Origin of the sequence: Bacillus pacificus, assembly GCF_020861345.1 — a bacterium.
GTDB classification, from domain to species: domain Bacteria; phylum Bacillota; class Bacilli; order Bacillales; family Bacillaceae_G; genus Bacillus_A; species Bacillus_A pacificus.
Genome location: NZ_CP086328.1, coordinates 689200 through 919885 on the forward strand (window position 1 = coordinate 689200; position 230686 = coordinate 919885).

233 protein-coding genes, 1 tRNA gene, 5 pseudogenes and 7 other annotated features (2 of these 246 running past the window's edge) are annotated in these 230686 nt (G+C 35.9%); of the genes and pseudogenes, 181 read left to right on the forward strand and 58 right to left on the reverse strand.

Going from position 1 to position 230686, the window contains the following annotated elements:
* The 4 genes from LMD38_RS03615 to rpsD all read right to left on the reverse strand — a co-directional run.
* On the reverse strand, positions 1 to 453 hold the 5' portion of the coding sequence (locus LMD38_RS03615; protein ID WP_062821895.1) for a hypothetical protein. The gene continues 12 nt to the left of window position 1, outside the view; the window shows 453 of its 465 coding nt (coding positions 1-453); the start codon lies at positions 451 to 453; its stop codon lies beyond the left edge, outside the window.
* Positions 454 to 525: 72 nt separating this feature from the next.
* On the reverse strand, positions 526 to 990 hold the full coding sequence (locus LMD38_RS03620) for a hypothetical protein (protein WP_016718673.1): 465 nt from the start codon (positions 988 to 990) through the stop codon (positions 526 to 528).
* 3 nt (positions 991 to 993) lie between these two features.
* Positions 994 to 2610, reverse strand: coding sequence for a T7SS effector LXG polymorphic toxin (locus LMD38_RS03625; RefSeq protein ID WP_062821896.1), 1617 nt, complete (start codon positions 2608 to 2610; stop codon positions 994 to 996).
* A 501-nt stretch (positions 2611 to 3111) separates the two neighbouring features.
* The gene (rpsD, locus tag LMD38_RS03630) at positions 3112 to 3714 is read right to left on the reverse strand and encodes a 30S ribosomal protein S4 (protein ID WP_000135311.1); all 603 of its coding nucleotides are present in this window, start codon (positions 3712 to 3714) and stop codon (positions 3112 to 3114) included.
* A gap of 398 nt (positions 3715 to 4112) precedes the next feature.
* Here rpsD and megL point away from each other — a divergent pair, with 398 nt between their 5' ends.
* The gene (megL, locus tag LMD38_RS03635) at positions 4113 to 5291 is read left to right on the forward strand and encodes a methionine gamma-lyase (RefSeq protein WP_062821897.1); all 1179 of its coding nucleotides are present in this window, start codon (positions 4113 to 4115) and stop codon (positions 5289 to 5291) included.
* Between the two features lie 61 nt (positions 5292 to 5352).
* Here the strand turns inward: megL and LMD38_RS03640 are convergent, their stop codons facing one another.
* Positions 5353 to 5832, reverse strand: coding sequence for a GAF domain-containing protein (locus LMD38_RS03640; protein ID WP_000494335.1), 480 nt, complete (start codon positions 5830 to 5832; stop codon positions 5353 to 5355).
* A gap of 147 nt (positions 5833 to 5979) precedes the next feature.
* Here LMD38_RS03640 and refZ point away from each other — a divergent pair, with 147 nt between their 5' ends.
* Positions 5980 to 6618, forward strand: coding sequence for a forespore capture DNA-binding protein RefZ (refZ, locus tag LMD38_RS03645; protein ID WP_062821898.1), 639 nt, complete (start codon positions 5980 to 5982; stop codon positions 6616 to 6618).
* A gap of 11 nt (positions 6619 to 6629) precedes the next feature.
* Here refZ and LMD38_RS03650 read toward each other — a convergent pair whose 3' ends face one another.
* Complete coding sequence (locus LMD38_RS03650) at positions 6630 to 7574, reverse strand: DMT family transporter (RefSeq protein ID WP_062821899.1); 945 nt, start codon at positions 7572 to 7574, stop codon at positions 6630 to 6632.
* 124 nt (positions 7575 to 7698) lie between these two features.
* Between LMD38_RS03650 and LMD38_RS03655 the strand changes: the two genes are divergently transcribed.
* The 8 genes from LMD38_RS03655 to LMD38_RS03690 all read left to right on the forward strand — a co-directional run bounded on the left by LMD38_RS03655 (position 7699) and on the right by LMD38_RS03690 (position 17290).
* A complete protein-coding gene (locus LMD38_RS03655; protein ID WP_016718670.1) occupies positions 7699 to 8541 on the forward strand; it encodes a LysR family transcriptional regulator in 843 nt (280 codons plus the stop codon).
* A gap of 207 nt (positions 8542 to 8748) precedes the next feature.
* A complete protein-coding gene (gene ezrA, locus LMD38_RS03660; RefSeq protein WP_016718669.1) occupies positions 8749 to 10461 on the forward strand; it encodes a septation ring formation regulator EzrA in 1713 nt (570 codons plus the stop codon).
* 168 nt (positions 10462 to 10629) lie between these two features.
* Positions 10630 to 11772 (forward strand): cysteine desulfurase family protein, encoded by a 1143-nt coding sequence (locus LMD38_RS03665; RefSeq protein ID WP_000638965.1) that lies wholly within the window; start codon positions 10630 to 10632, stop codon positions 11770 to 11772.
* A gap of 6 nt (positions 11773 to 11778) precedes the next feature.
* Entirely contained in the window at positions 11779 to 12993 is a 1215-nt protein-coding gene (gene thiI / locus LMD38_RS03670; protein ID WP_000989284.1) for a tRNA uracil 4-sulfurtransferase ThiI, read from the forward strand.
* Positions 12994 to 13073: 80 nt separating this feature from the next.
* Positions 13074 to 13271 carry an alpha/beta-type small acid-soluble spore protein gene (locus LMD38_RS03675; protein ID WP_000091639.1) on the forward strand — a complete coding sequence of 66 codons (198 nt, stop codon included), beginning with the start codon at positions 13074 to 13076 and terminating at the stop codon, positions 13269 to 13271.
* Between the two features lie 258 nt (positions 13272 to 13529).
* A complete protein-coding gene (gene mbcS, locus LMD38_RS03680) occupies positions 13530 to 15116 on the forward strand; it encodes an acyl-CoA synthetase MbcS (RefSeq protein ID WP_228920181.1) in 1587 nt (528 codons plus the stop codon).
* 103 nt (positions 15117 to 15219) lie between these two features.
* Positions 15220 to 15651 carry a VOC family protein gene (locus tag LMD38_RS03685; protein WP_062821901.1) on the forward strand — a complete coding sequence of 144 codons (432 nt, stop codon included), beginning with the start codon at positions 15220 to 15222 and terminating at the stop codon, positions 15649 to 15651.
* Positions 15652 to 15721: 70 nt separating this feature from the next.
* Positions 15722 to 17290, forward strand: a complete 1569-nt coding sequence (locus LMD38_RS03690) for an amidohydrolase (protein WP_016718665.1) — start codon at positions 15722 to 15724, stop codon at positions 17288 to 17290.
* A 173-nt stretch (positions 17291 to 17463) separates the two neighbouring features.
* On the opposite strand, the gene LMD38_RS03695 is transcribed toward LMD38_RS03690, so the two are convergent.
* Positions 17464 to 18267: an NAD kinase gene (locus LMD38_RS03695; RefSeq protein ID WP_000785165.1), complete on the reverse strand. Its 804-nt coding sequence runs from the start codon at positions 18265 to 18267 to the stop codon at positions 17464 to 17466.
* A gap of 205 nt (positions 18268 to 18472) precedes the next feature.
* On the opposite strand from LMD38_RS03695, the gene LMD38_RS03700 reads away from it, so the two are divergent.
* The 5 genes from LMD38_RS03700 (at position 18473) to ackA (ending at position 22832) form a co-directional block, all read left to right on the forward strand.
* Entirely contained in the window at positions 18473 to 19111 is a 639-nt protein-coding gene (locus LMD38_RS03700) for a DUF2953 domain-containing protein (RefSeq protein WP_014893477.1), read from the forward strand.
* A gap of 13 nt (positions 19112 to 19124) precedes the next feature.
* Complete coding sequence (ytfJ, locus tag LMD38_RS03705; protein ID WP_000350002.1) at positions 19125 to 19520, forward strand: GerW family sporulation protein; 396 nt, start codon at positions 19125 to 19127, stop codon at positions 19518 to 19520.
* A gap of 134 nt (positions 19521 to 19654) precedes the next feature.
* Complete coding sequence (gene tpx / locus LMD38_RS03710; protein ID WP_000024530.1) at positions 19655 to 20155, forward strand: thiol peroxidase; 501 nt, start codon at positions 19655 to 19657, stop codon at positions 20153 to 20155.
* Between the two features lie 197 nt (positions 20156 to 20352).
* Positions 20353 to 21339, forward strand: a complete 987-nt coding sequence (locus LMD38_RS03715; protein ID WP_000084356.1) for a class I SAM-dependent methyltransferase — start codon at positions 20353 to 20355, stop codon at positions 21337 to 21339.
* Between the two features lie 299 nt (positions 21340 to 21638).
* Positions 21639 to 22832, forward strand: a complete 1194-nt coding sequence (ackA, locus tag LMD38_RS03720) for an acetate kinase (protein ID WP_000034576.1) — start codon at positions 21639 to 21641, stop codon at positions 22830 to 22832.
* A gap of 26 nt (positions 22833 to 22858) precedes the next feature.
* On the opposite strand, the gene LMD38_RS03725 is transcribed toward ackA, so the two are convergent.
* Together LMD38_RS03725 and LMD38_RS03730 are read right to left on the reverse strand one after the other, a co-directional pair.
* Complete coding sequence (locus tag LMD38_RS03725) at positions 22859 to 23293, reverse strand: NUDIX hydrolase (RefSeq protein ID WP_016718663.1); 435 nt, start codon at positions 23291 to 23293, stop codon at positions 22859 to 22861.
* 223 nt (positions 23294 to 23516) lie between these two features.
* On the reverse strand, positions 23517 to 24152 hold the full coding sequence (locus LMD38_RS03730) for a DUF1796 family putative cysteine peptidase (RefSeq protein ID WP_061183833.1): 636 nt from the start codon (positions 24150 to 24152) through the stop codon (positions 23517 to 23519).
* 136 nt (positions 24153 to 24288) lie between these two features.
* On the opposite strand from LMD38_RS03730, the gene LMD38_RS03735 reads away from it, so the two are divergent.
* The gene (locus LMD38_RS03735; protein WP_001256870.1) at positions 24289 to 25122 is read left to right on the forward strand and encodes an EcsC family protein; all 834 of its coding nucleotides are present in this window, start codon (positions 24289 to 24291) and stop codon (positions 25120 to 25122) included.
* Positions 25123 to 25153: 31 nt separating this feature from the next.
* Here the strand turns inward: LMD38_RS03735 and LMD38_RS03740 are convergent, their stop codons facing one another.
* Entirely contained in the window at positions 25154 to 25816 is a 663-nt protein-coding gene (locus LMD38_RS03740; protein WP_001244531.1) for a YitT family protein, read from the reverse strand.
* A gap of 854 nt (positions 25817 to 26670) precedes the next feature.
* Between LMD38_RS03740 and LMD38_RS03745 the strand changes: the two genes are divergently transcribed.
* Positions 26671 to 26865, forward strand: a complete 195-nt coding sequence (locus tag LMD38_RS03745) for a hypothetical protein (RefSeq protein WP_000910290.1) — start codon at positions 26671 to 26673, stop codon at positions 26863 to 26865.
* Between the two features lie 28 nt (positions 26866 to 26893).
* Here LMD38_RS03745 and LMD38_RS03750 read toward each other — a convergent pair whose 3' ends face one another.
* A complete protein-coding gene (locus tag LMD38_RS03750) occupies positions 26894 to 27211 on the reverse strand; it encodes a hypothetical protein (protein WP_061183834.1) in 318 nt (105 codons plus the stop codon).
* A 166-nt stretch (positions 27212 to 27377) separates the two neighbouring features.
* Between LMD38_RS03750 and LMD38_RS03755 the strand changes: the two genes are divergently transcribed.
* Positions 27378 to 28583 carry an argininosuccinate synthase gene (locus LMD38_RS03755; RefSeq protein WP_000412314.1) on the forward strand — a complete coding sequence of 402 codons (1206 nt, stop codon included), beginning with the start codon at positions 27378 to 27380 and terminating at the stop codon, positions 28581 to 28583.
* The gene (gene argH, locus LMD38_RS03760; RefSeq protein ID WP_016718661.1) at positions 28580 to 29968 is read left to right on the forward strand and encodes an argininosuccinate lyase; all 1389 of its coding nucleotides are present in this window, start codon (positions 28580 to 28582) and stop codon (positions 29966 to 29968) included. The genes LMD38_RS03755 and argH overlap by 4 nt, the downstream gene beginning before the upstream one ends.
* A 73-nt stretch (positions 29969 to 30041) precedes the next feature.
* On the opposite strand, the gene LMD38_RS03765 is transcribed toward argH, so the two are convergent.
* On the reverse strand, positions 30042 to 30221 hold the full coding sequence (locus LMD38_RS03765; RefSeq protein WP_000342760.1) for a hypothetical protein: 180 nt from the start codon (positions 30219 to 30221) through the stop codon (positions 30042 to 30044).
* A gap of 95 nt (positions 30222 to 30316) precedes the next feature.
* Here LMD38_RS03765 and LMD38_RS03770 point away from each other — a divergent pair, with 95 nt between their 5' ends.
* A complete protein-coding gene (locus tag LMD38_RS03770) occupies positions 30317 to 31012 on the forward strand; it encodes a hypothetical protein (protein WP_062821903.1) in 696 nt (231 codons plus the stop codon).
* A gap of 81 nt (positions 31013 to 31093) precedes the next feature.
* Entirely contained in the window at positions 31094 to 31765 is a 672-nt protein-coding gene (locus LMD38_RS03775) for a hypothetical protein (RefSeq protein WP_062821904.1), read from the forward strand.
* A gap of 56 nt (positions 31766 to 31821) precedes the next feature.
* Here the strand turns inward: LMD38_RS03775 and LMD38_RS03780 are convergent, their stop codons facing one another.
* A complete protein-coding gene (locus tag LMD38_RS03780; protein ID WP_001066673.1) occupies positions 31822 to 32280 on the reverse strand; it encodes a universal stress protein in 459 nt (152 codons plus the stop codon).
* Between the two features lie 147 nt (positions 32281 to 32427).
* On the opposite strand from LMD38_RS03780, the gene LMD38_RS03785 reads away from it, so the two are divergent.
* Positions 32428 to 33219 (forward strand): SDR family oxidoreductase, encoded by a 792-nt coding sequence (locus LMD38_RS03785; protein WP_016718658.1) that lies wholly within the window; start codon positions 32428 to 32430, stop codon positions 33217 to 33219.
* Between the two features lie 213 nt (positions 33220 to 33432).
* Positions 33433 to 34566, forward strand: a complete 1134-nt coding sequence (gene ald, locus LMD38_RS03790; protein WP_016718657.1) for an alanine dehydrogenase — start codon at positions 33433 to 33435, stop codon at positions 34564 to 34566.
* A gap of 51 nt (positions 34567 to 34617) precedes the next feature.
* Here ald and LMD38_RS03795 read toward each other — a convergent pair whose 3' ends face one another.
* Together LMD38_RS03795 and LMD38_RS03800 are read right to left on the reverse strand one after the other, a co-directional pair.
* Positions 34618 to 35043, reverse strand: coding sequence for a hypothetical protein (locus LMD38_RS03795; protein WP_061183836.1), 426 nt, complete (start codon positions 35041 to 35043; stop codon positions 34618 to 34620).
* The gene (locus tag LMD38_RS03800) at positions 35040 to 35303 is read right to left on the reverse strand and encodes a helix-turn-helix transcriptional regulator (RefSeq protein WP_002003636.1); all 264 of its coding nucleotides are present in this window, start codon (positions 35301 to 35303) and stop codon (positions 35040 to 35042) included. The genes LMD38_RS03795 and LMD38_RS03800 overlap by 4 nt, the downstream gene beginning before the upstream one ends.
* Before the next feature lie 130 nt (positions 35304 to 35433).
* Here LMD38_RS03800 and LMD38_RS03805 point away from each other — a divergent pair, with 130 nt between their 5' ends.
* The 7 genes and pseudogenes from LMD38_RS03805 (at position 35434) to LMD38_RS03835 (ending at position 38498) form a co-directional block, all read left to right on the forward strand.
* Positions 35434 to 35862, forward strand: a complete 429-nt coding sequence (locus LMD38_RS03805; RefSeq protein ID WP_061183837.1) for a hypothetical protein — start codon at positions 35434 to 35436, stop codon at positions 35860 to 35862.
* 45 nt (positions 35863 to 35907) lie between these two features.
* Positions 35908 to 36240: a cupin domain-containing protein gene (locus LMD38_RS03810; protein ID WP_000450952.1), complete on the forward strand. Its 333-nt coding sequence runs from the start codon at positions 35908 to 35910 to the stop codon at positions 36238 to 36240.
* On the forward strand, positions 36237 to 37025 hold the full coding sequence (locus LMD38_RS03815) for a GNAT family N-acetyltransferase (protein WP_061183838.1): 789 nt from the start codon (positions 36237 to 36239) through the stop codon (positions 37023 to 37025). The genes LMD38_RS03810 and LMD38_RS03815 overlap by 4 nt, the downstream gene beginning before the upstream one ends.
* A gap of 2 nt (positions 37026 to 37027) precedes the next feature.
* A complete protein-coding gene (locus tag LMD38_RS03820) occupies positions 37028 to 37372 on the forward strand; it encodes a DUF6176 family protein (RefSeq protein WP_016718654.1) in 345 nt (114 codons plus the stop codon).
* Between the two features lie 72 nt (positions 37373 to 37444).
* Complete coding sequence (locus tag LMD38_RS03825; RefSeq protein ID WP_001222303.1) at positions 37445 to 37900, forward strand: GNAT family N-acetyltransferase; 456 nt, start codon at positions 37445 to 37447, stop codon at positions 37898 to 37900.
* 136 nt (positions 37901 to 38036) lie between these two features.
* Positions 38037 to 38228: pseudogene (locus tag LMD38_RS03830) on the forward strand (anti sigma factor C-terminal domain-containing protein); the annotation flags it as partial.
* A 63-nt stretch (positions 38229 to 38291) separates the two neighbouring features.
* Positions 38292 to 38498, forward strand: a complete 207-nt coding sequence (locus tag LMD38_RS03835; RefSeq protein WP_001248905.1) for a hypothetical protein — start codon at positions 38292 to 38294, stop codon at positions 38496 to 38498.
* 14 nt (positions 38499 to 38512) lie between these two features.
* On the opposite strand, the gene LMD38_RS03840 is transcribed toward LMD38_RS03835, so the two are convergent.
* The gene (locus LMD38_RS03840) at positions 38513 to 39340 is read right to left on the reverse strand and encodes a DUF2785 domain-containing protein (protein WP_228920182.1); all 828 of its coding nucleotides are present in this window, start codon (positions 39338 to 39340) and stop codon (positions 38513 to 38515) included.
* A 94-nt stretch (positions 39341 to 39434) separates the two neighbouring features.
* On the opposite strand from LMD38_RS03840, the gene LMD38_RS03845 reads away from it, so the two are divergent.
* The gene (locus LMD38_RS03845) at positions 39435 to 39809 is read left to right on the forward strand and encodes a hypothetical protein (protein ID WP_062821906.1); all 375 of its coding nucleotides are present in this window, start codon (positions 39435 to 39437) and stop codon (positions 39807 to 39809) included.
* 29 nt (positions 39810 to 39838) lie between these two features.
* On the opposite strand, the gene pepQ is transcribed toward LMD38_RS03845, so the two are convergent.
* Positions 39839 to 40936 (reverse strand): Xaa-Pro dipeptidase, encoded by a 1098-nt coding sequence (gene pepQ, locus LMD38_RS03850; protein ID WP_062821907.1) that lies wholly within the window; start codon positions 40934 to 40936, stop codon positions 39839 to 39841.
* Between the two features lie 149 nt (positions 40937 to 41085).
* Between pepQ and LMD38_RS03855 the strand changes: the two genes are divergently transcribed.
* On the forward strand, positions 41086 to 41769 hold the full coding sequence (locus tag LMD38_RS03855; RefSeq protein ID WP_062821908.1) for a metal-dependent hydrolase: 684 nt from the start codon (positions 41086 to 41088) through the stop codon (positions 41767 to 41769).
* 40 nt (positions 41770 to 41809) lie between these two features.
* Here LMD38_RS03855 and LMD38_RS03860 read toward each other — a convergent pair whose 3' ends face one another.
* Positions 41810 to 41971, reverse strand: a complete 162-nt coding sequence (locus LMD38_RS03860) for a hypothetical protein (RefSeq protein WP_000976302.1) — start codon at positions 41969 to 41971, stop codon at positions 41810 to 41812.
* 244 nt (positions 41972 to 42215) lie between these two features.
* On the opposite strand from LMD38_RS03860, the gene LMD38_RS03865 reads away from it, so the two are divergent.
* The 4 genes from LMD38_RS03865 to LMD38_RS03880 all read left to right on the forward strand — a co-directional run bounded on the left by LMD38_RS03865 (position 42216) and on the right by LMD38_RS03880 (position 45417).
* On the forward strand, positions 42216 to 43529 hold the full coding sequence (locus LMD38_RS03865; protein WP_000201583.1) for a CBS domain-containing protein: 1314 nt from the start codon (positions 42216 to 42218) through the stop codon (positions 43527 to 43529).
* Between the two features lie 166 nt (positions 43530 to 43695).
* Positions 43696 to 44019: a hypothetical protein gene (locus LMD38_RS03870; protein ID WP_016718651.1), complete on the forward strand. Its 324-nt coding sequence runs from the start codon at positions 43696 to 43698 to the stop codon at positions 44017 to 44019.
* A 103-nt stretch (positions 44020 to 44122) separates the two neighbouring features.
* The gene (locus LMD38_RS03875) at positions 44123 to 45064 is read left to right on the forward strand and encodes a phosphotransferase enzyme family protein (protein ID WP_016718650.1); all 942 of its coding nucleotides are present in this window, start codon (positions 44123 to 44125) and stop codon (positions 45062 to 45064) included.
* 89 nt (positions 45065 to 45153) lie between these two features.
* The gene (locus LMD38_RS03880; RefSeq protein WP_000099741.1) at positions 45154 to 45417 is read left to right on the forward strand and encodes a DUF3949 domain-containing protein; all 264 of its coding nucleotides are present in this window, start codon (positions 45154 to 45156) and stop codon (positions 45415 to 45417) included.
* 7 nt (positions 45418 to 45424) lie between these two features.
* Here LMD38_RS03880 and LMD38_RS03885 read toward each other — a convergent pair whose 3' ends face one another.
* The gene (locus LMD38_RS03885; RefSeq protein WP_001144773.1) at positions 45425 to 45730 is read right to left on the reverse strand and encodes a YtpI family protein; all 306 of its coding nucleotides are present in this window, start codon (positions 45728 to 45730) and stop codon (positions 45425 to 45427) included.
* Between the two features lie 240 nt (positions 45731 to 45970).
* Here LMD38_RS03885 and LMD38_RS03890 point away from each other — a divergent pair, with 240 nt between their 5' ends.
* The gene (locus LMD38_RS03890; RefSeq protein WP_000545149.1) at positions 45971 to 46903 is read left to right on the forward strand and encodes a DHH family phosphoesterase; all 933 of its coding nucleotides are present in this window, start codon (positions 45971 to 45973) and stop codon (positions 46901 to 46903) included.
* Between the two features lie 202 nt (positions 46904 to 47105).
* Here LMD38_RS03890 and ytrI read toward each other — a convergent pair whose 3' ends face one another.
* Complete coding sequence (gene ytrI, locus LMD38_RS03895) at positions 47106 to 47609, reverse strand: sporulation membrane protein YtrI (RefSeq protein WP_001265736.1); 504 nt, start codon at positions 47607 to 47609, stop codon at positions 47106 to 47108.
* On the reverse strand, positions 47606 to 48019 hold the full coding sequence (locus LMD38_RS03900) for a YtrH family sporulation protein (protein WP_001998397.1): 414 nt from the start codon (positions 48017 to 48019) through the stop codon (positions 47606 to 47608). Before LMD38_RS03900 ends, ytrI begins: the two co-directional genes overlap by 4 nt.
* A gap of 42 nt (positions 48020 to 48061) precedes the next feature.
* Here LMD38_RS03900 and dnaE point away from each other — a divergent pair, with 42 nt between their 5' ends.
* The 8 genes from dnaE (at position 48062) to LMD38_RS03940 (ending at position 58893) form a co-directional block, all read left to right on the forward strand.
* On the forward strand, positions 48062 to 51388 hold the full coding sequence (gene dnaE, locus LMD38_RS03905; protein WP_016718648.1) for a DNA polymerase III subunit alpha: 3327 nt from the start codon (positions 48062 to 48064) through the stop codon (positions 51386 to 51388).
* 133 nt (positions 51389 to 51521) lie between these two features.
* Entirely contained in the window at positions 51522 to 52730 is a 1209-nt protein-coding gene (locus LMD38_RS03910; protein ID WP_011199012.1) for an NADP-dependent malic enzyme, read from the forward strand.
* Positions 52731 to 52744: 14 nt separating this feature from the next.
* Positions 52745 to 53389, forward strand: coding sequence for a FadR/GntR family transcriptional regulator (locus LMD38_RS03915; protein WP_000204442.1), 645 nt, complete (start codon positions 52745 to 52747; stop codon positions 53387 to 53389).
* Between the two features lie 185 nt (positions 53390 to 53574).
* Complete coding sequence (gene accD, locus LMD38_RS03920; protein WP_000942865.1) at positions 53575 to 54444, forward strand: acetyl-CoA carboxylase, carboxyltransferase subunit beta; 870 nt, start codon at positions 53575 to 53577, stop codon at positions 54442 to 54444.
* On the forward strand, positions 54432 to 55406 hold the full coding sequence (gene accA / locus LMD38_RS03925) for an acetyl-CoA carboxylase carboxyl transferase subunit alpha (RefSeq protein ID WP_000818797.1): 975 nt from the start codon (positions 54432 to 54434) through the stop codon (positions 55404 to 55406). The genes accD and accA overlap by 13 nt, the downstream gene beginning before the upstream one ends.
* Before the next feature lie 128 nt (positions 55407 to 55534).
* A complete protein-coding gene (pfkA, locus tag LMD38_RS03930; protein WP_000821163.1) occupies positions 55535 to 56494 on the forward strand; it encodes a 6-phosphofructokinase in 960 nt (319 codons plus the stop codon).
* Between the two features lie 53 nt (positions 56495 to 56547).
* Positions 56548 to 58305, forward strand: coding sequence for a pyruvate kinase (gene pyk, locus LMD38_RS03935; RefSeq protein WP_001232661.1), 1758 nt, complete (start codon positions 56548 to 56550; stop codon positions 58303 to 58305).
* 198 nt (positions 58306 to 58503) lie between these two features.
* The gene (locus tag LMD38_RS03940) at positions 58504 to 58893 is read left to right on the forward strand and encodes an FxsA family protein (RefSeq protein ID WP_062821909.1); all 390 of its coding nucleotides are present in this window, start codon (positions 58504 to 58506) and stop codon (positions 58891 to 58893) included.
* Between the two features lie 590 nt (positions 58894 to 59483).
* On the opposite strand, the gene ytvI is transcribed toward LMD38_RS03940, so the two are convergent.
* A complete protein-coding gene (gene ytvI, locus LMD38_RS03945) occupies positions 59484 to 60602 on the reverse strand; it encodes a sporulation integral membrane protein YtvI (RefSeq protein WP_001081377.1) in 1119 nt (372 codons plus the stop codon).
* A 419-nt stretch (positions 60603 to 61021) separates the two neighbouring features.
* Between ytvI and LMD38_RS03950 the strand changes: the two genes are divergently transcribed.
* The 5 genes from LMD38_RS03950 (at position 61022) to LMD38_RS03970 (ending at position 66121) form a co-directional block, all read left to right on the forward strand.
* The gene (locus tag LMD38_RS03950; RefSeq protein ID WP_000625507.1) at positions 61022 to 61483 is read left to right on the forward strand and encodes a DUF441 domain-containing protein; all 462 of its coding nucleotides are present in this window, start codon (positions 61022 to 61024) and stop codon (positions 61481 to 61483) included.
* A 387-nt stretch (positions 61484 to 61870) separates the two neighbouring features.
* On the forward strand, positions 61871 to 63019 hold the full coding sequence (citZ, locus tag LMD38_RS03955; RefSeq protein ID WP_000503657.1) for a citrate synthase: 1149 nt from the start codon (positions 61871 to 61873) through the stop codon (positions 63017 to 63019).
* A 161-nt stretch (positions 63020 to 63180) separates the two neighbouring features.
* On the forward strand, positions 63181 to 64473 hold the full coding sequence (icd, locus tag LMD38_RS03960) for an NADP-dependent isocitrate dehydrogenase (protein ID WP_000206903.1): 1293 nt from the start codon (positions 63181 to 63183) through the stop codon (positions 64471 to 64473).
* Positions 64474 to 64492: 19 nt separating this feature from the next.
* Positions 64493 to 65431 carry a malate dehydrogenase gene (gene mdh, locus LMD38_RS03965; RefSeq protein ID WP_016718645.1) on the forward strand — a complete coding sequence of 313 codons (939 nt, stop codon included), beginning with the start codon at positions 64493 to 64495 and terminating at the stop codon, positions 65429 to 65431.
* 216 nt (positions 65432 to 65647) lie between these two features.
* On the forward strand, positions 65648 to 66121 hold the full coding sequence (locus LMD38_RS03970; RefSeq protein WP_000914180.1) for a MaoC family dehydratase: 474 nt from the start codon (positions 65648 to 65650) through the stop codon (positions 66119 to 66121).
* A gap of 56 nt (positions 66122 to 66177) precedes the next feature.
* Here LMD38_RS03970 and LMD38_RS28590 read toward each other — a convergent pair whose 3' ends face one another.
* On the reverse strand, positions 66178 to 66309 hold the full coding sequence (locus LMD38_RS28590) for a hypothetical protein (protein WP_016718644.1): 132 nt from the start codon (positions 66307 to 66309) through the stop codon (positions 66178 to 66180).
* A gap of 89 nt (positions 66310 to 66398) precedes the next feature.
* On the opposite strand from LMD38_RS28590, the gene LMD38_RS03975 reads away from it, so the two are divergent.
* The 19 genes from LMD38_RS03975 (at position 66399) to LMD38_RS04065 (ending at position 86555) form a co-directional block, all read left to right on the forward strand.
* The gene (locus LMD38_RS03975) at positions 66399 to 66635 is read left to right on the forward strand and encodes a hypothetical protein (RefSeq protein ID WP_001267377.1); all 237 of its coding nucleotides are present in this window, start codon (positions 66399 to 66401) and stop codon (positions 66633 to 66635) included.
* A 125-nt stretch (positions 66636 to 66760) separates the two neighbouring features.
* The gene (gene phoP, locus LMD38_RS03980) at positions 66761 to 67480 is read left to right on the forward strand and encodes a two-component system response regulator PhoP (RefSeq protein WP_001065225.1); all 720 of its coding nucleotides are present in this window, start codon (positions 66761 to 66763) and stop codon (positions 67478 to 67480) included.
* A complete protein-coding gene (gene phoR / locus LMD38_RS03985) occupies positions 67473 to 69236 on the forward strand; it encodes a sensory box histidine kinase PhoR (protein WP_062821910.1) in 1764 nt (587 codons plus the stop codon). The genes phoP and phoR overlap by 8 nt, the downstream gene beginning before the upstream one ends.
* A gap of 285 nt (positions 69237 to 69521) precedes the next feature.
* Complete coding sequence (polA, locus tag LMD38_RS03990) at positions 69522 to 72155, forward strand: DNA polymerase I (protein WP_062821911.1); 2634 nt, start codon at positions 69522 to 69524, stop codon at positions 72153 to 72155.
* Between the two features lie 12 nt (positions 72156 to 72167).
* A complete protein-coding gene (gene mutM, locus LMD38_RS03995) occupies positions 72168 to 72998 on the forward strand; it encodes a DNA-formamidopyrimidine glycosylase (protein WP_001114498.1) in 831 nt (276 codons plus the stop codon).
* 72 nt (positions 72999 to 73070) lie between these two features.
* A complete protein-coding gene (gene ytaF, locus LMD38_RS04000) occupies positions 73071 to 73703 on the forward strand; it encodes a sporulation membrane protein YtaF (RefSeq protein WP_000281752.1) in 633 nt (210 codons plus the stop codon).
* A 51-nt stretch (positions 73704 to 73754) separates the two neighbouring features.
* The gene (coaE, locus tag LMD38_RS04005; protein ID WP_000219318.1) at positions 73755 to 74357 is read left to right on the forward strand and encodes a dephospho-CoA kinase; all 603 of its coding nucleotides are present in this window, start codon (positions 73755 to 73757) and stop codon (positions 74355 to 74357) included.
* A gap of 109 nt (positions 74358 to 74466) precedes the next feature.
* Positions 74467 to 75495, forward strand: a complete 1029-nt coding sequence (locus tag LMD38_RS04010; protein ID WP_000198972.1) for a glyceraldehyde-3-phosphate dehydrogenase — start codon at positions 74467 to 74469, stop codon at positions 75493 to 75495.
* Between the two features lie 387 nt (positions 75496 to 75882).
* On the forward strand, positions 75883 to 76266 hold the full coding sequence (speD, locus tag LMD38_RS04015; RefSeq protein WP_002003660.1) for an adenosylmethionine decarboxylase: 384 nt from the start codon (positions 75883 to 75885) through the stop codon (positions 76264 to 76266).
* Between the two features lie 285 nt (positions 76267 to 76551).
* Positions 76552 to 77013 carry a transcriptional regulator NrdR gene (gene nrdR, locus LMD38_RS04020; protein WP_001203687.1) on the forward strand — a complete coding sequence of 154 codons (462 nt, stop codon included), beginning with the start codon at positions 76552 to 76554 and terminating at the stop codon, positions 77011 to 77013.
* A gap of 127 nt (positions 77014 to 77140) precedes the next feature.
* Entirely contained in the window at positions 77141 to 78547 is a 1407-nt protein-coding gene (locus LMD38_RS04025; protein ID WP_016718640.1) for a replication initiation and membrane attachment family protein, read from the forward strand.
* Between the two features lie 33 nt (positions 78548 to 78580).
* Positions 78581 to 79519: a primosomal protein DnaI gene (dnaI, locus tag LMD38_RS04030; RefSeq protein WP_000400101.1), complete on the forward strand. Its 939-nt coding sequence runs from the start codon at positions 78581 to 78583 to the stop codon at positions 79517 to 79519.
* Between the two features lie 280 nt (positions 79520 to 79799).
* On the forward strand, positions 79800 to 80681 hold the full coding sequence (gene ytxC, locus LMD38_RS04035) for a putative sporulation protein YtxC (protein ID WP_061183850.1): 882 nt from the start codon (positions 79800 to 79802) through the stop codon (positions 80679 to 80681).
* A 31-nt stretch (positions 80682 to 80712) separates the two neighbouring features.
* Positions 80713 to 80941, forward strand: a binding site (T-box leader).
* A 47-nt stretch (positions 80942 to 80988) separates the two neighbouring features.
* On the forward strand, positions 80989 to 82926 hold the full coding sequence (gene thrS / locus LMD38_RS04040) for a threonine--tRNA ligase (protein ID WP_000786083.1): 1938 nt from the start codon (positions 80989 to 80991) through the stop codon (positions 82924 to 82926).
* A 210-nt stretch (positions 82927 to 83136) separates the two neighbouring features.
* Positions 83137 to 83257, forward strand: a sequence feature (ribosomal protein L20 leader region).
* 62 nt (positions 83258 to 83319) lie between these two features.
* A complete protein-coding gene (infC, locus tag LMD38_RS04045; RefSeq protein ID WP_000973214.1) occupies positions 83320 to 83823 on the forward strand; it encodes a translation initiation factor IF-3 in 504 nt (167 codons plus the stop codon).
* A gap of 21 nt (positions 83824 to 83844) precedes the next feature.
* Entirely contained in the window at positions 83845 to 84045 is a 201-nt protein-coding gene (gene rpmI / locus LMD38_RS04050; protein ID WP_001125945.1) for a 50S ribosomal protein L35, read from the forward strand.
* A 37-nt stretch (positions 84046 to 84082) separates the two neighbouring features.
* Positions 84083 to 84439: a 50S ribosomal protein L20 gene (gene rplT / locus LMD38_RS04055; protein ID WP_001138362.1), complete on the forward strand. Its 357-nt coding sequence runs from the start codon at positions 84083 to 84085 to the stop codon at positions 84437 to 84439.
* A gap of 469 nt (positions 84440 to 84908) precedes the next feature.
* Positions 84909 to 85400 carry a dUTP diphosphatase gene (locus LMD38_RS04060; RefSeq protein WP_000365050.1) on the forward strand — a complete coding sequence of 164 codons (492 nt, stop codon included), beginning with the start codon at positions 84909 to 84911 and terminating at the stop codon, positions 85398 to 85400.
* 69 nt (positions 85401 to 85469) lie between these two features.
* Positions 85470 to 86555, forward strand: a complete 1086-nt coding sequence (locus LMD38_RS04065; protein ID WP_000163568.1) for a M42 family metallopeptidase — start codon at positions 85470 to 85472, stop codon at positions 86553 to 86555.
* Between the two features lie 40 nt (positions 86556 to 86595).
* Here LMD38_RS04065 and LMD38_RS04070 read toward each other — a convergent pair whose 3' ends face one another.
* A complete protein-coding gene (locus LMD38_RS04070) occupies positions 86596 to 87213 on the reverse strand; it encodes a TetR/AcrR family transcriptional regulator (RefSeq protein WP_000023673.1) in 618 nt (205 codons plus the stop codon).
* A gap of 297 nt (positions 87214 to 87510) precedes the next feature.
* Here LMD38_RS04070 and LMD38_RS04075 point away from each other — a divergent pair, with 297 nt between their 5' ends.
* Both LMD38_RS04075 and LMD38_RS04080 read left to right on the forward strand, forming a co-directional pair.
* A complete protein-coding gene (locus LMD38_RS04075; protein ID WP_001071400.1) occupies positions 87511 to 88164 on the forward strand; it encodes an HlyD family secretion protein in 654 nt (217 codons plus the stop codon).
* Positions 88165 to 88176: 12 nt separating this feature from the next.
* Complete coding sequence (locus LMD38_RS04080) at positions 88177 to 89976, forward strand: DHA2 family efflux MFS transporter permease subunit (protein WP_000094780.1); 1800 nt, start codon at positions 88177 to 88179, stop codon at positions 89974 to 89976.
* A gap of 22 nt (positions 89977 to 89998) precedes the next feature.
* Here LMD38_RS04080 and LMD38_RS04085 read toward each other — a convergent pair whose 3' ends face one another.
* From LMD38_RS04085 to sspI, 5 genes are all read right to left on the reverse strand, one after another.
* Complete coding sequence (locus tag LMD38_RS04085; protein ID WP_016718638.1) at positions 89999 to 90355, reverse strand: hypothetical protein; 357 nt, start codon at positions 90353 to 90355, stop codon at positions 89999 to 90001.
* A gap of 37 nt (positions 90356 to 90392) precedes the next feature.
* A complete protein-coding gene (locus tag LMD38_RS04090; RefSeq protein WP_000950042.1) occupies positions 90393 to 90764 on the reverse strand; it encodes a hypothetical protein in 372 nt (123 codons plus the stop codon).
* 141 nt (positions 90765 to 90905) lie between these two features.
* The gene (locus LMD38_RS04095; RefSeq protein ID WP_001182127.1) at positions 90906 to 91619 is read right to left on the reverse strand and encodes a CPBP family intramembrane glutamic endopeptidase; all 714 of its coding nucleotides are present in this window, start codon (positions 91617 to 91619) and stop codon (positions 90906 to 90908) included.
* Positions 91620 to 91758: 139 nt separating this feature from the next.
* Positions 91759 to 92316, reverse strand: coding sequence for an HD domain-containing protein (locus LMD38_RS04100; RefSeq protein WP_000554788.1), 558 nt, complete (start codon positions 92314 to 92316; stop codon positions 91759 to 91761).
* A 328-nt stretch (positions 92317 to 92644) separates the two neighbouring features.
* Positions 92645 to 92854 carry a small acid-soluble spore protein SspI gene (gene sspI, locus LMD38_RS04105; protein ID WP_000009513.1) on the reverse strand — a complete coding sequence of 70 codons (210 nt, stop codon included), beginning with the start codon at positions 92852 to 92854 and terminating at the stop codon, positions 92645 to 92647.
* 82 nt (positions 92855 to 92936) lie between these two features.
* On the opposite strand from sspI, the gene LMD38_RS04110 reads away from it, so the two are divergent.
* The 5 genes from LMD38_RS04110 to LMD38_RS04130 all read left to right on the forward strand — a co-directional run bounded on the left by LMD38_RS04110 (position 92937) and on the right by LMD38_RS04130 (position 99604).
* A complete protein-coding gene (locus LMD38_RS04110) occupies positions 92937 to 93734 on the forward strand; it encodes a TrmH family RNA methyltransferase (RefSeq protein ID WP_016718637.1) in 798 nt (265 codons plus the stop codon).
* Positions 93735 to 93782: 48 nt separating this feature from the next.
* Positions 93783 to 94011 (forward strand) — a binding site (T-box leader).
* Between the two features lie 43 nt (positions 94012 to 94054).
* A complete protein-coding gene (pheS, locus tag LMD38_RS04115) occupies positions 94055 to 95089 on the forward strand; it encodes a phenylalanine--tRNA ligase subunit alpha (RefSeq protein ID WP_000388219.1) in 1035 nt (344 codons plus the stop codon).
* Between the two features lie 18 nt (positions 95090 to 95107).
* Positions 95108 to 97528, forward strand: a complete 2421-nt coding sequence (gene pheT, locus LMD38_RS04120; protein WP_062821912.1) for a phenylalanine--tRNA ligase subunit beta — start codon at positions 95108 to 95110, stop codon at positions 97526 to 97528.
* A 153-nt stretch (positions 97529 to 97681) separates the two neighbouring features.
* Positions 97682 to 97933: a binding site (T-box leader), on the forward strand.
* A 52-nt stretch (positions 97934 to 97985) separates the two neighbouring features.
* Positions 97986 to 99377, forward strand: coding sequence for an asparagine--tRNA ligase (gene asnS, locus LMD38_RS04125; RefSeq protein WP_000432167.1), 1392 nt, complete (start codon positions 97986 to 97988; stop codon positions 99375 to 99377).
* Positions 99378 to 99469: 92 nt separating this feature from the next.
* Positions 99470 to 99604 (forward strand): YuzL family protein, encoded by a 135-nt coding sequence (locus LMD38_RS04130; protein WP_000039588.1) that lies wholly within the window; start codon positions 99470 to 99472, stop codon positions 99602 to 99604.
* 41 nt (positions 99605 to 99645) lie between these two features.
* Here LMD38_RS04130 and LMD38_RS04135 read toward each other — a convergent pair whose 3' ends face one another.
* The 3 genes from LMD38_RS04135 to rnhC form a co-directional block, all read right to left on the reverse strand.
* Positions 99646 to 99897: a hypothetical protein gene (locus LMD38_RS04135; protein WP_062821913.1), complete on the reverse strand. Its 252-nt coding sequence runs from the start codon at positions 99895 to 99897 to the stop codon at positions 99646 to 99648.
* A 237-nt stretch (positions 99898 to 100134) separates the two neighbouring features.
* The gene (locus LMD38_RS04140) at positions 100135 to 100311 is read right to left on the reverse strand and encodes a hypothetical protein (protein ID WP_175574664.1); all 177 of its coding nucleotides are present in this window, start codon (positions 100309 to 100311) and stop codon (positions 100135 to 100137) included.
* Between the two features lie 116 nt (positions 100312 to 100427).
* Positions 100428 to 101363, reverse strand: coding sequence for a ribonuclease HIII (gene rnhC / locus LMD38_RS04145; RefSeq protein WP_000071611.1), 936 nt, complete (start codon positions 101361 to 101363; stop codon positions 100428 to 100430).
* Positions 101364 to 101487: 124 nt separating this feature from the next.
* On the opposite strand from rnhC, the gene zapA reads away from it, so the two are divergent.
* The 12 genes from zapA to srtB all read left to right on the forward strand — a co-directional run bounded on the left by zapA (position 101488) and on the right by srtB (position 116813).
* Positions 101488 to 101757 (forward strand): cell division protein ZapA, encoded by a 270-nt coding sequence (gene zapA / locus LMD38_RS04150; RefSeq protein WP_000082701.1) that lies wholly within the window; start codon positions 101488 to 101490, stop codon positions 101755 to 101757.
* Position 101758: 1 nt separating this feature from the next.
* Positions 101759 to 102298: a CvpA family protein gene (locus LMD38_RS04155; protein ID WP_000565408.1), complete on the forward strand. Its 540-nt coding sequence runs from the start codon at positions 101759 to 101761 to the stop codon at positions 102296 to 102298.
* 55 nt (positions 102299 to 102353) lie between these two features.
* On the forward strand, positions 102354 to 104072 hold the full coding sequence (polX, locus tag LMD38_RS04160) for a DNA polymerase/3'-5' exonuclease PolX (RefSeq protein WP_000867537.1): 1719 nt from the start codon (positions 102354 to 102356) through the stop codon (positions 104070 to 104072).
* Positions 104073 to 104091: 19 nt separating this feature from the next.
* Complete coding sequence (locus LMD38_RS04165) at positions 104092 to 106452, forward strand: endonuclease MutS2 (RefSeq protein WP_000893733.1); 2361 nt, start codon at positions 104092 to 104094, stop codon at positions 106450 to 106452.
* Between the two features lie 195 nt (positions 106453 to 106647).
* Entirely contained in the window at positions 106648 to 107337 is a 690-nt protein-coding gene (locus tag LMD38_RS04170) for a 23S rRNA pseudouridine(2604) synthase RluF (RefSeq protein ID WP_000700717.1), read from the forward strand.
* A 108-nt stretch (positions 107338 to 107445) separates the two neighbouring features.
* Positions 107446 to 107697 (forward strand) — a binding site (T-box leader).
* Between the two features lie 120 nt (positions 107698 to 107817).
* The gene (gene brnQ6 / locus LMD38_RS04175) at positions 107818 to 109143 is read left to right on the forward strand and encodes a branched-chain amino acid transport system II carrier protein BrnQ6 (RefSeq protein ID WP_061183309.1); all 1326 of its coding nucleotides are present in this window, start codon (positions 107818 to 107820) and stop codon (positions 109141 to 109143) included.
* A gap of 499 nt (positions 109144 to 109642) precedes the next feature.
* Positions 109643 to 110350 (forward strand): heme uptake protein IsdC, encoded by a 708-nt coding sequence (gene isdC, locus LMD38_RS04180; RefSeq protein ID WP_062821914.1) that lies wholly within the window; start codon positions 109643 to 109645, stop codon positions 110348 to 110350.
* Positions 110351 to 110369: 19 nt separating this feature from the next.
* A complete protein-coding gene (locus LMD38_RS04185; protein ID WP_228920184.1) occupies positions 110370 to 113294 on the forward strand; it encodes an NEAT domain-containing protein in 2925 nt (974 codons plus the stop codon).
* Between the two features lie 75 nt (positions 113295 to 113369).
* Positions 113370 to 114245: a heme ABC transporter substrate-binding protein IsdE gene (isdE, locus tag LMD38_RS04190; protein WP_074568225.1), complete on the forward strand. Its 876-nt coding sequence runs from the start codon at positions 113370 to 113372 to the stop codon at positions 114243 to 114245.
* Between the two features lie 27 nt (positions 114246 to 114272).
* Positions 114273 to 115256, forward strand: a complete 984-nt coding sequence (locus LMD38_RS04195) for a FecCD family ABC transporter permease (protein ID WP_001036817.1) — start codon at positions 114273 to 114275, stop codon at positions 115254 to 115256.
* Positions 115246 to 116016: an ABC transporter ATP-binding protein gene (locus LMD38_RS04200; RefSeq protein ID WP_016718627.1), complete on the forward strand. Its 771-nt coding sequence runs from the start codon at positions 115246 to 115248 to the stop codon at positions 116014 to 116016. The genes LMD38_RS04195 and LMD38_RS04200 overlap by 11 nt, the downstream gene beginning before the upstream one ends.
* Before the next feature lie 32 nt (positions 116017 to 116048).
* A complete protein-coding gene (srtB, locus tag LMD38_RS04205; protein WP_001086113.1) occupies positions 116049 to 116813 on the forward strand; it encodes a class B sortase in 765 nt (254 codons plus the stop codon).
* Between the two features lie 67 nt (positions 116814 to 116880).
* Here the strand turns inward: srtB and isdG are convergent, their stop codons facing one another.
* A complete protein-coding gene (gene isdG / locus LMD38_RS04210) occupies positions 116881 to 117204 on the reverse strand; it encodes a heme oxygenase (protein ID WP_000587815.1) in 324 nt (107 codons plus the stop codon).
* Between the two features lie 298 nt (positions 117205 to 117502).
* On the opposite strand from isdG, the gene LMD38_RS04215 reads away from it, so the two are divergent.
* Positions 117503 to 118702, forward strand: a complete 1200-nt coding sequence (locus LMD38_RS04215; RefSeq protein ID WP_001255958.1) for a class I SAM-dependent rRNA methyltransferase — start codon at positions 117503 to 117505, stop codon at positions 118700 to 118702.
* A 39-nt stretch (positions 118703 to 118741) separates the two neighbouring features.
* Here the strand turns inward: LMD38_RS04215 and LMD38_RS04220 are convergent, their stop codons facing one another.
* Both LMD38_RS04220 and LMD38_RS04225 read right to left on the reverse strand, forming a co-directional pair.
* Positions 118742 to 118936, reverse strand: coding sequence for a YwbE family protein (locus LMD38_RS04220; protein WP_001014318.1), 195 nt, complete (start codon positions 118934 to 118936; stop codon positions 118742 to 118744).
* Positions 118937 to 119110, reverse strand: coding sequence for a hypothetical protein (locus LMD38_RS04225; protein ID WP_001293581.1), 174 nt, complete (start codon positions 119108 to 119110; stop codon positions 118937 to 118939).
* A gap of 169 nt (positions 119111 to 119279) precedes the next feature.
* On the opposite strand from LMD38_RS04225, the gene LMD38_RS04230 reads away from it, so the two are divergent.
* From LMD38_RS04230 to LMD38_RS04260, 7 genes are all read left to right on the forward strand, one after another.
* Entirely contained in the window at positions 119280 to 119972 is a 693-nt protein-coding gene (locus tag LMD38_RS04230; protein WP_228920185.1) for a response regulator transcription factor, read from the forward strand.
* Position 119973: 1 nt separating this feature from the next.
* Positions 119974 to 120909: a HAMP domain-containing histidine kinase gene (locus tag LMD38_RS04235; protein WP_014893492.1), complete on the forward strand. Its 936-nt coding sequence runs from the start codon at positions 119974 to 119976 to the stop codon at positions 120907 to 120909.
* Positions 120910 to 121034: 125 nt separating this feature from the next.
* Complete coding sequence (locus LMD38_RS04240; protein WP_062822702.1) at positions 121035 to 121958, forward strand: ABC transporter ATP-binding protein; 924 nt, start codon at positions 121035 to 121037, stop codon at positions 121956 to 121958.
* The gene (locus LMD38_RS04245) at positions 121951 to 122112 is read left to right on the forward strand and encodes a hypothetical protein (RefSeq protein WP_000931764.1); all 162 of its coding nucleotides are present in this window, start codon (positions 121951 to 121953) and stop codon (positions 122110 to 122112) included. Before LMD38_RS04240 ends, LMD38_RS04245 begins: the two co-directional genes overlap by 8 nt.
* Positions 122113 to 122146: 34 nt before the next feature.
* Positions 122147 to 122851: an ABC transporter permease gene (locus tag LMD38_RS04250; protein ID WP_061183305.1), complete on the forward strand. Its 705-nt coding sequence runs from the start codon at positions 122147 to 122149 to the stop codon at positions 122849 to 122851.
* Positions 122852 to 122877: 26 nt separating this feature from the next.
* Positions 122878 to 123747 carry a DUF4097 family beta strand repeat-containing protein gene (locus LMD38_RS04255; protein WP_000720985.1) on the forward strand — a complete coding sequence of 290 codons (870 nt, stop codon included), beginning with the start codon at positions 122878 to 122880 and terminating at the stop codon, positions 123745 to 123747.
* Positions 123748 to 123771: 24 nt separating this feature from the next.
* Complete coding sequence (locus LMD38_RS04260) at positions 123772 to 124467, forward strand: ABC transporter permease (protein WP_016718625.1); 696 nt, start codon at positions 123772 to 123774, stop codon at positions 124465 to 124467.
* Between the two features lie 80 nt (positions 124468 to 124547).
* On the opposite strand, the gene LMD38_RS04265 is transcribed toward LMD38_RS04260, so the two are convergent.
* Together LMD38_RS04265 and LMD38_RS04270 are read right to left on the reverse strand one after the other, a co-directional pair.
* Positions 124548 to 125051 (reverse strand): DinB family protein, encoded by a 504-nt coding sequence (locus tag LMD38_RS04265; RefSeq protein ID WP_000284989.1) that lies wholly within the window; start codon positions 125049 to 125051, stop codon positions 124548 to 124550.
* Between the two features lie 134 nt (positions 125052 to 125185).
* Positions 125186 to 126519, reverse strand: a protein-coding gene (locus LMD38_RS04270) for an IS3 family transposase (RefSeq protein ID WP_085966774.1) whose coding sequence is annotated in 2 segments (ribosomal slippage) — positions 125186 to 126132 and positions 126132 to 126519 — 1335 coding nt in all. Because the reading frame shifts where the segments join, the coding sequence is not laid out codon by codon here.
* A gap of 366 nt (positions 126520 to 126885) precedes the next feature.
* Here LMD38_RS04270 and LMD38_RS04275 point away from each other — a divergent pair.
* The 8 genes from LMD38_RS04275 (at position 126886) to uvrC (ending at position 136151) form a co-directional block, all read left to right on the forward strand.
* Entirely contained in the window at positions 126886 to 128472 is a 1587-nt protein-coding gene (locus LMD38_RS04275) for a BclA C-terminal domain-containing protein (RefSeq protein ID WP_228920186.1), read from the forward strand.
* 186 nt (positions 128473 to 128658) lie between these two features.
* Positions 128659 to 130344 carry a long-chain-fatty-acid--CoA ligase gene (locus tag LMD38_RS04280; RefSeq protein WP_062822087.1) on the forward strand — a complete coding sequence of 562 codons (1686 nt, stop codon included), beginning with the start codon at positions 128659 to 128661 and terminating at the stop codon, positions 130342 to 130344.
* 106 nt (positions 130345 to 130450) lie between these two features.
* Positions 130451 to 131038 carry a fatty acid metabolism transcriptional regulator FadR gene (locus LMD38_RS04285; protein ID WP_000742224.1) on the forward strand — a complete coding sequence of 196 codons (588 nt, stop codon included), beginning with the start codon at positions 130451 to 130453 and terminating at the stop codon, positions 131036 to 131038.
* 11 nt (positions 131039 to 131049) lie between these two features.
* A complete protein-coding gene (locus LMD38_RS04290) occupies positions 131050 to 131826 on the forward strand; it encodes an enoyl-CoA hydratase (protein WP_000911295.1) in 777 nt (258 codons plus the stop codon).
* Between the two features lie 78 nt (positions 131827 to 131904).
* Complete coding sequence (etfB, locus tag LMD38_RS04295) at positions 131905 to 132678, forward strand: electron transfer flavoprotein subunit beta (protein ID WP_001029026.1); 774 nt, start codon at positions 131905 to 131907, stop codon at positions 132676 to 132678.
* Between the two features lie 36 nt (positions 132679 to 132714).
* The gene (etfA, locus tag LMD38_RS04300; protein ID WP_000101965.1) at positions 132715 to 133692 is read left to right on the forward strand and encodes an electron transfer flavoprotein subunit alpha; all 978 of its coding nucleotides are present in this window, start codon (positions 132715 to 132717) and stop codon (positions 133690 to 133692) included.
* 211 nt (positions 133693 to 133903) lie between these two features.
* On the forward strand, positions 133904 to 134218 hold the full coding sequence (gene trxA, locus LMD38_RS04305; RefSeq protein WP_001018943.1) for a thioredoxin: 315 nt from the start codon (positions 133904 to 133906) through the stop codon (positions 134216 to 134218).
* 148 nt (positions 134219 to 134366) lie between these two features.
* Positions 134367 to 136151 (forward strand): excinuclease ABC subunit C, encoded by a 1785-nt coding sequence (gene uvrC, locus LMD38_RS04310; protein ID WP_016718621.1) that lies wholly within the window; start codon positions 134367 to 134369, stop codon positions 136149 to 136151.
* Positions 136152 to 136264: 113 nt separating this feature from the next.
* Here the strand turns inward: uvrC and LMD38_RS04315 are convergent, their stop codons facing one another.
* Entirely contained in the window at positions 136265 to 136714 is a 450-nt protein-coding gene (locus tag LMD38_RS04315; RefSeq protein ID WP_000042220.1) for a YslB family protein, read from the reverse strand.
* 300 nt (positions 136715 to 137014) lie between these two features.
* Here LMD38_RS04315 and sdhC point away from each other — a divergent pair, with 300 nt between their 5' ends.
* From sdhC to LMD38_RS04335, 4 genes are all read left to right on the forward strand, one after another.
* Positions 137015 to 137641, forward strand: a complete 627-nt coding sequence (gene sdhC / locus LMD38_RS04320; RefSeq protein WP_000678352.1) for a succinate dehydrogenase cytochrome B558 — start codon at positions 137015 to 137017, stop codon at positions 137639 to 137641.
* Between the two features lie 13 nt (positions 137642 to 137654).
* Complete coding sequence (gene sdhA / locus LMD38_RS04325; RefSeq protein ID WP_061183298.1) at positions 137655 to 139448, forward strand: succinate dehydrogenase flavoprotein subunit; 1794 nt, start codon at positions 137655 to 137657, stop codon at positions 139446 to 139448.
* Positions 139441 to 140202, forward strand: coding sequence for a succinate dehydrogenase iron-sulfur subunit (sdhB, locus tag LMD38_RS04330; RefSeq protein ID WP_001291825.1), 762 nt, complete (start codon positions 139441 to 139443; stop codon positions 140200 to 140202). Before sdhA ends, sdhB begins: the two co-directional genes overlap by 8 nt.
* A gap of 92 nt (positions 140203 to 140294) precedes the next feature.
* Positions 140295 to 140741: an acyl-CoA thioesterase gene (locus LMD38_RS04335; protein WP_000822739.1), complete on the forward strand. Its 447-nt coding sequence runs from the start codon at positions 140295 to 140297 to the stop codon at positions 140739 to 140741.
* Between the two features lie 36 nt (positions 140742 to 140777).
* Here the strand turns inward: LMD38_RS04335 and LMD38_RS04340 are convergent, their stop codons facing one another.
* On the reverse strand, positions 140778 to 141557 hold the full coding sequence (locus LMD38_RS04340; RefSeq protein WP_016718620.1) for a M15 family metallopeptidase: 780 nt from the start codon (positions 141555 to 141557) through the stop codon (positions 140778 to 140780).
* Positions 141558 to 141822: 265 nt separating this feature from the next.
* Between LMD38_RS04340 and motA the strand changes: the two genes are divergently transcribed.
* Both motA and motB read left to right on the forward strand, forming a co-directional pair.
* Entirely contained in the window at positions 141823 to 142617 is a 795-nt protein-coding gene (gene motA, locus LMD38_RS04345; RefSeq protein ID WP_000344868.1) for a flagellar motor stator protein MotA, read from the forward strand.
* Entirely contained in the window at positions 142607 to 143392 is a 786-nt protein-coding gene (gene motB, locus LMD38_RS04350; protein ID WP_001256752.1) for a flagellar motor protein MotB, read from the forward strand. Before motA ends, motB begins: the two co-directional genes overlap by 11 nt.
* 26 nt (positions 143393 to 143418) lie before the next feature.
* Here motB and LMD38_RS04355 read toward each other — a convergent pair whose 3' ends face one another.
* On the reverse strand, positions 143419 to 144246 hold the full coding sequence (locus LMD38_RS04355) for a 5'-nucleotidase, lipoprotein e(P4) family (RefSeq protein WP_000782777.1): 828 nt from the start codon (positions 144244 to 144246) through the stop codon (positions 143419 to 143421).
* 343 nt (positions 144247 to 144589) lie between these two features.
* Here LMD38_RS04355 and LMD38_RS04360 point away from each other — a divergent pair, with 343 nt between their 5' ends.
* From LMD38_RS04360 to LMD38_RS04370, 3 genes are all read left to right on the forward strand, one after another.
* Positions 144590 to 145474 (forward strand): ABC transporter ATP-binding protein, encoded by an 885-nt coding sequence (locus tag LMD38_RS04360; protein WP_000058127.1) that lies wholly within the window; start codon positions 144590 to 144592, stop codon positions 145472 to 145474.
* A 2-nt stretch (positions 145475 to 145476) separates the two neighbouring features.
* Positions 145477 to 146697, forward strand: a complete 1221-nt coding sequence (locus tag LMD38_RS04365; RefSeq protein WP_016718619.1) for an ABC transporter permease — start codon at positions 145477 to 145479, stop codon at positions 146695 to 146697.
* A 118-nt stretch (positions 146698 to 146815) separates the two neighbouring features.
* Entirely contained in the window at positions 146816 to 147247 is a 432-nt protein-coding gene (locus tag LMD38_RS04370) for an Rrf2 family transcriptional regulator (protein WP_000512998.1), read from the forward strand.
* A gap of 59 nt (positions 147248 to 147306) precedes the next feature.
* Here LMD38_RS04370 and LMD38_RS04375 read toward each other — a convergent pair whose 3' ends face one another.
* Entirely contained in the window at positions 147307 to 147972 is a 666-nt protein-coding gene (locus tag LMD38_RS04375; RefSeq protein WP_000913199.1) for an MIP/aquaporin family protein, read from the reverse strand.
* Positions 147973 to 148115: 143 nt separating this feature from the next.
* Complete coding sequence (locus LMD38_RS04380) at positions 148116 to 149081, reverse strand: DMT family transporter (RefSeq protein ID WP_001201659.1); 966 nt, start codon at positions 149079 to 149081, stop codon at positions 148116 to 148118.
* Between the two features lie 100 nt (positions 149082 to 149181).
* On the opposite strand from LMD38_RS04380, the gene LMD38_RS04385 reads away from it, so the two are divergent.
* Positions 149182 to 149754, forward strand: coding sequence for a helix-turn-helix domain-containing protein (locus LMD38_RS04385; protein WP_000658050.1), 573 nt, complete (start codon positions 149182 to 149184; stop codon positions 149752 to 149754).
* 70 nt (positions 149755 to 149824) lie between these two features.
* Here LMD38_RS04385 and LMD38_RS04390 read toward each other — a convergent pair whose 3' ends face one another.
* Positions 149825 to 150010: a PspC domain-containing protein gene (locus LMD38_RS04390; RefSeq protein ID WP_000044337.1), complete on the reverse strand. Its 186-nt coding sequence runs from the start codon at positions 150008 to 150010 to the stop codon at positions 149825 to 149827.
* A 182-nt stretch (positions 150011 to 150192) separates the two neighbouring features.
* On the opposite strand from LMD38_RS04390, the gene LMD38_RS04395 reads away from it, so the two are divergent.
* The 8 genes from LMD38_RS04395 to LMD38_RS04425 all read left to right on the forward strand — a co-directional run bounded on the left by LMD38_RS04395 (position 150193) and on the right by LMD38_RS04425 (position 157747).
* Complete coding sequence (locus tag LMD38_RS04395) at positions 150193 to 151434, forward strand: amidohydrolase family protein (protein ID WP_061183294.1); 1242 nt, start codon at positions 150193 to 150195, stop codon at positions 151432 to 151434.
* Positions 151435 to 151531: 97 nt separating this feature from the next.
* The gene (locus tag LMD38_RS04400) at positions 151532 to 152827 is read left to right on the forward strand and encodes a purine/pyrimidine permease (RefSeq protein WP_061183293.1); all 1296 of its coding nucleotides are present in this window, start codon (positions 151532 to 151534) and stop codon (positions 152825 to 152827) included.
* Positions 152828 to 152992: 165 nt separating this feature from the next.
* The gene (locus LMD38_RS04405; protein ID WP_228920187.1) at positions 152993 to 153205 is read left to right on the forward strand and encodes a helix-turn-helix domain-containing protein; all 213 of its coding nucleotides are present in this window, start codon (positions 152993 to 152995) and stop codon (positions 153203 to 153205) included.
* 329 nt (positions 153206 to 153534) lie between these two features.
* Complete coding sequence (locus LMD38_RS04410; RefSeq protein ID WP_228920188.1) at positions 153535 to 154530, forward strand: hypothetical protein; 996 nt, start codon at positions 153535 to 153537, stop codon at positions 154528 to 154530.
* 388 nt (positions 154531 to 154918) lie between these two features.
* A complete protein-coding gene (gene darT / locus LMD38_RS04415) occupies positions 154919 to 155560 on the forward strand; it encodes a type II toxin-antitoxin system toxin DNA ADP-ribosyl transferase DarT (RefSeq protein WP_228920189.1) in 642 nt (213 codons plus the stop codon).
* 15 nt (positions 155561 to 155575) lie between these two features.
* The gene (gene darG / locus LMD38_RS04420; RefSeq protein ID WP_228920190.1) at positions 155576 to 156610 is read left to right on the forward strand and encodes a type II toxin-antitoxin system antitoxin DNA ADP-ribosyl glycohydrolase DarG; all 1035 of its coding nucleotides are present in this window, start codon (positions 155576 to 155578) and stop codon (positions 156608 to 156610) included.
* A 53-nt stretch (positions 156611 to 156663) separates the two neighbouring features.
* The gene (locus LMD38_RS28595; protein ID WP_000163166.1) at positions 156664 to 156792 is read left to right on the forward strand and encodes a hypothetical protein; all 129 of its coding nucleotides are present in this window, start codon (positions 156664 to 156666) and stop codon (positions 156790 to 156792) included.
* 229 nt (positions 156793 to 157021) lie between these two features.
* Positions 157022 to 157747: a hypothetical protein gene (locus tag LMD38_RS04425; RefSeq protein WP_228920191.1), complete on the forward strand. Its 726-nt coding sequence runs from the start codon at positions 157022 to 157024 to the stop codon at positions 157745 to 157747.
* A gap of 159 nt (positions 157748 to 157906) precedes the next feature.
* On the opposite strand, the gene LMD38_RS04430 is transcribed toward LMD38_RS04425, so the two are convergent.
* The gene (locus LMD38_RS04430; RefSeq protein WP_228920192.1) at positions 157907 to 158284 is read right to left on the reverse strand and encodes a hypothetical protein; all 378 of its coding nucleotides are present in this window, start codon (positions 158282 to 158284) and stop codon (positions 157907 to 157909) included.
* 144 nt (positions 158285 to 158428) lie between these two features.
* Entirely contained in the window at positions 158429 to 158770 is a 342-nt protein-coding gene (locus tag LMD38_RS04435) for a helix-turn-helix domain-containing protein (protein WP_228920193.1), read from the reverse strand.
* Positions 158771 to 159028: 258 nt separating this feature from the next.
* On the opposite strand from LMD38_RS04435, the gene LMD38_RS04440 reads away from it, so the two are divergent.
* Positions 159029 to 159901, forward strand: a complete 873-nt coding sequence (locus LMD38_RS04440) for a helix-turn-helix domain-containing protein (protein ID WP_228920195.1) — start codon at positions 159029 to 159031, stop codon at positions 159899 to 159901.
* 115 nt (positions 159902 to 160016) lie between these two features.
* On the opposite strand, the gene recJ is transcribed toward LMD38_RS04440, so the two are convergent.
* Positions 160017 to 161678 (reverse strand): single-stranded-DNA-specific exonuclease RecJ, encoded by a 1662-nt coding sequence (recJ, locus tag LMD38_RS04445; RefSeq protein ID WP_228920197.1) that lies wholly within the window; start codon positions 161676 to 161678, stop codon positions 160017 to 160019.
* Between the two features lie 138 nt (positions 161679 to 161816).
* Positions 161817 to 162164: a helix-turn-helix domain-containing protein gene (locus tag LMD38_RS04450; protein ID WP_228920199.1), complete on the reverse strand. Its 348-nt coding sequence runs from the start codon at positions 162162 to 162164 to the stop codon at positions 161817 to 161819.
* 42 nt (positions 162165 to 162206) lie between these two features.
* On the opposite strand from LMD38_RS04450, the gene LMD38_RS04455 reads away from it, so the two are divergent.
* From LMD38_RS04455 to LMD38_RS04490, 8 genes are all read left to right on the forward strand, one after another.
* On the forward strand, positions 162207 to 162428 hold the full coding sequence (locus tag LMD38_RS04455; protein ID WP_228920201.1) for a hypothetical protein: 222 nt from the start codon (positions 162207 to 162209) through the stop codon (positions 162426 to 162428).
* A complete protein-coding gene (locus LMD38_RS04460) occupies positions 162391 to 163911 on the forward strand; it encodes a recombinase family protein (protein WP_228920202.1) in 1521 nt (506 codons plus the stop codon). The genes LMD38_RS04455 and LMD38_RS04460 overlap by 38 nt, the downstream gene beginning before the upstream one ends.
* Positions 163898 to 165496 (forward strand): recombinase family protein, encoded by a 1599-nt coding sequence (locus tag LMD38_RS04465; RefSeq protein ID WP_228920203.1) that lies wholly within the window; start codon positions 163898 to 163900, stop codon positions 165494 to 165496. The genes LMD38_RS04460 and LMD38_RS04465 overlap by 14 nt, the downstream gene beginning before the upstream one ends.
* 954 nt (positions 165497 to 166450) lie before the next feature.
* A complete protein-coding gene (locus tag LMD38_RS04470; RefSeq protein ID WP_228920204.1) occupies positions 166451 to 167539 on the forward strand; it encodes a DNA cytosine methyltransferase in 1089 nt (362 codons plus the stop codon).
* 106 nt (positions 167540 to 167645) lie between these two features.
* Positions 167646 to 168446, forward strand: a complete 801-nt coding sequence (locus tag LMD38_RS04475) for a TdeIII family type II restriction endonuclease (RefSeq protein ID WP_228920206.1) — start codon at positions 167646 to 167648, stop codon at positions 168444 to 168446.
* Between the two features lie 106 nt (positions 168447 to 168552).
* Positions 168553 to 170037, forward strand: a complete 1485-nt coding sequence (locus tag LMD38_RS04480) for a hypothetical protein (RefSeq protein WP_228920208.1) — start codon at positions 168553 to 168555, stop codon at positions 170035 to 170037.
* 2 nt (positions 170038 to 170039) lie between these two features.
* Positions 170040 to 170660, forward strand: a complete 621-nt coding sequence (locus LMD38_RS04485; protein WP_228920210.1) for a hypothetical protein — start codon at positions 170040 to 170042, stop codon at positions 170658 to 170660.
* Positions 170653 to 173280: an AAA family ATPase gene (locus LMD38_RS04490; protein WP_228920212.1), complete on the forward strand. Its 2628-nt coding sequence runs from the start codon at positions 170653 to 170655 to the stop codon at positions 173278 to 173280. The genes LMD38_RS04485 and LMD38_RS04490 overlap by 8 nt, the downstream gene beginning before the upstream one ends.
* Positions 173281 to 173290: 10 nt before the next feature.
* Here LMD38_RS04490 and LMD38_RS04495 read toward each other — a convergent pair whose 3' ends face one another.
* Complete coding sequence (locus tag LMD38_RS04495) at positions 173291 to 173656, reverse strand: BC1872 family protein (RefSeq protein WP_228920214.1); 366 nt, start codon at positions 173654 to 173656, stop codon at positions 173291 to 173293.
* 322 nt (positions 173657 to 173978) lie between these two features.
* Between LMD38_RS04495 and LMD38_RS04500 the strand changes: the two genes are divergently transcribed.
* From LMD38_RS04500 to LMD38_RS04530, 7 genes and pseudogenes are all read left to right on the forward strand, one after another.
* The gene (locus LMD38_RS04500; protein WP_228920353.1) at positions 173979 to 175442 is read left to right on the forward strand and encodes a recombinase family protein; all 1464 of its coding nucleotides are present in this window, start codon (positions 173979 to 173981) and stop codon (positions 175440 to 175442) included.
* 185 nt (positions 175443 to 175627) lie between these two features.
* On the forward strand, positions 175628 to 177250 hold the full coding sequence (locus tag LMD38_RS04505) for a DUF262 domain-containing protein (RefSeq protein ID WP_228920216.1): 1623 nt from the start codon (positions 175628 to 175630) through the stop codon (positions 177248 to 177250).
* A 76-nt stretch (positions 177251 to 177326) separates the two neighbouring features.
* A pseudogene (locus LMD38_RS04510) lies at positions 177327 to 177398 on the forward strand (helix-turn-helix transcriptional regulator); the annotation flags it as partial.
* A 111-nt stretch (positions 177399 to 177509) separates the two neighbouring features.
* Positions 177510 to 177656, forward strand: coding sequence for a hypothetical protein (locus LMD38_RS04515; RefSeq protein WP_228920219.1), 147 nt, complete (start codon positions 177510 to 177512; stop codon positions 177654 to 177656).
* 262 nt (positions 177657 to 177918) lie between these two features.
* A complete protein-coding gene (locus tag LMD38_RS04520) occupies positions 177919 to 178056 on the forward strand; it encodes a hypothetical protein (RefSeq protein WP_228920221.1) in 138 nt (45 codons plus the stop codon).
* Between the two features lie 374 nt (positions 178057 to 178430).
* Positions 178431 to 178865, forward strand: a complete 435-nt coding sequence (locus LMD38_RS04525) for a hypothetical protein (RefSeq protein ID WP_228920223.1) — start codon at positions 178431 to 178433, stop codon at positions 178863 to 178865.
* A 152-nt stretch (positions 178866 to 179017) separates the two neighbouring features.
* Positions 179018 to 179104, forward strand: a pseudogene (locus LMD38_RS04530) (hypothetical protein); the annotation flags it as partial.
* 138 nt (positions 179105 to 179242) lie between these two features.
* On the opposite strand, the gene LMD38_RS04535 reads toward LMD38_RS04530, so the two are convergent.
* On the reverse strand, positions 179243 to 181045 hold the full coding sequence (locus LMD38_RS04535; protein WP_228920225.1) for a diguanylate cyclase regulator RdcB family protein: 1803 nt from the start codon (positions 181043 to 181045) through the stop codon (positions 179243 to 179245).
* Between the two features lie 12 nt (positions 181046 to 181057).
* Positions 181058 to 182008, reverse strand: a complete 951-nt coding sequence (locus tag LMD38_RS04540; RefSeq protein ID WP_228920227.1) for a patatin-like phospholipase family protein — start codon at positions 182006 to 182008, stop codon at positions 181058 to 181060.
* Between the two features lie 653 nt (positions 182009 to 182661).
* Between LMD38_RS04540 and gerE the strand changes: the two are divergent.
* The 4 genes and pseudogenes from gerE to LMD38_RS04560 form a co-directional block, all read left to right on the forward strand.
* A pseudogene (gerE, locus tag LMD38_RS04545) lies at positions 182662 to 182751 on the forward strand (spore germination transcription factor GerE); the annotation flags it as partial.
* 183 nt (positions 182752 to 182934) lie between these two features.
* The gene (locus LMD38_RS04550; RefSeq protein ID WP_000780770.1) at positions 182935 to 183222 is read left to right on the forward strand and encodes a hypothetical protein; all 288 of its coding nucleotides are present in this window, start codon (positions 182935 to 182937) and stop codon (positions 183220 to 183222) included.
* A 154-nt stretch (positions 183223 to 183376) separates the two neighbouring features.
* Entirely contained in the window at positions 183377 to 184039 is a 663-nt protein-coding gene (locus tag LMD38_RS04555; protein WP_016718616.1) for a type 1 glutamine amidotransferase domain-containing protein, read from the forward strand.
* A 127-nt stretch (positions 184040 to 184166) separates the two neighbouring features.
* Positions 184167 to 184805: a TetR/AcrR family transcriptional regulator gene (locus LMD38_RS04560; protein ID WP_001233021.1), complete on the forward strand. Its 639-nt coding sequence runs from the start codon at positions 184167 to 184169 to the stop codon at positions 184803 to 184805.
* Between the two features lie 43 nt (positions 184806 to 184848).
* Here the strand turns inward: LMD38_RS04560 and LMD38_RS04565 are convergent, their stop codons facing one another.
* The gene (locus tag LMD38_RS04565; RefSeq protein ID WP_062822065.1) at positions 184849 to 185538 is read right to left on the reverse strand and encodes a type 1 glutamine amidotransferase domain-containing protein; all 690 of its coding nucleotides are present in this window, start codon (positions 185536 to 185538) and stop codon (positions 184849 to 184851) included.
* 362 nt (positions 185539 to 185900) lie between these two features.
* Here LMD38_RS04565 and LMD38_RS04570 point away from each other — a divergent pair, with 362 nt between their 5' ends.
* The 7 genes from LMD38_RS04570 to LMD38_RS04600 all read left to right on the forward strand — a co-directional run bounded on the left by LMD38_RS04570 (position 185901) and on the right by LMD38_RS04600 (position 191613).
* On the forward strand, positions 185901 to 187226 hold the full coding sequence (locus LMD38_RS04570) for an MFS transporter (RefSeq protein WP_062822064.1): 1326 nt from the start codon (positions 185901 to 185903) through the stop codon (positions 187224 to 187226).
* A 211-nt stretch (positions 187227 to 187437) separates the two neighbouring features.
* Positions 187438 to 188247, forward strand: a complete 810-nt coding sequence (gene racE / locus LMD38_RS04575; protein WP_000773996.1) for a glutamate racemase — start codon at positions 187438 to 187440, stop codon at positions 188245 to 188247.
* Between the two features lie 131 nt (positions 188248 to 188378).
* Positions 188379 to 189428, forward strand: a complete 1050-nt coding sequence (gene gerM / locus LMD38_RS04580) for a spore germination protein GerM (protein ID WP_001126762.1) — start codon at positions 188379 to 188381, stop codon at positions 189426 to 189428.
* Between the two features lie 128 nt (positions 189429 to 189556).
* Complete coding sequence (gene rph, locus LMD38_RS04585; RefSeq protein ID WP_062822063.1) at positions 189557 to 190294, forward strand: ribonuclease PH; 738 nt, start codon at positions 189557 to 189559, stop codon at positions 190292 to 190294.
* 11 nt (positions 190295 to 190305) lie between these two features.
* Positions 190306 to 190914, forward strand: coding sequence for an XTP/dITP diphosphatase (locus tag LMD38_RS04590; RefSeq protein ID WP_000815935.1), 609 nt, complete (start codon positions 190306 to 190308; stop codon positions 190912 to 190914).
* A gap of 13 nt (positions 190915 to 190927) precedes the next feature.
* Positions 190928 to 191431: a metallophosphoesterase gene (locus LMD38_RS04595; protein WP_062822062.1), complete on the forward strand. Its 504-nt coding sequence runs from the start codon at positions 190928 to 190930 to the stop codon at positions 191429 to 191431.
* 108 nt (positions 191432 to 191539) lie between these two features.
* Positions 191540 to 191613, forward strand: a tRNA-Gly gene (locus LMD38_RS04600).
* Positions 191614 to 192455: 842 nt separating this feature from the next.
* On the opposite strand, the gene LMD38_RS04605 is transcribed toward LMD38_RS04600, so the two are convergent.
* The 4 genes and pseudogenes from LMD38_RS04605 to LMD38_RS04615 form a co-directional block, all read right to left on the reverse strand.
* Entirely contained in the window at positions 192456 to 192644 is a 189-nt protein-coding gene (locus tag LMD38_RS04605; RefSeq protein ID WP_016718611.1) for a hypothetical protein, read from the reverse strand.
* Positions 192645 to 192728: 84 nt separating this feature from the next.
* Positions 192729 to 192851: a hypothetical protein gene (locus LMD38_RS28600; protein ID WP_016718610.1), complete on the reverse strand. Its 123-nt coding sequence runs from the start codon at positions 192849 to 192851 to the stop codon at positions 192729 to 192731.
* A complete protein-coding gene (locus LMD38_RS04610; protein WP_016718609.1) occupies positions 192848 to 193942 on the reverse strand; it encodes a response regulator aspartate phosphatase in 1095 nt (364 codons plus the stop codon). The genes LMD38_RS28600 and LMD38_RS04610 overlap by 4 nt, the downstream gene beginning before the upstream one ends.
* A gap of 119 nt (positions 193943 to 194061) precedes the next feature.
* Positions 194062 to 194595, reverse strand: a pseudogene (locus tag LMD38_RS04615) (pre-toxin TG domain-containing protein); the annotation flags it as partial.
* 179 nt (positions 194596 to 194774) lie between these two features.
* Here LMD38_RS04615 and LMD38_RS04620 point away from each other — a divergent pair.
* A complete protein-coding gene (locus LMD38_RS04620) occupies positions 194775 to 194975 on the forward strand; it encodes a hypothetical protein (protein WP_000124456.1) in 201 nt (66 codons plus the stop codon).
* An 84-nt stretch (positions 194976 to 195059) separates the two neighbouring features.
* Here the strand turns inward: LMD38_RS04620 and LMD38_RS04625 are convergent, their stop codons facing one another.
* Complete coding sequence (locus LMD38_RS04625; protein ID WP_062821246.1) at positions 195060 to 195620, reverse strand: PH domain-containing protein; 561 nt, start codon at positions 195618 to 195620, stop codon at positions 195060 to 195062.
* A gap of 188 nt (positions 195621 to 195808) precedes the next feature.
* Between LMD38_RS04625 and LMD38_RS04630 the strand changes: the two genes are divergently transcribed.
* The 8 genes from LMD38_RS04630 to ysxC all read left to right on the forward strand — a co-directional run bounded on the left by LMD38_RS04630 (position 195809) and on the right by ysxC (position 205948).
* Entirely contained in the window at positions 195809 to 196222 is a 414-nt protein-coding gene (locus LMD38_RS04630; RefSeq protein WP_062821247.1) for a group I intron-associated PD-(D/E)XK endonuclease, read from the forward strand.
* Positions 196223 to 196509: 287 nt separating this feature from the next.
* A complete protein-coding gene (locus LMD38_RS04635) occupies positions 196510 to 196758 on the forward strand; it encodes a hypothetical protein (protein WP_001983650.1) in 249 nt (82 codons plus the stop codon).
* A 197-nt stretch (positions 196759 to 196955) separates the two neighbouring features.
* Positions 196956 to 197954, forward strand: coding sequence for a hypothetical protein (locus LMD38_RS04640; RefSeq protein ID WP_000358269.1), 999 nt, complete (start codon positions 196956 to 196958; stop codon positions 197952 to 197954).
* 309 nt (positions 197955 to 198263) lie between these two features.
* A complete protein-coding gene (gene tig, locus LMD38_RS04645) occupies positions 198264 to 199541 on the forward strand; it encodes a trigger factor (protein WP_000729259.1) in 1278 nt (425 codons plus the stop codon).
* 264 nt (positions 199542 to 199805) lie between these two features.
* Entirely contained in the window at positions 199806 to 201065 is a 1260-nt protein-coding gene (gene clpX / locus LMD38_RS04650) for an ATP-dependent protease ATP-binding subunit ClpX (protein ID WP_000472282.1), read from the forward strand.
* 106 nt (positions 201066 to 201171) lie between these two features.
* Complete coding sequence (gene lonB, locus LMD38_RS04655) at positions 201172 to 202842, forward strand: ATP-dependent protease LonB (protein WP_062821303.1); 1671 nt, start codon at positions 201172 to 201174, stop codon at positions 202840 to 202842.
* A 182-nt stretch (positions 202843 to 203024) separates the two neighbouring features.
* A complete protein-coding gene (lon, locus tag LMD38_RS04660) occupies positions 203025 to 205355 on the forward strand; it encodes an endopeptidase La (protein WP_000097298.1) in 2331 nt (776 codons plus the stop codon).
* The gene (ysxC, locus tag LMD38_RS04665; protein ID WP_000869113.1) at positions 205352 to 205948 is read left to right on the forward strand and encodes a ribosome biogenesis GTP-binding protein YsxC; all 597 of its coding nucleotides are present in this window, start codon (positions 205352 to 205354) and stop codon (positions 205946 to 205948) included. Before lon ends, ysxC begins: the two co-directional genes overlap by 4 nt.
* Positions 205949 to 205982: 34 nt before the next feature.
* Here the strand turns inward: ysxC and LMD38_RS04670 are convergent, their stop codons facing one another.
* Both LMD38_RS04670 and LMD38_RS04675 read right to left on the reverse strand, forming a co-directional pair.
* Positions 205983 to 206399, reverse strand: coding sequence for an organic hydroperoxide resistance protein (locus LMD38_RS04670; RefSeq protein ID WP_000359781.1), 417 nt, complete (start codon positions 206397 to 206399; stop codon positions 205983 to 205985).
* A gap of 2 nt (positions 206400 to 206401) precedes the next feature.
* Positions 206402 to 206854: a MarR family winged helix-turn-helix transcriptional regulator gene (locus LMD38_RS04675; RefSeq protein WP_062821248.1), complete on the reverse strand. Its 453-nt coding sequence runs from the start codon at positions 206852 to 206854 to the stop codon at positions 206402 to 206404.
* Between the two features lie 416 nt (positions 206855 to 207270).
* On the opposite strand from LMD38_RS04675, the gene hemA reads away from it, so the two are divergent.
* The 23 genes from hemA to LMD38_RS04790 form a co-directional block, all read left to right on the forward strand.
* A complete protein-coding gene (gene hemA / locus LMD38_RS04680) occupies positions 207271 to 208605 on the forward strand; it encodes a glutamyl-tRNA reductase (RefSeq protein ID WP_000547872.1) in 1335 nt (444 codons plus the stop codon).
* Between the two features lie 17 nt (positions 208606 to 208622).
* The gene (locus LMD38_RS04685) at positions 208623 to 209456 is read left to right on the forward strand and encodes a cytochrome C assembly family protein (protein ID WP_000008996.1); all 834 of its coding nucleotides are present in this window, start codon (positions 208623 to 208625) and stop codon (positions 209454 to 209456) included.
* A 15-nt stretch (positions 209457 to 209471) separates the two neighbouring features.
* Entirely contained in the window at positions 209472 to 210401 is a 930-nt protein-coding gene (gene hemC, locus LMD38_RS04690; RefSeq protein ID WP_062821249.1) for a hydroxymethylbilane synthase, read from the forward strand.
* Between the two features lie 2 nt (positions 210402 to 210403).
* The gene (hemD, locus tag LMD38_RS04695) at positions 210404 to 211156 is read left to right on the forward strand and encodes a uroporphyrinogen-III synthase (protein WP_062821250.1); all 753 of its coding nucleotides are present in this window, start codon (positions 210404 to 210406) and stop codon (positions 211154 to 211156) included.
* Between the two features lie 20 nt (positions 211157 to 211176).
* Positions 211177 to 212166, forward strand: a complete 990-nt coding sequence (gene hemB, locus LMD38_RS04700; RefSeq protein WP_001087058.1) for a porphobilinogen synthase — start codon at positions 211177 to 211179, stop codon at positions 212164 to 212166.
* Complete coding sequence (gene hemL, locus LMD38_RS04705; RefSeq protein ID WP_000712928.1) at positions 212166 to 213455, forward strand: glutamate-1-semialdehyde 2,1-aminomutase; 1290 nt, start codon at positions 212166 to 212168, stop codon at positions 213453 to 213455. The genes hemB and hemL overlap by 1 nt, the downstream gene beginning before the upstream one ends.
* Before the next feature lie 109 nt (positions 213456 to 213564).
* A complete protein-coding gene (gene spoVID, locus LMD38_RS04710) occupies positions 213565 to 214545 on the forward strand; it encodes a stage VI sporulation protein D (protein WP_016718603.1) in 981 nt (326 codons plus the stop codon).
* Between the two features lie 62 nt (positions 214546 to 214607).
* On the forward strand, positions 214608 to 215633 hold the full coding sequence (gene ysxE, locus LMD38_RS04715) for a spore coat protein YsxE (RefSeq protein ID WP_000366998.1): 1026 nt from the start codon (positions 214608 to 214610) through the stop codon (positions 215631 to 215633).
* Between the two features lie 121 nt (positions 215634 to 215754).
* Positions 215755 to 215987: a binding site (T-box leader), on the forward strand.
* A gap of 39 nt (positions 215988 to 216026) precedes the next feature.
* On the forward strand, positions 216027 to 218672 hold the full coding sequence (locus tag LMD38_RS04720) for a valine--tRNA ligase (protein WP_000072228.1): 2646 nt from the start codon (positions 216027 to 216029) through the stop codon (positions 218670 to 218672).
* 93 nt (positions 218673 to 218765) lie between these two features.
* Complete coding sequence (locus tag LMD38_RS04725; protein ID WP_044791194.1) at positions 218766 to 220067, forward strand: bifunctional folylpolyglutamate synthase/dihydrofolate synthase; 1302 nt, start codon at positions 218766 to 218768, stop codon at positions 220065 to 220067.
* 165 nt (positions 220068 to 220232) lie between these two features.
* The gene (locus LMD38_RS04730; RefSeq protein ID WP_016718601.1) at positions 220233 to 221195 is read left to right on the forward strand and encodes a hypothetical protein; all 963 of its coding nucleotides are present in this window, start codon (positions 220233 to 220235) and stop codon (positions 221193 to 221195) included.
* A gap of 221 nt (positions 221196 to 221416) precedes the next feature.
* Positions 221417 to 221992: a Maf family protein gene (locus LMD38_RS04735; protein ID WP_000720486.1), complete on the forward strand. Its 576-nt coding sequence runs from the start codon at positions 221417 to 221419 to the stop codon at positions 221990 to 221992.
* Between the two features lie 46 nt (positions 221993 to 222038).
* Positions 222039 to 222716, forward strand: a complete 678-nt coding sequence (gene radC / locus LMD38_RS04740) for a DNA repair protein RadC (RefSeq protein ID WP_061184114.1) — start codon at positions 222039 to 222041, stop codon at positions 222714 to 222716.
* A gap of 157 nt (positions 222717 to 222873) precedes the next feature.
* Positions 222874 to 223893 (forward strand): cell shape-determining protein MreB, encoded by a 1020-nt coding sequence (mreB, locus tag LMD38_RS04745; protein WP_000466737.1) that lies wholly within the window; start codon positions 222874 to 222876, stop codon positions 223891 to 223893.
* 41 nt (positions 223894 to 223934) lie between these two features.
* Positions 223935 to 224786, forward strand: coding sequence for a rod shape-determining protein MreC (mreC, locus tag LMD38_RS04750; RefSeq protein WP_001135480.1), 852 nt, complete (start codon positions 223935 to 223937; stop codon positions 224784 to 224786).
* A gap of 14 nt (positions 224787 to 224800) precedes the next feature.
* Positions 224801 to 225346 (forward strand): rod shape-determining protein MreD, encoded by a 546-nt coding sequence (gene mreD, locus LMD38_RS04755; RefSeq protein WP_000975746.1) that lies wholly within the window; start codon positions 224801 to 224803, stop codon positions 225344 to 225346.
* Between the two features lie 35 nt (positions 225347 to 225381).
* The gene (gene minC / locus LMD38_RS04760; RefSeq protein WP_000391517.1) at positions 225382 to 226068 is read left to right on the forward strand and encodes a septum site-determining protein MinC; all 687 of its coding nucleotides are present in this window, start codon (positions 225382 to 225384) and stop codon (positions 226066 to 226068) included.
* A gap of 2 nt (positions 226069 to 226070) precedes the next feature.
* Positions 226071 to 226868 (forward strand): septum site-determining protein MinD, encoded by a 798-nt coding sequence (gene minD, locus LMD38_RS04765; protein WP_000503311.1) that lies wholly within the window; start codon positions 226071 to 226073, stop codon positions 226866 to 226868.
* 133 nt (positions 226869 to 227001) lie between these two features.
* Entirely contained in the window at positions 227002 to 227748 is a 747-nt protein-coding gene (gene spoIVFA / locus LMD38_RS04770; RefSeq protein ID WP_000797468.1) for a stage IV sporulation protein SpoIVFA, read from the forward strand.
* Positions 227741 to 228601: a stage IV sporulation intramembrane metalloprotease SpoIVFB gene (gene spoIVFB / locus LMD38_RS04775; protein WP_000599048.1), complete on the forward strand. Its 861-nt coding sequence runs from the start codon at positions 227741 to 227743 to the stop codon at positions 228599 to 228601. Before spoIVFA ends, spoIVFB begins: the two co-directional genes overlap by 8 nt.
* 67 nt (positions 228602 to 228668) lie before the next feature.
* Entirely contained in the window at positions 228669 to 230057 is a 1389-nt protein-coding gene (locus LMD38_RS04780) for an Rne/Rng family ribonuclease (RefSeq protein ID WP_016718545.1), read from the forward strand.
* A 77-nt stretch (positions 230058 to 230134) separates the two neighbouring features.
* Positions 230135 to 230212, forward strand: a sequence feature (ribosomal protein L21 leader region).
* Positions 230213 to 230226: 14 nt separating this feature from the next.
* Positions 230227 to 230535, forward strand: coding sequence for a 50S ribosomal protein L21 (gene rplU / locus LMD38_RS04785; protein WP_000270908.1), 309 nt, complete (start codon positions 230227 to 230229; stop codon positions 230533 to 230535).
* 11 nt (positions 230536 to 230546) lie between these two features.
* Positions 230547 to 230686: the 5' end (the start) of a ribosomal-processing cysteine protease Prp gene (locus LMD38_RS04790; RefSeq protein WP_001993153.1), read on the forward strand. The gene runs 205 nt beyond the window's last position; only the first 140 of its 345 coding nucleotides appear in the window; it begins with the start codon at positions 230547 to 230549; its stop codon lies off the right edge, out of view.

Below are 230686 nucleotides of genomic sequence, written 5' to 3' on the forward strand. Positions count from 1 at the left end.
AGGAATTAATTCTCGCTTAAAATCTTCGTACATTTCAAAGGCAATTTTCATGATTTCTTTGAGTTGATCGTAACTGTGGAAATATAGCACGGGTACTTTTTCCGTGTCATTTGATAACAATCTTATAAATATGTCCCAAGGGTCTCCAGCTCTAACTTCACCATTATGCCATGCTTCCCAAATCAATTCAGCAACACCATATTTTAAGCTGATGTTGAATCTAAAGGTGTAGACATCTTTGTTTTTTACTTCTCCTACAATAAAAAAGTCTTCTTTTTTATTGTAACGAGCTTTATAGCCAAGAGACTCAAATACTGCAATTAATTTTTCGTTTTCATAGTTTTCAAGTGTATTTTCCCTATGAGAAAACTTTTCTGATAGGGCTTTATATCTCTGAATAAAATCAATTTTTGCAAGACTGGATTGTATTTCAGGTTGTAATGAATAAGGCAAAAGTTATTCCCCCTAAAATATTAAGTCTATCCTTGTTTTTGGGTCATTACTTCATATATCTTTAAGGTGAAATCATGAATAAATAGGAATTAATTCTTGTTTAAAATCTTCGTACATTTCAAAGGCAATTTTCATGATTTCTTTGAGTTCATCGTAACTGTGGAAGCATGGACGAAGTATTTTTTCTGTATCATTGGATAATACGTCTACAAACATAGCCCAAGATGTTCCAGTTCTAACTTCACCAGTGTGCCATGCCTCCCAAATAAATTCAACGAGTCCATATTTCAAGCTAATATTGAACCTGAAAGTATAGATATCTTTGTTTTTTACTTCTCCTACTCTAAAAAAGTTTTCTTTTTTCATAAAACGAGCTTTATAGCCAAGAGACTCAAATACTTCAATTGCTTTTTCATTTTCATAGTTTTCAAATGTATTTTCTCTATCTGGAAATTGTTTTGATAAGGACTTGTATCTCTCGGTAAAATTAATTTTCTCAAGTACTTCCTGTATTTCTGGTTTCAATGAATATGTCATTAATTATTCCTCCCTAAATCTAATCTCGATATCATATTTGTCTTTTGCTCGCTTTATATATTCATCTATTTTTCTGAAATTTTTATTAGATACTGGAATTTCTAAAATATGTTTTCCTTTTAGTAATTGCCCATCTATTTCTCTATATTTATTTGAACGAATCTTAGTGCCAATAGCATATTTATCCTTCATTTCTTTTAAATACTTCTCAAAAGTTTTAATATCAATATCTTCTAAATCTGTTGCTTTTCTAGAAATGATTTCCCCTTTACGTGGATTATATGAATCTAATCTTTTACCGTTACTTAGTTGAATCTCATCATGTGGATACCATTCGTTTTTTTGAGCAGTTTTATTAAACTTATTTCCTCTTGCCATAGGTGAATCTTTTGTCCAATAATCACTTGCTTCTTTCCAGTTCAATCTATCTTTAGGTACTTTACCGTCTTTTGCTTTTCTAACGCAATATTCCGCATATTTTAATTCTAAATCAGATTCGACAAACTTACCATCTTTTAAAAGATTTTTAGAGGAACCCCCAGAAGAAGACTGAAACCTTTGCAAAGTATCGATACTATTTTGAACGGTATTATACCATACAAAGGTACCATGTGTAGCAACACCTGCTCCAGCGGTTGTAAGAGCTAAATCAGCTGGGATAACAATTGGTGATGCTGCCCCGAAAGTTACTCCTTCTAACAATACGGTTCCAACATTTGATCCTGTTACAATAGCTATACCGCCCAAAATTTCAAAAATAGATCCTACCCCTGATACAAAATTCCCCACAAGATTTCCGACTTGAAAGGTTGTTTTGTTTTCTAATTCATTGCCCATTGGTAATTCTACGCCTGTAAAGTTTTCAGCAGCTGAATTACAAATTCCTTGGAAGAATTCCCAAGCGCCAATAGCTGTTTTTTGGTACCACGGTCTATTAGCTTCTTGTTCCTGCAAAGCCATTTTTTCTTCAATTTCTTTTTTTATTTCGGCTTCTTGAACTCTTTCCTCTGCAATTTTTTGAATAGAGGCTATCCATTCCATATTCAACCTTTGTGTACTAAATGTACCACTGACGGGACTAAAACCTTTTCCGCTTTGTACTTCAGCTAAACCTGTCGTGATACTAGCGGCTAATTGAATCGCTGTAATATAGTTATCACTAGATGTTTGATTAAATTCATATAGGTGCTCTAGCTTTTCTTGAAGTTTACGCCTCATGTCAGCAAATAGATTTACTATAGCGTCCATGCCCGAGATAGGCATAGCTTGATTGATTGCTTCCGTACTTGCTATCATTCGGTCAATTTCTCGAATTTGTTCTAATATCTCCTGTTCGATAACATCTGTAGAAGCTACCTGTGATTGAAAGTCTCTTGGAAAAGCATCATTTTGACGGATTAATTCTTCGCATAAGTAAATGATTCCTTGTGCTAACGGACGAAAGGTTTGTAAGAAATATGCTTTTGCACTGCTATATGTTTGTCCTTGTAGAACAGTATCCAATGCAAAAGCGTCAATAGAATGAATAATTTGTTCCATACCTTGAATAGTAGTGCTACAGAAAGAGTTCATACTTTCTGTTTGAGCTTGTACTTCACCGAGATACATATTTAAAGACATGAGCTTTCCCTCCTCTTACAAGAAAATAATACCAATTTAAGGAAGGGTTGGTAAATGGAATATTCTAATAATTCGGCAGTTAAAGAGATAATTGTTCATTAAGTTTTTTTAATCTTATTCAGATGCTCGGGTGATGAAGAGGTTTTTAAGGTTGAATGTAAATAGAAAAAGGGAAGATATAGATTATGTACAAATAAATACGTTGTAAAAATAATGTTAACAAAAGGAGAGTACAGCAAAGAAAAATGAGTTATGGGATAGAATGTAGTGTTTTTAAGTGTTAGAAGAAGGGAGAGGTTTTTATTAATGTGGATAAAAAACAAATGAAATTCTAGAGAGAGGGTTAAGTTTTATTAACTATAGACTTGCAGTTCTTTTTTATTTTATTACATTAGTCTGTTTCTATACATATAATCGGTTATATTCAATAAAAAAAACCCAGGCCCCTTGATAAACAAGGTTCCTAAGGCTTTTAATACGACTCTTTTCAGAGCACCGAGATTAACGAGAGTAGAACTCTACGATTAATGCTTCGTTGATTTCAGCTGGTAACTCAGCACGCTCAGCGTGACGAGTGTAAGTAGCTTCTAATTTGTCAGCATCGAAAGTTAAGTATTCTGGTACGAAGTTGTTAACTTCGATCGCTTCTTTAACAACAACAAGGTTGTTAGATTTTTCGCGAACGCTGATAGTTTGACCAGGTTTTACACGGTAAGATGGGATATCTACGCGAGCGCCATCAACCATGATGTGACCGTGGTTTACTAATTGGCGAGCTGCACGACGAGTGCGAGCTAAGCCCATACGGTAAACTAAGTTGTCAAGACGAGCTTCAAGAAGGATCATGAAGTTTTCGCCGTGCTTACCAGGCATTTTACCTGCTTGGTCAAATGTGCGACGGAATTGACGCTCAGTCATGCCGTACATGTGACGAAGTTTTTGTTTCTCTTGTAATTGTAAACCGTATTCTGAAAGTTTCTTACGTTGGTTAGGACCGTGAGGACCTGGTGCGTAAGGGCGTTTTTCTAATTCTTTTCCTGTGCCGCTTAGAGAGATTCCAAGACGACGAGACAGTTTCCAAGCTGGACCTGTATAACGAGCCATAGTTGACTCCTCCTTTAAAATGTTTTTATTTACGTAAAATAAAAACAGACGTAATCGATATTTACGGGCATTTTGTTTTCATGTACCTTCGCTCCAGCAGCAGGGAGTTACGAGATACACCTCCGTAGAGGAACAAAATACAAACGATAAACTCACATTACAAGGCTGCCTTTTTATTTTACACAAACGCTATTATATCTTTTACCCAGAGTTTCGTCAAGCGAGTACGTTTTTGTTTTATGCATATAAATTTTGGAAATGAACAAGAAGGAATTTAAAACGATATAAAAGAAGAGATAGAAACACAAATAAAACGCTTACATAAAATGTAGTAAAAACGTTCATCAAATTTTTGTTGGTGAATATGCGGTAATAAAAACATAAAAGGGGATGTTTTTATGAAAAAGAAGCATATGGAGACAGCGTTAATTCATCACGGTTATACATCAGAGGAACATAAAGGAAGTTTAACACCGCCTTTATTTCAAACGTCTACATTTACATTTGAGACTGCGCAGCAAGGAGAAGCGAGTTTTGCGGGAGTGGATCCATCTTATATTTACTCAAGACTTGGAAATCCAACTGTGAAATTATTTGAAGAACGTATGGCGGTGTTAGAAGGAGGAGAAGAAGCGCTTGCTTTCGGATCCGGTATGGCAGCTATTTCCGCAACTTTAATTGGTTTTCTAAAAGCTGGAGATCATATTATTTGTTCAAATGGATTATACGGATGCACGTACGGCTTTTTGGAAGTATTGGAAGAAAAATTTATGATTACGCATTCGTTTTGTGATATGGAGACAGAGGGTGATATTGAAAATAAAATTCGCCCAAATACAAAGCTTATTTTCGTTGAAACACCGATTAATCCGACAATGAAATTAATTGATTTAAAACAAGTGATTCAGGTTGCGAAGCGAAATGGTTTACTTGTCATTGTTGACAATACGTTTTGTTCACCTTATTTACAAAGACCGCTTGAACTTGGTTGTGACGCCGTTGTTCATAGTGCGACAAAATATATTGGGGGTCACGGTGACGTTGTAGCGGGTGTAACAATTTGTAAAACGAAAGCGTTAGCTGAAAAGATTCGCCCGATGCGAAAAGATATCGGCGGTATTATGGCGCCGTTTGATGCGTGGTTATTGTTACGCGGATTAAAGACACTAGCGGTAAGAATGGACCGCCATTGTGATAATGCAGAAAAACTTGTATCGTTTCTAAAAAATCATGATGCGGTAGAAGGTGTTTGGTACCCAGAAGGAGAGTTAGCATCTCGCCAAATGAAACGTGGGGGCGGCGTTATATCTTTTTCAATTAAAGGTGGGAAAGAAGAGACGCAGGCGTTTATTAATGACCTTCACTTTATTACAATTGCGGTAAGTTTAGGAGATACAGAAACGTTAATTCAGCATCCGGCAACGATGACGCACGCTGCGATTCCAGCTGCGTTAAGACAAGAAATGGGCATTTATGATAATTTAATACGTTTATCTGTCGGTTTAGAATCTTGGGAGGATATCGTTTCTGATTTAGAGCAAGCGTTAAAGAAAATATCTACTGTTAGTAATCAATAAAAAAAGAGCCAGCTATCGGTTTTGTACGTCATGTACTTAATCGATAACTGGCTCTTTTTTGTTACATATGTTTTAGGAGTGTTTCCACAAACTTTTCTAAATAGCGCTGATCTACTTCGTCGAAACGATTTTTTTCAGGACTATCAATATCAAGTACACCAATGACATTCCCATCCTTAATAATCGGTACGACAATTTCTGAATTTGAAGCACTGTCGCAAGCGATATGCCCTGGGAATTGGTGGACGTCTGCTACAAGCTGCGTTGTTTTCGTTTCAGCTGCAACGCCGCAAACGCCTCGTCCAAATGGAATGCGCACGCAAGCAGGCATTCCTTGGAATGGTCCAAGAACAAGCTGATTTCCTTCTGTTACGTAAAAGCCAACCCAATTAACGCGATCTAAAAATTGGTTTAATAATGCGGACGCATTTGATAAGTTTGCGACTACGTTTGATTCGCCAGTTAATAATGCATCCAGTTGTTTTATTACTGTCTCATATTGTTGCACGCGAGATCCTGCATAACTTTCTTTAGTAAACATGGAAACAGCTCCTTTTTTATCGAGATGTGTAAAATATTAGCAAAATACGATGTATTTCACATGACTTTGTCGATAGAAAATTAAAGGAATTTGTCTTAAAAGTCAAGAAATTTACACTATAGCTGTTCAGTGAGAGGAAGTGAGCGCATGAAACAGACGAAACAAAAAGTAATTGATGCGGCAATATCGTTGTTTAACACGAAAGGGTATGATGGAACGTCGGTGCGAGACATTGCAAAGCGAGCGGATGTGAATGTAGCGAATATTTCATATTATTTTGCTGGAAAGCAAGGCCTATTAGAGCAGCTTATTACTAATTTTTTAGAAAGGTATATTCATGTGATTGAAACGTCCTTTGAACAGAGGGAGTATTTGTCGGCTAAAGATGTGATGGTACAAATGGTGCGCGGGATTTTACGATATCAATTTGATAATAGGGAGCTGACACGTTTCTTTTACCGAGAGCTGTCGCTTGATACGACATTAATTCGCGAAGTGATGACCGTTTATTTTTCTAAAGAAAGATATTATATAGAGCAAGTGATTAGACAAGGACAAATGAAACAAGAGTTTAAGAAGGTATCTTTTACAATGTTTATGACGCAATTAAAAGGCATGATGAATATGCCGTTTTTATATCCGCAATATATATCAGAAGTGCTGCATTCTTTTCCATCTGAGACCTTTTTCTTAGAAATGTACACGAAAGAAATTGAACAATGGATGGAACAAACATTATGTATAACGAATATGTATCAGGAATGGCCAAGAGCTGTTCATATGTGAGAAATCCCCACCTAACGAACGGAGGTGGGGATTTTTGTGCTTTCTTTTCTTTGCCATAAATTGTTGCATAATAGCGCGATAATTGTTAATGAAGCTCCGGCAATTTCAATTTTGTCGACTGTATAACCTTGAAAGATGGAACCGATAAGTGCAAGCACAGGAACTAAATTCATAAATAATATGCCGTTAATAGATGAAATATAGCGATTTCCTGCGTTCCAGCAAAATACTGCGATAACGCCTGCAATAATAGACATATATAAGAGTTCAAAACGAACGTTCATAATTGTAGATAGTGAAGGTACAGTGACAACGTTTGTATAAGTTAAAAAAGTGACGATAGTGATGAGTGAAATTGAGCCAAATAAACAAGTTAACGTCGTATACCTAAGTGGTGACCAAGATTGAAAACTAGCACCACCGTTTGTATAAATGACCCAGCAAGTAACGCCGCACAGCATAAGTATATTTGTTGAGAGGTGACTGGCAGCTCCAAATAATAAGTGAATATTTCCTTTTGAAATGACAAGCATAACACCGATAAGTGCAACGAACATACAAAGGAAAGTGTAGTTTTGTGGGCGTTTGTTTTTAGTTATCCACTGCAATAATAAAGCGATGAGTGGCATAAGAGACTGAATCATCGCGGCATGGATGGCTCCAGACGGTCCGGCAAGTTGTTGTCCGTAGAAAACGAGAAAACCATATCCTGCGAAACCGACTGTTCCGTAAAAAAGTAACGAAAGTGTTTTCTTTTCTAAGCGGAGTGACTTTGTCCCTTCGGTAAGTAATAACAGAATAAGAAAAATAATAGCTGCTGATCCATAGCGAATCGTTGTGAAGAAGAACGGATCGATAAACTGTAAGGCGTTTGCCATGACAGGAAACATAAATCCCCAAGCCGTTACGGCAAGTAAGCATAGGAGGGATCCGAGTAGCATTTGTTTTTTGTTCAAGAGTATCTTTCCCCTTTACATTTCGTTATAGTAAGTTGATGAAATAAGTATAAAGAGTAATTGTTTATAGAAGGAAATATCGATTTTTTATGACAGTTATAACTTTTTGTTAGAGGTGTGTACGATGGATTTAGAGGCAGTACGATCGTTTATTGAAGTGAAAAATACGCGAAGTTTATCAAAGGCGAGTAAAATTTTACATATTTCTCAGCCGGCGCTTAGTAAACAAATTCAAAGGTTAGAGGCCGATTTAGAAGTTACTTTACTGAAGCGTTCCGCGCAAGGAGTGGAGTTAACAGAGGCTGGAGAGTTATTTATAAAAAGAATGTTACCGATTTTGGAACACATACATGAAGTGAAAGCCGAAATGAAGAAATTTCAAGAGAAGAGGAACATTTCAATAGGCATATTGCCAAGTTTAGCAGCACATTACATATCAAAATGTAAAGATACATTAGGTGACGGGTTCGAAATAGAATGGAAAATTGAGCATACGAAAGTACTGATAGGACTTTTTAAAGAACGGAAGATTGAAGCGATGTTCATCGATTCAGTAGTAGAAGGTGCTACGTGTATAAAAGAAATACGAGAAGAAAAAATTGTGTGTGTCGTTTCAAGTGATCATCTTTATAAAGAGAAAACAGTAATTCGAATGGAAGATTTGCAAAATGAAAAGTTAATCGTATACCCAGAAATCTGTGATGTTAGAAAAATGATTACGAATCTGTTTCAAGGGATAGGTGCGAAACCGATTATTGCATTTGAAACTTCTTATGCAGAACCGATGCTTGCGATGGTCAGTGCCGGACTTGGCATCACATTACTTCCAGAAATATCAGTAGAGCAAGCGGTAAGGCAAGGAAATGTGCATGCGATTTCTATTGAACCGCCACTTGTACGTAAAATATATTTCGCATCTCATATGGAAGAAGGCCCTTTGCTGCATTCATTTGATGATGAGAGGTAATCCAAACGGAATATTGAGAAAGATTACAATTGCATTGAAAGAAACATGAAATTTTAAAAAAAACTAGGTCAAAAACAAACCATTACATGGTATGATTAGTACATTGTTAGTTGTTAAATATAGGGGAATTCCCTTTTTATACATAATGCCTTCCATTTCATAAACGGAACGGACAAAAAAAGAGATATAACTAGGAGGCTTTTTTGCATGGATTCTATCCTGACGATCGTTATCATTGTAGTAAGCTCTATTCTAGTGCTGCTCATGATAGAGCTTGTGATAAGAAATCGTTCATATAAAGATATTGAAGCACTTGAGCAGTGGAAACAAGAGATAAAAGATAAACCTGTGGCAGATGAACTAAAACGGGTGAAAGATTTAAATATGACGGGTCAAACAGAAGAACTGTTTGGTAAATGGCGTGAAGAATGGGATGAAATTGTATCAACAACCATTCCGAAAGCTGAAAAAGATTTAGCGCAAGCGCGAAAATTCGCCTCGCAATTCTCCTTCCGAAAAGCAAAGCATGCGATGAATGAATCCATAAGTGGTTTAGATGACGCTGATAATCGTATTACAGACATTTTAAATGAATTACAGCAATTGTTAGAAAGCCATGAAAAAAATAGCTCGGAAATCGAAGGGTTACGTGATACATATCGTAGTATGAAGAAGAGTGTTCTTGCTCATAGACATATGTATGGAGCAGCAGAGCAGAAAATTGAAGAGATGCTAGACGTTGAATCTGAGAAATTTAAAACCTTTGAAGAAGCAACAAATAATGGTGACTATTTAAAAGCGAGAGAAATTGTTATTAGTTTGGAAGAAGGTTTAGCAGATTTAGAAATCATTATTCACCAAATTCCAGATTTATTGGTAGAGTGTCAAGCGACGTTACCAGTTCAGCTGGAAGATTTATTACACGGACATAATGATATGGTAAGACAAGGTTATGTATTAGAGTATTTGGAAATCCCTAAAGAAGTTCGCGATATGAAGAAACAACTACAAATATGTTTAATGGATATACAGGAGCTTCACATAACGGAAGCGGCTGAAAAAGTAGAAAACTTAAAAACGAGTTTAGATAGCTTCTATGATCAACTAGAACAAGAAGTACATGCGAGACATTATGTGGAGCAAAAAACACTTTCTGTTTATGAAGACTTAGAAGAAATTCGCACTGAAACGATTGAAACAAAAGCAGAAACACAGCTTGTGAAACAAAGCTATCAGTTGCAAGATAAGGACATTGAGTCTCAAAAAGTAATTGAAAAGCAAATGCACATTTTAATGAAACGTTTTGAAATGCTGCAATTACGCGTTGCGGAACAAGATATTGCCTTCTCTATTATTCGTGAGGAACTAGAAGAGATTTATGAGCAATGTGAAACATTAAAAGTACTTCATGCAGAATATAAAGAAATGCTGCAAACGATGCGCAAAGAAGAATTTGAAGCACGTGAGAAGTTACAAGAAATGCGAAATACTATTTTCGAAACGAAACGCTTTATGCAAAAGTCGAATTTGCCAGGGCTTCCAGAGAGCATTATGGAAGATTTAAAAAGAGGACAAATGGCAATGCAAGCTGTATATGAGCAATTAGAAGTGAAGCCGTTAAATATGAATGCTGTAAATAGCAGTTTAGAAGAAGCTTACACAACTGTTAATGGTGTTGCTGAAATGACAGAAGAGTTAATTGGACAAGCGTATTTAGTTGAAAAATTAATTCAATACGGTAATCGTTACCGCAGTCATGATGAAAACCTTGCAGAGAGCTTAAATTATGCGGAGAAATTATTCCGTGAATATCAATACGATGCAGCTTTAGAACAAGCGGCTTCTGTACTAGAGCAACTTGAGCCTGGCGTTGTTCAAAAAATAGCTGAATATGTAGACAATGAACAAACCCTTTCATAAGGGTTTGTTTTTTTGTGTAATTTTGCAGGCGATGTTGCTATAATGAAGAGCGGAATACAGTAAGGTTATTCGTTTTAAAATATAACGGAACCTTTGAGTAGTCTTAGCGTAATGACACGTATTTGTGATATGATTATATGATGTGACAGCGCTGAAAGGGGAAGAACGATGATCTATTTTGATAATAGTGCGACGACAAAGCCATATCCAGAAGCTCTTCAATCGTACGTAACGGTTGCGGGGAAATATTTTGGGAATCCTTCTTCTATTCATTCGCTTGGAGGAGAGGCAGAGCGTCTATTAACACAATCAAGAACAATTGCAGCGCAGCTTCTTCACGTTAAACCTTCTGAAATTATTTTCACATCAGGTGGAACGGAAGGAAATAACCTTGCGATTAAAGGAATAGCGATGAGGAATCGTTCGCGCGGTAAACATATCATTACAACAAATATTGAACACGCGTCTGTGTTTGAAGCATATAAACAATTAGAAGATCTCGGTTTTGATGTAACATATTTACCGGTTAATGAGCATGGTGTTGTATCGGTAGAGGATGTAAAACGAGCGCTTCGTGAAGATACGATTCTTGTGTCAATTATTCACGTGAACAACGAGACTGGAGCAATTCAGCCCGTTGCTGAAATTGGAACTTTATTATCGAATTATCCGAAAATAAGATTCCATGTGGACCATGTACAAGGGATAGGAAAAGTACCGCTTAATTTATACGCTTCTCATATTGATCTTTGCTCAATATCTGGACATAAATTCCACAGTGTAAAAGGAACGGGTCTTCTTTATGTACGTGATGGCGTAAGGTTAGATCCAATTTTATCAGGTGGTCAACAAGAGCTGAAGTATCGCTCTGGTACAGAAAATTTACCTGGCATTGTAGCGATGGTGAAAGCACTTCGCATGACAATGGAACAAGTGAAAGAAAAGGTAGCTCATTTGCAAAGTTTACAAGCAGAGCTTGTTCGTTTCTTTAAAGAAATGGAAGATGTAACGATTAATACGTCGCTTGCATATGCAGCACCGCACATTTTAAACGTATCATTTGTAGGTTTAAAACCAGAAGTGGTCGTTCATGCTTTAGAAGAGCACGGTGTATATGTATCAACGAAATCTGCTTGTTCTTCAAAAGCAAATGAAGTGAGCAGAGTGTTAGTGTCAATGGGAGTACCGCATGCCGCTGCTGCAAGTGCTATTCGCATTAGTTTGGCGCCAGAAAACACGATGGAAGAAGTAAAGCAATTTGAAGGTATTGTGAAAGAGACGATGCCAAAATTATATGAAGTGATGAGGTAAAGGAATATGATGACATATGAATATATTTTAGTTCGTTATGGAGAGATGACGACTAAAGGTAAAAACCGTTCTAAATTTGTAAGCACATTAAAAGATAACGTGAAGTTCAAACTGAAAAAATTCCCGAATATTAAAATCGATGCAACACATGACCGTATGTATATCCAATTAAATGGCGAAGATCATGAAGCGGTATCTGAAAGATTAAAAGATGTATTTGGTATTCATAAGTTTAACTTAGCGATGAAAGTACCATCAGAATTAGAAGATATTAAAAAAGGTGCATTAGCAGCTTTCTTACAAGTAAAAGGCGATGTGAAAACATTTAAAATTACTGTACACCGTTCTTATAAGCATTTCCCAATGAGAACAATGGAATTATTACCTGAGATTGGTGGACACATTCTAGAAAATACAGAAGATATTACTGTAGATGTTCATAATCCAGATGTAAATGTACGTGTAGAAATTCGCAGTGGTTATAGCTATATTATGTGCGATGAGCGTATGGGAGCTGGCGGTTTACCAGTTGGCGTTGGCGGAAAAGTAATGGTACTTCTTTCTGGTGGTATCGATAGCCCAGTAGCAGCGTACTTAACGATGAAACGCGGCGTATCTGTGGAAGCAGTTCACTTCCATAGCCCACCTTTCACAAGTGAGCGCGCGAAACAAAAAGTAATCGATTTAGCACAAGAGTTAACGAAATACTGTAAACGTGTAACGCTTCACCTTGTTCCATTTACAGAAGTGCAAAAAACAATTAATAAAGAAATCCCATCTAGCTATTCAATGACAGTTATGCGCCGTATGATGATGCGTATTACAGAGCGTATCGCAGAGGAGCGTAACGCGCTAGCAATCACGACTGGTGAAAGTCTTGGACAAGTAGCAAGTCAAACATTAGATAGTATGCATACGATTAACGAAGTAACGAACTATCCAGTTATTCGTCCGCTTATTACGATGGATAAATTAGAGATTATTAAAATCGCTGAAGAAATTGGCACATATGATATTTCGATTCGTCCGTACGAAGATTGCTGTACAGTATTCACACCAGCAAGCCCAGCGACGAAGCCGAAGCGTGAAAAAGCGAATCGTTTTGAAGCGAAATACGATTTCACACCATTAATCGATGAAGCTGTAGCAAACAAAGAAACAGTGGTATTGCAAACGGTAGAAGTAGTGGCGGAAGAAGAAAAATTCGAAGAACTTTTCTAAAACCATAAATTACCATATATAAACCGTGTATGAAGTCATGTTATTTATCACACTCTATACTCACAAGGAGGTGATATAACATGTCACGTAGCACAAATAAATTAGCGGTTCCTGGTGCTGAATCAGCATTAGACCAAATGAAATACGAAATCGCTCAAGAGTTTGGTGTTCAACTTGGAGCTGATGCAACAGCTCGCGCTAACGGTTCTGTTGGTGGTGAAATCACTAAACGTCTAGTTTCACTAGCTGAGCAACAATTAGGCGGTTTCCAAAAATAATCTCATATAAGATGGCTTAGAAAGAGCGGGTTCTCCCGCTCTTTCTTTTTTATGTTGTGTCGCCATTTGTCGGTAAGTCGATGTATTTAATTTTTCTTTGATATATTCTAAGTTGTGTTCAATATATTTGAAAAACTCTCGATATAATTTCATTTACCAATTCGACAGAACTGAAAAATTTGTCAAAAGAAGAGGGTTCAAAATTTACAGAAAATTCTTTATTATATAAGGGAGGCATAAAGAAAAAGGAGGATGTTTATGAAGAGAGAAGAATTGTTGGCACCGCCGTCTTATAATTTAGTTTCTGAAATAGAGAAATATACAGGTGATAAAGAGAAGCTTGCTTTAATTTGGCAAGATGATAAAGGGAATCGACGAGAAGTTACATACGCTGAGTTAATGAAAGGTGCAAATAAAATTGGAAACGCTTTTATAAAGAGTGGTCTGCAAAAAGGGGACAAGCTCCTCATTATGATGCCTCGTTTAATTGAAGCGTACATGACGTATATCGCTGCGATTAAAGCAGGATTTGTCGTAATTCCGAGTTCAGAAATGTTACGTAAAAAGGATATCGAATACCGTATTGGACACGGGGAAGTAAAAGCAATCGTAAGTTATGAGCCGTACATTGGACAGTTTGATGATATAGAAGCGATGGACTCTCTTCAAAAATTCGTTCTGAGCGAGCAGTCAGTAGATGGATGGATTAATTTAAAAACAGCGTTAGAAAAAGAGAGTGATATGTTAGAAATGGCGAAGACAGATAAAGAAGATATGGTCTTTTTATCTTACACGTCAGGAACGACAGGAAATCCAAAAGGTGTTGTTCATACGCATACGTGGGCATACGCTCATTTACGTACGAGCGCTCCAAATTGGCTCGGAATTGAAGAGAATGATGTTGTATGGGCGACGGCTAGTCCAGGCTGGCAAAAGTGGATTTGGAGCCCGTTTTTAGCAACTCTAGGCTCAGGGGCAACAGGATTTGTATACCACGGTAAGTTTGAACCGAAAACGTATTTAAATTTATTAGACGATAATAAGGTGAATGTGCTTTGTTGTACGCCGACTGAGTATAGATTAATGGCAAAGGTAGAAAATTTAAGCGAGTACAATTTAGAAGCGTTACATAGCGCTGTATCCGCAGGTGAGCCGTTAAATAGAGAAGTCATTGAAACGTTCCAAAAGCACTTTCATATTACAGTAAGAGACGGCTATGGGCAAACGGAAAATACATTGCTTGTTGGTGTAATGAAAGGGATGGATATTAGACCAGGATCAATGGGAAAACCAACGCCAGGCAACCACGTTGATATCGTAAATGAGGAAGGTGTTCCGGTTAAAGTAGGCGAGGTTGGTGATATTGCAGTTCACATTGAAACGCCAGCCCTCTTTAAACAATATTACAAAGACGATGAGCGTACAGCGATGCAATTCCGCGGTGATTATTATATTACTGGTGATAAAGCGAAGAAAGATGAAGACGGCTATTTCTGGTTTGAAGGGCGCGGTGATGATATTATTATTAGCTCTGGTTATACAATCGGGCCGTTTGAAGTAGAAGATGCACTTGTAAAACATCCTTACGTAAGAGAATGTGCAGTTGTCGCAAGTCCTGATGAAATTCGCGGAAGTGTCGTGAAGGCATTTATCGTATTAAGAGAGAATATAGAAAAGAGCGAAGAAACATTAATTCCAATACTCCAACAACACGTCAAAGAACTTACTGCACCATATAAATACCCTCGTAAAATTGAATTTGTAGATGAACTACCAAAAACGATTTCTGGAAAAATCCGCCGTATTGAGCTTCGAAAACAAGAGATGGAGATTCCATCAAAATAAATTTGAAAACAGTGAAGGAAATAGTTGATTGAAATGTCAAACAATGATAATATAAAAAACGAACACAAGTTCTATTTTATAAATTAAAAAAAGAGGTGTCCGTATGATTTTAGGTATTAATCCGTACTTAGTTTTAGATGGTAGTGGGCAAGAAGCTGTACAGTTTTATAAAGAGGCGTTAGATGCAAAAGTAGAAGTCATGCAAACGTTTGGTGATATGCCTGAAAATCCAGAATACCCGGTTCCAGCTGAAGCGAAAGAACGCGTTTTACACGCTACTTTAAAAGTTGGTAATACGAATCTTATGATTTCTGATACATTCCCAGGTCAAGGGCATGCAATTGGATCTCAAGTAACAATCGCAATTCAAATTAGTAATGCAGAAAAAGCGAAAGAAGTATTCAATAAGTTACAAGAAGGTGGCGAAGTTATTATGCCACTTCAAGAAACGTTTTGGAGCCCAGCATACGGACAAGTAAAAGATAAATTTAATATTGAATGGCAAATTACAACGTCTACTACTGAACAAAAGTAATGTTTAGAAAAGCACCATGTTTTGAAATGGTGCTTTTTTTTATACAATAAAAATAAAGGAGATGAAATATATGGGAGAAATTTGGTACGGCGGCACCATTTACACGATGAGAGAAGAAAATGAAAAAGTGGACGCTGTTTACGTTGAAAAGGGTATGATCGTTGATGTTGGAAGTAAAGAAGAGTTAGAAAGCCGATATGCTGCGGTTACATTGCACGATTTAAAAGGCAAAACAATGATTCCAGGTCTCGTTGATAGCCATATGCATCTTATTGGTCACGGGGAGAGATTACTTCGTCTAGATTTATCAAATTGCACATCGTATAGCGAAGTGCTTACTCACGTTCAGAAGCGCGTAGAAGAAGCCCCAAAAGGTTCTTGGATTATTGGAGAAGGATGGAATGAGAATAACTTTACAGATACGAAAGATGTTCACGCGCGTGATTTAGATGAAATTTCGAAAGACCATCCGATTTTATTAAAGCGAGTTTGTCGTCACGTTACATGGGTGAATTCATACATACTGCAAGAAGCGAATATAACAGAAGCGACAGAAGATCCAAAAGGCGGAAAAATTGGCCGTGATTCATCAAATATGTTAACAGGGCTTTTATATGAACAAGGACAAGAGTTAATTAAACATGTGCAGCCTGAAATTGATGAAGCCTATTTACAAAGAGCTCTGCAAACAGCGATTAAAGATTGCTGGCAATATGGTCTCGTTGGTGGGCATACGGAAGATTTGAATTATTACGGTGGTTTTAGAAAAACGCACAATGCGTTTTCTCATGTTATAAAGGAAATGCCATTTAAAGCACATTTACTCGTTCATCATGAAGTAGCACAGGAACGAAAGGAATATGAAAATGAGCATTATATTGAATTTGGGGCAATGAAAATTTTTTCTGACGGTTCTTTTGGCGGAAGAACAGCATTATTAAGTGAACCGTATGAAGATGCGAAGGAAACGAATGGGGTTGCGATTTTCTCACGTGAAGAACTTGCGGAATTAGTGAAGAAAGCACGAGATTTACATATGCCAGTTGCGATTCATACTATCGGCGACTTATCGCTTGAATATGTCATTGATGCACTTGAATTATATCCGCCAGCAGAAGGATTACGTGACCGCATTATTCATTGTCAGTTAGCTCGTGAAGAGTTGATTGAAAGAATGAAAAAATTACAAGCCATTATTGATATACAGCCAGTCTTTGTTTCATCGGATTTTCCATCAGTCATTGAAAAACTAGGCGAGCATCGTCTTCGTTATGCGTACGCTTGGAAGACGTTACTGGAAGCGGGATTACACTGTAACGGGGGCTCGGATGCTCCGATTGAGCAAGTGAATCCGTTTCTAGGCATATATAGCGCTGTTACACGTAGAAGTTTTATTGACGATGTGTGCTATATGCCAGAGGAAAGGTTAACGGCATATGAGGCTGTCTCTTTATTTACAACAGGAAGTGCCTATGCAATTGGAAAAGAAGAGAAGCGAGGGCAAATTACAAAAGGATATGAAGCGGACTTTACGATATTAGACCGCAATATTTTTGAAATAGAGGCAGAAGAAATAAAAGAAGTACAAGCAGAGATGACCGTAATAGATGGCAAAGTCGTCTATAGAAAAGATGCGTAAAAATATATGAGCGATTATCGGAATATATCGACGGTAACTCGAAATATATCGACTTACCGACAAAAACTGACAAGAATAACGGCCGGATAGCGAGAAGTTGTTGTTCGCGCCAATCGAGGTAAATAAATAACCGTAGAATTATGGGCCACCATAATTCTACGGTTATTTTAATACTATAAAAACGTTCTCTGTACTTTTTCCCAGAAAGAGTTGTTTTTTAATTTAACTGTTTTAATTTGTTTATCGCTTAAGCGTACAACAGCTTTTTCCACTTGTTTAATGCTAAGCGCTTCATTATCCATACCGATAACAGGATAATCGTTACCGTCTGGTCTTAGTTTTAAAGTTAATGTACGTTCGTGATTTAAAATGAACGGTGAACCGAGCGTGCGGTATGTGTTGTTATTTAAAGATGCTAATTCACTTACTTGGAAGCAAGGGATAAGCGGGTCAACAACTGCACCACGTAACGATTTATTATAAGCTGTACTTCCTGTTGGGGTAGAAACAACTAAACCGTCACCTCTAAATGTTTCGAAATATAAATTATCAACGTGAACGTCTACAACGAACGTTTTAATAATGCTAGAACGTAATGAGAACTCATTTAAACAATGGAAGGATGTGCTGCCATCCACATCTACCTCAATTGTTGGATATTTTCGCACTTCAATTTCATTTTTTGTAATTTCTTGAAGGGCTATATCAACGTGATCAATATGGAAATCGCAGTAGAATGAAATTTCATCTTTCGTAGAAATCCCTGCGTATAAACAATCTTCCCTAAAACCAGTTTTACGAACGGCTTGTAAGAAAGTTGCATCATCTCCAACACTGACGATAGCGTTTGCATTTTTTGGATGATCTAATATGGTAAATCCATTCTCTTCTAAAATACGATAGATTGGTTTCATTTTTTCAACGAGCTTTGCTTTGTCATCACCATAAAAGAAAAATAAATTGCGACGATCTGCCATTATGTATCCCTCCACTGCAGTTAAATTTTCTATGCTTCGTGCTACATATCATTAGAGTCCGTTCCCTGATGATATGTTCAAATAATATATTTCGATATAAATTGTCAAAATACCTTTTTATTTTTAGAAAAATTTTTATATTCAATCTTATGAAACTCTGTTTAATGATGAATAAAGTTGTCGATAATGGGTACGGAGTGAAAGGATGATACGTATGAAGTGGTTCGTAATTGGAATAATAATTCTTCTCCTTTTTATTTTGCTTATACTATTGTCGAAAATAAAGCTTAAAGTGACATTTTTATATTCAGAAATGGAAAAGCAATGTTTGTTTCAAGTGAAAATATGGATGATTCGCTATACATTTGATGTGTTGGAAAGAATTGAGAAGCAACAGAAGAAAACAGGGCAAAAAATCGAAAAAGCTGAAGAGGATGGCGGGCTCGATAATAAAATTATGGCACAACTTGATAGCATCGGGGAACTGATAAAAAAGCTTCAAGAAGTTCATACTATCGTTAAAGATTTTCTCAAACGAGTGAAAATCAATGGTTGGAGATGGCACACGCAAATTGGTGCAGGTGATGCAGCTAGTACTGGAATTGTTACCGGATATGCATGGGGGACAAAAGGAATGGCTGCTGGAGTTGTAGGACAATATATGCATATTGTCGACGTACCAGAATTTGAAATTACTCCTGTTTTTCAAGGGAAAGGGTTTGCGTCAAGATGTGAATTAACAGCATCCTTTCGTATATTCCGTGCTATAAAAACAGGTATTAAATTAATCGCGTTTATGAGAAAACAAAGATCTGGTACGACTGAAAACTCTGTTCAAGCATAAGGGGGGATATAGAATGGACCATCCAATTCAAGGTTTAATGACAACTGCAATGCAGCATTTAAAACAAATGACTGATGTAAATACAATTGTAGGCGATCCAATTAAAGCGGCAGATGGAAGTGTAATTCTTACCGTTTCAAAAGTTAGCTTCGGATTTGCTGCAGGTGGAAGTGAATTTGGTAAAATAGAACATTCAGGCCGTCATCCATTTGGCGGGGGAAGTGGTGGAGGAGTTTCTATTAATCCTGTTGCTTTTCTCGTTATAAATGGAGAAGGCGTAAAAGTGTTACATTTAGATAAGCAAACACACGTCATCGATAAAATAATTGAATTAGCGCCACAAGCTGTTGATAAAGTGAAAGAAATGATGGATAAACGAAAAGAAGATGATCCGGAATTTCAAATTTAACGAATAAAGAAGCTAATCAATGGATTAGCTTCTTTAATTTTTTTGTAAATAAAGCGATTTTATTTGCATTATCGATAGGGACAAACTATCATTTACATTGTACATATTTTGTTTAAATAAGGGAGGATTTTCAAGTGGCAAACGTAACTTTTAAAGGTAACCCAATGACTTTAGTTGGAACAGAAGTTAAAGTTGGCGATCAAGCGCCAAACTTCCAAGTGTTAGCAAATGACTTATCTCCAGTAAGTTTAGAAACATACAAAGGTGAAGTGAAATTAATTAGTGTTGTACCTTCAATCGACACAGGTGTGTGTGATGCACAAACACGTCGTTTTAACCAAGATGCAGCAGGTATTGAAAACGCGAAAGTATTAACAATTAGCGTTGACTTACCATTTGCTCAAAAACGCTGGTGTGCAGCAAACGGTTTAGAAAATGTTGTTACACTTTCTGACCACCGCGACCTTTCATTCGGTGAAGCTTACGGCTTAGTAATGAAAGAGCTTCGTTTACTTGCTCGTGCAGTATTCGTAGTAGATAGCAACGACAAAGTAGTTTACGTAGAATACGTAAGCGAAGGTACAAGCCATCCAAACTATGAAGCAGCATTAGAAGCAGCAAAAGCTGCAAAATAATGTGAAGGAAGATGACCTCTTTGAAAGAGGTCGTCTTCTCTCATATATTGCTATATGGAATCGATATACGAGAGAAGACGTTACATCATACATCACTAAAAAGGGAGCTCTAAAAAAGAGGTCGCTTTTTCTTTTGGGAAAAAATCAGATTATGGTATGATATAAGTTATGTGTAAAAGAGAGAAGGAGGAATGTACGTGAGTCAGACAGTAGAAACTTTATTTTCTATTTTTGATTCTTCTGCGGTAGTTTTACGTAAAGAATTAGATGTAACATATTTAGAGGCGCTTGTAGAAACAGGGGATAACTTGTTTGAAGGAGCGATTTTACAAGAGGAATTATCAGAATCAGCAATTGAAAGGCTGAATCGTGAATATAGTACGTTTAATGAAGAAACATATAAAGGTGAAGAAATTCGTAAAGCATTTCAGTTAGCCATCTTAAAAGGAATGAAAGAAGGCGTACAAGCGAATCACGAAATGACGCCTGATGCAGTTGGTATGTTCATGAGCTACTTATTCCATAAATTTATGAAGGGTCAAAATGAAATTACTGTGTTAGACCCTGCAATTGGAACGGGTAACTTGATGACGACAGTTTTCAATAGTGCTCAAGAAAACATTACGATGAGTGGATTTGGTGTAGAAGTGGACGAAGTGCTAATTAAACTTGCTTTAGTAAATGCGAATTTACAAAAGCATGCAATCGAATTCTTCCATCAAGATGGACTAGCACCGCTTTATATCGATCCAGTTGATGCAGTCGTTTCAGACTTACCGGTTGGTTACTATCCAAATGAAATCGGTGCAAGTGAATATAAGTTAAAAGCAGATGAAGGAATGTCATATGCCCACCACCTATTTATTGAACAAAGTGTGAAGCATACGAAAGAAGGCGGATACTTATTCTTCCTAGTACCGAACTTCATTTTTGAAAGTGATCAAGCACCAAAATTGCATGCATTTATTAAAGAAACATGCTTTATTCAGGGGTTATTACAGCTACCTGTTTCCATGTTTAAAAACGAGAAAAATGCAAAAAGTATATTTGTTCTCCAAAAGAAAGGCCCTAGTGTAACGATGCCAAAACAGGCGTTATTAGTGGAGTTACCTAAATTCTCCAACATGAAGGCGATGGAGGACATTATGGACCAATTAAATACTTGGTTTGCAACGCATAAATAAGGCCAGGTATATGTAACAGGGTTAGTAATTCATGTAGTACAGTTTTATATGATATGTCATATTTTTAAATATATACAAGATTTAACTGAATTTTTTTGAAATCTGTAATATATTTTTTTTCTTGGTGTTACAATTTTTTCACTTGAAATATATGTCGTACGATGTTTAAATTAAAATCGTGAGTATAAAATTTGCTAATGATGAAACGTTTTCATATTTAGTAAATTTGATCAGATAAAATCGAGCGGTTTGTGGAAACATCCACACAACTACCAAGAGAAAAAGGGGCGAAAGACTAGATGTCAAAAATCATCGCGATTAACGCAGGAAGCTCTTCCTTAAAATTCCAATTATTTGAAATGCCAAGTGAAACAGTATTAACAAAAGGTTTAGTAGAACGTATCGGTTTAGAAGATAGTATCTTCACTATTACTGTAGATGGCGAAAAACAAAAAGAAATTACAAACATTCCAGATCACGCAGTAGCAGTTAATATGCTTCTTAAAAAATTAACTGAAAACGGAATCGTTAAATCTCTAGACGAGATTGGCGGTATCGGTCACCGTGTTGTTCACGGCGGCGAAAAATTTGCTGACTCTGTTCTAATTACTGATGAAGTATTAGCTGATATCGAAGAATTAAGCGATTTAGCACCACTTCACAACCCAGCAAACGTTGTTGGTATTAAAGCATTCCAAGAAGTATTACCAAACGTACCAGCAGTAGCAGTATTCGATACAGCATTCCACCAAACAATGCCGGAATCTGCATTCCTATACAGCTTACCATATGAGTACTATGAAAAATTCGGTATCCGTAAATACGGTTTCCACGGAACTTCTCATAAATATGTAACTGAGCGTGCAGCTGAGCTATTAGGTCGTCCACTTGAAAGCTTAAGCTTACTTTCTTGTCACTTAGGTAACGGTGCAAGTATCGCAGCAGTAGAAGGCGGTAAATCTATCGATACTTCTATGGGCTTCACTCCACTTGCTGGTGTAACAATGGGTACACGTTCTGGTAACATTGACCCTGCGTTAATTCCATACATCATGGAAAAAACAGGCCAAACAGTAGAAGAAGTAGTTAACGTATTGAACAAGAAGAGTGGTATGTTAGGTCTTACTGGTTACTCTAGTGACCTACGTGACATCATTGCAAAAGAAGAAGAAGGCGATCACCGTGCGAAAGTAGCACTTGATGTATTCGTAAGCCGTATCCACAAATACATCGGTTCTTACACTGCTCGTATGAAAGGTGTAGACGCAATCATCTTCACAGCTGGTGTAGGTGAAAACAGTGCGATTATTCGTGAACGCGTATTAGAAGGCCTTGAATACATGGGCGTATACTTCGATGCAAAACGCAATAACGTATTCGGTGAGGAAGCATTCATCAACTTCCCACATTCTCCAGTAAAAATTATTGTAATTCCAACTGACGAAGAAGTTATGATCGCTCGTGACGTACTACGTCTTGGAAACATTGGTTAATATATGAAAAGAAAAAAGACGAGATCCTATAGGATTTCGTCTTTTTTCCTTTGAATATAGTTTAAAATTCCATCTGGATATAGTGCTTTTTTCTCCTGAATGAATGCTGTAATGGGAATCCATTTCGCATATGACACTGTTTGCTCATCTTGTATCTTCACTTTTTCCATTCCATATAGTGATGTGTCTAATAAGCGTAAAGAATATAGTTGAATGATTTCATGAGCAATTTCTCCATCAAGATGAAAGATATTTTCTAAGCAACCTAAATAATCGGTGATTTCCACTTCTGTATGAAGCTCTTCTTGAAATTCACGAATAACGGTATGTGCTGATTTTTCACCAAGTTCAATTGAACCGCCAAGAGGCCGGTAATATGTTTCATCGCCTGTATGATATTCTTGTACAAGAAGGCGACTGTCATGTATAGCAAGACCGAAAGCTTTTGCACGTGGATACATATACAATCACTCCTTATTTATCCCGCTTTAACGGGCAGTAAGATCCCCACCTCAAAATTCAGCGGAAGCAAAGAAGTTAGGTGGGGGATCAACTGTCCGTAAAAGTCCGATTGGTGAGGGCTGATAATCAGTGGGGGATGAACAAAACCCCCACTGATTAAAGTTTCACTTTATTTTGTATAAGGATGATTATAATGTATTGCGTAATAAAAGTGTCGTGTATTTAAGAATGTGGTCGAATTACGATGCCATTAAATAAGTCATTCCAAAATGCTTCATTGTACTGAAATACATCCATAATAGGACATTTTATAACGCAAATATTTTGCAATCCCCAATCTTCTTCCGTAACAGTTGGTACATCTTCAGGAATGAGTAATAGGACAGAGAATGTATGTGTAACGATTTGAGATAAAATATGTTCTAAGGAACGTGCTTCTTCGTATGTTCCTCCAGTTCGAATAAACAATATGGATTGTGCCGTTTCAATTGTATTTAGAAAACGAGTAATACGATGCTTATAATTTAGTTTGATTTCTGTATAAGAAGGCCAAGAAGTTGGTGTGTTTACATCTGTTTTAAAGTCGTGGCAGGAGTCGATTTCATATAGATTGTCCCGGAGTCTTAATTTCGCACCATCATCCCAAAATGAGATGAAGGATAAGTTTTCTAACTGTAAAAAACGGTCAAATCGATTTTGTAATAATATATTCACTTTTTCTAATGATGGGCTTAGCATAAAATCAATAACGCCAAAAAATGGTGATAATTTGAATTGATATAATGCCCAAGCAGGCCAGCAGTTTTGTCCTAAACTGAATACTGCATGATATTCTTTTTTTATATCGGATAGATTCATGTGATTTATCTCATCCTTTTTGTTAATATTTTATGTCACTAAAAATGGTATGTGAATAAAGATAGACAAGCATATTTGCAAAGAATAAGCAGAAATATGTTACAATAGAAAAAAATCGAACGAGGTGGTTGTTACGATGCGATCGAAGCGAGAACAAGCCATTTTAGACAATATAAAAGAATGGGAATCGCAATTAGTTGAGCAAGAAGCGACTGATTTTCAAAAACTGTTTGATAAATGGGTACATACTACAATTGCGAAACTACCTGAGAAAAAACGAAAAGATTTCTTTACGAAAGCAGATGGATGGCTCTTTCATTTGCATGCATTGATTCAAAGTTCACAATCACAGTTAGATGCGCGTAATCGTATTTTAGGAACATCGAGATTATTTGATGAATCGATTGAGCAACTAGAGGATTTAAAAGCATTATCTATTGACCAATTAACATACATAGCAGAGCAGCAAACAGCACGCCATCGCCTATATTCATTCGTACAAGGCGGAGCAACGGGTGCTGGAGGTTTATTATTATTAACAGCTGATTTTCCGGTTATGATTGCGTTAAATGTGAAGGCTGTCCAACTTATTGCAACGTCATTTGGGCATGATGTGAACAAGCCGTATGAAATGATGCTTGCGTTAAAAGTATTTCATGCGTCATTACTACCAGGAAGACTTCAGCAATACGCATGGTACAATTTACTGCAAGAGCTAGAACAAGAAGATTCCTTCTTCTACGAAGGAGATGAAGCGGTGTTACAACCAGCTTCTACTGAAATTATTTTAAAACAAATTTTGAAAACATTTTCGATTTATGCTCTTCGTCGTAAATTATTCCAAGGTATTCCGGTAATTGGAATGGCAATCGGGTCTACAGTAAATTATCGTTTAACAAGAAACGTTACTGAATTTGCAAATAGATTTTATCAAGTGCGCCACATAGTCGAGAAGGAAAAACGGGCATAAAAAAAGCGAGAGGCCGAAGCCTTTCGCTTTTTTAATTTGTTGCATGCTTTTTGGACATTGGAATAGATACTGGCTGCTTTTCTTCTGCTTTTTCTGTTTTTGGATAATAAATTAAATCCAATGTTTTTGCCTGTACGGCAATTGAAAGAATAGTAAAAGCAATTTCTGTCCAATTTAAATAATATAATGAAAGCGCAAGAACAATCGCGTCAAAGACGAAGAAAATTTGCCCAATTGTAAAACGTGTTTTTTTACTTAATACAATTGTTAAAATGTCGTCTCCACCGGTTGCACCGCCAAATCGCAATATAAAACCGAGTCCAATACCAGCTAACGCACCGCCAACTACTGCAGCTATAAATAAATTGTTTGATAAATCGACCGTAAATGGAGAATAATTTTCCATAAGAGAATAAAATACTCCGAATGAAATTGAACCTAAAAATGAATAGCCAACCATTTTTCTACCTAACAATGACGCACATAGTAAAATAATTGGGATATCCATCATTACAGTTGAAATAGATGGTGAAATATCATAAAAATTTTGGATGAATAGTGCGATACCTACAAAGCCACCTTCTGTTAAGTGGTTTTGGAAGTGAATGTGATATAGCGCTGCTGCTAAAATAAATGAACCGATTAAAACCATAAAAACTTCTTTAATAATTTGTCGACTTTGGATGTTCCTCATCGTTATTCCTTCTTTCCGTAGTTAGTAGTCCTTTTTTGTGTTGTAAACTAACTACGAGCTCACATGTAGCTTCAGTTAGTTTACGAAAAAACTAACTACGCTATATGTCGCTGAAGAAATAACGAATAATCCTCTCGTCCATCAATTCTCCCTACTTTCGTTTTAGTTTAAGTCTTAAAACGACTAAACAAAACGTGGAGTAGGATTCTTCATTTAGCAATCCTGCTCTTCTTTGTTTTGTTTAGCTAGTAACAATTAAGCCCTAAACAAAACGCTATGTGTAAGAAGAGTCTTTTTTTTGCCAAATTATCCTTCGGGCAATCATAATTTCCCCACTCTCGTATTTTTTTCGCTAGACTAAAGTATCTGAGCTGGAAAATACGCTACGTGTATGATTCGTCAATACGATGCCACATGCTCCTTCGAGCGATCATGATATCAAAATCCCTTCCTTCAAGATTTATATTATTATATCATACTTTCAAAAAATGTATGCGGATGGAAACCGACAATAAACGGAGGAAATCTACAAAAATTGTTATGTTTAAATATTTTTGTAGAAAAGCCTAAGTTATTTTGGAGAATTGGACAGTTTTTTTAGTTTGTCCAATAAGTAAGAAAAGAAGAGTTTCTATTCAGTTGTATTTTTATCATCATTTTTATCTTTAAAAAACGCATCCCAGCTAATCACACTTAAAAAAGTTAAAGCGATAATAACGAAAGCGCGCATAAGTGTAAGGCCTCCTTTTGTACATAGTATATGAATCATTTACTTTATAATGTGTCATATTTTTACAAATTTTAACTATTATGAGAGTATATTAATATAGATAGATAAAGAGGAGAGTGAAAATATGCTAAAAGACATGTTTAAAAGAAAAGAGTTAACATGTGTTTCATGTCAGAAAAAGATTCAATATGAAGAAGAGCTTGTTGCTTTTGTAAAGTTGCCGAAAGAAAGAAGTATATTAGTTGGTCCATTTGATGCGTGTTTGGCAAAAACAGCACAAGAAATATATTGTAAATCGTGTTACGACAAAAAAGCATGACCCAAAGTAATTGAGGGGCATGCTTTTTTTATTGGTGTGCTTTCCCCTCAGATACATTTTGAGTGAGTCGATACCAAAGCCAAAGGTCATTAATGATGGAAGCGAGATCGGCAATTTCTGAATTCAGTTTGCAAGAAATTTCGAAGTCTTCTTCGTTATTTAAATGATGCTGTTTTGCATTAATATAATGTTCGAGTTCTTTTATACGATCAGGAATCTTTCCGCGAACTTGTTCCCATTTTAATAAAATCGCATGTTGCACTTTTTCGGGGATATCTTCCCAGTCTTCTTGTAAATGCGGAATTTCAATTCCGAGATGATTATCGTATAAGAAATACTTTTCCATAAGTTCACCCCCGTTTTCCTGCTTATATTGTACAAAAAAATAGAAAGAAGTTCGACGAAATTGTTTGAAAAAATTTGAAAATGACTCTTGATACATTTTGTAAAAGGTGTTAAAGTGTGAATTATTATAAAGTAAAATGAATATTTATTCTTTAGGGGGATGCAAAATGGAGAAGAAAAAAGTTGTATTAGCATATTCCGGAGGTCTTGATACTTCCGTTGCAATTAAATGGTTACAAGAGAAGAATTATGATATTATCGCGCTTTGTTTAGACTTAGGGGAAGGTAAAGACTTAGCATTTGTAAAAGAAAAGGCACTTTCAGTAGGTGCAATTAAATCATATATGATTGATGTTCAAGAAGAATTTGCAAATGAATATGCATTGATGGCGATGCAAGCGCACACGTTATACGAAGGGAAATACCCTCTCGTTTCAGCGTTATCACGCCCACTTATCGCGAAGAAATTAGTGGAAATTGCAGAACAAGAAGGTGCGACTGCAGTGGCACACGGATGTACAGGGAAAGGGAATGATCAAGTTCGTTTTGAAGTTTCTATTCAAGCGTTAAATCCTTACTTAGAAGTGATTGCGCCTGTACGTGAATGGAAATGGTCACGTGAAGAAGAAATTGCCTATGCAAAAGAAAACGATGTACCAATTCCGATTAATTTAGATAGCCCGTTTTCAATCGATCAAAATTTATGGGGACGTAGCAATGAATGTGGCATTTTAGAAGATCCATGGGCAGCGCCGCCAGAAGATGCATATGAGATGACATTAGCATTAGAAGATACACCGAATAAACCAGAGTTTGTAGAAATCGGCTTTGAAGCAGGCGTACCGACGACTTTAAATGGTACTGCATACCCACTTTCAGAACTTATTAAAACGTTAAATGCACTTGCTGGAAAACATGGCGTTGGACGTATCGATCACGTAGAAAATCGCCTTGTTGGTATTAAATCGCGTGAAGTATACGAATGCCCAGCAGCGATGACATTAATTACGGCGCACAAGGAACTGGAAGATTTAACACTCGTAAAAGAAGTAGCTCACTTTAAACCGATGATTGAGCAGAAAATAACAGAACTTATTTATAACGGTTTATGGTTCTCGCCTTTAAAACAAGCGCTGAATGCTTTCTTACAAGAAACGCAAAAGAATGTAACAGGCATGGTGCGTGTGAAATTATTTAAAGGCCATGCGATTGTAGAAGGACGTAAATCTGAGTACTCTTTATACGATGAAAAATTAGCAACGTATACTGCTCAGGATGAATTTAATCATGATGCAGCAGTTGGATTCATTTCATTATTCGGTTTACCGACGAAAGTATACAGCCAAGTGAATCAAAAGAAGGTGGAAGCGTGAGCAAACTTTGGGGCGGACGTTTTACAGAAGAAGCGGAAGCGTGGGTTGAAGAGTTCGGAGCATCCATCTCCTTCGATCAACAATTAGTAAATCAAGATATAAACGGAAGTATTGCACACGTAACGATGCTAGCAAAGCAAGGCATCGTTACGAAAGAAGAAGCAGAGAAAATAAAGATAGGTCTTCAATATTTATTAGAAGAAGCGAAACAAAATAAATTGCATTTTTCCGTTGAAGCGGAAGACATTCATTTAAATATCGAAAAGATGTTAATTGAAAAAATCGGTGAAGTAGGCGGGAAACTTCATACTGGCCGAAGTCGTAACGATCAAGTAGCGACAGATATGCATTTATATTTAAAAGAAAAAGTAGAACATATTATAAAAGCTACAAAACAATTGCAAACTGTTCTTGTTCATCAAGCAGAAAATAATATTGAAACAATTATGCCTGGTTATACGCACTTGCAGCGTGCCCAGCCAATTTCATTTGCGCATCATATTCTCGCTTATTTTTGGATGTTAGAGCGTGATGTGAATCGTTATGAAGATTCATTAAAGCGTATTAACATTTCCCCATTAGGAGCAGGAGCGTTAGCAGGAACGACATTCCCAATTGACCGAGAATATAGTGCGGAGCTTCTTGGATTTAATGGAATGTATGAAAATAGTTTAGACGCAGTAAGCGATCGTGATTTCATACTGGAGTTCCTAAGTAACTCCTCTATGCTTATGATGCACTTATCACGCTTTTGCGAAGAACTTATTTTATGGAGTAGCCAAGAGTTTCAATTTATTGAAATGAGCGATCAATACGCAACGGGAAGCAGCATTATGCCGCAAAAGAAAAATCCAGATATGGCGGAACTAATCCGTGGTAAAACAGGCAGAGTATACGGTAATTTATTTAGTTTACTTACAGTAATGAAAGGATTACCGCTCGCTTACAATAAAGACTTGCAAGAAGATAAAGAAGGAATGTTTGATACAGTAAAAACAGTAGAAGGATGCCTTCATATTATGGCAGGCATGCTAGAGACAATGACTGTAAACAAAGAAAAAATGGGGCAAGCTGTAACGCAAGATTTCTCTAACGCAACAGAAATTGCCGACTACTTAGCAAACAAAGGACTACCGTTCCGTCAAGCTCATGAAATTGTTGGAAAGCTAGTGCTGCACTGCACACAAAAAGGAATTTATTTAGTAGATGTACCACTTGCAACGTATAAAGAAATGAGCTCGTTATTTGAAGAAGATTTGTATGAAGTGCTGTCACCGTATGCGGCTGTAAAGCGCCGTAACAGTGCTGGCGGGACTGGGTTTGAACAAATTGAAAAGGCTTTGGAGAAGGCGAAGGGGTTAGTTGGAGAGTTTGTGGGAAGTTGATTGATAAGAAAGAAGGTACGCTAACCTTAGTAGAGGGAAGTGTACCTTCTTTTGTAATTTTTATAGCCTAAAATTAATCATACTTATGCCGATCTTCCGTAATTCGAATATACTCAATATCCATCAAATCTCTAAGCAATGCACCGTTACTTAGTTCCACACCATGTTTCTCTTTAAAATGAGTACGAATCGTATCTAACATTTCAATTTCTTTCCCATTCACATCTAAAATAATACGTTCAGAATCATCCATATAACATCCTCTTTTTTTAAACATATATATTTTGTCCGTCTATTTCTAAAAAATGTATGTTAATGTAATGTTAGGAAATAAGAAAGGGATGGAAAATGAGACGTATTTATTTTATAGGTTTAATTTTGTACACATTAATTGTATTACACAGTGCATTCCCAAATATCTTTTCATTTGAGGATGTAGAGACAGTACACGTTGGGATATTTATCTGTATTCTATTTGTAGTAGATTGCTGTATTTCGATATGGCTTTCGAAAAGAAAACATGTACATGATAAAAAAGAGATAGAACGAAAAAAGAGAAAACGTTCATTTTGGATGACGACGTATTGTTTTTCTTTAGCGATTGTTGCTGCTTTTTTTAGTGAGAATATCCCATTAGAAAGATTAAATATTGAATTTGGAGCGTTCGTATTTGCATACTATTTTTTCATGCACTTTCTTCCTTATATGAAAGAAAAGCGAGGAGAAGAGGAAGATCCGCTTGTAGAAGAAGCGAGAGAACAAGAGCATAAGAGAATAGAAGAAGATATAAAGAAACTAGGGGAACAAAAATGGTATTTGAAATCTAAAATCATATATGTTCTTTGCTTTATTACGCCGCCAATTGGTTATTTGTATGTATTCTGCCTTCGTAAAAAAATGACAGAAGATGCAAGGCAATCTTATTTAACAGTAGCTACGATTATGATGGCATTGTGGTCTTTGAAGTTTCTTCCGCCTTATGTGTTGGCAATAGCTATTATTGTGCTAGTTTGTCTTGTATTTATAGTGAAGTATGTGAAATAAGTTGTAGTTATATAGACTACAGCTATATAATTATAATTGTAATAATATTATATAATGATTTATTTAAAAAGGGGATGCGGTATGGGTTTAATAAAATCAGTAACTGGAGCAGTGTCTAAAGCTGCAGCTGAAGTAGTGGGCGGTGCGATAGAAGTAGTAGGCGAAGTTACGAACAGTAATTTCATAAAGGATGTTGGAAAAGGGGTTAATAAAGCTACGGTTAAAACTGGAGAAATCGTTGGGAATCTTGCTGATGGGACGTATGATGCTATAGGCGGTCTCATTACAGATGATAAACAGCAAGCGAAGCGAGGATACAAAGAAATACTGGGAACGGTTCAAGATACGGCAACGACAATTGGGAAAGGTATTGTACATGTTTCAGAAAAGGGAGTTGAAACGGTGCAAGCGATACGGGAGGGAGATACTGATAAAGCGATAGAAGCAGGAAAAGAATTAGCGAAGGTTGCAGCTGTAGGCGTCTTCTCAGTTGGAGTTATTGATATAATTGATGGTGTGGATGGAATCGCCGACGGAGTAGAAGGCGATAGTGTAGCACAAGCATCAGCTCCAGAAGCAACTGATGTAGAATATGCGACGGAGGAAAACCCGAATACTCATCATGTAACACCACATGAAAGAGTTTTACCTGACGGGAGAACAATATGGGTAGATGGTGATGGCGATACGAGTGTAAATACACAAGGAGGCTGGGAACAGCATAATCCAGATTACAGAATTCTTAAAGTGTAAATGAAAATAGGGTAGATAAGAGGAAGCCTCTTATCTACCCTATTTATTTTTATAAATTAAAGCTCACCTTGCTCCTCATCACCACGAACAACAAGGACATCGCATTTCGCATAGCGAATAATATGTTCAGAGACGCTACCAATTAGGAAACGCTCAACAGCATTTAAACCAGTTGCACCACACATAATTAAATCTACTTTATGATTTGGAGCAATTTCTTTTGAAATTTTTGATTTAGGATTACCAAATTCTAATACAGTTTCAATTTTTTCAAGGCCAGCTTCAAGCGCAGTTTTTTTGTAGTCTTCTAATAAGTCTTCTGCAAATAGATTTGCACGTTCAGCAATTGCACGGCTATAAGCTTCTACTGCTGAGTATGCTTTTACATCAACGATATGAGCAATAGTTAATGTTGCATTGTTGCGTTTTGCGACTTGAATTGCTTTTTTAAAGGCTTTTTCTGCTTCTTTAGAACCATCCACCGCGATTAAAATATTTGTATATGTATTATTCATAGTAAATTCCTCCCAATCATTTTTATTACCGTTTACAACTTTATTATAAAACAAATTTTGGTAATGTGCTTGTCGGAAACGTTACAGAATTTCGAAAACTCTGTTTTGATTCATTTTAGTTGTAATTGGTGCGAGAACTTGTTACATATGAACTATAGCAATTTAAAAGGGGGCCGTTTTGTGAGACACGCGCTCATTACAGCCGGTACGAAAGGTTTAGGAAAGCAAGTAACAGAAAAATTATTGGCTAAAGGCTATTCAGTAACAGTAACATATCATAGCGATATCACGGCTATGGAAAAGATGAAAGAAACATATAAAAATATGGAAGAGCGTCTACAATTCGTGCAAGCGGATGTCACGAAAAAGGAAGATTTACATAAAATAGTAGAAGAAGCGATAAGCCGTTTTGGCAAAATTGATTTCTTAATTAATAATGCTGGTCCATATGTATTTGAACGAAAAAAGTTAGTCGATTATGAAGAAGATGAATGGAATGAAATGATTCAGGGTAATTTAACAGCGGTATTTCATTTGTTGAAACTTGTCGTTCCAGTTATGAGAAAACAGAACTTTGGCCGTATTATTAATTACGGATTCCAAGGGGCAGATAGCGCACCGGGATGGATTTATCGTTCAGCTTTTGCCGCAGCGAAAGTAGGACTTGTTTCATTAACGAAAACAGTTGCTTACGAAGAAGCAGAATATGGAATTACTGCAAATATGGTATGTCCTGGTGATATTATTGGTGATATGAAAGAAGCGACAATTCAAGAAGCACGTCAGTTGAAAGAACGTAACACACCAATTGGTAGATCTGGAACAGGCGAAGATATCGCAAGAACGATTTCGTTTTTATGTGAAGACGATTCCGATATGATTACTGGCACAATTATTGAAGTAACGGGTGCAGTAGATGTTATTCATAGACATCGATAGAGCAAAATAAAGTGAAGTTTCGAATAATTGGACAGTTTATCCTGTATGCAAAGAGGTGCGGATAATACTGTCCTTTCATGTAAGATTAAATCTATCGGAAAACTTGTATTATTTTTTGTCAAATATTGAGATATTATGTTAAAATATAAGAGCGTAGAAAGCGCTTTAAAAAATGATTCAGGGGTCATTTCATAACTCAAGGGGGAACTAATCATGCGTATCGGTATTCCAACAGAAATTAAAAACAATGAAAATCGCGTGGCAATGACGCCAGCGGGAGCAGTACATTTAGTACAAAATGGTCATGAAGTTTTTGTTCAAAAAGGAGCAGGTTTAGGATCTGGCTTTACGGATGAAGAATACGTACAAGCTGGTGCAAAACTTGTTGAAACTGCTGAAGAAGCATGGAATCAAGATATGGTTATGAAGGTAAAAGAGCCAGTTGCAAGTGAATACGGCTATTTCCGTGAAGGTTTAATTTTATTCACATACTTACACTTAGCTCCAGAACCAGAATTAACGAAAGCATTAATTGATAACAAAGTTGTATCAATTGCATACGAAACAGTACAATTAGACAATCGTTCACTGCCATTACTTGCACCTATGAGTGAAGTAGCTGGTCGTATGTCTGCACAAATTGGTGCACAATTCCTTGAAAAAAACAAAGGTGGTAAAGGTATTTTACTGGCAGGCGTTCCAGGGGTAAAACGCGGCAAAGTAACAATTATCGGCGGTGGTCAAGCTGGTACAAACGCAGCGAAGATTGCAGTAGGTTTAGGTGCAGATGTAACAATCATCGACTTAAGTGCAGAACGTCTTCGTCAATTAGATGACATTTTCGGTAACCAAGTAAAAACGTTAATGTCTAATCCATACAACATCGCAGAAGCTGTAAAAGAATCTGACCTTGTTATTGGTGCAGTATTAATCCCAGGTGCAAAAGCGCCAAAACTTGTAACAGAAGAAATGATTCAATCAATGGAGCCAGGTTCTGTCGTTGTAGATATCGCGATTGACCAAGGTGGTATTTTTGAAACAACTGACCGTATTACAACTCATGACAACCCGACTTACGAAAAACATGGCGTTGTTCATTATGCAGTTGCTAATATGCCAGGTGCGGTTCCACGTACATCAACTCTTGCATTAACAAACGTAACAGTACCATATGCAGTACAAATTGCGAACAAAGGCTACAAAGAAGCTTGCCTAGGCAACACTGCATTATTAAAAGGTATTAACACATTAGATGGATATGTAACATTCGAAGCAGTTGCAGAAGCTCACGGCTTACAATACGCTGATGCGAAAGAGCTACTTGAAAAAGCTCCTGCTTTATCATAATAGAAATACATGTAAGCCCCTCCTTACGCAAGGAGGGGCTTTTTGTTTAGATTAATTGTCTAGTTTCTTTACAATTTTCAATCCAAACATCATTGTAAAGAAAAGAATGCCGAACAAGTAATATAAGGCATACTCAACTCGTATCATCGAGTTTTTGTCAGTGATATATAAAATAAATAGTATCGCAGATCCGACTAAATGAGAGAGACCGAAAATTTGTGCCATAAGTTTTAAACTCATCTTCTCGATTCTTTCATCCATTTCGGGTAAGGGATATTTCTCTGCATCGTTCTTTTTTTTCTTAAAGAATATTCGTTTCACTACGAATAGTATCAAGGAGAAGAGTATGTATACGCCAGCGAATAAAAGGACAGAACTAATCTTTTCTTCGTCATTACTATTGAAATAAAGAAGAGCTGAACCTAACAGCAAAATGGTAAGATGCGAAATGAACTTTTGATTAAAAGTATTTTTCATTCTTTTTCCTCCCCAGTTTTATCTAATTGAAATAAATCTTCTACTTTACAGTTGAAAAACTCACATAATTTCAATGCTAATTCTAAACTTGGGTTGTATTTGTTTTTTTCGATAGCGATGAGGGATTGTCTAGTGATTTGAACAGAGGAAGCTAATTGTTCTTGGGTGATGTCTCTAACGACGCGGAATTGTTTTACCTTATTTTTAATCAAATATACAAAGTCTCCTTTTTGTAAATTTGTTACATTTATTATATCCATTTTTAGGTAATAAGTAAATAAAACTTTACAAAAAGTAAATAAAACTTTACGTGAAATATAGCTTGTTATAATGTTATTTTTGTGATAATTCGGAATTAAATGAAAAATGAAAGTCAAAAGAGGGGATTGGGTGGGAAGTAAAAAGAGGAGGAAAAAGCAAGCAAAGAGACAAGAGTATATAAAGAAAAAACAGGAACAGAACATACCTCTTTCTAAAAAAATAGTCATTATGATAGAGAAAACATTTCGGTATATTTGTATGTTCTTGTACGTAATTTTTTGTGTGTTTTTATGCGGAATGGTTAAAAGTTTGGGGATCACCCCTAATTTTATTGAAGGTATTTTTGGCGTTACACTTGTTATGGTAGAAGGAATCTTATTCTTTATATTATTTAATAAAGTATGGCCTAGTCATGAAAGTAAGAAAGATAAGCAAAGAAAAATGAGCAAAAAATCTTCATACGCCTCAAGTTCATCAAGTGGATTCGGTGACTACAGTAGCAGTGATTGTAGTAGCTCAAGTGATGGCGGAGGAGATTGCGGAGGCGGTGGAGATTAAATTAGTTTTTTCAGAAGAACGATTAATGAAAGGGTGGGACGAAATATGGAGACTGTGAATTTATTAGAATTAACAAAAGACATTCAAGATCAACATAAAAACTTCGTCGTTTCAAATGTAAATAGTCATTGCCTACGAATTGCTGTATTTACTGGTGAATACGATTGGCACTATCATTCTAATTCGGATGAATTATTTATTGTACTAGAGGGAGAATTACTTATCGATTTTGAAGATGGAGAAACAGCGGTTTTAAAGCCGAATGATTCTATCTTAATTCCAGCATGCACGATTCATAGAACGAGAGCATTAAAGAGAACGGTAAATCTTTGTTTTGAAAATATAGAGGCGGATACGATTAAAGTGGAGCAATTATGAAAAAATTATCTGTAGCCGAGTATAGAAAAATCCTTCCGATTTTAGAAAGTCATACAAAAACGACGACGTTTGCTTATGCGGTATGTGATCAAGTAATAGATGGTGAGGTTTTTGTAAACGAGAAGTTAACAGCAGGACTAATTCGTACAGCGAATGGCATTTATTATGTATTTGGTCATACGGATGATCAAAATTATAACGAAGATTTATTTTCGTTTATAAAAAAGGCTATTGAAAAAACAGAGAAGAGATTTACATTGTTCACTTCGAGTGACGAGTGGGAAATGATGATTGACGAGCGTTTTAGTCATGTACTTCGGGACATTCCGCGAATGAAATTTCAAAGTGTAACCTTTGAAGGGAGAAAACGAGATTGTAACAAAAATACATATGAAGTGAAGCGTATTGATAGAAGAGATATAGAACGAAGCAGTGAATTTACAGAGGAGTATTACAAAGAATATTGGGGATCAAAAGAAACATTTTTAAACGGTGGTTTTGGATTTTGTATAGAACAAGAGGGAATGATTGTAGCGGAATGTGTTTCAATATTTAGTGGGAATGGATTCGCTGAAATTGATATTGTGACGCATAAAGCATATCAAGGGAAAGGATTAGCCCAAGCTGTTGCAACACGGTTCATTGAACATTGCATGCAAAATGATATTACACCGTGCTGGGATTGTTATGTAGACAATATTTCTTCGCGAAAATTAGCTAGCAAATTAAGTTTTCATAATCCAATAGAATATAGATTATTTGTACGGAAGAAAACGGGGGAATAAAAATGAATGTGGAATTAACGAGATTTAAAGTAAAGCCTGGTAAAAGTCATCGTGTAGATGAATGGATGCAGCTTCTTAATGACAATATGAAAGAAGTACTTTTGACATTAAACGACGAAAAGATGTACGTTGAGACAATTTTCCGGGAAATAAGAGATGGAGAAGAGTACTTATATTGGTATTCTGTGCAAGGAGAAGGCGGGGCTCTTGTCGAAAATTCTCATCATGAAATTGATAAAAAGCATTTGGAATTTTGGTATGAATGTATTGATGAAGAAGCACCCGCTGTTGATATGAAAACAGAAGTTGTTATGATTCAAGAAGTTGTGAAGGATGCGATGAAATAATAGATTGGTATTTTGTAACCGTAACATGGTCATCTTTTTGGTTGGAATATATATTATTGGAGATGCTGTAGGATGAGAATTAATAATAAATATATCACTCTCGATGAAATAGAAATAGTAAGAGAACCTTTAAATAAATTGCATGAATATCATAACAATAAATCAAAATATTTTTCTGGTGATTATCCAAGAATGACATTTGAGGAACGTATTGAAAATTATAAACAAAATTCAAAGTACGGAGAATATAGAATTGAATTATTAGTTGAGTCGGAAACAGATGATATATTAGGATTTTGTATAGCGTATAGTAAAAGAGCAAGTGGGAAGATTGAAGTTTTATTCGTTGATGAAAAATACCGAAGAAACGGATTTGGTTTGAAATTAATGAATAGTGCAGTGGAATGGTTTAAAGCGAAGAAGATAGATGAAATTGAATTAACAGTAGTGTACGGAAATGAAGCTGTATCGTTTTATGAAAAGCTGGGGTTTTATCCTCGTTCAATTATTATGGCGACTAAGTCATAACTATAGTGTGAGGAGAGATGAGTGGGAGTTTTTGTTTCAAAAAATGATTCATATGTTACTAAAGTATATGCGTAGAGCACATCAAAATAGATGTGCTTTTTATTATAATAAACATTTAGAAATCTGTATTTAGATATCTTTAAGTGAAAATAAAAGGGGATATCACGAATCTTTTAGGACAAACTATAAAGAAATAAAAAACACAAAACCAAAAGACCTACCAATATACGGTGTAGTCGTAACAGGAAAAACAGAGGATTTACAAAGTTTACAAGGAGCACCATATATTAAGGCTGCTGTTAGAGGTGTAACAGTTGAGAAATATTAATTACAGTCTATTAATGTGAATAATCAGAAAATTTATGGTATACTATGTGAAAAGGGGGTTAATATGAGGCAAATACATGGAGCAATTTATATTTACATAACAATGTTTTTCGTGGCAATATCTTATGGATTAGGGCACGTGTATTCGCATCCTATACTAACTTTTTTAAGCGGAGCATGTATGGCGTTTGCGCTTCTTGTCCACCTTTTCTCAGTTTGGATCGTGAAATTCCAATTAAATATTAGTGAAATAGAAGAAGGCACTTTCTAAGTGGCCTTCTTTTTTTAATAATATTTTGGAAGCTCTTGTAGCAATTTTTCAACTTCACGTTCAGTTTCTTCACATATAGAAAGCTTGCGCAGTCTGAAAAATAAGCTGCGTAAGAAAGATTTTATGTTCCCATATAGAAACTCGTACGATTCAATATGTAATGTTTGTTTTTTTGCGGGTAATTGAGCTATTAATTCATGAAGGGCTAATAGGAGTACTTCTTCTTTTAAGCCATTTTGCAGCATTGTGACAATTGGATAAACAATACGTTCATCTTCTTCATATTTGTAATAGATGGAATGGACACAAACTTTGTTTAATAAAGTTTGTAATATTTCCTCGTAATATAAAGTTTCCAATTTAGGACTACGAACAAGCGCTTCAAATGTATCGGAAGCATGAGCGATACTATGTGCCCAGCCGTGGTCTTGCACATATCCCCGGAAATCATGTTCATTGTTCATATATAGAATTAATTGATCTTTTACATTTAAAATATCATTCTGTGATAAGAAATTATGATTTGTATCGGCATCAATAATGAGCGCGATTAATAATGTTGTAAATGAACGGGTAAATACAGCATCTTCGTCATTTGAATAAATCTTATACAATAAAAATTTTTCACCGATGCTTTCTAATAATAGTTTCTGTAATTGTGTGTGTGAAAGGTAGTCCTTCTTGATGAGATGATAAAAAGTAGAGTAAATAAGTTTGTCTCTTAAATAGCTATCAGTAACACCGATATGCTCAAGCATGCTGGAACTTAAAGAATCAATATGAAGTGTGTTATCTATGATGTAATTATTATTACGAAGTTCTTCTAACTGTTGTTGTAACATATAACCCCTCCTTTTTTAGAAAATTCTGTATTTTAATAGTATAATAAGAGGAAGAAATAGACAATAAATAAACGCTTTTGAATGGAGGGGCATGATGAAGAGAGCATTATTCTTTTTCATTAGTATTTTCTTTTTAGGGAGTTGTTCGATTTGGTATGTTACTTTTTCAAGCGAGAGCAAAAGTTGGACGGGGCAATATAAAGGATATATTAAGGATGACAGTGAAGATGGAATGTTTACGTTTCAGTATAAGGGCGGGGATGGGAATACAGAATTCAAAAATTTGGAGATTTCTATTAGTGAAGCGTTTCGTACAATGACACAAACGTCAGAAGTTCATAAAGGAGCAAGGATTGAAATGAAGTCTTCTTGTGTAAGTTGCGCGCCTCTATCTAAAGATGAACCGATAGAGATTGTGATTAAATGGGATGATAAGTATGAGGAGAAGATGGTTTTAAAGCGGAAATAGAAAAAGGCAGCACTCAAGCTGCCTTTTTGTTATTTTACAAATTGTAATTCTTTCGGGAATTTCGTTAAAATTTCTGATCCGTCTTTTGTGATGTAAATATCATCTTCAATACGAACGCCACCTACGTTTGGTACGTAAATACCTGGCTCGATTGTGAAGACCATACCTTCTCTTAATGGAGATTCGTTACCAGCTTTTACATCTGGGTATTCGTGCACGCTAATTCCAAGTCCGTGACCAAGGCGGTGCGGGAAGAAGTCGCCGTAACCTGCATCTGCGATAACAGAACGAGCAGCGTTGTCGATTGCGCCAAGTGTAACACCTGGTTTACATGCTTCAACTGCTTGTAGTTGTCCAGCAAGTACAGTGTTATAAATACGAGTTTGCTCTTCAGAAATGTCGCCAAATGCCACTGTACGTGTAATGTCAGAGCAATAGCCATCAATGATTACGCCTAAATCAAATAGTACGAAATCGCCGCGTTTCATTTTGTTTGCACCTGGAATACCGTGTGGAAGAGCAGAGTTTGCACCAGCTAATACCATCGTATCAAATGACATTTTATGTATGCCTTTTGTTTTTAATTCGTGTTCAATAATTGCTAATACTTCTAGTTCGCTACGATCTTCTTTAATTGCATTTACACCAACTTCAACAGCATAGTCTGCCATTTTAGCTGCTTCGCGTAAAATAGAAAGTTCTTTTTCATCTTTAATTAAACGAAGTTCACGAACTTTTTCCTCAGCTGATTTGAAAGCTGCATTTGGGAATAGTTTTGTTAATTCTTCGTAGCGCTCTACGTTTAAATGTTCTTTTTCAATTGCAACTGCGTTTGCATTGATGCCGCGGTCTTGAATTGCTTTTGCAATCATATCCCATGGTCTGTCAGTATCAGTAAATCCGATAATTTCATGTGCCCAGCCAGCGTTACGTGCTTGGCCTTCTTCCATTTTAGGGCAAATTAAAATAGGTTCTTTTTCTTGGAATACAAACATACCAAGAAGTCTTTCGTGTGGTTCACAGTGGAAGTTTGTCATGTAGAAGACGTTTGGTGTAGAAGTTAAGAACGCAGCTTCTACGTTTTTTTCTTTTAGCCATTGCATTAAATTTTCTAATCTAGCATTCATCGATTGGCACCCCCGAGATATTTAATTACAAATATAACTTTAACTCGGAAGAAAGCGTTATGACAAGTAAATAGATGTTAGAAAAGACAGGGAATTGAAAAATCATGTAGAATAAAAAGTGAGAATGTGAATAGGGGAGGAATGTAAGAATGAAAGTATCTTATCATGGGCATTCAGTTGTAAAGATTGAAACGAATGGAAAAGTGATTGTAATTGATCCATTTTTAACGGGAAATCCGAAAACAGATTTAAAGGCTGAAGATGTAAAAGTAGATGCGATTCTTTTATCCCACGGTCATGGTGATCATGTTGGAGATACAGTAGAGCTTGCGAAGAAAAATAATGCAGTTGTAGTGGCGCCATTTGAACTAGCGACATTTTTAAGTTGGCAAGGTGTAAAAACACATCCGATGCATATTGGTGGTTCACATGAATTTGACTTCGGAAAAGTGAAGTTTACACAAGCATTCCACGGCTCTAGTTATATTGATGAAGAAAATAAGACGATTACATATACAGGTATGCCAGCGGGTATTTTATTTACAGCAGAAGAGAAGACTTTGTACCATGCAGGGGATACCGCTCTATTCTCTGATATGAAATTAATTGGGGAATTAAATAACATTGATGTAGCATTTTTACCAATTGGTGATAATTTCACAATGGGACCAGAAGATGCTGTTTTAGCAGCAAAATGGGTTCAGGCGAAAACTGTTGTACCGATGCATTACAATACGTTCCCAGTAATTGAACAAGATCCATATCAATTTGTAGAAAAGCTACAAAATTGTACAGGGAAAGTATTAGAAGCTGGAGAAAGTATTACACTATAGAAAAGAAACCCTTCATTTGAAAAGACAAGTGAAGGGTTTTTTACGTGTGTAGAACAGCTTGTAAAGGTTGTACTTGTTTTGATGATTCTTTTCTTTTTGGAAGTGGCTGTTCAGGTGTTTCATTCAATTCCATTGCAACTTTTTTCCCGTCTACGAAAGCTAAAAATACAGCACCTACAACTTCTAATAATTTTTTCATCATGTATCCGCTCCTTTGTTTTATTTCTTGTCTTCATTGTATATGGAAGCGGCTGGACAAACTATCGAACGAGATGACAATACCATTACATTGTTGTAATGGTAGCGGTGGTGTAATGTAAGGTGTATTTTGTTATAAAAAAAATAGTACAGATATACAAAGAGAGAGTGTAACAGTTTTGAAAATATAGTATACTGAAAATACAACACATGAAGAATTTAGGGAAAAGAAAGTATGGTGAAACCATTTGGCTACCAAGCATAACCAAATTTTAGAACATATTAATAGCCTGCCAGTAGGGCATAAAATTTCTGTAAGGCAAATTGCAAAAGATTTGAGTGTAAGTGAAGGTACAGCTTATCGTGCAATTAAAGATGCAGAAAATAAAGGGTATGTTAGTACGATTGAACGTGTCGGAACAATTCGAATTGAACAAAAGAAGAAAGAAAATATTGAAAAGCTGACATATGCAGAAGTCGTTAACATTGTCGATGGTCAAGTACTTGGAGGCAGAGAAGGACTACATAAAACGTTAAATAAATTTGTAATCGGAGCAATGAAATTAGAAGCGATGATGCGCTATACAGAAGCTGGAAACTTACTTATTGTCGGTAATCGTACGAACGCACATCAATTAGCGTTAGAAACCGGAGCTGCGGTGTTAATTACGGGCGGATTTGATACGGAAGATCATGTGAAGAAATTAGCAGATGAATTAAAACTGCCGATTATTTCAAGTAGTTACGATACATTTACAGTTGCAACGTTAATTAATCGTGCGATTTATGATCAGCTTATTAAGAAAGAAATTGTACTCGTTGAAGATATTTTAACGCCAATTGAAGAAACGTTATATTTAAAGCCAGATGATACAGTGCAGCAATGGCATGCGTATAACGAAGAGACGATGCATGGAAGATATCCAATTGTTGATGAAAATAAAAAGGTATTAGGTATTGTAACTTCTAAGGATATGATTGGTGTTGCAAAAGAAACACCAATTGATAAAGTAATGACAAAGCATCCAATTACGGTAAATGGAAAAATGTCTGTCGCAGCTGCGGCGCGTATGATGGTATGGGAAGGTATTGAGTTACTTCCTGTTGTTGATGAAGGAAATAAGTTGCAAGGTATTATTAGCCGTCAAGATGTACTTCAGGCGTTGCAAATGATTCAGCGTCAACCGCAAGTCGGCGAAACAATCGATGATATTGTAACGAATCAATTTATGACGCCGAAAGAAGCGAAAAATGAACACTTATATCAATTTTCAGTGACACCGCAAATGACGAATTCAATCGGAACGCTATCTTACGGTGTATTCGCAACGATTGTGACGGAAGCAACGAATCGCGTTATTCGTGCGCAAAAGAAGAGTGATTTAATTGTTGAGAACTTAACAATTTATTTCGTAAAACCAGTTCAAATTGACAATGTTGTATCCGTTCATCCGAAAGTATTAGAAATTGGACGTAAATTTGGTAAGGTTGATGTAGAAGTACATCATGAAGGTAATGTTGTTGGAAAAGCGTTACTTATGGTGCAGTTAATTGATAAATAAAAAGATGGAGCAAGCCGCTTTGGTTTGTTCCATTTTTTTTAGAACGCTACAATAGGGAGTTTTTAAATTTAGTTAGCAACTGAATCTACCAAGTTCTGTTTCATATTTATAAGTATGGGCATGCAATCACTTGAAGGTGCTTGAACAATAATTGTGGGGGTGTCGAATGGGAGTAATAATTCTCTTTTTAGGGGTAGTATTTGCAATAACTTTTCATGTGTTAACACATAGAAGAATGGATATAAAGAAAAAGAAATTGTATGTAGTAAGTTTGATTTTCGCTATTGTTTGTTCCTTTATCTCTACAGCTGGAGAAAATAAGGGCGATTTTCTATACTTTGGTGTACCAGCTGAAACATTTGTTTATTATGGCGGATGGGAAATTTCGTTTCATCCCTTAGGCTTTTTCTTTAACTTTATTTTGTTTTATTTTGTTTTGAATTTATTATTTAAGCTACGTAAGGGCTCGGGTAGAGAAGTAAAAAAATAGCAGGATATGTATCGGTACGGATAGAAAATTGGTGATTACTCGATAAGAAAGTTTAAGCTATTAATTATTACTATGCTTCACTATACGAACTAGGGGGATAGGAATGGATTTTCACACTAAAAAATGGTTATGTAAGCAATATAATTTAAATAGTTTTACGAAAGTTTCATTGTTGCATGGGGGAGAAAATCAAACATATATATTTGAATCGGACAAAAATAAATTTGTAGTGAGGCAGTATAGAGAAGGTCGTTATACAGCCGAGCAAATAGAAGCTGAAATACATTGGTTAATAGCAATACAAAAACAAATGTTAGTACCAGAAGTAGTTGTAAATAAAGATGGTGACTGGGTCACACCTGTTATGAAAGATGAGGGAAGTATCCAGTATTTTGTTGTCTTTAGGTTTATAAATGGAAATGAAATTATAGAACCAAAGGATAAAGATTATGAAAAACTTGGATCATTCATGCGAAAGTTTCATGAAAAAACAAATGGAGTGCTTAAAAGTGTGCCGCAAACTTGGAGGGGGTATGAAAGACCTATATATAGCGAGAAAAAGATGATTCATGAGCCTTTACAATGTTTATTACATGCTTCTTTTTTATCTTATGAGGATAAAAATAAATGCTTGAGAATTGCAGAAAGAATACAAGAACTTACAAACTCAATTCAATTGGGAGAAAAACAATTTGTTCACGGAGATATGCATTTTGGAAATATTCTTGTAGACAAAGAGGATTGGTATTTACTCGATTTTGATGAATGTGGATTTGGGTATAAAGAGTTTGATATTGGTGTTCCTAGATTGCATTTAATTGCTTCGGGACAGTTAGAAGAGGCATGGGGAAACTTCATGATGGGATATGGGGAAAATATTTCAGAATCAGCCATTCGACTTGGAGCTGCTTCAAGAATCTTTTATATGGCAGGGAAAATACCATTAAGACTTGATATTGAACCTATTAAAAAGAATCCTGATCATTTCATTCGCCGATATATTCAGTATGCGGAAGAGGAATTATGCGGTGAGACAATTGTCTGATAAAAAAACAGAATATTAATTCATTTAAATTTTAGACTATGGTATAATTATATTGTAAGAAAATGGATTTCTGGAAGGTGGTATACATTATGTCATCAACAGTACTCTTTTTTGGTAGTATCGCACTATTTTACTTCGTTGTGATGATACCAATTCAATATTTATACTTACAAGGTTTACATGAAAAAAAGAAAAAAACAGGATTATCTCAGCGAGAGCTATATGAAAAAATGTCTTTTGGGGAAGAACAATTACACCTTCATGTGCAAGGCAACCCATTCAATATCCCTTCTGCGTTTGTTGCATATATGATTTTAAAAGTTAGAGGACGTAAAAAAGCATCACAATGTTGATGCTTTTTTACGTTGTTTCATAGACTTCGGCTTCTTCAACTGCTAATGGTAAGAAATGTTTATATTGGCGAAATCCATTAAATACACTTGCACTACCAAATAGAACAAATAAAACACCAACGATAATACGAGCGGTTGAAAGTTCTAAAAAGAATTGGTTTATCCCGAAGAATAAGACGAATGAACCGAGTGCCATTGCGGATTTTCCTGAGAGCCAACCTTTCTCCATTGGGCGGTTTGTACGAAAGTATTTTGTTTTGTAGAAGAGATACAACATAAATGAGACGATAATACAGAAGACTAATACTGGCATCATGCACACTCCCATCGTTTTATGAAAAATAATAGTGGAGAAAAAAGAAATATCTAAACTTTCTAACTTTTATTATAAAGCAATTGTTCGCATGTATGAAATACTTTCCGTTATAATGGAGAATAAAGTGAGACTTTCATTAGTGTGGGGATGTTTCCGCGCGCTAATGATTAGCCTACATTTATTGGGCTTTTACTGCACGTTGAAGTGAAGAAGTTGAATAAAAAGGAGATTATACATATGCATGAGCAAATTTTAGGAGCAATTAAAGAGTTTGATACAATTATTATTCATCGCCATGTGCGTCCGGATCCAGATGCGTTAGGTTCACAAGGCGGTCTTAGTACAATTCTACAAGAATCGTTTCCAGAGAAAAATATTTATACGGTTGGGTACAATGAACCGTCATTAGCATATTTACGAGTAATGGATGATATTGAAGATAGTGTATACGAAAATGCGCTTGTTATCGTTTGTGATACAGCAAATCAAGAACGTGTTGACGATCAACGCTATACAAAAGGGAAGATGTTAATCAAAATTGATCATCATCCAAATGAAGATCCATACGGAGACATTACGTGGGTAGATACGACAGCGAGTTCTACAAGCGAAATGATTTATGAGTTTTATAATTATGGAAAAGATAAAGGATTACAAATAACGAAAGAAGCAGCTCGTCTTATTTTAGCAGGTATTGTTGGGGATACAGGTCGTTTCTTATTCCCGAATACAACAGCGAAAACACTTCGTTACGTAAGTGAGCTTGTTGATATGGATGTGAAATTCACAGATTTATACAATGAAATGTATAAAACAAAAGAAAAAATCGCTCGTTTAAACGGTTATATTTTACAAAACTTTACGATGGTAGAAGAAGGAGCAGCTTACATTAAATTAACGAAAGAAGTATTAGAAAAGTTTGATGTACTTCCTTCTGAGGCATCTGGCGTTGTTGGAGCACTTGGTAATATTGATGGATTAAAGGCATGGGTTCTATTTTTAGAGGAAGACGATGTGATTCGTGTTCGCCTTCGTTCAAAAGGACCAGTTATAAATAAATTAGCAATGCAATATAACGGTGGAGGACATCCGATGGCTTCTGGTGCAAAAGCATCTTCTTGGGAAGAAGCGGATCGTCTATTTGCTGATTTACGTGAGATTTGTAAATAAGAAATTATATGTTAGAACGAAAAGAAGGAGTGGCGCTAAAGCCCTCCTTCTTTATCCCGCTTTAATGGGCAGTAAGACCCCCACCTCAAATTTCAGCGAAAGCAAAGAAGTTAGGTGAGGATCAACTGCCCATAAAAGCCCGATTGGTTCAACTAATAATCAGTGGGGGATGAAGAAAACCCCCACTGATTAAAGTTTCACTTTATTTTTCTTTCTCTATCGTAATGCTAATTTCAAGCACGGTATCAAAAGATATTGTATCGACTTTAAAACGGTATAGCCGATCGTAATGTTTGTACGTCTTGTTTTCGATTACTTTTTTGAGTAGGTCTTTATTTTTTGCGATACTTTGTATGTTTTTCGTTAAAAGATGCTGGAGGTCATTATGGATAGATGTAGTCATATTTTCGAGTGTAAGATTGTCTAAATCGTATTTTTCTCGATTTATAAGTTTTATTTTAATCTCTTGAATGGTTAAGAGCCGTTTATTTTCAGTATTCAATTTTTCTTGATCTTCGAGAAGGACGTGGAGCTTTGCTTCTTGTTTTTCTATAATTTCTCTTTGTTCTGCTATTTTACTAGCTTGTTCTTCTTGAAAAACACCGTATATGTACAAAAAAATAAACCAGCTCAACACGCCTCCAACAGCAGCGCCAGCTAAAACTAAATACCATCTTTTCGCTGTATTGGCACTTGGTACTCTCATACATGCTCCTGCGTTAGCCATTTAATAATAATAAGACCAGTTTGCATACCACCTGTTGCGAAAAAAATAAGGAGAATTTGTTTTACGATATCTTTCATATCCCCGCCAAAGAAACTTCTTTCAAAACTATAAAAAGTATCAAATGTTCCGCCAATCGCTGCAACGAGTGCCCAAATCCTTAAATTTTGGGCGAATTGATTAATGTAAGTGAGAGTTGGTTTTCCGATAAGAAATGCACCAAATCCACCAATTAATGAACCACCAAGTATAACCCCAAAGGCAATAAAATAACTAATAATAAGCAGAGAGAAAAAAGTGTGTTCTCTTACATCCATCGTCATTCCCCTTTCTTCTTCATATATATGGACAAAGTATAAGAAGTATGTTTTGATTTCCTCTTTCCTCTTCACCTATAATAAAAGTAGTCAAATAGGTAAAGAGAGGGTACAACAGTGAAGTTTGTGCATTTACAATGTCAAACCGTTTTTAGTTTATTAAAAAGTGCTTGTAAAATTGATGAACTTGTAGTTAGGGCGAAAGAGCTCGGTTATTCATCACTTGCTATTACGGATGAAAATGTTATGTATGGCGTTATTCCGTTTTATAAAGCATGTAAGAAACATGGTATACATCCTATTATCGGCTTAACAGCTTCTATTTTTAGTGAAGAAGAAGAAAAGTCTTATCCGCTTGTCTTACTTGCTGAAAATGAAATAGGTTATCAAAATTTATTAAAGATCTCTAGTAGCATTATGACGAAGTCAAAAGAAGGTATTCCTAAGAAATGGCTTGCACATTATGCGAAAGGATTAATTGCTATTTCACCAGGTAAAGATGGGGAAATCGAACAATTATTATTAGAAGACAAAGAGAGTCAAGCTGAAGAAGTAGCTCGTATGTATCAAAATATGTTCGGCAATTTTTATATGAGTTTACAGCATCATGCGATTCAAGATGAACTGCTTCTGCAAGAGAAATTACCTGTATTTATAAGTAGGATAAATATTCCAGTCGTCGCAACAAACGATGTACGCTACATCAATCAAAGTGACGCACTTGTTCATGAATGCTTATTATCTGTTGAAAGTGGAACGAAAATGACGGATCCAGATAGGCCGAGGCTGAAAACAGATCAATATTATTTAAAATCATCAGATGAAATGGAAGCACTATTTTCTCACGTAGAAGAAGCGATTTATAACACAGTAGAAATTGCAGAACGTTGCAGAGTAGAAATACCGTTTCATGTAAATCAATTACCGAAATTTCCTGTTCCATCTAACGAAACGAATGATATGTATTTACGCCGCGTTTGTGAAGAAGGATTGCAGAAACGTTATGGTACGCCGAAAGAAGTACATATAAAGCGTTTGAATCATGAATTAAACGTGATTTCTAGCATGGGGTTTAGTGATTATTTCCTCATTGTCTGGGATTTTATGAAGTACGCGCATGAAAATCATATTTTAACAGGACCAGGTCGTGGATCAGCGGCTGGCTCACTCGTTTCTTACGTATTAGAAATTACAGATATTGATCCAATTGAATACGATCTATTATTTGAAAGGTTTTTAAACCCCGAACGTGTGACACTTCCAGATATTGATATTGATTTTCCGGATATAAGACGTGATGAGATGATTCGATATGTGAAGGATAAATATGGTCAGCTTCGTGTTGCTCAAATTGTAACGTTCGGGACGCTGGCAGCGAAAGCGGCAATTAGAGATATTGCGCGTGTAATGGGGCTTCCGCCGCGAGATATCGACATATTCTCAAAACTTATCCCATCAAAGCTTGGTATAACGTTAAAAGATGCATATGAGGAATCGCAATCACTCCGTGAGTTTATACAAGGAAACCTTTTGCATGAGCGTGTGTTTGAAATTGCAAAACGTGTAGAAGGCTTACCGCGTCATACGTCTATTCATGCAGCTGGCGTTATTATGAGCCAAGAGCCATTAACCGGAAGTGTTGCAATTCAAGAAGGGCATAACGATGTGTATGTTACGCAATACCCAGCTGATGCATTAGAAGAACTTGGGTTGCTCAAGATGGACTTTTTAGGATTACGGAATTTAACGTTACTTGAAAATATTATAAAGTTTATCGTGCAAAAAACAGGAAAAGAAATCGATATAAGAAATTTACCACTGCAAGATGAAAAGACATTCCAATTGTTAGGTAGAGGGGATACAACAGGTGTATTCCAGCTTGAATCAGGTGGTATGCGAAATGTACTTCGCGGGTTAAAGCCGAATGAATTTGAAGATATTGTTGCTGTTAACTCGTTATATAGACCAGGACCGATGGAGCAAATTCCAACCTTTATTGAATCAAAGCATGGAAAAAGAAAAATTGAATATTTACATCCGGACTTAAAACCGATTTTAGAAAGAACATACGGTGTAATTGTATACCAAGAACAAATTATGCAAATTGCGTCGAAGTTGGCGGGCTTCTCGCTCGGAGAAGCAGATTTATTACGCCGTGCAGTGAGTAAAAAAAATCGTGATATTTTAGATCAGGAACGTAAGCATTTTGTGCAAGGTTGTTTACAAAATGGTTATGACGAGACATCTGCAGAGAAAATTTACGATTTAATTGTAAGATTTGCAAATTACGGCTTTAACCGAAGTCACGCTGTAGCCTACAGTATGATTGGATATCAGCTTGCCTACTTAAAAGCGAATTATACGCTGGAATTTATGACGGCACTATTATCGAGTGCAATTGGAAATGAAGATAAGATTGTGCAGTATATACGCGAAACGAAGCGAAAAGGTTTTCATGTTTTGCCGCCGTCTCTTCAGAGAAGTGGTTACAATTTCCAAATAGAAGGAAATGCGATACGTTACAGCTTACTTTCCATTCGAAACATCGGAATGGCTACAGTGACAGCATTAATCGAAGAACGAGAGAAAAAAATGTTTGAAGATTTATTTGAATTTTGTCTGCGCATGCCATCAAAGTTTGTAACGGAGCGAAATTTAGAGGCGTTCGTCTGGTCTGGATGTTTTGATGATTTTGGTGTTTCGAGAACGAATTTATGGAAAAGTCTTAAAGGAGCGTTAGAGTATGCCAATCTTGCACGTGATTTAGGAGATGCTGTTCCGAAATCAAAATACGTACAAGGAGAAGAGCTCTCTTTTATTGAACAGTTAAATAAAGAGAAGGAAGTACTAGGTTTTTATTTATCAAGCTATCCGACAGCGCAGTATGTGAAGTTAGCGAAAGAATTAGAAATTCCAACTCTCGCTCAGGCGATGCGACATAAGAAAAAAGTACAAAGAGCTATCGTGTACATAACAAGCGTGAGAGTGATTCGTACGAAAAAGTTGCAAAAGATGGCATTTATTACATTTTGTGATCAAAATGATGAAATGGAAGCAGTTCTTTTCCCCGAGACGTATATACATTTCTCAGATAAGTTACAAGAAGGAGCAATTGTTTTAGTTGACGGCATGATTGAGCTTAGAAATCATAAGCTGCAATGGATTGTAAATGGACTATATCCGTTAGAAGAAATGGATGTGTATGAGGGAAAAAAAGATGCGTCTGTTTACGTGAAATTGCCGTCTCAATATGAGAAAAAGCTTTTAAATCAGGTTACTAAAATATTGTTTGACTATTCGGGTTTTGCGAAAGTACTAATTTATTATGAAAAGGAACATAAAATGGTACAATTATCTCGAAGTTTATCGATTCATCCAAGTGAAGAATGTTTAGGAGCACTTCGTGAAATTGTCGGGGAAGAAAATGTGGTTGTGAAAATATAATGGACAATTTCCCTACACTTCGATTATTATAGTAGTAGTGTTCGTGGTCAGACCACTTGGAGAAATTGATATCAGCAAGAATAATTTGAGGAGAGTGGATAGTTTGTCAACACTTCGTGAAGAAGCACTTCACATGCATAAAGTGCATCAAGGAAAATTAGAAACTGTATCAAAAGTAAAAGTAGAAAATGCAAAAGATTTAAGTCTTGCATATTCTCCAGGGGTTGCAGAACCTTGTAAAGAAATTTATGACGATAAAAGTAAGGTATATGAATATACGATGAAGGGAAATATGGTAGCAGTTGTGACTGATGGAACGGCTGTACTTGGTCTTGGTAACATCGGACCAGAAGCATCTCTTCCAGTAATGGAAGGTAAAGCTGTATTATTCAAGAGCTTTGCTGGTGTAGATGCATTCCCAATTGCCTTAAATACAAACGATGTAGATAAAATTGTTGAAACTGTAAAATTAATGGAGCCAACTTTTGGCGGCGTTAACTTAGAGGATATCGCAGCACCAAACTGCTTCATTATTGAAGAACGTTTGAAAAAAGAAACAAATATTCCTATCTTCCATGATGATCAACACGGAACAGCTATCGTAACAGTAGCAGGTCTTGTGAACGCGCTAAAATTAGTTGGAAAGAAAATGTCTGACATTAAAGTTGTCGCAAATGGCGCAGGTGCAGCAGGTATTGCAATTATTAAACTTTTATATCGCTATGGCGTACGCGACATTATTATGTGTGACCGTAAAGGCGCGATCTATGAAGGTCGTCCTACAGGTATGAATCCGGTGAAGGATGAAGTGGCAAAATATACAAATAAGAATCGTATCGAAGGTTCTTTAGCTGATGTTGTACAAGGTGCGGACGTATTCATTGGTGTATCTGCAGAAGGTGCATTAACAGAAGAGATGGTTCGTACAATGAATGACGATGCAATTATTTTTGCAATGGCGAATCCAGTTCCAGAAATTATGCCAGAATTGGCAAAAGCAGCGGGCGCAGCTGTTGTTGGAACGGGTCGTTCTGACTTCGCAAACCAAGTAAATAATGTACTAGCGTTCCCTGGTATTTTCCGCGGTGCACTTGACGTACATGCGACACAAATTAACGAAGAAATGAAGATGGCAGCTGTACAAGCTATTGCTGAGCTTGTAGCAGAAGATGAGTTAAATGCAGACTATATCATTCCAGCACCGTTTGACGCGCGTGTAGCGCCTCAAGTAGCAGCTTACGTTGCGAAAGCTGCAATGGAGACAGGAGTAGCTCGCCGTCAAGTAGATCCAAATGAAGTTGCTGAGAAAACAAAACAATTAGCGCTGATTGGTAAAGAATAAGCGAGGAATTTCCATTGACATCATCAAATACAAAAGTATATCTCGAAATTGTAAAAAAAATCCGTTCCATTATGGAAGAGGATGGATTGGTAGCAGGGGATCGTTTGCCGTCTGAGCGTGAGTTAAGTTCACGTTTAAACGTAGGACGTTCCTCTGTAAGAGAAGCGTTGCGTGCTTTAGAACTTGTAGGATTAATTGAAACGAGACGTGGTGAAGGGACGTTTATTCGAAACTTTTACGATAACGGTCTTGTACAATTGATTGCTCCGTTCTTGCTGCAAGATGAGAAAACAATTCGTGATTTATTACAAACAAAACGATTGCTTGAGAAAGATATGATTCGAATTGTATGTAATTTACCGAAAGAAACGTTTTCTAAAGTGCTAAGTAAATTACATCAAGTGCTTGAAGGAAATGAAAACTCAGTTCCAATGCTTCACCAAACGTTCTTTAAAACACTTATTGAACAAGTCGATAATTATTTACTATATCGCATTTGGATGATCGTAAATGATTACGTATCAACTCTTTCTTGTAAAGTTTCAGGAGATTCTATCGATATGTATAGAAAGCTTTACGCTATTTTGGAAGAAAAACAAGAAAATGATGCACTAAAAATTTACGATGAATTAGTAGAGAATATACAGTTTCACTCGTAATGTATAAAATTTGTCGAAATGACCATGACACGTTATGACAAACATTCTATCGCGTAGCGGTTAAAGTTAAACGTAAAGAGTGAGGTTATTAGACAGATTGAGAAGATAAGGCTAACATCAAACTTTGGTGTTAGCCCAATTTTCTTCTTACGCTAACCTTAGCTCTCAACGAAGGGGGTCAAATTGTGCTAAGAGATTTATTCGTGAAAAAGAAAAAGTACGCTGCAATACCTTCAGAACAAGTACGAAAAGATGTACCAGACGGCGTTATGACAAAATGTCCGAAATGTAAAAAAATCATGTATACGAAAGAGCTTCTAAAAAATTTAAAAGTATGTGTGAATTGTGGATATCATCATCCTATGAATGCATGGGAACGTCTTGATAGTATATTGGACGAAGGGTCATTCCGTGAGTATGACAAAGAAATGGTTTCATTAAATCCACTCGAGTTTCCAGGATATGAAGAGAAACTAGAGAGCGATCGTAAAAAGACTGAATTGAACGAAGCGGTTGTAACTGGTGAAGGAACAATTGATGACATGCTTGTTGTTGTTGCAGTAATGGATTCTCGTTTTCGAATGGGGAGCATGGGCTCTGTTGTAGGAGAAAAAATTGCCCGTGCGGTTGAAAAGGCGTACGACTTACAAGTTCCATTTATTATCTTTACTGCTTCGGGTGGTGCCCGTATGCAAGAAGGGATATTAAGTTTAATGCAAATGGCAAAAACAAGCGTAGCTTTGAAAAAGCATAGTAATGCAGGAGGATTATTTATTTCTGTTATGACTCACCCAACGACGGGCGGGGTTTCAGCGAGTTTCGCTTCACTTGGTGATTATAATCTTGCAGAACCAGGGGCGCTGATCGGATTTGCTGGTAGACGTGTAATTGAACAAACGGTGCGTGAGAAACTACCGGAAGATTTCCAAACGGCAGAATTTTTACTAGAACATGGTCAATTAGATGCGGTGGTACATCGTGATGATATGAGAGAATCGCTTCGTAAGATTTTAGAAGTTCATCAAGGAGGGGAAATGGCTGTATGGCAGAGCTAGAATTTGAGAAACCAGTTGTTGAGCTAAGAAATAAGATTCGTGAACTGAAAGACTATACGAAAAACAGCCAGATGGACTTCAGTGAGGAGATTCGTATTTTGGAAGACAAGCTAGAAAATTTAGAGGAAGATATATACGGTAATATGAAAGTGTGGGACCGTGTTCAAATTGCTCGTCATGCAGAACGACCGACAACGCTCGATTATATTGAGCACTTATTTACTGATTTTTTTGAATGTCATGGAGATCGTCTATTTGGCGATGATGCAGCGATTGTCGGCGGCATTGCGAAGTATAAAGGGATGCCTGTAACTGTAATTGGGCATCAACGCGGAAAAGATACGAAAGAAAATATTCGCCGTAATTTTGGGATGCCTCACCCAGAAGGATATCGAAAAGCATTGCGTTTAATGAAGCAGGCGGAAAAGTTCAACCGTCCAATTATTTGTTTTATTGATACAAAAGGAGCTTATCCTGGTAAAGCTGCTGAAGAACGTGGTCAAAGTGAAGCTATCGCCCGCAATTTATTCGAAATGGCAGGCTTAACGGTGCCTGTTATTTGTATCGTTATCGGCGAAGGTGGTAGTGGTGGTGCACTAGGTCTTGGAGTAGGAGATTACATTCATATGCTAGAAAATTCCACTTATTCTGTTATTACGCCAGAGGGTGCAGCGGCAATTCTTTGGAAAGATGCAGGAAAAGCAAAGGAAGCTGCAGAGGCGATGAGAATTACAGCAGCAGATTTGAAAGAATTAGGTGTAATTGACGAAATTATTCCAGAGACAAAGGGTGGAGCACACCGTAATATTTTGAAACAATCAGAAAATATAGATTTAATGCTAGGGAAAACTTTTGAACAATTAAACGGAATTTCGAAAGATGAATTAATCGAAAAACGTTATGAAAAATATATGAAAATTGGGCAAGTTTCGTTTTCAAACGCTTCCATTTGGATAAAATAAGAAAAGCGTGCGTTCCACTTCGCGAATGCACGTTTTTATTATGAAAAGACACATCTTCTCCATTGTATTTTTATATTTTTTCGTGTTATTTTATTATAAGGCAAATAATCTTTATGAGGTGAGTACAAATGAAACGTATTGGTGTATTAACAAGTGGTGGAGATTCACCTGGTATGAATGCTGCCATTCGTGCAGTTGTTCGTAAAGCGATTTTCCATGATATTGAAGTATATGGTATTTACCATGGATACGCTGGATTAATTTCTGGTCACATTGAAAAATTAGAACTAGGTTCTGTTGGCGATATTATCCACCGCGGTGGTACGAAATTATATACAGCAAGATGTCCTGAGTTTAAAGACCCAGAAGTACGACTAAAAGGTATCGAGCAATTAAAGAAACACGGTATCGAAGGACTTGTTGTTATTGGTGGAGATGGTTCTTACCAAGGCGCTAAAAAATTAACTGAACAAGGATTCCCATGTGTTGGTGTACCAGGTACAATTGACAATGATATCCCTGGAACAGACTTCACAATTGGTTTCGATACAGCTTTAAACACTGTTATTGATGCAATTGATAAAATCCGTGACACAGCTACATCTCATGAACGTACATATGTTATCGAAGTAATGGGACGTCACGCTGGTGATATCGCATTATGGGCTGGTTTAGCTGATGGTGCGGAAACAATCTTAATTCCAGAAGAAGAGTATGACATGGAAGATGTTATCGCTCGTCTAAAGCGCGGTAGTGAACGTGGTAAAAAACACAGTATTATCGTTGTAGCTGAAGGTGTTGGAAGTGCAATTGACATCGGTAAGCACATTGAAGAAGCAACAAACTTTGATACTCGCGTAACTGTATTAGGTCACGTACAACGTGGTGGATCACCAAGTGCACAAGACCGTGTATTAGCAAGCCGTCTTGGTGCAAGAGCAGTTGAATTATTAATTGCTGGTAAAGGTGGACGTTGTGTAGGTATTCAAGATAACAAACTTGTTGATCATGATATTATCGAAGCGTTAGCTCAAAAGCATACAATCGATAAAGATATGTATCAATTATCTAAAGAATTATCCATCTAATCGGCGTAATGTCGGATATTTGGGAACGGTTTCATAATTTTCGGAGGTGCAATATGCGTAAAACTAAAATTGTATGTACTATAGGTCCTGCTAGTGAAAGTATTGAAAAATTAGAGCAATTAATCGAAGCAGGTATGAACGTTGCTCGTTTAAACTTCTCTCATGGTAGCCATGAAGAACACGGCGCTCGTATTAAAAACATTCGTGAAGCTTCAAAGAAAACTGGTAAAACAGTTGGTATCTTACTTGATACAAAAGGTCCAGAAATCCGTACTCACGACTTCGTAGACGGACAAGCTGAGCTTGTAACAGGTGCAGAAGTTGTTATTTCTACTGAGCAAGTATTAGGTACTGCAGAGAAGTTCTCTGTATCTTATGCTGGTCTTTATGACGATGTAAACCCAGGTTCTCGCATTCTAATCGATGATGGTCTTATCGAGCTAGAAGTAATCGAAAAAGCTGACGGAAACATCCGTACAAAAGTTCTTAACAGCGGAACTGTAAAAAATAAAAAAGGTGTTAACGTACCAAACGTAAGCATTAAGCTTCCTGGTATCACTGAAAAAGACGTAAAAGATATCATCTTCGGTATCGAGCAAAAAGTTGATTTCATCGCAGCTTCATTCGTACGTAAAGCAGCTGACGTATTAGAAATCCGTGAATTACTAGAAGAGCATAACGCTCAATACATCCAAATCGTACCAAAAATCGAAAACCAAGAGGGTATCGACAATATCGATTCAATCTTAGAAGTTTCTGACGGTTTAATGGTAGCTCGTGGTGACATGGGTGTAGAAATTCCACCAGAAGAAGTACCATTAGTACAAAAACGTCTAATCAAAAAATGTAACGTGTTAGGTAAACCAGTTATTACTGCAACACAAATGTTAGATTCTATGCAACGTAACCCACGTCCAACTCGTGCGGAAGCAAGTGACGTAGCTAACGCAATCTTCGATGGTACAGACGCAATCATGCTTTCAGGTGAAACAGCTGCTGGACAATACCCAGTAGAAGCAGTAACAATGATGGCTAACATTGCAGTACGTGTTGAAAAATCATTACAATATGAAGATATGTTCAAAAAACGTATTAAAGAGTTCACTCCAACAATTACAGATGCAATTAGCCAATCTGTTGCGCATACAGCACTTGCTCTTGATGTAGCTGCAATCGTAGCTCCAACAGAAAGTGGATATACTGCGAAAATGATCTCTAAATACCGTCCAAAATCTCCAATCGTAGCTGTAACATCTGACGAGCAAGTAGGACGTCGTCTTGCGCTTGTTTGGGGTGTACAAGCATTTATGGCTGAGAAGCGCGCAGCTTCTACTGACGAAATGTTAGATACAGCGATTCAAACAGGTATGGATGCAGGTCTAATCGGACTTGGAGACACTGTAGTAATCACTGCTGGTGTTCCAGTTGCTGAAACTGGTACAACAAACTTAATGAAAATCCACGTTGTTGGTGAAGAAGTTGCTAAAGGACAAGGAATCGGTCGTAAAGCTGCAAAAGGTAAAGTAGTTGTAGCGAAAACAGCTGCTGAAGCTGTAGCGAACGTAAACGAAGGTGATATCCTTGTTACAACAAGCACTGATAAAGATATGATCCCTGCAATCGAAAAAGCTGCTGCTCTAGTTGTAGAAGAAGGCGGTCTAACAAGCCATGCGGCTGTTGTAGGTGTATCAATCGGTATTCCTGTTATCGTTGGTGTAAACGGCGTAACAGCAACTTTAAAAAATGGCCAAGAAGTAACAGTTGATGCAGCACGCGGAATTGTTTATAATGGACATGCGGAAGTGCTATAAGTAATACGGAGAGAAGGATCGGAGTCCTTCTCTTTTTTTTACACAAAAATGAGGTGAAACTAGCTTAAAACGTCTGAAATTGCTTTTGAAAGCTGTTTATTATGAAGTTTGATGGGAAAGTGCATTCGACTTTTATATGGTGTATATGGACGTTGTGAGGGTGTTTGAAGTGATGGGATATGAAAGGAGTGTAGAACTATGAAGTGGTTACTATTCTTGTTTATATTAATACCGGCGATTGAGATTACAGTCTTAATTGGATCGAGTCATGTAATAGGTTTGTGGTCTACGTTCGCTATGATCGTATTTACAGGTGTTGTAGGTGTATATTTGGCGAAAAGACAAGGGTTTAAAGTACTTGGAGAGATTCAATCTAAGTTGAATAGAGGAGAAATGCCAGGAGCAGCGGTTTTAGATGGTATTTTTATCTTTGTAGGAGGTATTCTTTTGGTGCTTCCTGGATATGTAACGGATATAATAGGTTTCATCTTTGTTGTCCCTATGACGAGGGCTGTATTGAAGCCGTTTGTTATGAAGTGGATGGAATGGAAGTTTAGAAAAAACTCAACTATTATTGTGCAGAAATAGTGCTTAGATTATAGCGATCTAAGCACTATTTTTTTGTCTGTAAAAGGATGAGAGGGTGGTTAAAGTTCAGTTAATGAAAGATGTGTTTTAACATGCGGCGAATGTGACAGTTAATAATCGATGGGGATAGAATCCTTGTAGATTAAAGTTTCACTTTATTGTATTTGTTGTGTGTTTTTTTCGATTGGATATGTGATTTGGGGAGTTGTTAGCTCTGAATTAGTGTGTTTAAAATGGGAATCTGAACTTAAGATTGTTTTTGTATGTAAAAAAGAATGAATTGGAATGAAAAAAGTTAAATAAGAATAGGCAAACGGTCAGTTTAAGTCTCATTTTATGCCATTTTGTATATTTATTCATTTACATAAAAAGTAATAAATGTAAGTAATAATTATAATGATAATGGAATAAATATGTAAAAACGCTACGAAATATGCGTTTTTTATGCAAAAAAACAAGAGAATTATCTTTTTTGAGTGCAATTCTCTTGTTTTATGTAATGAGTATGAAAAATAAGTACAAGGAATAATCAGTGGGAAATTCCCACTGATTACATGTAAGTTTTTTTGTTGTGTATGAATTAGAAACTATTATTTTGAAGGTGAGCCTTTAATATATTTCCACAAATCATGAAATACACGAGCTTTGTGTAATGTATTAAGTAGTACTAAGGTGACTGGACCGATGATTAATCCTAAGAAGCCAAAGAGCTTAAAGCCGACAAATAGAGCAATCAGTGTTGCTAATGGATCAAGGCCGATATTAGATGAAAGTACCTTTGGCTCCATAATCTGTCTTTGGACAATCACGACGATGTATAAAATGAGAAGACCGATGGCGAAAGCAGTGTCGCCAGTGAAAAATACGTATATAACCCAAGGAACGAAGACAGCTCCTGTTCCTAAATACGGGAGTAAATCTACAACCCCTGTAATAATCGCGATAGTAATGGCGTATGGTACGCGTAATATTAAAAGTCCGATTAATACAATAACAGTTGTCATAGATACGAGTGTAAGTTGTGCTTTAACAAAACCGAATAAAGCTTTTCTTAAATCCACAAAAATAGTTTTTCCATAGCCATGAACACGGTTGGGCAAAAACTTTCTTACCTTCTGAGCAAGACGATGCCAATCGTAACTAATGAAGAAAGTGGCTAATAAAACGAAAACAAGTACAGTTAAAGTAGTTGGTAGTGCACTAATAAAATTTGTTAACCCGCTTATAATAGCGGTTAAAAGTTCTTTCATTTGCGTCGTTGCTTCAGTTCCTAAGTTTTGAATGTTTTGTGTAATCGTATAGCGCTGTGGTTCCCCAAGATGATTAAATTTAGAAATTAAATCATCATAGAGAGGCATAATATGATTAAGTGCAAACTGCTGAGCGAATGCAACGATATCCGGAAATTTTACTGTAACAAGTTGTAGTAAGTATGTTGTAGCAGATATTGCTTCTGTTACAAGGTATGTAACGAGTCCGACGATAGCTCCAAATACGAGAATTAAGCTAACGAGTACTGCGAGTGCGCGAGGAAATTGTAGTTTTTGATTAAGGAAATTGACGACAGGATTAATCAAATAAGCAAATGCGAAAGCGATAATAAAAGGATAGATAAGTCCTGACATATATAGTAATGCATAGAACCCGGCTACCGTAGCTACAATGACAAATATGAGTCGCAATATCATATATAGTAAGTTTCGATTCAAAGATGTATACCTCCCATTCCAATTTGGATTATCCTAATTCGTTCAACTTATAACGAGTGTGCCCCACTGATTAAAGTTTCACTTTATGTTATAGTGGAATGATGGATTTTTCCTGCTTTTTCAGTACGTGAGTGACTGTGAAAGCTTGGTGTTGATGCTTCTACTATATGGTAAAAACTTCATTTTCTCTTCTTTTTATTTTACCTGTTTCTAATTAGAAAAGAAAGGAGAGACGCTCGTTTTTTAAAATGTATACATGCTTACATTTGTATGGTGAAAGTCTCAGTTTTTCATTTTAAAATGCATAAAAAATGAAGTGATTCATGTTGGATAGGCATCGATATAGCATGTATAACGATAGGTTTAAAGGTATTTTTGTTTGGAAATGAGTTCATTATTTTCAGAAAGGAAGTGCAAACATGATTAGTCAGTCAACGTTATTTTTATTCATACTACTTATTATAGGACTTATTGCGAAAAACCAATCGCTTACTGTAGCTATTGGTGTGTTATTTCTATTGAAATTTACGTTTCTAGGAGATAAAGTCTTCCCTTATCTACAAACGAAAGGGATTAACCTCGGTGTTACGGTTATTACAATAGCAGTACTCGTACCGATTGCAACGGGGGAAATAGGTTTTAAACAACTTGGGGAAGCAGCGAAATCGTATTATGCATGGATTGCTTTAGCTTCAGGGGTAGCAGTTGCTCTGTTAGCGAAAGGTGGCGTACAATTATTAACGACAGATCCTCATATTACAACTGCACTCGTTTTCGGGACAATTATAGCAGTTGCTTTATTTAATGGGGTCGCTGTAGGTCCATTAATTGGGGCTGGAATTGCCTATGCAGTTATGAGTATTATACAGATGTTTAAATAAAGAATTTTATAGTAATATAAAATTTTTGAATTCTTTCTGTTCACAAAAGTCAGATAATTGTTTATAATAGGATTAGAAACTTTGAAAAGTTACATAACAGCAGAGACTTTACACCAGATAAAATAAAAACAACATAAAACAATTTTATAATGGTATTGCTTTATGTTGTTTTTATCATAAAACTCTTCGGAATTCATTTTCCTCACTAACTTGTTGTTTTGAGCGTGAGGATTCGGGGAGACATTCACGCTCATGCTTTCCATGTAAACAATGGACAATAAGAGGGGAACATCGCAACAAATTTGCATGATCGTGCATTTTGCTTGCCTAAAGAGTGAACGGGCGTTCATAATTCAAAAGGGGAGCAAATAGATATAAGGAGCAAGGTTGGGAGAATTTTCAGGAAAAGGAGAGAATGTCATGACTGTTATTCGAGGTTTAGAAGGGGTAGTAGCAACAACATCATCTGTGAGCTCTATTATTGATGATACATTAACTTATGTTGGGTATAATATTGATGATTTAGCTGAGAATGCTACATTTGAAGAAGTAGTGTACTTATTATGGCATCGCAAGCTTCCTAACGAGCAAGAACTAGCGGAATTTAAGGAGATTGTATCGGAATACTATAAAGTTCCAGGTGAGATTTTAGCATATTTGAAACAAGTAGATTTAAAAATCGCACATCCGATGTCTGTTTTACGAACTGCAATTTCCATGCTATCATTATACGATGAGAGCGCTGAAATTATGGATGAAAAGTCCAATTATTTGAAAGCGGTTAAATTACAGGCTCAAGTAGGAACTTTAGTTGCTGCTTACGCAAGAATCCGTAAAGGCTTAGATGTTGTTGAGCCTAGAAATGATTTATCATTAGCTGCAAACTTCTTGTACATGTTAAATGATCGCGAGCCAAATGAAGTTGAAATTGAAGCTTTTGATAAGGCGCTTGTACTTCACGCAGATCATGAGTTAAACGCTTCTACATTTACTGCACGCGTTTGTGTAGCTACACTTTCAGATGTATATTCTGGTATTACAGCAGCAATCGGTGCGTTAAAAGGTCCTCTTCACGGCGGGGCAAATGAAAATGTAATGAAGATGTTAACTGAAATTGGCGAAGAAGAAAATGTAGAATCATATATTCATAATGCTCTTCAAAATAAAGTGAAAATTATGGGCTTTGGCCACCGTGTATATGAGCATGGTGATCCACGTGCAAAACATTTACGCGAAATGTCTAAGAGATTATGCGTGCTTTTAGGAGAAGAGAAATGGTATAATATGTCTATCAAAATTGAAGACATTGTAACAAAAGAAAAAGGTCTTCCACCAAATGTTGATTTCTATTCAGCTTCTGTATACCATTGTTTAGGAATTGACCATGACTTATTTACACCTATTTTTGCAATTAGCCGTATGTCAGGCTGGTTAGCTCATATTCTAGAACAATATGAAAATAACCGTTTAATCCGTCCGCGTGCTGATTATAATGGACCAACACATCAAGTTTATGTTCCGATTGCACAACGATAAGCGAATAACACTATTTTGATAGTGAAAAATACGCTTTCAAAAGTCTGATTTTTTCGGAAAGATGTAATGATTAGAATATTTTAATTTGAATAACGGTTTGAACTGAGGGGTTATTCCCTCAGTTTCATACATATGAAATTTCAAACATGGGGGTTATCACATTGACGACAGGTGAAAAAATTACTGTAACTAATGGTGTTATGAATGTACCAAACAATCCGATTATTCCATTTATTGAAGGAGATGGAATTGGTCCTGATATTTGGGCAGCTGCATCTCGTGTACTAGAAGCAGCAGTTGAAAAAGCTTATGATGGTGAGAAGAAAATCGTTTGGAAAGAAGTGCTTGCAGGGGAAAAAGCATTCAACCAAACAGGCGAGTGGTTACCAGAAGAAACTTTAAATTTAATTCGTGAATATTTAATCGCGATTAAAGGTCCACTTACAACTCCAGTTGGCGGTGGTATTCGTTCTCTAAACGTAGCACTTCGTCAAGAATTAGATTTATATGTATGTCTACGTCCAGTTCGTTATTTTGAAGGTGTTCCTTCACCTGTAAAGCGTCCGGAAGATACTGATATGGTTATTTTCCGTGAAAATACAGAAGACATTTATGCTGGAATTGAATATGCGCAAGGATCTCCAGAAGCAGAAAAAGTTCTTACTTTCTTAAAAGAAGCAATGGGTGTGAATAAAATTCGCTTCCCAGAAACATCTGGTATTGGTATTAAGCCAATCTCAGAAGAAGGGACAAAGCGTCTTGTTCGTGCTGCAATTCAATATGCAATTAACGAAAAACGCTCTTCTGTTACATTAGTTCATAAAGGAAACATTATGAAATTTACAGAAGGTGCTTTCAAAAACTGGGGTTACGAAGTAGCGGAACAAGAATTCGGCGACAAAGTATTTACTTGGGCTGAATATGATCGTATCGTTGAGAAAGATGGAAAAGATGCAGCGAATAAAGCGATGGCAGACGCTGAAGTGGCTGGAAAAATCATCGTAAAAGATTCTATTGCAGACATCTTCTTACAACAAATTTTAACTCGTCCACGTGAGTTTGATGTTGTTGCAACAATGAACTTAAACGGAGACTACATCTCTGATGCACTTGCTGCACAAGTAGGTGGAATTGGTATTGCACCTGGTGCAAACATTAACTATGTGACTGGACATGCTATCTTTGAAGCTACGCACGGTACAGCTCCAAAATATGCAGGTTTAGATAAAGTAAACCCATCTTCAGTTCTTCTTTCTGGTGTATTATTATTAGAGCACTTAGGATGGAACGAAGCTGCGAAATTAGTAACTGCTTCAGTTGAGAAAACAATTGCTTCAAAAGTAGTGACTTATGATTTCGCACGCTTAATGGAAGGTGCAACAGAAGTGAAATGTTCTGAGTTCGCTAATGAACTTATTAAAAACATGGATGTAGCGATAATCAAAAACGCATAATTAAAGCGGGGGGTAAATTATGACAATCAAACGCAAGAAAATTTCAGTCATCGGTGCAGGATTTACAGGAGCAACAACAGCATTCTTATTAGCACAAAAAGAACTTGCAGATGTTGTATTAGTGGACATTCCACAACTGGAAAATCCAACAAAAGGGAAAGCGTTAGATATGTTAGAAGCGAGCCCAGTACAAGGTTTTGATGCTAACATTATTGGAACATCTGATTACGCAGATACTGCTGATTCTGACGTTGTTGTGATTACAGCAGGTATTGCGCGTAAGCCTGGTATGAGCCGTGATGACTTAGTAGCAACAAACTCTAAAATTATGAAAAGTATTACGCGCGACATTGCAAAACATTCACCAAATGCAATTATTGTTGTATTAACAAATCCAGTTGATGCAATGACATATTCTGTATTTAAAGAAGCGGGATTCCCGAAAGAGCGTGTTATCGGTCAATCGGGCGTATTAGATACAGCTCGTTTCCGTACATTCATCGCTCAAGAATTAAATCTTTCTGTAAAAGACATTACAGGATTTGTTCTTGGTGGACACGGCGACGATATGGTACCTCTTGTACGTTATTCTTATGCAGGTGGCATTCCGTTAGAAACGTTAATTCCGAAAGAGCGTTTAGAAGCAATCGTAGAACGTACTCGTAAAGGTGGCGGTGAGATTGTAGGCTTATTAGGAAACGGTAGTGCATATTACGCACCAGCTGCTTCTTTAGTTGAAATGACAGAAGCAATCTTAAAAGATCAACGCCGTGTATTACCGGCTATTGCGTACCTTGAAGGTGAATATGGTTATAGCGATCTTTACTTAGGGGTACCAGTAATTCTAGGTGGTAACGGAATTGAAAAAATTATTGAATTAGAACTTCTTACAGATGAAAAAGAGGCGTTAGATCGCTCTGTAGAATCTGTACGTAACGTTATGAAAGTTCTTGTTTAATAATGAAATAGAAGTAGAAAAAGATTCGGGGCCCCGAATCTTTTTCTACTATTTATACAAATGTTTTTTTGAAATAACATGAAAACGCTATCATTTGTAATATCCTATAATGAAACTGTAGATTTATACTATACATTGCCCTCATCATAGTAAATTTCGGATCAGGTATCGCTTTTCGTAGGATAATAAGGTGAAAAAATCGGAGGGGGTTGTAACATGTTAAAGAAAAAAGTTCAAATCGGTCGTAAAATGGATGAAATTACAGTAGGAGAGAAATTATCTATCACTGAAAAAATTGAGGATAAAGATTTGTTATTGTACTTAGGGTTAACAAATGATGCCAATCCATTATATATTCAGCATGATTACGCATCCCAAACTCCGTATGAAAAGCCGATTGTACCAAGCATTATGCTAACTGGAATGATTACAACGGCAGTTACGAAATATTTACCAGGTCCAGGTAGTCATATTACGAGAAAGGACCTTACGTTCGTGAAGCATGTTCACCATTATGAAACGTTACAAATCCACTTTGAAGTAGTGGCTGTTTCTGAGGAGGAACATACAATTGATATGCTTGTATCTGCTCATGATGAAAAAGGAGAAACGGTTGTAAAAGGTTCCTTAACAGTAACGCCTCCTTTCAAATCAGTTTCTATTATGGAGAAAGCATTAGATAATTTTTAAAACATGAAAATATGAATAGCGCTAGCATACCTTTCATAAAGGAGCTAGCGCTATTTTTAATTGAAGAATCCTTCAGTAAATCCTTGAGCGAAATCTGAACAACCTGTTTTAATTGTATCCCAGCTTGGGGCGTTGAATGTAAGAATACACGTTACTATTAAAGATAGAATAGGTAGTACTAGTCGCATAATAGACCTCCATACTGTTTGTATCTATATATTTAAATTTATAATATACAGATTGTTAATGTAAGTCAATGGAAGGAGTGATCTTTAAGGTGAGATGGAAAAGAGAAGACGTTATCTTTGAAACGATAAGAGAAGCTGAAGTGTGGGCGGACGGGGTTGCGAATGAAATGCATGGAAGAGTATTTGATGGGTATGAAACACTAGATTATAAAATAGCGTACGCTCTATCTTTTTTCTTAGCGCAAAGTCGAGAATATCATATTCATACGAGTATTGAATTTAATAAAGATATAGAAGTGTATAAAGTATGGATCACTACAAGTTAATTGCGCAATCCGAATCCATGAATAGACAATTATATTGAGAGGGACCTTGTTTTCTAGTATGATGAGAATAACGGGGAAAATACTAGGATGAAGAAGGTTTCAAGTCTATAACTTGGAGGAAAAGAATGAACAATCGTATTTTAGTAGTTGATGATGAGGAGTTTATCTTAACTTTAATCGAATTTAATTTACAACAAGCTGGTTTTGAAGTGATAACAGCGATGGATGGAGAAATGGCGCTTCAAAAAGCGACAACAGAACGTCCAGATTTAATTATATTAGATTTAATGCTTCCAAAAATGGATGGTATGGAAGTATGTAAAGAATTACGATTGCAGCGCGTTATGACGCCGATTTTAATGTTAACAGCAAAAGATGATGAATTTGATAAGGTGCTAGGTCTTGAACTTGGGGCTGATGATTATATGACGAAGCCATTTAGTCCAAGGGAAGTTGTCGCGCGTGTGAAGGCAATTTTACGCCGTACGAAATTACAACAAGAAGAGCAAGTTACAGAATCATCAGATGAAGAGAGCATTACAATTGCTGAACTTAAAATTTTACCAGAGTTTTATGAGGCTTATTTCCAAGGAAGAAAGCTTGAATTAACACCAAAAGAATTTGAACTACTTGTTTATCTTGCGAAAAATAAGAGCCGCGTGTTGACGCGTGATCAATTATTAAGTGCTGTATGGAATTATGATTTCGCTGGTGATACACGAATTGTTGACGTTCATATTAGCCATTTACGCGATAAAATTGAACAAAATACGAAAAAACCGACGTACATTAAAACGATACGTGGTTTAGGATATAAATTAGAGGAGCCAAAAGGGGATGAATAAATTTCGTTCCAGGCTTCTTTTTACATTTGTTTCTCTTATTGTTTTTATTTTAGTCGGACTCGGTTTATTGCTGGAGACCGTGTTTGAAAACTATTATATAGATCATGCGAAAGAGAGAATGGTAAAAGAGACAGAGTATGTTGCGGTATTAGCAGAAGAACAAGGTTTTGATGATGTTTTAAAAAATCCATATGTATTTGAGAAGTTAGAAGAAAAAATACAGGCTTCTATTGCATTTGTAGATGAAAAAAAGAAGGTTCAATATAGCGGGGGAGAATCGTCTGCTTTTAGTCAAGGGATAATCAAAGATCTTTCCTCTGAAACAACGAAACAAAGAAATAAAGTCATTACGAAAGAAACAGATCAAAATAATGAATTTTACCATGCGGTGTTCGTGCAAGATGTAGCAGGGAAACAAGGATACATTTTGGTGAAGAGCACAATTGAGCCTTTGAAAGACGTTCATCAAAAAACGTGGGGATTATTAATTATCGGATTTGTTATCGCGTGTCTTGTAGTCGTATTTTTAGGTATGAAAATTACAGGGCAATATATTAGGCCGATTGAATCCGTTACGAAAGTTGCCATCGAATTAGCGAAGGGGAATTATAAAGCACGCGCTTATGAAAGTCATTCGGATGAAACGGGAATGTTAAGTAAAGCGATTAATATTTTAGCTCGTAATTTACAAGAGATGACACTTGAGCAAGAAATGCAACAAGATCGTCTGCATACGTTAATTGAAAATATGGGAAGTGGAATGATTTTAATCGATAGCCGCGGTTATATCAACCTTGTAAACCGTTCGTATAAGGAAACTTTTCACGTCACAGATGAAGAATATTTAGATCGTTTATATTATGAGTCGTTTCATCATCCGGAAATTATAGAGCTTGTGGAAGAAATCTTTATGACAGAAGTGAAAGTGCGCAAACAAATGTTATTGCCACTTGGCATTGAGCGAAAGCATTTCGAAGTATATGGAGCACCGATTATCGGGACGAACCATGAATGGAAAGGGATTGTCCTTGTATTCCATGACATTACTGAGCTGAAAAAGTTAGAACAAATGAGAAAAGACTTTTTAGCGAATGTTTCTCATGAACTAAAAACGCCGATTACTTCTATTAAAGGTTTTTCAGAAACACTTTTAGACGGTGCTATGGATAATAAAAAATTCTGCGAGCATTTCTTGCATATTATTTTAAAAGAAAGTGAACGTATGCAAGGATTAATTGAAGATTTATTAGATTTATCAAAGATTGAGCAACAAGGATTTAAATTGAGTATGGGGACCGTTGATATGAAGGGACTTCTTGAAGATATTCATATGGTGCTTGATAATAAAGCGGGAGAAAAAGAAATCTCTTTACAAGTAAATACGCTAAAACGTGTCTCTGTCATTGGAGATCCAAGTCGTTTGCAGCAAATCTTTATTAATTTAATGAATAACGCAATCGTATATACACCGGCTGGAGGTGTTGTTTCTGTAGAATTAGCAGAAGATAAATATAATGCTTATATAAAAGTATCAGATACTGGAATTGGTATTAGTAAAGATGAAATTCCACGTATTTTTGAACGCTTTTACCGAGTTGATAAAGCGAGAAGTAGAAATACTGGTGGTACAGGCCTTGGATTATCAATTGTAAAGCATTTAGTCGAGGCGCATCACGGTACGATTACAGTGGATAGTGAAGTTGGGGAAGGGACAACATTTACAGTTGTTTTACCAAAATCAGCAACTGAAAAATAGGATGAAGGATGTTTACAATATATTAACAATGGCTTAATTAAATATTAATAAAGCTCTGTTAATATAATACATGAAAACCCCTTCATCCAAGGAGTAATTTTGGACGAGAATAGTTAAGCTGTTCTCGTCACTTCCCTTTATGCCAATATAAGTCTGTTTTATATATGAAAGAAAATAACCGTTATTTTTCTTCTCTCTATTAGTCATGTTAATATAGAGAGAGGAAAGAAACGGTTTTTTTCTGTGAAAAAAATCATTTCAAATTTGTATGGGGAGGTTTCTGATTTGGAAAAAAAGGTCGTATTAGTAGATGGTAATAATATCGCGTATCGTGCTTTCTTTGCACTACCGCTTTTAAATAACGACAAGGGTATACATACGAACGCAATTTACGGTTTTACAATGATGTTAATGAGAATATTAGAGGAAGAAAAACCGACGCACATGTTAGTAGCATTTGATGCGGGTAAAACGACATTCCGTCATAAAACATATAGTGAGTATAAAGGAGGACGTCAAAAGACTCCACCTGAGTTATCAGAGCAATTCCCGTTTATTCGTGAGATGCTCGATGCATTCAACGTACCGCGTTATGAATTAGAAAATTATGAAGCGGATGACATTATGGGAACGCTAGCGAAAGAAGCGAGTGAACAAGGAGCTAGTGTAAAAGTTATTTCAGGAGATAAAGATTTACTTCAACTTGTTTCTGATAACACGCTTGTATGCATTCCTAGAAAAGGGATTACGGAAGTAGATGAATATACGAAAGAAGCTTTATTTGAGAAATACAGCTTATCACCAAAGCAAATTATCGATATGAAAGGCTTAATGGGAGACCAATCAGATAATATTCCAGGTGTACCAGGAGTTGGTGAAAAAACGGCGATTAAATTGTTAACACAGTTTGGAACAGTTGAAGAAGTGTATGAAAATATAGATCAAGTAAGCGGGAAGAAATTAAAAGAAAAGCTGGAAGCAAATAAAGAGCAAGCTCTTATGAGTAAAGATCTTGCAACGATTATTACAGATGCGCCGATTACTGTGCATGTGGATGATATGGAGTATAAAGGGTATGAAGCAAGTGATGTCATTCCAATGTTCGAGAATTTAGGATTCACATCTCTTTTAAATAAATTAGGTGTTACGCCAGAAGAAACGGCTCCAGCTGAATTAGATGATATTACATTTGATATTGTGGAAGAAGTTACAGAAGAAATGCTTCAACAAGATAGTGCGCTTATCGTTGAAGTACAAGAAGATAATTATCATAAAGCAGATATTCAAGGTTTCGGTATTCAAAATGAAAATGGATGTTACTTTATTCAGACAGACATTGCTCTTAAGTCAGATGCTTTTAAAGAGTGGCTTGCGGATGGAGAAATGAGAAAGTATACATTTGATGCGAAGCGTGCGATTGTTGCACTGAAATGGAACGGTATAGATGTGCAAGGGATTGACTTTGATCTATTAATTGCTGCTTATTTACTTGATCCGGCTGATACAGATAAAGATTTCCGCACTGTAGCGAAAATGAAAGAAACGCATGCTGTGAAATCCGATGAAGAAGTTTACGGAAAAGGTGCGAAGCGTGCTGTTCCAGAGCTAGAGATAGTAGCGGAGCATGTAGCTCGTAAAGTGCATGTATTATATGATGTGAAGCAAACGTTCGTTGAAGAGTTAGAAAAGAATGAGCAATATGAACTGTTTACAGAGTTAGAATTACCACTTGCACGTGTATTAGCTGATATGGAAGTAAAAGGTGTAAAAGTTGATACAGAACGTCTTCGTAATATGGGAGAAGAACTTGCCGGTAGATTAAAGGAGATGGAACAGGAAATTTATAAGCTGGCGGGAACAGAATTTAATATTAATTCACCGAAGCAGCTTGGTGTTATTCTGTTTGAGAATTTAAACTTACCGGTTATTAAGAAGACGAAAACAGGTTATTCTACGTCAGCTGATGTACTAGACAAGCTGATGGATCACCATGAAATTATTCCAAACATTTTACATTACCGTCAATTAGGGAAACTAAATTCAACTTATATTGAAGGGTTATTAAAAGTTGTACATGAAGATTCATCTAAAATCCATACTCGTTTCAATCAAGTATTAACGCAAACGGGCCGATTAAGTTCAACGGATCCAAACTTACAAAATATCCCGATTCGACTAGAAGAGGGAAGAAAGATTCGTCAGGCATTCGTTCCATCAGAAGAAGGATGGATTATGTACGCGGCAGATTATTCGCAAATTGAACTTCGTGTATTAGCTCATATTGCAAATGATAAAGGGCTAGTTGAAGCGTTCCAACATGACATGGATATTCATACGAAAACAGCTATGGATGTATTTGGCGTTGAAAAAGATGAAGTAACTTCAAATATGAGACGACAAGCGAAAGCTGTTAACTTCGGAATTGTGTATGGTATTAGTGATTATGGTCTTTCACAAAACTTAGGAATTACAAGAAAAGCAGCAGCGGAATTTATTGAAAAGTATTTAGAAAGTTTCCCTGGTGTACAAGAATACATGGATGACATCGTAAAAGATGCGAAACAAAAAGGGTATGTGGCTACATTATTAAATCGCCGCCGTTACATTCCGGAAATTACGAGTCGTAATTTCAACTTGCGTAGCTTTGCTGAGCGTACAGCTATGAATACACCAATTCAAGGTACTGCAGCAGATATTATTAAAAAAGCGATGATTATTATGGCAGATCGTTTAGAAGAAGAAGGATTACAAGCACGTCTTCTATTGCAAGTACACGATGAATTAATATTTGAAGCACCAAAAGAAGAAATTGAAAAATTAGAGAAGCTTGTACCAGAAGTAATGGAGCATGCAATTGAACTCGCAGTTCCGCTGAAAGTTGATTATTCTTACGGTCCAACTTGGTACGACGCAAAATAAGGAAGTGATGAAATGCCTGAATTACCAGAGGTTGAAAACGTCAGACGGACACTTGAAAATCTTGTAACAGGAAAAACAATTGAAGATGTCATTGTTACCTATCCCAAAATAGTAAAACGTCCAGATGATGCAAAAATCTTTAAAGAAATGCTAAAAGGCGAGACGATTGAAAATATAAAGCGAAGAGGAAAATTTTTGCTTTTATATGTAACGAATTATGTCATTGTTTCACATTTGCGTATGGAAGGTAAATTTTTACTGCATCAAGAGGATGAGCCAATTGATAAGCATACGCACGTCCGTTTCTTATTTACAGATGGAACTGAATTACATTATAAAGATGTGAGAAAGTTCGGTACGATGCATCTCTTTAAAAAAGGTGAGGAAATGAATCAAATGCCTCTTGCTGACTTAGGTCCAGAGCCATTTGATGCTGAATTGACACCACAGTATTTACAAGAGAGATTGCAAAAGACAAATCGTAAAATAAAAGTTGTATTATTAGACCAGCGTCTTTTAGTAGGGCTTGGAAATATATATGTAGATGAAGTTTTATTCCGTTCTCAAATTCATCCAGAACGAGAAGCGTCGTCTTTAACAGCAGAAGAAATTGAGCGGATTTATGAGGCGACTGTTACAACGTTAGGCGAAGCGGTGAAACGTGGCGGAAGTACAATTCGAACGTATATTAACTCACAAGGGCAAATTGGCTCATTCCAAGAACTTCTAAATGTATATGGAAAAAAAGGAGAACCGTGTGTGACTTGCGGTACGATATTAGAAAAAACAGTTGTTGGCGGAAGAGGAACGCATTACTGCCCGATTTGTCAGCCAAGAATATAGAAAAGAGATAACATCGGATAGGCATTTGTCATATACATACAGCAGAGCTATGTATAAGGGAGGAGCTTACCGATGTACCTTTATTTATCTCTTATTTTATTAGCTTTTACATTAAGCTTAGATAGCTGTAGTGTAGGGCTAACATATGGTTTAAGAAGCGTAAGAATTCCACTAAGATCAATTGTAATTATCGGAATGTGTTCAGCGGCTGTTATGCTTGTTTCAATGGGAATTGGACATATGATCGCGAAAGTATTTTCACCTGTTATCGCAACGCGTATCGGTGGGCTTGTTCTTATTGGAATAGGAATTTGGGTATTATACCAATTTTTTCGAAGTGAGAAAAAAGAAGAACCGAAGCAAGAGGAGAAGGTCTGGAAGTTAGAGATTGCCTCGCTTGGGTTAGTCATTCAAATTTTACGGAAACCGACTGTAGCAGATTTCGATAAATCAGGCACCATTTCTGCAGGAGAAGCATTGCTTCTTGGTATCGCTCTTTCTGTAGATTCATTCGGTGCTGGAATTGGTGCATCTTTATTAGGGTATACACCCGCTATGATGGCGATATTAGTTGCAGTGATGAGTTCTTTGTTTTTATTTATTGGAATGAAACTTGGAACGGTTTTATCAAATATGAAATGGTTGCAAAAATTTACATTCCTGCCTGGAGTATTACTCATTATTATTGGAATTTGGAAAATGTAAGTACGGGCGTGGAACATTAGTTTCGCGCCTTTTATTATGAGGAGGGGTATGATGACAGTAGTAATTGGATTAACGGGAGGTATTGCAAGCGGAAAAAGTACAGTATCTCAAATGTTTCGCGAGCTCAGTATACCAGTTATTGATGCAGATATTATTGCACGAGAAGTTGTAGAACGAGGAAAGCCAGCATATAACAAAATTGTAGAAGTGTTTGGAACGGAAGTATTACAAGAAGATGGGGAACTGGATCGGCCGAAATTAGGAAGTGTCGTTTTTTATAATGAAGAGAAACGATTGCAGTTAAACAAAATTGTTCATCCTGCAGTGCGTGAGGAAATGAATAGGCAAAAGGAAATGTACATAAAAGAAGGTATGCAAGCGGTTGTGTTAGATATTCCTCTCTTATTTGAAAGTAAATTAACAAGTCTCGTTGACCGCGTTTTAGTTGTAGCAGTTAAGCCACGTACGCAATTAGAACGTTTAATGAAGCGAAACGATTTTTCAGAAGAAGAAGCAACAGCTCGTATTCAATCTCAAATGCCGTTAGAAGAAAAAGTGAAACGTGCAGATGAAGTGATAAATAATGATGGCACAATTATGGGAACGAAAACACAATTACAGGTGATTTTAAAGAATTGGAACATTATTGACTAAAAAATTGTGAAATTAATGAAAATGCTTAGTGACATATCCCCTTTTTGTGTTATACTATTATTGGGATTGGAGATAAATAGTATAACGCATTCAAGGGGGATAACATATTATGACTCGTGTGGCAATTAATGGATTTGGACGTATTGGGAGAATGGTATTTCGTCAGGCAATAAAAGAAAGCGCATTCGAAATTGTAGCAATCAATGCAAGCTATCCATCTGAAACGTTAGCACATTTAATTAAATATGATACAGTTCACGGCAAGTTTGACGGAACAGTAGAAGCATTTGAAGATCACTTATTAGTTGATGGGAAAATGATTCGCCTTTTAAACAACCGCGATCCAAAGGAATTGCCTTGGACAGATTTAGGTGTTGAAGTTGTAATTGAAGCAACTGGTAAATTTAATTCAAAAGAAAAAGCAATTCTTCACGTTGAAGCTGGAGCGAAAAAAGTTATTTTAACAGCGCCTGGTAAAAATGAAGATGTAACAATTGTAGTAGGTGTGAACGAAGACCAATTAGATATTACAAAGCATACTGTTATTTCAAATGCATCTTGTACAACAAACTGTTTAGCGCCTGTTGTGAAGGTGTTAGATGAGCAGTTCGGAATTGAAAACGGTTTAATGACGACAGTTCACGCTTATACAAATGACCAAAAAAATATTGATAACCCACATAAAGATTTAAGAAGAGCACGTGCTTGCGGACAATCAATTATTCCGACAACGACAGGTGCTGCGAAAGCGCTAGCAAAAGTTCTTCCACATTTAAATGGAAAACTTCATGGTATGGCACTTCGTGTACCGACACCAAACGTGTCTCTTGTTGACTTAGTAGTAGATGTAAAACGCGATGTGACAGTAGAAGCTATTAACGATGCATTCAAAACTGTTGCAAACGGTGCGTTAAAAGGCATTGTAGAATTTAGCGAAGAGCCTTTAGTATCTATTGACTTTAATACAAATACACACTCAGCTATTATTGATGGTTTATCTACAATGGTAATGGGTGATCGTAAAGTGAAAGTACTTGCTTGGTATGATAACGAGTGGGGCTACTCTCGTCGTGTTGTAGATCTTGTAACGTTAGTTGTGGATGAATTAGCGAAACAAGAAAATGTACAACATATTTAATTGAATAAGGGGAGGGCAAGTGAATATTTGCCCTCTTTTTTTTATTTTTTTCTGAAAAGGAAAAAAATTATATAAGTATATTTTTAGAAGTGGACATACCACGAAACGTTGAGGTTACTGTATTCGTGAATCATTTATTTTTTTTAGGGAAAAGTAAAGAGGAAAATATGACAGAAAATCGAAAAAACTGTTGTTGCAAAATGAAAATAAACAAAGTATACTAACACTCGTAAACTTAAGAGCTGAGGTACGTAGTCACTACTTAAAGGGTTAGGACCTCTCTGGACTAACTTTCCCCCGTGGTAGTGGAGCAAGCCAAATTGCAAATTAGTTTTCAATTCGAACAGTTAGAATAAATTTACAAGGGGGAACTGTAGAATGGATACTATGGATACGATGGGTCGTCACGTGATCGCTGAACTTTGGGATTGCGATTTCGACAAGCTTAATGACATGCCGTATATTGAACAATTATTTGTGGATGCAGCACTAAGAGCTGGTGCTGAAGTGCGTGAGGTGGCTTTCCATAAATTTGCACCACAAGGTGTAAGTGGAGTAGTAATTATCTCGGAATCACATTTAACAATTCATAGCTTTCCGGAGCACGGTTACGCGAGTATTGATGTTTATACTTGTGGGGATCGTATTGATCCAAATGTTGCTGCAGAATATATTGCAGAAGGTTTAAACGCGAAAACGCGTGAGAGCATCGAGCTTCCTCGAGGCACTGGTAGCTTCGAAATTAAGCAGAGAGAAACAAAAGCTCTTTAAAAAAGAACATAATTGATTTAAAATGTAAAGAGGTGTATAATGCACCTCTTTTTTAGTTTGAAAAAAAGGAAAAATATGACGTACTCGTTAGTTGAATGAATTGAGCTCTTGCGAATAAGTTAACGCCCTATTCTAGCATCTTATTTTTGGAACCGAGATGATAACATAATGCGTTTAAACTTAAAGTGGTAAGAGAGTTAGAATGAGTTATATAATACTGTATATATATTGTCAGATGAAGTAAGTAGAGAAAAATAAAGAGTATAGTGTAAAGGAGTGAATATATTGCGTTGTCCATCCTGTTCTCATAATGGTACAAGAGTGTTAGATTCGCGTCCGGTAGACGAGGGGCGCTCTATTCGAAGAAGGAGAGAGTGTGAAAGCTGTTTAAGCCGCTTTACGACATTTGAAAGAGTGGAAGAGTCACCTCTTATCGTTGTAAAAAAAGAAGGAACACGAGAAGAGTTTAATAAAGAAAAGATTTTACGCGGCTTAATTAAAGCGTGCGAAAAAAGACCAGTATCTTTAAGACAATTAGAAGAAGTAACTCAAAGTGTGGAACGTGAACTTCGTAATTTAGGTATATCAGAAGTGAAAAGTGATATGATTGGTGAAATTGTTATGGAAGAACTACGTGATATCGATGATGTTGCTTACGTGCGTTTTGCTTCTGTATATCGCCAATTTAAAGATTTAAATGTATTTATTGAAGAATTAAAAGATATACTGCAAAAAGAAAGAGAGTAGAATCTGTATTGTATTCTCTTTACATACCGTAAATAATGAGATAAGAGAGCTAGAAGCGAAAGCTAATAGCTCTTTTTCGCTAATAAATTATATAGTGAAGATTGGATGAGAGAAAGGAAAAGCAAGAATGGAAAAACAGTCATGGATGGAGCTATTGCCGATTGATCGTTATAAAGTAAGTGCGAAAGGGTTACTGCATAATTACGACCGAAAAGTGTTAACGATGTTATATCAGCCGTTAATAGGTAGTAGAGCTTTTAGCTTGTACATGACGCTATGGGGAGAGTTAGAGCAAGATCGTGTGTTTGGAAAAGAGAATACGCACCATTCCCTTATGGTGACCATGCAAATGCAACTTCCCGAAGTGTATGAGGAACGAGTAAAGTTAGAAGCAATTGGGCTTTTAAAAGTATATATTAAGAAAGAAAAAGATATTCGAATGTTTATATATGAGCTGCAACCACCTTTATCCCCGAAGCAGTTTTTTGATGATATTGTTTTAAGTATTTTTTTATACAATCGATTGAGTCGGACAAAATATAATCAAGTAAAACAATATTTCTTAGAAGAAGAATTTGATTTTGTATCGTATGAAAATGTTACGCGTTCTTTTAATGATGTATTTGGTTCGTTTAATCCAGGACAGCTTGAGCATGCGCAAGAAGATCTTCGTATTCCAAAAGCGACAGTTATGCCAAGTAATGAAAAGGGAGATGCTCCAAAAGTTTGGAATGATTTCTTTGATTTCTCCTTATTTGTAGACGGCTTGTCCGCTCTTGTTCCTAAAAAGGCGATTACAGATCAAGTGCGAGAATGTGTCATTACACTTGCTTACGTGTATGATGTAGATGTGTTATCGATGCAAAATATCGTTCTTGGTGCGGTGACAGAGATGCAGACAATTGATATCGAAAGGCTTAGAAAAGGAGCGCGTGATTGGTATCAGTTCGAAAACGGTCAAGCGTTACCTGTATTAAGTGAAAGAGTACAGCCTCACGCTGCACGTATGATGAAAGAAAAAGAGCCTACATCGCAAGAAGAGATGTTAATCAAACAGTTAGAGGAAATCTCACCAAAGCAACTATTGAAAGAAATCTCTGGCGGTGCAGAGGCGACGAAGGCTGACTTGCAAATTGTTGAAGATGTAATGATGAATCAAAAGTTAACACCAGGTGTTGTGAATGTACTTATTTATTACGTTATGCTACGCTCAGATATGAAACTTGCGAAAACGTATGTGGAGAAGATTGCGGGACATTGGGCACGTAAAAAGGTCGGTACAGTTGCTGAAGCAATGGCATTAGCGAAAGAAGAAAATCGTCAATATCAAGAATGGGCTGAGACGAAGAAGAAAGGTCGTACATCCAAGAAAACAGTACGAAAAGAAATGGTACCAGATTGGCTGAAAGAAGAGCCGAAAGAACAAGAGAAAGAAACTGTGAAAAAAGATGTAAGTGCTGAAAAAGGTGCAAGTACGTTAGAGGACGAACGAAAACGATTAGAAGAAGTGTTAAAAAAATATAAGCGTGATTAATAGAAGAGAATGAACGCTCTTTGAGGTGAGAAAATGGAGCATATTCAAAATTCATTTGCAAAGTTAATGGAAAATGAAAATTTTAAAAATAGATATGAAGTATTAAAGGCGGAAGTAATGGCACATCCGCGTGTGAAAGAATTTATAGACGAACATAAAGGGGAAGTAACAACGTCTATGATTGAACGCAGTCTTGTGAAATTATACGAATATATTGGACAAAGTGTAGGTTGCGCGGATTGTCCGGATCTAGGTTCGTGTAAAAACATGCTGCAAGGATATGAGCCAAAGCTCGTTATCCAAGGGAAGATGATTGATATTCAATATGATCGTTGTGTTAGAAAAGTAGCATATGACGAGAGGAAGAAATATGAAAAGCTCGTTCAAAGTGTATATATGCCAACTGATATTTTACAAGCAACGATGGAAAACTTAGACCCTTCAGATTTAGATGCGCGTATTGATGCGATTGGTGCAGCTAATGAGTTTTTAAGTACATATGAACCTGGTAAAAAAGTACAAGGTTTATATTTGTACGGTAAATTTGGTGTAGGGAAAACGTATTTGTTAGGAGCAATTGCGAATGAGCTTGCTCGAAAGAAAATAAGTTCGATGCTCGTATACTTCCCTGAATTTCTACGTGAAATTAAAAGTTCGATTCAAGATAATTCAATTGGGGAAAAGATTGATGCGGTGAAACGCGTACAAGTTTTAATGTTAGATGATATTGGAGCAGAAGCGATGTCAAGCTTTGTGCGTGATGATGTACTCGGTGCAATTTTGCAATTCCGTATGTTAGAAAACTTACCGACGTTCTTTACGTCTAACTTTGATTTTAAACAGCTAGAACATCATTTAACATATACGCAGCGCGGTGAAGCGGAAGAAATGAAAGCAGCTCGTATTATGGAGCGAATTAAATATTTAGCGAAACCAATTCCAATTGGCGGGAAAAACCGTCGTCATAAGTAAAGAGTAAGCTGAGAAGCTTGCTCTTTTTTTCGTAGTTAAACGCTTTTTAAAGTAGTCGAATGATAAAATGAAAAGTTCTTATTGAAAATTCCTAGTAGCTTGTATCATTTTTTTCTCCCTCCCTTAATATATATAAAATTAGCAAGCCATATCGAGTGGATTTTCTAACGATAGGAAATGTAATTCTACTAAGAGTGAACTTTCACGCGGGACGGACTCTTATAGGATTTGTAACGTATAGATACAGTCCTTTAGAGCAGGGATAAAAGGGGGGACAAAAGTGATTGAAATTTGCTTCGAAGAAAAAAATGATGCTATGCATGTATATAGACAACTACTGAAAAGAGCGGAACTGTTATATAAGGAAACGAGTGTGTATTTACAGAAACAAAAAGTGGTGATTCACATACCAGTATGTGAATCAAATTATATTGAAAAGATTTTATTGCCGGTAATGGTATATTTCATTGTGAATGTGAAACAAAATGAGTGGATATATACAATCTTAAAAGAGAAGTTTTTTTATGAAGAAGAGGAAGAGTGTCATCAAATATTGCATATGGCACAAGAGATTTTAAAAGGGAGAAGAAAAGGAATTGCTCGTGAATTAACACGTCACACATTTGAATCATATATTAAATCCTCTTTAAATAACTGGCTTTGTGATCCACTTTCATTCTCGTTTTCATCATATGTTCGCTTTCGTCTTCGTACATATAGGGAAATGGTAGCTAAGCTTGCTGAAGTGGCAATTGATGAGTATAAGTTAGAACAAGAATATCAAATGTTTATTGAAACGCTCCGGCAACAAGTTCGTAGCCGGAAATCACGTTTGTCATGTGTCCATCTTATTTTTGATGAAAGTTTTATTTTCTATGATGATAAAGGTAGACGTTTAAAACAAGAGAAATTGGTTCAATATATAGATGAAGACTTATTAAAACAAAAGGATGTATATATTGATACGAAAGTAATTGCACCACTTCTTTCTATTTCGCCGAAAAAAATTTATTTATATACGAAGGAACAAGATCATAATATGATTATTACTTTGCGAAATGTATTTCAAGAACGGGTACAATTACATGGATTACATGAGTTTGAGCGCAATGTGAAAAATTTAAAAAATAAAGGTAACGCCCTTGATTTTCTAAGTTTTTGAGCATATAATTACCTACATAAATGAAATATATTGAAATGTCATGATGAGGACATGAGTAGTTTTCTACGATTTTCAGAGAGGGAAGCCTTAGGGTGTGAGCTTCCTAGTACGGGATTATTACTTACCACCTCTAAACTTTAGCAGTGAACGGTTTTTCTAGTAATTGCTAACGGACAACACCGTTATGTTGAACTTGAGCAATTAACAATTATGTTAATTGGAACAAGGGTGGAACCACGAATTCAACACTCGTCCCTTTTTACGGGATGAGTGTTTTTTATTTTGAGAAAAAGAGGAGTGACCAGTGATGGCAGATGTAGTTAAAATTACTTTCCCTGATGGAGCTGTGAAGGAGTTTCCAAAAGGCGTAACAACTGAAGAAATCGCAGCTTCTATTAGCCCAGGCTTAAAGAAAAAAGCTGTGGCTGGAAAATTAAATGATGAGATGATCGATCTTGTTACACCAATCGAAGAAGATGGTGCAGTTTCTATCATTACATTAGATTCTGAAGATGGCTTATATATTTTACGCCACTCAACAGCTCACCTTTTAGCGCAAGCGTTAAAACGTTTATATAAAGATGTTAAGGTTGAGCTTGGCATTGGTCCAGTAATTGAAAATGGCTTCTACTACGATATTGATATGGAAGAAGCAATTACAGTTGAAGACTTCAAGAAAATCGAAAAAGAAATGCAAAAGATTGTGAACGAGAACTTAGAAATCGTTCGTCATGAAGTACCACGTGCAGAAGCAATTCGTCGTTTTGAAGAAATCGGCGATGAGTTAAAATTAGATTTAATTAACGATCTTCCAGAAGATGCAGTTATTTCAATCTATGAGCAAGGCGAATTCTTCGACCTTTGCCGTGGTGTTCACCTTCCATCTACAGGGAAAATTAAAGTATTTAAATTATTAAGCGTTGCAGGTGCTTACTGGCGCGGTGATAGCAATAATAAAATGCTACAACGTATTTATGGTACTGCATTCGTTAAGAAAGCAGAATTAGATGAGCACTTACGTATGCTTGAAGAAGCGAAAGAGCGCGATCACCGTAAATTAGGTAAAGAATTAAAACTATTTACTAATAGCCAAAAAGTAGGACAAGGTTTACCACTTTGGTTACCAAAGGGTGCAACAATCCGCCGCATTATCGAGCGTTACATCGTTGATAAAGAAGCAAGCTTAGGCTATGATCACGTATACACTCCAGTACTAGGAAGCAGAGAGCTTTATGAAACTTCTGGTCACTGGAACCACTACCGTGATGGTATGTTCCCATCAATGGAAATGGATAATGAAGAGTTAGTTCTTCGTCCAATGAACTGTCCTCACCACATGATGGTTTATAAAAACGATATTCACAGCTACCGTGAATTACCAATCCGTATTGCGGAACTTGGAACAATGCACCGCTATGAAATGTCAGGTGCGTTATCTGGATTACAACGTGTACGCGGAATGACTTTAAACGATGCGCACATTTTCGTACGCCCAGATCAAATTAAAGAAGAATTAAAACGTGTTGTAAACTTAACGCTAGAAGTGTACAAAGATTTCGGTTTAGAGAACTACTCATTCCGTCTATCTTATCGCGACCCAGCAGATACTAAAAAGTACTATGCTGATGATGAGATGTGGGAAAAAGCACAAGGTATGTTAAAAGAAGCTATGGATGAAATGGGTCTTGATTACTATGAGGCTGAAGGTGAAGCGGCATTCTACGGTCCAAAACTTGACGTTCAAGTTCGTACTGCTCTTGGAAAAGACGAAACACTTTCAACTGTACAATTAGACTTCTTACTTCCAGAACGCTTTGAACTATCTTACGTTGGTGAAGACGGTAAACAACATCGTCCAGTTGTAATTCACCGTGGTGTTGTATCTACTATGGAACGTTTCGTAGCCTTCTTAATTGAAGAATACAAAGGTGCATTCCCAACTTGGTTAGCTCCAGTTCAAGTACAAGTAATTCCAGTTTCTCCGCAAGTACATTTAGACTACGCGAAGAAAGTACAAGATGAATTGCGTCGTGCTGGTATCCGTGTTGAATTAGATACTCGTGAAGAGAAAATTGGTTACAAAATCCGTGAAGCACAAATGCAAAAAATTCCGTACATGCTTGTAGTAGGTGACAATGAAGTAACTGAAAACGGCGTAAACGTACGTAAATACGGTGAACAAAAATCAGAAACAATCGCATTAGATGCTTTTGTTGATATGATTAAAGTAGAAGGAAAACGATAAGAAAAAGCCGCGGTATACCGCGGCTTTTCTATGTAATATGAGTAAGGAAAATTAGAAAAAAAAACCATGTAACACTTATCGTAAAAAAGTATTGCAAGTATGTTAGTTGTTTGTTACAATATTTCTTGTTGTTAGTAAAACACATCGCGTCTTCTTGACAGACGTCATGTCCTATGATAAACTCATCAAGGATAATAGAATATTGTTTTGTGGAACAAGTAGAAGCACCCGCTTCTCACCTGATGGACGCATTCGCAGTTTACAGGTAAATGTATTTCTTACTTAAGATTTTACAAGTGTGGGTGTCGTATGCCCGCACTTTTTTTGTCGGGTTCTATGACTACAAACTATGTTCTGAGAAAACCTTGGAGGTGGCTTACTATTAGCAAGGATATGATGATTAACGAGCAAATTCGTGCACGTGAAGTACGTTTAGTTGGTGCAAATGGCGATCAACTTGGAATCAAGTCTCGTAATGACGCTTTAGACTTAGCTGCAAATCTTAATCTTGATTTAGTATTAGTTGCTCCAAATGCGAAACCGCCAGTATGCCGCATTATGGACTACGGTAAATTCCGCTTTGAGCAACAGAAGAAAGAAAAAGAACAGCGCAAAAATCAAAAAGTAATTAGCATGAAAGAAGTACGTTTAAGTCCAACAATTGATGAACACGACTTTAACACAAAACTTCGTAATGCTATCAAGTTTTTAGAGAAAGGCGACAAGGTTAAAGCGTCAATTCGCTTTAAAGGACGTGCCATTACTCATAAAGAAATCGGTCAACGTGTTTTAGATCGCTTCTCAGAAGCTTGTGCTGAAGTTAGTACAATCGAATCTAAGCCTAAAATGGAAGGACGCAGTATGTTCTTAGTTTTAGCACCGAAAAACGATAAGTAATAGATAGAGGAGGAAATACCTATGCCTAAACAAAAAACTCATCGCGGCGCTGCAAAGCGTTTCAAAAAGACTGGATCAGGTAAACTGAAACGTTCTCACGCTTACACAAGCCATTTATTCGCTAACAAATCTACAAAAGCTAAACGTAAACTACGTAAAGCTGGTGTAGTAAGCGCTGGTGACTTCAAACGCATTCGTCAAATGCTTGACAACTTAAAATAAGTTCGGCTGATATATAGAACAATTAGGAGGTAATATTATGCCAAGAGTAAAAGGTGGTACAGTTACTCGTCAACGTCGTAAAAAAGTAATTAAATTAGCAAAAGGTTACTACGGTTCAAAAAATACATTATTCAAGGTTGCTAACCAACAGGTTATGAAATCTCTAATGTATGCATTCCGTGACCGCCGTCAAAAGAAACGTGACTTCCGTAAATTATGGATTACACGTATCAACGCAGCAGCTCGTATGAATGGTCTTTCTTACAGCCGCTTAATGCACGGTCTTAAAAATGCTGGCATCGAAGTTAACCGCAAGATGCTTGCTGACTTAGCTGTTCATGACGAAAAAGCTTTCGCTGAATTAGCAACAGTTGCAAAAAACAACATTAACTAATTAATTAGTTGAAACCTTAGGAGAATTTTCTTCTAAGGTTTTTTATTTGTATACAAAGAGAGAGATGTCGTTATTGATATGACAAAACCTATATAAAAGCTATAGCAATATAGAAGAATATACATATGAAGTCAGGAGAATCCTTCTGGCTTTTTTTTATTATGCCCCTTTGGAAAGAAGAGTATCTTTCCTAGGTGAAACGACACTGCTATAATGGAAAGATGATATGGAACTTTCATCAGATAAAATAACATTTTCATTAGTGGACAATACACAGATAATGATTACCTATCACCAATCGGAGTGAACAATCTAATCGTGATGATTGAAACGTATTTGTAAATTAAGGACAAGCTATTTTGTAAAGAGGTAAATGGCTTACTTATTAATAAGAAATGAAAAATAATAATGAACTTTGAAATGAAACAACATTGTTGCGTAACATGCGATGTTGGAGGAGGACAATAGAGTGGACTTACTACAACTATTTAAATTACAAAAAGAATTAGATGACCGTATTGCGAAAGAACATGACTTACAACCGAAAAAATTGTTAAAAGAGAAAATGTTAGCTCTTCTTGTAGAAATTGGAGAACTTGCAAATGAAACACGTTGTTTTAAATATTGGAGCAACAAACCAGCATCAGAACGTGAAGTCATACTAGAAGAATACGTAGATGGTTTACATTTTATTTTATCAATCGGAATTGATTTAGGTATTGATAAAAACTTCCTATTCTATAAGTGTGCACAGACGAATAAAACACAAGTAGAAATTTTCTTAGACACATATGCGAAGGTAATTCGTTTTACAGATCAACCATCTATTACGAACTATATTGAATTATTTACAAGCTACCTTCGACTAGGACAAGCGCTTGAGTTTGAACAAGAAGAGATTGAAAAGGCATATTTAGATAAAAACGAAGTAAATCATCAGCGTCAAACACAAGGATACTAAGTTAATTTTTGAATATTTCAATTTCCTTTTGTATAATGAAGTGACTGAAGAAAAAGGAGGGTGTTGGCAATGACAAAATTAGACGAGACATTGACAATGCTAAAAGAATTAACAGATGCACGTGGTATTGCGGGTAACGAGCGTGAACCACGTGAAGTAATGAAGAAATATATTGAGCCGTTTGCGGATGAACTTTCTACTGATAATTTAGGAAGTTTAGTTGCGAAAAAAGTAGGGGAAGAAAACGGCCCGAAAATTATGGTTGCAGGTCACTTAGATGAAGTTGGCTTTATGATTACACAAATTGATGACAAAGGTTTCCTTCGTTTCCAAACAGTTGGTGGCTGGTGGTCACAAGTTATGCTTGCACAGCGCGTAACAATTGTAACGCGTAAAGGAGATGTAACAGGTGTTATCGGTTCAAAACCACCTCATATCTTACCTCCAGAAGCGCGTAAAAAGCCAGTTGAAATTAAAGACATGTTCATCGATATTGGTGCTTCTAGCCAAGAAGAAGCAATGGAGTGGGGCGTACGACCAGGAGATCAAGTTGTACCTTACTTTGAATTCCAAGTGATGAAGAATGAAAAAATGTTACTTGCAAAAGCATGGGATAATCGAATTGGTTGTGCAATTGCAATTGATGTATTAAAACAATTAAAAGATGAAAAGCATCCAAACGTTGTATATGGCGTCGGGACTGTACAAGAAGAAGTCGGTCTTCGTGGTGCAAAAACATCTGCAAACTATATTAAACCAGATATCGCGTTCGCAGTAGATGTTGGTATCGCTGGTGACACACCTGGTGTAACATCAAAAGAAGCGCAAAGTAAAATGGGTGATGGACCACAGATTATTTTATATGATGCTTCTGTTATTGGTCATACAGGTTTACGTGACTTTGTAGTTGATGTTGCTGATGAATTACAAATTCCATACCAATATGATTCAGTAGCGGGCGGTGGAACGGATGCAGGTGCAATTCATATTGCTGTAAATGGTATTCCGTCTATGGCCATTACGATTGCAACGCGTTACATTCATTCTCATGCGGCAATGTTACACCGTGATGACTATGAAAATGCAGTGAAGTTAATTGTAGAAGTTATTAAACGTCTTGATAAAGAGGCAGTACATAACATTACATTTAATTAATAGAAAAAGCGAAGGAGCCTCTCCTTCGCTTTTTTATGTTTTAAAAAGGCCGTTCTAATCCAGCTGCAGTATGAGCCCCTAAAATGATTAAACGAGTTAATTGCATGGCCATAAAATGCGGGGTATATATCATTCCTTTTTTTAGCCATGACATAATCATGCCGAGGTGGGCACCAGTAACATAACTAATAAGAATATCACGTGGAACCATTAGTTTTTCATCGTTAGGTTGTGAAATAGAGAGGCTTAATGTTAAATGTGTTTGAATTGCTTTCATCATTTTATACGTATAATTTCCGGCAGCTTTATCACCAAGCATGACGTTATAGAAGTTCGCATTTTCTGCAATATGTTCGAACAAGGCCAAAAAACTTGGATGTGGTGAATCAAATGTAAGTTGAAAATCTTCTTTATTTCTATTTTTTTGTTTAATGACTTTTGTTAACTTCTCTAACATTTCTTCAATGCTTTTGTCTAATAAGTCATATTTATCGTGATAATGGCTATAAAACGTAGCACGATTTACAGGAGCACGTTCTGCAATATGTTGAACAGTTACATTTTCAAACCCTTTTTCGCCTACTAAAGCGACAAAAGCATCCTGTATGAGTTGTCTCGTCCGTTTTACACGTGGATCATTTGTATTTTTAATAGACATTTTTATTTCCCCTTGTTTAATTTTCTTTACTTAAACAACATATCAGCGTTATATTGTTGTTTAAACGACATTTCATACGTAAATTGTCGGTTGTAGATTTAAAATAATTATTTATAATTATAAACGATAGTCCTTCAGAAATCAGCACCGCTCGCAGGTAGATAAATTTCGATTTACACCGCAGATGGTGTGATTTTTTTGTTTAAAAGTTAATATAATTAACAATTAAGCAATCTAAACAATAAGGACATAAATAGTTTAGAAAAAAATTATATGCGATATAAGGAGAGGAATGCAATGAATCAGTTTCGAAGAATGGTAATTATCAACATTATCACATTAATTGTACTAGTTGGCGGCGGTATTGGCGCTTATTACTATTACAACCAAACGGAAAATTACTTAAAAACAGACAATGCAAAGATTGACGGAAAGGTAATTCCGATTGCGTCACCAGTAGCAGGTAAACTAACTGACTGGAAAGCAGAAGTAGGTAAGAACTACAATGAAAACGATAAATTAGGTGCTGTTACTGTAGCAGCAGCAAATGGAGAACAAACAGTAGATGTAACAATTCCGCAAAACGCAACAGTTGTACAATCAAACGCAACAACAAATGCTTTCGTTGGAGCAGGTAGCCCGATTGCGTATGCATTTGATATGAACAATTTATGGGTAACAGCAAATATTGAAGAAACAGTAATTGATGATGTTCAAAAAGGCCAAACAGTAGATGTATATGTAGATGCATACCCAGATACAACGTTAACAGGAAAAGTAGAACAAGTTGGCTTAACAACAGCGAACACATTCTCAATGTTACCATCAAGTAACGCAACAGCGAACTATACGAAAGTAAAGCAAGTTGTACCAGTTAAAATTTCTTTAGATCATAGTAAATCAGTAAATATTGTTCCTGGAATGAATGTGTCAGTTCGTATTCATAAGTAAGGGGGAGATGAGATGTCCTCAATTGCAATTGTAGGATATGCACTATTTTGTATAATCGTCTTCTTCCTTGTAAATCGTCTTTTACGAAAGAAAAAAACGAACGTGGGAGAAGAACAAGTCCCAGCCGTAAGTAAAATAGAAGTAAGTAAGGTAGAAACAGAAGAGAAAGAAAATGAACAAAAGCAAGAAGTAGAAATTTCTAATGTAGTTGAGTTAGAAACAAGCAAGCAAGAAGAAGTAAAACAAGAAAAAGAAATGCCGAAAAAACAAACGTCTATGCCTATAGAGAATGTAAATGTAAAAGCAGTTGTAACAGTATTAATTCTCGGTATGTTCGTTTCTATTTTAAACCAAACAATTATTAACGTTGCATTGCCACCGTTAATGAATGAATTTAACGTATCAACTTCAACAGCACAATGGTTAATTACAGGATTCATGCTTGTAAATGGTATTTTAGTACCGATTAGTGCCTTTTTAGTTTCACGATTTACGTATCGTAAATTATTCGTAGCAGCAATGTTATTCTTTACTGTAGGATCTATCATTTGTGCTACATCAGGAAACTTTACAATGATGATGACAGGTCGTATTATTCAAGCGGTCGGTGCAGGTATTTTAATGCCGGTTGGTATGAATATCTTCATGACATTATTCCCACCTCATAAGCGCGGAGCAGCGATGGGATTACTAGGTGTAGCGATGATTTTAGCTCCAGCTATCGGACCAACTGTAACAGGTTGGGTAATTGAAAACTACAGCTGGAACTTAATGTTCTATGCGATGTTTATTATCGGTTTAATTATTACCTTCCTATCTTTAAAATTCTTTACACTAGCTCAGCCAGTATCTAAAACGAAATTAGATGTATTTGGTGTTATTAGTTCAAGTATTGGACTAGGAAGCTTGTTGTACGGATTTAGTGAAGCTGGAAATAATAGTTGGACTAGTGCCGAAGTTGTTATTTCACTTGTTATCGGTGTAATTGGTTTAGCGTTATTTATTTGGAGAGAGTTGACAACAGACAATAAAATGCTTGATTTACAAGTATTTAAATATCCAGTATTTACTTTCACTTTATTAATTAACGCAATCGTTACGATGGCATTATTCGGAGGTATGTTACTACTTCCAGTATATCTGCAAAACATTCGTGGCTTCACACCAATTGAATCAGGTTTATTATTACTTCCAGGTTCATTAATTATGGGAATCATGGGACCTATTGCAGGTAAACTATTTGATAAATATGGAATTCGTCCGTTAGCGATTGTTGGATTAGCTATTACAACGTTTGCGACATATGAATTTACAAAGTTATCAATGGATACGCCATATAGCGTTATTATGACGGACTATATTATACGTTCAATTGGTATGTCATTCATTATGATGCCAATTATGACAGCTGGTATGAACGCACTGCCGATGAAATTAATTTCTCACGGTACAGCAACGCAAAATACATCAAGGCAGGTAGCTGGTTCAATCGGAACAGCGATTTTAATCACACTTATGACGCAACAAACAACTGCTCACGTAGCAGATTACGGTAACATGTTAACAACGTCAAACCCAATTTTAGTTGATAAAGTACATGGCATGGGGCAAAGCTTAGCGGCCTTAGCTGGATCAGCGCAAGCAGGAGATGCGATGAGCACGCAACTATTATATGGACAAATTTCAAAGCTATCTGCAATTAACGGTATTAACGATGCATTCTTAATTGCAACAATATTAGCAGGTGTTGCATGGGTGTTATCGTTCTTCTTACAATCAGGAAATAAACCAAATAGAAAAGCAGGGAATTAATTTCCCTGCTTTTTTGTGTTCTTTATGCAGTTACATATAAAAGCTGATAACCAGCTACGGAGCAAAGCCCTGCTATAAACAAAATCGTCCCCATAGAACGAATACTCGATATGTGTCTGCCGCTTATAATAGTTAATAGTCCAGCTAAAGAGAAGAAGCACCAATATAAAGTTCCCGAAATTGGAACCATCCCTTCTAAATCTATTCCAGAACCTATACAAAAGATAGGAACAACGATAAGTAATATGCTAATGAAACCAGCTATAGTGGTAAGTGATTTCCGATGTTTCATGCCAGCAATAATTAAAAAAATACCGACGATGAATTCACATAACATGAAAGTAAGAGCTAAAATCATCCAAGTTAATATTCCGAACACTTCTGTATTACCTCCGATTTTTGGGTTTCAAAAAATGTTATATATAGAATGAATCACCTACAGACATGAGCACCCAGAAAATAACCCCTAATATTCCAGCGGTAAAAATAATGAATCCCATATTACGTATACTTTTAATTTTGGCTTGTAATCCACTTATCCCTGCTAATAATCCAGTTAAAGAAAACAGTATCCAATATAAAGTAGTTGAAATAGGGATGATTGTATTGCTCTCCACTCCCATGCCCCAAAAAACAAAAGGTAGTGTGACAAAGGAAAAGCTAAGTAACCCCATTAAACCGACAAATAATTTACGGTGTTTCACGCTAGTAACAATTAAAAAAATACCACCGAAAAATCCGCATAAAACAAGAAGTGGCATATAAACAATCCAAAGTAAGCTCAACATATGTAATCTCCTTCTGTGTAATCAGTTATATTTTACTACATGAGGTTTATTTTGGATATTATTAATGAATATGTATAATTTGATAGAAATGAGTAGTGGTCATACGAATTAATAAAAGAGGTATCGCGATGATACCTCTTTTTAACTCAAGAACGCCAACATATTATTCATAATATGAAATAACATAGCTGGAATAATGGATTTTGTTTTTTTACATAAAATAGCCATTAATAATCCCATGAAGAAAGTAATTACCATAACCCCAAGTGAGTATGTATGAGCGATACCGAAGAAGAAACTTGTTACGATGGCTGCGATCCAAAATGGAAAGCGTTCTGAGAAGAAGCGAAGTATAAAACCACGGAAAATAAGTTCTTCAAAAATGGGTGTGAGTATGGCGAAGCTGAGAAGCAATAATATTTGATATTGCTTAAAGACGTCTAAGCTTAGTGCGGAAGATTGCTGCTTCGTTGCATTTTGGAACACATAATTTAACAGTATGTAATTGAGTACGATGTTTATAACGAAGAAAAGAAGTAAATATACGTATGTGCGCCATTCTTTCAGTGCTTTAAAGTTAAAAGATTTTAGTAGTAATTTTTTTGCGGGTTCGAATTTAAAAATGAAGAATAACAGTACGGCTAGTTGTAATACGGTACTTGCGGTATTGGCAATAGATTCGTACAGGGCAATTTGTTTTTTATTTGTGAGACCAGCTGTATAAATTGTTAATGGCATTGCGAGGAACACAGTAATAAGTCCGGTTCCGAAAAAAGCGAATAAAACGGAGCTAATAAATTGTAACCATGACATAGAGTATTTCTGTTCATTAGAAAGTTGTGTAGCGGGTTGCATTTGTAAAATCACCTCTTTATATTTGTATATTTAATTATAAAGCATATCGTTTTCGGGTGTAACATTTAAATATTACATATAAAGGTGTATTTTCCATAAAATAATAAAAGAGGTATCACCCTATAGTGATGCCTCTTTCTTATTGATAACTATGTTCTGCTTTGTTATTCGATTTTGATTGCTCTATTTGCAATTCACGCTCTACTAAACGGTCTAACTGTTGAATAGCTTTTAATGCTTTTTCATAAGAAATTGTTCGATAATGATGCGCTCCGCCCGGTTCTTCATCTGCTTCGTCTGCCCATTTAATAATGTTTTGAAGAGATGTTCTTTCGATTTCTTGTTCTACTAAGAAAGAATCAGTATGAAGAAGAATGGCGATAGAAATCTCTTTTGCTAGTTTAGGGTGCTCTCCTAATCTAATAAGCAATTTATGAGCTCTTTCTGCTCCTTTAATTGCGTGTATATCATTCTTTTTATATAAATCATAGTCCCATTCGCCGCCTGTGTACCACGTATGATGTCCGATATCATGAAGGAAACCAGCCTTTGTAGCAGCATCGACTGAGGCGTGATGCTTTTTAGCTAAGTGAAACGCATGGTAAGCGACAGCAATCGCGTGGACCATCCCAGAACGATTTACGTATTTTTGTGTAATATGGTGTTTAAAAATTTGTTCAAGCGTAATACGGTGCATAAAACATTCACTCCTTTTATCCCGCTTTAACGGGCAGTAAGATTCCTACTTCAAAATTCAGCGAATACGAGGAAGTTAGGTGAGGAATCAACTGCCCGTAAAAGCCCGATTGGTTCAACTAATAATTAGTGGGGATGAACCCCCCTCCCCACTAATTAAAGTTTCACTTTATCTTATGGTGTCTATAAAGAAAATCGATCGGTTTAAATGTATTTTGAACATTGTACTCCATCATAGTTCGTTAGTAAAGTAGAAATGTTTAGGAGAAGAAAAAAATTTTCCGCAAAAAAAATCACCTTGGCCTATGCAAAGGTGATTTTCAAATTGCTTATTTTTTTAATCCTTGCTCTAGTGTTTCTAACATTTCGTGCTTTTCATTTTCATCGGCGTTTTTCCAAATGACTTCAAATAAAACACCAAGACCTGGTAGCATTTTTTCTTCACCGCTTTGAATTGCATCGACAATTGTTTCTTGTAATTGATCTTGTGTATTACCAGATACATTTGCTAATACAGCACCGCGTAAATTAAAACTCATTGTTTTCACCTCTTCTTCAGAATTGAAACTGACGTTAGTTTTTGTTCTTTTTTATGTAAATATGTATGAAAAATAGGCTATAATGATAAGACAAGAAGAGAGGGAAATACATATTATGAAAAACATTGATTCAGTACAAAATCCGCGTGTGAAGCAGTGGAAAAAGCTGCAAACGAAAAAAGAACGCGATAAAAAAGGTTTATTTTTTGTAGAAGGATTCCACTTAGTGGAGGAAGCTTTAAAAGTAGGAGTTGTAACAGAACTTATCGTTTCAGATCAGACAGACCTTCCGAAAGATTGGACAGTTAATGATGTAGAGATGTATATCGTACCGGAAGCAATCGTAAAAGTACTTCGTGAAACAGAAACGACGCAAGGTGTATTTGCTGTCTGTGAAAAGCATGAGAAAGAAGTAGCTCTTGCTGATGGAAAGTTTCTTTTACTAGATGGTCTGCAAGACCCAGGTAACTTAGGGACGATTATTCGTACAGCTGATGCAGCTGGCATTCATGCCGTTGTGCTTGGAGAAGGTTGTGTTGATGTTTATAATAGTAAAGTACTCCGTTCTACACAAGGCTCTATTTTCCACTTACCAATTGTAAAAGGGAACTTAGAAGAATGGGTAGACAAGTTAAAAGAAAATAACGTTCCTGTATATGGAACAGCTCTTGAAAATGGAGTTCCGTACGGGGAAGTAACACCAGCTGGTAGTTTTGCATTAATTGTAGGAAATGAAGGAAACGGCGTACGTCAAGAAATTCTTGCGAAAACGGATCAAAACTTGTATATTCCGATTTACGGCGGGGCAGAATCATTAAATGTTGCAGTTGCAGCAGGGATTTTAACGTATTATTTGCAAAGCCCGGTTGCGAACAAATAAAAAACTTCTTATAATAAGTTGAAGTACATTATATTAAAAGTTAAATAACGAAAAACGTTGATAGAGAAGAGTAGCTTACAAAATCGCCATATAGGGAGAGAATGCCGTAGACTGAAAGCATTCTTATGGTAGACGGAAGTGAATTCACCTCTGGAGTTGACGCCAGGACCATGTATATGTAAAGGCGTTCCGGTCAGAATTGATCGTTATAACTAATGAGTGGGCAGACATGTTCTGTCAATTTAGGGTGGTACCGCGAATTTACCTCGTCCCTTTTTGGGAGCGAGGTTTTTTTATTTTTAAAATTAGGAGGGTTCCAAATGGAAGCACGTTTAAAAGAGCTAAAGCAAAAAGCGTTAGAGCTTATTGAAGAAGCGAAAGAGCTAAAAGGCTTAAACGACGTACGCGTAGCGTATTTAGGAAAAAAAGGTCCAATTACAGAAGTATTACGCGGCATGGGAAAATTATCAGCAGAAGAGCGTCCACGTATGGGAGCATTAGTAAATGAAGTACGTGAAGCGATTCAAACGCGTCTAGATGACAAAATCAGCAACTTAGAAAAAGCAGTAATTGAAGCGAAATTAGCTACTGAAACAATTGATGTTACCTTACCAGGTCGTCCTGTTGAAACAGGTTGTCACCATCCGTTAACAGCTGTTGTTGAACAAATTGAAGATGTATTCATCGGTATGGGTTATGAAGTAGCGGAAGGAACAGAAGTAGAAAAAGACTACTACAACTTCGAAGCATTAAACTTACCGAAAGATCACCCAGCACGTGATATGCAAGATACATTCTACATTACAGAAGAAACGTTACTACGTACACATACATCTTCTGTGCAAGCACGTACGATGGAAAATAATAAAGAAAAAGGCCCAATTAAAATTATTTGTCCTGGTAAAGTGTATCGCCGCGATGACGATGATGCGACGCATTCACACCAGTTCATGCAAATTGAAGGTCTTGTAATTGATAAAAATATTCGTATGAGTGACTTAAAAGGTACACTGCAAGTATTCGTGAAAAAGATGTTCGGTGAAGATCGTGAAATCCGTCTTCGTCCAAGTTTCTTCCCATTCACAGAGCCATCTGTAGAGATGGATATTTCTTGTATGATGTGTCACGGCAAAGGTTGCGGCACTTGTAAAGGAACTGGTTGGATTGAAATTTTAGGCGCAGGTATGGTTCACCCGAACGTACTTGAAATGGCTGGTTATGATTCAAAAGAATATCAAGGTTTCGCATTCGGTATGGGCGCAGAGCGTATCGCAATGTTGAAATACGGCGTAGATGACATTCGTCATTTCTATACAAATGATGTACGTTTCTTACAACAATTCAAACGAGCGTAAGGGAAGGAGAGGATAAGTATGTTCGTATCATATCGTTGGTTACAAGAGTATGTAGATATTAAAGATGTAACGGCACAAGAACTAGCAGACAAAATCACGAAAAGTGGTATTGAAGTAGAAGGCGTTGAAGTATTAAATAAAGGTGTAAAAGGTGTTGTAGTTGGTCACGTATTAGAATGTGAAAAACACCCAGAAGCTGATAAGTTAAGCAAATGCTTAATCGATATCGGTGAAGAAGAACCAGTTCAAATTATTTGTGGTGCTGCTAACATTGCAAAAGGTTTAAAAGTGCCAGTTGCAAAAGTTGGCGCTGTACTACCTGGTAATTTCAAAATTAAAAAAGCAAAACTACGTGGTGAAGCTTCTCACGGTATGGTTTGTGCTCTTCAAGAGCTTGGCATTGATGGAAAGTTAGTTTCAAAAGAATATGCAGATGGTATCTTCATCTTCCCAAGTGACGCTGAAGTTGGTGCAGATGCACTTGAAATTTTAAACTTACATGATGAAGTACTTGAGCTTGGTTTAACACCAAACCGTGCAGATTGCTTAAACATGTTAGGTGTTGCATATGAAGTAGCTGCTATTTATGGCCGTGAAGTAAAACTTCCAGCTATCGACTTACAAGAAACAGCAGAAAAAACTGCTGATTACATTTCTGTAAGTGTAGAAGCGAAAGAAGAAAACCCATTATACATTGCAAAAATGGTAAAGAACGTAAAAATTGGTCCGTCACCAATGTGGATGCAAACTCGCCTTATGGCAGCTGGCATTCGTCCAATTAGCAACGTAGTTGATATTACAAACTACATTTTAATGGAATACGGTCAACCGTTACATGCATTCGATTACGATAAATTAGGTTCAAAAGAAATCGTTGTTCGTCTTGCAAAAGAAGGCGAAAAAATTGAAACGTTAGATGATCAAGAACGTACATTACAAAGCCACCATCTTGTCATTACAAACGGTACAAAAGCTTTAGCTGTTGCTGGTGTAATGGGTGGAGCGGATTCTGAAGTTACAAATGAGACAGTAAACGTTCTAATTGAGTCTGCATACTTTGCGGGTCAAACAGTGCGCCGTACATCAAAAGACTTAGGTCTTCGCAGTGAGTCAAGTGCGCGTTTCGAAAAAGGAATCGACCCAACACGTACATTTGAAGCAATTCAACACGCAGCTGCTTTAATGGCGAAATACGCTGGCGGTGAGGCGCTTGAAGGTGTAGTAGAAGCTGACAACTTACAAGTACAAGAGCGTACAGTATCTGTTACTGCTGACAAAGTAAACCGTGTATTAGGTACAAATATTTCTGCAAGTGAAATGGGTACAATGTTCACAAACTTAAAGTTCCCATTCACAGAAGTAGAAGGAACATTCCACGTGAATGTACCAGCACGTCGTCCTGACATTACAATTTCAGAAGACTTAGTAGAAGAAGTGGGCCGTCTATACGGTTATGACCACATTCCAGTTACATTACCTTCTGGAACGATGACTCGTGGTAAATTAACATCAGCACAAACGAAACGTCGTAAAGTACGTCGCTTCTTAGAAGGTGCTGGTTTATATGAAGCAATCACGTATTCATTAACAAGCACTGACAAAGCGAAACAATATATGGTTGAGCCAAACGAAAAGGCGCCTGTAGGTCTTGCGCTTCCAATGAGTGAAGAGCGTAGCCAACTTCGTTTAAGCTTAGTACCACAATTGTTAGAAGCAGTTTCATACAACGTTGCACGTAAAAACGACAGTGTTGCTTTATACGAAGTAGGTTCTATCTTCTTACCGACAGAAGAAGGAGAACTTCCGAAAGAAGAACAACATCTTGCAGGTGTTATGACAGGTCTTGCTCTTCACCATGCATGGCAAGGTGAGAAGAAAGTAGTAGACTTCTTCGTTGTGAAAGGTGTACTAGAAGGATTATTCGACGTACTTGGCGTTTCAAACCAAATCACTTATGCACCAGCAAAACGTGAAGGTATGCACCCAGGTCGTACAGCTGACATCGTATTAGATGGCGAAGTAATTGGTTTCATCGGTCAATTGCACCCAGAAGCAGAAAAACAATTAGATGTGAAAAATACATTCGTATTTGAACTATCTCTTGTAAAAGTATTCGGTGCAGACGCAGAAGAAACTTACTACTCAGCGATTCCACGTTTCCCATCCATGACACGTGACATGGCTGTTGTCGTAACGAAAGAAACAAAAGCTGGCGAAATGAAGCAAGTTATTGCTGAAGCTGGCGGGGAACTTCTGAAAGACGTAACACTATTTGACTTATACGAAGGTGAAAAAATGGAAGAAGGCAAGAAGTCACTTGCATTCTCTATGAACTACTTCGATCCAGAGCGTACGTTAACAGACGAAGAAGTAACAGAAGCACATAACCGTGTATTAACAGCGGTAGAAGAGAAATTTGGTGCGGAGTTACGTAAGTAATAAGAAATTGCCGGATTTATTCCGGTGATTTTTTTATTGGATTGGTTGTCGGAAAATGTCGGTAAGTCGATATATTACAAAAATCGCCGATATATTTTCCGACATCTTGCATCTTTCTCTCGAATGTAGTACATTAATTTTAGTTTAACAAAATGAAAGACGATGATAAGGAAAAGTAGTATATACTATAATCCAAAGCGAGTCAGGGACGGTGAAAGCCTGATGAGGCGGTATATGTGAAGAACACCTTGGAGTTGCTAACCGAAATTGAATCTTGTATTCAAGAGTAGACTTAGACGGGAATCCGGCCTGTTACAAACTGGGAAGTATGTATTACATACGAGTTAAAGTTGGTCTTTATGACAAATTGGGTGGTACCGCGAAGTTTAACCTTTCGTCCCTTTATGGATGAAAGGTTTTTTTGTATTTAAATATATCAGCAAAGGAGAATTTCACTATGGAAAACACATTAGTAAAAAGTCTGTATAGAGATACAGATAAATACGCAGGTCAAACAGTACAAGTATCAGGGTGGATTCGTAACTTACGTGATTCAAAAGCGTTTGGTTTCATCGAATTAAACGACGGTAGCTTCTTCAAAAGCGTTCAAATCGTTTTCGATACAGAATTAGATAACTTCAAAGAAATTGCAAAACTTCCACTTAGCTCTTCAGTTAAAGTAGAAGGTAAAGTAATTGTAACGCCTGGAGCGAAGCAACCATTTGAAATTAAAGCAGAAAAAATTGATATTGAGGGCTTATCAGATTCTGATTACCCACTTCAAAAGAAACGTCATACGTTTGAATACTTACGTACAATCGCTCACTTACGTCCAAGAACAAATGCATTTTCTGCAACGTTCCGCGTACGTTCTATCGCAGCATTTGCGATTCACCAATTCTTCCAAGAGCGTGGATTCGTACATGTTCACACACCTATCATCACTGGTAGTGATACAGAAGGTGCGGGCGAAATGTTCCGCGTAACAACGCAAGATTTAAACAACGTACCAAAAGGCGAAGACGGACAAGTTGATGAATCAAAAGACTTCTTCGGCAAAGAAACAAACTTAACAGTAAGTGGACAGCTGAACGCTGAAGCTTATGCATTAGCATTCCGTGATGTATACACATTCGGACCTACATTCCGTGCAGAAAACTCAAACACAACTCGCCACGCTGCTGAGTTCTGGATGGTTGAGCCTGAGATTGCATTCGCTGAACTAGGTGACGTAATGAACCTTACAGAAGATATGCTGAAATATGCAATGAAATACGTATTAGAGCATGCACCAGAAGAAATGGAATTCTTCAACAGCTTCGTTGATAAAACAGTTCTAGAGCGCATGAACAACGTAATTAACTCTGACTTCGGTCGTATCACTTATACAGAAGCAATTAAAGTACTTCAAGAATCAGGTGCTGACTTCAAATACCCAGTAGAATGGGGAATTGACTTACAAACAGAGCACGAAAGATACTTATCAGAAGAAATCTTCAAACGCCCTGTATTCGTAACTGACTATCCGAAAGACATTAAAGCATTCTACATGCGCTTAAATGACGACGGTAAAACAGTGGCTGCTACTGACCTTCTAGTTCCTGGCATCGGCGAATTAATCGGCGGAAGTCAACGTGAAGAAAGAATGGACGTTTTAGTAGACAGAATTAAAGAATTAGGTATGAACGAAGAGGACTACTGGTGGTACTTAGAACTTAGAAAATACGGCGGTACAAAACACGCTGGATTCGGTCTAGGTTTCGAGCGCTTCCTAATGTACATCACTGGCATGGCTAACATCCGTGACGTAATTCCATTCCCAAGAACTCCAGGTTCTTCTGAATTCTAAAATATGAAAAAAGCGAGAGGATTTCCTCTCGCTTTTTATTTTGTATAGTTTATTCTCCTGTAGCAAAAAGTAACGCGAAGGGGTGAATATAAATGAGTAAAAAAGTGAAAAAAGATCATTCAAGATCGGGCCTAGGTTCTCCAGAAGTAGAAGGACAAGGAACGACAACACATGAAACAGGTTCTCATAAAGTACCTTCATCAAATAAGAAGCAGAAACGAAGCTAACATAAAAAAGGAGAGTCTTGGCGACTCTCCTTTTTTATATATTACATTTTCTTATCGTTAATTTCTTTTGTAATGTTATCTACATCCTTGTCTAATCGATCGAAATAGAAAAACCACAGTAAGCTCATGAACACGTAATAGATGGCCATCACACCAAGATTATCAGATATATTTTCAAATGTAGATTTAGTAGTGAAAAAAGCTCCCCAAATGGTAGAAATAGTGAGGTAAGAAAGTGGACCTACGATGTGTACGAAAGCATATAGTACCTTTTTAACTTTTACAGCGTTCATATGAAAAACCTCCTTTTTCTAATCATACATTCAAGCTCCTCGCAGAAGTGTTGTAGTTTTGCGGGATTATGTATTAACGAGCGGGCATCGTGTTTCCCGATAAAGTGAAACTTTAATCAGTGGGGGGGTCATCCCCCACTGATTATTAGTTGAACCAATCGGACTTTTATGGGCAGTTGATCCCCCACCCAACTTCTTTGCTTTCGCTGAATTTTGAGGTGGGGGTCTTACTGCCCGTTAAAGTGGGATAAATCTTCGGATCCGAAAGTTTAATAAGAAAGATCGACCATAGCGCTCTATTAAATCGTTAAACTCTCGTTGCTCACTGAGTAGCTGAATGTTTTCTCTAATTTCAAACTGTCTTTCGTGTGGATTACCTAGTAAAATATTTAGGATCATTTGTAGAAGTAGCAATGGGAATCTCCTCCTATGTTAGAATAATCTGTATATTATAATTATAACAAAACTATAAGGACAATAGTAGGGTGAAACAAAAAACAGGAGTTTGTAGGCTCCTGTTTTTGTCGATACTATTTTAATAAGCGAAACGCCTTCTCTGTATTAGCAAAATGCAGTTTCACAAACTCAGGTAATCGCTCTTTACCAAGCTTTTGAATTAATTTAGCAGCGGCGATATCAACTTGTTTACCAGCACCCTTTGGAAGCGGCATACCAGCTTTTTTACTTAGTTCGTCAAACTGTTTTACGAATGAGTAACGAGCTAAAATGGAAGCAGCGGCTACTGCTAAATGGACGCTTTCGCCTTTCGTCGCAAAATAAACATTTTCACGCTGTACCTGTTTTTGTTTTGCTAAATATTTGTAGTATGTATCAGGTTGTGTAAATTGGTCGATTAAGACGCCTTCAGGTTTTGTAGGTGCAATTTTAGCTAATAAGTTTGTAATAGCTTTATTGTGTAGTAAAGCTTTTAACTTACCTTGGTTGTTTCCTTTATCAAATAGCTCGTTATATTTTTCGTTATGAAGGACGAGAGAGCTGTAAGGGACAACGTGAAGAAGTTGTTTCGCAATGGCAGTAATTTGTTCGTCATTTAAGTTTTTAGAGTCTTTTACACCAAGCTCTTTTAGTAGTGGGATTTGCTTCGCATCCACATATACAGCAACTACTGTCATCGGTCCGAAGAAATCACCAGTACCCACTTCATCTGACCCTACGATTGACATTGTACCGATAGAAGCAGGCGGTGCATAACGGTGTGAATCGACAGATTTTTTTACAGCTGTTTTTGGAGTTTGGGAGACAGTTTGCCAACGGGCAGCTTCTGCTTCAGCACGTCCACCTTGGAACATTACTTTTCCGGATTTATACGCTGTAATGGTGCACGATGGCACTTTTGCCATGAAGATTCCGCCTTGCGGAGTTTTCGGGCTAAGCGAATGTTTATATTGTTGTTTCATGTCTTCAATTACTGTAGAACTTGTTTGAATTACGATAGAATTTGACATAATGGTCGCCCCTTTTTTTATATTGTTATTTTTATCATATCGGATTGTTCTTTCTGTTTCCATATTATGAAGGTTCATGGTATGATAAACTTTAGGATTCTGTACGTGATTGGAGGCCGGTGAGTTGTCACAACAAAAGGGAAAGAAAAGTCGAATTAATGTAGAAATCTATGGTCAGCAATATTCAGTTGTTGGCGATGAAAGTACAAGTCATATCCGCATGGTAGCAGCGATTGTGGATGATAAAATGCGCGAACTCAATGCCAAGAATCCTTCGCTTGACACGAGTAGACTAGCGGTATTGACGGCGGTAAACGTCATACACGATTACATAAAATTAAAAGAAGAACATGAGAAATTGAAAGAAAGTATGACAAAAAAAGGAATGGAATAACATGATTGATATTATTATCATTTTACTGCTTGTTATGGGATTTTTCCTCGGCTTACGCAGAGGGTTCATCTTGCAACTTGTAAAGTTAACAAGCTTTATTATCGCATACCTTGTTGCATACTGGTACTGTAAAGATTTAGCGCCAGCACTTGCGAAATTTATTCCGTATCCATTTGATAAAAACGTATCTGTTCCAGAATGGATTGATGCAAATAATATTGAGACAGTATTTTATCAAGCGCTTGCGTTTATCATATTGTTTATTATCACAAAAATTGCACTTTCATTACTTGGTAATTTGTTAAATATGTTTGCAGAAATACCGGTTTTAAAGCAAGTAAATGCGTTTGCGGGGGCAATCCTCGGATTTTTAGAAGTATATATTATTTTGTTTGTCTTAATTATCATTGGGAACATTCTTCCGATTGAACAATTACAAACACCATTACAACAATCATCAATTAGCAAAATAATTGTAGACGATACACCGATTCTCTCTGAAAAGGTGAAGGAACTATGGCAGACAGGTAGCAGAGTATAACTTCTCTTTTTTCGGAAAGAGAAGTTTTTTTCTATGAAAGAAAGGCGGGACAATGATGAAAGTAAATAAAAAACAAGTGATTAAATTATTAGAGACAATCGGGCTTTTTATGGAACTAAAGGGCGCGAATCCATTTAAAATATCGGCGTTTCGTAAAGCGGCAGCAGCATTAGAAAGTGATGATCGTAGTCTTTCTGAGATTGAAGATTTCACGAAGATTCCTGGCATTGGAAAAGGAACAGCAGCAGTTATTCAAGAATATATAGAGTCGGGAACATCTGAAGTATTACAAGAGCTTGAAAAAGAAGTGCCAAGTAGCTTATTACCGTTATTAAAATTACCAGGCCTTGGTGGTAAAAAGGTAGCTAAGTTATATAAAGAACTTGGTGTTGTTGATATGGAATCGCTAAAAGCGGTTTGTGAGGAAAATAAAGTACAAGCTTTAGCTGGTTTCGGTAAGAAGACAGAAGAGAAAATATTAGAAGCAATCGATCAAGTAGGATCTCGTCCGGAGCGTTTACCAATCGCGATGGTATTGCCTATTGCCGGGGAAATAGAGGAGAAATTGTCGAATATTGCTGAGGTAATTCGTTTCTCGCGCGCTGGTAGTTTGCGCCGCGTTCGTGAAACAGTGAAAGATTTAGACTTTATTATTGCAACGACAGAACCAGCTGCAGTACGTGAGCATTTACTACAATTCGATAATATGATTGAAGTAATTGCGAGCGGGGATACGAAAGTTTCTGTTCGTCTTCAATATGAATATGATATTTCGATTGATTTCCGCTTAGTAAAACCAGAAGAGTTTATTACAACTCTTCACCATTTCACAGGATCAAAAGACCATAACGTAAAAATGCGTCAAATCGCAAAAGATAAAGGCGAGAAAATTAGTGAATATGGCGTGGAGAACTTGGAAACAGGTGAAGTGAAAACATTTGAGACGGAAGAAGAATTCTTTGCTCATTTCGGTCTTCCATTTATCCCGCCAGAAGTGCGTGAAGATGGAAAAGAAATTGAATTAATTAAAGAGTATCCAAACTTAATTCAGTTCTCTGACATACAAGGTGATTTACATATGCATACAACATGGAGTGACGGTGCTTTTTCTATTGAAGAGATGGTACAAGCATGCCGTGCTCGTGGATATAAATTTATGGCAATTACGGATCACTCACAATACTTGAAAGTAGCGAACGGTTTAACGAAAGAGCGCCTTCGTGAACAAGCGAAAGAAATTGAACGTATGAACGAAAAGTATCCAGACATTACAATTTTACGCGGAATTGAAATGGACATTTTACCGGATGCTTCGCTTGATTTTGATGATGAAGTATTAGCAGAATTAGATTATGTCATTGGAGCAATTCACTCGAGCTTCTCACAAGACCGTGAAACGATTATGAAACGTCTTCGTGCGGCGCTAGAGAATAAGCATGTCACAATGATTGCTCATCCGACAGGACGTCTTCTTGGACGCCGTGAAGGTTATGATGTAGATACAGACTTATTAATCGAACTCGCAAAAGAAACAAATACAGTTTTAGAATTAAATGCAAATCCAAACCGTCTAGATTTAAGCGCGAAATTATTAAAACAAGCACAAGATGCTGGTGTAAAAGTAGCGATTAATACGGATGCTCATACACTTGAAATGTTAGAAGATATGGAAACAGGTGTAGCGGCAGCGCGTAAAGGTTGGATTCAAAAAGATAACGTGATTAACACGTGGGATATTGAACGTTTATTAGACTATATTAAACGTAATAAGTAACACAAGGGGGACCTGCAACATGTTAGAAAGAACGTTGCGTGTATTAGAATACAATAAAGTAAAAGAACAATTACTTGAACATACAGCATCTTCACTTGGTCGTGACAAAGTGAAGCATTTAGTGCCGAGCACTGATTTTGAAGAAATTGTAGAAATGCAAGATACAACGGATGAAGCAGCGAAAGTCATTCGTTTAAAAGGTAGTGCACCATTAGGTGGTATTACGGATATTCGCTCCAATGTGAAGCGTGCAAAGATTGGAAGTATGTTAAGTCCAAATGAACTACTTGATATTGCGAATACGATGTATGGTAGTCGCAATATGAAACGTTTTATTGAAGATATGGTTGATAATGGTGTCGAGCTTCCCATTTTAGAAACGCATGTTGCTCAAATTGTATCTTTATATGATTTAGAAAAGAAAATTACAAATTGTATCGGTGATGGCGGGGAAGTAGTCGATAGCGCAAGTGATAAACTGCGCGGTATTCGTACTCAAATTCGTACTGCGGAAAGCCGTATTCGTGAAAAGTTAGAAAATATGACGCGTTCTTCAAACGCGCAAAAGATGCTGTCTGACTCGATTGTAACGATTCGTAACGAACGTTACGTAATCCCAGTAAAACAAGAATACCGCGGCGTATATGGCGGTATTGTTCACGATCAATCGGCTTCTGGACAAACGTTATTTATTGAACCGCAAGTCATTGTAGAATTAAATAACGCGCTTCAAGAAGCACGTGTGAAAGAAAAACAAGAAATCGAACGCATCTTATTAATGTTAACAGAAGAAGTGGCAGTAGAAGCGGATATCGTTTTATCAAACGTAGAAGTAGTTGCAAATCTTGACTTCATCTTTGCGAAAGCTTTTTATGCGAAGCGTATTAAAGCAACGAAGCCAATCGTAAATAACGAGCGTTATATGGATTTAAGACAGGCACGTCATCCGCTTATTGATCCAGAAGTTATCGTGCCAAATAACATTATGTTAGGGAAAGATTTCACGACAATTGTTATTACGGGACCGAATACAGGTGGTAAAACAGTTACGCTGAAAACAGTTGGTATTTGTGTATTAATGGCGCAATCAGGTCTTCACATTCCAGTAATGGATGAGTCAGAGATTTGTGTATTCAAAAATATCTTTGCTGATATCGGTGATGAGCAATCGATTGAACAAAGTTTAAGTACGTTCTCCTCACATATGGTGAACATTGTTGATATTTTAGAAAAAGCTGATTTTGAAAGCTTAGTTTTATTCGATGAGTTAGGTGCTGGAACAGACCCGCAAGAAGGGGCTGCACTAGCCATTTCCATTTTAGATGAGGTATGTAATCGTGGTGCTCGCGTTGTTGCTACGACGCATTATCCAGAATTAAAAGCATACGGATATAACCGTGAGCAAGTTATTAATGCGAGCGTTGAGTTTGATGTAAACACGTTAAGCCCAACGTATAAATTATTAATCGGTGTACCAGGACGTAGTAATGCCTTTGAAATTTCGAAACGTCTTGGATTATCTGATCGCGTCATTGAACAAGCGCGTAACCACATTAGTACAGATACAAACAAAATTGAAAATATGATTGCGAAGCTAGAAGAAAGTCAAAAGAATGCAGAGCGTGACTGGAACGAAGCAGAAGCGCTTCGCAAGCAATCGGAAAAACTGCATCGCGAATTACAACGTCAAATTATTGAATTTAACGAAGAACGTGATGAACGATTATTAAAAGCGCAAAAAGAAGGGGAAGAAAAAGTCGAAGCTGCAAAGAAAGAAGCAGAAGGCATTATTCAAGAACTTCGTCAATTGCGCAAAGCACAGCTTGCAAACGTGAAAGATCACGAGCTAATTGAAGCGAAGAGCCGTCTAGAAGGCGCAGCGCCAGAGCTTGTAAAGAAACAAAAGGTAAACGTGAAAAACACTGCGCCGAAACAACAGTTGCGCGCAGGTGATGAAGTAAAAGTATTAACGTTCGGTCAAAAAGGTCAATTACTTGAAAAAGTAAGCGATACAGAGTGGAGCGTACAAATCGGTATTCTGAAGATGAAAGTAAAAGAATCCGATATGGAATACATTAACACACCGAAGCAAACAGAGAAAAAAGCAGTTGCAACAGTAAAAGGTAGAGACTATCACGTTTCTTTAGAACTTGACCTTCGTGGAGAACGATTTGAAAATGCAATGGCGCGCGTCGAGAAATATTTAGACGATGCCCAGCTTGCAAGCTATCCTCGCGTATCAATCATTCACGGTAAAGGAACAGGAGCACTTCGCCAAGGTGTACAAGATTACTTGAAGAAGCATCGCGGTGTGAAAACATTCCGTTACGGTGATATGGGCGAGGGAGGCCTAGGCGTAACAGTTGTCGAATTAAAATAGAAAACAACGAAACAAAGGGGAAACCATTATATGTTTATGGACAAACTTGCAAAAGTATTGTTAGCTTGTTGCGGAATATTTTTGGTGATTGGGGTTATTTATTTAGTTGTTTTTGCGAAGTAAACGAGCGTCAATCGTGGCATAATGATATTGCCATAGATTGACGCTTTTAATATATATGAAAAGGAATAAGCTATGAAAATCAACCAATACATAAGCGAAGCAAAATCTTGCTCAAGACGCGAAACAGATTGCCTCATTAAAGCTGGACGCGTGGCGATTAACGGTGAAATATGTACGCACGGTGCACTCGTGGGCGATGGTGATGTTGTAACGATTGATGGGCAGGTTATTGCAAAAGAAGAGAAAGAAAAGGTGTATATCGCCTTTCATAAGCCAGTTGGTATTACTTGTACAGCAGCTGATCATATTGAGGATAATATTATTGATTATATTAATTACCCTGAGCGTATCTTTCCTGTTGGACGATTAGATAAAGCGTCAGAAGGCCTTATTTTATTAACGAATGACGGTGCGATTGCAAATCAAATTTTACACGGTGATCATGAGCATGAGAAAGAATATGTTGTCACAGTCGATAAACCTTTTACAGATTGGTTTATTGATGAGATGTCCAGCGGTGTAAAGATTAAAGATGGGATGACGAAGCCGTGTAAAGTGACGAGGGTTGATCAGTCTACATTTCGAATCGTTTTAACGCAAGGAATGAACAGACAGATTCGTAGAATGAGTCGAGCTTTCGGGTTTACTGTAACAAAGTTAAAGAGAGAACGCATTATGAATATAGAGCTAGACGATCTTGAAGTAGGAAAATGGCGAAACATTACAGATGGGGAATTAGAAATATTAATAGGGCAGCTATAGGGAGGAAAAATTTTCTCCCTATATTTTTTTGTCAGAAAAAATAAAACTATTGATTTTTTAAAAAATAGCCCATATAATAAAAAACAACAAGTTTCGACAAGATATTTTATAAAAGTAATGATGAGGACATGAGTTGTTTTTTACGATTCTCAGAGAGGGAAGCCTTAGGCTGTGAGCTTCCTAATACGAAAAGACAGACTTACCACCTCTAAACTTCAAGAGTGAACTGCATGATGCATTGTAATTCTTGGCGGATAAAACCGTTATCAATTTACACGAGCTATAAAATGAGCTTATTTCGTTATAAATTCATTTTATTAGAATAAGGGTGGAACCACGATTTCAACACTCGTCCCTTTGTTAGGGACGGGTGTTTTTTGCGTTCTTTTACGGGGAAGTATGCTTGAAAGAGGATATGTGACGGATTTTGATTCAGAATATTTTGTTAATTTATGATTATTATGTAGGAGGTTAGTAGAAATGAAATCATCTTTAAAGTTTTCTGAGATGTTTGCAATAAGTTTAATGCTATTTGCACTATTTTTCGGTGCGGGTAATATGATTTTTCCACCAGCATTAGGACAAGGCGCTGGAACAGATGTATGGATCGCGCTATTTGGTTTTGTCGTAACAGGCGTTGGATTGCCTTTATTAGGAGTTATCGTTATAGCTTTAAAGGGAGATATTAATGAGCTAGCAGGGCGTGTACACCCTATATTCGCACTAGTTTTTATTACTGCAATTTATTTATGTTTAGGCGTATTCGTAAGTGTGCCGCGTACAGGAACTGTTGCTTATGAAATGAGTGTTGCACCGTTTTTACCAAGTGAAATAGCTGGTCAATCGTATCCACTTGTTATCTTTACATTTATTTTCTTTGCTGTCACTTTCTATTTAGCTTTAAACCCATCAAAATTAGTGGGCCGCATCGGTAAAGTATTAACTCCGATTTTATTAGCTGTTATTGCGATCATCGTAGGTAAAGCATTTATTACACCAATTGGAGAATTTGGCGCACCGACAGAAGCGTATAGTGCGCCTCTTTTCAAAGGATTTATTGACGGATATTTAACTTTAGATGGACTTGCAGCACTTGTATTCGGAAATGTTGTAATTCATGCGTTAAAAGAAAAAGGTATTACAAATAAAAATAGCATTGCAAAAGTAACAATTTTTGCAGGATTTATTGCGGCACTTGGTTTACTACTAGTTTACTTGGCGCTTGCTTATCTCGGAGCTTCTAGTGTCTCTCTTGGAATGGGAGCAAACGGAGGGATTATTTTAACAAACGTTGTAAATCATTTATTCGGTAGTTACGGAACTCTATTATTAGGAATCGCAATTACAGCAGCATGTTTAACAACTTCTGTAGGTATTGTTGCAGCTTGCGGAGAATATTTCTCTTCTTTATTACCAAAACTTTCTTATCAAAAGGTTGTTTTCATTTTCTGCGTATTAGCATTTATGGTAGCGAATCTTGGATTAACTCAGTTAAATGCATTAGCATTACCGATTTTAATTGCAATTTACCCAATTGGTATCGTGCTTATTGTATTATCACTTGTTGAAAACTATATTCGTCTTCCTTTAGTCATGTATGTAGGTGGTATTGTAGGAGCATTCATGATTAGTTTCTTTGATGGGTTACACAATGCAAATCTTGAGATTGCAGCATTAACACCAATTTTAAATAAAATTCCATTATATAGTGTAGGGATTGGTTGGTTCGTTCCTGCTCTAGTAGGTATTGTAATTGGATATATTATTTCTTTGTTTCAAAAGCAAGAAGTTGCTGTAGAAAAATAGAGAAAAGAGGCTTTCTATGAAAGAAAGCTTCTTTTTTTGTAGGGAAAGCCATATATAGAGAAATTTAGATATTTAAAATTTTATACGTAATATAGTTGACAAAAAAATTATGAGTAGGCTAAGATTGACTTAGTTGTGGAAATATTGGAAGGAAAGTGAGGAGTGAAAGGTATAAGGTTTTCTATAACAATATTATTTTTGTAGATAGAGGTGATCAAGTAGGAAGATGGATAGTTTTATTTTTTTTAATATTCATTGAGAATGATAATCAACAAAATAAATAGGGACTTATGTTAAAATACGAATCGCTCTTTATAAAGAATAGGGAGGGATATTATTTTTAACATTCATTGAGAATGATAATCAATAATATCTGTATTACATAAACAAATTACAATTAAATAAGGATAGAAGATTATTATTTTTTTCTAATATAATGAGAATAATTATCATTTTCAAAAAGTGTGGATGAAAGATAAACAAGGAGGAAGTAAGCCAAATGAGAAAGATTTCTGTATTACCCGCTTTTATTATAACGTTCGTATGTATGCTAGCTTTTCTTGTCATGCCATATGGGAAAGTTGCAGCACAACTAGCTGACGGTACTTACGATATTAACTATGTCATTCAAAAAGCGGAAAATGATTCAGCTTCAATGGCAAATGATTATTTTGAAAAACCAGCTAAGCTAGTTGTGAAAAATGGTGAGATGAGAGTGCAAATCCCGATGAATCATAGTGCTTGGATTACAGAATTTAAAGCACCTGAGAACGGGAATTTTGTTGATGCAAAAGTTGTTAGTAAAGATGAATCGGCAGATAAAAGAACAGTAGAGTTTAAAATAGATGATTTATCTAAACCAGCAGCTGCAAAAATTCATGTTGTTGTACCAAACGTAAATTATGACCATAACTACACAATTCGCTTTGCATTTGATGCAAATGTAAAAGCGGTAGGTGGAGAAAATAAAGCAACAGCTGTAACAAAGAATAACGATCAAACAAAAACAGATACAAAAGTAAAAGAAGAAGTGAAAAAAGAAGAGAGTAAAGAAGCAAATAAAGAAGCGAACAAAGGAACAAATGAAAGTGGTAAAGCTGAAAAAACAGATAACCCAAAAACAGGCGATGAAGCACGTATTGGATTATTTGCAGCGTTAATCCTTATTTCAGGAGTTTTCTTCATTCGTAAAGTACGTCAAAACTAAATAAAGGAGCGGTATTCCATTGAATAGATATTTTAAAATTGTTGTTGCGATGTTTTTAATGATATTTACATTCGTATCAACATTACAACCTCTTGCAGTTCAAGCAGCAACTCAATTAGCTGACGGTGAATATTCAATCGGTTTTAAGGTTATTAAAGATACATCGGATGAAGTATCTAAAATGAATGACTATGTTATAAGTCCAGCTACTTTAAAAGTAAAAGATGGCAAACAAAAGGTCTCATTCACTTTAAAGAATAGTGAGTGGATTACGAAGTTTACAACAGAAAAAAATGGTCAGTTTGTTGATGTAAATGTAATTGGTGAGAATAAAGAGCAGAATACTAGAGTAGTGGAATTCGATATAGTCGATGTAGCAAACCTTTTAAATGGAAAAGTAAAAGTAGATATTGATGCGATGGATTACCATCATATTTTTGACGTTCGCATTAAATTTGATTCAAGTAGTATTACACTAATTAAGGCAGAAAAGCCAAATGAAAAAGAGGATCCAGCAAATAAGCCAGATCCAAATGAAAAACCGGATCCAAGTCAGAAGCCCGACCAAAAGCCTGACCCAGATCAACAACCAAATTCTAACACAATTGCAGATGGAGAGTACAGTATTCCATTTAAAGTGTTAAAAGATAAGACAGATGAAGAATCTAGAATGAATACTTACATGGTAAATCCAGGAGTATTAAAAGTGAAAAATGGTAAGAAAAAAGCGGTTGTAACACTAACAGACAACGTATCAATTAAAAATTTCCAAACGGAAAAAGATGGTTCATTTGTTGATGCAAAAATAGTAAGTGAAGATAAAGAGAAAAATACAAGAGTAGTAGAATTCGAAGTAGACAATTTATCTAAAAAATTAAATGCAAAAATATTTATTGAAGTGGCATCAAGAAATTATAAACAAACGCATGAGGTACAGCTTTCATTTGACCAAGAAAAACTCAAGCCAATTAAGAATGAAGAAAAACAACCGGATGAAGATAAAAAGCCAGAAGCAGAAAAGCCGAATGTAGAAACAATTAAAGACGGTGAATACAGTATCAATTTCAAAGCTTTAAAAGATCAAACAGAAGAAATTTCAATGATGAACACGTATACAAAGAGTCCAGGCGTGTTAAAGGTGAAAAACGGTAAAAAATACGTATCATTCACATTAACGAATAGTGCATGGATTACAAAGTTTGAATTTGAGAAAAATGGTTCGTTTATTGATGCAAGTGTATTAAGTGAAGATAAAAAGGCTGATACACGCGTAGTGGAAGTAGAAGTAAACGACTTATCTAAAAAGTTAAATGCAAAAGTGAAAGTAGATATCGATTCAATGAATTACCATCATTTCTACAATATCCAATTTGCATTTGATAAAGATAGCATTCAGCCAGTAGAAAACCAAGGTGGAAACAACAACGAAGGTGGAAACGAAAACCAAGGTGGAAACAACAACGAAGGCGGAAACGAAAACCAAGGTGGAAACAACAACGAAGGCGGAAACGAAAACCAAGGCGGAAACAATAACCAAGGCGGAAACAACAACGAAGGCGGAAACGAAAACCAAGGTGGAAACAACAACGAAGGCGGAAACGAAAACCAAGGTGGAAACAACAACGAAGGTGGAAACAACAACGAAGGCGGAAACGAAAACCAAGGCGGAAACAATAACCAAGGCGGAAACGAAAACCAAGGTGGAAACAATAACCAAGGCAATAACACAACCATTGATCCAAAAGCTCTTAAAGATGGTGAATATAGCATTGGTTTTAAAGTTTTAAAAGATCAAACAGAAGAAATTTCAATCATGAACACATATACAAAGAGTCCAGGTGTATTAAAAGTAAAAGATGGTAAGAAGTATGTATCGTTTACATTAACGAATAGTGCGTGGATTACAAAGTTTGAGTATGAAAAAAATGGTTCTTTCGTTGACGCGAAAGCGTTAAGTGAGAACAAAGAAAAAAACACAAAGGTAGTAGAAATAGAAGTAGATGATTTATCAAAAAAATTAAATGCAAAAGTAAAAGTAGATATTGATGCGATGAATTATCACCATTTCTACGATGTTCAATTTGTGTTTGATCAAAATAGTATTAAAGTTTCAGGTAACGAAGATGGAAACAACAACGAAGGTGGAAATGAAAACCAGGGCGGAAACGATAGCCAAGGTGGAAATGAAAACCAGGGCGGAAACAATAGCCAAGGTGGAAATGACAACCAAGGTGGAAATGACAACCAAGGTGGAAACAATAACCAAGAAGGAGATAATAAGCCGAAAGTAATCGTTGATCCGAAAAATTTAGTAGATGGTCAATACGATATTCCATTTAAAGTGTTAAAAGACAAAACAAATGAACTTTCAAAGATGCATGACTATACTGTGCATCCAGCAAAATTAATCGTTAAAGATGGTAAAAAGTACATTGAGATGACGCTGAAAAATAGTGCGTGGATTACGAAATTCCAAACAGAAAACAATGGTCTATTTGCTGATGCGAAAATAGTGAGCGAAGATAAAAATGCAAATACGAGAGTAGTGCAATTTGAAGTAAGTGATTTATTTGCAAAATTAAATGCAAAAGTAAAAGTAGATATTAACGAAATGAACTACCATCATTTCTACGATGTACAAATCCAATTTGATACAAATAGTATTGGTGCGTTAGGAACGATTAAAGAGGATCCAAAAAAAGATCCGAAGAATGATCCGAAAAATCCAGTAACTACACCGAAAGTAGATAATGTAAAAACAGTAGGAACTCCTGATTTTAACCGAAATGCAGATGGTAAAAAGAAAAACGAAGCTACAAATAATGATGCGAAAAAAGAGAAAAACTCAAAAACTGCAGATACAGCACAGCTTGGTTTATACATGGTGCTACTGCTTGGGTCACTCGCTTTACTAGTTCGTAAATATAGAGCTGGTAGATTGTAATTTTGGGAGTCTTGATGCGTTTTCGGGCGCATCAAGACTTGTTTCATATTGTTTGGAAAGGAGTGGTGATTAAGAGTGAAGAAAATTGCAAGTGTACTAATGGCTATCATTTTATTAGTGAGTATAGCTGGTTGCTCCCCACAAAAAAAAGAAACAGCGAAGCCGGCAAAGAGTGAAAATAAAGAGAGGGTTGTTGCAACGACCGTCGCTGTTACTGAAATTATGGATGCGTTAGAAGTAGATTTAGTTGGTGTGCCAACGAGTACGAAAGATTTACCAAAAAGATATAAAGGTTTAGCTGAAGTCGGGAATCCGATGAGCCCTGATATGGAAAAAGTAAAGTCGTTAAAGCCGTCAGAAGTATTATCCGTGACAACACTTGAATATGAATTAAAGCCGGTGTTTGACGGTGTAGGTATGAAAGCAAATTTTGTGGACTTAACTAGTTTAAAAAATATGCAAAATTCCATTAGTAATTTAGGTAAGCAATATGGACGCGAAAAGCAGGCTGAAGCAGTTGTAACGAAGTTAGATAAAAAGGTTGCTAGCATTCAAAAAGAAGTAAAAGGAAAGAAAGAACCGACAGTGCTTATTTTATTAGGTGTACCAGGGAGCTATTTAGTAGCAACTGAGCATTCCTATATTGGAGATTTGGTGAAACAATTAGGTGGTAAAAACATTGTACAAGGTGAGAAAGTAGAGTATTTAGCCTCTAATACAGAGTATTTAAAGAAAGCTGATCCAGATATTATTTTACGAGCAGCACATGGTATGCCTGATGAAGTTGTAAAAATGTTTGATAAAGAATTTAAAACAAATGATATTTGGAAACACTTCGCTGCAGTTAAGAATAACCGTGTTTACGATTTAGAAGAGCGTTTATTTGGAACGACGGGAAATTTAGAGGCAATGGAAGCGTTAGATGAATTGAAGAAAATGATGTATCCGTGATGCATTTTAATATAAAGGAAGAGTGGAATGAATAAAAAAACTTGGAGTTTCTTCATTGTTACTGTATTGCTTATTGTTATGACATCATTGTCAGCAATGAAAGGGAGTTTAGAAATAGGGATAGTAGACCTTGTACAAGGGATATTTACAGGGGCTAATGAAGATGTGGAAGTGATTAAAGATTTACGTTTCCCGCGTATTATTATTGCGCTGTTCACTGGGGCGGCTCTTGCAGTTTCAGGTGTGCTTTTTCAAGCTGTTATGAAAAATCCACTCGCTGATGCTGGAGTGATCGGTATATCTTCAGGAGCAAGTTTTATGACACTTGTTATTATTACGTTATTCCCGCAATTCTTTTTCTGGACACCAGTATTTGCCTTTTTAGGTGGTGCGTTTGCATGTTATCTCGTTTATGCCTTTTCATGGAAGTCAGGGTTAAGTCCACTTCGCATTATTTTAGTTGGTATAGCTATTAATGCGATGTTCACTGGATTAAATGAATCGTTCATTACGATTTGTGGATATTTCATAAAGAGTATTAAGCAAACGACGACTTCTAATATAACGATGAAGACGTGGGGTGATGTAGAAATAATGGTTACGTATGGAACAATTGGTCTTATTCTTGCTCTGTTTGTAGGAGCTTGGTGTAACTTATTATCACTACAAGATAAGACTGCGAAAAACTTAGGCTTGCACGTGACGAGAGTTCGTCTTATTATCTCTGCTATTGCAGTACTTTTAGCGGCAGTATCAACAGCGATTGCAGGTGTTATTGCTTTTGTAGGATTACTTGTTCCGCACATTTCGAGACAACTAGTTGGTTCAGACCATAAAGTGTTGATTCCATTTTCTGCACTTGCAGGAGCGTTATTAATTTTGACGGCGGATACGATTGGAAGGTTAATTGTGCCACCTAACGAAATTCCAGCGGCGACGATTATGGCAGTTATTGGTGGCCCATTCTTAATATTCTTGCTTAGAAAGAGTGATAAAGTTCATGGAAATTAAAAATGTAACCTTTTCATACGATAATGTAACAAATCGTTTAAAGTCTGTTAGTAGTGAAATAGAAATTGGGAAAATTACAACAATCATTGGTCCGAATGGTTGCGGGAAATCAACATTACTTGGTGTTATGTCTAGAAATCATGCTCCTAATAGTGGGGAAGTAATACTTGATGGAAAGGCGATTAGTGAGTATAAACCGAAAGAGTTTGCTAGAAAATTAGCTGTTGTCCATCAACAAAATGAGGCGCCAGCAGATATTACAGTGGAAAAACTAATAAGCTTTGGGCGTATGCCATATAAAAATGTTTTTTCTTCGCAAACTGATGAAGATAGAGAAGCAATTGAGCGTGCACTAACATGTACGAATTTGCAAAGTAAGCGTGAAAAGCCAATTCATGCTTTATCGGGCGGAGAGAGACAGCGAGTTTGGATTGCGATGACATTAGCTCAAAGTACACCAATGCTTTTCTTAGATGAACCGACAACATATTTAGATATTTATTATCAGCTAGAAATATTAGAGTTAGTGAAAGAATTAAATGAAGTGTATGGATTAACGATTGTGATGGTACTACATGATATTAATCAAGCCATTCGTTATAGTAATCATATTATCGTTATGAAAGATGGGGAAATTGTTACGAAAGGTAATCCTAATGAGGTAATAACAGAAGAAATGGTTAAAGCAATATATGGTGTAGATGTCGTTGTGAAACAAGACGAAGATACAGGGTTATACATGGTACCAATGGGAATTTAAAGGATGGGCATAATCCGTTTTGAGGTGATAATTTGAATAGTAAGAAAGAACGGAAAAAGAATTCTTTTTTTCAACGAATACTTACAATTGTATTTTTAGGAATCTTTTTCTATTCAATGTATGAATTGGGTGGGATTTTCATGGATTATTATGAAAATCGTAAAGTAATGGCTGAAGCGCAACATATTTATAAGAGAAGTCCAATGGAAGAAAAATCAGAAGATGGGGAAGTACGTAAACAGTTTCAAGCTCTCCAAAAAATTAATCCAGAAATAGTGGGATGGATTACGATGGATGATACACAAATCAATTATCCAATCGTTCAAGCGAAGGATAATGATTACTATTTATTTCGTAATTATAAAGGCGAGGATATGAGAGCGGGAAGTATTTTTATGGATTATCGTAATGATGTGAAATCTCAAAACCGAAATACTATTTTATATGGTCATCGTATGAAGGACGGTTCTATGTTTGGAAGTTTAAAAAAGATGTTGGATGAAGATTTCTTCATGTCCCATCGTAAATTGTATTACGATACATTATTTGAAGGATACGACGTTGAAGTTTTTTCAGTATATACGACAACGACGGACTTTTATTACATTGAAACGGATTTTGAAAGCGATGCAGCGTATACAGCGTTCTTAAAGCAAATTCAAGATAAATCCCTTTACAAAACGGATACGAAATTGACGGCTAATGATGAAATTATAACACTTTCTACATGTGACTATGCACTTGATCCAGAAGCAGGAAGATTAGTCGTACATGCGAAACTAGTAAAAAGACAGTAAATAAAAAAGTATAGAATATGAGAAGTGGTAACGCTTCTCATATTCTATACTTTTAAAAAAACAGTTTTTACTGTGCTGCAGCCATTGGCATACGTACAACTTTCACATCATAGTAAGAGATTTTATTATCGAGAATATAATCTGGCATTCCGCCTTGATGTGAGTGAGCTGCTTTAAATGCTGGGCTCTTTGTCCAACCTTGGAAATCTTCTTTTGCATTCCAGCGCGTGCTAATTGTTACCTCATCATAATCAACTGTATTTTGCGTTAGAAGAACTTCTAATCCTAAAAATCCTGGCATTGTTTCGACTTGACCTACTTTATTAAAACGATCAATTAATTTATGTCCATTTCCCTTGGTGATTTTAGCTGTATTTGTAACAATAATCATGTTTATTCCTCCTATAAGTTGTAGCCTTTATTTTCGAGAACTCATATACATTAAATGATAATGAAAATCATTATCATTGTCAATGGTAAATATGAAATATATAAGTATTTTTTCTATTATGTTGGACAGTAAGATTTCCATTTCAAAATGTAGTAAATAGGTGGCGGTTAAGCGAGAGAATGAGTGAGTTGTACTAGCAAAGCAATAATATGGTATAGTGAAACGAGGCTGTTTTTTCAGTCTCGTTTTTCAAATGCTTCCTATAGAGAAAGCATGCAAATGGAAAGGAAGTTATTATATGCGATCAGAAGTAACTGTAAAAATAAAACCGAAATTTATAAAAGAAATTAAAAGTGGATATCCGCTTATTTTAAAAGATGCGATTCAAAATTTAAATGATGTTCAGGAAGAAGGAACAATCATTAAAGTGGTAGATGAGAAAAACCACTTTGTCGGAAAAGGTTATTATGGAAAACAAAATAAAGGATACGGCTGGATTTTAACGAGAAAAGAGAGTGAACAAATTAATCAATCTTTCTTTGAAAGTAAAATTAAATCTGCCTTACATAAACGAAAACAATTTTACAAATCAAGTGATACGACAGCATTCCGCGCCCTAAACGGTGAAGGTGATGGGCTTGGAGGCTTAATCATCGATTATTATGATGGTTATTATGTAGTTAGTTGGTATAGCGAAGGGATTTATACTTTCAGGGATGAGATTATAGCAGCTCTTCAAAAAGTAGCAAATTTTAAAGGTATTTATGAGAAGAAGCGTTTTGATACGAAAGGGAAATACATTGAAGGCGATGATTTCGTAGCAGGAGAGCGCGGTGAGTTCCCGCTTATCGTAAAAGAGAATGGTGTGAACTTTGCTGTTTATTTAAATGACGGAGCGATGGTTGGGGTATTTTTAGATCAGCGTAACGTACGAAAACAAATTCGTGATAAGTATGCGAAGGGAAGAACAGTGTTAAATATGTTCTCTTATACAGGTGCCTTTTCTGTATTTGCAGCGCTTGGTGGAGCGAGCAAAACGACGAGTGTCGACCTTGCAAATCGTAGTTTAAGTAAAACGATTGAGCAGTTTAGTGTAAATGAAGTTGATTATGAAGCGCAAGATATCATTGTAGAAGATGTATTTCTTTACTTCAAATATGCAGCGAAGAAAAAAATGAAATTTGATATGGTCGTACTTGACCCTCCAAGCTTTGCGCGTTCAAAAAAATATACATTTAGTGCAGCGAAAGATTATAAAAACTTATTAAAAGAAACAATTGCCATTACAGAAAATAACGGGATTATCGTTGCTTCAACAAATTGTAGCGCATTCGATATGAAAAAGTTTAAAGGCTTTATCGATACAGCATTTAAAGAAATGAATGGCAAATATAAAATATTAGAAGAACATTCTTTACCAGAAGATTTCCGTACAATCGATCAATTTAAAGAAGGAGACTATTTAAAAGTAGTTTTCATTGAGAAAATTAAAGGGTAATAAAGAAAAAGGAGCTCGAGTTTAGTTGAGCTCCTTTTCTTATTGAACGATATTTTGTACTCTGCCGACTTGCCCGTCCTGCAAGCGCACTTTAATGCCATGCGGATGAGAAGGGGAGTTCGTTAAAATATCTTTTACAATGCCACGTGTTAATTTGCCAGTTCGTTGATTTTGTTTTAATACAATATCAACTTCAAGGCCGGGTACGATATTAGAACGTTTTTGTCCGTTCATTTATACACCTGTACGTCTACGTTGGTTGTTTGTTTTCTTTGTTTGTTGGTTTTGTAGTTTTTTTGTTTCTTGGCTTTGGTTTTTTGTATTTTGACCATTACCGTTACCTTGCTTTTTCTTTGCAAGTTGTTCACGCATTAAATCAGCTAAGCTTACTTTTTTGTTTTCTGACATGATAAGTCTCCTTTATATAAAGTTAATTATGAACTATCGTAGTAAATTTCATCATATCATTGTTATGGAAGGAAGGGAAGTTGGTTTGAAAATTCATATAATTGTTTCCAGTCTGTAGTAGTTACGATACAATTAAAATGTTAATGTTTGTAAAAAAGGGGATAGATATATGTCACATCATATTTTATTAGTGGAAGATGATATTTCAATTCAAGAGATGGTGCAGAAGTATTTAATAAAAGAGGGCTTTCAAGTTACAATCGCGTCTGATGGAGAGGAAGGCGTGAACACATATTTACAAGGTTCATTTGATTTGATTATCCTCGACATTATGATGCCAAAGTTAGATGGCTTAGAGGTTGTACGAATCATTCGAGAAAAAAGTGCAGTACCGATTTTAATGATGTCGGCAAAAGATACAGATGTTGATAAAGCTGTTGGATTAGGACTAGGAGCAGATGATTACATTTGTAAGCCATTTTCTATGATTGAATTGGCGGCGCGTGTAAAAGCGGGTATTCGGAGGTCTACGAAATATTCAGCTACAGAAACAACAGAAAAGATGATTCAAATTGGCGATTTAACAATCGATCCAATTAATTTTACTGTGGAAAAAAACGGGAAGCCTCTCAAACTTACTTTAAAAGAATTTGAGATTTTAAAACTGTTTGTAAAGAATCAAAATCGTGTATTTATGAAAGCACAAATATATACGCTAATTTGGAACGAAGAGTATTACGGTGACGATAACGTTATTAATGTTCATATGAGAAGATTGCGTGAGAAAATCGAAAGTGATCCATCTAATCCAGAATACATTAAAACGTTATGGGGTATCGGTTATAAGCTGGACGTGATGTAATATGGTCAATTTGTTAATAGGTATTATTTTTATATTGTTATGTGTCATTTATCTACAATATAAAATGAGGAAAAATAATAGCAAAAATTTGCGATACACATATGAAAAATTAGAAAGTATTGTTAATGAAAAAACAGGCGAGAAGTTACTCGTTATGACAGATGATCTAGAATTGCAAAAGTTGTTAGTGGCAATTAATCAATTGTTAGATGCGAAACAGAAAACGAATGCAGATCATGCGAAAGTAGAAATTTCGATGAGAAAAATGCTTTCAAATATTTCACATGACTTGAAAACACCACTAACAGTTATTCTTGGATATACAGAAATGTTAAATAAGGATAAAACGATAAATGAAGAAGAACAACAAATATTACTTGAAAAGGTGCATGTGAAAACATTAGAAGTAATGGAACTGATTCATAAGTTTTTTGATTTAGCAAAACTAGAATCTGGTGACAAGGCAATCGAGATGACAAAAGTAAATATGAATGAAGTTTGCCGTGAGAAAATTTTATCTTTTTATGATTTAGTGACGACGAAAGGTTTTCATGTTCATATTAATATACCAGAAAAAAATATATATGCACTTGGAAATGTAGAAGTATTAGGTAGAGTATTGAATAATTTAATATCAAATGCAATTACATATGGAGATGATGGAAAGACGCTCGGTATGACGTTAAGAGATGATGAAACGAATGTGTATATAGATGTATGGGATACAGGAAAAGGAATTGATGAATCTCATATTGATAAAGTGTTTGAGCGTATGTACACACTTGAAGATTCCAGAAATAGATTGTACCAAGGAAGCGGTCTAGGTTTAACGATTACGAAAAGGCTTGTAGAAGCGATGGACGGAGAAATACATCTTTTTAGTAAGCCGTATGAAAAAACAATTTTTACAATTGTATTAACAAAGATGCAGTTTTAGCTTGTAGAGAAGTAGATTCTACAAGCTTTTTTTCAGCGTAAGGAATTTGTAAGGAACGGGTAAGAAAAAAGAGATTTCCGTTGTCTATTATAGAAGTATAAAGTAGTGCGAAAGGAGAAAACGACATGACATATATATTAAAAACGAATCAGTTAACGAAAGTGTTTAAGGGGAAAGAAGTTATTTCTAGCGTTAACATGCATGTGAAAAAAGGAGAGATATACGGTTTCTTAGGACCGAATGGTGCTGGTAAAACAACGATTATGAAAATGATCACAAATTTAATAAAACCGACGAGCGGTGATATTGAAATTTTCGGTGAGAAGTTAACGGATACATCTTATGAAGTATTAAAGCGCATGGGGACAATTATCGAATATCCAATCTTTTATGATAAATTAACGGCGAAAGAAAACTTAGAATTACATTGTGAATATATGGGCTATTACGATAAAAACGCAATTGACCATGCTTTACATTTAGTAAAATTGCAAGGGATCGATAATAAAAAAGTAAAAGATTTTTCATTAGGGATGAAGCAACGACTTGGTATTGCAAGGGCGATCATGACAAAGCCAGAATTACTCATTTTAGATGAGCCAATTAACGGTTTAGATCCAATTGGTATTAAAGAGTTACGAGACTTATTTAAAATGCTCTGCAAAGAATATGGCATTACGTTATTAGTTTCTAGTCATATTTTAGGTGAGATGGAACTAATGGCGGATACAATTGGTGTAATTCAAAAAGGAAAACTAATAAAAGAAGTTTCAATGCAGAGTATTAACGGAAAACAAACAGAGTACATTGAAATTACTGTTCCTGATGTGAAGCGTGCAGCTTATATTTTAGAAGATAAACTCGGTATAAAAAATTACAAAATAATGAGTGGAAATATGATTCGCGTGTATGAATTGAAGGCGACGCAGCAGGCTATTTCAAAAGCACTTATTATGAACGATGTGGAAATAGAAAGTATGAATAAGAAACATAGTTCCTTAGAAGAGTATTTCTTAAATGTAATGGATGGAGAGGGCATTCATGCTTAATGGATTGTTAGTGAATCTAGTGAGTGGATTAATCGTAATGTTTATAAGTGCAATTTTATATTATAGAAAACCTGAGCGGAAATGGTTGTTAATTATAATAGTGATAGGAATGATGAGCGTAGTTACTGCTGGAATTAGAATGTTAGTAGCATAGAGATAGTTATGTCAGTAATGGAGGCTTGGTTTATATGTTTAAATTGATGAAACTTGAATGGAAGAAACATAAATTATCTAGTTATTTTAAAGGGGTAGCAATTTGTATTATAGCAATTTTTGCTTCGGTAAGTCTTATGGGGATGGGAGTGAAAGGTGAAGTAGACGCAGCCCTCACTGATTTCACAAAATATATGACTTTAGCAAACATTTTTATAAGAATGACATTTCTTATTTTTAGTGCAGTCATTTTATCGCGTTTAGTAATTGATGAATATAAGAACAAAACAATGCAACTATTGTTTATGTACCCATTACAAAGGAAATTGCTAATGAGGGCGAAATTAACAATTGTTTTTAGTTTTTGTTTTATCAGCATGATTATTGCTACGTTCACTATTAGTTTGCTCATATTTTTTATGAACCCAATGATGGGGTTAATTGAAACACCTATTACGATGGGTGAAATAATAGCTACTGTTCCAGCTACCTTTATAAGTGCATTTATGATATCTGGTATAAGCTTAATTCCTTTATTTTTTGGGATGAGAAAGAAATCTACACCGACAACAATTACTTCTGCAGTAATAATTGGGATGCTAATGAACAGTAACGTAGGTCCTGGAAGCGGTCAAGTAAGTATGTATGATTTTATATTTATCCCAATTGTACTCTGTTTATTAGGAATTTTTATTAGTTATTTATCGTATCGTAAAATCGACAAGATCGATGTAGCATAAAACAATAACGAACTGGGGTATGAATAGTGAAAAAAATAATAGTAATTGCAATATTATTCATTACAATTGCTAGTGCGTTTTTTTGTTTTAAAGTATTTCAGGGGAAAGATTTTAAGAAAGAAAAGTCTTTTGAGATAAATAATATAAAAGAAATAGAAGTGGACAATGAAAACTGGGATATTGAATTTAAAAGTACAGAAGCTAACAAAATAGTCATTTCGGCTCAAGGTAAACGTTTAGATAAAGAGGTAGATCCTGTCGAAATAGAACAGGCAGGGAATAAAGTTATAGTTAAGCAAAAACAAAAGGCGACCAGATTTTTTAATGGTTTCACGTTTAGGAAGAAAAATAGTATATGTATAGCTATTCCGAAGAAAGAAATAGATAAAATTGTATTAAATAATAAATCGGGTGATGTGAAAATAAGCGATATAGTAGTAAAAAGTATCGTGACAAAAAGCAAGTCTGGAGATGAAATGGTTGTAGGACTATCAGCTGAGAAAGGTGAATTCATATCGCAAAGTGGAGAGTTAGCTGTAAAAGATAGTTCAGTACAAGAATTAAATATAAAGTCTACGACTGGTGATAACTATATAACAAATGTAAGTAACTCAAATATGAACATCACTTCAACATCGGGAGAAGTATTACTGAAGGATATGAAAGAAGGAAAATCGTTATTTGTAGAAACAAAATCAGGAGATATTGGCGTACGGTATAAAGGTGTTCCGACTTCTTTAAAACTTACGGCTAAAAGTAATTCGTCTGACGTAATGGTGAATGTAAAAGGACTTAAGAAAGATAAAAATACAGAACATGTAAAAGCAGGAACCATTGGTGATGCGAAAAACGAAATGAAGATTTTAAGTAAAACAGGAGCGATTTATATCGATTAAATTTCAAATGAAAGGAGGACTATTATGCTACGTCTTATGAAGCTAGAAATGAAGAAGTTTAAGCTTGGATGGTATGTAAGGGGAGCGATTATTGCAAATATCGCTATACTGACATTACTGATCTTTACGAGCATCGTTTCTCAAATAGAAGGCGATCCAGAAATAAGAGATCCACAGATGGTTTTGTTAATGGCTAGTACATTAGTAAGAGCAACGTTTATTATTTTTGGTAGTGTGTTAATCGCAAGGTTAATAATTGGTGAATATAAAAACAAAACAATACTACTTATGTTTTCTTATCCAATTAACCGAAAGAAAATGATGGTTAGTAAGTTGATTATTACAGCAACATTAACATTTATAACAGTTATTTTATCTAATATTTTAGTAGTAGGAGTTTTCTTTTGGATAGATAGCTATTTTTCAATTCTTCCTCATTCATTCACAGTAGATCAATTGATGCAAGAAGGGATAAACCTTGTTCCTTTAGCCGTTGCAACTGCGGGAATAAGTTTAATCCCACTATATTTCGGAATGCGTAAACGTTCAGTGCCAACTACAATTGTTTCATCAATTATCGTTGTATCAATTGCAATTAATAACACCCCAATGTTTTCAACGGCAACTTTTCTTCCCCTTCAACTAGCATTGGCAGCAATTGGAGTTGCCATTGCATATTACGGAATTAAAAATATAGAGAAGGAAGATATAACTGTATGATAAGAATACGTAAAATAGTTTCACATGAAACAAGTTACAGAAAAAGACAAGATGTGTAAACACCTTGTCTTTTTCTGTAGTTACATTTTAGGAGCTTCCATTCCAGCTGTAGCCCATTCTTCTTTTGCAGGACCATATACGCCAGGAACTGTTAAGCCAGCCTGGCGCATTAAAACTGTCATTTGTCCGCGGTGGTGATTTTGATGATTAATGAGTGTCATTAAAAATATAGAATTTGGCATAGGGCGGCCAAAGAAGTCATTAATAGTAGTTAAGTCTTTATCCGTCCATTCGCTTTGAAGTGCTTCAACAAAAGCTGTATTCACTTTACGATATCCATCTGCAATTGTTTTTGCTGAAGTTGGTACGGGATAATCTTTCGTTTCTCCTTCAAACTTTAGCCCTGTGCCAGATAGTATAACAGGAATTGCCGTCACGATATGCCAAGCGACTCTTCCTAACGTCCAGTGCCCAGGTGCGATTTCTTGTGACAAAGATTCATCTGTTAGTACATCGAGCATTTTTTGAGTAGACTCAGTCTCGTATGTCCATGATTGCAAGAAGCCTTCAATTGTTTGGTACATAGTTATCCCTCCTAGTTATGTTCATAGGTTACATTCGTGAAAAAAAGATAGTTTCCTTTTGGCCTATAAGAACAAATAAAAAAGAAGACTCCTAACATAATCTGTACCCTTTGTAAAGGACATTTTAAAAAAAGTTAGGCGGCATCAAGAAGATGGTTTCTGTATTCGACAGGAGTCATCTTCTTTAAATTCCACTGATATCTGTGCTGATTATAGTATTTCATATAGTCTTTAATTTCTTGTTTTAACTGTGTGAAAGATGTACAAGTTTTGATGTGTGCTTCATCTTTAAAGTGCCCGAAAAAAGATTCTTGTGGGGCATTATCCCAACAGTTTCCTCGCCTTGACATAGATTGTCCCAGCTTTAATTTTTTGACTAATTTTTGATAGGTAGGACTTGTGTAATGAGCACCTTGATCAGAATGAATATAGGCATCTTGCGTTAATCGTACCTTCTTATTCTTCTTTAGTTTGTGCAGCGTCGTCGTTGCGATATCTAAGGTAAGTCGTTCTGAAACATGATACGCCAAAACTTCATTCGTAGACCCGTCTAGAATAGTAGATAAATATCCTTTTTGATTCTTACCATAAAACAGGTATGTGATATCTGTAAGAAGTACCTTTCCCGGTACACCTTGCCTAAATTCGCGTTTTAATCGATTGGGTACCACGAAGTGTTCTTTCGTCGCTTTCAACATTTTTTTATAGGGATTTTCTCTACGAATAGGACAGATTATCCCATATTTTTTCATGATTCTACGGATGCGTTTCAAATTGTAGACAACTTGAAATTGACCCGCCAATGTCATTTTGATCTGACGAGCCCCCTTTTTTCGGTTTTTAAATCGAAATGCCTTTAATATAATCTCTTTCACTATTTCATCTTGATGTATTCTTTTCTCTCGCCGACTTTGAGAAATGGCTAAAAAATAATTATAGTATCCAGAACGTGAAACGCCTGCGACCTGACACAAATATCTCACCATATTTTTCAGGCGGTATTTTTCAATGATAGAACGAATTAATAGGTACTTTTGACTAGCGTGTAACGTTATTTCTTTCCCATCCTCCCTTCCATAAATTTGATCTTTTTTAACAGTTCATTTTCAGCTTTTAATAAGTTTCGTTCCGCTTCCAAACGTGCATATTTCTCCTCTAATGTAAGTTCTCTTTCTGACTTTCTTCCTGAGTTTTCCTTACGTGTGTCTCTTAAGCCCCATACACCGTTTTGCTTATAGGACGTACGCCATCTATTTCCTGATGACACAATACGTTGTAGACCGATGATATCTATATCAAAACCACATTCTTCAAAAATAATACGAGGTGGTTTACCCTGTTCATTTTCCTTAATAAAAATACGCTTGAATTCATCGGTATAGGTAATTCCTTTTTGGCTTACCGATTTTACGTATCGATTTTTTGATAATATTTGAATTTCCTTTTCTGTAAGCAATTTTTTCGTCATTTTGAAATTTCTCCGATTCTCATTTTTCTCTCATTATACAAGAAATACCCTATAGAATAGACTTTTTTTAAGTGTCTATTCTATAGGGTACAGTTTAAACAAGAAGCCTCTTTTTTATTAACTTTCTTCCCACTCTCCCTCATCAACTATAAGAAATAAGGTGCTCCAAGTACGAGAACACCAAGTGGTTTTATTAAGAAAAAGAATTTCGTTTGAGTAAGAAGGCAAAAGTACAAGCAAAAGGGGTAAAAATCGCATGTAATAATTATTAGAATGTACGGAGTAAAGTTATTCTGGGGTATTTGATAGGTGTTTTTTTATTTGTTGCTTATACTTAAAAGATTGAATTTGAAGGAGGGGATCAACATGTCTTCATGGCGCAATAATATAAATGGGTATTGTGAGTGTAATAATCAAAATGGTGTACATGTTGATTCGTGTTGTTTTAGTTGCGATGGGACAGTGCCTAAGCTAGGTCCAACTGGTCCGACGGGAGCAACGGGTCCAACGGGAGCGACAGGTCCAACGGGAGCAACGGGTCCAACGGGAGCGACAGGTCCAACGGGAGTGACAGGAATAACGGGAGCAACAGGTCCAACCGGAGTGACAGGAATAACGGGAGCGACAGGAATAACGGGAGCAACGGGAGCGACAGGTCCAACGGGAGCAACGGGTCCAACGGGAGCGACAGGTCCAACGGGAGCGACAGGAATAACGGGAGCAACAGGTCCAACGGGAGTGACAGGAATAACGGGAGCAACGGGTCCAACGGGAGCGACAGGAATAACGGGAGCAACGGGTCCAACGGGAGCGACAGGAATAACGGGAGCAACAGGTCCAACCGGAGTGACAGGAATAACGGGAGCAACAGGAGTAACGGGAGCAACAGGTCCAACGGGAGCGACAGGAATAACGGGAGCAGCGGGTCCAACCGGAGCAACAGGTTCAACGGGAGCAACAGGTCCGACCGGAGCGACAGGAATAACGGGAGCAACGGGTCCAACGGGAGCAACAGGTCCGACCGGAGCGACAGGAATAACGGGAGCAACGGGTCCAACGGGAGCGACAGGAATAACGGGAGCAACGGGTCCAACCGGAGTGACAGGAATAACGGGTCCAACGGGAGCGACAGGAATAACGGGAGCAACAGGTTCAACAGGAGCGACGGGAGTAACAGGAATAACAGGAGCAACGGGTCCGACCGGAGCGACAGGAATAACGGGAGCAACAGGTCCGACCGGAGCGACAGGAATAACAGGAGCAACGGGTCCAACGGGAGCAACAGGTCCAACCGGAGCGACGGGAGTAACCGGAGCAACAGGTCCAACCGGAGCGACAGGAATAACGGGAGCAACAGGTTCAACAGGAGCGACGGGAGTAACAGGTTCAACGGGTCCAACCGGAGTGACAGGAATAACGGGTCCAACGGGAGCGACAGGAATAACGGGAGCAACGGGTCCAACGGGTCCAACGGGTCCAACGGGTCCAACGGGAGCGACGGGTTCAACAGGTTCAACCGGCCCAACGGGAATAACAGGTACAAGTATCACGGCGACGTATGCATTTGCAAATAATACGTCGGGTTCAGCGATATCGGTACTTCTTGGTGGAACGAATGTCCCGCTTCCAAATAATCAAAACATCGGTCCAGGAATTACTGTTTCTGGTGGAAATACAGTATTTACGGTTGCAAATGCTGGGAATTATTATATTTCATATACGATTAATATAACGGCTTCATTATTAGTCAGTTCTCGTATTACAATTAATGGAGCACCACTTGCTGGAACGATCAATTCTCCTGCGTTAGCAACTACATCATTTAGCGCAACAATTATTACAACTCTTGCAGCAGGAGATGCCATTAGTTTGCAACTATTTGGTTTGTTAGCTGTTGCAACATTATCAACAACTACACCAGGAGCTGTGTTAACGATAATAAGATTAAGCTAAATAATAACTCTCTTATTTTTTTAGATTAGGAGAGTTTATACATATAATAAGAAGTTAATGAAGTAAAGCATAGTTATATAAAAGTCAGAATATTATGATTGTAACGTTATGGTGACTATAATATAATGAAAACAACCTCATGAATGAACATTCATTTATTTTTATGTATTTGAAGGGGGAATGAAGGTGGAAAAACCATGGTTGAAAAATTATCCAGAGGAAATTCCAAGTACAATTTCTTATGATATTCAGCCGCTTCATAAATATGTAGAACAGATGGCTTCTCGCTACCCAGAAAAGAAAGCGCTTCACTTTTTGGGGAAGGATATTACATTTTCAGACTTTCATGATAAGGTGAAGAGATTTGCAAATTATCTTCAAAAGCTCGGTGTGGAAAAGGGTGATCGAGTTGCTATTATGTTGCCGAACTGTCCGCAAGCTGTAATTGGTTATTACGGTACATTACTTGCAGGAGGTATCGTAGTACAAACAAATCCACTATATACAGAAAGAGAATTAGAATATCAGCTTCATGACTCGGGAGCAAAAGTCATTCTTTGCCTCGATTTAGTATTTCCAAGAGTGACGAATGTTCAATCTGCTACAAAATTTGAGCATATTATCGTAACGCGTATTGCGGACTTTTTACCCTTCCCTAAAAATCTATTGTATCCATTTGTGCAGAAAAAACAGTCGAATTTAGTTGTGAAAGTATCAGAGAGTGAAACGATTCATCTTTGGAACTCAGTAGAAAAAGAAGTGAATACGGATGTTGAAGTGCCTTGTGATCCTGAAAATGATTTAGCTCTTTTACAGTACACAGGAGGAACAACTGGATTTCCGAAGGGTGTTATGTTAACGCATAAAAACCTCGTTTCTAACACTTTGATGGGAGTTCAATGGTTATATAATTGCAAAGAAGGAGAAGAAGTCGTTCTTGGGGTTCTTCCATTTTTCCACGTGTACGGCATGACGGCTGTCATGAATTTAAGTATTATGCAAGGATACAAAATGGTTCTTATTCCAAAATTTGATATGAAAATGGTTTTTGAAGCGATTAAGAAGCATAAAGTGACATTATTTCCAGGGGCACCAACTATTTATATCGCTCTTTTAAATAGCCCGCTTTTAAAAGAATACGATATATCTTCTATTCGTGCTTGTATTAGTGGATCAGCACCACTGCCAGTAGAAGTACAGGAAAAGTTCGAAACAGTTACAGGGGGCAAACTAGTAGAGGGATATGGTTTAACAGAATCATCTCCCGTTACACATAGTAATTTTTTATGGGAAAAGCGAGTGCCAGGTAGCATTGGAGTTCCGTGGCCAGATACAGAAGCAATGATTATGTCGCTTGAAACTGGTGAGGCATTACCACCGGGAGAAATCGGTGAAATTGTAGTAAAAGGTCCTCAAATTATGAAAGGATATTGGAATAAGCCAGAAGAAACAGCAGCTGTACTGCAAGATGGATGGCTCCATACAGGCGATGTTGGCTATATGGATGAAGATGGCTTTTTCTATGTGAAAGATCGTAAGAAAGATATGATTGTTGCGAGTGGATTTAATGTGTATCCTCGTGAAGTAGAAGAAGTATTATATGAGCATGAAAAAGTGCAAGAAGTAGTGACGATTGGAGTTCCCGATCCATACCGAGGAGAGACAGTTAAAGCGTTTGTTGTGTTAAAAGAAGGTACAGAGTGTTCTGAGGAAGAATTAAATCAGTTTGCTCGTAAATATTTAGCGGCCTATAAAGTGCCGAAAGTATATGAGTTTAGAGGTGAACTGCCGAAAACGACAGTCGGAAAAATTTTACGCCGTGTCCTAATTGATGAAGAGAAAAGAAAGAATGAGGATGAGCAAACGGGCTAAGGCCCTTTCTTTTTGAAAAAATAGGATTGACACTTTTCTAAATAGTCAGTATTATAAGAATATGAATGACTATTCATTCAGTCATCTTCTTGAAGGGGACAGTAAAGTGAAGAAAAATAGACCGAAATACAATCAAATTATTGATGCGGCAGTCATTGTGATTGCGGAGAATGGGTACCATCAAGCGCAAGTTTCTAAAATAGCAAAGCAAGCTGGGGTAGCGGATGGCACGATTTATTTATATTTTAAAAATAAAGAAGATATATTAATATCCTTATTCCAAGAGAAGATGGGAGAATTTGTCGAAACAATTCGTCAAAAAACAGCAGGAATTGAAAGCGCTGTATCGAAGTTATTCATGTTGGTAGAAACGCACTTCTTGCTGTTGTCACAAAATGATCCTCTTGCTATCGTTACGCAATTAGAGCTAAGACAGTCCAATCAAGAATTACGCCTAAAAATAAATGAAGTATTAAAAGGCTACTTACAAGTTATGGATGAGATTTTAGAGACAGGTATAAAGCAAGGTGAATTTCGAGCGGATTTAAATGTTCGCGTGGCAAGACAAATGATCTTTGGAACAGTAGATGAAGTTGTGACCAATTGGGTAATGAGCGATCATAAGTATGATCTGGTCGCACTTTCAAAAACGGTACATGGGCTACTTATTGCAGCTTGTGGTTATCGTCAATAATGGGAGGGATCATGTTGAAATTCCTATCTGTAAGAGTTGAAGATCATATCGCGGTGGCTACGTTAAATCATGCGCCAGCTAACGCGATGTCTTCACAAGTTATGCATGACGTTACTGAATTAATTGATCAAGTGGAGAAGGATGATAACATTCGTGTTGTTGTTATTCACGGTGAAGGGCGTTTCTTCTCGGCGGGAGCAGATATTAAAGAATTTACATCTGTTACTGAAGCGAAGCAAGCGACTGAATTAGCGCAGCTTGGACAAGTTACGTTTGAGCGCGTTGAAAAATGTTCAAAACCAGTTATCGCGGCAATTCATGGAGCGGCACTTGGCGGCGGCCTTGAGTTTGCTATGTCTTGCCACATGCGCTTTGCAACTGAAAGTGCAAAACTTGGTTTACCTGAATTAACACTTGGATTAATTCCTGGATTTGCAGGTACACAGCGATTACCACGTTATGTTGGGAAAGCGAAAGCTTGTGAAATGATGTTAACAAGTACACCGATTACTGGTGCAGAAGCATTAAAATGGGGACTAGTTAACGGAGTTTTTGCTGAAGAAACATTTTTAGATGATACGCTTAAAGTTGCAAAACAGATTGCTGGAAAAAGCCCAGCGACGACTCGTGCTGTACTAGAGTTATTGCAAACGACGAAATCGTCTCATTATTATGAAGGTGTACAACGCGAAGCTCAAATCTTTGGTGAAGTATTTACGAGTGAAGATGGAAGAGAAGGTGTAGCAGCGTTTTTAGAAAAACGTAAGCCTTCATTTAGCGGCAGGTAGTTTAATTATTTTTTTAATATAAATTAACAGAAAATTAGAATTGATAGAATCTTTCTGAAAAACAAGGGGGTAAATGGAATGAACATCTACGTACTCATGAAACGAACATTTGATACAGAAGAAAAAATCGTAATTAAAAACGGTGCAATTTACGATGGCGAAGCGGAATTCATCATCAACCCTTACGATGAATATGCAATTGAAGAAGCAATTCAAGTAAGAGACGCACAAGGTGGAGAAGTTACTGTCGTAACAGTTGGTGGCGAAGATAGCGAGAAAGAACTTCGTACGGCGTTAGCGATGGGCTGCGATAAAGCGGTATTAATTAATATTGAAGATGATGTAGAAAATGGTGACCAGTTCACGACTGCAAAAGTGCTTGCTGAATATTTAAAAGATAAAGATGCAGATTTAATTTTAGGCGGAAACGTTGCAATTGATGGTGCATCTGGACAAGTTGGCCCGCGTGTAGCTGAAGCGTTAAATATTCCGTATGTAACGACAATTACAAAACTTGCAATTGACGGTAAAAACGTGAAGATTGAGCGTGATGTTGAAGGCGATACAGAAGTGATTGAAACTTCATTGCCAGTATTAGTAACAGCACAACAAGGTTTAAATGAACCACGTTATCCATCGCTTCCAGGTATTATGAAAGCGAAGAAAAAGCCACTAGAAGAATTAGAATTAGATGATTTAGATTTAGAAGAAGATGATGTGGAAGCAAAGACAAAAACAATTGAAATCTATTTGCCTCCTAAGAAAGATGCAGGAAAAGTGTTACAAGGCGAGCTGCAAGATCAAGTAAAAGAACTTGTATCGTTGCTCCATACAGAAGCGAAAGTAATCTAATAAAATACGAAATTATATATGCAGGAGGGAAAATCTATGGCTCGTAAAGTATTAGTAATGGGTGAAGTTCGTGATGGATCGCTACGTAACGTTTCATTTGAAGCGGTAGCAGCAGCAAAAACAATTGCAGAAGGCGGTGAAGTAGTAGGTCTTCTAGTTGGAGACAGCGTTGCCTCTTTTGCAAATGAGTTGATTCATTACGGTGCAGATCGCGTTGTGACAGTTGAAAATGATAAATTAAAATCATATACATCTGATGGGTATGCACAAGCATTTTTAGCTGTATATGCTGAAGAAAATCCAGAAGGTATTGTATTTGGACATACAGCACTTGGTAAAGATTTATCACCAAAATTAGCAGCGAAGCTTGAAGCTGGTCTAGTTTCTGACGTAACTGCTTTAGAAGTTGAAGGTGGAAATGTTATCTTTACTCGTCCAATTTACTCTGGTAAAGCGTTTGAGAAGAAGATTGTAACAGACGGCATCTTATTTGCGACAGTGCGTCCAAATAACATCGCAACGCTTGAAAAAGATGAGTCTCGCAGTGGTGACGTGTCTTCTATTACAGTAGATGTGAAAGACTTACGTACAATCATTCAAGATGTCGTCCGTAAGACGGCAGAGGGCGTTGATCTTTCTGAAGCAAAAGTTATTATCGCTGGCGGACGCGGTGTGAAGAGTGAAGAAGGATTCAAGCCATTAAAAGAGTTAGCTGACGTATTAGGCGGCGCTGTTGGAGCATCTCGTGGTGCTTGTGACGCTGAGTATTGCGATTACTCATTACAAATTGGTCAAACTGGTAAAGTTGTTACACCAGACCTGTACATTGCATGTGGTATTTCTGGTGCGATTCAGCATTTAGCTGGTATGTCTAACTCAAAAATAATCGTTGCGATTAATAAAGATCCAGAAGCAAGTATTTTCAAAGTAGCTGACTACGGTATTGTTGGCGATCTATTTGAAGTTGTACCTCTTTTAACAGAAGAGTTTAAAAAGTTAAAAGTACATTCATGATTTGAGTACCCTTGAGTTCCAAGTGAAGTACCCCTATATATAGAAAAAGGTGAGAGATCCCCTGTCTCTCATCTTTTTAGTATGTAATCCGTATTTTTATATAGTATAAAGGAACACTTTTTTGTTACAATACATAACGATACATATTATTCGCCACGTATATAAGTTAATGATATACTCTTGGTAGAATATACTTGAAGGAGGAAATAAAATGGCAATTGTAAACGCAAATGACCAAAGCTTCGCAGCTGAAACTAGCGAAGGTGTTGTATTATTAGATTTCTGGGCACCTTGGTGTGGACCTTGTAAAATGATCGCTCCTGTATTAGAGGAAATTGATGCAGAACTAGGCGAAAAAGTAAAAGTAGTAAAAGTAGACGTGGATGAAAATCAAGAAACTGCTCGTCAATTCGAAGTAATGAGCATTCCAGCTCTTTTCGTATTAAAAGACGGTAAAGTAGTTGATCAAGCGTTAGGTTACAAACCGAAAGAAGCGTTAGTGGAATTAGTTTCTAAACACTTCTAAAATAAAAGGGCTACCATTTGGTAGCTTTTTTTATTTTCCTTTTTTACACCTTTCCGTTACAATAAAAGAACGTATGTTGGGTGTTTTGGCATAGTATGTTTTCATGTGAAAATAAAAATGCTAAGCATGTAGAAATGGAGGGTAACGAGTGCACGAACATTTAAAAGAGAAATTGGCTATTTTACCAGATCAACCTGGTTGTTATTTAATGAAAGATAAGCAAGGAACGGTTATATATGTCGGAAAGGCAAAAGTGCTTAAAAATCGTGTGCGCTCGTACTTTACTGGTTCGCATGACGGGAAAACACTTCGGCTAGTAGGAGAAATTGTAGATTTTGAATATATTGTAACCTCCTCAAATCTAGAGGCTCTCATTTTAGAGTTGAACTTAATAAAAAAGCATGATCCAAAATATAACATTCAATTAAAAGATGATAAAACATATCCTTTTATTAAAATTACAGCTGAGAAACAACCACGATTACTTATTACGAGAAATGTAAAAAAGGATAAGGGAAAGTATTTTGGCCCTTATCCGAATGCACAATCAGCTCATGAAACGAAAAAACTGCTAGATCGTATGTATCCGCTTCGTAAGTGCTCAAATATGCCCGATAAAGTTTGTTTATATTATCATATGGGTCAATGTTTAGCGCCTTGTGTGAAAGAAGTGACGGAAGAACAAAACAAAGAAATTGTAGATGAAATTATTAAGTTTTTAAATGGTGGGCATAAAGAAGTTCGTTCAGAATTAGAAACAAAAATGTATGAAGCTTCAGAGAAACTAGAGTTTGAACGTGCAAAAGAGTTACGTGATCAAATCGCTCATATCGATGCGATTATGGAAAAACAAAAGATGATTATGAGTGATTTAGTGGATCGTGATGTGTTTGGGTATGCAGTTGATAAAGGGTGGATGTGTGTTCAAGTTTTCTTCGTTCGAAAAGGAAAGCTAATCGAACGTGATGTTTCTATGTTTCCAATCTACGACGAACCAGAAGAGGGATTCTTAACGTTTATCGGTCAATTTTATGAAAACAGCAGTCATTTTAAGCCGAAGGAAATCGTCGTTCCAGGAAGTATCGATTCAGAATTAGTAGAACGCTTTTTAGAAGTGGAAGCGACACAACCGAAACGCGGTAAGAAAAAAGATCTTGTAGAACTGGCAAATAAAAATGCGAAGATTGCTCTTGAAGAGAAATTCTATTTAATTGAGCGCGATGAAGAGCGAACGATTAAAGCTGTAGAGAATTTAGGGAAGCAGCTCGGAATTGAAACGCCTCATCGTATTGAAGCGTTTGATAACTCAAATATTCAAGGCACAAATCCTGTTTCTGCAATGATTGCTTTTATTGATGGGAAACCAGCTAAGAAAGAATACAGGAAATATAAAATTAAAACGGTTCAAGGGCCAGATGATTATGAGTCTATGAGAGAAGTTGTGAGACGCCGTTATACAAGGGCACTGAAAGAGAACTTACCTTTACCAGATTTAATCATTATTGATGGCGGAAAAGGCCATCTGGCGGCTGCAAGTGATATTCTAGAAAATGAGCTCGGTTTATATATTCCGATGGCAGGTCTTGTGAAAGATGACAAACATAAAACATCCCATTTAATTATTGGGGATCCACCTGAACCTGTGATGCTTGAGAGAAATAGCCAAGAATTTTATTTATTGCAGCGCATTCAAGATGAGGTGCATCGATTTGCAATTACATTCCATCGTCAATTACATGGGAAATCTGTCATTCAATCGGCACTCGATGATATTCCTGGAATTGGAGATAAACGAAAAAAGATATTGTTAAAACATTTCGGATCGCTAAAAAAGATGAAAGAGGCTTCTGTAACAGAATTTGTCGAAGCGGGTATGCCGAAAAATGTCGCAGAGACGATTTATACTTATTTAGCGGATAAGAAGACGTTGTAGTTTACAACGTCTTCTATTTTTTGGTATAATTTCTGAAGATTTAAAATAAATTCAAATGAATGAAAATGCAAAAAGTCAACTAAACTGATATGTCTAGTTGACTGCGGGTAATGCTACACTTCAATGAGATCTTTTATATCCCATTTTACAAGAAATGTAATAGAGTCTGAACGTTTTTTCTTTTCTTCGTAGGACTCTGCAACGACGTTTCGTTGCTTTTGAATTTGTTCAGCGATGAACCCAGCTTCTAATTGATAAGAAGAATGTCTTTTTTGTTTTTGACGTTCAGCGATGAGTGTGCCTTTAAGTTGGAACTGCATTTCACGACGCTTATGTTCAATAATGCTTAAAGTGCCCCAGCCAGCTTTTTCAAAGAACTGAATGACTTCTTCAATTGTGTCTAGTGGATATTTTCTTGCAAGGTTTCTACCGGACCAGTATAAAATACCATCTAGATCGTTACCGATTAAATCAGGTAGTAATTCTTCACGTAGCAATTCGTAAGCGAAGGCGTTCAATGAAACATCTTCTAAAGATGTTGTATCGATTGTATTTTTACTCACAATATTCCCCTCTTTCTATAGGGATTATTATATAACATTTCTCATTTATAAAAACAGATTTTTCTTTGGGAAAATCTGAATATATAAGAAGAAAAAAAGAATTGGCAAATTATATGCAAATTATGTATACGTTTTCTTGACGCTTCGACAAAAATAGGAGTAAAATGAACTTGGTATCAAATTATGCTGAAATATTTCGAATAATTTTTTCAGTTTTTCTTATGCCAATAGTGAAAAAACATTATTGCCATAAACTAATCTGAAAACAGCAGTCAATCATTCAAGGGGGGTAATGGGGACATGAAAGGCCGCGAGTATACGTTTCGTAAGTGGCACTCATTAATGGGGGTCATCCCGGTTGGTGTCTTTTTGACGCAACATTTAATTGTAAACAACTTTGCAACACGAGGAGCAGAGGCTTTTAACAAAGCTGCAGGCTTTATGGAGCTCCTTCCATTCCGGTATGCGCTAGAAATTTTCATTATCTTTTTACCAATACTGTACCATGCTATATATGGCTTATATATTGCATTTACAGCTAAGAACAATGCGGTTTCTTACGGTTATTTCCGTAACTGGATGTTCGTCTTCCAAAGAATTTCAGGTATCGTTACACTGATTTTCATTTCTTGGCACGTCTGGGAAACTCGTATTCAAGCAGCGTTAGGTAAAGAGGTAAACTATGATATGATGGCAGATATTTTAAACAATCCAGCTATGTTTGCATTCTACTTAGTTGGTGTTGTTTCAACAATTTTCCACTTTGCAAATGGACTATGGACATTCTGCATCAGCTGGGGAATTACAGTATCTCCACGTTCACAAAGAATCTCTACTTATGTAACATTAGCTATTTTCTTAGGTCTATCTTATGTAGGTGTGAGTGCATTATTAGCGTTCATCGATCCACAGCTAGCAAACCAGTAAGGAGTGGGAGAGCATGAAAGGGAAACTTATAGTAGTCGGCGGTGGCTTGGCTGGCTTAATGGCAACGATTAAAGCGGCGGAAGCAGGAGTAAATGTTGAACTGTTCTCTTTAGTACCAGTAAAACGTTCGCATTCTGTATGTGCCCAAGGTGGAATTAACGGTGCCGTAAATACGAAAGGTGAAGGGGATTCTCCGTGGATCCACTTTGACGATACAATTTATGGTGGGGACTTCTTAGCGAACCAACCACCAGTTAAAGCAATGTGTGAAGCAGCACCTGGTATCATTCATTTAATGGACCGTATGGGTGTTATGTTCAACCGTACGGAAGAAGGACTTCTTGATTTCCGTCGTTTTGGTGGAACGCAACATCACCGTACAGCATTTGCTGGTGCAACAACTGGACAGCAATTACTATACGCATTAGATGAGCAAGTACGTCGTCACGAAGTAGCAGGACTTGTAACGAAATATGAAGGTTGGGATTTCTTACGAGCTGTTATTGATGATGAAGGTGTGTGCCGAGGAATCGTTGCACAAGACTTACAAACTATGGAGATTAGAAGTTTCCGAGCTGATGCCGTGATTATGGCAACAGGGGGCCCTGGTATCATCTTCGGAAAATCAACAAACTCCATTATCAATACAGGTACAGCAGCTTCTGCTGTATATCAACAAGGCGCATATTATGCAAACGGTGAGTTCATTCAAATTCACCCAACGGCAATTCCTGGAGACGATAAATTACGTCTAATGAGTGAATCTGCACGTGGTGAAGGTGGACGTGTTTGGACATATAAAGATGGTAAACCATGGTACTTCTTAGAAGAAAAATATCCGGCTTACGGAAACCTTGTACCTCGTGATATCGCAACGCGTGAAATCTTTGATGTTTGCGTAGAGCAAAAACTAGGTATTAACGGTGAAAACATGGTGTACTTAGATCTTTCTCATAAAGATCCGAAAGAACTAGATATTAAACTTGGTGGAATTATTGAAATCTATGAGAAATTTACAGGTGACGATCCTCGTAAACTACCAATGAAAATCTTCCCAGCTGTTCACTATTCAATGGGCGGGCTATGGGTTGATTATAAGCAGATGACAAGCATTCCAGGTTTATTTGCAGCAGGTGAGTGTGATTATTCTATGCACGGTGGTAACCGTCTTGGCGCGAACTCACTGTTATCAGCAATTTACGGTGGTATGGTAGCAGGACCAAATGCAATTGAATATATGAAAGGTCTTTCTAAATCATCAGATGCCGTTTCATCTAATGTGTATGAACAAAATGAATTAATCGAAACAGAGAAATTTAACAATATTTTAACGCTTGATGGTAACGAAAATGCGTATGTTCTTCATAAAGAGCTTGGAGAATGGATGACAGATAACGTTACAGTAGTTCGTGAAAATAAAAAATTATTAGAAACAGATGCAAAAATTGAAGAGTTAATGGCTCGCTACAAACGTATTAACATTAACGATACAGCGAGATGGAGCAACCAAGGTGCTTCATTTACACGCCAACTTGCAAATATGTTTGAATTAGCACGTGTTATTACAATTGGCGCATATAACCGTAATGAGAGCCGTGGGGCGCATTACAAACCTGAATTCCCAAATCGTGATGATGCAAACTTCTTAAAAACTACGATGGCGAAATTTGAAGGAGAAGGAAATGCACCGGCATTCCATTACGAAGACGTGGATATTTCATTAATTAAACCACGTAAACGTGATTATTCTTCAAAACACGATGTAGCTGCTAAGAGTGAAGAGAAGGGGGATAAACAACATGTCTGAGAAAACAATCCGCCTCATCATTACGAGACAAGACGGACCAGATGCGCAAGCGTTTGACCAAGAGTTTGAAATTCCGTATCGTCCGAATATGAATATTATTTCGGCGCTTATGGAAATTCGTCGTAATCCTGTCGATGCAAAAGGAAACAAAACAACTCCGATTGCATGGGATATGAACTGTTTAGAGGAAGTATGTGGTGCATGTTCGATGGTGATTAACGGAAAACCACGTCAATCATGTACAGCTCTTATCGATCAATTAGAACAACCAATTCGCTTAAAACCGATGAAGACATTCCCGGTTGTTCGTGACTTACAAGTTGACCGTAGTCGCATGTTTAATGCTCTAAAACGTGTTAAAGCTTGGATTCCAATTGATGGTACGTATGACTTAGGACCAGGACCAAGAATGCCTGAGAAGAAACGTCAATGGGCTTATGAGCTTTCAAAATGTATGACATGTGGTGTTTGCTTAGAATCATGTCCAAACGTAAATAGTAAATCGGACTTTATTGGACCAGCTCCGTTATCACAAGCTCGTCTATTCAACTCACATCCAACGGGTGAAATGCATAAAGCAGATCGCTTACGTGCAATTATGGGTGATGGAGGACTTGCAAACTGTGGTAACTCTCAAAACTGTGTGCAATCATGTCCAAAGGGTATTCCGTTAACAACTTCAATTGCGGCGTTAAACCGTGATACAACAATTCAATCGTTCAAAGATTTCTTTGGTAGCGACAATAACTATTAAAAAATATTGCCTCTTCATTTCGAAGGGGCAATATTTATAACTGTATTATTCTGTTTATTCTGTTTATTTTGAAGTGAAAAGGAGAGGGAACAATGAAGAGGATTTCTTATATTGAAGACTTTGAGCAATGGGAAAGTGGTTTTTCGTTTTACAATCCTGTAAAGGTTCGTTTTGGTGAAGTAGATATGTTTGGACATGTAAATAATGTCGTTGCCTTTACCTATTTTGAAGAAGCACGTATCGCATTGTTTAAAGAACTTGGATTTATGCAAGAATGGACGCATGAATCTTCAGAAACGATGATTGTTGTTGCGGATTTACAATGTAATTTTATTAAGCAAATATATTTTGATGAACAGTTGAAGGTGTATGTAAAAGCTGGATCAGTTGGAAATTCTTCATTAGATTTGCATTATATGGTGAAGAATGCAGAAGGAGAAGTTTGTTTAGTTGGTCGTGGAATGATGGTCCAAGCGTCGAAAAAAACGGGAAGAGGCGAACCGTGGCCTGAAGAGTGGAAGAAAAAATTAATACAATGATAGAGTGAAAGAAAAATAAGAGAGCAATTTGCTCTCTTATTTTTTGTCTTCCATCGCCTCTTCTAATGTTAAATGATGTTTATATATGTATGTAGCGTATGGATTTCCAACGTAGCGCAAATGCCACGGTTCATATGAGTATTCTGTTGTTTCTGTTTTATCTTCTAAATAACGAATGACAAAGCCAAATTCATGAGCATGTTTTGCAACCCATTTACCTTCGTTTGTCTCTCCAAAAATAGGCTCTAATTGGAATTTAGCAGATTTTGAACTAATATCCATTGCTAAACCAGTTTGATGTTCACTCGTACCGGGAATGGCACTTACTGAATCCGCCTCAGCTTTTCCTTGACGTCTAACGTATGTATCATGTAATGATTTTTGGCGTTTGTATGAACGATAACCAGATACAGCTGTAAGTTCAAGTCCTTCTTTCTTTGCCGCTTCAAACATATTTTCAAGCGCATCTGCAGCATCTTTGCGCAGCAATGTTTTTTCTTTATCTTTTGGACTAGTAAATGGTACGTTTGGTCTCGTTAAGTCTTCAGGTGTGTATCCGTCTGGTAGTTTTCGATGTTTATTAACTAATACAAGATTAGACTCTGGATTTGTTACAACGGAAAAATCATTGTCTAGCTTCTTTGCATTATGATCAGCTTTTGGAAAAGCAGGAATCTCTTCTTTTTGGTGGTTACTATGCTGTTGACTTTCGACAGCTTTCGCATTATTTTGTAGTGGTGATTTAGAACTAAAGTAAGCGAAAGAAGTGATACCGATTACAATAGTAGTGGCAGAAATAATAATTATCTTTTTCATGATGCCTTGTAATCACAGTCCTTTCTTAATAAAATGTGTATCGTTTCTTATTATAAGTCTAGTTTAATGAAAAAGAAATATAAGAGTCGTAACGTAATAGAAATGCAAAGAAAATGTCAGAAAATGTGTGAAATTGTAGTATTTTTTTATATAATTCATTTCTTGTCTTTCATGAAATTCATTTTTTATGTAATATATACACATAAGAAGATGTAGCGATTATCGAGAATAAAAAACTTCTTGTATAGACTAGGAGTGAATGGGAATGGATTTTGCAACACTTATTGGAATTATTTTAGGAGTAGTGGCGGTAGTAGTAGGAATGGTCGTCAAGGGCGCTGACGTAATGGCCTTAGTTAATCCTGCCGCAGCATTAATTATTTTCGTTGGTACATTTGCTGCAGTATGTATAGCATTTCCAATGAATCAATTAAAAAAGATTCCAAAATTATTTAAAGTTCTTTTTGGTTCTAATAAAAAAGATTTAAGTTATGAACAGTTGCTAGAATTGTTTGTTCATTGGACATCTGAAAGTAGAAAATACGGTATTTTGTCTTTAGAGCAGCAATTAGACAAAATTCAAGATGAATTTCTTTTGCGTGGTATGAAATTTGTGATTGATGGCGTATCTGCAGAAGATTTAGAACAAATTTTAGAAGCTGAATTAGAAGCAATTGAAGAAAGGCATGCAAAGGGAGCAGCAATTTTTTCTCAAGCTGGTACATATGCACCAACATTAGGGGTTTTAGGTGCTGTTATTGGTCTTGTAGCTGCACTTGGTAATTTAACTGATATTGAAAAGTTAGGTCACGCTATTTCGGGTGCATTTATTGCAACGATTTTTGGTATTTTCTCAGGTTATATACTATGGCATCCATTTGCAAATAAATTAAAGCAAAAATCTGCAGCTGAATTAGAGAAAAAACGTTTAATTATTGATTGTCTATTAATGTTACAAGAAGGTACATATCCGTTTATTATGAAGAACCGCATTTTAGGTGCACTTTCTGCAACTGAGCGCAAAAAGCTTGAAAAAGGGGCAGAAAAAAATGCGGAGTAAAAAAAATAGAAGAAGTAAAAAGAAAAAACACGAAGAACATATCGATGAAACTTGGCTAATCCCTTATTCTGATATGTTAACGTTGTTGTTTGCATTGTTCATCGTTTTATTCGCAATGAGCAGTATAGATGCTGCTAAGTTTAAACAGATGGCTGTTGCTTTTCGAAGTGAATTAGCTGGTGGAACAGGTAACAAAGAATTTTTAAGTGATCAGAAGCCAAATGATGAAAAGGAATTATCAGCAAGTAGTTTAGAGTCTGAGAAGATTAAAAAGAATGCTGAAGCTGAAGTAAAGCAACAAGAAATGAACGAATTAAAAGCGGTACAAAAAGGTATTGATAAGTATATTGAGGAAAATCGATTATCTTCTTCTTTTAAAACTGATTTAACAGAAAAGGGATTGAAGGTAACGATATTAGAAAATGTACTATTTGATTCTGGGAAAGCGGACGTAAAATTAGAATCGTTAAGTATTGCGAAAGAAATGTCTAATTTACTTGTTTCAGCATCACCTCGTGAAATCACAGTATCTGGACATACAGATAATGTTCCTATTGCAAATGCGCAATTTGCATCGAACTGGGAATTAAGTACGCAGCGGGCAGTTAATTTTATGCAAGTATTACTGCAAAATAAAGAATTACAACCAGGAAAATTTAGTGCAGTTGGTTACGGAGAATACCGGTCAATTGCTCCAAATGATACGCAAGAAGGAAAAGCGAAAAATAGACGTGTAGAAGTGTTTATTTTACCTTTAACGAGAAATTTGCAATAAAAGAGGATGGCACATGCCATCCTCTTTTATTTTGCATCAAATGATTTTAAGTTGTCATGGCGGATTTTATCTTTTTCTGCATCTGATTTTTTGAAATCATAATCATATAAAGCGCCTTCCCAATCGCCATACATTGGATTTGGGAAAATAATAAATTTCTCCCCAAATTGTGCTTTTGAATCTGAGACTGCTTGGTTTCGGTCCTTTACAGACTTTCCATCAAAACCAGTGAAGTCAGATAAGTTATCACCGAAGAATAAAACGATATCATGTGTTTGAGAAACGAGTTCACGACGTTTTTCTTTTCCTTTTTCTTTCGGGTCTTGTAGTAATATATGTTCTTTCGTTGCTTGAGGCGCGCCTACACGCTCAAGGTTTTTAATTGTTGCATCTAGTTGGTTTGTTTTACGATTTGAGATGTAGTAAATATCTACACCTTTAGACTCTGTATATTTTAAGAAATCAATTGCACCTGGAAGGGCCTCAGCTTCAGCCTTATTAATCCAATCATCCCATTTATACGGATAGCCTTTTCCTGTTTTTACGCTCATTGCTTGATGAGGACTGTTATCTAAAACAGTTTCATCTAAATCAAGTACGATAGCGGGTTTTTTCTCGGTTCCTTTTGCAAGAGCTGCATCAAGCTTCAATTGACCGATATTGTATCCTTGGTAGTACAATGCTTTCGTTTCACCGGCTGTTTGATACCATAAATCAGCCATTAATTGCTGGTCTGTTAATTTTACTTTCTCTTCTTTCGCCACTGTTTTCTCTTGCGTTCCTGAACATGCTACAAGCGATGTAGATAGAACCGCTACAGATAATAAAGTGGTAATGCCCCTCTTCATCTTCATATGTATCCTCCTTGATGTTAAAAAATCATCTTATATTATATATTAAAATATAAATTTTTTTTATGAACATTTGCATATTGTCTTTTGTATATGTAGTAGTATGTCCTATATTAGAAAGATGAGAAAAAATGATGGGAATTATTTTGACAAGTTTAATTGTCGAAATGACAATAATAATTGACAAATCATATGATAATATTTACAATTTTAACTAAATAGAACAAATGATGGATTAAGGCGGTGTTACATATTAAGAGGATAAAGTGTAGTGCTATATTTTATCTTGTATAAACATAGTCTTTGAAAGAGAGTATGAATGATAGTAAAGGGGAGGCTTTATACTTTGAGTTTACAAATTCAAAACTTAACGAAACAATTTGGGGAATCAAAAGCAGTTAACGGCTTGCAAATTTCATTACCAAAAGGTGAAGTGTTAGGATTGCTTGGACGAAACGGTGCAGGAAAAACAACGACAATCAAAATGCTTCTCGGATTATTAACGCCTAATGAAGGGTCTATTACATGGGATGGAAAATCATTTGGGACTAGTGGAGTAACGATAGGGTACTTACCAGAAGAAAGAGGCTTATATACAAAAAGTAGAGTAGTAGACCAGTTGCGATATTTTGGCAGATTAGAAGGCATGACGAAAAAAGAAGTAGATCTTGCTATTGATCACTGGTTAGATCGATTAGCAATACCGGAATATAAATTTAAAACGGCAGGAGAGCTTTCAAAAGGGAACCAGCAAAAAATCCAATTAATTGCTGCTCTTCTTCATAACCCTGAACTTCTCATTTTAGATGAGCCATTTAGCGGACTGGATCCAGTGAATGCGGGGATGTTAGCTAGCATTATTGAAGAACAAGTACAGAACGGAAAGACAATTATTTTATCTAGTCATCGTATGGAACAAGTGGAGGCTTTTTGCCAACATGTATGTATTTTGAAAAAAGGTGAAGCAGTCGTAAAAGGTCAATTAAGTGATATTAAAAAAGAATATGGTTTCCGTAATTTAACGATTGAAGATACAGAAGAGAATGAGAAGGGATTAAAAGCTATTCATGTATCGTATGAAAAACAACAAGGCCTTCTTTATGTGAAAGTACAAGACGATGCAGAAGCTCTAAACATTTTACAACAATTACAAGAACAAGGTATTACCTTACGACAATTTAAAATGTTAGAGCCGACGTTAAACGAAATCTTTGTAGAGAGGGCGAAATAACGATGCGTAAATTTTCTCACGTATTTTCATTTTATTTTAGGGAAGCATTTTTATCTAAAAAATCATTAATTACGAGTGCGATTTTGTTTTTAGTTGTGTTTGGGCTTTTCGCATTTAATCATTTCACAGCTGATAACGATAAAGGAAAAGATAAATTTGCTGTAGTAACAGAAAGCGATACGTATAAAGTGCAAGAAAGTGATATAACAAAGTTACTTCCGTCTGCTAAAGTAACGGTAGAAAATAAGGATAAGTTTAATAAACTACGTAAGCAAGTAGAAGATGGGGATTTAGACGGTTTATTCCGTATTACAGAAAAGAATGGTATCCCAGAAGTGACGTATATGTATAGTGGTTTTCCGAGTCAATCAACGGCTACACTTATGGCAAGTTATTTGAAGGAACAGTATACAGCGGTAATGATTGAAAAAAATAACGTATCTGCCGAAGTAGCAAAACAGTTACAGATGGAAATTCCGTTAAAGCAAGAGGCGGTAAAAGATCATGCATCTTCCTTTGGAATTGGCTATATTTTCTCGTTTGCTTTATATATGTTTATTATTGTGTTTGGAACTGCAATTGGGACGACGATAGCATCCGAAAAATCATCCCGTGTTATGGAGTTAATGCTTCCGAAAGTAAAACCATTAACAATGCTACATGCTAAAATTTTAGCAATTGTTTCTAGTGCTTTACTATTACTTATTACTGCTTCTCTCGGTTTTCTTGTACCGTATTTATTAGGTTGGGTAGACCTAGAAAATGCATCTTTAGTAGGACTTGTACTAGACTTTTCCAAGTTGGATGCTGTAGTAATTAGTATGTTCGTTGTATATTTTGTTACAGGCTACTTACTATATGCAATGTTATATGCAGCGGTTGGTGCTGTTGTATCAAAAATTGAGGATGTGCAATCTCTTTCGTTCCCAATTACAATGTTAGGTATAGCAGCATTTTTCATTAGTATTAAATCACTATTTGATCCTAATAGTACATTAGCTGTAGTTAGTTCGTATATTCCATTCTTTACACCTATGGTTACATTTTCAAGGCTTGTAGCGGGTGAAGCAGGAACTGTAGAGATTATTGTGACTTTAGTCATTTTATTGGTGACTATTGCTATCGTCAATATGCTTGCAAGTCGCATTTACGTAAATGGTGTAATGAATTACTCAGACAAAGTGAAATTTAAAGATTTAGCGAAATTTATAAAGCGTCAATAATGAGAGAAAAGCATGATTTCCTGTTGAAATCATGCTTTTTCTTTATGTATAAATTAAAAATAGTATATAATAATAAGAGTCGTCTTTTAATAGAATGAATAAAAAGGAGGGTGTGCAGATGGGAATTAGTAGTCGTTTTACAGTAGGTGTTCATATGTTGACATTACTTGCGATAGATCGAAACTCTCGCTGTACCTCTGAATGGATTGCCGGTAGTGTGAATACAAATCCAGTTGTGATTCGTCGCATTACAGGAATGTTGAAGAGAGCAGGACTTGTTGATGTACAAGCTGGTAAAGGTGGTACGACACTTGCTCGTGATTTAGAAGAAATTACATTACTTGATGTATATAAAGCAGTGGAAGTTGTAGAAGAAGGACAGCTATTTTCCTTCCATGAAAATCCCAACATTGAATGTCCAGTAGGAGCTAATATTCAATCAGTATTAGAAATTATTTTAATGCAAGCGCAAGAAGCGATGGAAAATGTACTTGCAAATGTAACAGTAGATCAATTAGTTACAAATTTAAAGTCTAAAATGAAAGAGTAAAAAAGCGAGCATCCTCATAATGAGGGCTCGCCTTTTTTTATTTAGAAATATTGAAAATTTTATTTTTCAGTATTTAAAATGAATTTACCTACGATAGCTGCTACGATACCACCAACAATTGGTGCGATGATGAATACCCATAGTTGAGAAAGTGCTTCTCCGCCAGCGAATAAAGCTGGTGCGATACTACGAGCTGGGTTAACAGAAGTTCCAGTTAACGGAATACCTAATAAGTGAACTAAAACTAATGTGAAACCAATTACTAATCCTGCTAGAGAAGAACTTCCTTTTTTACCTGTTACAGCAACGATTACTAAAATGAATACGAAAGTTAAAATAAATTCAACTAGAAATGCTCCAGATAAACCAAGAGTTCCAAAACCGTTTTGACCTAAATTATCTAAAGGTGTTTTAGCAGATTTTAAAATTGTTACTAACGTTGCAGTTCCTAATAAACCACCTAAAATTTGAGCTAATACATAATAACAAAGTTCCATAGCGTTCATTCTTTTATTGATGAACATAGCTACTGATACTGCTGGGTTAATGTGACATCCAGAAATTGTTCCGATGCTATATGCCATAGCCACAATAGATAGACCGAAAGCCATAGCGATTCCTAATGTTCCAATTCCTTCAATTCCGCCGCCAATGACAGCTACTCCAGTTCCGAATAATACTAGTACAAATGTACCAATAAATTCAGCGATTGCTTTTTTTAACATAATTTACCTCCTATTGTTGCGCATGAACCGTATTATAACATAGGTTTTAGTATAAACCGTTAATGAAATACTATTCTGATAAGGCGCAATAGGGGGACAATAAAAAAGAGTATGGTTCTTTGTCACAGAACCATACTCTTTTTTTATGCTGTTTTTTTCTGTTTAACGACTGGAACAGAACGGTTTAAAATGCTATTTGCAACCATTCCTAACATAATAATAATCATTCCAAGTAGGGAAAGCCCGCCAGGAAATGAACCATTTAAGAAAACAATTTCGCCAAGCACGGTAAAGACCATCGTTCCAGCTTGCGTTGCTTCAACAGCTCCAAGTAGAGCGAGATTATCTTTGGCTAAGTCAGTAGCAAAGAAAAATGTCATTGTCGCTATAACGCCAGAACATAATGCTAACAAAAATCCTTGCAGCATTTGGCTTGATGTTGGAATACCCGTAGTAGAAAATCCGAATATACCAAGTAAAATTGTTATAGGAAGACTGCCTATTGCCATTCCTAATACACGTTGGAATGTATCAAGACGCCCGCCAACAAGTTCCATCATTTTTCGGTTACCGAATGGATATAAGAAAGCAGCTAACACGACAGGTAAAAATCCTGAAATGAACTGAGTCATTGTAATGTGACCTGCTGCAGTTGCTTGCATACAAATTACACCAAGTAAAATAAATAATGCGACATATAAACTACGAAGTGGAATTTTTCCGCGTACAAGTTTCGTACCTGATTTTGTTTCTATTTTAACGAAAAATAATGGCGAGAGTAGTAAACCTGCTAATATAGTAACTTGCCAAGTTCCAGCAACGAGCCAAGCGGGAGAAAAGACAGCTGCAAAACTTAATAAAGAATAGAAACCAATACCAGCAACAGACCCCCACCCGATCCAAGCCAATGGATGTTTCTTTAATTCTTCCCATAACCCCCTTAAGTTTTTGCGAAATAAAACGATAAGGAATAAAATAGGGAGAGCAAATAAAAAACGGAAGGAAGCTGTCCAAGCCCAGCTCGTTCCAGATACATTCATCGCTCGATTAATAATAAAGGTTGCGGAAAAAAAGGCTGATGATAAAAGGCCTAATAAAATTGCGCGCATGAAGTATAGCACTCCTTTCGAAATTCAAAGAATATGTATAGTATAATATACTTTATTTGTATAAAAGTAAACTATTTTATATTTTAAGGTGGTTTTATAGATGAAAGAACATGAAGATATGCAAACGAAAGAAGTCATTCAGCAAGTAGGTCAGTTATTAAGACAAATTCGAAATGAGCAAAAATTAAGTTTAGAAGAATTAGCTCAAAAAACAGGAGTTAGTAAATTAACGTTAGGAAAGATTGAAAGAGGCGAAACGAATCCGACGTTAGCCGTCATTTGGAAAATAACGAAAGGATTATCAATTCCTTTATCGAGATTGATGGTTGTTGGAGAACCTGTAGCTGTTGCGCGCTGCGGAGAAGGATTTGCAGTAGATGTAGGACAAGCATGGCATTTAGAAACAATGTTCCGTTATACGAAAGAAACGGGGATGGAAATGCACCGTGCTTGTTTACGATCGAATAGTATATATGAACCAGAAGCGCATCATGAAGGTGCTATTGAGCTTGTAACGGTAATGAAAGGGAAAGTATTGATTCAAGTAGAAAGCGATGTATACGAATTAAATGAGTTCGACTCGATTCAATTTGAAGCGAATAAGAAACATAGTTATAAGAATGAAGAAGATGAAGTGGCGGTATTACATTTAACGATGAAATATTCTTCATGAAAAAATCCCCTATAGAAAAATCTATAGGGGATTTTGTATACACTATGCTTAAATATACGAAAGAATGTTATTAGTAAGAGCGTGGCATAAGTAATAAACAAATAAAATAAACTAAAAACCCCGTCCCAAAACATAAAACAGCAATGACCCAAAGTATGCGAATGAGAGTAGAGCTAATATCAAAATATTCTCCTAAACCACCGCATATACCAAATAGCATTTTATCAGTTTCGGATTTACATAACCTTTTTGACATCTTCCAATCCACTCCTTTTTATGACAAGCTATATACTTCTATTCTATATGGAAATTTATGAGAAGACTATGAGGTTGTATTACATTTTTTTTAGGAAACAGTCGTATTAATTGTCTTAATTTTCAGTTGATATTAAAATTATATCATGAGGTGAGTTTCAATAAAGGGTGGGAGGGATAGAGATGACAGTATATTGGCTGACTAATGTAATGCTTGAATCAGGGTATACATATGAAGAGGGTAGAATTTCTCAAACAGAAACAGAGTTATGTAGTTTACTCATTGAAGATGGAAGAATTAAAAAAATGATAACAGGGGCTATTCAAGAGGAAGGGGTATCAATTTTTGATGCCAATCGTTTATTAATTTTGCCTGCTTTCGAAGAGATGCATATTCATATTGATAAAACATATTATAGTGGTCCTTGGAAAGCTTGTATGCCAGCAGAAAGTATTTTTACACGTTTTCATGAAGAAGAGGAAATTTTACCGAAGCAATTAGCAACTGCTCAAGATAGGGCGGAAAATATGCTAGCGTTATTGCTTCAAAATGGTGCAACGAATATAAGAACGCATTGTAATGTTGATCCAATTATTGGACTTGGTAATTTGGAGGCGACGTTAGCGGCGTTGGAAACATATAAAAAACAGGTTTCTGGTAGAATTGTTGCTTTTCCGCAACATGGATTATTGCGCAGTAATTCTGTGCAACTTGTGAAAGATGCGATGCGTATGGGTGCGCATCTAGTCGGTGGAGTGGATCCAGCTACAGTGGATAATGATATTGAAAAATCATTACATACCATTATGGATATCGCAGTAGAATTTAATGCGGACGTTGATATTCATCTGCATGATGCGAATAATCTTGGGACGTTTACGATGAAGAGATTGGCAAGTTTAACAGAAGAAGCGGGATGGCAAGGTCGCGTAACGATTAGTCATGCGCTTGGACTTGGTGGTGTTACAGATAAAGAAGCTGAAGAAGTGGCGGAAAGACTAGCAGCTTTACACATTGATATTACTTCAACAGTACCAATTGGGAAACAAGTAATCCCAATTCCATTATTAGATAAAAAAGGTGTGAAAGTTTCGTTAGGAAATGATAGTATTACAGATCATTGGTCCCCGTTTGGAACAGGTGATATGTTGCAAAAGGCAAATCGATTAGCGGAACGTTTTGGATGGAGTGATGAAAGATCGTTAGGAAAAGCACTTCGCTTTATTACGGGAGGAAAAGAAACGTTAAACAGTGAAGGGAAGCGAGTTTGGCCGAATGTAGGAGATGAAGCGAGTTTTGTTTTGACGAATGCAACATGCGTCGCTGAAGCAGTAGCGCGTCAAACAGAGAAGCATTTAGTCGTGCATAAAGGAAATATTGTTGTTGGAAGTTTAAGTGAGGTTAAATTAAATAATCTTGTGTAAAAGAATCGTTTAAATGTTTTGAGGAGGGTTCTAATTGTGAGTATAGAACTCTTCTTTTTTATGTTTGAAATATATTTCTTATAGGTTACTAGGAAGGATGAAAAATTTGGACAATCAACATAATCAAAATCATATTATGGGAACTTTGCAATGGTTTATATTTTTATTAGCGAATTCAATCGCATTACCAATTGTCGTTGGCGGATTATTTCATCTTACGACGGAAGAAATATTTTATTTAATGCAGCGTACATTTTTTGTAGTTGGTATATCATCTTTTTTACAAGGGTGGGTTGGGCATAGACTGCCAATTGCGGATGGGCCAGCTGGATCTTGGGTTGGAGTATTTACCGTACTTGCTTACGCAACGGCCGGACAAGATCAATTACATAGTACATTGCAAATTTTAGAATTAGGAATGATAATTTCTGGTGTTATTTTAATAGGGTTAGGGGTAACTGGTTTTATCGGACGTATTTTATTTTTGTTTACGCCGCTTGTGACAGGGACGTTTTTACTTTTATTATGCTTACAATTAAGCGGTGTATTTTTAAAAGGAATGCTAGGAATTACTGCTACTGTTTCTCAAATCGATGGATTTACAGCGGTAATTGCGTTTAGCATATTTCTTTTCGTTATTATACTATCTAACTTCGGAAAAGGTTTTGTCAAAAGTTATGCAGTTTTAATCGGATTAATTAGTGGGTGGATTCTCTTTCTCATTGCAGGAAAAGTGATGATTCCAGCTCAAGTAACGCATTTTGTGCAACTTCCGCAAATATTTGCTTGGGGACTTCCAAAATGGAATACAGGTATGGCTGTATCAAGTTTCGTTATGGTATGTATTTTAGTTTCGAATACAGTGGCGGCGATTATAGCAATTAATCAAGCTACCATTCAAAAAGGGACCATTGAACAGAAACAGTTGAAGGATGGTACGTGGGTTGGAGGGATTTCACATATCATTTCTTCTGCATTTTCAACTGTAGGTGTCGTGCCGTTACCAGCAACGGCAGGATTTATACGTTTAACGAAACAAAAATATATACGATCGTTCTTACTAGCATGTATGTTACTAGTCGTAATGTCGATGTTCCCAAGTATTATTCGTTATTTAGCATCTTTACCATCGGCCGTCGCATCTGCGGTTTTAATGGCTTCATTCGTACAGCTAATTGGAATTGGATTCAATAATATAAAACAAGTGGAGCTTAATGAAAGGAATGTAACAATTTTAGGCGTTGCAGTATTATTTGGCAGCGGTGTTATGTTTCTACCGTCTGGAGCGCTCCAATCATTGCCATCTGTTATGCAATATATATTCGGAAATGGTTTATTTGTAGGTACTGTTGTAAGTATATTGCTAGAACAAATATGGCGTACTGAAAAGTGAGTAGATGCAAGGAGTGTCTGCACTGTATAAAAGTCTAAAATAACATGTGAAATAAAGCCCATTTTCATTCACCACCCGCACATTTCGTTCATACAATATCTTGACTAAATAAACACCCAACTTACACATACACAGCTCTGGCTTAAGCAAGGAGGGTTATACCAGTTGAAGGAAAAAGCGTATCAATCTAAACCTTTACTCACAAAGAGAGAGAGAGAAGTATTTGAATTACTGGTTCAAGATAAAACAACGAAGGAAATTGCAGGTGAACTTTTTATAAGTGAAAAGACAGTTCGTAACCACATCTCAAATGTGATGTGTAGTGATTACAAAGAAAAGAAGTGCGATTCGCGATTCTTTTTGAGGTCTCACAAATAAAACGTGGATTTGTACGGATATGCAGGTTACGAGAAAGAACGGTTTGAACTGCCAAATGCTGTTGTAGCAGGTATGTATGAAATCCTACATACAGTGGAAGGAACGGAAGGCTGACAAACTCTTGGTATGAGTGGATTTCTAGGATTTGGTTATTGTTGATAATGATGTGTTATGTTAACTAGGGGGGCGTATACATTAAAAAACTGTTGAATAATTTATCATTTGGGGTTTATATTGTAAATCGCCAACAAAACTATGGAGATATACACCACAGGAAATAAGGATGAAAAATGAGTGGATTTATTACAAATGGGGGAGGAGTGAAATACATGGACAGCGTATTACCTATTGGAAAGAAACATGGATGTTTTACTATAATTGGTGGTTTTGAAGTATATCAAGAAGAAGTTGCTAAAAAAGAAATTGCAAGACTAGAACAAAAAAAGCAAAAGTTCATTAATGGGGAAAAAGTTGTTGGGAATAATTTTGATTCTGTAGATGTTTATGATAAATGGATACAAGACTGGAAGTCTTACAAGAAATACCAATGCCAATGTAAATGTGGAAAAATAGGATATTTTACTGAAGATCAATTATTTAGAAAGAAGTGGAGGGATTGTGGAGAAAAGTGTGAATTAAAACAAGAACGCAAGAGAAAAAGGATAGCATCATATCCTAGAGTAAAAGATAAAAGTTATGATATTGATTATTTACATACCACACATGAATCATTAGAGGTATTAGAATGTATTGATGAAAATTATGAGGGGAATCCTGTTATATTTAATAAAGGAAGAACAGGAAAGGAAGGTGGCGAAGTTAAAGTATATAAGTTATATAGATGTCATTGTTATCTGTGCGATAAAGAATATCAATTCCTGTCATCAGATTTTAAGATAAAAAATGATAGTCATGGATCGAAAGCAAAAGATGGATATTATTGTAAAGCTCATTGCGACTGTCATAAAATTTCATCATTTCAATGGCGAACTATAAAAATACTGAGAGCATATAAGGTAGCATATAAGGTTGAAGTTGAGTTTCAGGACTTATATGGTATAGGGCAAAAGAACTTGTTGCGTTATGATTTTGCTGTTTTCGGTTCAGGTAATAGCATTAAATGTCTTATTGAGTGTCAAGGTGAACAGCATTATAAGCCTGTAGATGAGTTCGGTGGTATTTCACAACATAAGTCTCAAGTAAAGAATGATGAATTAAAACGTGATTATGCCAAGGCACACAATATATCTTTAATCGAAATCCCGTATACTTGTGATACATACGAAAAGGAAATAGAATTTCTTAAAACCGCTGGAATTATTTAATCACATATTTTCAGATATCGATCAACTTAACAGCACTTGTCAAGATGCACTGAGTCAATGAGATACTGGTTGTTGGATATCAGATTAAGAGGGCATAAAATTCCAATTTATCGGTGAGCTTGATTTGAAAGTGAAAAAGACAATGAAGTGTCTTTTTTCATATCATCGTCAATTTTCTCAGTCACACAGATAGTGCCTCTTTTTTAAAATTTATAACTGCTTATAAAGAATATTAAGTCAAATGTGATGTATAGTTCTTGCGAATAAAACATTTCATTAAGAATTTTTTAGTGTGTTTTCTTGTGCAAAAATACAGTTTCGTGACATAATAAATCTAGATTAGAGAGAAAAATTGATGCAATTCAGGGTAAAGGGGTTTGAGGAATAAGTGGCGAAAGATGCAAGTAAGACTCCTATTTTTCATATTACACATATAAATAATCTGGAGTCGATTTTAAAATCAGGCGGTCTATATTGCAATAAGGTGATAAGAGAGCAAAAAACAGATGTTAAAGATATTTCTTTCGAAAACATTCAAGGGCGTAGAGAGAGTAAAAAGGTACCGATTCCTCCATTTGAAACGTTACATCATTATGTGCCATTTTATTTTGCACCACGTTCGCCAATGTTATATACAATTAATCAAGGAAATGTTCCTCAATATCAAGATGGTCAAGGGTCTATTATTTATTTAGTATCCAGTGTACAAAATGTTGAAGATGCAAATATTCCTTTTGTATTTACAGATGGTCACGCGATTATGAGCTTTTCAGAGTTTTATTCTGATCTACAGGATTTAGATAAGATTGATTGGAACGTAATGCAATCAAATTATTGGTTTGATACGCCAGAACATCCTGATCGTAGAAGAAAAAGACAGGCTGAATTCCTTTTGATTAATTTCTTTCCTTTAAAAATTTTAAAAGGAATAGGGGTAATAAATGCACAAATGAAAGAACAAGTGGAATGTATACTCCAACAAAACAATATATCAGTACCAGTTGCCGTTGTACCTAAGTGGTATTATTAGGAGGTGTACGATTTAATGATACGTTATACAACAGGTAATTTACTTGAGGCTTCTACAGAAGCTTTAGTGAATACAGTTAACTGTGTGGGAGTAATGGGGAAAGGAATTGCCCTTCAGTTTAAACAGGCATATCCGAAGTGTTTTAGTGAATATCAAAAAGCATGTAAAATGAATGAAGTCCGTCCAGGGAAAATGCATGTTGTTAATCTTGATAGTCTGTTTAATCCGAAATATATAATTAACTTTCCAACGAAGAGACATTGGAAAGAGAAATCAAATATAGAAGATATTAAAGCGGGATTAATTGATTTAATTAATGTGATAAAGCAGCAGAACATAAAATCAATTGCAATTCCTCCATTAGGATGTGGAAATGGTGGATTGAATTGGGCGGAAGTAAGACCAATTATTTTAGCTGCAATGGAACAGGTGCCAGATACAGAAGTATTATTATTTGAGCCAAATAATGCTCCATCTCCAGATAAGATGAAGATAGGAACAACAAAGCCTAATATGACAAAAACCAGAGCTTTGTTTATTTCATTGATGAATCAGTATAAACTTCCAGGATATCGTTTATCTTTATTAGAAATTCAAAAGCTTGCCTACTTTCTTCAAGAGGTTGGCGAACCTATGCGCTTGAATTTTGAAAAAGGAAAGTATGGCCCGTATGCAGAAGTTCTAAATCATGTATTACAGCGATTGGAAGGACACTATATTAGAGGATACGGTGATCGAAGTAGCAAAGCCGAGGTATATTTATTAGAAAATGCCTCAGAGGAAGCAAAGAAGGTATTAATTAATGAACCAGAGGCATTGAAAAAACTTGAAATGGTAAATGAACTTATATATGGATTTGAAACGCCATATGGGTTAGAACTATTATCTACTGTACATTGGGTTGTTAAACAGGATCCTAAATTCTTGGAAAATAAAGAATTAGTAGTAACGGAAGTTCATAATTGGAATGAACATAAAAAGCAACGGTTACAGCCAAATCATATTTTAAAAGCAGTAGAACACATAAACGAAATCTTTAGTTATAAATAAAAATGGGTTGTCCCTGATATCTAGGTGCATATAGTGGGGATGAGGTGATGTAAATGACTAAAAAATCATCCCCACTTAAACTTGGAAATGAAACATACGGAACCCTAAAAATCGAAGAGGTATTCTTACAAGCTTTAGAATTATATTTTATAAGGAAGAAAGAAGAAAAATCTCCTGTTTAATCAGGGGATTTTATTTGTTATATCTGAGAATATGCGTTGAAAAGAAATCCCTGATTAATTGAAGTGTTTATTCAGTACTAAGACATCAAAGGTAGTTAAGCCGTCATATATATACTATGTAAGTGGGGATGAAAAGTGAATTTCAATGTTTTGTTTGTGGAAATGACGGATTTTTTCAAGATTCTAGAACAACGGATTATAGATACAGTATTAGAAAGGGGTAGATAATATGACCTTATACCGTTTTGATGGTACGCCACACCAATGTGTAAAGTTTATGCAAAGTATTATTGGATTAATAGGTAATATTACTAGGTTTGAAGTGTATTATCATGTAGAAGATATTCCTAACAAGTATAAAGGTATTCCAAATGTCTATTATTATGAGGGTGAAAAAGATTTCACAGAAAAGGATTATTATTTGATATTACATAATGATAATCAGGATATAACGGTTTTATTGGGCGGAGGAAACTGTGGATATAGTGGTTCTGGTCCGAGTGCAACAACAGAAATTTTACAAATATGTGGTGTGAAAATGGATTATAGTCGAATATCTAAGGAGAAAAAGATCATTGAAAACAATGTGAGTATTTACCATGATTTAAATTTTATTATTTTCGAGGAAAAAGAAAGAAGGAGCTTAAAGCGGGAGCTATCTCGGAGAAGATTGAAAGTTAGCATGAAATTTCAAAATGGACATGATAAATGGCAAGCTAAAAAGGTATTTCAAACATTAGGGTATATTAATTCCCTGTCTCGTAGGAATGAGAGTGAAGAGAATAATTTCATATTGCCGTATCTTACAGGTGAAGAGTGGGCTGATTATGCAACGAACAATACGCTTACTTTATCGAATGCTGTTAAAATGTTAGATAATACTACATTAGAAAGTATGATTAAAGAAATTTGTTATGAATATAGTGCTGACTTTACCATTCAATGTTATGAGTGACGTGTGGAAATGTAGAATGCTCATCGGGATATATTTGGCTAGATACACAATGTTTATATAAAGGTAGAGGGTATATCTCATTATTCATTGAGTTTGTTTATTGGTATAGTGCTGCTTTTTATGGATATATTTGAGGTATAGATAAAAGGTAAGAGGGAGTCATATCCTCTTACCTTTTTTATAAGCCCATACAAAATGCTCTCCGATATGAAAATCCCAATCTTGCCATTCAAAAGGTAATGGTGAAGTCGTGTGATAGTATAAGTGATAAAAGAAGCTTAACCATTTAAAAGACCAGTGATCGATTTCTAAAGAGTGATAGAAATCGCGTGGAATCGGAAAGGCATAATTATTTTTAAGGAACCCTTTTGTTTCCGAGAAGTATAAATCAAATTGCGTATCTTTTGGAATAGTATTTAAATCCTCACTGTAATAAATGAACCCATTTCGTTTTTGATCTTCTAAAAATTTAATAATAATGTCAGAGCTTGTTACTCCTAGTTTTTGAACACATTCTGTAATTGAAAGAGAATCCATTGTTTTTCCTCCTATTCATATGAAAAAGGAACCTATATAAATATAGATTCCCTTTTTTTTTGTGATTTTATTCATATTAATAAAATTAATTCATAAAAATGAATAAAGGATAGACAAACTGTTCAAAGTAAGAACAGAATAGCCTTAGGAAGAAGAATATATTTCTAAACCTTTCTCGACATGGGCAATAAAGAAATTTGCTAATTCTGGAGCAGTGTCGTGAACTTGTTGTAACACTTGGCATAATCTTTGGAAACGAAAATGAAGTTCATGGTGCTGTGAATCTGTTTCTTGGGTGAGAGCAGGAAACAGGTTCAACTCTTCTTGCAATTTTTGTAGTAAATCCAATGTGATCGTATCGGTTTTTGCTGTTTCTAAATTACTAAGGTAACCTGGTGAAACATTTAGTTTTGCGGCGAATTCGTTCAATGTAATTTGTTTGTGTTTGCGTAATGTACGAATTGTTTGCCCAAGATGTTGTAACAAAGAAAAACCTCCTGACTTATGTTTGATAAAACAAATGTTTCTTTAGGAAAGTGTATGATGTAAGTCAAAAAAACAGAATATGAATAAAATTTATTAAAATGAGCAGAAGAAATTGTGAGAGGTTTCAACATATGGATTACGTTAATAAGACTTTGTTCTCAAGAGAATGAAGTCTTATTTTCTATTTTTCTTATTACGTTTGTATAGTTATATCTTTCTGATTACATTCATAAAGTAACTAGAGAAATGAGGTGTAACATGAAAAATTGGCTTAATGTTGAAGAAGCGATGGCGTTTTTGGAGGAGCATTATATTCATGTCAGTTATAAAACATTTACGAGTTGGTTGCGTAATGGAGAAATTCCAGCAATAGCATCTGATAATCGTAAGGAGGGATGGGCAATTAGAAAAGAAGATGTATTTGCATTTGCGGATAAAAAGAGACCAGGATTGAGGGGAATTCTAGAGGGATACCATGGCTTATTGGAAGATATGGAAAGAGTGAAGCAGCAAGTAAAAGTATTAATGCAAAATGAATGTGATATAGCCCCGATAGATAAGGAGGGGATACCTAATTCTTCATCAGAAGAAGTTGGGATTCATAACGATGAAATTGCATTTTTATATGACTTTATACAGGACCTATCGGATGAATTGCAGGAGGTAAAAAAACAAAACGAATGGATGAATCAAGCGTATGAACAATTGGTGGGAGACTATAATTTTTTATACGAAGAATTGAAAATGCACTATGAAAATGATGAGGAATTAATATTAGCTAAAGATGAGGAAGTTAGTGAAAAAGAGGAGGTCGCTAAGATAGACGAAGAAACATTTTCTGAATTAGTACAGGTTCAATGGGAAAAGAAGTTCCCTAATGAAATATTTTGTTTAGGACAAGAAAAAATAAAAGAACTATACACAATATTTTATAGGAACTTATATCAAAATGGTGGTGAGGAAGAATTAACAATTATAAAACAAGGAGATGTTTATATTTGTCCTGTTAGTCAAAAGGAATATAAACATATTAATCGAATTTATAATCCTGTGATTCGTAGGGTATTAGATCATACGCAAGGGAAGATTTTAAAAAAGCAGCATATGATTTCGTCAGAAAATGTGTTGTAGGAAGATAGGGGATTTAGTGAGAAGAATAGTAACCAGTAACAGTAAGTATAAAGTGAGTGAAACAAAATAACGAAGGTACACGGTCTTTTGAAAAAGTAGTGTACCTTCGTTATTTTCATTGAATTAATTGAAGATCATTGATAAGAAAATCTTGTTTTTCGTAAGAATGGGGTGTATATAAAACATCCATTCGATTATATCGATTCCAGTTTTGAAATAAGTGACCATGCGAATAAGCATAGGCTCGCTTTTTTGAAAAAAAGAATTCAACATGTTCTTTATTTTTCCCAAAGCAGGAGTGTCCACATGCAAATATGTTTTTGCTTCGAAAAGAAGGTTTTGGATGTCCGTTTCCATAGGGTTCAAGTGCCATCAAATCATCAAATAAATGATTCGGAAAGTTATAGATTGGGAATTCACTTATAAAATATGAAGTTGGCTGGGACGTATTTTGTTGTTGTGCTGCTTCTTGCATGCACGCTCTAAACTGTTGGATGTGTGATTCTTCTGGAGCAATAGATAATCCAGCCGCAGCAGCATGTCCTCCGAATTTTTTCAATAGTTCACTGCAAGATTGAATCGCTTGTATAATTGAAAACTTACTTCCATTTCCGCTTCTTGCAGAGCCTATTCCATCTTGGGTAAGTACAATTGTAGGCCTTTTATAATGGCTAGAGATTTTAGAAGCTAGTATGCCAATAATACCTTTGTGAAAATCTCCTGGTACAACGAGTAATGAATCTTTTTCTAAGGATTGTAGTTCAATGATTTCGGATGCTAATTTGAACTGCTCAGTAGTTAATTGCTTGCGCTTGTTATTTAAATTTATAAGCAGTTTAACATCTTCTACTGTTGGTTCTGCTTTTTGGAGGATAGCTGCACCGATGTTAGGGTCAGATATCCGTCCGCAGGAGTTCAACATGGGTCCAATGAGAAATCCAATAGTAGTGCTATCAATATATTTGATTTGTAATTGCTCACGAAATAATTGTAAAAGTTTATTTGGACAGTTTCGCATTTTATAGAGACCAAACCAACAAATGGCTCTATTTTCTCCAGTCAATGGCATGACGTCGGCAATTGTTCCTATTGTTGCATATTCAATATAATTCCATGTTTCTTTTATCCAGTCTTGTTTTAATGTTAGAAAAAGAGCTTGTATTAATTTTAAAGCAACACCAGCTCCGCATAAGTGCGGGTACGGATATGTATTATCCTTTCTTTTAGGATTTATAAATGCGAAACAAGCTGGATGTTCTCCTAATACTTCATGGTGATCTGTCACAATTATATCGATTCCTTTTTCTTTTGCGAGCTTTATTGCTGGATGTGCACTGGAGCCGTTGTCAACGGTAATTAATAGGCTTATATTTTTAGGAAGAGAATTCACAGCAAGTGGTGATAATCCATACCCTTCTTCTCGTAAAGGTAGCCTTGTCATTACATGGGCACCGAGCTTTTCTAGTGCTTGTTTTAAAATTGTTGAAGAAGTAATTCCGTCGCAATCGTAGTCACCAAAAATATAAATGCTTTCTTTTTGCTGAATAGCCTTTAAAATACGATCGACTGCTCGCTTCATATCATTGAGTAGAAAAGGATTGTGGAATTGTGAAGGATCAGGATATAAGAACGACCATAATTGTTCTTCGGTTTGAATACCATGAACAAACAAATGATAACCGAGTAAAGGATGGATGTTTACATGTTTTGCTAGGTACAGCATGTTCGCGTAGTGCGGATGATTTTCAAATGGAATATCAAGTTGTTTCCAATGCATAAAGAACCTCCTTGGATAGGCGCAAAAAAGAGAACCTGTTTAATTGACAGGTTCTCTTTTTCTATGTAATTTTATTCATTTATATAAAATTCGTTCATATATATGAATAAATATAAGTTTGTTTGACAATATTAACCATCAAGGGATTTGCTTCTGTTTGAACAACTCTAAACCTTCTTCGATATGAGAGATAAAATAATTAGCTAACTTTGGATCAGTATCATGCAGTGATTTTAGCAACTGACACATACGATCCAAGCGGAAATGTAATTCATGATAGGGAAAAGAAGTTTGATTCAGTGAAGGAAATAAATCGAGTTCTTTATTTAGTTTCACAAGTAATTGTAGGGAGATAGTATCTGTTTTTCCTGTCTCTAAATTGCTAAGGTAACCTGCAGAAATATCTAGTCTATCCGCAAATTCGTTTAACGTAATGTTTTTTTGTTTTCGTAAGTTTCGAATGGTCTGTCCAAGATTTTGTATCATATGATATTCCTCCTTATTTATTAGATAAAGGGTGTGTAAAAGATGACAAAGCGTAAGGAAGTAAGACATGTTACATTGGGTTCGATTCAATATGTTCATGATCCTAAAGCGGCAGAGAAATGGTTTGCTTTATATATAGAATGTTTACATGAAAAGTTGATGCAAGATTCTTCTAAAGTAGAAGGACAAGTGCATATTGTAAGTAGAAAGGATGGTGATGCTGAAAATGAAAAAGACAATAGCTTATTACAGAAGTTCGACTGATCTTCAAGAAAATTCGATTGAGATGCAACAAATAAAAGCTTTTGAGTATAGCATGAAAAAGCGTATAACAATTGATGAAGAATATGTAGATAAAGATGTTTCTGCTCGGAAAAAAACATTGATGCAACGACCTGGTATGAATAAGTTAATTAAAGAAATCGAAGCTGGAGTTGTGGGTAGTATTATTGTTTATAAAAGAGATAGATTGGCGCGTAAGTTACAAGAGCATGTGCAGTTATATCGTCTATTTCAAGAGTATGATATTGATGTTTATTTTTCATCAGATAGTGAAGTGCAAATGAATTATTCGCCCATTGGTGAATACATTGAAGCGATTCTCGGTTCTATATGTGAAAACGAAGGTTCATTGATTGCACAGCGTATTCAAGAGACAAAGATTGCAAAGTTTTTGAGCGGAAAGTATGCAGGGAATTTACCATATGGATATGAGAAAGGTGAACCGAATGCTGATGGACAGGTGAATATTTTACAAGTATCACATGAAATCGAAATAGTGAAAGGGATATATGATGCATTAATCAATCAAGAATATAAAAGCATGCAAGACTTGTGTAACGATTTAAATAAAAAATATAAAACAGAAAAGAAAAAGGATTGGGACCAAACTAAAGTCGTTAGCATCGTTGAAAATCCTACCTATTATGGTTTGCGAGTGATGAATTTTGGAAGTAAAGAATATAGAAAAACATATCAAAACATTAAAGTAATTGAGAAAACAGATTGGGATGTAGCGAATGAAAAATTAGAAAAAATAATTGTGAGACGAGAAACTAGTAAAGAAACATTTCAATTTTTATTGGAAAATATCCTTTATTGTTACGAATGTCAAAAGCCACTTAATGCGAAAAAGCGTATGAAAAATTATCAGGATTACTATGTATATGAGTGTAAAGAACATGACGTTTTTGTCGAAGCTAAGTATATAGAAGAAGAAATATTAAAACACGCAAAAGCTTTTTTTTATCGTTTATTGGATGGAAAATTTAATGAATTATATGAAAGAAGTACATATCAAAACGTACGAAAGATTAAAAAATTCATTGGAAACCAGGAGATAGTTATTAAGAGTACGACGAAAAAAGTTGGTAAATTAATAGATCAGTGGTTGAATTGTCAAAAGATGCAACGAGAACATGAGGAGAATGATTGTGCGAAATGCCAAAGTAATCAACATATAGGAGAAATAAAGGAAGCAAATGAAATTTTAAAAAGTGAAAAAAGAAAGTTACAACATTTACAGATGCGATTATATGAAATTAAAAACTTTAAAGAGAAAGCAAAAGAATGGCTAACTCATTTAGAATGTCCAAAAGATATTTTGCTTCTTGAGAAAGAAGAACGAAATCGTTTTTATCGTGACATGATCCATTGCATTCAGGTGGATTCGTGGGAATACCATATTGTGTTTAAGCATCCTTTTATGCTGATACAGGAGGTGCATCAAAATAGTGAAACAGTATAATGAAATGCGATTAGAAGACATTTTACAACCAGGGAAACGTGTTGCTTTCTATGCACGTTATTCTACGAAAGATCAAGGGTATGAAATGCAAAAGCATTCTGTAGAAGTTTTTTTACAAAAATATGGGTGTGAAATTAAAAAGGAGTATGTGGATGCAGGAGTTTCTGCTACAAAGGTTCCATTTGAAGAGAGACCTTATTTACAAAAGTTAATTTGCGATGCAGCAGATAAAAAGTTTGACTGTATTGTTGTATATAAAAATGATCGTATTGCAAGACACATTGAAGAGCATGATAAATTTCGGAAACAAATGTTTGAAATGAACATGCATGTAGTAGTGAGTAGTTCTCATGAACTATATACCGTGGGAGAAATCGTATCACAAACTGTAAAGGATGGATTGACTAGAATTGAAGCTGCTTTAATTCAAGAGCGTACAAAAGATACATTTCATAGTAAAGCCAAGAGAGGCGCATGGCTAGGTGGTAAAGCGTCATACGGATATGAGTATCGGGTAATAGTGGAGAATAACGGTGGAATAAAGAGTCGGATAGAACAATTTGATGATATAGAGCAGGAACAACAAGTTGTAAAGGAAATATATCGATTATTTGAATTAGGGTTTGGGTTTCAGCAAATTGCAGATGAGATAAGAGATAAAAAATGGGATGAAAGAATTAAATGGACAAAAGAACGAATACGGTATATTATTACAAATCCATTTTATTGTGGTTTGATAACAATGAATCGTTATTATAAGGGAGTATTAAATAATAAAAGTAAGTGGATTAAAGGGAAAGTACCTAATATGAATCCTATATTTTCTCAAGAATATTGGGAATATATAATAGGGATATTTGAGGAACGTAAAGAAAGAAAAATTCACTCGAAAGATTATAGCACACCGTTTTTATTAAGAAACATTTTGTATTGTGAGCATTGTAAAGAATCAATGACAACAAAAAATCAAGAACCAGGTGGAGGGAAATCTAAAAATAAAAAAGTAGAGAAAATAAGACGTATATATGATTGCAAGAACTGCAATTTTAAGTTGCAAGCAGAGATGGTTCATGAACAATTTCGAAAGAAGTATCTTCCATATGTATTAGAACAAGTAACACAGGGGAAAAAAGATCAAGTTGAACTTTCTATAGAAAGAAGATTAAAGAAAGAACTAAGTGATTTGAGAAACGCGAATCGAAAGTTGGAGAATGAAGCTATAGAATTAAATCAACAAATTGAGGAATTGAATCGAGAAATAAAATTACATTATGAACAAGAAATAATTCAAGAAGAAACATTAGAATTTATGAAGATATTAATGTCTCATCGTTCTAATAAGATGCATGAACTGAATGTGATAAAGGATAATCAAGATGAATTAAAGAAGAGAATGAATCGGATTGAACAGACTATAAAAGAAAAAAGTTACCTTCCTCCGTACGACTTGCTCAGTGAATTTGCACGAGAAAATATGAACCCACAAAAATTAAGAGCATTTTTACTTCAATTTTTTAAATGTGTATATATTACAAGTGACGGTGAATTGTTAATGACCGTAAATAATTCTTTAATCGAATCATAAAAACTCTTTCTAAAAATGAGAAAGAGTTTTTTTTTGAGATTTTCTCTGTGTAGAAATTAAGAAAAATATATTTTGTGTGTAGTGGCGAAAGGACCTTTGCCCATGTCTATTCCAAATAGAGAGGTGGAAAAAATTCCGTGATTGGATTTTTAAATTTTTTTCTTATTTTTAGGGGGTAAAATATTTCAGCAAAAAGAAATGTCGAATATGTTGTCGAATATAGAGGGAAACACAAAGGAAAACGGATTTTAGGTTTGAAATACCAGTAGTTATTCCGAAAATTTCCTGTGGAATCTACACAATTAGAATTTTTGTACTATGAAAATACTAAATTAGGACAAGTGGTATTTCGGTTTTGGGAGAAGTTATTGTGAAGTCAGTTGTTCATTTATTCGGTTTAACGTTATGTAACCCATGCCAATCATAACTCAAAACCGAATGGATAGAGAAAAAGAGGGCTTATCCTATGGTATTACTGGATTCTTGTCCTTCACTTGTAAATAAAAGAAACTTATGTAAGTGATCTTTCGGTTTTGGGAATTGGTCAAGCCTAACAAGCTATCTGTATTTCGGTTTTGAGTGTATAGATATTAGGATGTAGTTTCAAAGTTTGATAGGAGTTCCTAGAAAGATAAGGATTGCTGGAATGGAATAGGTAGTACGAGCTTGAAAATGTGAGTGGAATATAGATGTGAAGTCAATATGTTTTAAGATAAGAGTTATGTAATTACTGTTAAGAGAACTTTTGGGTATGAAGAGATAAATAAAACATGTGTTTTATAACGTTCTTAATGTGAAGATACTTATAAAATAACTTCTTATGTAGGTTGAAATAAGAAAATTCATTAAGAACTTTAAGTAGTTACGTCTGTAACCTTACAAGTTTTACTACTGGACCGATTCTATGTTCTGTGTTATACTACCTCTAGGATTTTAGAATCGGAGGTAAGACATATGAACTGTATTAGTTTTTTTGCAGGTGCAGGTGGACTGGATATGGGAATTCACAGGGCTGGTTTTGATGTACGCGTTTCTGTGGAAATTGAATCTATATACTGTGAAACATTGCGAACAAATCACCCTGATTGGAATGTAGTAGAGGGTGATATTATGACATATACAAAAGAACAGATATTGGAACAAGCGAATTTGCAAGATGATGAAGTGGACTTGATGATCGGTGGCAGTCCATGTCAGTCTTTCAGTACAGCAGGTAAGCGTCAAGCATTTGCAGATCCTCGCGGACAAGCGATGCTAAAATTTGCAGAACTTGTTCGTGATATTCGACCAAAGGCTTTTATGATTGAAAATGTACGAGGTTTATTGTCAGCAGCTTTAAAACATCGTCCATTAAGTGAGAGGGGAAAGGATGCTTCGCCTTATACCGATGAGGAACAGCCAGGTAGTGCACTCGCATATTTATTGCAACAATTTGAAGGGTATAGTATTCAAGAACCTACCCTTTTAAATGCAGCGAATTATGGAGTTCCCCAAAAACGTGAGCGTGTATTTATTGTGGGAATTCGCCAAGATTTAGGTAAAACATTTGTATTTCCTGAACCTACACATAATGAAGAAGGAACGGATGGAAAAAAGCCGTGGGTTACAGTGGGAGAAGTGTTAAAAGAAATTGAAATAAAGGAACACCACTATCAGATGTATTCTCCAGAGAGATTAAAATATATGAAGATGATTCCGACAGGTGGTGGGAATTGGCGTGACCTTCCAGAAGATGTGGTACAAGATGCTATGGGAGGAGCATATACAAGTGGAGGAGGAAAGGTAGGATTCTTCCGTCGATTAAATATAGATAAGCCCTCTCCAACGTTGTTAACATCACCAGCTCAAAAGAGTACTAATTTGGGGCATCCATTTGAAAATCGTCCATTAAGCATTGAAGAATACCTAGCTATTCAAGAGTTTCCCGAAGATTATTATGTAGCAGGTACATTGTTGAAACAATATACACAAATTGGAAATGCAGTACCTGTTCGTCTAGCGGAGATTTTAGGTAATGCAATTCGACATACACTAGAAGTATAAAAAGTCATAAATTTACTATGACTTTTTATTTTTTTGTCTATTTTTTTATTTTCTCTTATGAAATAATGGAATTATGCAATTTATGGATTAAAGGGAGAGAAAGAATATGAATGAACAGACAAAGCAACGAATACGCGAACATCTATCTACAGTTATGGAACGTCTCATACAGAAGAGAACAGTTGACGAACCATTTTCAGAAGCTGACATTGAAAGAAATAATCCATTTGGTTACTATTTAGTCCCAATTGAAGTATGGAAAGGTGCTAAATTTGAGCGTTCATTTGTAACAAGTTTAGGACAAGGAATCTTAGAGCAATTAGGAAAAATAATTGCAGAAGGAACAGGCGCTACAGCTATTAATCAATATGATACAGTTATGACTATTAATACATGGAGAATAGAAAAAATCGAAGAAATTTTAAAATCTCAGCGTGGAAAAGGAAAAAATCAAAAGAGACCAAATTGGGATGAAGAAGTAAAAGAAATATTAGTACTAGAAAATCAGCGTTTTGAAGAAATTACGGTAAAAAGTGATTTATACATAAGAAGACAGAATGGAAGAGAAGAATATTATAGTTTTAAAACTGTTAAACCTAACCTGGATCAAACAGAAACTGCCAAACGGGACATGTTGTCTTTAAAAGCAGGAAATCCAGATTGTGAGCCCTACTTTGCACTACCGTTTAATCCAGCAGGAGAAGGTAACATATATCGTAGAGCACATACATTGCCGTATAAACTGTTTAATATGGATGAGGATCCAAGTGTGTTAATTGGTGCGGATATGTGGAATAAGATTGGTGATTGTGAAAGTACATATGATGAGTTGATACAAATTTTTAAAGAAGTAGGGGAAGTATATTCTTATAGAATAAGAACTGAATATCTAGAAATAAGGGGATAAAAGTTATTTAAACTACATAGTTTATACTATGTAGTTTTTTGCAAATATTATATGTTTTCCTCTATGGTAGGCCATTATTTATTAAAAATAATAAGGGAGATATAGGATGTATAAACATTTTTTAGGAATTGTTAATGATATAAATGAAGATAATCAAGCTAGAGATGCGTATTCTTCTATAAATGGATATTTTTATCAATTCGAACTTACCTTACTTCATATATTAGAAGATGGAAGCAGTAATGATGCATTTGGAGAAGTAAGAGTGGATAAACCCGCCGAATTTCAGGTTGAAGTAATTGAAGACTATGTGAAGTATTATGAAAAAGATGGGATATCTCATATAAGAGTAGCTCAAATGAAACATCATAGTGGCCTTGCTGGCCCATCAAAATACACTGAAGCAGTTTTATGGCTGTACTATAATTATTTGAAATACATTGAATTGGATGAAAAAAATGTAACTTTGAAGGCAGTGGTATATCATTTTGATCAGTCACCTTCAGATAGTAAAAAAATATTAACTATATTAGAAGATGGAATGGAGAAGAATGCTGAAAAACCTGCAAAAGATCAACTTCCAGTTTATAAAAAAATAATAAGTAAAGGAAAAGATTCTCCAGAAGTTCGAACCAGTTTTTCAGAAAATGCTTGGTTTGAGAAAACTAAATCACTAAAAGAAGTTACTGAAGAAATAAAAAATAAATTGTATGAACGTTATCAGAGTATGAAAGGGTATCATACTCCAGAGTATTTATATGCAGTAGCTGTTAATAAAATCATTGAAGATGGAGCCAGTAAGACTCCGATATCCCTTAGTAGGTTAGATGAATTGTTTAGTGAGCGTGTAACGATAAATCCTAACTTTTATAAATATAAGATAATTGAGGAGATTTTTTACATAATTGACGGGAATATTGAAGAATTAGAATTTAAGCCCTCTTTTCCGCTTATAGAGAAATTTCCAAATGAAGTAAGGATGGCTTATGAAGTAATTTATCAAGAAATAAAAAACTTTATGGTAAGTAGTCTTCAAGATTCAAGCTTGAGGAAATCGTTTTTAAATTCACTAGCACCCAAAAAAATTAGAGACTATTCACTTGAAAGTGAGAAAGAGCTAGAAGCATTTTTAGAGTGTAGTGAGGCAATAAAAAGCTTCTTTGCTAAGTTAGCCAAAATTATTTACTTTCATAGAATTACAACTGGTGAAAATAAAAATGTTGAAGAATTTTTCGATATAGATTCTTCTATATGGTTATTTAAATACCCGAATGAAGAGCGGTCGAGCGGAGTCATTATGGGGAATATTTCAGGAAATCCTGTGCACGCTTTAATTGAATTGATACCAAGGTTCGCTAATATGCAAACTAAACCAAACGTCTGGTATTTAAATGATATTGGCATTAGGGCGGATAGTAATTATCCTTATAAACACAGTATTACGAATATAGCCACTGATTTAACACCATGTAATCCAGATGAAGACCATTTTCACATTCAATGTTTGAACTGTTTAATGCATTTGGATCTTGATAATTTAGATAAGGCACTTAATATTTTTACAGACGGGTGTCATGAAAAAGGGGAATAGTGATGAAAATCGATGAAGTCATTGATTTATTAAAAGTAAATGGATTTAAGGAAAAAAAGTTTATAAAGAAAAGGGTTATTTATAACCAAAAAGAAAGAAAACAAGAGACCCAAGAATTCAATATATTAGAGTTTGAATTTGTTTTTGTCAATGAGGTAGAAACCGAGTTATACATTGTAGAGGAAAAGGATAGCTTATTTACTTATGAAGAGATTGAAGAGTTTAATATTAAAATTGCAGCTTTTCTTACTTTTCTAGGGAATTCACCTATTAAATATAATGTAAATTTAGTTCTATTGTGTCCACTTAATTTAAAGAATTTAGATGAAGAAGATGAGAGGGAAGTTCGATATATATTAGGTCACGAAAGAAATAAATATAATTGTAGAAAAATATTCCTTGATACAGCTAACCAAAATTTTGAAGAGGAGTTGTCTATTCTGCCCTCTCTCCCAATTAATGTACAAATAGAAAATCTAAATATTGGATATGGTGGTTTGTTAGAACAAGTAAAACTAGCATTAGGTGAGGATCTATATCAAGAGTTAAATAAATTCGATGAAGAAATTGATATTCGTTCAATAGTTAAGCATTTAAACGTAAAGGGTGAAGGAAATGAATAATCCGACTTTTTTGATTAAGAGGGTAATAATCAACAATTTTCGTGGATATCCTCAAGGGGACTTTGAATTTTTTAAAGATAATTCAGAGAAAAGAGGATTGATCTTATTAGGAGGATCTAATGGCTATGGAAAAACATCTTTGTTAGATGCTATTGAATGGTGTCTAAGTGGAACAATTCGTCGCATTCAAGAAGATTATGAAATTCGCAAAGAAAAATCTAATAACTTACAAAGGGGTTTAATACGTCATAATCCTAGTAAAAAAGAGGTGTCTGTATTAATTGAAGCTGAAATTCAAGGTCAATTATTTAAATTGGAAAGAAGTTTTAATAAAGAATTAGAGAGTGAAGCTTTTGTTGTAGAAAACACCCTTCTGAAAGTAAATGAAAAGGAACTTTTAAATGGTACTATTGACGATGTGTTAAATAAAAAAATAGCCGATATATTTTATGATAGATATGTTTGTTCGTATGATAAAAATATCAAGATTTATGAGAAAAGTCGAGATGGAATTTATCAGATGTTCTCGGCGTTTTTTGGTGGTACTCAAGAAATTGAAAATGTTATAAATAATTTAGAAGGATATCAAATAGGACGTGGAAAACAGAAGAAGATTGTTTATGGTGTTATAAAACAATTAGAAGAAGAATTGAATGTGTTAAATTTTAAAAAAGATGAAGCGGATAAGAGATTACAGCAATCGACGGAGCAGAGAAAAAAACATTTTGATACGGTAAAGGAACAAGGGGATTTACAAGATGTTTTGAATATATATCCAACTAATCCAGTAATTAAGTTAACTGTAAGTCCCCACGAAATTATTGAAAGTCCATTAGGTTATGAGCAGAGATTGCAACAGGCGAGAGAGCAAAAAAAAGTTTTAGAAAATATACAATATCTTGTTGAGAAAGCAGCAGCTTATAATCAAGGTGTAAAATACATAAAACATTTAGAAAAAACATTATTACTTCAAAGCTTTCGTGAAGAATTACTTAATCCATTTAAAAAAGATGAACAAGTTATTAATCAAGTTCAATCATTGGATATTAAAGTAATTAAAGAACAGCTAATTTATTTTAGAGGTATTGAAAAGAGTACTCCCAACATTGTTCGAAATTCTCGAAAAGTAAAAGAGTTATTGTTAGATTATGCAGGGAAAATTTTTGATGCTCAGCATAGAATAATACAAGAAATTAATCTATTAGATTTGAAAATTGAAGAAAAAGAAAAGCTCGAGGTTGAGCTAAAGCAATATGATACAAATAATCCAGTTCTTAAAGCGTTGCGCTCCTTAGTTGATCATTTAGATGGATTTCAAATACTTCATAAATCTCAACACGAAAGCTGTCCGTTATGCGGTAGTAAGGAATCATTTTCTAATAAAGAATTAGAACTAGCTCAAGATGCAAAACAAATTTTAGGAGATGTTGATCAAAAAAGAAATGCATTACAGATTCAATATAATTTGTTAGAAAGTGAATTGCAAAAAGATCAAGAAAATATAAAAAAATATATTATTGATTATATTAGTAAAGAAATTTTGCATTTAGAGGGACTTCTAACCTCTTATAATCAAATGGAAAATATTCGTTTGGCTTGTGTGAAGTTTCAATTAAACTTTAACGATTTAAAAATGAATACACTGCAAAGAATTGAAAATGAGTTGGGAAAAGCAGTTCTAGATGGAGCTGATGTTTCTCTTGTTGAACAAAATATAATTAAAGCTTTATCTAACAATGCTTATAAATTAGAGGGTGTACCAAGCACTTTGACGGACAAAGAAGATATAACAGTTCAAGAATTTTTAAGTTTATCTCCTAAAGGAAAAAAGAGTGTTTTAGAGGTCTTTATTAAACAGTATGAGATAAATTTGAATGTAGGAGAAAAATATATAAATCCATCTCAAATAAAAAATATTAATAGGGATACATTGAAAAAACAATTAAAAGTGTTGGATTATATAGGACAGTATTTATTAAATGATAAAATTATTAGGGAGTTAGATGGAGAGATTTTAAAATTGAAGGAGAACTTTACAGAACAGGAGAGTTTATATAATAATAAAGTTAAAGAGATTAATAAGCTAAAACATTTACTCTCAAGTTTGAAAAAAATCAGAAGTGATTGGGATAAAAAGATTGCAGAGGAAATAAGAGTACCGTTTAAGAGAATGTATAAAAGATTAACAAGACATACCAATATTAATGATATTGACTTAATAAAAGAAGGAATAACAAATCAAAAAGCTAAAATAGTAGCAAATGTAAATTCTGAGGAGATTTTTGCTCCTAATATATTAAGTGCTGGTCAATTATCAACCATGTCACTGGCGATTTTTTTAACTGTTGCGATGGGGCAAAAAAATCAATCATTTAGATGTTATTTTATGGATGAGCCTATTCAAACAATGGATGATTTAAATGTTTTATCTTTTGTAGATTTACTAAGAACTGAACTTTTGCGTCATAAAATAGAGCAAAACAGTTTTATTGATCAATTGATTTTGACAACTTGTGATGAAGATTTTGAAAATCTAGTTCATCATAAAATGAAGAATTTTAATGTTAATTTTACACATATTCATTTTACAAGTTATGGTGAGTACGAATTTAAAGCTTAAAAGAGCCTATTCAGGCTCTTTTTTTGTTAGTAATTTCAGTTTCAAAATATGTCAAGGTTGCAACACAAATTGCCATTGGAAGTGAATGACTTTCATGAAAATTAGTTTTTTTGTTTAAGGTCTTATGAAACATTCGGCAAAGAAAAGAGTTTGTTTTAATTACTTTAATTTCAGTTATTATGTTCTTTGAAGATAGACGATTTATTAAATCTATTGCACTTTTTATATCTGATGAATAATGCCAATGCCCCATATTATAGTGACTTTGATACCATTGAGATCCTTCTTCTGTATTAAAACAGTCAAATAATAATATCTTATGTGCTATCAATTGATCTTTTTCTGCATTGGTAATTTTTATCCAATCAAAGCCCATTAATATCCTCCTTTTTATAACAGTTATATTAATGTTACATCTGTGGAAAACAATCTAATTGGTAGTCATTATATTCATTTGAAAAGTTACCTATTCAATGAAGTTTATTTTGTTATTTTAGTAATTAATTACAAATATATTCATATTAGTGAATTTAATTCATAAATATGAATATATTTGTAACTTTGAGCGTAAATTAGAAGTGAATTTAGTAAGTTTTGTGTGCAGTTAAAGAGAAGTTTTGATAATACTTAAAAGTCACACATATGTATATGAATAAGAGGATGTAATTGTATCGATTATAGTAAAGCGAGGGATAGTTATTGACGTTTATGCTGTATATGTTCGTGTATCGACCGATAGAGATGAACAAGTTTCATCAGTTGAAAACCAAATAGATATCTGCCGCAATTGGTTAGAAAGAAATGGATTTGAATGGGATGAAAGACGTGTTTATAAAGATGAGGGAATCAGTGGTACGTTGTTTGTAGATCGTCCTGCTATTCAATTGTTACTACAAAAGGCAAAAGCGAAAGAAATTAATATGGTTGTTTTTAAATCTATTTCTCGTTTAGCAAGGGATTTGAAGGACTCATTAGAAATTCGTGAAGTGTTTTTGGCTCATAATGTTCGAATCATTTCTGTTGAAGAAGGATATGATTCCATTAAAGCAGGAAAAAATGATATGGCATTTGAGCTTTGGTCTTTATTTTCAGCACAATATAGCCGTACGTTATCTTCCAGTATTAGTGCTGCTTTAGCAGCTAAAGTACGACGCGGTGAGCATATTGGTAAAGTACCGTATGGATACGATCGTGAAAATCAAAAATTGATAATAAATGAAGAAGAAGCTAACGTTGTTAGAGATATTTATAATTGGTACAACATTGGATGGGGATTCAAACGGATTACAAATGAACTCAATCGATTAGGAATTAAACCAAAAAGTAAAGAAATTTGGCAAATCACATCTGTGCAAAGAATCGTTAGAAGTCCTATTTACAAAGGGACTTTTATTTTAAATCAATACACCTCCATCAAAGTTGGAGGGAAGAAAAAACAGATTCGAAATCCACAAGAAAAATGGTTTGTTTTCCAAAATCATCATCCGAAGATTGTAGATGAAGAAACCTGGGAACAAGCAAATCAAAAGGATATTACTGTTAATAAAACGAAGATTACAGCCTGGAATGAATTTCGTGACTTAGCAAAGTGTGGTGTTTGTGGTTCTAACATGACAATTGTACAATCACACCTTCTAAAGAAAAATGGTGAAAGAACGGAGTGGAAATATTTAAAGTGTTCCAAGTATAGAAGGGCAGGAAAGTATGGTTGTGTGAATCATGTGCCGATTCAATATTGTGATTTTCGTCAGTTCATTATTGACTTGTTGATAAAAAAAGGAGAATACGTTATTTTAAAACTCCAAAGCAATGTAGAACAAGGACAAGAGAAAAAAATAAAAAAACTAAAACAGCTCATCAACGCAAACGAACAAAAGAAAAATTCACTACTGGACTTGTATTTGGAAAAAATAATTAATAAAGAAGAATTTGAAAAAAAACGGAACGCTCTTGAATTAGAAATAAACCAAGCCAGCCAAGAATTGTTTATCTTGCAAAATAGTGATGCTGTACAAATAGATATCAAAACAATAAAACAAGCTTTTGAACAGTTACAACAGCAAGGGAAAGATTTGTTTCGCGTGTTTCAAACTCTTATTGAAGAAATTGTTGTTCATCAAGATGGAACAATTGATATTATATATAATTTTGAATCTCCCTGAAAACATGCTAGTGATAAATAAGTGCACAAGCATGTTTTTATTTTGTTTTTTGATACAGTAGATCCTCACAGTCCAAATAATTATGTAAGCTGTGAGAACGCATTACATTGATTTTTTTTTATAATATAATGTAATAAGGTTTAAATGTATTTTATTTTGAGAATTAGTTAAAGGGGGGAGTTAGTGTGATCCAGCCAGAACCACAAAGTATAGGTATGACCTCACTAATGAATGATATTGAGAGTGGGAGGATAAAAATTCCGCAGTTCCAAAGGGAATATGTGTGGGAAAAGAAAGCTGCTGCGGCATTATTAGATAGTATTGCAAAAGGATTTCCGATTGGAACATTTATTTTATGGGAGTCCCAGGAAGAATTGCGTCATGTGCGGAACATAGGAAATCATAACCTGCCTACAACGCCTAGTGGACATGTGGCACAGTATGTACTAGATGGTCAACAACGCATTACAAGTTTGTATACATGTTTTAAAGGGTTAAGTATAGAGCGTAATGGAAAAGTAGTGGATTTCTCAGAGGTTTATGTTGATCTGAAAGTTGCTGAGGACGGGGAAGTGGTTACGATTGACATTGATTATACAGAAATTAATCGGTACATAAAAATAGTTGATTTATTATATGGGAAAATCAGTGTACTGGCTAGAACTTTTTCTGAAGAACAGTTAGACAAAATTGATTTATATAAAGAGAGGTTTAAATCATATCAGTTTTCATTAGTAGTGTTAAAAAATGCTCCTATTGATGTGGCTACTGAGGTGTTTACTAGGTTGAATATTGGCGGTAAAACCTTAACATTATTTGAAATAATGGTTGCGAAAACTTATGACCACAATTTAGATTTTGATTTATCCAAGAAATATGAACAGCTCTTAGAGGAGTTAGGAGAAGACTATTCAACAATTTCGTCTTCGACAATTTTGCAGGTGATTTCAGCCATCCTAGAAAAAGATTGTACAAGAAAACAAATTTTAAAATTAGAAAAAAGACGCTTTATTGAAATATGGGATGCATCAGCAGTCGCGATAAAAAAGGGTATTGATTATTTTAAAAATCATTATGGAATTCCAGTATCCCGATTACTGCCGTATGATGCTCTGTTGGTACCGTTTGCATATTTCTTTCATTTTCACCCCGATCGCCCATTGGATATAAAGAGAGAATATTTAATGGATTTCTTTTGGAGAATTTCATTATCAGAGCGTTATTCTAGTGGAACGGAAACAAAGTTAGGACAAGATATAAAAAGAATTAATGTAATTCTAAAGGGAGAACTACCGAATTATGATTTTGACGTGGATTGTTCTTCGGATCGTATTATTGAGCAAGGAGGATTCAGTACGGGAAGGAGTTACATAAAGGCGATATTGTGCTTGTATGCATCTCAAGTTCCTAAATCTTTTGCTGATAATACAAAAGTTCATGTGGATAATGCATGGTTGCAAATAGCTACAAGTAAAAATTATCACCATTTCTTTCCAAGAGCATTTTTGAAGGGAAAACAGGAAGAATTCTTCGTAAATCACATATTGAACATTACTATTGTAGATGACTTTTTAAATAAACGAGTTATAAAAGCAAAAGCTCCTTCTGATTATATGAAAGATTTTAAAAAGGTTAACAGTCAATTGAATGAGACAATGCAATCACATTTTATTGATGTAGATACTTTTGGTATATGGGAAGATGATTATGATTTGTTTTTTGATCGAAGGGCAGAGTTAGTTAGCCGTGAGTTACAAAAACGTATAATTCCTCAAAAGGAATCGTTTAATAAAGTTCCAACGAACTAATTTTTAAATACCCTTATATCGGTTAACTGTAAGTAATATCTATTGCTTTTGTTGTATTTGCAAACACTACACATCTCAAAAACTAGGGGTTAAAGGACGTTCACAAGTAGTTATTGAGCTTCTTTGCATGGGAGAGCTCGAACTATAAAGAAAGAAGCCGACTTTTATATGAAGAGTCGGCTATTTTTCTGTTCTTATCATGCAGGATATGAATGATAAGAACATTCCATACATAAATAGGTAGTAAGGAGGGGGTATAATGATGCAAATTTCAATTGGTTTTAATAATAGGTTAGAGAAGAAAATAATTGTAGAAGGAAATGCAGTGGTAAGTTTCCCTTCTGAGTTATATATTCTTTTTCTTTGCATAGTTTTAATTGATATGGAAAGAAAGGGGATATTATAAGTGTTTATTTTGAAGGATATAAATATTGAAGATGATGAAATTTTGGACTCGTATCTAGTTTGTTTTAAGGATAGATAGAGTGAAGAGATTTGCTGTATGGGGATGTTGGTGAAAAGGAAAATGGAAAGCCAGCAAATGAAGAATGAAGATGTGTATTATTATCAATTTATTTATTTATTTTTATAGGAAGAGTCCAGTGGATTTTTCTAGAAGTGATTAAGAAGATATAAAACTTCAAGTACATTTTGATATGAGTCTTGAAATGATTGCTGATTTTCGGTATTCCTATAGTGAATATAGTTCAACACCAGGGTTAAGTTTTTCAATGAAAAATCAGCAAATTAAATCTAATGATTTAGGAAATGTAATTATGCAAGTTAGCCCAGGGGATCGAATTTAATATATAGATTGTCGTAGCTTTGAGAAAAACTGTATAAAAAGAGGTAACCAAACCTGGTTTAGTACATAACTTAAAACCTCCGTTTTGAATTACTGTACAAAATTAAAGAAAAGTGAATATACATAATTTATTTATAAACAATTACTTGTCTATAATGGTTCACATAATATTAAGTACGAGTAAATTACTTATTATATAGTGGTGTACTTTTATTACAATAACCATAAATAATCGCATTTATTGACATGGAAGTACAAAAACGTTCAGTTTTACTAATTTATTCGTTATAATAAGATGATAAATTCGTATAGATTGAAAAATAGATTTCATGATGGAAATGTTGCATCCATAAAACTATTAAAGGAGTTTTTAGAATGTTAAACTTCAAAGGAATGAGTACAAAAGAAAAGGTGTTATTTTCTCTTAATCCAACGGCTTATTTGATTGGAAAAGGCTCGATAAAAGCAGTTGAAAAGGTTCAAGATTTAACAAATAGTAATGCTACTGTACAAGAATTAAGGAATGAAGCTGTCCGCCAAGAAATCCTTTCACAAATGGCAGAATCACAGGCAAGAGTTGCACAAGAACTAGCCATAGCACAAAGGATTAATACTGCTGAGCAAGTTGAGATAGAGGAGTTTTATGATAATTCAGGTAAGGCTGGACTAACCGCTAATTTCACTGAAGAAGCTATAACAGCGGGATTAAGTGGGGAAGGAAGAAAAGTTAAAAAAAGAATATATCGTTTTACTGGATGGCACGAAGGAGGAACACAGGTATTTGATCAAATGAATGAAAAGGATGATTAATAATTTTTAACTGTTTGATTTAAGGAAAAGGGGTTGCAATGGCAATCCCTTTTTGTTATTGAGCTAAGAAGGGTGATTTTTTGAGAAGAAGTTCCCCTTCTCTTTTTTTAACTAACAAGATTGTGAAATATTGTACTAAAATTTAACGATGTGTTAGTAACGCAATGCAAAGGTTGGGGGTTAAAGAACGTTCGCAAGCAGTTGTTGAGTTCCTTCATATGCGAGATCTCGAACTATAAAAGAAAGCCGACTTATATACAAAAGGTCGGCTGTTTTTCTGTTTATATTTTGAAGGGAATAATTGAAATTGGAAATAAAAAGTAAGTAGCTTTTTCATTTTACTTTATGGATTTTCTCATTAATCTCATAATAGGAAGTTAGAATAATTCTGGTATTGCAATTTCAGGATTACCTGACACCTCTTCTTTAACGTTTGGTTCTATTTGTGAGGAGGAATTAAAATCTCCTAAACAATATGGATTTTCTTTTGTCCCATCTCCAATTGGAAATTCGACTTTTTTAATGTACATTGCAGGACGGACGTATGGGCCCCAACTATAATGGAATTCTCTTGTCGTCCAGATTTCACCATCTCTATCGGTATATGGTATCCCTGCTTCTGAATAATCTCTAAGTGAATATGGGGCAAGAAACTTATAATCTATATATCGGTCTATTGTCAGTTCCTTATTGTTTTCTATTACTAGTTCTTTTAGTTCTTTAATGGACAATAAAAAGAATCGATCTTTTGTTGTGAATTTTTCTGCATGTTTGTAACGAACCAAGAAGCTTTCTAAATCTTCATTATTACAGTTGTATCCCTGTACAACTGTTTCGATTTTAGTAGGAAGAATCAAATTGTATATGCTCTCATCAAAAACATTTGAGTACCAATCTTCTAATTTTTTTCGTATAGAACATTCATTCCATAAACATTTTATAGAGTTTACTTTTCTTATATTTTCTGTGTAGGTTGCAAAGAGCAAATAGCTATCTTCTGATATATCTATTACCTGCCATGTTTTTTTTTCTCTTTCTCCAAAAAATATATGATCTCCGATTTGGAGATTTGTATTTTGGGGAGAAATTATTTCCTTTTCGTCCTCTGTGGGTAGTTCTAGTTGCAAATGTTCTACAGGTTCTTCATTCAGATAATTCTTATCAATCATTTTAATATTTGCAAGTAATTCAACAGCTAATTCGAAAATATTTACTTCTTTATTAGATATTATATATGCTGAATTCTTTAAATAGTTATGGATAATAGTGAGTTGTAAATCAATCTTATTAAAAGGTACATTTGCACTTTCTAATGGTTCTATCAATGAATCTAAGATATATTTTTCATCCTGTTTTATTTTAGTTGACTTCTCAATTCCTTTTAATAGTGGAACTTCGTATACCTGAGAATTATAAAGATCATCAACAGTAATCTTATCGAATAATCGGTCAATTAAATCAGGGTTTTCTATTAGATATCTAAAAAACGCTTTATAAGATATAGTTCCTCGTACATTTACTCCACAATCTGAAAGTGTAGATTTTAATAACATTAAATCTGGTGTACTCCAATTGCCTTTCCCGATTTGATAAAAGTCATTTACTATACAACAAATCTTTTCTATATCTGTAAGTAAAGGGTATTCTGTATTGTTGTATACTAGGTGCTCAATCGAACTTTTCCAATATAACAGATTGATATTATGTTCTAATTTATCAAGTCGACTTTCCATTTGGATTATGTCTGAACGTGTTTTTTTGAAGAAATGAGCTAAAGTACCATAAATGGTATTAATTTCTTCGTCTACTTCTATCATCATCGAATTTAATTTGTTGTTAATAAGTGTAACGGTTTCAAAGGTTATCAGATTTTGTTCGGCTAGCTTTTGTATCATTTGTTGAGACGCATATTGAGAGCGAGATAAATCCATATCTATACGACTTCTTATCTTGGTGTTTTTTCCTGTTATTCCACCCCAAAAGCGTTTAAAGAAACCCTGGTTTGCTAACTCTGCTGAACGTGACTCACTTGCTGTTAAAGCTGTTACGCTGTCAATCACGAGTTTATTAATTTTAGCACTATTTTCTTTGTGAGTAGCAAGAGTTGCTTCTATGTAAATATCGAGCTCCTGTTTATCTTGGTGAGAAAGTTCTTCGGTATTTTTTATGGCTAACTTCATTTTAGTTCCTCCTTATTTTTTTATTAATTGTTCTATTTCGCTTTTCAATTTAGTTCGATGATTTATAAGCGTATTTCTTTTTTGTATAAATCCCATTTCTTCTTGTAAAAGATTTGAAAATAGGTCGTTAATCCGTTGTTGTACTTTTCCCATTTGATAAATTGGTTTTAAAATGTGAACTGCATCTTCATAGCCTTGTTGAATTCTTAGATTTGCTCCATCTGAAGTGAAATCCAATGTTCCATTGATAAATTTCCCTATACTTTTTCTTGGAATAATTTCAATTATGTTTGCATCAGAAAATTGGCCATAGTTTATCATTTCATCTGGGTTTAAGTGTACTACAATAAAATTACGATATCCTTCCTGATACAAAGGTGAAATGGGTATGTTATCTCTTATGCCGCCATCAATAAAGTGCTCACCATATATTTTTTCAGGTTCAAATATGAAGGGCAATGCAGATGAAGCAAGTAAAATAGATAGTATTACCTGCGGATCTTCCATGTTTAAAGAAAAATATTTTTCTTTAAGTGTCGGTATTATGCAACATGTTGCATAACATTTTATAGGGGAATTTGAAATATCAGATAAGCAAATGTATGTATTGATTAACTCGATTAATCCACTACGAGAGAATGCTCCAAATTTAGCTATCTTTTTTGATGTTTTTATTAATGGAGTTGTCAATGAACTTGCTATACCGAGATTTTCCAAATTCTCAATAAAGGATGTTGTTTCCACTGAAAGAATTTGACTTGGATTTATATTCTTCCAGACAGATTCAGCTATTTTATAATCCCCTTGAGCGAATAGAGCTGCATTTAAAGCGCCTACAGAAGTGCCAGCTACTGCCCCTATGTTTTGTTCTACGCCAAATTCCGCTAGGGCTTTCCAAACTCCTATATGATAAGCACCTTTCCCGCCGCCGCCAGCTAATACTAGTCCTATTTTTTGTTGCAAGTTAACCCCTACTTTCTTAGATAATGAAGAGTCTTTCCCGCCTCCTGTGTTGTACAAAAGACGGTTTTAATTATTGTATTAATAAAAAGTTATATTAAGCTTGATTATTCTTTAATTGTTTTATAATATAGCGTGCTGCCGATATAGGAGATGATAAAGCTAATGCTGCATCAGTTAAATCTAATAAATCGATAGTATCATTCTCAGCACTGGTACTGGTATGTTTATGGATTTGGTGTGATGAACTACCATGAACATTTTTAGAATCTATGAGGTTCCCCACTCGCCTCAATAAGTTTTAATAATTATCCTCTTTCGTGTAAATAAACTAAGGGTTTATATTTTTGGATGAGCTGTAGGAGATCATCTGCTTGTTTTGTCAAAATGTCTCTCTCGTTTTCATTTAAGGTTTTTTCGGCGTCATTCATGTTCCGTTGTGTTCTATTCTTATTTTATTATATAATATATTTTAGATTTATTCTTTTTAAATTGAATATATAAGAATACAGGAATTAGTTACTCCGCTTAATAAAGCATTGAGTATATACTTTCTTTAAATGCATTGTCATCATATGTTATTACGAGATTTTCATAAATCAAATGCATAGAGATTTTTGATGCAATTTTAATTCTATATTTATTTGCAAACACTACACATCTCAAACGCAATGCAAAAGCTAGGGGTTAAAGGACGTTCACAAGCAGTTGTTGAGCTTCTTCGCATGGGAGAGCTCGAGTTATAAAAAGAAAGCCGACTTATATAAAGAGTCGGCTATTTTTTTGCGTATATTTTGAATTTAAAAAGGTATCTCAGACTTGGAGAGGGAAGATATGTTTCAGGAAGAAATGTTAAAATAACTGTTTTAGAACATGATGAGGTATGCAGGATAGGTATTTTTGTCATTTATAAATAAGAAGGTGCACATATGAAGTTGTATTTTAAGGGTATGGAGATAGGTGAAATTAAAGATGTTTTTGGAGACATGCCATGGATGTATGGAACAATTCGTTTATTCGAGAATAGTAAACCTTTCCAAAAATATTTTCGTGAGATGGTAGACGAAGATAGTATATTTGATTTTGAAAGCATAGACCCTGAATTTTTATATGAAGAAAATTGGGCTATTTTTGAGGAGGATGCTCAGCGGTATTTAGGGATTGATATACCTGCTATTCATATGGAGTATAACATGATTGCGTGGCGCTGGAGATAAAGTTATCAGGTTGTGAACATCTTTGTATGAAAGAATTCAAACGAGAACAATAAGCCGACTTTTATAAAAAAGGTCAGCTAGTTGTTCTCGTTTTTTCGCTTGCTATATGAATGATAAGAACACTCCATACATAAATAGGTAGTAAGGAGGGGATATGTTGAAAAGGGTATTGTTAGTTTCAACAAGCGCTCATGATATGAATGGACACCCGACTGGTTTGTGGCTGGAAGAGCTTGCAGCTCCTTATAATTTGTTTAAAAAAGCTAAGTTCGATGTTGATATTGTGTCGATACAGGGCGGTAGAGTGCCGATTGATAGAGTTTCTATTCCGAACGGGATACCTCGTGAATTTAAGCATGTCGCTTCTTTATTGCAAAATACGAAGTCGATCTCAACGGTTCATTTTTCGGATTATGATGCAGTTTTATTTGGTGGTGGACACGGGGCGATTGTAGATTTTCCAGGTAATCCATATGTTGCAAATTTAATTGTGAATATGTACAACAACAACCGAATTGTAGCGGCTGTGTGTCACGGAGTAAGTTCTTTAGTCGGTGTGAAAAATAAGGACGGCTCGTTTTTTAGTGCGGGTAAGCATATAACAGGTTATACAAATGATGAGGAAAAAGCTGTACATTTAGAAAAGCGAGTGCCGTTTTTGTTAGAAAGTAAATTGAAAGAAGAAGGGGCTTTGTTTTATGTTGCTCCAAATTTTACGCCGCACGTCGTAGTAGATGGGCGTTTAATTACAGGGCAAAATCCGCAGTCTAGTATGGAAATAGGGAAAGCTATAAGAAGAGCTGTAAATAAAGTATAGAAAAAGTGCTCGTTACTTATAAATGCCCCCTTAAACTAAAAAGATGTATTGAGTATAGTGACTTCATTTATAATTAATCGTGAATTTGCTATACTATTTTGTATGGACAAAAGGGGAGGCTCTTTTAATGAGAAAAGTTGCGTGTGCAAATACTTATATTAATAAAATAAAGCCCGTTATTAGAAAAACGAGTTTTAGTCAATTGAAAATAGATGAAATTGCGAAGTATATGGATATTAGTAAAGCTACTTTATATAAACGTTTTTCTTCAAAAGATGAGATTATTGAAGCTGTGGTAGAAGATTTTATGAACTACCTTCTTGAAGGGGATGCGGATAATCAAGATGAAAGTATGTCTTTTGCAGAACGTTTCCAAAAGACGTTTATTCACTCTTTAAAATGTGTGACATACATTTCAGATGTCTTTTTACAAGATTTGAAAGAGGCATATCCGCACTTATCTGATCAGTTAGTCGCTGCACAACAAAATCGTAATCATAATTTGCAAATGTTTTTTGAAGCGGGTATGGAACAAGGCTACTTTAATAAGATGAACGCACAATTATTTATGGTGCAAGATGATGTGATGTTAAGACGTATTATAGATCATTCTTTTTGTATTCAGTACGATATTACGTTAAAGAAAGCGATACTTGATTTTTATCAACTAAAGAAGTATCAACTGTTTAAACCGGAGTATATAGAAGCGATTGATGATTCTGAAATTGAAAAAGAAGTTATGGCTATTTTACAAATGATTTCGTAAAAAAGCAGATTTTCCTATATGAATGGAAAATCTGCTTTTTTTATTACATGTTCTTTTTTAAGTGTTGTAATACTAATTCAGCTACTGGACCACCTGAAGCTGGGTTTTGACCGGTGATAACACGGTTATCTTCTACGGCGAAAGCTTCCCAAGGCTGTGTAGCTTTTTCGTAAAGCCCTCCATTTTTAATAAGTTCATCTTCTGTTAAAAATGGAACGAATTGATCTAATTCAGCTAGTTTTTCCTCTTCATTTGAGAATCCTGTTACTTTTTTACCGCTAATTAAACGTTCCCCATTACTTAATGTAATATGGAATAAACCAGCAGCTCCGTGACAAACAGAGGAAACAATTCCGCCATTTTCATAAATGCTACGGCTAATCATTTGGAGTTCTTTATTTTCAGGGAAGTCCCAAATCACACCGTGACCACCTGCGTAATAAATAACAGCATAGTCTTCCGGATTCACCTCACTCGGTTTCAGTGTAGAACCGAGGTGATTCATAAATTCTTTCTTTTGATACCATTCCCAATCGATGCTCTCCGCCATTGCTAAACTATGCGGATCAATCGGTGTATAACCACCTTGTGGGCTAACATAATCTACTTCGTAACCAGCTTCTTCAACTTTTTTAACGAAATGAACAGCCTCACCAAGCCAAAGGCCAGTAGCTCGATTTAAATTTGGATATTTTTCAACGCTCGTTAATACAACTAACATTTTTTTCTTCATCATAATCCTCCTATAATGTTTCTTCTATATATAAGTTCATTATTTTATTAAGTTAAAAATTGCAAATCTGAATAACCATGTCAGTCCTCCTTATATCGGATTCGAAATTAGTGTATAACAATTTTTGAACAAAGTAAACTAAAAACACTAAATTAGTTTACTTTGTATATTTTTTCGTTGACAAACTGTAATGCTGAAACTATGATAGTTCCATGAATATCGAACAACGTACATGTTTCGTTTCGAATTCAATTTGTCGCGCGATAAATGTATACATTTGATGAAGTTGTCTAGTGATAATAGAAGAGCTAAACAACTTCATTTTTCGTTTTCAATTACTACAATCAGGAGAGGTGTTACACATGGGGGAAGATATAAGTAATCATTCAAAATGGTTTGTTTTCACATTATGTTTTATCGTTTTATTAGGACCGATGAATGCGGTTTTATTTAATGTTGCGTTAGAGGATATTGCTCATGATTTATCTATTAGTCAATCGAAAGTAAGTTGGGTTGTAGTAGGTTATTCTTTAGTTGTCGGTATTGGTTCAATGATATATGGGAAGCTTGCTGATCGTTACAGTGTAAAAAAACTATTAATTATTTCGATTATCATATTTGTAGTGGGTTCTATTATTGGATTTATGAATCAATCTTATGTGATTACCATTCTTGCAAGATTAGTGCAAGCGAGCGGGGGTGCAGCGTTTATTGCGCTTAGTATGATTGCAGTGGCGAAATTAGTTGTTCCTCATAAGAAGCCTGGTGCGTTAGCGATGATTAGTTCTTCTATTGCATTAGCAGTAGGTATTGGCCCTTTAGTTGGCGGGGCTATTACAAATACACTAGGGTGGCCATATTTATTTTTATTTATGGTTATTTCAGTAGTGGGGATTTTCTTGCTTATAAAATTTATGCCAGAAGAAGCACGGCACACGGATGAAGCGTTTCATTTTGATTACATTGGAGCGGCGTTACTATTTGCATTCATTACGACTGTTTTATTAGGTGTCAATACGAATAGTTGGCTATTTGTGTTATCGATAATTTCTTTATTTTTATTCACGGTTCGTATGAAGAAAGCGGAGCATCCATTTATCGATATTGAGTTGTTTTCGAACAAAGCATTTCTTCGTTTAATAACAGTCGGATTTATAATTAATGTGGCGTTATGTGCTAATTTATTATTGTTGCCATTACTGTTAGGAAGAGAGCACGGATTGTCTCCGTTTGTTATCGGAATTGTATTATTTGTTGCATCACTCTTTGGTATTGTGTCTAGTTTTATTACTGGAAAGATTGTCCCTTCGTTTGGAAATGTGAATATGATTTATGTAGCGTCTGTCATTATGATTGTTGGCTTTTTAATTTTAGGGTTTATTCCGAATGGAAGTATAGTCGTTATTGTATTGGCGATTATTTTGACATTTATGAGTTATTCTGCCATTCAAGTATCATTGAACACATTTATACCGAAAACATTACATGCAGCTAAAGTTGGAGTCGGTCTTGGCTTATATAATTTAATTAACTTTTTCGGTATGGCATTTGGACCAGCTGTTGCGAGCAAAATTATGGAATCTACAAATAGTTATCGTTTCAATTTTATTTTAATCGTCATGTTAATTTCTGCCCATTTCTTCTTATTAATAGGAATGTCTTCTTTCCAAAAAAAGATGGAGCATTAAAGATGTACTTTATTATAGAAGAAACCGACTTTCATATAGAAGGTCGGTTATTTTTCTGTCTTGCAAATTATGAAAAAAAGGAGCAAAATAAAAAAGGTCCTAGTCTATACAGGTACAAATGAAAATTTTCATATAGAAGCAGTTTAAGTGAGCGAACTTAAAGTGTGAAAAATATAATGATAAAATAAGATGATGAATGAGAAAACGGGTGATGAAGTTGAATAGAGCAATCGGTGTTATCGATTCAGGAGTTGGCGGTTTAACAGTGGCGAAGGAATTAATTCGTCAGTTGCCGAAAGAGCGCATTATATATTTAGGGGATACAGCACGTTGCCCTTATGGTCCACGTTCTCGAGAAGAAGTGCGTCAATTTACGTGGGAAATGACGGAGCATTTACTAGATTTAAATATCAAAATGTTAGTTATTGCATGTAATACAGCAACTGCAGTTGTATTAGAAGAGATGCAGAAACAATTACCAATTCCAGTGGTAGGAGTTATTCACCCAGGATCACGTACAGCTTTAAAAATGACAAACACGTATCATGTTGGGATTATTGGAACGATTGGAACGGTGAAAAGTGGTGCATACGAGGAAGCGTTAAAGTCTATTAATAATCGTGTTATGGTAGAAAGTTTAGCGTGTCCACCTTTTGTTGAGCTTGTAGAGAGCGGTAATTTCGAAAGTGAAATGGCGTATGAAGTTGTAAGAGAAACGTTGCAACCGCTGAAAAACACTGATATTGATACGCTTATTTTAGGTTGTACACATTATCCAATTTTAGGTCCTGTTATTAAACAAGTAATGGGAGATAAAGTGCAACTCATTAGTTCTGGTGATGAAACGGCGCGTGAAGTAAGTACCATTTTATACCATAGTAAAATGTTGAATGAGGGAGAGGAACAAAGTGATCATCTCTTCTTAACAACAGGGAAAATAGGTCTATTTAAAGAAATTGCATCAAAATGGTTCGGTCAACCGATTGAAAATGTGAAACATATTTATTTAGAAAAAGAATAATAATAGAATTCATATAAGTGAACTCCTGAGAAATCAGGAGTTTTTTTGTTTATAGGGAGCACAGCTTGTTCTAAAACATGAAACAGCTCGTATACATAATAGTACAAACTTAGATTTTAGGGGGGAATGGCATGCCTAAATCCACTTTTAAATGGGTTGTTGGTGCTACTGTGAGCGCTGTTTTACTAACAGGGTGTGGCTTTATAAATCAAGAGAAAGCAACGGAGCAAATTGATCCGCCAAAACAAGTTACGTATACAGAGGGTGGAAAGAAAGAAGTATCTAAGAAAGATAAGCAAGGACAAACGGTGAATAGAGAACTATACCTTGTTGATAAAAATGGCTATGTTGTACCGCAAACGTTAGCTATACCTACTCCGAAAGCAAATGAGGTTATTCAGCAAACGTTAGAGTACCTTGTGAAAGATGGACCGGTAACGAATTTGTTACCGAATGGGTTCCGTGCAGTCATTCCGGCGAATACATCGATGACCCTAAACTTGAAAAAAGATGGGACGGCAGTCATTGATTTTTCTAAAGAAATGAAAAACTATGCAAAAGAGGAAGAACGTCAAATCGTTGAATCTATTGCATGGACGTTGACGCAATTTAAAGAAATAAAACAAGTGCAGTTCCAAATAAATGGTGAAAAATTAGCGAAGATGCCTGTTGGTGGTACACCGCTTGGTGAAGGGGTGAGCCGTGCGAACGGTATTAACTTCGATGATGAGCAAGTAGCGGATGTAACAAATACAAAACCAGTAACACTTTATTTTATGGCACAAAATAATAATAAACAGCAATACTACGTACCAGTAACACGCCGCGTTGTAGAAGGAAAAGAAAATGATTATGCAGCAATTGTAGATGAACTTGTAAAAGGACCGATTCATCAATCTCTTCTGAACGATTTCAATCCAGGAGTTAAGCTCATTACGAATCCGAAATTACAAGATGGAAATCTTACATTAAACTTTAATGAAAATATATTTATAAACCCAGATAAAAATATGATTTCAAATTACGTATTGAAGTCATTAGTTTTATCTTTAACAGAAAAGAAAGGCGTGAAAAGCGTTTCTATTGAAGTAAATGGTAAAGCGAATCTTATAGATGAAAAGGGCGGAAAGTTAATAAAACCTGTAGATCGTCCAGAAAACGTGAATACAGGTAGTTTTTAATCGCCAATAATTTGATATACTTAAGTAAGAAAGGGGAATTGCTTTTTGGGTTCCCCTTCTTTTATTGTATACATATCATACATTTAAATTTGGCTATACTAACAAGTAGTTATGAGGAGGTTATTTTTATGCGAGTAGATGGTAGAGAGAAAACAGAATTACGCCATATACATATTCATACGAATTACTTAAAACATCCAGAAGGATCAGTATTAATTGAGGTTGGGGATACTAAGGTAATTTGCTCAGCGACAATTGAAGAGCGTGTCCCGCCTTTTATGCGTGGAGAAGGGAAGGGCTGGGTAACAGCTGAATACGCGATGATTCCACGTGCGACAGAACAACGTACAATTAGGGAGTCAAGTAAAGGGAAAGTAACAGGACGTACAATGGAAATCCAGCGCTTAATTGGACGAGCATTACGTGCGGTAGTTGACTTAGAAGTGCTTGGTGAGAGAACGGTTTGGATTGATTGTGATGTTATTCAAGCGGATGGTGGAACGAGAACAGCTTCTATTACAGGTGCATATGTAGCAATGGTATTAGCGTTTGAGAAATTATTACAAGCAGAAAAAGTATCTAAAATTCCAGTAAAAGATTATTTAGCAGCAACGTCAGTAGGAATTGTTGAAGAACAAGGTGTTGTTTTAGATTTAAACTATGCAGAAGATTCTAAAGCATACGTTGATATGAACGTAATTATGACTGGAAAAGGTCAGTTCGTTGAAGTGCAGGGAACTGGAGAAGAAGCGACGTTTAGTAGAGCGCAGTTAAATGAATTACTTGATGCTGCAGAACAAGGCATTTTCCAACTGATTGACATGCAAAAAGAAGCGTTAGGTGACATCGTATCTCATATAGAGTAGAGGTGGAAAGTATGAAACAAGTTGTTGTAGCGACAAAAAATATGGGGAAAGTACGTGAATTTGCTGAGTTATTTGAGCGATTTGATTTAGAAGTGAAATCATTACACGATTTTCCTCATATTGAAGAAGTCGAAGAAACTGGTGAAACATTTGAAGAAAATGCAATCTTAAAAGCGGACAGTTTGAGTAGACAATTGAATGCAATTGTAATTGCGGATGATTCAGGTCTTATTGTAGATGCTTTAAACGGGAAACCAGGTGTGTATTCAGCACGTTTTGCTGGAGAGCCGAAAGATGATCAAGCAAATATTGATAAAGTTTTACAAGAATTAAATGACGTAGCGTTTGAAAAGCGTAAAGCTCGTTTCTACTGTGCATTAGCAGTGGCTTTCCCAGAAGGGGATAAAAAGCCTGTCATTGTAAATGGGACGTGCGAAGGGTTTATTTTAGAACAACGCCGCGGGGAAAACGGCTTCGGATATGATCCGATTTTTTATGTGGAAGAATATAAAAAAGCGATGGCCGAACTAAGTTCAGATGAGAAAAATGCTATTAGTCACCGCGGACGTGCTCTACGTAAGCTAGAAGAAAAAATCCCTGAATGGTTTTTAGGAGAATAAGGGAGAGAGATTGATGAAAGCTTTAATCGTAAGCGATAGTCATAGCTCTGTGAAGGAATTACAGCAGTTAAAAGAGAAGTATGAAGGAAAAGTAGATATCATGATTCATTGCGGTGATTCAGAGCTAACGCCTGCTCATGAAGAGTTGCAAGCTTTCCATGTTGTAAAAGGGAATTGTGATTATGCTAACTTTCAAGACGAAATTGTAACGGATGTAGATGGTGTTCGTTTCATAGTTGTGCACGGACATCGTCATAACGTGAAAATGACGTTACAAACATTAGCATACCGTGCTGAAGAGGTAGGGGCGCAAGTTGCATGCTTCGGACACTCTCACGTATTAGGTGCGGAATTAATCGACGGCGTTTTATTTATTAATCCAGGCAGTATTTTATTACCGCGTCAGCGTGTAGAAAAGACATTTGCTTTATTAGAAATGGATGAAAATCAAATGGAAGTTCGTTTTGAAACACTAGACGGACAGCTAGTTGAACAAGCAGTTTTTAAAAGAGGATAAGAAAAATTATCCTCTTTTAAAAAAGGTGTTGACTTTATGTATGGTTATACATATAATAAATATTGTCGATAGGGCAACGGCGCTAACGAAGAAAATAAAATAACATATGCGGGTGTAGTTTAGTGGTAAAACAAGAGCCTTCCAAGCTCTGGTCGAGAGTTCGATTCTCTTCACCCGCTCCATGTCCCAGTAGCTCAGCAGGATAGAGCAACGGCCTTCAAGAAAAATAGGAGCCTTTATAGGGAAACAAGAACCTATAAAGTGGACGACACTATATCGGTGAAGCCTTAACAGTTCGGCTGATGGTAATACCGAGGAAACTTACGATCTTGAAAAAGATTAAGGAGTTTTGAATGATTAAGTGAAACTTAATGGTAAAGACTCTGAAGTATGATGAAAATCATCGTGAGGTTCCGTAGAGACTACACGTGTCGCACCTGAAATGGTGAAGATATAGTCCAGACTACAAACAGTAATTGCTGGTAGCGAAAGCTATGGTGGTAAGCTAAGCCGTCGGTCGGGAGTTCGAATCTCTCCTGGGACGCTAAGGAAACCTTTGCGGTGACGTCAAAATCCGCAATATATAAGCTCTCTAATTCGTAAGTTGAATCGTACAATGTGCGGTCGCTAACGAGTTAGGGGGCTTATTTTTTTATGTCAAAAAGACGTGATTCATTAACGATTAGTGAAGATTTAACGAATGTTTTTATGGAAGGTAGCATTTCATAATTCCATTTCCTAAAAATTTGAATAGTAATGAGATAGGAAAAAATAATTACACTACTTATGATTTGAAGGGAAATTAAAACCTTAAGAATAATATTAAACTTCTTGTTTTTATGCAGAGAAAACAAAAACAGAAAATATAGTACAACTAATAGAATAACATTAATAATTAAAGTTCCTCCGATGTACCAAACTTTTTCGCTGTTACTCCAAGTTTTATTAAGGTTATCATATACTCCAAAGTTAAAAAACACAGTAGCAAATAGATATAAAATAGCACTTAACAGTGTAAATAAAATTATATTCCAAAATTTAATTTTACTTGTGTGGCTTTATTTAAATGCAATTTGTCAATTTCCTTAGTTGTTGCCGCTATTACAAGTTGATTAACACTATATAATACAGCTGGTATAAGTAAGGTGGCTATAATTGTAGTGAAAGCAGGTGGAATTTTGCTTATTGTCTCTAATGATAATCCATCAAACATTTTTGTAGTTCAACCCTTTCGTTAAAGTTAGATAAAAAAGAACGCCACCCTAAGAGTAGGTAAGCGTCCTGCGTCTTTAATAAATCAACCTGTATCACCATCAGCTAAACCTTGTATAATATTAATAGCTGCTTGAGTGTTAACTGAAGTATGCGTGCCTATCGTTACAAGTGTAATCAATAGCATTCCTAATAATACTTTCTTCACTTTAACGCCTCCTTATTAAAAATTTCTTTCTTAGCTTCATAACTTAAGTAGAAATATTTACTTCCTTGTTCAAAGTTTCCTTCGCTATGAAATTGGACCGCTAATGCTTCCATGTATTCTTGAACATATTCCCATAATCTTTCGTTTCTAAAGTAGTCCATTCCTGCCAGTACTGCTTTTTCTAATTTGTCAGCAGCAGCTTTTTTATTTAGTTCTCTCAGAATTGCAAAACGGTATTGATATTCTTGATTCCCTAATTCATTGCAGATAGTTAAACCTTTTTCAATGAGTTGACATGCAATTTCTTTTTCACCTAGCTTAACATGTTCCTTTGCTTTAACAAAAATAGCTTTATAATGATGAGGTTTCTTTTCAACTACTTCTGAAAGGTATCGAATTGCCGAACTAGAAAGATTTTGACTCGCATACATTAAGCCTAAATTATGACGAACTAGTAAGATTGCTTTCTCATTTTTTTGTTTTTGGAATGTGTTCATTGCAGTAACAAAGTATTCTTCAGCTAGTTCAAATTCTTTTAAATGCGTACAAGCTAATCCTAATAAATTATCACAATAAGCTGTTTTTAATTCATAGCTTTCATGTTTAGAAAATATGTCCCTAGCTTTTGTACCATGCTTAATGGCTAAAAGTGCTTGATAAATATGATAATGATATGTTGCTAAGTTGTAATGAAATTCCGCCTTTTCAAGTTCATCAGGAATGTGTTTAAGTAAAAGTTCTGCTTTATCATACTGCTCTTTAGCAAGGTTATAATTACCGACTGCGTTAGAATGAATAGCCTTATAAAAATGGTAGTAGTAAGATAAAAAGTTATCTGTGGGAATATCAAAGGATTCAATTTTATCAAAGCTATTTTTTGAAATACTTAAATTATCCACTAAATATTTATAGCCGAAATCTAACAGGTGATAGTAGAGTAACAAGTTTGAGTCTGCTTCGTTATTGTGAATGATAGAATTAATTTCTTCTTTTAAACAATGGGCATTATCTATATTACGTGAACGTATTTCTTTGTACCATTCGTTAAGTAGTTTTGAAATTTGTGCATTCCCCTTTATTAGAACGTCCATAAAATTCCCTCCCTTTTTGAATATTCTTATAAATAATGATAGCAAGAATAGAATTTGATGGAAATTGAATTTCAATATTTCTCAACATTTGTGTAACGATTTTATTTTCAATTATGTAACTAATTGCATTCATTCTCCCTGTTAGTAATTTCAAATGGTGGTTTGTTCCTACTTTTAACTATTGCACCTGATTCTGCAATTTCAGGGAAGGCTTTTTTCTGATTTTTAGTAAGAGGTGCAGTAGGTGAAGATTTTAACTCTACTAAGTCAATCTTACCATTTGCGTCCTTGCCTCCTATATCTATACGAGTGCGTACGCCGATTTTGTTTGTACGGTTATTTGTTCATTCAATTCAGATTTAGGTTTTTGTTGTTTTATAGCCTCGAACATTTTTGTTTCGTATTCTTTACCTGCTAAGCTATTAGCTTTTAAAGTTTTCCGTTGTTTTTCTAGTGTGGCTGCTGCATCTATTGCATTGGAAACTTTTTTTGCACCTTTGACTACTTTTATTCCCTTACCAACAGGTGTAAGTCCCGCGAAAAACATGACACCAGCACCAGTGCGTTCCCACCATGAAAGTTTTTCGCCAGTATCGGGATCCGGGATCAACACCTTCTATAACACGTCGTACATCGTATTCTCCTAACTGTTCACTTACAATATTATAAAACTTTTTACCACTCTTGTACGATTGAGCAACCGTTATCGAAACTTATCCCCGTTAGTGTGTTACAATGAATAGAAGCGGAAAACGAGAATCTCCAATTGACTAGACCTGTGATTGGTTAGACAGTTTAAGAAGGTTGTATAAAAAAGGGAGATGGCGCAAAGATGGCGAGATCAAATGAGAACGATTTAACGGAGAAATTGGCAGAAGGTCACCGAAAATATGGTGATGGCAACTTTACAGTACAGAACATCGGTGATGAAACTAACCCGGATTGGACTATCGTAAAAAATGTGAGGAAAGGATCAGCAGGTATTCGAGAAGAGGAAGATATATTAAGACTGCGATCAAAATATATAAAATAGTACGGAAATGGGCGGAGTGGGAGCTCGAAATTCTCCTGGGACGCTGAAAAAACCTTGTTATCTTTTGATAACAAGGTTTTCTGTTTAGTTATTAATAAACTTCTCAAATACAAAACCATAATCTTTCACATTATATTGTTTCTTCGTATCAACGAGCCAGTTAAAGGCGATTTCGTTCATTTCTTTAAATTGCTCTGCTAAATTTACTTGTGCATTTGAAATACGGCTAAAAGCGTTAGATGCCATATCTAAACTTTTATGTGCATACTGCAATGTAATATCGTTGTCGTATGAAATTTCTTCGATTTTAAGTAGAGCTTTATATAAATCTTTTAATTCCTCGATATGTTTTTTATGAACATCAATTGAATAATGTTCATCTCCCATTTGAAATTTAATTTCTACATCTAAATCAATCGTTCCCGCAGTTTCAAGCGCTACGTTTTTAATTTGATATTTACTATAGCTAAAGCGGCGTAGTGTACGTTTTTTGCTTGTCGCACTTGTACCATCTAGGTGAAGTAATCCTTTGTTTGTGAAGCAATATTCATCTGATTTCGATTTAATTAGAAAATAAATTTTCTCTCCATCTTCATGCATTACGTAATCATCAGCATCGACCTTGTCATAATCTTTCGGTGTAATGACAGAACCTACATCACTTAACCCTAAAACATCAGCAGCTACCCTTGTAAATTAAATTCTTAATTATACAAAAATATATTAACATGGTTTTAACAAAGAGTTTTCTTTTAATGAGAAAATGTTGGGAGGTAAGTTAAGAAAAGGAACGAATATTATTTTGAAAATATGTAAAAAGGTGCTGAGAAAAAGTGTACCATCATACAAAAACAAAAGGAGATTTAGCTGTTTTAAAGGCACAAGTTGATTTGTATGAAAAAGGATATATGATTTTAATACCACAAACAGAGCATTCGCCCTTTGATCTTGTAGTGTATAAAGGCGGGGTATTTAAAAGGGTGCAAGTGAAATATAGAGAGTTGAATGCAAGAGGGATACTGGAAGTAAGATTCCGATCTAGTTATTCTACAGCAAGCGGAGTCACTACAAAAGAAGTGAATAAAGAAGAAATAGATGTGTATTGTGTATATTGTCCTCAAACGGATTTTTGTTATTATTTCAGCCCGAAATTATTTAGTAAATCTATTAGTTTAAGAGTGGATTCTCCGAAAAATAACCAAGAGAAAAAAGTTAATTTTGCAAGTGATTATAGAGAAATTCCGTGAAAGCACCTCAAGTGATATGAGGTGTTTTTTCAATCTCTCTTTGAAATCTTACAATTCTGTAAGGTAACTGTAAGGTAGTTCGATGGTAACAAATTGCTAATCCTCTATAATGAAGGTAACAACGATAAAACGAGGAGGAAGAAATAATGAAGGGATTAATCGTAACGGGTTTAACAGTTGCTTTTGGATTTGTAGCGTATGAGAAATTAACGTATGTAGTTGATGTTGTAAAACATTTAATCGCGTAGAGGAAACTACCATGAGAGGGAAAGGGAATGAGTGAATGAATGGAATGGTTATTTGGAATTATAGGTACTTGTAGTGTTGTGTTATTGTTCTTTGTCCCAAGTGGTATACTTAGTTCGACAACGAGTTTGTTCTTCTTAAGTTTGTTTGCTTGTACAATGCTCATCATTATGTTTTTAATGAAGCGAAGTAAACCAATCTTCTACTTTAGCATGATTGTTATGGCAATTATTGTTCTCCAAATTATTACCCTTGTTATATACCCCACTATTATAAAAGCTTTCCATTAATGATGAATCCTCTGCTTGAATTGCTGAGGGTTTTTATTTGCATATTTTTAATTTTGAGTAGGAATTCACTTGTATTGAAATGTAAAAATTAAATATTTCTATATTTCAAACAAAGGGTTTCGGGATGTTGTGTTCTCATTACTCATTTGATATATTTACTTTAAAGATAATTAAAATCTAGAAAAAGAGGCGGACGTATGGATAAAAAAGAAAATACGGTCGTATTGTTTCCGCAACTATCAGAGCGCTATATTGATGAAGGTTTTTTAGCGCTGAAAGAGCGGAAATTCGAAGATGCATTGCGCTGCTTTGAAATATTACGTCAGTATAATGCAGAAACGGAACAAACGGAACTAGCTTCGGTTATTTGTTTGTTAGAATTAAAACATATGGAAGAAGCGAAAGAGAAATGTGAACAGTTACTGGAAACAGGAGCTGTCTTATTTGGTGATATTCTTGAAACGTATGTGACAATTTTAGTTCAAACAAATGATTATGAAGGCGTTATTGAAACTGTTGAAAAAGTTTTGCAAACGAAAGATGTAATGCCTGAGCAAAAGGAAAAATTAGCACAGCTCGCTTTATTTGCAGAAGGTATGTTAAATGAAGTAGATACATCACGAGTTGATTCGAATTTTGAGTTAGATGAATTTACTAATGAAATATTTGGAGAAAACTTTGGGCAAAAGCTAAGAGCGATTCAGCAACTTTCGTTAAAAGATTTGGATCTTGCATTACCTATTTTAAAGAAATTTTTAATAGACGAAAAACAGCACCCTTATTTGAAAACTTCTATTTTATATAAAATGATAGAAAATCAAATAGAAGAAGAGATAGAGGTAGAAAAGTTTGGGAATACGATCAAGGTAATTCCGGCATTTACAGGTCATAATGAGGAGCAATCCGATAACATTATACATAGATTATCAAGTCGATTAGAGCAAAATTATCCTGATATATTTGATGCGATGGTTACATATTGGAAAGAATTGCAAATTAGCATTTTCCCATTCGCTCTATTAATGGATAAAGTGGAGATTTGGGCTGCTGTTTTAGAGAGAATTGGTAGAAAGCGTTTCGGGTTGACTATTGATGAAGAAGAGCTTATGACAGCGTATAATATTGAATTAGAAGAGTTTCATATTGCCTATCAATGGTTATTACGTGTTGAAAGAGAAGGATATTTGCCCGTATAATTATGAAAAAGAATCGTTCGGTTCTTGAAACGAGCATATTCTATGTTATAATGTAAGGGTTGCAAAAGGCAGAAATCTGCCTGTTTGTAAGAGAAGAGAAGTGTAATTCTCTTACTTAATATGTTTCATATTATTCTCGAACAAAATATACCGTAGTTGTCTTTTAGGCAATTAGTAGATTGGAACATTATATCTGAAAGCTTTTGCTAGAGGATTATTTGTACTTTTGTTATTTCAAAAAAGAGATAATGAAGATCTTAATCTATAGAGGTATGTGCATACATTATTATAGTTGGAGGGAAAGAATAAATGGCTGCAAAATGGGAAAAATTAGAAGGTAACGTAGGCGTTTTAACAATCGAAGTTGATGCTAAAGAAGTAAACAACTCTATCGACGCTGCGTTCAAAAAAGTAGTAAAAACAATCAACGTACCAGGTTTCCGTAAAGGAAAAATGCCTCGTCCGTTATTCGAACAACGCTTTGGTGTTGAATCTTTATACCAAGATGCTTTAGATATCATCTTACCAAAAGCATACGGTGAAGCAATCGATGAAGCTGGTATCTTCCCAGTTGCTCATCCTGAAATCGACATCGAGAAGTTCGAAAAAAATGCTAACCTTATCTTCACTGCAAAAGTTACAGTGAAACCTGAAGTTAAATTAGGTGAGTACAAAGGTTTAGCAGTAGAAAAAGTTGAAACAACTGTAACTGACGAAGATGTAGAGAACGAATTAAAATCTTTACAAGAGCGTCAAGCTGAGCTAGTTGTTAAAGAAGAAGGAACTGTTGAAAACGGTGATACAGCTGTAATCGACTTCGAAGGTTTCGTTGATGGCGAAGCATTTGAAGGCGGAAAAGGCGAAAACTACTCTCTAGCAATCGGTTCTGGTACATTCATCCCAGGTTTCGAAGAGCAAGTAATTGGTCTTAAATCTGGTGAGTCTAAAGACGTTGAAGTATCATTCCCAGAAGAGTACCATGCTGCTGAATTAGCTGGCAAACCAGCAACATTCAAAGTAACAGTTCATGAAATCAAAACAAAAGAACTTCCTGAGTTAAACGACGAGTTCGCTAAAGAAGCTGACGAAGCGGTTGCAACTCTTGATGAATTAAAAGCAAAACTTCGCACAAACTTAGAAGAAGGCAAAAAGCACGAAGCTGAGCACAAAGTACGTGACGAAGTAGTAGAATTAGCTGCTGCTAACGCTGAAATCGACATTCCAGAAGCTATGATCGACACTGAGTTAGATCGTATGGTTCGTGAATTCGAGCAACGTTTAAGCCAACAAGGTATGAACCTTGAGCTTTACTACCAATTCACAGGTACTGATGCTGACAAGTTAAAAGAGCAAATGAAAGAAGACGCTCAAAAACGCGTAAGAATCAACCTTGTTCTTGAAGCTATCATTGAAGCTGAAAACATCGAAGTTACTGAAGAAGAAGTAACTGCAGAAGTTGAAAAAATGGCTGAAATGTACGGTATGCCAGTAGACGCTATCAAGCAAGCTCTTGGAAGCGTAGACGCTTTAGCTGAAGATCTTAAAGTTCGTAAAGCTGTAGACTTCTTAGTAGAAAACGCTGCATAATAAAATAACAAGGCGCGATTTTAATCGTGCCTTGTTTTATAAATATAGAAATATATTTATAAAACTTTTCGATGAAGAAGGAAAACTTCCTTAATGAGTCGAATATACATATTTCAAAAGTTTTAAAAACTTTTTATTTGTACATAACTAGTCATATTATTTGTATTTCTCGCCACGTAGTGACATAATATGTATTTACATACGATACATTTATCGTGTACATACGAAGGCAAGAGGTTAGCACTTTGTAAGGGGTGTGAAAATATGTTTAAATTTAATGATGAAAAAGGGCAATTAAAATGTTCTTTCTGTGGTAAAACACAAACGCAAGTTCGAAAGTTAGTTGCAGGTCCAGGTGTTTACATTTGTGACGAGTGTATCGAACTTTGTACTGAAATTGTACAAGAGGAGCTTGCGAAAGACGAAGAAGTAGAATTCAAAGATGTACCGAAACCGGTAGAAATTCGTGAAATCTTAGATGAGTATGTCATCGGACAAGATAACGCGAAAAAAGCACTAGCGGTAGCGGTATATAACCATTACAAACGCATTAATTCTAACAGCAAAATTGATGATGTAGAATTAGCGAAGAGTAATATCGCACTTATCGGGCCAACAGGTAGTGGTAAAACATTACTGGCACAAACGTTAGCGCGTATTTTAAATGTTCCATTTGCAATCGCGGACGCAACATCTTTAACTGAAGCTGGGTACGTTGGGGAAGATGTAGAAAACATCTTACTTAAATTAATCCAAGCAGCTGATTATGATGTAGAGAAAGCGGAAAAAGGAATCATTTATATTGATGAGATTGATAAAGTGGCACGTAAGTCCGAAAATCCATCAATTACACGTGATGTATCTGGTGAAGGTGTGCAGCAGGCACTTCTGAAAATTTTAGAAGGTACTGTAGCAAGCGTTCCACCTCAAGGTGGCCGTAAGCATCCGCATCAAGAGTTTATTCAAATTGATACAACAAATATCTTATTCATCTGTGGTGGAGCGTTTGATGGCATCGAGCCAATTATTAAACGTCGTCTTGGTGAAAAAGTAATTGGATTTGGTTCTGAGAAGAAAAATGCTGATGTAAATGAGAAGCATGTTTTATCTCACGTATTACCAGAGGACCTTTTAAGATTTGGTTTAATTCCAGAGTTTATCGGTCGTCTTCCAGTTATTGCGAACCTAGAGCCGCTTGATGAAGATGCTCTTGTTGATATTTTAACGAAACCGAAAAATGCACTTGTTAAGCAATTCCAAAAACTATTGGAGCTTGACGATGTTGAGTTAGAGTTTGAAGAAGGCGCACTAATTGAGATTGCGAAAAAAGCAATTGAACGTAAAACAGGTGCTCGTGGACTTCGTTCTATTATTGAAGGCTTAATGCTTGAGGTAATGTTCGAGCTACCATCTCGCAAAGATATCGAGAAGTGTATTCTTACAAAAGAAACAGTAGCTGATAATGCAGCACCAAAATTGGTGTTACAAGACGGTACTGTACTTGATACAAAAACATCTGCATAATGCGAAGGAGAAACAGCAATTTTTATAATTGCTGTTTTTCTTTATGTTTAGCTATGTTCCTCCGCGGAAATACTAAGAGATAAAACATTGCGGGAGGAAATAAATGATGAGCTGGACAAATATATTTTTACTTGTTCAACTTGTTTTTGGTGTAATTGTCGGATTGTACTTTTGGCATTTACTTCGAAATCAGCGAACACAAAAAGTTTCAATTGATCGAGAATCGAAAAAAGAATTAGAACACCTTCGTAAAATGCGCGAGATTTCTTTAACAGAGCCGCTTGCGGAAAAGGTGCGTCCTACATCCTTTTTAGATATTGTAGGGCAAGAGGACGGGATTAAGTCGTTAAAAGCGGCTCTTTGTGGTCCGAACCCGCAACATGTGATTATATATGGTCCGCCAGGTGTCGGAAAGACAGCGGCAGCACGTCTCGTATTAGAAGAAGCGAAACGAAATCCAAAATCTCCATTTCGCACAAATGCAACATTTATTGAACTGGATGCGACGACAGCTCGGTTTGATGAACGTGGTATTGCAGACCCTTTAATTGGTTCGGTGCATGATCCAATTTATCAAGGTGCTGGTGCGATGGGGCAAGCAGGTATTCCGCAACCGAAAAAAGGTGCGGTAACAGATGCTCACGGTGGTATTTTGTTTATTGATGAGATAGGTGAATTACATCCGATTCAAATGAACAAAATGTTAAAGGTGCTAGAAGATCGGAAAGTGTTTTTGGAAAGTGCATACTACAGTGAAGAGAATACGATGATTCCAACGTATATACATGACATTTTTCAAAAAGGTTTACCAGCCGATTTTCGCTTAGTTGGGGCGACGACACGTTCGCCAGAGGAGATTCCTCCTGCTATTCGGTCGCGCTGTTTAGAAGTGTTCTTCCGTGAGTTAGATACAGAAGAAATTCAAAAAGTAGCGAAGAATGCGGCTGACAAAGTGGAAATGCAAATCGGTGAAAATGGTATTGAAATGATCGGGATGTATGCAAGAAATGGGCGAGAAGCGATTAATCTTGTACAAATTTCTGCTGGAATGGCAATAAATGAAGAACGTCCTTTCATTAAAGATGAAGATATAGAGTGGGTTGTTCACTCTAGTCAACTTACACCGAAGTATGAAAAACGCATTTACCCTATTCCGAGAATCGGTCTTGTAAATGGACTTGCTGTATACGGACCAAATACAGGCGCATTATTAGAAATTGAAGTAACAGCAATCAAGGCGAAAGATAAAGGATCGGTAAATGTTACCGGAATTGTTGAAGAGGAAAGTATTGGTAGTCAAACGAAATCCATTCGTCGTAAAAGTATGGCGAAAGGTTCTGTAGATAATGTATTAACAGTACTTCGATCTCTAGATGTGTTGCCAGAAGGGTACGATATACATATTAATTTTCCAGGTGGTATCCCCATTGATGGGCCTTCGGCGGGAATTGCTATGGCAACAGGCGTGTATTCAGCAGTGCATCATACGTATGTGAATAATGAAGTAGCGATGACTGGTGAGATAAGTATACACGGGGAAGTGAAACCTATCGGTGGTGTGTACGCAAAAATAAAAGCTGCGAAAAAGGCAGGAGCTAAGAAAGTTATCATTCCTGCTGAAAACATGCAACCATTTTTGTATACAATAAAAGGAATTGAAATTATTCCTGTTCGGAAGTTGAAGGAAGTATTTGAGCTAACGTTTATACAGGAAAATATACATCGAGAGCTTGATGTACATACTACGATAGACGAAACAGATGCACAATCAATGTGAGAATGAACGATAATAGTATTTGCCAGACTTCGTTTAAGTTTGTATGCTTAAGCGGAGTCTTTTTTCTTTTATAAGGGAGAAAAAACGAGGGATTTACAGTTGCGGAGAATCTCTGCAATTGCATCTAGATGTATTGTAATATAAAATAGTTGAACAGGAGTTTAATTTATTATGGAGGTGCTATGTCTAGTATGAATACGAATGAAAGAATCGTGCCCCTCCTACCATTAAGAGGCGTTCTCGTATATCCAACGATGGTTCTGCATCTTGATGTAGGACGTGATAAATCGATACAAGCACTAGAGCAGGCGGCAATGGATGAAAATATCATCTTTTTAGCAATGCAAAAAGAAATGAATATCGATGATCCGAAAGAAGATGACATATATAGTGTAGGTACAGTGGCGAAAGTGAAGCAAATGTTAAAATTGCCTAACGGTACGCTTCGTGTCCTTGTAGAAGGTTTACATAGAGCAGAAGTAGTAGAGTTTATCGAAGAAGAAAATGTAGTGCAAGTTTCTATTAAAACGATAACGGAAGAAGTGGAAGCTGATTTAGAAGAGAAAGCCCTTATGCGTACATTACTGGAGCATTTTGAACAATATATTAAAGTTTCGAAAAAAGTTTCAAATGAAACATTTGCAACGGTAGCTGATGTAGAAGAGCCAGGAAGATTAGCTGATTTAACTGCTTCTCACTTGCCAATTAAAACGAAGCAGAAACAAGAGATTTTAGAGATTATATCTGTGAAAGAACGATTACATACACTTATTTCAATTATTCAAGATGAACAAGAATTACTTAGTTTAGAAAAGAAAATTGGACAAAAAGTGAAACGTTCAATGGAGCGCACGCAAAAAGAATATTTCTTACGTGAGCAAATGAAGGCGATTCAAACTGAACTTGGCGATAAAGAAGGTAAGGGCGGGGAAGTTGAAGAACTTCGTGAGAAAATTGAACAGTCAGGAATGCCTGAAGAAACAATGAAGGCTGCGCTGAAAGAATTAGATCGTTATGAAAAGTTACCAGCAAGTTCTGCGGAGAGCGGTGTAATTCGAAATTATATCGATTGGTTATTAGCGCTTCCGTGGACAGAAGCAACAGAGGATATGATTGATCTTGCTCATTCTGAAGAGATTTTAAACAAAGATCATTACGGTCTTGAGAAAGTGAAAGAGCGCGTACTTGAATATTTAGCGGTACAGAAGTTAACAAATTCATTAAAAGGACCTATCCTTTGTTTAGTAGGACCTCCTGGGGTCGGAAAAACTTCGTTAGCGCGTTCCATTGCAACATCATTAAATCGTAATTTTGTCCGTGTATCCCTTGGTGGTGTACGTGATGAATCTGAAATTCGTGGTCACCGCCGTACGTATGTTGGAGCAATGCCAGGACGCATTATTCAAGGTATGAAAAAGGCGAAATCAGTTAATCCAGTCTTTTTATTAGATGAGATTGATAAAATGTCTAACGATTTCCGTGGAGATCCATCAGCCGCATTACTTGAAGTGTTAGATCCAGAACAAAACCATAACTTCAGTGATCATTACATTGAAGAACCATATGATTTATCCAAGGTTATGTTTGTAGCAACTGCAAATACACTTTCCAGTATTCCAGGCCCATTACTTGATCGTATGGAAATTATTTCGATTGCTGGCTATACAGAACTTGAAAAAGTTCATATTGCTCGTGAACATTTATTGCCGAAACAATTAAAAGAGCATGGCTTACGAAAAGGTAATTTACAAGTACGTGATGAAGCGCTTCTTGAAATGATTCGCTATTATACACGTGAGGCTGGTGTTCGTACACTAGAGCGCCAAATTGCAAAAGTTTGTCGTAAAGCAGCAAAGATTATCGTTACAGCAGAACGTAAGCGTATTGTAGTAACAGAGAAAAATGTTGTTGATTTACTTGGTAAGCACATATTCCGTTATGGGCAAGCTGAAAAAACAGACCAAGTTGGTATGGCGACAGGTTTAGCGTATACAGCAGCAGGTGGCGATACACTGGCGATCGAAGTGTCCGTAGCGCCAGGTAAAGGGAAATTAATTTTAACAGGGAAACTTGGGGATGTTATGAAAGAATCCGCACAAGCAGCGTTTAGCTATATTCGTTCTCGTGCAGAAGAGCTTCAGATTGATCCTGATTTCCATGAGAAAAATGATATTCATATTCATGTTCCAGAAGGAGCAGTTCCAAAGGATGGACCGTCAGCAGGTATTACGATGGCAACAGCACTTATTTCTGCACTAACAGGTATTCCTGTAAGTAAAGAAGTGGGGATGACAGGTGAAATTACACTTCGTGGTCGTGTATTACCGATTGGTGGTTTAAAAGAAAAAACATTAAGTGCTCACCGCGCAGGTTTAACAAAGATTATTTTACCGGCGGAAAATGAGAAAGATTTAGATGATATTCCAGAGAGCGTAAAAGAAAACCTTACGTTTGTGCTTGCATCTCATTTAGATGAAGTATTGGAGCACGCATTAGTAGGAGTGAAACAATGAAAGTAACAAAAGCAGACATTGTAATTAGTGCTGTTAAACCAGAACAATATCCAGACGGTGACTTACCAGAAATCGCATTAGCGGGTCGTTCCAATGTCGGGAAGTCTTCATTTATTAATAAAATTTTAAATCGTAAAAAGTTAGTGCGTATTTCTTCTAAACCAGGGAAAACACAAACATTAAACTTCTTCTTAATTAATGAGATGATGCACTTTGTGGATGTTCCAGGTTACGGATATGCGAAAGTATCTAAAACGGAGCGCGCAGCTTGGGGTAAAATGATTGAGACGTACTTTACAACACGTGAGCAATTAGACGCAGCTGTACTAGTAGTCGATTTACGTCACAAACCAACAAATGATGATGTAATGATGTATGATTTCTTAAAGCATTATGACATCCCAACAATTATTATTGCAACGAAAGCCGATAAAATTCCGAAAGGGAAATGGCAAAAGCATTTAAAAGTTGTTAAAGAAACGCTTGATATTGAAAGTGGCGATGAAGTCGTTCTATTCTCTTCTGAAACAGGACTTGGAAAAGAAGAAGCATGGAAAGCAATTCATAAATTTACAAAAACAAAAAACGCGTGACGAATGTCGCGCGTTTTTTGTTTTACTAATTTTTTTAGCGTACGTTTAATGTAACCTCAATATTTCCTCGTGTTGCTTTAGAGTAAGGGCATACACCGTGAGCGGCTTCTACAAGTTCTTGTGCTTCGCTATGTGAGACGCCGGCAACATGTACATCAAGCACAGCGGATAGGCCGAAACCACCGTCTGTATCTTTTCCGATAGAAACGTGAGCAGTTACTTCTGTGCTTTCTACTTTCACACGTTTTGTACGAATGACAAGTTGTAACGCACTATCAAAACAAGCAGCATAACCAGCAGCAAATAGTTGTTCTGGATTTGTTGCCTCTCCGCCTGCACCACCTAGTGCTTTCGGCATTTTTACATCAAGATTTAATATGCCATCATCTGAAACTACTTTTCCGTTTCTTCCACCTGTAGCAGTTACTGAAGCAGTATATAATTTATCCATGTTTATTCCCCTTTTCTATCATTAATTGTTTTCATTGTTTCAATTAGTTTATTTAATTGAATTAATAAAGAACGATATTCTTGTTCTGTAATTCCTAAATTTGTAGCCATTGTTTTCGGTAATGAACAAGCCTTATCTTGTAAATCTTTACCTTGTTCTGTTAATTCAATACATACTTTTCGCTCATCTTCTTTGGAACGAACGCGTTTTACAAGGTTTAATGATTCCATTCGTTTTAGCATAGGTGTTAACGTACCTGAATCTAAAAATAGACGTTCTCCAATTTCTTTTACTGTTAGTCCATCTTGCTCCCATAGTACGAGTAAAGTAATGTACTGTGGATACGTAATGCCCATTTCTTCTAAATACGGTCGGTAAAAGCGTGTAACCTCTCTAGAACAGGCGTAAATAGAAAAACAAAGTTGGTTATCTAGATGTAAAGAATTATTTACCATACATAACTCCTTTCTTATTAAGTTGTGCACAATTTAATTTTGTAAAACCAATATAACGGAAAAGAAATACAATGTCAAATACATTGTATTGAGAAAGTTTGTGCTACAATTTGGAACAATCATACATATTTTCCTTCATGATGAAAGAAGATAGGAAAGATGATGTTATAATTCATATGGAATAGTTTCCATCACTTGATTATGAGGACTTTTTTTGGTAACGTACAAATAGAGTTATTATTTTATAATCATTATAAAGTAGAAAGTTTTTATTCATTTTACTGAATCTCCTTTCTTACATATGGAGAATAAATAAAAAAATAATCGGTTGTTCACACGATTGTCAGATTCATAAGAGGAAAGTTGTATTATGATAGTAGATAAAGTGATAAAACGGGTGAAGGGGGACATGCTGCGTGCATATTCTTGTTGTTAGTGTAAATTATCGAACAGCCCCTGTAGAATTTCGTGAGAAACTCACATTTCAGGCAACAGAACTAGAGCAAGCAATGACGACATTACAAAAGCAAAAGAGCGTGTTAGAGAATGTCATTGTATCAACTTGTAATCGCACTGAGATTTACGCTGTTGTCGATCAATTACACACGGGACGGTATTATATTAAGAAGTTTTTAGCTGATTGGTTTCAGCTTGAAATAGAAGAAGTCGCACCATATTTAACTATTTTTGAACAAGATGGTGCAATCGATCATTTATTCCGCGTAACGTGCGGTTTAGATTCTATGGTAGTTGGAGAGACGCAAATTTTAGGTCAAATAAAAGATAGCTTTTTAGAAGCGCAGCAAGTAAAAGCAACAGGGACAATTTTTAATGAATTGTTTAAGCAAGTCATTACATTAGCGAAACGTGCTCACTCAGAAACGACAATTGGTGAAAGTGCGATGTCTGTTAGTTATGCTGCTGTTGAGCTTGGGAAGAAAATATTCGGCGAGTTAACAGATTGTCACGTGCTTATTCTCGGAGCTGGTAAAATGGGTGAACTTGCACTGCAAAACTTATATGGAAGTGGTGCTCGTAAAGTAACAGTCATGAATAGAACGCTTTCAAAAGCAGAAATAATGGCTGAGAAATATATGGGACATGCAAAACCTTTAAGTGAATTACAATGTGCATTATTAGAAGCTGATATTTTAATTAGTTCAACTGGTGCATCGGATTATGTCATTACGAAAGAGATGATGACAAAGGTAGAGAAAATGCGCTCTGGTCGTCCATTATTTATGGTTGATATTGCAGTGCCGCGTGATATTGATCCAGCAATTGATGAGCTAGAAGGTTCTTTCTTGTATGACATTGATGATTTGCAAGGAGTAGTAGAAGCGAACCGTGCTGAGCGTTTGAAAGAAGCAGAGAAAATTCAATTTATGATTGAAGAGGAAATTGTTTTATTTAAAACGTGGTTAAGTACACTTGGTGTCGTTCCGTTAATATCAGCTCTTCGTGATAAGGCACTTGCTATTCAAAGTGAAACGATGGAAAGTTTGGAACGAAAAATACCAACTCTTAGTGATCGTGAGAGAAAAGTAATTAGTAAGCATACGAAAAGTATTATTAATCAATTATTAAAAGACCCAATTCTAGTAGCGAAAGAAATAGCTGCTGAAGAGGGAGCAGACGAAAAATTAGCGTTATTTGCAAAGATTTTCGATTTAGAAATGGAAGACGTAGAGAGTCGTGCGGAAGAAGTAGAACATAAAAGAGCGTGGACACCATCCGTTCCATCTTTATAATTTGGAAGGATGATCGGATGAGTTTTTTAAATAACAGTATTATTTATCATATTGCAATTATTTTATATGCTTGTAGCATTAGTTTATATTTTATAGATTATTTCCAAAGTAACCGAAAGGCGAACCGATTTGCTTTTTGGTTACTTTCGATTGTATGGGTTCTGCATTCTATTTTTATGTTACTTAGAGCTACAGATTCAGAAACGAACCCTCTTTTAACCTTATTATCAGGCATTTATTTTTATGTTTGGCTATTGATTACGATGTCGTTAGTCATTAATCGATTTATGAGAATCGATTTTTTAGTCTTTTTTACAAATGTTGTTGCATTTGGCGTAAGCGCTTTTTCTATTTTTACGCCGCTTGGAAAGATGTCGCCGGTACTTGCAGAGCAATTAGTTTCGGAGCTTGTATACGTACATGTCGGTATGGCTATTATTTCTTATGCAACTTTTACTGTATCGTTCATTTTTTCTATTATGTATTTATTGCAATATCGCCTATTAAAAAAGAAAAAATGGAATGCGAGATTAAGAAGGTTAGGGAATTTACCGAAGCTAGAATCGATGTCTTACGGATTAAATTTATTTTCTGTTCCATTTTTCTTACTAGCTATTTTATTAGGATGCATATGGGGATATACAAAATTGGACAATTTCCATTGGTATGATACGAAAGTAATCGGGTCTTTTGTCGTTCTATTTGTATATTGTGCTGGCCTATATTTACGAGCGGCAGATGTGTTGCAAGGGAAGAAAATCGTGCAGTGGAACATCGGAGCATTTCTCGTAATGCTAATTAATATTTTTCTATTAAGCAGTTTATCCAACTTCCACTTTTGGTATTTATAATGAGGAGAGAAAATTATGCGCAAAATTATTGTAGGGTCACGAAAGAGTAAATTAGCATTAACGCAAACAAATTGGTTTATTGATCAGTTAAAAGCGCTAGGTTTACCATATGAATTTGAAGTGAAAGAAATCGTTACAAAAGGCGATGTTATTTTAGATGTTACTCTTTCAAAAGTAGGTGGCAAAGGCTTGTTTGTGAAAGAGATTGAACATGCGCTACTTACGAAAGAAATTGATATGGCTGTACATAGTATGAAAGATATGCCGGCCGTACTTCCAAAAGGATTAATGATTGGTTGTACACCAAAGCGTGTTGACCCTCGTGATGCTTTTATCTCAAAAAACGGAGCGTCGTTTAAAGAGTTAGCAGAAGGCGCTATTTTAGGTACGAGTAGTTTAAGACGTAGTGCACAGCTACTCGCTGCGAGACCAGACTTACAAGTGAAGTGGATTCGCGGAAATATCGATACACGTTTACGCAAATTAAAAGAAGAAGATTACGATGCAATTATTTTAGCGACAGCGGGATTACAAAGAATGGGCTGGGATAATGAAGTTATTACAGAACATTTAGATGAGACGTTATGTGTACCTGCTGTAGGACAAGGTGCATTAGCGATTGAGTGTCGTGAGGATGATAAAGATTTACTGCAGTTGTTAGCTCATATGAATGATGGAGTAACAGAAAAAACAGTGGCAGCAGAACGCGTATTTCTTCATAAACTTGAAGGTGGATGCCAAGTGCCGATCGCAGGATATGCAACTCTTACAGAAAACGATGCAATCGAATTAACAGCTCTTGTCGGGTCTATGGACGGTTCTGTTTTATTGAAAGAGACAGTAGTAGGAACTGATCCAGAGAAAGTAGGATTAGAGGCTGCGGACCGTTTAATAAAACAAGGCGCAAAAGAACTTATTCTTGCTGCAAATAAGGGGCAACAATAAGTATGAACGCTCTCGCTGGCAAAACGGTATTGATTACGCGTGCCCAGCATCAAGCAAAACAAATGAGTGTAGCGGTGAAAGAAAAGAGCGGAATTCCATTGGAAATTCCGCTTTTGCGTATGGAAGGTATGCCTCATAGGCAAATTCAACATATAGCAGGGCGGTTACATTCGTATGACTGGGTTATTTTTACGAGTAAAAATGGGGTAGCTTTTTTTCTAGATCGTTTGAGACAGAAGCTACCTGTAACGACTAAAATTGCTGCAGTAGGTGTGAAAACAAAGTTAGAGTTAGAAAAGCGAGGCTATGAAGTGGACTTCGTTCCAACTTCATTTGTTGCAGAAGTATTTGCAGAAGAGTTTGTAAAAAGACTAAGTGGAAACGAATGCATTTTATTTCCGAAAGGGAATTTAGCAAGAGACGTAATTCCAGTTGCGCTTCGTGAAATGGGTGTTTCTCTAGATGAGCTTATCGTATATGATACGAAAGAGAATATAGAGAAAAAGCAAGAGCTTATAGAAGCGTTAGAAGTAGGGAAAGTAGACATTATTACATTTACGAGCCCTTCCACTGTTACTAGTTTTGTTCGTTTACTTGAGGGTACAAACTGGAGAGAATGGACAAAAAAATGTACAATTGCTTGTATAGGGCCTATTACGGAAAAAGAGGCGAGCCTTTATTTTCCGCATATTATTATGCCGAAAGAGTACACTGTAGAAGCATTACTACAATGTGTTTGTGAATCTATAAAATAAAAGAATGGGGATAGAAATCTATGAACTCTTTACAATTTAATCGTCATCGTCGCTTAAGACAAAGCGGGGGCATGCGTGCGCTTGTGCGTGAAACGTTTTTACATACGGAAGATTTTATTTACCCTATTTTTGTATTAGAAGGAGAAAATGTTCGTAATGAAGTGCCTTCTATGCCAGGCGTATATCAAATATCTTTAGATTTATTGCAAGCTGAAATGCAAGAAGTTGTTGATTTAGGTATTCGTTCTGTTATTGTATTTGGTTTACCTGCTGAAAAAGATGAAGTTGGATCATCAGCATATTGTGATCATGGAATTGTGCAACGTGCGATTCAGCAAATTAAAGGTGAATTCCCTGATCTAGTAGTAGTTGCGGATACATGTTTATGTCAATTCACAAGCCATGGTCATTGCGGTGTAATTGAAGATGGTATTATTTTAAATGACGAGTCTCTTGCAGTTCTTGCAAAAACAGCTGTAAGTCAAGCGAAAGCAGGGGCGGACATTATTGCGCCATCAAACATGATGGACGGATTCGTAACAGCAATTCGCCACGCATTAGATGAAAATGGTTTTGGACATGTACCAGTTATGTCATACGCTGTGAAATATTCATCAGCATTTTACGGACCATTCCGTGATGCTGCGCACGGTGCACCGCAATTTGGTGATCGTAAAACATATCAAATGGACCCAGCGAACCGCATGGAAGCATTCCGTGAAGCAGAATCAGATGTAATGGAAGGGGCAGATTTCTTAATTGTAAAGCCAGCTCTTTCTTACTTAGATATCGTTCGTGATGTGAAAAATAACTTTAACTTACCAGTCGTTGCTTATAACGTAAGCGGTGAATATTCAATGATTAAAGCGGCAGCGCAAAATGGGTGGATTAATGAAAAAGAAGTTGTACTTGAAAAATTAATTAGTATGAAACGCGCAGGAGCAGATTTAATTATTACGTATCATGCGAAAGATGCAGCAAGATGGTTACAAGAAGGAGGCGCTAAATAATGAAAAAGTTTGATAAGTCGATTGCAGCGTTTGAAGAGGCTCAAGATTTAATGCCTGGTGGCGTAAATAGCCCAGTTCGTGCCTTTAAGTCTGTCGGTATGAATCCGTTGTTTATGGAGCGTGGAAAAGGCTCTAAAGTATATGATATCGATGGAAATGAATACATCGATTACGTATTATCATGGGGTCCTTTAATTCATGGTCATGCAAATGATCGTGTTGTTGAGGCTTTAAAAGCTGTTGCTGAAAGAGGTACGAGCTTCGGTGCTCCAACGGAAATTGAAAATAAATTAGCAAAACTTGTTATTGAGCGTGTTCCATCAATTGAGATTGTGCGTATGGTTAACTCTGGAACAGAAGCGACAATGAGTGCGCTACGTTTAGCTCGTGGTTATACAGGCCGTAACAAAATTTTGAAATTTATCGGTTGTTATCACGGTCATGGTGACTCGTTATTAATTAAAGCGGGTTCTGGTGTAGCAACGCTAGGTTTACCAGATAGCCCTGGTGTACCAGAAGGTGTAGCGAAAAATACGATTACAGTAGCGTATAACGATTTAGAAAGTGTGAAATACGCTTTCGAACAATTCGGTGATGATATTGCTTGTGTCATTGTAGAACCAGTAGCAGGGAATATGGGTGTTGTTCCTCCGCAACCAGGATTTTTAGAAGGTCTTCGTGAAGTAACAGAGCAAAATGGTGCATTGCTTATTTTTGATGAAGTAATGACAGGATTCCGTGTTGCGTATAATTGTGGACAAGGTTATTACGGTGTAACACCTGATTTAACTTGTTTAGGTAAAGTAATCGGTGGTGGATTACCGGTAGGAGCATACGGTGGTAAAGCAGAAATTATGCGCCAAGTTGCACCGAGCGGACCGATTTATCAAGCAGGTACTTTATCAGGTAACCCACTAGCAATGGCGGCAGGTTATGAAACGTTAGTACAGTTAACGCCAGAATCGTATGTAGAATTTGAGCGTAAAGCTGAAATGCTAGAAGCTGGCTTACGTAAAGCGGCTGAAAAACATGGCATTCCGCATCATATCAATCGTGCGGGTTCTATGATTGGTATCTTCTTTACAGATGAACCAGTTATTAATTACGACGCAGCAAAATCTTCAAACTTAGAGTTCTTTGCGGCTTACTATCGTGAAATGGTAGAACAAGGTGTATTTTTACCGCCATCCCAATTTGAAGGTTTATTCTTATCGACAGCACATAGTGATGCAGATATTGAGGCGACAATTGCAGCGGCTGAAATTGCAATGTCAAAATTAAAAGCTTAATTGAATAAAGAAAATCGCTCTCCGTAAGGGGGGCGATTTTTTTTATTCATAAAGTCAGCTTTCCGTACATAAATCTGTAATGACATATAGTTTGGGAGGGGGAAAAGAAGTGGCAACAGATCATTCATTACGTTTTTCATTAAAAGAATCTGTTTGGTTCCAAAAAGGACAGGAAGTCGAAGAACTTTTGTCAATTTCGTTAGATCCAGACGTTGAGATAGAAGAGCTTGATCATGAGGTAATTGTGAGAGGGCAATTAGATTTAACGGGAGAGTATGTTGCACGAAAAGATGATTCAGCTTATTCATTAAGAGATCTATCGCCAGCGAAGTCCATTGATTATGTAGAAACAAGAGAAGATGGGGTTAATGAACTTGTTCATTCCTTCCCGCTTGAAATATCAATCCCAAGAAACCGTGTGAAAGTAATTGAAGAACTATATGTATCTATCGAGGAATTTGATTATGAACTAAAGGAAAATGGTTGCTTACAATTATTAGCGGATATATCTATTACAGGTTTATGTGATGAAGAAAGAATTGAGGATGAAGAGGAAGAAACGGCGTATGCTGAGTTAGAGGATGATTCTGCGCAAGAGCATGAAACTACTAGACCAACGCCACAAGTCGAAGAGCCAGCCTATAAGGAATCAGATGAGTGGGAAGATTACGCATTTGAACCGTTCCAACTAGAAGAAAGAAAAGAGCAGGAAGTAGAAGAAGAGGAAATAGAAGAACATGAATTTGTAGAGCGTGAAGAGGAGAAAGAAACAACGCCGCAATTTGAATTGTTCGGAAGAAAAGATTTTAAGAAAGAACAAGCGAAAAAACAAGAAGTACAAGAAGAGGAAACGTATTCACAGCGGGATGAAAATGCGCTTTATTTAACGAAATTATTTACGAAAGAACCGGAAGAAGAATTTACAAAGTTACGAATGTATTTTGTGCAAGAAGGAGATACGATCGAATCTGTTGCAGAACGTTATGAAACATCTGTACAAAACTTATACCGTGTCAATCAAACAGAAGATATATATTTAACTACAGGACAAATTATTTATATTCCTGTTTCAAGAGCAAAAGCGAAATAAGTGAGTGTTTGCACTCACTTATTTTTCTAAAGGCTATGTTTTGAATAGAAAGGGTTATTCGTATGGATATGGAATTACGAAATCGTTATGAACCCATTGTAAGGCAATATAGATTGGATACGCAGCATATGGAAGAGCACGGAAGTGTGACGAAAATTTATACGAATCAAGGTCCATATGCGCTCAAGAAAATAGAAGGCAGGAAGTTAGAGCGGAATAATTTTTTGCATCATATTCAATATTTGAAGGAGAAAGGTTTTTCAAATTATGTACCTATATACCATGCGACGGACGGAAATTATATTTTAAGTGATGGTACGTATAATTATTATTTAATGCCTTGGTTAGAGCGTGCGGAAGGGAACGGCGAGGATAATGATCAATACCATAAAATGTTTCAGACTCTCGGAACGTTGCACCAAAAAACGGTAAAAGAAGAAACGTATACAGAAGAGGATTTAGAAAAACATTATACAAATATATCCGATCGCTGGGAAAATGATGGAGAGATGTTAGAAGAGTTTCTTGTAGAATCGGAAGCGAAGTGGTATATGTCTCCGTTTGAATTGCAGTATTGTACGTACTATCATCATGTAATGAGGGCGCGTGAGTTTGCAACGAAGCAATTAAATGAGTGGAACGATGCGATGAAAGAAAAAGAAACAACGCGCATTACTTTTGTACATGGTAACGTATCGCTTAATCATTTTTTATTTGATTATGAACGGAATGGCTATTTTATTAGTTTAGAAAAATCGAAGTTTGCAACACCTGTGCAAGATATTGTAGGGTTTTATTCTCGGTCGTTAAACACATATCCAATTGCGCGAAGTGATCGGTTTGAATGGTATCAAATGTATCAAAAAAATTTCCCTTTTACGAAAGAAGAGCAACTACTCATGTTTGCGTATATGACGTATCCATCGCAATTTATTCGGCAAATCCAGTCTTATAAGAAAAGAAGAGAGCGGCGTAATGAGGAAAATGAACTTCTCGGAGTAAAGAGTTTGCAACAAGCGCATTGGCTCGTTAGTAATATAGAATATTTTCTTTCGCAATTACAAGCTGCCCAGCAAGGGAACGGATAAAGAAGATAAGTAGAGGATGCTACTTATCTTCTTTTTTTACTCAAAAAGCTGTAGTCTTAAATTTATCTTGACGAATAAGGTTTCGTTTTTTACACTATTGTATATAATAATTAACAATCATATAAATGCCTTGAAGGGGAAGAGTATAACAAGAAACGTCTTCAGAGAGGAGAATCATTAGCTGGGAGATTCTCTAGATAGTTATGTTAGAAGGTAGCCCTGGAGCATCTTTTCTGAACGGAGTAGTTCTCATTAGGAAAAGACGGATTTGTCCGTTATCAAATTAAGAGTATAAGCAAATTCCTGAATTTGTTTGTAAATAAAGGTGGTACCGCGATGTCCCTCGTCCTTTTTTTGGATGAGGGGCATTTTTTATTTTAAGGAGGGAAAATAATGTCAAACACGGAAAAGAATTTACCAACTAAATATGATCATATGTCCGTTGAAGAAGGCCTTTATCAGTGGTGGCTAGAAGGCAAATATTTTGAAGCAACAGGAGACGAGAAGAAACAACCGTATACAATTGTAATTCCACCTCCGAACGTAACTGGTAAGTTACACTTAGGTCATGCTTGGGATACAACTCTTCAAGATATTTTAACTCGTACGAAGCGTATGCAAGGTTACGATGTATTGTGGCTTCCAGGAATGGACCATGCGGGTATCGCAACACAAGCGAAAGTAGAAGGGAAACTTCGTGAAGAAGGTATTTCACGTTACGATCTTGGCCGTGAGAAATTCCTTGAAAAGGCTTGGGAATGGAAAGAAGAATACGCTTCTCACATTCGTCAACAATGGGGGAAAGTTGGTTTAGGACTAGACTATTCTCGCGAACGTTTCACATTAGACGAAGGTTTATCTGATGCGGTTAATAAAGTGTTCGTTCAATTATACGAAAAAGGCTTAATTTACCGCGGTGAATATATTATCAACTGGGACCCGGCAACACGCACAGCTCTTTCGGATATCGAAGTAATTCATAAAGAAGTTCAAGGTGCATTCTACCATATGAACTATCCGTTAACAGATGGATCTGGTCACATTCGTCTTGCAACAACTCGTCCAGAAACGATGCTTGGTGATACAGCGGTAGCGGTTCATCCAGAAGATGATCGTTACAAGCATTTAATCGGAAAAACAGTTACACTTCCAATCGTAGGCCGTGAGATTCCGATTATTGCTGATGAGTACGTAGAAAAAGATTTCGGAACAGGTGTTGTAAAAATTACGCCAGCTCATGACCCGAATGACTTTGAAGTAGGTAACCGTCATGACTTACCACGTATCTTAGTAATGAACGAAGATGGAACGATGAACGAAAAAGCTGGTAAGTATAACGGCATGGATCGTTTCGAGTGTCGTAAAGCGTTAGTGAAAGATTTACAAGAAGCGGGCGTATTAGTAGAAATCGAGCCTCATATGCATTCAGTAGGTCATAGTGAGCGTAGTGGTGCAGTTGTTGAGCCTTACTTATCAACACAATGGTTCGTAAAAATGGCTCCGCTTGCTGAGAAGGCAGTAGCGCTTCAGCAAAAAGAAGAAGAGAAAGTAACGTTCGTACCAGATCGTTTCGAAAACACATATTTACGTTGGATGGAAAATATTCACGACTGGTGTATTTCTCGTCAATTATGGTGGGGACACCGCATTCCAGCTTGGTATCATAAAGAAACTGGTGAAGTATACGTAGGTACAGAAGCGCCAGCAGATATTGAAAATTGGAATCAAGATAACGACGTACTTGATACATGGTTCAGTTCAGCGTTATGGCCATTCTCAACACTTGGTTGGCCAAATGAAGATGCAGCGGACTTCAAACGTTACTATTCAACTGATGCACTAGTAACTGGTTATGACATCATCTTCTTCTGGGTATCTCGTATGATTTTCCAAGGTTTAGAGTTTACAGGCGAGCGTCCATTTAAAGATGTATTAATTCACGGTTTAGTTCGTGATGAGCAAGGACGTAAAATGAGTAAATCTCTTGGTAACGGTATTGACCCAATGGAAGTTATCGAGAAGTACGGTGCAGATGCAATGCGTTTCTTCTTATCAACAGGAAGTGCACCAGGTCAAGATTTACGCTTCAGCATGGAGAAAGTAGAATCTACTTGGAACTTCATTAATAAAATTTGGAATGCATCACGTTTCGTATTAATGAACATGGATGACATGAAATATGAAGAAATCGATTTAACTGGTGAAAAATCAGTTGCAGATAAGTGGATTTTAACTCGCTTAAATGAAACAATCGAAAGCGTAACACGTAACATGGATAAATATGAGTTCGGTGAAGCTGGTCGCTCATTATACAACTTCATCTGGGATGATTTCTGTGACTGGTACATTGAAATGGCGAAACTTCCTCTATACGGTGAAGATGAAGCAGCTAAGAAAACAACTCGTTCTATTTTAGCTTACGTATTAGATCAAACAATGCGTCTATTACACCCATTCATGCCATTCGTAACAGAGAAGATTTGGCAACATTTACCGCATGAAGGCGAATCTATTACAGTAGCAGCGTGGCCAACAGTACGCGAAGATTTACAAGATGCAGAAGCTGCAGCAGAAATGCACCTTCTAGTTGATATCATTCGTTCTGTTCGTAACATCCGTGCAGAAGTTAATACGCCAATGAGCAAAAAAGTTCAAATGCAAATTAAAGCAAAAGATGAGGCTGTACTTGCTCAGCTTACGAAAAATAGCTCTTACATTGAGCGTTTCTGTAACCCAAGCGAGTTAACAATTCAAACGGATTTACAAGCGCCAGAAAAAGCGATGACTGCAATCGTAACAGGTGCAGAGTTATTCTTACCGTTAGCTGACCTTATCAATCTTGATGAAGAGAGAGCGCGTCTTGAGAAAGAACTTGAGAAGTTCGATAAAGAAGTAGAACGTGTACAGAAGAAACTTTCAAACCAAGGTTTCGTAGCAAAAGCTCCTGCAGCAGTTATTGAAGGAGAGCGTGCGAAAGAGCAAGATTACCTAGAAAAACGCGAAGCAGTTCGCCAACGTTTAGCGGATCTTGAGAAATAAAAATGTTTTTTAGAGACTCACTATATTGGTGAGTCTCTTTTCTTTGCGTATAATAGGAATATGAAGGTTGTCTTTTGAAAGGGGAAAGCATACGTGATACATACATACGAAGAAGCGATAGGCTGGATTCATAGCCGGTTGAAATTTGGTATTAAACCGGGATTAGAAAGAATGAGATGGATGCTAGAAGAGCTCGGAAATCCAGAGCGTCACATAAAATGTGTTCACCTTGCTGGTACAAATGGAAAAGGTTCAACGTTAACATATATGCGTTACATGTTAGAAAATGCAAAATATAAGGTAGGAACATTTACCTCCCCTTATATTGAAACATTTAACGAGCGTATTAGTGTGAATGGAACACCAATTGCAGATGAAGAGATTACTGAACTTGTAAAGATGGTAAAGCCAGTCGTTGAAAAACTAGATGAGACGGATTTAGGGGAAGCGACTGAGTTTGAAATTATTACTGTTATGGCAATTTGTTACTTCGGTAAAGTTAATTTCTGTGATGTTGTTTTATTTGAAACAGGACTTGGAGGACGCTTTGATTCTACGAATGTGATTCATCCAGTTCTCACGATTATTACGAATATCGGTCACGATCATATGCATATTTTAGGTAATACATTAGGAGAAATTGCATATGAAAAGGCGGGGATTATTAAGTCTGGTGTTCCGGTTATTACTGGTGTGCAAGATGAGGAAGCGCTGCAAGTCATTCAAAAAGTTGCAAAGGAAAATCATGCGAATGTATACGAGATGGGCAACCATTTTACATCGTTACATAAACAGTCTAGCGAAGATGGAGAACATTTCGATTTCACTTGCCCTTTCGCCTCTTTTGAAGATGTGCGAATTTCAATGAAAGGCAGCCATCAAGTAGGAAACGCAGCACTTGCACTTATGGCAGTCATGTATGTAAAAACATACTTATCATTTTTAATTGAGGAAGAAGAAATAAGAACGGGATTACAGGAAGCGTATTGGGTGGGGCGTTTTGAAAAACTGCAAAGTAATCCGGATATTATTATAGATGGTGCTCATAACCCAGAAGGTATTGAAAGTCTTGTGAAAACGGTAGAATCACATTACAAAGATAAAAATGTAATAGTTTTATTTACTGCCCTTGGTGATAAACAATTGCACAATATGGTAGGTCAATTAGAAAGCATCGCCGATGAAATTATTTTTACAACATTCGCCTTTGATCGTGCTATTTCTGCTGACAAACTTGCATCGTATGCAAAGGAAGAGTCAAAATTAGTTTTTGAAAATTGGAAAGAGGCAATTGATACGAAGGTTGAAATGCTTGGAGAAAATGATGTTTTTATCATAACAGGTTCTCTTTATTTCATTTCGGAAGTTCGAAAATATATTCGCGAAAAAAACTAGATAGTCTTTGCTATCTAGTTTTTTTGTTCTACAAATGAAGTCAAATGCATACATATAAGATAAATATATAGGGTTATTTGGCGAATTCCTCTGACAAATATCTCGTTTTTTTGTGAAATGAATATGATATGATGCGGACAACGATAAGAGGTGAGGTGTGAGTGTATGGACAAGCAATCACGAACGATCTCAGTGAAAGTGAATGGAACAGAAGCGAAGTATGAGGAGAAGAAGAAAGATGAATTTGACTGGATGGTAGTAGAAAGTGAAAGGCCAAAAAACGTTGTTCCGTTTCAAAAATCGAAAGTAGCGTCTACGGAAAAAAATCGAAAGAAGTGGAGCAATACGTTAATTGCAATCGTTGCAACTGCAATTATTATTGGTACGGCGTTTGGGATGGGGATGCTACAGTTACTGAAAGGACAAGGTGCGACAGGAGGAAGCGAAGTAACAGCTTCGAAGCAGATGCGAAAGGAAGAATCAAAGGTGGGCGGAACGGTAGAACAAACACCAGCACCAAAAGAGGAAAAGACAAAAGCACAGACAGGAACGTCATTAGATCCAATGAAATTATTTTTTGTTCAAGGAGGAATCTATTCTTCTGAAGAAAAGGGACAGGCCGCTCTTGAAGAGTGGAAAGGTAATGGAGGTGTAGCAGCCTTAAAACCGAGCGGTGATAAGTATGCATTAGTTGTTGGTATTGCTAGCGATGAACAAGGCATAAACCAATTAATGACGCAGTATAAAAATGATAATGTCTCCGTATTGAAAAAGGACTGGGATATAACAGATAAAGCGTTACTTAAAGATGATAAAGAAGTTGGGGCGTTTTTAACAAAAGTACAGCCATTATATACTCATTTAGCAAAATATGCTTCTAGCGTACAAGCTAGTGAAAAAAGTAATGCAAAAGATATAAGTGCAATCGAAAAAGAGTGGAAAGCGATTGAAAAAGAAGGGAAAAGTATGAAGCAGGAAGAAGCGAAGAAATTGTATATGTACACGTCAGTAGCTGTGCAAACAGTGAAGGACGGAAAAGGTGATAAGGAATCTTTAGCGAAATTAAATCAAGTTATCATTGATGGTATACTTTCATACGAAAAAATTGTTTCACAAAAGGTGAAATAATAGGATAATGAAATGACGAAGGAAGAAGTGTAGATGCTTCTTTCTTTTCTTTTGAATTTAGAGTAAAGTGCTTTCTCTATGACAGGAATATAATCGTGTTTTAGTAAGGAAGTATTATTTTGTTTAGAGAAAATAATATTTCTTTTATTTGTGGACAAACTATTCCTTTGATACGATTGATATAAATGATTCTGCTTCATGTGAGAAAGGAAGGAGAAAATATGAAAAAAATTATTTTAGCTTCAGGATCACCTCGCAGGAAGGAATTGCTTGAGTTAGCGGGTGTGCCATTTGAAATTGTTGTAAGTGAAGTAGAAGAAACGATTGGTGCGTATTCATCGCCTTCTGATATTGTTATGTCCCTTGCCCTGCAAAAAGCATCTGCGGTAGCAGAAAATAACAGTGATCATATTGTGTTAGGTGCAGACACAATTGTTACATATGAGTCGCGTATTCTTGGAAAGCCATCTAATGAGGCTGAGGCGAAAGAAATGTTGCAATTATTATCAGGGAAAACACATGAAGTGTATACTGGTGTTGCAATTATAGCAAAGGACAAAACAGTCACTTTTTACGAGCGTACAGAAGTTACGTTTTGGGAATTAACAGAAGAGGAAATTGATGCATACATTGCATCGAAAGAGCCTTTGGATAAAGCAGGAAGTTATGGGATTCAAGGTAAAGGATCTATTTTTGTTCAACATATTCAAGGAGACTACTATAGTGTAGTTGGGTTACCAATTTCACGTCTTGTTCGGGAATTAAAACAATTTAATATTGATGTAACCCATGCGTAAAATTGCATGGGATTTTCTTTGAGAGAACAAATAAAGGGGTGGAGAAATGAACGGTATTCGTGATGTTGTCAAAGAAGAACAGCCACGGGAGCGTTTATTGTTAGAAGGGGCTGGAAGTTTATCCAATCGGGAGCTTCTTGCAGTGTTACTCAGAACAGGTTCTAAAGAAGAAACAGTTTTGAAGTTATCAGATAAAATTTTACATCATTTTGATGGTTTACGTATGTTGAAAGATGCAACGTTAGAAGAGCTTGTCAGTATACATGGTGTCGGGGTTGCGAAGGCAACTCAGCTTATAGCTGCTTTTGAACTCGGTAGAAGAATGTTGCGTTTAGAATATCAAAATAGATACAGCATTCGAAGCCCGGAAGATTGCGCCACATATATGATGGAAGAAATGCGCTTCCTGCAGCAGGAGCATTTTGTATGTCTATATTTGAACACAAAGAATCAAGTTATACATAGGCAGACGATTTTTATTGGAAGTTTAAACTCATCAATTGTACATCCAAGGGAAGTTTTTAAAGAAGCGTTTCGCCGTGCAGCAGCCTCTATCATATGTCTTCATAACCATCCCTCAGGAGATCCCGCGCCGAGCCGAGAAGATATTGAAGTAACAAAACGCTTAGTAGAATGCGGCCGAATTATCGGAATTGAAGTGCTCGATCATATTATAATAGGTGACCATAAATTCGTGAGTTTAAAGGAAAAAGGTCATATTTAAGACTATGCTTTTTACTTATTTTGTTTTATAATGTGATTTATGAGTTTTTTGTAGAAAATTATCTACAAAAAGGATAAAGATATAAAAAACGTACTGTTTTTATAATATAAAGTAAGAAAAAATGAGTCCGTGAAAACAAGAAAGGAAGATAAATAATATGTTTGGATTTGGTGGCTTTACTCGCGATCTTGGAATAGACTTAGGAACTGCGAACACGCTTGTATATGTAAAGGGAAAAGGTGTAGTTTTACGTGAACCTTCAGTAGTAGCGTTACAAACTGATACGAAACAAATCGTTGCTGTAGGTAGCGATGCAAAACAAATGATTGGTCGTACACCAGGAAACGTTGTGGCACTTCGCCCGATGAAAGACGGTGTAATTGCTGATTACGAAACAACAGCAACAATGATGAAATATTACATTCAACAAGCTCAAAAATCAAATGGATTCTTCTCACGTAAACCTTATGTAATGGTATGTGTACCATCTGGTATTACAGCTGTAGAAAGACGTGCAGTAATTGATGCGACTCGTCAAGCTGGTGCTCGTGATGCTTATCCTATCGAAGAACCATTTGCAGCAGCAATTGGTGCAAACTTACCTGTTTGGGAACCAACTGGTAGCATGGTTGTTGATATCGGTGGCGGTACAACAGAAGTTGCAATCATTTCTTTAGGTGGTATTGTAACAAGTCAATCAGTTCGTGTTGCTGGTGATGATATGGATGATTCAATCATTCAGTACATTAAGAAAAGCTACAACTTAATGATCGGTGAAAGAACAGCTGAAGCATTAAAATTAGAAATCGGTTCTGCAGGCGAGCCAGAAGGTATCGAGCCTATGGAAATTCGCGGTCGTGATTTAGTAAGTGGTTTACCAAAAACAGTACTAATTCAACCAGAAGAAATTGCAGATGCATTAAAAGATACAGTAGATGCCATTGTAGAATCTGTTAAAAATACGTTAGAGAAAACTCCACCTGAATTAGCGGCAGATATTATGGACCGTGGTATCGTATTAACAGGTGGCGGAGCATTACTACGTAATTTAGATAAAGTAATTAGTGAAGAAACAAATATGCCAGTTCTTGTTGCAGAAGACCCATTAGATTGCGTAGCAATTGGAACGGGTAAAGCATTAGACAATATCGATCTTTTCAAAACTGCTGCTCGATAATATTGCAAAATAAAAATCAATGAAATTAAGAGGGTGTGAACGTGCCACAGTTTTTCTTAAACAAAAGATTAATTGTTTTGTTAGTTAGTATTATTCTTCTCGTGGCATTGATTGGAATCTCATTGAAAGAACGGAACAGTTTAACATGGCCAGAGCAGTTTGTTAAAGACACTGTCGGTGTTGTAGAACGTGTATTCCAAAAGCCAGCGAAATACGTAGCTGGATTCTTCGAAAATGTAGAGGATGTAAAGCGCACGTATGAAGAGAATAAAGAATTAAAAGCAAAATTAGACAATTATGCAGGTCTATCAGGGAAAGTAAAACAATTAGAAGATGATAAAAAGAAACTACAAGAGTTAACGGGTAAAGATAAGTTAAATAGCGGTTATACTGAAATTCCAGCGACTGTTGTTTCTCGTAATCCAGATAAATGGTACGATTTAGTTGGACTTGATAAAGGGGCACAGCAAGGAATTAAAAAAGATATGGCTGTATTAACTCCACAAGGTTTAGTTGGACGAGTGAAAAGTGTATCTCAGTTTACATCATCAGTAGAATTGTTAAGTTCTATGAGCCGAACAAATCGTGTTTCTGCTATCGTACAAGGTGATGAGAAAATCTTTGGATTGATTGAAGGGTACGACAAAGAAAAACACTTACTTCTGTTCACAAAGATTGGCTCTGATGCAAATGTAAAGACCGATCAACTAGTTGTAACATCTGGACTTGGTGATATTTTCCCGAAAGGTCTTGTAATTGGAACCATCGTTGATGTTCAGCCGGATCCATATGGTTTAACAAAAACAGCTTATGTAAAGCCAGCCGCTGATTTAAATGACGTAGAGCATGTTGTAGTTGCGAAACGTGAAACGCCTTCAGCGCCATTAGAATAGGAGGGGGAGAAGAGATGATGAAGATTTTAAAAAGAGCAGCTCTTCCTCTTTTGCTCCTTTTTGCTTTTTTATTTGAAAATATGTTTGCTACTATTGTTCCAACAGAGGTTTTTTGGAAAGACAGTATAGCATCACCTCATTTCTTTATCATTGTGTTATGTTTTATTACTGTGTACTATAGTCCGGTCCAAGGGATTTATTACGGACTATTATTTGGTTTCTTATTTGATACCGTATACACGGAACTTGTTGGTATATATATTTTTGCGTATCCGATTTTAGTTTATTTAGTTTATAGTGTGATGAAGGTACTACAATTGAATTTATTTATTGTTACTTCTATCGTACTAGCTAGCATAGTAGCATTAGAGTATTATGTGTATGGATTTTTAACTTTGTTAGGACGTACTCATATGTCGGCGTATGTCTTTTTCACAGATCGTCTCCTGTCTACTTTATTGCTAAATGCAATTTTCTTATTGATAGTTTGTTTCCCACTGAGACGATATTTAGTGCGTCTTTCAAAAGCGATGGAAGAAAAAGAAAAAAGGATTTTCTAATTTTATGTCGAATTGAATCGGTGGGGTGAACTTTAGTGGAAGAAAAAAAGCAACAAAATGTAACAATAAAAGGGACAAAAGACGGAATAACCCTTCATTTAGATGATTGTTGTTCATTCTCTGAATTATTGAAGGAATTGGATGAAAAGCTTTCTACACATTACTATGATGGTGATGGACGCTCTTTAATTGAAGTGCATGTGAAAGTAGGAAACCGTTATTTAACAGAAGTCCAACAAGAAGAGATTCGTACGTTAATTCGTAATAAAAAGAATCTCGTTGTGGATTCGATTGAAAGTGATGTTATAACGAAAGAGGAAGCAATAGCTTGGAAAGAAGAAACAGAAATCGTCCCTATTTCCAAAATTGTTCGCTCTGGACAAGTTTTACATGTAAAAGGAAATTTATTGTTAATTGGTGATGTTAATCCAGGCGGAACGGTTATCGCTGGGGGGAATATTTTTGTCGTAGGATCATTAAGAGGAATTGCACATGCGGGGTATTATGGGGATTCAGATGCTGTAATCGCTGCATCTGTTATGAACCCGATGCAACTTCGAATTAGTGATGTGGCAATGCGGGCTCCGGAAGAGAAAGAAGACGGAGCGGAGGCGGCAGAATGTGCGTATATTAATGAGAACAATCACATTGTTGTCGATCGACTGCAACTTCTCACTCATCTTAGACCTAATTTAACAAAGTTAGAAAGGGGAATTGTATAGCTGTGGGAGAGGCAATAGTAATTACATCTGGAAAAGGCGGTGTAGGTAAAACTACAACGTCTGCGAACATTGGGACAGCCCTAGCGTTATCTGGAAAGAAAGTGTGCTTAATTGACACAGATATCGGTCTTCGAAACTTAGACGTAGTAATGGGGCTGGAAAATCGTATTGTATTTGATCTTGTTGATGTCGTTGAAGGGCGTTGCCGTTTACCTCAGGCTCTTATTAAAGATAAACGTTTTGATGATCTTTATTTATTACCTGCAGCACAAACGAGTGATAAATCAGCGGTAACACCTGAACAAATGGATGAATTAATACAAGTATTACGTCAAGATTATGATTACATATTAATTGATTGTCCTGCGGGGATTGAGCAGGGATTTAAAAACGCGGTAGCTGGTGCGGATAAAGCAATTGTTGTTACGACGCCAGAAGTATCCTCAATGCGCGATGCGGATCGTATTATCGGGCTTTTAGAAAAAGAGGATATTGAACCACCGAAACTTGTTATTAATCGTGTGCGTAGTCATATGCTTCATGAACAGGATATGTTAGATGTTGATGAAATCGTACGTACATTGTCAATCGAGCTTCTTGGTGTTGTCGAAGATGATGATGAAGTTATTCGTGCTACAAATACAGGTGAGCCTGTAGCGTTGCAACCGAGCGGAAAAGCAGCGTTAGCTTATCGTAATATTGCAAGACGTTTGTTGGGTGAGAATGTCCCATTACAAGCATTTGAACAAGAAAAGGTATCGGTATTTACAAAGGTGAAAAACTTCTTTGGAATCCGTTAAAAGCACTTCGCATATTTGCGGAGTGCTTTCTTTTTTCTTCACACGAATATCTTCCATACCTAGCTCATACATATGTACAAACTGTATACAACTGTTTCTATGTACATTAGCTTAACGAAAGAAAGGAGACAGTATGAAGAATAGACGTGTAGAAGAAATTAAAAAACGGATTGCGAAGAGGAAGGCAGAGCAAGAAAGGATGGAGGAAGAGCAGTATTTTGCTGGAGGGAATTTTGATAGTGAAACAGTCTTTATTGAAGATGGAGAAAAGGAAATTCATCCTTTATTTCGAAAAGAAGTGTTTTTCTTCAAAGTATTGTTATCAGCAATATTAGTTCTTTCTGTCGCTATTTTATATAAGAATGCACCAGCTTCTTTCGACGGTGCTAAAGCTGTTACAGAAAAAGTGATGAAAGAAGAGTTTCAGTTTGCTACTGTAGCGAAATGGTACGAAAAACAGTTTGGAAAACCGCTCGTGTTCTATTCGCCTAATGAGAAAAAAGAAGAAACGATTCAGCAAAAAGATTATGCCATTCCTGCTTCCGGAAAGGTGATGCAAGGGTTTCAAAAAAATGGCCAAGGTGTATTTGTACAAACAGCTACAAATGCAACTGTTGAGTCAGTGAATGAAGGGCTAGTAGTTTTTGCGGGCAAGAAAGAGGAACTTGGTAATACAGTTCAAATTCAGCATGCAGATGGTACGGAGTCATGGTATGCAAATTTAAATGATATGTCAGTGAAATTATATGATTATGTTTCAAAGAAACAAAAAATTGGAACAGTGAATAATGATGCGAATAATAAAAATGGTAAGTTTTATTTCGCAATAAAAAAGGACGAAAAATTTATTGATCCGATTCAGGTGATTTCATTTGATTAAATATAGAGATGTTTTAACAAAGATTTCAGTACATCCGTTGTTTTGGGTTATTATTGTCATTGGTATTTTCACGGCACGTTTTAAAGAGTTACTACTGTTATTTTGTATCGTTCTCATCCATGAACTTGGGCATGCTTTTGCAGCGGCACACTATAATTGGCGTATTAAGAAGATTCAACTTTTGCCGTTTGGTGGTGTGGCTGAGCTTGAGGAACATGGGAATAAATCATTGAAAGAGGAACTAGTTGTTGTAATTGCAGGACCTATTCAACATATTTGGATGATGGCGGTAGGCTATATGTTGTTTGAAGCTGGTTGGCTTCATGCGGAATTATATTATTTCTTTATGTGGAATAATATAATTATTTTAGCGTTTAATTTACTACCTATTTGGCCTCTTGATGGTGGAAAAGTATTGTTTAACGTACTATCATATCGTTTTCCTTATTTACAAGCACATGAAAAGATGATGAAATTATCATGTGTTTTTTTTAGTGTCATACTAGGAGGGCAGTTACTTTGGAATAGTAACAATATTATGATGTGGGTACTACTCATATTTTTAGCGGTGTCGTTATATCAAGAATGGAAGCAAAGACGGTATGCCTTTATGCGTTTTTTATTAGAACGTTATTATGGGAACAAAAGAGGAATTGAAAAGATTGCACCGATTGAGGTGCAATCAGAAGATCATTTATATAAGATATTCACAAAATTTCGTAGAGGCTATAAGCATTCTATTATCGTCCGCGGAAAATATAAAGAACATTACACATTGGATGAAAATGAATTGCTTTATGCGTATTTTACTGAAAAACGAACAACTTCATCTGTTGAAGAATTAATCGGTTAGTGTTGACGTTAGCACTAACCTTTTATTATTGTAAAAGCAAAGAAGATTATAAAGTGAGGAAAGTATTTTGAAAACGTTATATATGAACTACGCTGGATCGGAAAAACGCGTTGCAATTGAAGAGAAGAAGAAAATTGTTGAGTTTTTATGGAAACGAAATGAAGAACAAGAGATTGTTGGGCATATTTATGTTGGACGTATCGTAAGAACGATTGCTGGAATGAATGCAGCTTTTGTAAATATAGGTTTAGAAAAACATGCTTATCTTTCGTACGATGATGTACCATCTTCTTATCATATACATGAAGGAAAAGCGGTACTCGTACAAGTTGTAAAAGAGGCAATTGATACGAAAGGGCCAAAATTGACAGCAAATATAGAATTTACCGGGAAATATGTCGTTTATATGCCATATGATGAAATGCGTGCGGTTTCTCGGAAAATAAAAAACAATAAAAGAAGGCAACAATTACTCCAAATTGAAGTAGAAGGGAAAGGAGGTTATATTTTCCGCTCAGCTTCTGAAAAAGGAGAAATTGAAGAAATACAAGCTGAAATGCAAAGGTTACAGCAGTTATATGAAGAGTTAAAAAGAAAAGAGGGACAAGGAAAGGCACCGTTACTAGTCCATCGACCAGCAACCTTTTTAGATCGTGTATTTCAAGAGAACCCAATTGAAACGATTGAAAAAGTAGTTGTAGATACAAGAAGTATAGTAAAAGAATTAGAAGAAAAAGTCGGTAAAGAAAAAATATCTTTTTATAATGAAAAGTCTTCAATGTTTAACCATTTTGGCATAGAGCGTGAGATTGAGAAAGCACTTCAAAAAATTGTTTGGCTCCCAAATGGTGCTTATTTAATTGTGGAACAAATGGAGACGATGACTGTAATTGATGTGAATACGGGTAAGTTTACTGGAAAACAGAATTTACAAGATACAGTCCTTCGTACAAATGAAGTAGCAGCTGAAGAGATAGCGCGTCAATTAAGACTCCGTGATATTGGTGGTATGATATTAATTGACTTTATTAATATGAAAAGAAGAGAAGATAAAGAAAAGATAAGAGAATGTCTCATCGCTGCTATGCAAAATGATCGAACATATACAAGAGTGCTCGGGTTCACAGAGTTAGGGATTTTAGAGATGACACGTAAACGTAAAAAACATTCTTTACGCGACGTATTACTTGAAGAGTGTGCACCGTGCAAAGCGACAGGCTATGTCATGTCGTATGAAACGATTGCGTATGAGCTAGAGAGAGAGCTAATTTCATATGGCAATATAGAAGATGAGGCAGTATTAATCTCTGCACCTAAAGAATTACAAAAACAATTTTTGCAAAAAGAATTACAAAAAAATATTCCATTTGAAATTTATTTCAAAGATGATATGATCGAAAAGTACGCTATTATCCGTTTTGGAAGTAAAAAAGAAATTATAGAACGGAAAAAATAGTTATTAGAACTTTCATTGACAATAGTCTATGATTCATGATAACATCTTTATGTTATAGTTTATAGCACCTAAACGGCTATATGCTACAACCGCACAAGACAGGTTCCTTAAAGGCATTTATGTCTACCTCGTTTTTGGCGAGTCTTAGTAATTAAGAGGAGGTGCAAGTATGTACGCAATTATCGAAACAGGTGGAAAACAAATCAAAGTTGAAGCTGGTCAAGAAATCTACATTGAAAAATTAGATGTTGAAGCTGGTGAAACTGTTACTTTTGACAAAGTTCTTTTCGTTGGTGGCGAAAACGTGAAAGTTGGTAGCCCAGTTGTAGAAGGTGCAACAGTTACTGCGAAAGTTGAAAAACACGGTCGCGCTAAGAAAATCATCGTTTTCAAATACAAAGCGAAAAAGAACAATCGTAAGAAACAAGGTCATCGTCAACCTTACACTAAGCTAGTTGTTGAAGCTATCAACGCTTAATTCTGGTTAACATGATTAAAATTACGATAAGTCGCACGAAATTAGGAAGTATCCAATCATTTAAAATGACTGGACATGCCGATTATGCGCCACATGGACAAGATCTTGTCTGTGCTGGAACTACAGCGGTTGTGTTTGGTTCCATAAATGC

Bases quoted from the DNA above. Each gene is read 5' to 3' on its own strand.
- LMD38_RS04390 (WP_000044337.1), bottom strand. From the start codon at position 150,010: ATGTCAAAAAGGTTATGTAAATCCGAAACTGATAAAATGCTATTTGGT.
- polX (WP_000867537.1), top strand. From the start codon at position 102,354: ATGAAAGTAAATAAAAAACAAGTGATTAAATTATTAGAGACAATCGGG.
- accA (WP_000818797.1), top strand. From the start codon at position 54,432: ATGGCAGAGCTAGAATTTGAGAAACCAGTTGTTGAGCTAAGAAATAAG.
- LMD38_RS04215 (WP_001255958.1), top strand. From the start codon at position 117,503: ATGCGATCAGAAGTAACTGTAAAAATAAAACCGAAATTTATAAAAGAA.
- pyk (WP_001232661.1), top strand. From the start codon at position 56,548: ATGCGTAAAACTAAAATTGTATGTACTATAGGTCCTGCTAGTGAAAGT.
- motA (WP_000344868.1), top strand. From the start codon at position 141,823: ATGGATTTTGCAACACTTATTGGAATTATTTTAGGAGTAGTGGCGGTA.
- LMD38_RS04375 (WP_000913199.1), bottom strand. From the start codon at position 147,972: ATGTTAAAAAAAGCAATCGCTGAATTTATTGGTACATTTGTACTAGTA.
- recJ (WP_228920197.1), bottom strand. From the start codon at position 161,678: ATGCATTGGAAACAACTTGATATTCCATTTGAAAATCATCCGCACTAC.
- LMD38_RS03800 (WP_002003636.1), bottom strand. From the start codon at position 35,303: ATGGATATAATAAATGTAACAAATTTACAAAAAGGAGACTTTGTATAT.
- ald (WP_016718657.1), top strand. From the start codon at position 33,433: ATGCGTATCGGTATTCCAACAGAAATTAAAAACAATGAAAATCGCGTG.
- LMD38_RS03640 (WP_000494335.1), bottom strand. From the start codon at position 5,832: ATGTTTACTAAAGAAAGTTATGCAGGATCTCGCGTGCAACAATATGAG.
- thrS (WP_000786083.1), top strand. From the start codon at position 80,989: ATGGCAGATGTAGTTAAAATTACTTTCCCTGATGGAGCTGTGAAGGAG.
- mreD (WP_000975746.1), top strand. From the start codon at position 224,801: ATGATGAAGATTTTAAAAAGAGCAGCTCTTCCTCTTTTGCTCCTTTTT.
- gerM (WP_001126762.1), top strand. From the start codon at position 188,379: ATGCCTAAATCCACTTTTAAATGGGTTGTTGGTGCTACTGTGAGCGCT.
- LMD38_RS03775 (WP_062821904.1), top strand. From the start codon at position 31,094: ATGGGTTTAATAAAATCAGTAACTGGAGCAGTGTCTAAAGCTGCAGCT.
- LMD38_RS03620 (WP_016718673.1), bottom strand. From the start codon at position 990: ATGACATATTCATTGAAACCAGAAATACAGGAAGTACTTGAGAAAATT.
- LMD38_RS03810 (WP_000450952.1), top strand. From the start codon at position 35,908: ATGGAGACTGTGAATTTATTAGAATTAACAAAAGACATTCAAGATCAA.
- LMD38_RS04640 (WP_000358269.1), top strand. From the start codon at position 196,956: ATGGATAAAAAAGAAAATACGGTCGTATTGTTTCCGCAACTATCAGAG.
- dnaI (WP_000400101.1), top strand. From the start codon at position 78,581: ATGGAGCATATTCAAAATTCATTTGCAAAGTTAATGGAAAATGAAAAT.
- LMD38_RS04095 (WP_001182127.1), bottom strand. From the start codon at position 91,619: ATGCAACCCGCTACACAACTTTCTAATGAACAGAAATACTCTATGTCA.
- darG (WP_228920190.1), top strand. From the start codon at position 155,576: ATGATACGTTATACAACAGGTAATTTACTTGAGGCTTCTACAGAAGCT.
- tig (WP_000729259.1), top strand. From the start codon at position 198,264: ATGGCTGCAAAATGGGAAAAATTAGAAGGTAACGTAGGCGTTTTAACA.
- ytrI (WP_001265736.1), bottom strand. From the start codon at position 47,609: ATGAGAGTACCAAGTGCCAATACAGCGAAAAGATGGTATTTAGTTTTA.
- pepQ (WP_062821907.1), bottom strand. From the start codon at position 40,936: ATGAATGCTAGATTAGAAAATTTAATGCAATGGCTAAAAGAAAAAAAC.
- LMD38_RS04380 (WP_001201659.1), bottom strand. From the start codon at position 149,081: ATGCGCGCAATTTTATTAGGCCTTTTATCATCAGCCTTTTTTTCCGCA.
- radC (WP_061184114.1), top strand. From the start codon at position 222,039: ATGAACGGTATTCGTGATGTTGTCAAAGAAGAACAGCCACGGGAGCGT.
- refZ (WP_062821898.1), top strand. From the start codon at position 5,980: ATGAAACAGACGAAACAAAAAGTAATTGATGCGGCAATATCGTTGTTT.
- LMD38_RS04605 (WP_016718611.1), bottom strand. From the start codon at position 192,644: ATGTTTGATGGATTATCATTAGAGACAATAAGCAAAATTCCACCTGCT.
- LMD38_RS04240 (WP_062822702.1), top strand. From the start codon at position 121,035: ATGACATATATATTAAAAACGAATCAGTTAACGAAAGTGTTTAAGGGG.
- LMD38_RS04385 (WP_000658050.1), top strand. From the start codon at position 149,182: ATGAAAGAACATGAAGATATGCAAACGAAAGAAGTCATTCAGCAAGTA.
- LMD38_RS03690 (WP_016718665.1), top strand. From the start codon at position 15,722: ATGGGAGAAATTTGGTACGGCGGCACCATTTACACGATGAGAGAAGAA.
- LMD38_RS03625 (WP_062821896.1), bottom strand. From the start codon at position 2,610: ATGTCTTTAAATATGTATCTCGGTGAAGTACAAGCTCAAACAGAAAGT.
- LMD38_RS04550 (WP_000780770.1), top strand. From the start codon at position 182,935: ATGAAGTTGTATTTTAAGGGTATGGAGATAGGTGAAATTAAAGATGTT.
- ysxE (WP_000366998.1), top strand. From the start codon at position 214,608: ATGGATATGGAATTACGAAATCGTTATGAACCCATTGTAAGGCAATAT.
- LMD38_RS04425 (WP_228920191.1), top strand. From the start codon at position 157,022: ATGACCTTATACCGTTTTGATGGTACGCCACACCAATGTGTAAAGTTT.
- LMD38_RS04235 (WP_014893492.1), top strand. From the start codon at position 119,974: ATGGTCAATTTGTTAATAGGTATTATTTTTATATTGTTATGTGTCATT.
- LMD38_RS04290 (WP_000911295.1), top strand. From the start codon at position 131,050: ATGTTGAAATTCCTATCTGTAAGAGTTGAAGATCATATCGCGGTGGCT.
- LMD38_RS04635 (WP_001983650.1), top strand. From the start codon at position 196,510: ATGGAATGGTTATTTGGAATTATAGGTACTTGTAGTGTTGTGTTATTG.
- LMD38_RS03875 (WP_016718650.1), top strand. From the start codon at position 44,123: ATGGATTTTCACACTAAAAAATGGTTATGTAAGCAATATAATTTAAAT.
- speD (WP_002003660.1), top strand. From the start codon at position 75,883: ATGGATACGATGGGTCGTCACGTGATCGCTGAACTTTGGGATTGCGAT.
- phoR (WP_062821910.1), top strand. From the start codon at position 67,473: ATGAATAAATTTCGTTCCAGGCTTCTTTTTACATTTGTTTCTCTTATT.
- spoIVFA (WP_000797468.1), top strand. From the start codon at position 227,002: ATGAAGAATAGACGTGTAGAAGAAATTAAAAAACGGATTGCGAAGAGG.
- LMD38_RS03845 (WP_062821906.1), top strand. From the start codon at position 39,435: ATGAAGAGAGCATTATTCTTTTTCATTAGTATTTTCTTTTTAGGGAGT.
- LMD38_RS04340 (WP_016718620.1), bottom strand. From the start codon at position 141,557: ATGAAAAAGATAATTATTATTTCTGCCACTACTATTGTAATCGGTATC.
- LMD38_RS04490 (WP_228920212.1), top strand. From the start codon at position 170,653: ATGAATAATCCGACTTTTTTGATTAAGAGGGTAATAATCAACAATTTT.
- hemC (WP_062821249.1), top strand. From the start codon at position 209,472: ATGCGCAAAATTATTGTAGGGTCACGAAAGAGTAAATTAGCATTAACG.
- LMD38_RS03785 (WP_016718658.1), top strand. From the start codon at position 32,428: ATGAACTATAGCAATTTAAAAGGGGGCCGTTTTGTGAGACACGCGCTC.
- thiI (WP_000989284.1), top strand. From the start codon at position 11,779: ATGATGACATATGAATATATTTTAGTTCGTTATGGAGAGATGACGACT.
- LMD38_RS03740 (WP_001244531.1), bottom strand. From the start codon at position 25,816: ATGAGGAACATCCAAAGTCGACAAATTATTAAAGAAGTTTTTATGGTT.
- ezrA (WP_016718669.1), top strand. From the start codon at position 8,749: ATGGATTCTATCCTGACGATCGTTATCATTGTAGTAAGCTCTATTCTA.
- etfA (WP_000101965.1), top strand. From the start codon at position 132,715: ATGGCTCGTAAAGTATTAGTAATGGGTGAAGTTCGTGATGGATCGCTA.
- isdC (WP_062821914.1), top strand. From the start codon at position 109,643: ATGAGAAAGATTTCTGTATTACCCGCTTTTATTATAACGTTCGTATGT.
- rplT (WP_001138362.1), top strand. From the start codon at position 84,083: ATGCCAAGAGTAAAAGGTGGTACAGTTACTCGTCAACGTCGTAAAAAA.
- LMD38_RS04735 (WP_000720486.1), top strand. From the start codon at position 221,417: ATGAAAAAAATTATTTTAGCTTCAGGATCACCTCGCAGGAAGGAATTG.
- LMD38_RS03825 (WP_001222303.1), top strand. From the start codon at position 37,445: ATGAGAATTAATAATAAATATATCACTCTCGATGAAATAGAAATAGTA.
- hemL (WP_000712928.1), top strand. From the start codon at position 212,166: ATGAAAAAGTTTGATAAGTCGATTGCAGCGTTTGAAGAGGCTCAAGAT.
- megL (WP_062821897.1), top strand. From the start codon at position 4,113: ATGAAAAAGAAGCATATGGAGACAGCGTTAATTCATCACGGTTATACA.
- LMD38_RS03880 (WP_000099741.1), top strand. From the start codon at position 45,154: ATGTCATCAACAGTACTCTTTTTTGGTAGTATCGCACTATTTTACTTC.
- LMD38_RS04485 (WP_228920210.1), top strand. From the start codon at position 170,040: ATGAAAATCGATGAAGTCATTGATTTATTAAAAGTAAATGGATTTAAG.
- sdhB (WP_001291825.1), top strand. From the start codon at position 139,441: ATGTCTGAGAAAACAATCCGCCTCATCATTACGAGACAAGACGGACCA.
- LMD38_RS03770 (WP_062821903.1), top strand. From the start codon at position 30,317: ATGAGACGTATTTATTTTATAGGTTTAATTTTGTACACATTAATTGTA.
- LMD38_RS04495 (WP_228920214.1), bottom strand. From the start codon at position 173,656: ATGGGCTTTGATTGGATAAAAATTACCAATGCAGAAAAAGATCAATTG.
- rpsD (WP_000135311.1), bottom strand. From the start codon at position 3,714: ATGGCTCGTTATACAGGTCCAGCTTGGAAACTGTCTCGTCGTCTTGGA.
- hemB (WP_001087058.1), top strand. From the start codon at position 211,177: ATGAACTCTTTACAATTTAATCGTCATCGTCGCTTAAGACAAAGCGGG.
- LMD38_RS04170 (WP_000700717.1), top strand. From the start codon at position 106,648: ATGAAAATCAACCAATACATAAGCGAAGCAAAATCTTGCTCAAGACGC.
- LMD38_RS03750 (WP_061183834.1), bottom strand. From the start codon at position 27,211: ATGGAAAAGTATTTCTTATACGATAATCATCTCGGAATTGAAATTCCG.
- LMD38_RS03860 (WP_000976302.1), bottom strand. From the start codon at position 41,971: ATGATGAAAAAATTATTAGAAGTTGTAGGTGCTGTATTTTTAGCTTTC.
- LMD38_RS04595 (WP_062822062.1), top strand. From the start codon at position 190,928: ATGAAAGCTTTAATCGTAAGCGATAGTCATAGCTCTGTGAAGGAATTA.
- LMD38_RS04450 (WP_228920199.1), bottom strand. From the start codon at position 162,164: ATGATACAAAATCTTGGACAGACCATTCGAAACTTACGAAAACAAAAA.
- LMD38_RS04620 (WP_000124456.1), top strand. From the start codon at position 194,775: ATGGCGAGATCAAATGAGAACGATTTAACGGAGAAATTGGCAGAAGGT.
- LMD38_RS03840 (WP_228920182.1), bottom strand. From the start codon at position 39,340: ATGTTACAACAACAGTTAGAAGAACTTCGTAATAATAATTACATCATA.
- LMD38_RS04230 (WP_228920185.1), top strand. From the start codon at position 119,280: ATGTCACATCATATTTTATTAGTGGAAGATGATATTTCAATTCAAGAG.
- LMD38_RS04275 (WP_228920186.1), top strand. From the start codon at position 126,886: ATGTCTTCATGGCGCAATAATATAAATGGGTATTGTGAGTGTAATAAT.
- LMD38_RS03855 (WP_062821908.1), top strand. From the start codon at position 41,086: ATGAAAGTATCTTATCATGGGCATTCAGTTGTAAAGATTGAAACGAAT.
- LMD38_RS03870 (WP_016718651.1), top strand. From the start codon at position 43,696: ATGGGAGTAATAATTCTCTTTTTAGGGGTAGTATTTGCAATAACTTTT.
- LMD38_RS04335 (WP_000822739.1), top strand. From the start codon at position 140,295: ATGAAGAGGATTTCTTATATTGAAGACTTTGAGCAATGGGAAAGTGGT.
- LMD38_RS04520 (WP_228920221.1), top strand. From the start codon at position 177,919: ATGATTGCTGATTTTCGGTATTCCTATAGTGAATATAGTTCAACACCA.
- LMD38_RS04365 (WP_016718619.1), top strand. From the start codon at position 145,477: ATGCGTAAATTTTCTCACGTATTTTCATTTTATTTTAGGGAAGCATTT.
- LMD38_RS03745 (WP_000910290.1), top strand. From the start codon at position 26,671: ATGCTAAAAGACATGTTTAAAAGAAAAGAGTTAACATGTGTTTCATGT.
- LMD38_RS03685 (WP_062821901.1), top strand. From the start codon at position 15,220: ATGATTTTAGGTATTAATCCGTACTTAGTTTTAGATGGTAGTGGGCAA.
- LMD38_RS03765 (WP_000342760.1), bottom strand. From the start codon at position 30,221: ATGGATGATTCTGAACGTATTATTTTAGATGTGAATGGGAAAGAAATT.
- LMD38_RS04065 (WP_000163568.1), top strand. From the start codon at position 85,470: ATGACAAAATTAGACGAGACATTGACAATGCTAAAAGAATTAACAGAT.
- rph (WP_062822063.1), top strand. From the start codon at position 189,557: ATGCGAGTAGATGGTAGAGAGAAAACAGAATTACGCCATATACATATT.
- LMD38_RS28595 (WP_000163166.1), top strand. From the start codon at position 156,664: ATGACTAAAAAATCATCCCCACTTAAACTTGGAAATGAAACATACGGA.
- trxA (WP_001018943.1), top strand. From the start codon at position 133,904: ATGGCAATTGTAAACGCAAATGACCAAAGCTTCGCAGCTGAAACTAGC.
- LMD38_RS04410 (WP_228920188.1), top strand. From the start codon at position 153,535: ATGGACAGCGTATTACCTATTGGAAAGAAACATGGATGTTTTACTATA.
- LMD38_RS03910 (WP_011199012.1), top strand. From the start codon at position 51,522: ATGCATAAAGTGCATCAAGGAAAATTAGAAACTGTATCAAAAGTAAAA.
- LMD38_RS04025 (WP_016718640.1), top strand. From the start codon at position 77,141: ATGGAAAAACAGTCATGGATGGAGCTATTGCCGATTGATCGTTATAAA.
- LMD38_RS03950 (WP_000625507.1), top strand. From the start codon at position 61,022: ATGATTAGTCAGTCAACGTTATTTTTATTCATACTACTTATTATAGGA.
- clpX (WP_000472282.1), top strand. From the start codon at position 199,806: ATGTTTAAATTTAATGATGAAAAAGGGCAATTAAAATGTTCTTTCTGT.
- LMD38_RS04570 (WP_062822064.1), top strand. From the start codon at position 185,901: ATGGGGGAAGATATAAGTAATCATTCAAAATGGTTTGTTTTCACATTA.
- LMD38_RS03700 (WP_014893477.1), top strand. From the start codon at position 18,473: ATGATACGTATGAAGTGGTTCGTAATTGGAATAATAATTCTTCTCCTT.
- pheT (WP_062821912.1), top strand. From the start codon at position 95,108: ATGTTCGTATCATATCGTTGGTTACAAGAGTATGTAGATATTAAAGAT.
- LMD38_RS03820 (WP_016718654.1), top strand. From the start codon at position 37,028: ATGAATGTGGAATTAACGAGATTTAAAGTAAAGCCTGGTAAAAGTCAT.
- LMD38_RS03730 (WP_061183833.1), bottom strand. From the start codon at position 24,152: ATGAATCTATCCGATATAAAAAAAGAATATCATGCAGTATTCAGTTTA.
- mbcS (WP_228920181.1), top strand. From the start codon at position 13,530: ATGAAGAGAGAAGAATTGTTGGCACCGCCGTCTTATAATTTAGTTTCT.
- LMD38_RS04675 (WP_062821248.1), bottom strand. From the start codon at position 206,854: ATGGTAAATAATTCTTTACATCTAGATAACCAACTTTGTTTTTCTATT.
- LMD38_RS04470 (WP_228920204.1), top strand. From the start codon at position 166,451: ATGAACTGTATTAGTTTTTTTGCAGGTGCAGGTGGACTGGATATGGGA.
- mutM (WP_001114498.1), top strand. From the start codon at position 72,168: ATGCCTGAATTACCAGAGGTTGAAAACGTCAGACGGACACTTGAAAAT.
- LMD38_RS04730 (WP_016718601.1), top strand. From the start codon at position 220,233: ATGGACAAGCAATCACGAACGATCTCAGTGAAAGTGAATGGAACAGAA.
- LMD38_RS04720 (WP_000072228.1), top strand. From the start codon at position 216,027: ATGTCAAACACGGAAAAGAATTTACCAACTAAATATGATCATATGTCC.
- mdh (WP_016718645.1), top strand. From the start codon at position 64,493: ATGACAATCAAACGCAAGAAAATTTCAGTCATCGGTGCAGGATTTACA.
- ytfJ (WP_000350002.1), top strand. From the start codon at position 19,125: ATGGACCATCCAATTCAAGGTTTAATGACAACTGCAATGCAGCATTTA.
- LMD38_RS03815 (WP_061183838.1), top strand. From the start codon at position 36,237: ATGAAAAAATTATCTGTAGCCGAGTATAGAAAAATCCTTCCGATTTTA.
- LMD38_RS03835 (WP_001248905.1), top strand. From the start codon at position 38,292: ATGAGGCAAATACATGGAGCAATTTATATTTACATAACAATGTTTTTC.
- sdhA (WP_061183298.1), top strand. From the start codon at position 137,655: ATGAAAGGGAAACTTATAGTAGTCGGCGGTGGCTTGGCTGGCTTAATG.
- racE (WP_000773996.1), top strand. From the start codon at position 187,438: ATGAAGTTGAATAGAGCAATCGGTGTTATCGATTCAGGAGTTGGCGGT.
- etfB (WP_001029026.1), top strand. From the start codon at position 131,905: ATGAACATCTACGTACTCATGAAACGAACATTTGATACAGAAGAAAAA.
- LMD38_RS04480 (WP_228920208.1), top strand. From the start codon at position 168,553: ATGTATAAACATTTTTTAGGAATTGTTAATGATATAAATGAAGATAAT.
- LMD38_RS04090 (WP_000950042.1), bottom strand. From the start codon at position 90,764: ATGTTGAGCTTACTTTGGATTGTTTATATGCCACTTCTTGTTTTATGC.
- LMD38_RS03675 (WP_000091639.1), top strand. From the start codon at position 13,074: ATGTCACGTAGCACAAATAAATTAGCGGTTCCTGGTGCTGAATCAGCA.
- LMD38_RS03940 (WP_062821909.1), top strand. From the start codon at position 58,504: ATGAAGTGGTTACTATTCTTGTTTATATTAATACCGGCGATTGAGATT.
- phoP (WP_001065225.1), top strand. From the start codon at position 66,761: ATGAACAATCGTATTTTAGTAGTTGATGATGAGGAGTTTATCTTAACT.
- hemD (WP_062821250.1), top strand. From the start codon at position 210,404: ATGAACGCTCTCGCTGGCAAAACGGTATTGATTACGCGTGCCCAGCAT.
- rplU (WP_000270908.1), top strand. From the start codon at position 230,227: ATGTACGCAATTATCGAAACAGGTGGAAAACAAATCAAAGTTGAAGCT.
- LMD38_RS03890 (WP_000545149.1), top strand. From the start codon at position 45,971: ATGCATGAGCAAATTTTAGGAGCAATTAAAGAGTTTGATACAATTATT.
- LMD38_RS04250 (WP_061183305.1), top strand. From the start codon at position 122,147: ATGTTTAAATTGATGAAACTTGAATGGAAGAAACATAAATTATCTAGT.
- LMD38_RS04400 (WP_061183293.1), top strand. From the start codon at position 151,532: ATGAAAAATTTGGACAATCAACATAATCAAAATCATATTATGGGAACT.
- sspI (WP_000009513.1), bottom strand. From the start codon at position 92,854: ATGAGTTTTAATTTACGCGGTGCTGTATTAGCAAATGTATCTGGTAAT.
- LMD38_RS04565 (WP_062822065.1), bottom strand. From the start codon at position 185,538: ATGAAGAAAAAAATGTTAGTTGTATTAACGAGCGTTGAAAAATATCCA.
- LMD38_RS04440 (WP_228920195.1), top strand. From the start codon at position 159,029: ATGAAAAATTGGCTTAATGTTGAAGAAGCGATGGCGTTTTTGGAGGAG.
- LMD38_RS04555 (WP_016718616.1), top strand. From the start codon at position 183,377: ATGTTGAAAAGGGTATTGTTAGTTTCAACAAGCGCTCATGATATGAAT.
- LMD38_RS04455 (WP_228920201.1), top strand. From the start codon at position 162,207: ATGACAAAGCGTAAGGAAGTAAGACATGTTACATTGGGTTCGATTCAA.
- LMD38_RS04395 (WP_061183294.1), top strand. From the start codon at position 150,193: ATGACAGTATATTGGCTGACTAATGTAATGCTTGAATCAGGGTATACA.
- LMD38_RS04220 (WP_001014318.1), bottom strand. From the start codon at position 118,936: ATGAACGGACAAAAACGTTCTAATATCGTACCCGGCCTTGAAGTTGAT.
- LMD38_RS03755 (WP_000412314.1), top strand. From the start codon at position 27,378: ATGGAGAAGAAAAAAGTTGTATTAGCATATTCCGGAGGTCTTGATACT.
- LMD38_RS04535 (WP_228920225.1), bottom strand. From the start codon at position 181,045: ATGAAGTTAGCCATAAAAAATACCGAAGAACTTTCTCACCAAGATAAA.
- LMD38_RS04100 (WP_000554788.1), bottom strand. From the start codon at position 92,316: ATGCACCGTATTACGCTTGAACAAATTTTTAAACACCATATTACACAA.
- LMD38_RS04225 (WP_001293581.1), bottom strand. From the start codon at position 119,110: ATGTCAGAAAACAAAAAAGTAAGCTTAGCTGATTTAATGCGTGAACAA.
- LMD38_RS28590 (WP_016718644.1), bottom strand. From the start codon at position 66,309: ATGCGACTAGTACTACCTATTCTATCTTTAATAGTAACGTGTATTCTT.
- sdhC (WP_000678352.1), top strand. From the start codon at position 137,015: ATGAAAGGCCGCGAGTATACGTTTCGTAAGTGGCACTCATTAATGGGG.
- LMD38_RS03725 (WP_016718663.1), bottom strand. From the start codon at position 23,293: ATGTATCCACGTGCAAAAGCTTTCGGTCTTGCTATACATGACAGTCGC.
- LMD38_RS04080 (WP_000094780.1), top strand. From the start codon at position 88,177: ATGTCCTCAATTGCAATTGTAGGATATGCACTATTTTGTATAATCGTC.
- LMD38_RS04515 (WP_228920219.1), top strand. From the start codon at position 177,510: ATGATGCAAATTTCAATTGGTTTTAATAATAGGTTAGAGAAGAAAATA.
- LMD38_RS04430 (WP_228920192.1), bottom strand. From the start codon at position 158,284: ATGGATTCTCTTTCAATTACAGAATGTGTTCAAAAACTAGGAGTAACA.
- LMD38_RS04130 (WP_000039588.1), top strand. From the start codon at position 99,470: ATGAGTAAAAAAGTGAAAAAAGATCATTCAAGATCGGGCCTAGGTTCT.
- LMD38_RS04110 (WP_016718637.1), top strand. From the start codon at position 92,937: ATGATAAGACAAGAAGAGAGGGAAATACATATTATGAAAAACATTGAT.
- LMD38_RS04590 (WP_000815935.1), top strand. From the start codon at position 190,306: ATGAAACAAGTTGTTGTAGCGACAAAAAATATGGGGAAAGTACGTGAA.
- infC (WP_000973214.1), top strand. From the start codon at position 83,320: ATGATGATTAACGAGCAAATTCGTGCACGTGAAGTACGTTTAGTTGGT.
- LMD38_RS04525 (WP_228920223.1), top strand. From the start codon at position 178,431: ATGTTAAACTTCAAAGGAATGAGTACAAAAGAAAAGGTGTTATTTTCT.
- LMD38_RS04370 (WP_000512998.1), top strand. From the start codon at position 146,816: ATGGGAATTAGTAGTCGTTTTACAGTAGGTGTTCATATGTTGACATTA.
- LMD38_RS03655 (WP_016718670.1), top strand. From the start codon at position 7,699: ATGGATTTAGAGGCAGTACGATCGTTTATTGAAGTGAAAAATACGCGA.
- LMD38_RS03665 (WP_000638965.1), top strand. From the start codon at position 10,630: ATGATCTATTTTGATAATAGTGCGACGACAAAGCCATATCCAGAAGCT.
- LMD38_RS04685 (WP_000008996.1), top strand. From the start codon at position 208,623: ATGAGTTTTTTAAATAACAGTATTATTTATCATATTGCAATTATTTTA.
- LMD38_RS04195 (WP_001036817.1), top strand. From the start codon at position 114,273: ATGAATAAAAAAACTTGGAGTTTCTTCATTGTTACTGTATTGCTTATT.
- LMD38_RS04010 (WP_000198972.1), top strand. From the start codon at position 74,467: ATGACTCGTGTGGCAATTAATGGATTTGGACGTATTGGGAGAATGGTA.
- ytaF (WP_000281752.1), top strand. From the start codon at position 73,071: ATGTACCTTTATTTATCTCTTATTTTATTAGCTTTTACATTAAGCTTA.
- LMD38_RS04560 (WP_001233021.1), top strand. From the start codon at position 184,167: ATGAGAAAAGTTGCGTGTGCAAATACTTATATTAATAAAATAAAGCCC.
- LMD38_RS03970 (WP_000914180.1), top strand. From the start codon at position 65,648: ATGTTAAAGAAAAAAGTTCAAATCGGTCGTAAAATGGATGAAATTACA.
- pfkA (WP_000821163.1), top strand. From the start codon at position 55,535: ATGAAACGTATTGGTGTATTAACAAGTGGTGGAGATTCACCTGGTATG.
- coaE (WP_000219318.1), top strand. From the start codon at position 73,755: ATGACAGTAGTAATTGGATTAACGGGAGGTATTGCAAGCGGAAAAAGT.
- ackA (WP_000034576.1), top strand. From the start codon at position 21,639: ATGTCAAAAATCATCGCGATTAACGCAGGAAGCTCTTCCTTAAAATTC.
- LMD38_RS04460 (WP_228920202.1), top strand. From the start codon at position 162,391: ATGAAAAAGACAATAGCTTATTACAGAAGTTCGACTGATCTTCAAGAA.
- LMD38_RS04265 (WP_000284989.1), bottom strand. From the start codon at position 125,051: ATGTACCAAACAATTGAAGGCTTCTTGCAATCATGGACATACGAGACT.
- LMD38_RS04670 (WP_000359781.1), bottom strand. From the start codon at position 206,399: ATGGATAAATTATATACTGCTTCAGTAACTGCTACAGGTGGAAGAAAC.
- isdG (WP_000587815.1), bottom strand. From the start codon at position 117,204: ATGATTATTGTTACAAATACAGCTAAAATCACCAAGGGAAATGGACAT.
- LMD38_RS04075 (WP_001071400.1), top strand. From the start codon at position 87,511: ATGAATCAGTTTCGAAGAATGGTAATTATCAACATTATCACATTAATT.
- LMD38_RS04165 (WP_000893733.1), top strand. From the start codon at position 104,092: ATGTTAGAAAGAACGTTGCGTGTATTAGAATACAATAAAGTAAAAGAA.
- mreB (WP_000466737.1), top strand. From the start codon at position 222,874: ATGTTTGGATTTGGTGGCTTTACTCGCGATCTTGGAATAGACTTAGGA.
- rnhC (WP_000071611.1), bottom strand. From the start codon at position 101,363: ATGTCAAATTCTATCGTAATTCAAACAAGTTCTACAGTAATTGAAGAC.
- asnS (WP_000432167.1), top strand. From the start codon at position 97,986: ATGGAAAACACATTAGTAAAAAGTCTGTATAGAGATACAGATAAATAC.
- LMD38_RS04355 (WP_000782777.1), bottom strand. From the start codon at position 144,246: ATGAAGATGAAGAGGGGCATTACCACTTTATTATCTGTAGCGGTTCTA.
- ysxC (WP_000869113.1), top strand. From the start codon at position 205,352: ATGAAAGTAACAAAAGCAGACATTGTAATTAGTGCTGTTAAACCAGAA.
- LMD38_RS04155 (WP_000565408.1), top strand. From the start codon at position 101,759: ATGATTGATATTATTATCATTTTACTGCTTGTTATGGGATTTTTCCTC.
- LMD38_RS04245 (WP_000931764.1), top strand. From the start codon at position 121,951: ATGCTTAATGGATTGTTAGTGAATCTAGTGAGTGGATTAATCGTAATG.
- LMD38_RS04475 (WP_228920206.1), top strand. From the start codon at position 167,646: ATGAATGAACAGACAAAGCAACGAATACGCGAACATCTATCTACAGTT.
- lonB (WP_062821303.1), top strand. From the start codon at position 201,172: ATGAGCTGGACAAATATATTTTTACTTGTTCAACTTGTTTTTGGTGTA.
- lon (WP_000097298.1), top strand. From the start codon at position 203,025: ATGTCTAGTATGAATACGAATGAAAGAATCGTGCCCCTCCTACCATTA.
- LMD38_RS03695 (WP_000785165.1), bottom strand. From the start codon at position 18,267: ATGGCAGATCGTCGCAATTTATTTTTCTTTTATGGTGATGACAAAGCA.
- brnQ6 (WP_061183309.1), top strand. From the start codon at position 107,818: ATGAAATCATCTTTAAAGTTTTCTGAGATGTTTGCAATAAGTTTAATG.
- LMD38_RS03795 (WP_061183836.1), bottom strand. From the start codon at position 35,043: ATGAAAAATACTTTTAATCAAAAGTTCATTTCGCATCTTACCATTTTG.
- LMD38_RS04135 (WP_062821913.1), bottom strand. From the start codon at position 99,897: ATGAACGCTGTAAAAGTTAAAAAGGTACTATATGCTTTCGTACACATC.
- LMD38_RS03735 (WP_001256870.1), top strand. From the start codon at position 24,289: ATGCGATCGAAGCGAGAACAAGCCATTTTAGACAATATAAAAGAATGG.
- pheS (WP_000388219.1), top strand. From the start codon at position 94,055: ATGGAAGCACGTTTAAAAGAGCTAAAGCAAAAAGCGTTAGAGCTTATT.
- LMD38_RS03885 (WP_001144773.1), bottom strand. From the start codon at position 45,730: ATGCCAGTATTAGTCTTCTGTATTATCGTCTCATTTATGTTGTATCTC.
- LMD38_RS03780 (WP_001066673.1), bottom strand. From the start codon at position 32,280: ATGAATAATACATATACAAATATTTTAATCGCGGTGGATGGTTCTAAA.
- rpmI (WP_001125945.1), top strand. From the start codon at position 83,845: ATGCCTAAACAAAAAACTCATCGCGGCGCTGCAAAGCGTTTCAAAAAG.
- motB (WP_001256752.1), top strand. From the start codon at position 142,607: ATGCGGAGTAAAAAAAATAGAAGAAGTAAAAAGAAAAAACACGAAGAA.
- LMD38_RS04610 (WP_016718609.1), bottom strand. From the start codon at position 193,942: ATGGACGTTCTAATAAAGGGGAATGCACAAATTTCAAAACTACTTAAC.
- LMD38_RS04260 (WP_016718625.1), top strand. From the start codon at position 123,772: ATGCTACGTCTTATGAAGCTAGAAATGAAGAAGTTTAAGCTTGGATGG.
- LMD38_RS04200 (WP_016718627.1), top strand. From the start codon at position 115,246: ATGGAAATTAAAAATGTAACCTTTTCATACGATAATGTAACAAATCGT.
- LMD38_RS04070 (WP_000023673.1), bottom strand. From the start codon at position 87,213: ATGTCTATTAAAAATACAAATGATCCACGTGTAAAACGGACGAGACAA.